The 212,769-nt window shown below is 41.6% G+C and carries 152 protein-coding genes, 3 tRNA genes and 2 pseudogenes; 58 read left to right on the top strand and 99 right to left on the bottom strand.

The features are described from left to right. Positions 1-930: 930 nt before the first annotated feature. The gene (locus AAHJ11_RS18625; RefSeq protein ID WP_117971898.1) at positions 931-2,139 is read left to right on the top strand and encodes a hexokinase; all 1,209 of its coding nucleotides are present in this window, start codon (positions 931-933) and stop codon (positions 2,137-2,139) included. Positions 2,140-2,294: 155 nt separating this feature from the next. Here AAHJ11_RS18625 and AAHJ11_RS18620 read toward each other — a convergent pair whose 3' ends face one another. From AAHJ11_RS18620 to AAHJ11_RS18575, 10 genes are all read right to left on the bottom strand, one after another. Continuing rightward, positions 2,295-4,289, bottom strand: coding sequence for a glycoside hydrolase family 97 protein (locus AAHJ11_RS18620; protein WP_148367980.1), 1,995 nt, complete (start codon positions 4,287-4,289; stop codon positions 2,295-2,297). A gap of 115 nt (positions 4,290-4,404) precedes the next feature. Next, the gene (locus tag AAHJ11_RS18615; protein WP_148367979.1) at positions 4,405-5,502 is read right to left on the bottom strand and encodes a cellulase family glycosylhydrolase; all 1,098 of its coding nucleotides are present in this window, start codon (positions 5,500-5,502) and stop codon (positions 4,405-4,407) included. Between the two features lie 68 nt (positions 5,503-5,570). Then, entirely contained in the window at positions 5,571-7,850 is a 2,280-nt protein-coding gene (bglX, locus tag AAHJ11_RS18610) for a beta-glucosidase BglX (protein ID WP_320975202.1), read from the bottom strand. A gap of 16 nt (positions 7,851-7,866) precedes the next feature. Further along, positions 7,867-9,978 carry a beta-galactosidase gene (locus tag AAHJ11_RS18605; RefSeq protein WP_148367158.1) on the bottom strand — a complete coding sequence of 704 codons (2,112 nt, stop codon included), beginning with the start codon at positions 9,976-9,978 and terminating at the stop codon, positions 7,867-7,869. Between the two features lie 135 nt (positions 9,979-10,113). Further along, complete coding sequence (locus AAHJ11_RS18600) at positions 10,114-12,162, bottom strand: DUF5125 domain-containing protein (RefSeq protein WP_148367157.1); 2,049 nt, start codon at positions 12,160-12,162, stop codon at positions 10,114-10,116. A 26-nt stretch (positions 12,163-12,188) separates the two neighbouring features. Beyond that, the gene (locus tag AAHJ11_RS18595) at positions 12,189-13,187 is read right to left on the bottom strand and encodes a family 43 glycosylhydrolase (RefSeq protein ID WP_148367156.1); all 999 of its coding nucleotides are present in this window, start codon (positions 13,185-13,187) and stop codon (positions 12,189-12,191) included. A gap of 31 nt (positions 13,188-13,218) precedes the next feature. Then, a complete protein-coding gene (locus AAHJ11_RS18590) occupies positions 13,219-14,874 on the bottom strand; it encodes a RagB/SusD family nutrient uptake outer membrane protein (protein ID WP_148367155.1) in 1,656 nt (551 codons plus the stop codon). A 10-nt stretch (positions 14,875-14,884) separates the two neighbouring features. Further along, positions 14,885-18,250, bottom strand: coding sequence for a SusC/RagA family TonB-linked outer membrane protein (locus AAHJ11_RS18585; RefSeq protein ID WP_148367154.1), 3,366 nt, complete (start codon positions 18,248-18,250; stop codon positions 14,885-14,887). A gap of 267 nt (positions 18,251-18,517) precedes the next feature. Continuing rightward, the gene (locus tag AAHJ11_RS18580; protein WP_148367153.1) at positions 18,518-19,531 is read right to left on the bottom strand and encodes a FecR family protein; all 1,014 of its coding nucleotides are present in this window, start codon (positions 19,529-19,531) and stop codon (positions 18,518-18,520) included. Between the two features lie 71 nt (positions 19,532-19,602). Next, complete coding sequence (locus AAHJ11_RS18575) at positions 19,603-20,193, bottom strand: RNA polymerase sigma-70 factor (RefSeq protein WP_004307060.1); 591 nt, start codon at positions 20,191-20,193, stop codon at positions 19,603-19,605. Positions 20,194-20,382: 189 nt separating this feature from the next. On the opposite strand from AAHJ11_RS18575, the gene AAHJ11_RS18570 reads away from it, so the two are divergent. Continuing rightward, positions 20,383-21,897, top strand: a complete 1,515-nt coding sequence (locus tag AAHJ11_RS18570; RefSeq protein ID WP_195650393.1) for an SLC13 family permease — start codon at positions 20,383-20,385, stop codon at positions 21,895-21,897. Positions 21,898-21,959: 62 nt separating this feature from the next. Here AAHJ11_RS18570 and AAHJ11_RS18565 read toward each other — a convergent pair whose 3' ends face one another. The 7 genes from AAHJ11_RS18565 to AAHJ11_RS18535 all read right to left on the bottom strand — a co-directional run bounded on the left by AAHJ11_RS18565 (position 21,960) and on the right by AAHJ11_RS18535 (position 38,071). Then, positions 21,960-25,988, bottom strand: coding sequence for a two-component regulator propeller domain-containing protein (locus tag AAHJ11_RS18565; RefSeq protein ID WP_320975203.1), 4,029 nt, complete (start codon positions 25,986-25,988; stop codon positions 21,960-21,962). Between the two features lie 248 nt (positions 25,989-26,236). Continuing rightward, positions 26,237-28,762: a family 20 glycosylhydrolase gene (locus tag AAHJ11_RS18560; protein WP_297284896.1), complete on the bottom strand. Its 2,526-nt coding sequence runs from the start codon at positions 28,760-28,762 to the stop codon at positions 26,237-26,239. Between the two features lie 7 nt (positions 28,763-28,769). After that, positions 28,770-29,843 carry a cellulase family glycosylhydrolase gene (locus AAHJ11_RS18555; protein ID WP_195650396.1) on the bottom strand — a complete coding sequence of 358 codons (1,074 nt, stop codon included), beginning with the start codon at positions 29,841-29,843 and terminating at the stop codon, positions 28,770-28,772. 38 nt (positions 29,844-29,881) lie between these two features. Beyond that, positions 29,882-31,405 carry an IPT/TIG domain-containing protein gene (locus AAHJ11_RS18550; RefSeq protein WP_297284897.1) on the bottom strand — a complete coding sequence of 508 codons (1,524 nt, stop codon included), beginning with the start codon at positions 31,403-31,405 and terminating at the stop codon, positions 29,882-29,884. A 12-nt stretch (positions 31,406-31,417) separates the two neighbouring features. Next, the gene (locus AAHJ11_RS18545; protein WP_297284898.1) at positions 31,418-32,704 is read right to left on the bottom strand and encodes a family 43 glycosylhydrolase; all 1,287 of its coding nucleotides are present in this window, start codon (positions 32,702-32,704) and stop codon (positions 31,418-31,420) included. Positions 32,705-32,717: 13 nt separating this feature from the next. Then, entirely contained in the window at positions 32,718-34,496 is a 1,779-nt protein-coding gene (locus AAHJ11_RS18540) for a RagB/SusD family nutrient uptake outer membrane protein (RefSeq protein ID WP_234133837.1), read from the bottom strand. Between the two features lie 11 nt (positions 34,497-34,507). Further along, complete coding sequence (locus AAHJ11_RS18535; RefSeq protein WP_413579986.1) at positions 34,508-38,071, bottom strand: TonB-dependent receptor; 3,564 nt, start codon at positions 38,069-38,071, stop codon at positions 34,508-34,510. Positions 38,072-38,399: 328 nt separating this feature from the next. Here AAHJ11_RS18535 and AAHJ11_RS18530 point away from each other — a divergent pair, with 328 nt between their 5' ends. Together AAHJ11_RS18530 and AAHJ11_RS18525 are read left to right on the top strand one after the other, a co-directional pair. Further along, a complete protein-coding gene (locus tag AAHJ11_RS18530) occupies positions 38,400-38,987 on the top strand; it encodes an RNA polymerase sigma-70 factor (protein ID WP_148367145.1) in 588 nt (195 codons plus the stop codon). Between the two features lie 53 nt (positions 38,988-39,040). Then, positions 39,041-40,084, top strand: coding sequence for a FecR family protein (locus AAHJ11_RS18525; protein ID WP_413579985.1), 1,044 nt, complete (start codon positions 39,041-39,043; stop codon positions 40,082-40,084). 157 nt (positions 40,085-40,241) lie between these two features. On the opposite strand, the gene AAHJ11_RS18520 is transcribed toward AAHJ11_RS18525, so the two are convergent. Next, the gene (locus AAHJ11_RS18520) at positions 40,242-42,440 is read right to left on the bottom strand and encodes a GH92 family glycosyl hydrolase (RefSeq protein WP_195650400.1); all 2,199 of its coding nucleotides are present in this window, start codon (positions 42,438-42,440) and stop codon (positions 40,242-40,244) included. Between the two features lie 32 nt (positions 42,441-42,472). Continuing rightward, positions 42,473-43,746, bottom strand: a pseudogene (locus tag AAHJ11_RS18515) (histidine-type phosphatase). 230 nt (positions 43,747-43,976) lie between these two features. Between AAHJ11_RS18515 and sppA the strand changes: the two are divergent. The 8 genes from sppA to AAHJ11_RS18475 all read left to right on the top strand — a co-directional run bounded on the left by sppA (position 43,977) and on the right by AAHJ11_RS18475 (position 53,274). Next, entirely contained in the window at positions 43,977-45,755 is a 1,779-nt protein-coding gene (gene sppA / locus AAHJ11_RS18510; protein ID WP_074558579.1) for a signal peptide peptidase SppA, read from the top strand. Between the two features lie 10 nt (positions 45,756-45,765). Further along, on the top strand, positions 45,766-46,896 hold the full coding sequence (lpxK, locus tag AAHJ11_RS18505) for a tetraacyldisaccharide 4'-kinase (RefSeq protein WP_297284902.1): 1,131 nt from the start codon (positions 45,766-45,768) through the stop codon (positions 46,894-46,896). Further along, positions 46,853-47,662, top strand: a complete 810-nt coding sequence (locus AAHJ11_RS18500; protein ID WP_004327187.1) for a purine-nucleoside phosphorylase — start codon at positions 46,853-46,855, stop codon at positions 47,660-47,662. The genes lpxK and AAHJ11_RS18500 overlap by 44 nt, the downstream gene beginning before the upstream one ends. Positions 47,663-47,678: 16 nt before the next feature. Next, positions 47,679-48,716: a thiamine-phosphate kinase gene (gene thiL, locus AAHJ11_RS18495; RefSeq protein WP_195650402.1), complete on the top strand. Its 1,038-nt coding sequence runs from the start codon at positions 47,679-47,681 to the stop codon at positions 48,714-48,716. Between the two features lie 161 nt (positions 48,717-48,877). Next, positions 48,878-48,950 (top strand) — tRNA-Phe (locus AAHJ11_RS18490). A 364-nt stretch (positions 48,951-49,314) separates the two neighbouring features. Continuing rightward, positions 49,315-50,628 carry a TolC family protein gene (locus AAHJ11_RS18485; RefSeq protein ID WP_148367137.1) on the top strand — a complete coding sequence of 438 codons (1,314 nt, stop codon included), beginning with the start codon at positions 49,315-49,317 and terminating at the stop codon, positions 50,626-50,628. Further along, positions 50,625-51,659, top strand: coding sequence for an HlyD family secretion protein (locus AAHJ11_RS18480; RefSeq protein ID WP_148367136.1), 1,035 nt, complete (start codon positions 50,625-50,627; stop codon positions 51,657-51,659). Before AAHJ11_RS18485 ends, AAHJ11_RS18480 begins: the two co-directional genes overlap by 4 nt. Position 51,660: 1 nt before the next feature. Next, positions 51,661-53,274, top strand: coding sequence for a hypothetical protein (locus AAHJ11_RS18475; protein WP_148367135.1), 1,614 nt, complete (start codon positions 51,661-51,663; stop codon positions 53,272-53,274). A gap of 154 nt (positions 53,275-53,428) precedes the next feature. Here the strand turns inward: AAHJ11_RS18475 and AAHJ11_RS18470 are convergent, their stop codons facing one another. From AAHJ11_RS18470 to AAHJ11_RS18380, 19 genes are all read right to left on the bottom strand, one after another. Further along, a complete protein-coding gene (locus tag AAHJ11_RS18470; RefSeq protein WP_148367134.1) occupies positions 53,429-53,524 on the bottom strand; it encodes a 4Fe-4S binding protein in 96 nt (31 codons plus the stop codon). Between the two features lie 93 nt (positions 53,525-53,617). Then, entirely contained in the window at positions 53,618-54,346 is a 729-nt protein-coding gene (locus tag AAHJ11_RS18465) for a nitroreductase family protein (protein WP_148367133.1), read from the bottom strand. A 42-nt stretch (positions 54,347-54,388) separates the two neighbouring features. Beyond that, entirely contained in the window at positions 54,389-55,099 is a 711-nt protein-coding gene (locus tag AAHJ11_RS18460; protein WP_148367132.1) for a type 1 glutamine amidotransferase domain-containing protein, read from the bottom strand. Positions 55,100-55,401: 302 nt separating this feature from the next. Then, positions 55,402-55,608, bottom strand: coding sequence for a hypothetical protein (locus tag AAHJ11_RS18455; RefSeq protein ID WP_148367131.1), 207 nt, complete (start codon positions 55,606-55,608; stop codon positions 55,402-55,404). Between the two features lie 60 nt (positions 55,609-55,668). Next, positions 55,669-56,154, bottom strand: a complete 486-nt coding sequence (locus tag AAHJ11_RS18450) for a cold-shock protein (protein WP_148367130.1) — start codon at positions 56,152-56,154, stop codon at positions 55,669-55,671. Positions 56,155-56,210: 56 nt separating this feature from the next. Next, positions 56,211-57,335: a DEAD/DEAH box helicase gene (locus tag AAHJ11_RS18445; RefSeq protein ID WP_148367129.1), complete on the bottom strand. Its 1,125-nt coding sequence runs from the start codon at positions 57,333-57,335 to the stop codon at positions 56,211-56,213. A gap of 93 nt (positions 57,336-57,428) precedes the next feature. Further along, positions 57,429-58,502 (bottom strand): NAD(P)H-dependent flavin oxidoreductase, encoded by a 1,074-nt coding sequence (locus tag AAHJ11_RS18440; RefSeq protein ID WP_148367128.1) that lies wholly within the window; start codon positions 58,500-58,502, stop codon positions 57,429-57,431. A 354-nt stretch (positions 58,503-58,856) separates the two neighbouring features. Beyond that, complete coding sequence (locus tag AAHJ11_RS18435; protein ID WP_004315028.1) at positions 58,857-59,156, bottom strand: RNA recognition motif domain-containing protein; 300 nt, start codon at positions 59,154-59,156, stop codon at positions 58,857-58,859. A gap of 592 nt (positions 59,157-59,748) precedes the next feature. Continuing rightward, complete coding sequence (locus tag AAHJ11_RS18430; protein ID WP_148367127.1) at positions 59,749-60,147, bottom strand: hypothetical protein; 399 nt, start codon at positions 60,145-60,147, stop codon at positions 59,749-59,751. 2 nt (positions 60,148-60,149) lie between these two features. Beyond that, positions 60,150-60,437 carry an HU family DNA-binding protein gene (locus AAHJ11_RS18425; RefSeq protein WP_258978541.1) on the bottom strand — a complete coding sequence of 96 codons (288 nt, stop codon included), beginning with the start codon at positions 60,435-60,437 and terminating at the stop codon, positions 60,150-60,152. Between the two features lie 35 nt (positions 60,438-60,472). Beyond that, the gene (locus tag AAHJ11_RS18420; protein ID WP_148367125.1) at positions 60,473-63,544 is read right to left on the bottom strand and encodes a hypothetical protein; all 3,072 of its coding nucleotides are present in this window, start codon (positions 63,542-63,544) and stop codon (positions 60,473-60,475) included. A 30-nt stretch (positions 63,545-63,574) separates the two neighbouring features. Next, positions 63,575-64,138, bottom strand: a complete 564-nt coding sequence (locus AAHJ11_RS18415) for a DUF3575 domain-containing protein (RefSeq protein WP_148367124.1) — start codon at positions 64,136-64,138, stop codon at positions 63,575-63,577. A 26-nt stretch (positions 64,139-64,164) separates the two neighbouring features. After that, a complete protein-coding gene (locus AAHJ11_RS18410; protein ID WP_320948994.1) occupies positions 64,165-64,509 on the bottom strand; it encodes a hypothetical protein in 345 nt (114 codons plus the stop codon). A 4-nt stretch (positions 64,510-64,513) separates the two neighbouring features. Continuing rightward, positions 64,514-65,170: a DUF1566 domain-containing protein gene (locus tag AAHJ11_RS18405; RefSeq protein ID WP_148367123.1), complete on the bottom strand. Its 657-nt coding sequence runs from the start codon at positions 65,168-65,170 to the stop codon at positions 64,514-64,516. Positions 65,171-65,208: 38 nt separating this feature from the next. Beyond that, a complete protein-coding gene (locus AAHJ11_RS18400; RefSeq protein WP_413579977.1) occupies positions 65,209-66,969 on the bottom strand; it encodes a DUF4906 domain-containing protein in 1,761 nt (586 codons plus the stop codon). A 40-nt stretch (positions 66,970-67,009) separates the two neighbouring features. Further along, entirely contained in the window at positions 67,010-68,755 is a 1,746-nt protein-coding gene (locus AAHJ11_RS18395; protein ID WP_297284904.1) for a fimbrillin family protein, read from the bottom strand. An 18-nt stretch (positions 68,756-68,773) separates the two neighbouring features. Then, positions 68,774-70,570 carry a DUF1566 domain-containing protein gene (locus tag AAHJ11_RS18390; protein WP_148367121.1) on the bottom strand — a complete coding sequence of 599 codons (1,797 nt, stop codon included), beginning with the start codon at positions 70,568-70,570 and terminating at the stop codon, positions 68,774-68,776. A 46-nt stretch (positions 70,571-70,616) separates the two neighbouring features. After that, complete coding sequence (locus AAHJ11_RS18385; protein ID WP_148367164.1) at positions 70,617-71,519, bottom strand: FimB/Mfa2 family fimbrial subunit; 903 nt, start codon at positions 71,517-71,519, stop codon at positions 70,617-70,619. A gap of 134 nt (positions 71,520-71,653) precedes the next feature. Then, entirely contained in the window at positions 71,654-72,880 is a 1,227-nt protein-coding gene (locus AAHJ11_RS18380) for a fimbrial protein (RefSeq protein WP_148367120.1), read from the bottom strand. Positions 72,881-73,190: 310 nt separating this feature from the next. Here AAHJ11_RS18380 and AAHJ11_RS18375 point away from each other — a divergent pair, with 310 nt between their 5' ends. After that, positions 73,191-74,075 (top strand): helix-turn-helix domain-containing protein, encoded by an 885-nt coding sequence (locus AAHJ11_RS18375; protein WP_148367119.1) that lies wholly within the window; start codon positions 73,191-73,193, stop codon positions 74,073-74,075. A 222-nt stretch (positions 74,076-74,297) separates the two neighbouring features. Here the strand turns inward: AAHJ11_RS18375 and AAHJ11_RS18370 are convergent, their stop codons facing one another. Next, positions 74,298-75,515: a site-specific integrase gene (locus AAHJ11_RS18370; RefSeq protein WP_148367118.1), complete on the bottom strand. Its 1,218-nt coding sequence runs from the start codon at positions 75,513-75,515 to the stop codon at positions 74,298-74,300. Between the two features lie 548 nt (positions 75,516-76,063). On the opposite strand from AAHJ11_RS18370, the gene AAHJ11_RS18365 reads away from it, so the two are divergent. Continuing rightward, positions 76,064-76,549, top strand: coding sequence for a hypothetical protein (locus AAHJ11_RS18365; protein ID WP_148367117.1), 486 nt, complete (start codon positions 76,064-76,066; stop codon positions 76,547-76,549). An 81-nt stretch (positions 76,550-76,630) separates the two neighbouring features. Beyond that, a complete protein-coding gene (locus AAHJ11_RS18360; protein WP_148367116.1) occupies positions 76,631-77,743 on the top strand; it encodes a hypothetical protein in 1,113 nt (370 codons plus the stop codon). A gap of 87 nt (positions 77,744-77,830) precedes the next feature. On the opposite strand, the gene AAHJ11_RS18355 is transcribed toward AAHJ11_RS18360, so the two are convergent. From AAHJ11_RS18355 to AAHJ11_RS18345, 3 genes are all read right to left on the bottom strand, one after another. Further along, positions 77,831-79,024 (bottom strand): type II restriction endonuclease, encoded by a 1,194-nt coding sequence (locus AAHJ11_RS18355; RefSeq protein ID WP_148367115.1) that lies wholly within the window; start codon positions 79,022-79,024, stop codon positions 77,831-77,833. Continuing rightward, on the bottom strand, positions 78,978-80,315 hold the full coding sequence (dcm, locus tag AAHJ11_RS18350; protein WP_148367114.1) for a DNA (cytosine-5-)-methyltransferase: 1,338 nt from the start codon (positions 80,313-80,315) through the stop codon (positions 78,978-78,980). The genes AAHJ11_RS18355 and dcm overlap by 47 nt, the downstream gene beginning before the upstream one ends. Positions 80,316-80,483: 168 nt before the next feature. Next, a complete protein-coding gene (locus tag AAHJ11_RS18345) occupies positions 80,484-80,936 on the bottom strand; it encodes a very short patch repair endonuclease (RefSeq protein ID WP_148367113.1) in 453 nt (150 codons plus the stop codon). A gap of 192 nt (positions 80,937-81,128) precedes the next feature. On the opposite strand from AAHJ11_RS18345, the gene AAHJ11_RS18340 reads away from it, so the two are divergent. The 3 genes from AAHJ11_RS18340 to AAHJ11_RS18330 all read left to right on the top strand — a co-directional run bounded on the left by AAHJ11_RS18340 (position 81,129) and on the right by AAHJ11_RS18330 (position 84,649). After that, on the top strand, positions 81,129-82,784 hold the full coding sequence (locus AAHJ11_RS18340; protein ID WP_148367112.1) for a tetratricopeptide repeat protein: 1,656 nt from the start codon (positions 81,129-81,131) through the stop codon (positions 82,782-82,784). A 162-nt stretch (positions 82,785-82,946) separates the two neighbouring features. Then, positions 82,947-83,351, top strand: coding sequence for a hypothetical protein (locus AAHJ11_RS18335; RefSeq protein ID WP_148367111.1), 405 nt, complete (start codon positions 82,947-82,949; stop codon positions 83,349-83,351). Between the two features lie 11 nt (positions 83,352-83,362). Then, on the top strand, positions 83,363-84,649 hold the full coding sequence (locus tag AAHJ11_RS18330) for a leucine-rich repeat protein (protein ID WP_413579974.1): 1,287 nt from the start codon (positions 83,363-83,365) through the stop codon (positions 84,647-84,649). Positions 84,650-84,742: 93 nt separating this feature from the next. Here the strand turns inward: AAHJ11_RS18330 and AAHJ11_RS18325 are convergent, their stop codons facing one another. Then, positions 84,743-85,450 carry a TIGR02757 family protein gene (locus AAHJ11_RS18325; RefSeq protein WP_148367110.1) on the bottom strand — a complete coding sequence of 236 codons (708 nt, stop codon included), beginning with the start codon at positions 85,448-85,450 and terminating at the stop codon, positions 84,743-84,745. A gap of 42 nt (positions 85,451-85,492) precedes the next feature. Next, positions 85,493-85,948: pseudogene (locus AAHJ11_RS18320) on the bottom strand (MATE family efflux transporter); the annotation flags it as partial. Positions 85,949-86,163: 215 nt separating this feature from the next. Between AAHJ11_RS18320 and AAHJ11_RS18315 the strand changes: the two are divergent. Continuing rightward, complete coding sequence (locus AAHJ11_RS18315; RefSeq protein ID WP_148367109.1) at positions 86,164-87,477, top strand: aspartokinase; 1,314 nt, start codon at positions 86,164-86,166, stop codon at positions 87,475-87,477. A gap of 36 nt (positions 87,478-87,513) precedes the next feature. Here the strand turns inward: AAHJ11_RS18315 and AAHJ11_RS18310 are convergent, their stop codons facing one another. Beyond that, complete coding sequence (locus AAHJ11_RS18310) at positions 87,514-88,854, bottom strand: sigma-54-dependent transcriptional regulator (RefSeq protein ID WP_148367108.1); 1,341 nt, start codon at positions 88,852-88,854, stop codon at positions 87,514-87,516. 129 nt (positions 88,855-88,983) lie between these two features. On the opposite strand from AAHJ11_RS18310, the gene AAHJ11_RS18305 reads away from it, so the two are divergent. The 4 genes from AAHJ11_RS18305 (at position 88,984) to AAHJ11_RS18290 (ending at position 93,377) form a co-directional block, all read left to right on the top strand. Continuing rightward, positions 88,984-91,491 (top strand): FAD-dependent oxidoreductase, encoded by a 2,508-nt coding sequence (locus AAHJ11_RS18305; protein ID WP_148367107.1) that lies wholly within the window; start codon positions 88,984-88,986, stop codon positions 91,489-91,491. 31 nt (positions 91,492-91,522) lie between these two features. Beyond that, entirely contained in the window at positions 91,523-91,876 is a 354-nt protein-coding gene (locus tag AAHJ11_RS18300; RefSeq protein ID WP_148367106.1) for a MarR family winged helix-turn-helix transcriptional regulator, read from the top strand. A gap of 223 nt (positions 91,877-92,099) precedes the next feature. Further along, positions 92,100-92,735 carry a DUF4136 domain-containing protein gene (locus AAHJ11_RS18295; RefSeq protein ID WP_074558601.1) on the top strand — a complete coding sequence of 212 codons (636 nt, stop codon included), beginning with the start codon at positions 92,100-92,102 and terminating at the stop codon, positions 92,733-92,735. A 15-nt stretch (positions 92,736-92,750) separates the two neighbouring features. Next, a complete protein-coding gene (locus AAHJ11_RS18290) occupies positions 92,751-93,377 on the top strand; it encodes a porin family protein (RefSeq protein WP_413579972.1) in 627 nt (208 codons plus the stop codon). 87 nt (positions 93,378-93,464) lie between these two features. On the opposite strand, the gene AAHJ11_RS18285 is transcribed toward AAHJ11_RS18290, so the two are convergent. The 3 genes from AAHJ11_RS18285 to AAHJ11_RS18275 are packed head-to-tail and all read right to left on the bottom strand — an operon-like array spanning position 93,465 to position 98,125. Further along, positions 93,465-96,476, bottom strand: a complete 3,012-nt coding sequence (locus tag AAHJ11_RS18285; protein WP_320979243.1) for a glycoside hydrolase family 3 N-terminal domain-containing protein — start codon at positions 96,474-96,476, stop codon at positions 93,465-93,467. Further along, positions 96,473-97,312 (bottom strand): bifunctional metallophosphatase/5'-nucleotidase, encoded by an 840-nt coding sequence (locus tag AAHJ11_RS18280; protein ID WP_148367104.1) that lies wholly within the window; start codon positions 97,310-97,312, stop codon positions 96,473-96,475. Before AAHJ11_RS18280 ends, AAHJ11_RS18285 begins: the two co-directional genes overlap by 4 nt. Positions 97,313-97,339: 27 nt before the next feature. Then, a complete protein-coding gene (locus tag AAHJ11_RS18275; RefSeq protein WP_148367103.1) occupies positions 97,340-98,125 on the bottom strand; it encodes a 5'-nucleotidase C-terminal domain-containing protein in 786 nt (261 codons plus the stop codon). A gap of 155 nt (positions 98,126-98,280) precedes the next feature. Between AAHJ11_RS18275 and rplS the strand changes: the two genes are divergently transcribed. Continuing rightward, the gene (rplS, locus tag AAHJ11_RS18270; protein ID WP_022011470.1) at positions 98,281-98,634 is read left to right on the top strand and encodes a 50S ribosomal protein L19; all 354 of its coding nucleotides are present in this window, start codon (positions 98,281-98,283) and stop codon (positions 98,632-98,634) included. A 270-nt stretch (positions 98,635-98,904) separates the two neighbouring features. On the opposite strand, the gene AAHJ11_RS18265 is transcribed toward rplS, so the two are convergent. Continuing rightward, on the bottom strand, positions 98,905-99,885 hold the full coding sequence (locus AAHJ11_RS18265; protein ID WP_117512773.1) for an ROK family protein: 981 nt from the start codon (positions 99,883-99,885) through the stop codon (positions 98,905-98,907). A gap of 179 nt (positions 99,886-100,064) precedes the next feature. On the opposite strand from AAHJ11_RS18265, the gene AAHJ11_RS18260 reads away from it, so the two are divergent. The 6 genes from AAHJ11_RS18260 (at position 100,065) to msrB (ending at position 107,057) form a co-directional block, all read left to right on the top strand. Next, a complete protein-coding gene (locus AAHJ11_RS18260) occupies positions 100,065-100,781 on the top strand; it encodes an ABC transporter ATP-binding protein (RefSeq protein WP_117512775.1) in 717 nt (238 codons plus the stop codon). 79 nt (positions 100,782-100,860) lie between these two features. Beyond that, positions 100,861-102,120, top strand: coding sequence for an ABC transporter permease (locus AAHJ11_RS18255; RefSeq protein WP_117512777.1), 1,260 nt, complete (start codon positions 100,861-100,863; stop codon positions 102,118-102,120). 4 nt (positions 102,121-102,124) lie between these two features. Next, entirely contained in the window at positions 102,125-103,366 is a 1,242-nt protein-coding gene (locus tag AAHJ11_RS18250; protein WP_148367101.1) for an ABC transporter permease, read from the top strand. 129 nt (positions 103,367-103,495) lie between these two features. Then, positions 103,496-104,596 (top strand): efflux RND transporter periplasmic adaptor subunit, encoded by a 1,101-nt coding sequence (locus AAHJ11_RS18245; RefSeq protein WP_122136268.1) that lies wholly within the window; start codon positions 103,496-103,498, stop codon positions 104,594-104,596. 9 nt (positions 104,597-104,605) lie between these two features. After that, on the top strand, positions 104,606-105,943 hold the full coding sequence (locus tag AAHJ11_RS18240) for a TolC family protein (RefSeq protein ID WP_148367100.1): 1,338 nt from the start codon (positions 104,606-104,608) through the stop codon (positions 105,941-105,943). Positions 105,944-106,028: 85 nt separating this feature from the next. Then, the gene (msrB, locus tag AAHJ11_RS18235) at positions 106,029-107,057 is read left to right on the top strand and encodes a peptide-methionine (R)-S-oxide reductase MsrB (protein ID WP_234133690.1); all 1,029 of its coding nucleotides are present in this window, start codon (positions 106,029-106,031) and stop codon (positions 107,055-107,057) included. Positions 107,058-107,195: 138 nt separating this feature from the next. On the opposite strand, the gene AAHJ11_RS18230 is transcribed toward msrB, so the two are convergent. Continuing rightward, the gene (locus AAHJ11_RS18230; RefSeq protein ID WP_195649919.1) at positions 107,196-107,711 is read right to left on the bottom strand and encodes a DUF3836 domain-containing protein; all 516 of its coding nucleotides are present in this window, start codon (positions 107,709-107,711) and stop codon (positions 107,196-107,198) included. 359 nt (positions 107,712-108,070) lie between these two features. Here AAHJ11_RS18230 and AAHJ11_RS18225 point away from each other — a divergent pair, with 359 nt between their 5' ends. Next, positions 108,071-110,020 (top strand): biosynthetic peptidoglycan transglycosylase, encoded by a 1,950-nt coding sequence (locus AAHJ11_RS18225; RefSeq protein WP_320982668.1) that lies wholly within the window; start codon positions 108,071-108,073, stop codon positions 110,018-110,020. 30 nt (positions 110,021-110,050) lie between these two features. On the opposite strand, the gene AAHJ11_RS18220 is transcribed toward AAHJ11_RS18225, so the two are convergent. From AAHJ11_RS18220 to AAHJ11_RS18205, 4 genes are all read right to left on the bottom strand, one after another. Further along, entirely contained in the window at positions 110,051-111,448 is a 1,398-nt protein-coding gene (locus AAHJ11_RS18220) for a hypothetical protein (RefSeq protein ID WP_413579968.1), read from the bottom strand. Positions 111,449-111,462: 14 nt separating this feature from the next. Next, the gene (locus AAHJ11_RS18215; protein WP_195649922.1) at positions 111,463-112,146 is read right to left on the bottom strand and encodes a DUF4476 domain-containing protein; all 684 of its coding nucleotides are present in this window, start codon (positions 112,144-112,146) and stop codon (positions 111,463-111,465) included. Between the two features lie 26 nt (positions 112,147-112,172). Next, complete coding sequence (locus AAHJ11_RS18210) at positions 112,173-112,844, bottom strand: DUF4476 domain-containing protein (protein WP_195649923.1); 672 nt, start codon at positions 112,842-112,844, stop codon at positions 112,173-112,175. Between the two features lie 115 nt (positions 112,845-112,959). Next, entirely contained in the window at positions 112,960-113,799 is an 840-nt protein-coding gene (locus AAHJ11_RS18205) for a S1 RNA-binding domain-containing protein (RefSeq protein WP_195649924.1), read from the bottom strand. 185 nt (positions 113,800-113,984) lie between these two features. Here AAHJ11_RS18205 and AAHJ11_RS18200 point away from each other — a divergent pair, with 185 nt between their 5' ends. Beyond that, positions 113,985-114,986: a malate dehydrogenase gene (locus tag AAHJ11_RS18200; protein ID WP_148367082.1), complete on the top strand. Its 1,002-nt coding sequence runs from the start codon at positions 113,985-113,987 to the stop codon at positions 114,984-114,986. A gap of 104 nt (positions 114,987-115,090) precedes the next feature. Here the strand turns inward: AAHJ11_RS18200 and AAHJ11_RS18195 are convergent, their stop codons facing one another. The 6 genes from AAHJ11_RS18195 to AAHJ11_RS18170 form a co-directional block, all read right to left on the bottom strand. After that, on the bottom strand, positions 115,091-115,969 hold the full coding sequence (locus AAHJ11_RS18195) for a DUF4249 family protein (RefSeq protein ID WP_148367081.1): 879 nt from the start codon (positions 115,967-115,969) through the stop codon (positions 115,091-115,093). Positions 115,970-115,971: 2 nt separating this feature from the next. Further along, a complete protein-coding gene (locus AAHJ11_RS18190) occupies positions 115,972-118,038 on the bottom strand; it encodes a TonB-dependent receptor plug domain-containing protein (protein ID WP_217722371.1) in 2,067 nt (688 codons plus the stop codon). 99 nt (positions 118,039-118,137) lie between these two features. After that, positions 118,138-119,382, bottom strand: a complete 1,245-nt coding sequence (locus AAHJ11_RS18185; RefSeq protein WP_217722369.1) for a hypothetical protein — start codon at positions 119,380-119,382, stop codon at positions 118,138-118,140. A 251-nt stretch (positions 119,383-119,633) separates the two neighbouring features. Then, positions 119,634-120,056: a Fur family transcriptional regulator gene (locus tag AAHJ11_RS18180; RefSeq protein WP_195646102.1), complete on the bottom strand. Its 423-nt coding sequence runs from the start codon at positions 120,054-120,056 to the stop codon at positions 119,634-119,636. Between the two features lie 7 nt (positions 120,057-120,063). Further along, positions 120,064-122,010: a heavy metal translocating P-type ATPase gene (locus AAHJ11_RS18175; protein ID WP_217722367.1), complete on the bottom strand. Its 1,947-nt coding sequence runs from the start codon at positions 122,008-122,010 to the stop codon at positions 120,064-120,066. A 66-nt stretch (positions 122,011-122,076) separates the two neighbouring features. After that, positions 122,077-122,712, bottom strand: coding sequence for a porin family protein (locus AAHJ11_RS18170; protein WP_148367076.1), 636 nt, complete (start codon positions 122,710-122,712; stop codon positions 122,077-122,079). Positions 122,713-124,349: 1,637 nt separating this feature from the next. On the opposite strand from AAHJ11_RS18170, the gene AAHJ11_RS18165 reads away from it, so the two are divergent. After that, positions 124,350-125,672: an ATP-binding protein gene (locus AAHJ11_RS18165; protein WP_217722365.1), complete on the top strand. Its 1,323-nt coding sequence runs from the start codon at positions 124,350-124,352 to the stop codon at positions 125,670-125,672. Between the two features lie 76 nt (positions 125,673-125,748). Here the strand turns inward: AAHJ11_RS18165 and AAHJ11_RS18160 are convergent, their stop codons facing one another. The 5 genes from AAHJ11_RS18160 to rpoN all read right to left on the bottom strand — a co-directional run bounded on the left by AAHJ11_RS18160 (position 125,749) and on the right by rpoN (position 130,890). Beyond that, a complete protein-coding gene (locus tag AAHJ11_RS18160) occupies positions 125,749-127,593 on the bottom strand; it encodes a 4-hydroxy-3-methylbut-2-en-1-yl diphosphate synthase (RefSeq protein ID WP_217722363.1) in 1,845 nt (614 codons plus the stop codon). A 122-nt stretch (positions 127,594-127,715) separates the two neighbouring features. Beyond that, on the bottom strand, positions 127,716-128,225 hold the full coding sequence (gene purE, locus AAHJ11_RS18155; RefSeq protein WP_004296231.1) for a 5-(carboxyamino)imidazole ribonucleotide mutase: 510 nt from the start codon (positions 128,223-128,225) through the stop codon (positions 127,716-127,718). A 51-nt stretch (positions 128,226-128,276) separates the two neighbouring features. Continuing rightward, entirely contained in the window at positions 128,277-128,657 is a 381-nt protein-coding gene (gcvH, locus tag AAHJ11_RS18150; protein ID WP_074636444.1) for a glycine cleavage system protein GcvH, read from the bottom strand. 29 nt (positions 128,658-128,686) lie between these two features. Further along, on the bottom strand, positions 128,687-129,358 hold the full coding sequence (locus AAHJ11_RS18145) for a phosphatase PAP2 family protein (RefSeq protein WP_074636447.1): 672 nt from the start codon (positions 129,356-129,358) through the stop codon (positions 128,687-128,689). Positions 129,359-129,402: 44 nt separating this feature from the next. Beyond that, positions 129,403-130,890 carry an RNA polymerase factor sigma-54 gene (gene rpoN / locus AAHJ11_RS18140; protein WP_074636450.1) on the bottom strand — a complete coding sequence of 496 codons (1,488 nt, stop codon included), beginning with the start codon at positions 130,888-130,890 and terminating at the stop codon, positions 129,403-129,405. Between the two features lie 138 nt (positions 130,891-131,028). Here rpoN and AAHJ11_RS18135 point away from each other — a divergent pair, with 138 nt between their 5' ends. Beyond that, positions 131,029-132,402, top strand: coding sequence for an aminopeptidase P family protein (locus AAHJ11_RS18135; RefSeq protein ID WP_320975225.1), 1,374 nt, complete (start codon positions 131,029-131,031; stop codon positions 132,400-132,402). Between the two features lie 213 nt (positions 132,403-132,615). Continuing rightward, positions 132,616-133,926, top strand: coding sequence for an acetylxylan esterase (locus AAHJ11_RS18130; protein ID WP_320975226.1), 1,311 nt, complete (start codon positions 132,616-132,618; stop codon positions 133,924-133,926). A 4-nt stretch (positions 133,927-133,930) separates the two neighbouring features. On the opposite strand, the gene AAHJ11_RS18125 is transcribed toward AAHJ11_RS18130, so the two are convergent. Together AAHJ11_RS18125 and AAHJ11_RS18120 are read right to left on the bottom strand one after the other, a co-directional pair. After that, complete coding sequence (locus AAHJ11_RS18125) at positions 133,931-134,332, bottom strand: hypothetical protein (RefSeq protein WP_099146918.1); 402 nt, start codon at positions 134,330-134,332, stop codon at positions 133,931-133,933. Between the two features lie 217 nt (positions 134,333-134,549). Further along, on the bottom strand, positions 134,550-136,223 hold the full coding sequence (locus AAHJ11_RS18120; RefSeq protein WP_074636456.1) for a nucleoside kinase: 1,674 nt from the start codon (positions 136,221-136,223) through the stop codon (positions 134,550-134,552). A gap of 82 nt (positions 136,224-136,305) precedes the next feature. Here AAHJ11_RS18120 and AAHJ11_RS18115 point away from each other — a divergent pair, with 82 nt between their 5' ends. Next, positions 136,306-138,003, top strand: coding sequence for a Na/Pi cotransporter family protein (locus AAHJ11_RS18115; protein WP_074636458.1), 1,698 nt, complete (start codon positions 136,306-136,308; stop codon positions 138,001-138,003). A gap of 274 nt (positions 138,004-138,277) precedes the next feature. Continuing rightward, positions 138,278-142,303 carry a two-component regulator propeller domain-containing protein gene (locus AAHJ11_RS18110; protein WP_148367073.1) on the top strand — a complete coding sequence of 1,342 codons (4,026 nt, stop codon included), beginning with the start codon at positions 138,278-138,280 and terminating at the stop codon, positions 142,301-142,303. Positions 142,304-142,572: 269 nt separating this feature from the next. On the opposite strand, the gene AAHJ11_RS18105 is transcribed toward AAHJ11_RS18110, so the two are convergent. Genes AAHJ11_RS18105 through AAHJ11_RS18075 form a run of 7 tightly spaced genes read right to left on the bottom strand, consistent with a single transcriptional unit; the run spans position 142,573 to position 158,098 of the window. After that, entirely contained in the window at positions 142,573-144,282 is a 1,710-nt protein-coding gene (locus tag AAHJ11_RS18105; RefSeq protein WP_413579964.1) for a DUF6562 domain-containing protein, read from the bottom strand. Between the two features lie 29 nt (positions 144,283-144,311). After that, on the bottom strand, positions 144,312-145,943 hold the full coding sequence (locus tag AAHJ11_RS18100) for a DUF6562 domain-containing protein (RefSeq protein ID WP_297284870.1): 1,632 nt from the start codon (positions 145,941-145,943) through the stop codon (positions 144,312-144,314). 36 nt (positions 145,944-145,979) lie between these two features. Continuing rightward, positions 145,980-148,553, bottom strand: a complete 2,574-nt coding sequence (locus AAHJ11_RS18095) for a DUF4962 domain-containing protein (RefSeq protein WP_148367070.1) — start codon at positions 148,551-148,553, stop codon at positions 145,980-145,982. A gap of 23 nt (positions 148,554-148,576) precedes the next feature. Then, the gene (locus AAHJ11_RS18090) at positions 148,577-150,235 is read right to left on the bottom strand and encodes a RagB/SusD family nutrient uptake outer membrane protein (protein WP_148367069.1); all 1,659 of its coding nucleotides are present in this window, start codon (positions 150,233-150,235) and stop codon (positions 148,577-148,579) included. 12 nt (positions 150,236-150,247) lie between these two features. Beyond that, positions 150,248-153,055 carry a SusC/RagA family TonB-linked outer membrane protein gene (locus AAHJ11_RS18085; RefSeq protein ID WP_148367068.1) on the bottom strand — a complete coding sequence of 936 codons (2,808 nt, stop codon included), beginning with the start codon at positions 153,053-153,055 and terminating at the stop codon, positions 150,248-150,250. A 36-nt stretch (positions 153,056-153,091) separates the two neighbouring features. Next, positions 153,092-154,855 carry a RagB/SusD family nutrient uptake outer membrane protein gene (locus AAHJ11_RS18080; RefSeq protein WP_320975228.1) on the bottom strand — a complete coding sequence of 588 codons (1,764 nt, stop codon included), beginning with the start codon at positions 154,853-154,855 and terminating at the stop codon, positions 153,092-153,094. A gap of 24 nt (positions 154,856-154,879) precedes the next feature. Then, positions 154,880-158,098 carry a SusC/RagA family TonB-linked outer membrane protein gene (locus AAHJ11_RS18075; RefSeq protein ID WP_148367067.1) on the bottom strand — a complete coding sequence of 1,073 codons (3,219 nt, stop codon included), beginning with the start codon at positions 158,096-158,098 and terminating at the stop codon, positions 154,880-154,882. Between the two features lie 578 nt (positions 158,099-158,676). Here AAHJ11_RS18075 and AAHJ11_RS18070 point away from each other — a divergent pair. The 3 genes from AAHJ11_RS18070 to AAHJ11_RS18060 all read left to right on the top strand — a co-directional run bounded on the left by AAHJ11_RS18070 (position 158,677) and on the right by AAHJ11_RS18060 (position 164,534). Beyond that, complete coding sequence (locus AAHJ11_RS18070) at positions 158,677-159,951, top strand: DUF4995 domain-containing protein (protein ID WP_148367066.1); 1,275 nt, start codon at positions 158,677-158,679, stop codon at positions 159,949-159,951. Positions 159,952-159,962: 11 nt separating this feature from the next. Then, positions 159,963-161,966: a heparin-sulfate lyase HepC gene (gene hepC / locus AAHJ11_RS18065; RefSeq protein WP_320975229.1), complete on the top strand. Its 2,004-nt coding sequence runs from the start codon at positions 159,963-159,965 to the stop codon at positions 161,964-161,966. Positions 161,967-162,053: 87 nt separating this feature from the next. Next, entirely contained in the window at positions 162,054-164,534 is a 2,481-nt protein-coding gene (locus AAHJ11_RS18060; RefSeq protein WP_320975230.1) for a DUF4962 domain-containing protein, read from the top strand. Positions 164,535-164,545: 11 nt separating this feature from the next. Here AAHJ11_RS18060 and AAHJ11_RS18055 read toward each other — a convergent pair whose 3' ends face one another. Further along, on the bottom strand, positions 164,546-165,163 hold the full coding sequence (locus tag AAHJ11_RS18055) for a hypothetical protein (protein ID WP_413579960.1): 618 nt from the start codon (positions 165,161-165,163) through the stop codon (positions 164,546-164,548). Between the two features lie 212 nt (positions 165,164-165,375). Further along, positions 165,376-165,540: a rubredoxin gene (rd, locus tag AAHJ11_RS18050; protein WP_004306971.1), complete on the bottom strand. Its 165-nt coding sequence runs from the start codon at positions 165,538-165,540 to the stop codon at positions 165,376-165,378. Between the two features lie 222 nt (positions 165,541-165,762). On the opposite strand from rd, the gene AAHJ11_RS18045 reads away from it, so the two are divergent. The 5 genes from AAHJ11_RS18045 to AAHJ11_RS18025 all read left to right on the top strand — a co-directional run bounded on the left by AAHJ11_RS18045 (position 165,763) and on the right by AAHJ11_RS18025 (position 172,202). Next, positions 165,763-166,938 carry a sensor histidine kinase gene (locus AAHJ11_RS18045; RefSeq protein ID WP_099146908.1) on the top strand — a complete coding sequence of 392 codons (1,176 nt, stop codon included), beginning with the start codon at positions 165,763-165,765 and terminating at the stop codon, positions 166,936-166,938. 90 nt (positions 166,939-167,028) lie between these two features. After that, a complete protein-coding gene (locus tag AAHJ11_RS18040; RefSeq protein WP_148367062.1) occupies positions 167,029-169,734 on the top strand; it encodes a calcium-translocating P-type ATPase, PMCA-type in 2,706 nt (901 codons plus the stop codon). Next, positions 169,724-170,347, top strand: coding sequence for an HAD family hydrolase (locus AAHJ11_RS18035; protein WP_074636464.1), 624 nt, complete (start codon positions 169,724-169,726; stop codon positions 170,345-170,347). The genes AAHJ11_RS18040 and AAHJ11_RS18035 overlap by 11 nt, the downstream gene beginning before the upstream one ends. Before the next feature lie 10 nt (positions 170,348-170,357). After that, complete coding sequence (locus AAHJ11_RS18030; RefSeq protein WP_148367061.1) at positions 170,358-171,305, top strand: bifunctional riboflavin kinase/FAD synthetase; 948 nt, start codon at positions 170,358-170,360, stop codon at positions 171,303-171,305. A 102-nt stretch (positions 171,306-171,407) separates the two neighbouring features. Then, positions 171,408-172,202, top strand: coding sequence for a CPBP family intramembrane glutamic endopeptidase (locus tag AAHJ11_RS18025; protein ID WP_074636469.1), 795 nt, complete (start codon positions 171,408-171,410; stop codon positions 172,200-172,202). Between the two features lie 75 nt (positions 172,203-172,277). Here AAHJ11_RS18025 and AAHJ11_RS18020 read toward each other — a convergent pair whose 3' ends face one another. From AAHJ11_RS18020 to AAHJ11_RS18005, 4 genes are all read right to left on the bottom strand, one after another. After that, on the bottom strand, positions 172,278-172,700 hold the full coding sequence (locus AAHJ11_RS18020; RefSeq protein WP_074636471.1) for a SufE family protein: 423 nt from the start codon (positions 172,698-172,700) through the stop codon (positions 172,278-172,280). A gap of 109 nt (positions 172,701-172,809) precedes the next feature. Then, the gene (locus tag AAHJ11_RS18015) at positions 172,810-173,805 is read right to left on the bottom strand and encodes a M20 family metallopeptidase (protein ID WP_074636473.1); all 996 of its coding nucleotides are present in this window, start codon (positions 173,803-173,805) and stop codon (positions 172,810-172,812) included. Between the two features lie 70 nt (positions 173,806-173,875). After that, the gene (locus tag AAHJ11_RS18010) at positions 173,876-174,784 is read right to left on the bottom strand and encodes a S66 peptidase family protein (RefSeq protein WP_148367060.1); all 909 of its coding nucleotides are present in this window, start codon (positions 174,782-174,784) and stop codon (positions 173,876-173,878) included. Positions 174,785-174,792: 8 nt separating this feature from the next. Further along, positions 174,793-175,596, bottom strand: a complete 804-nt coding sequence (locus AAHJ11_RS18005) for a glycoside hydrolase family 16 protein (RefSeq protein WP_148367059.1) — start codon at positions 175,594-175,596, stop codon at positions 174,793-174,795. A 179-nt stretch (positions 175,597-175,775) separates the two neighbouring features. Between AAHJ11_RS18005 and AAHJ11_RS18000 the strand changes: the two genes are divergently transcribed. The 3 genes from AAHJ11_RS18000 to AAHJ11_RS17990 all read left to right on the top strand — a co-directional run bounded on the left by AAHJ11_RS18000 (position 175,776) and on the right by AAHJ11_RS17990 (position 180,522). Beyond that, on the top strand, positions 175,776-176,735 hold the full coding sequence (locus AAHJ11_RS18000; protein ID WP_148367058.1) for a phosphate acyltransferase: 960 nt from the start codon (positions 175,776-175,778) through the stop codon (positions 176,733-176,735). A 25-nt stretch (positions 176,736-176,760) separates the two neighbouring features. Then, positions 176,761-177,822: a butyrate kinase gene (gene buk, locus AAHJ11_RS17995; RefSeq protein WP_074560082.1), complete on the top strand. Its 1,062-nt coding sequence runs from the start codon at positions 176,761-176,763 to the stop codon at positions 177,820-177,822. A 417-nt stretch (positions 177,823-178,239) separates the two neighbouring features. Next, the gene (locus tag AAHJ11_RS17990; RefSeq protein ID WP_148367057.1) at positions 178,240-180,522 is read left to right on the top strand and encodes a GH92 family glycosyl hydrolase; all 2,283 of its coding nucleotides are present in this window, start codon (positions 178,240-178,242) and stop codon (positions 180,520-180,522) included. Positions 180,523-180,736: 214 nt separating this feature from the next. Here AAHJ11_RS17990 and AAHJ11_RS17985 read toward each other — a convergent pair whose 3' ends face one another. Both AAHJ11_RS17985 and AAHJ11_RS17980 read right to left on the bottom strand, forming a co-directional pair. Next, positions 180,737-182,494, bottom strand: coding sequence for an ATP-binding protein (locus AAHJ11_RS17985; protein ID WP_148367056.1), 1,758 nt, complete (start codon positions 182,492-182,494; stop codon positions 180,737-180,739). 29 nt (positions 182,495-182,523) lie between these two features. Beyond that, a complete protein-coding gene (locus AAHJ11_RS17980) occupies positions 182,524-182,973 on the bottom strand; it encodes a helix-turn-helix domain-containing protein (RefSeq protein WP_148367055.1) in 450 nt (149 codons plus the stop codon). A gap of 219 nt (positions 182,974-183,192) precedes the next feature. Between AAHJ11_RS17980 and AAHJ11_RS17975 the strand changes: the two genes are divergently transcribed. Further along, positions 183,193-183,456, top strand: coding sequence for a hypothetical protein (locus AAHJ11_RS17975; RefSeq protein ID WP_148367054.1), 264 nt, complete (start codon positions 183,193-183,195; stop codon positions 183,454-183,456). A 454-nt stretch (positions 183,457-183,910) separates the two neighbouring features. Here AAHJ11_RS17975 and AAHJ11_RS17970 read toward each other — a convergent pair whose 3' ends face one another. Together AAHJ11_RS17970 and pnp are read right to left on the bottom strand one after the other, a co-directional pair. Continuing rightward, complete coding sequence (locus tag AAHJ11_RS17970) at positions 183,911-186,895, bottom strand: hypothetical protein (protein WP_320975232.1); 2,985 nt, start codon at positions 186,893-186,895, stop codon at positions 183,911-183,913. A gap of 411 nt (positions 186,896-187,306) precedes the next feature. Beyond that, the gene (gene pnp / locus AAHJ11_RS17965; RefSeq protein WP_004323285.1) at positions 187,307-189,433 is read right to left on the bottom strand and encodes a polyribonucleotide nucleotidyltransferase; all 2,127 of its coding nucleotides are present in this window, start codon (positions 189,431-189,433) and stop codon (positions 187,307-187,309) included. 196 nt (positions 189,434-189,629) lie between these two features. Between pnp and AAHJ11_RS17960 the strand changes: the two genes are divergently transcribed. The 3 genes from AAHJ11_RS17960 (at position 189,630) to AAHJ11_RS17950 (ending at position 191,871) form a co-directional block, all read left to right on the top strand. Continuing rightward, positions 189,630-190,781, top strand: a complete 1,152-nt coding sequence (locus AAHJ11_RS17960) for a DUF4369 domain-containing protein (RefSeq protein WP_234133711.1) — start codon at positions 189,630-189,632, stop codon at positions 190,779-190,781. A gap of 181 nt (positions 190,782-190,962) precedes the next feature. Then, on the top strand, positions 190,963-191,427 hold the full coding sequence (gene greA / locus AAHJ11_RS17955) for a transcription elongation factor GreA (protein WP_032844195.1): 465 nt from the start codon (positions 190,963-190,965) through the stop codon (positions 191,425-191,427). Positions 191,428-191,478: 51 nt separating this feature from the next. Then, positions 191,479-191,871: an HIT family protein gene (locus AAHJ11_RS17950; RefSeq protein WP_148367051.1), complete on the top strand. Its 393-nt coding sequence runs from the start codon at positions 191,479-191,481 to the stop codon at positions 191,869-191,871. Between the two features lie 55 nt (positions 191,872-191,926). Here the strand turns inward: AAHJ11_RS17950 and AAHJ11_RS17945 are convergent, their stop codons facing one another. Then, the gene (locus AAHJ11_RS17945) at positions 191,927-192,823 is read right to left on the bottom strand and encodes a DMT family transporter (RefSeq protein ID WP_148367050.1); all 897 of its coding nucleotides are present in this window, start codon (positions 192,821-192,823) and stop codon (positions 191,927-191,929) included. A 3-nt stretch (positions 192,824-192,826) separates the two neighbouring features. Continuing rightward, positions 192,827-194,083, bottom strand: coding sequence for an MFS transporter (locus tag AAHJ11_RS17940; RefSeq protein WP_148367049.1), 1,257 nt, complete (start codon positions 194,081-194,083; stop codon positions 192,827-192,829). Positions 194,084-194,332: 249 nt separating this feature from the next. On the opposite strand from AAHJ11_RS17940, the gene AAHJ11_RS17935 reads away from it, so the two are divergent. Next, positions 194,333-195,775: a glutamate decarboxylase gene (locus AAHJ11_RS17935; protein ID WP_148367048.1), complete on the top strand. Its 1,443-nt coding sequence runs from the start codon at positions 194,333-194,335 to the stop codon at positions 195,773-195,775. Between the two features lie 8 nt (positions 195,776-195,783). Next, complete coding sequence (glsA, locus tag AAHJ11_RS17930) at positions 195,784-196,749, top strand: glutaminase A (RefSeq protein WP_148367047.1); 966 nt, start codon at positions 195,784-195,786, stop codon at positions 196,747-196,749. 164 nt (positions 196,750-196,913) lie between these two features. On the opposite strand, the gene AAHJ11_RS17925 is transcribed toward glsA, so the two are convergent. Beyond that, positions 196,914-197,693, bottom strand: coding sequence for a potassium channel family protein (locus AAHJ11_RS17925; protein WP_148367046.1), 780 nt, complete (start codon positions 197,691-197,693; stop codon positions 196,914-196,916). A 216-nt stretch (positions 197,694-197,909) separates the two neighbouring features. On the opposite strand from AAHJ11_RS17925, the gene gadC reads away from it, so the two are divergent. After that, positions 197,910-199,637: a putative glutamine/gamma-aminobutyrate antiporter GadC gene (gadC, locus tag AAHJ11_RS17920; protein WP_320975233.1), complete on the top strand. Its 1,728-nt coding sequence runs from the start codon at positions 197,910-197,912 to the stop codon at positions 199,635-199,637. A 235-nt stretch (positions 199,638-199,872) separates the two neighbouring features. On the opposite strand, the gene AAHJ11_RS17915 is transcribed toward gadC, so the two are convergent. Next, positions 199,873-201,141: a sensor histidine kinase gene (locus AAHJ11_RS17915; RefSeq protein ID WP_148367044.1), complete on the bottom strand. Its 1,269-nt coding sequence runs from the start codon at positions 201,139-201,141 to the stop codon at positions 199,873-199,875. 199 nt (positions 201,142-201,340) lie between these two features. Here AAHJ11_RS17915 and AAHJ11_RS17910 point away from each other — a divergent pair. From AAHJ11_RS17910 to AAHJ11_RS17900, 3 genes are all read left to right on the top strand, one after another. Further along, a tRNA-Phe gene (locus tag AAHJ11_RS17910) sits at positions 201,341-201,413 on the top strand. A 13-nt stretch (positions 201,414-201,426) separates the two neighbouring features. Continuing rightward, positions 201,427-201,499: transfer RNA gene (locus AAHJ11_RS17905), tRNA-Pro, on the top strand. Between the two features lie 108 nt (positions 201,500-201,607). Beyond that, the gene (locus tag AAHJ11_RS17900) at positions 201,608-203,245 is read left to right on the top strand and encodes an alpha-galactosidase D (protein WP_148367043.1); all 1,638 of its coding nucleotides are present in this window, start codon (positions 201,608-201,610) and stop codon (positions 203,243-203,245) included. 171 nt (positions 203,246-203,416) lie between these two features. Here AAHJ11_RS17900 and AAHJ11_RS17895 read toward each other — a convergent pair whose 3' ends face one another. From AAHJ11_RS17895 to AAHJ11_RS17845, 11 genes are all read right to left on the bottom strand, one after another. Next, positions 203,417-204,223 carry a hypothetical protein gene (locus AAHJ11_RS17895; protein ID WP_195649943.1) on the bottom strand — a complete coding sequence of 269 codons (807 nt, stop codon included), beginning with the start codon at positions 204,221-204,223 and terminating at the stop codon, positions 203,417-203,419. A 17-nt stretch (positions 204,224-204,240) separates the two neighbouring features. Beyond that, positions 204,241-204,609, bottom strand: a complete 369-nt coding sequence (locus tag AAHJ11_RS17890; protein WP_004296279.1) for a GntR family transcriptional regulator — start codon at positions 204,607-204,609, stop codon at positions 204,241-204,243. An 11-nt stretch (positions 204,610-204,620) separates the two neighbouring features. Next, the gene (locus AAHJ11_RS17885; RefSeq protein WP_148367042.1) at positions 204,621-205,445 is read right to left on the bottom strand and encodes a hypothetical protein; all 825 of its coding nucleotides are present in this window, start codon (positions 205,443-205,445) and stop codon (positions 204,621-204,623) included. A 6-nt stretch (positions 205,446-205,451) separates the two neighbouring features. Beyond that, positions 205,452-206,297 (bottom strand): ATP-binding cassette domain-containing protein, encoded by an 846-nt coding sequence (locus tag AAHJ11_RS17880; protein WP_413579959.1) that lies wholly within the window; start codon positions 206,295-206,297, stop codon positions 205,452-205,454. Positions 206,298-206,469: 172 nt separating this feature from the next. Further along, positions 206,470-207,936, bottom strand: coding sequence for a tetratricopeptide repeat protein (locus tag AAHJ11_RS17875; RefSeq protein WP_320974225.1), 1,467 nt, complete (start codon positions 207,934-207,936; stop codon positions 206,470-206,472). A 21-nt stretch (positions 207,937-207,957) separates the two neighbouring features. Continuing rightward, complete coding sequence (locus AAHJ11_RS17870; RefSeq protein WP_148367040.1) at positions 207,958-208,902, bottom strand: PstS family phosphate ABC transporter substrate-binding protein; 945 nt, start codon at positions 208,900-208,902, stop codon at positions 207,958-207,960. 3 nt (positions 208,903-208,905) lie between these two features. Beyond that, the gene (locus tag AAHJ11_RS17865; protein WP_148367039.1) at positions 208,906-209,721 is read right to left on the bottom strand and encodes an energy transducer TonB; all 816 of its coding nucleotides are present in this window, start codon (positions 209,719-209,721) and stop codon (positions 208,906-208,908) included. 26 nt (positions 209,722-209,747) lie between these two features. After that, positions 209,748-210,401, bottom strand: coding sequence for an ExbD/TolR family protein (locus tag AAHJ11_RS17860; protein WP_122138839.1), 654 nt, complete (start codon positions 210,399-210,401; stop codon positions 209,748-209,750). A gap of 15 nt (positions 210,402-210,416) precedes the next feature. Beyond that, positions 210,417-211,022 (bottom strand): ExbD/TolR family protein, encoded by a 606-nt coding sequence (locus AAHJ11_RS17855; RefSeq protein WP_004296287.1) that lies wholly within the window; start codon positions 211,020-211,022, stop codon positions 210,417-210,419. Between the two features lie 33 nt (positions 211,023-211,055). Then, positions 211,056-211,853, bottom strand: a complete 798-nt coding sequence (locus tag AAHJ11_RS17850; RefSeq protein WP_148367038.1) for a MotA/TolQ/ExbB proton channel family protein — start codon at positions 211,851-211,853, stop codon at positions 211,056-211,058. A gap of 158 nt (positions 211,854-212,011) precedes the next feature. Continuing rightward, complete coding sequence (locus AAHJ11_RS17845) at positions 212,012-212,449, bottom strand: hypothetical protein (RefSeq protein ID WP_148367037.1); 438 nt, start codon at positions 212,447-212,449, stop codon at positions 212,012-212,014. Positions 212,450-212,769 lie beyond the last annotated feature (320 nt).

Genomic DNA, 212,769 nt, shown 5'->3' with positions numbered 1-212,769 from the left:
GCACATAATAATATCTTGTAAATCAAAGACATAACACTATGAGAAATAAAATAGAAAATAGCATTTCTCATAGTATTTCCATCATTTATCCTTAAAACAACGCATTTCTCATACCTTTTCAAGGTATTTCTCATAGTATTTTAACCATTTATCCTATAAATTATCAAGCCAGATTCTAAGCTAAAGACCAAGTAGAATACCAGACTATACACTGCTTTACAATATATTACCAGTGCTTATTGAAAGTATATAGAGCGGACATTTGTATATTTTCCTACCTGTATCTGTATCGTTCCACTCCAGTGAACAGATCGTTCCACTCGAGTGGACGGTTCTTTTCACTCTAGTGCACAAGCCTGTTCACTGGAGTGGAACGATACAGATAGTAGTAGGAAGGAATGAAAATGATTAAGGAAAAACATAAAGATATAAGGTGAATGATACACAGGAAAGCAGTAAACAATAGGAAGTTGATTAATAAACGACATAAGGAAAGGAATAATCGCAAGTCCGGCGATAGTCCGGAAAAAGCTACAGCCATCATGCATGAGAAATGAGCAAAATAGATAAAAGGAGTATGAGAATAAGAGGAGAAATGAGTTGAAACCGATGAGAAATGCAGCTTTTTTAAGGATAAATGATGGAAATACTATGAGAAATACCATTTTACAGTTTATTTCTCATAGCATTATATTATTGATTTACAAACAAATACCATACCACTTATGAGAACATGAGAAATGAAAATGAAAAATCATTTGCAGGAGAACTTGAATTCAACGAAAGGTTATTTTTTAGGAAAGAGCAAAAAAGAAAGAGATAAATCAGGAATCCGGCCGAATCCATATACCGTATACCGACCGACCGAGCAAAATTCCTTTTCAGTTGTTATTCATATATATCATAGTATACACAATAAAAGTCAATATCATGGAGAAGAATATTTTTCAGTTAGATAATGAGCAACTCAAAGAAATTGCCCGTTCATTCAAAGCAAAAGTAGAAGAGGGATTGAACACTGAAAATGCAGAGATACAATGCATTCCAACTTTTATCACTCCGAAAGCAAGTAGTATTAATGGTAAATCGTTAGTGCTTGATTTGGGAGGAACCAATTATCGGGTGGCAATCGTTGACTTCAGTAAAGTTCCTCCAACCATTCACCCCAACAATGGTTGGAAGAAAGACATGTCGGTTATGAAATCTCCCGGCTATACCCGCGAAGAGTTATTCAAAGAATTGGCAGACATGATTACCGGAATAAAACGGGAGAAAGAAATGCCAATCGGATATTGCTTTTCTTATCCGACAGAGTCTGTGCCAAGCGGAGATGCCAAACTCTTACGCTGGACAAAAGGAGTTGACATAAAAGAGATGATTGGAGAAGTGGTAGGGAAGCCTTTGCTGGACTATCTAAACGAAAGAAATAAAATCAAGTTTACGAATATAAAAGTGCTTAATGACACCGTAGCCAGTTTATTTGCAGGACTTACCGACAACAGTTACGATGCATATATAGGTCTGATTGTGGGAACAGGCACCAATATGGCTACTTTTATTCCGGCTGACAAAATTAAGAAGTTAAGTCCGTCACATAAGGTCGATGGCTTGATTCCCGTTAATCTGGAGTCAGGGAACTTCCATCCGCCATTCCTCACTGCAGTAGATAATACGGTAGATGTAATCTCCGACAATCCGGGAAGACAACGTTTCGAGAAAGCTGTATCCGGCATGTACTTGGGAGACATTCTAAAAGCGACTTTCCCTCTGGAAGAATTTGAAGAAAAATTCGATGCACAAAAGCTTACCTCTATCATGAACTATCCCGATATTTATAAAGAAGTGTATGTGCAGGTAGCACAGTGGATATATGGCAGATCAGCGCAATTGGTTGCAGCTTCACTTACAGGGCTTATCATGTTGCTAAAGTCATACAATAAGGAGATAAGGAGAATTTGCCTGGTTGCCGAAGGAAGTCTTTTCTGGAGCAAGAACAGAAAAGATAAAAACTATAATATGATTGTCATGGAGAAATTACGGGAACTCTTCAGTTTATTTGGTTTGGAAGACGTAGAGATCGACATAAAAAGTATGAATAATGCCAATCTGATAGGAACAGGTATTGCGGCATTATCCTGACACGTTCCAATTTGTCATTGCACGGCAGGTCTTCAATCGACCTGTTCATAAAAATTCGATGCTGTATCAAATTTACTGATACAGCATCGAACCTATTTTCAAACTTATCAAATCCGGTTCAATATTTAGATAGAATATAGAACCTAAAGTAGCTATTATTTGATCTTCAGTGCAAAACCGCCTCCGGGTGCCAAATGAATCTTCAACTTACTGTCATTCTTTATCCGGAAAGATTCACATTTATAATCACGTCCAACCCGGTGAGCATTCACTCCATCCTTAAATAATGTAGCATCGTATGTTTTGTCGCCCAAGAAGGAACAATCTACTTCAATGTCACGTGCCGTCCAATCGGTAATTCCACCTACATACCAGACATTTCCTGCCCGGCGCGCCGTTACAATGTACTCTCCCATTTTGCCATCAAGCACGATACTTTCATCCCATACGGTTGGAATATTGGCAATAAATTCGGTTGATTCCGGTTCGCGCATATAGTTGCTTGGCGCATCGCACAGCATATTGAAAGGAGACTCGAATACCACATACAGAGCAAGTTGGCGACAGCGAGTTCCCTGGCTCATAGGTTCCGAGTTACAAGGATAATAGTTGCCTTTCGAAGCATTACGCATCGCGCCTTGGGTGTAATCCATCGGACCGGAAACCTGACGGGTGAAAGGCAACAGTACGTCATACTTCACCTGATCGACCGAAGCCGGACTCCATTTCATCTGTTCCAAGCCATTAACCCCTTCAAAGTTCAACACATTCGGATAGGTACGATTCAAGCCAGCCGGTTTATGCGTTCCATGCAAATCGAGAATCAATTTATATTTAGCACACATTTCGGCAGCCCGATAATTGAATGCTGTCATATACTGATCGTCACGATCCATAAAATCGACCTTAAAGCCTTTGACTCCCATGTCGGCAAAATAACGGCAAACGTTCTCCATATCACGATCGAAGGCATAATAACCAGCCCAAAGAATGATACCTACATTTTTGGAAGCTGCATAATCTACCAGTTCTTTCAGATTAATATCTTTTACTACTTGCATCAAATCCGCCTGCAGGTTGACTGCCCAACCTTCATCAAGGATTACATATTCTATTCCGTTTGCAGAAGCGAAATCAATATATGCTTTATAAGTCGGATTATTTACTCCGGTGATAAAATCAACGCCATCCAAGTTCCAGTTATTCCACCAATCCCATGCCACTTTACCGGGTTTGATCCATGAAATATCCGTCAGACGGGAAGGAGCAGCCAACAAATAGCTCAAGTTGCTTGCCGCCAAATCTTTATCGGAAGTGGTAACAATGCTCATTCGCCATGGAAAACTTCGGGGTTTATCTACTTTGGCAATGTAAGCTTCACGCTCTTTCACCAACATCTGAAGTTGATTGTGTCCGCCCTGCACCGTCTTCTTGGGATAGGGAGCGAATTGACCCGTCAATCGGTTTTCCCCTTCAGCAGCAGATAAATAGAGACCGGGATAATTCTCCAAACCGGATTCTGTGATACAAATCTTGACACCTTCACCAGCATCCACTACTAATGGCAAAAACATTAAACGTTTTTTATTCAGTTTCGATAATCGATCAGTAGTATAAGTGTTCTCGAAAGAATTGAAATATTGGGATTCGTAATCACCGTCTTTCCCCGCTTTTACATACGGAACAGAGGCTACCATATCGGACGGGAAACGGTAATCTACAGTTTCATCCACTACATTGAAAGGTTTCTTCGACCGGCTGACAAAGCGATATGCAATACCATCATTGTAAGCACGAAACTCTACGTTCCAATCTTTCTTAAACCGGAGAGTCAGTTCATTATAGTAATCTCTTAGTTCGTTGGCGCGATAGAAAGGGGAAGGAACCATCTGATCTACTTTTTTCCCGGAAGTGCCGGCCAACTTTGCTTTCTCTCCCCAAACTTCTCCATTCTCCAATGTCATCGAAATCGGAGAAGGAGCCAGTATCTGACGTCCGTCACAATGGATGTCATAAGTCAACTTATCACCGACGGTAATAGTTGTTTGGAGTTTCCCATCCGGAGAGTTCAAGGTAAATTGTTTTTGTGCTTGTACCGTAAGCGTACATGCGACAACACATAGAAATAATAAAATCTTCAGTTTTTTCATGGTTTTAATTATAGTAGTTATCAAATCATAAGAAGAATGATGCAAAAATAAAATAATATATTATAGTAACCTATATGAAAACTAAAAAACAGAAATGAAAAATGAATACGGGATTCTATCTTTTTCCTGTCAGAGATTTTATGCAATCGACTTCTTCCTGCTGAAAAGGTACTCCGTTAGAACGATAAATATCATGGAACCATAACTCCGGCTCTTCTCCCGACGGAATCACTTCATCCCAAGCAAAAATAGTATTTGTCTTTCCTGCAACAAATCCCCAATTAATAGCTCCGGCCTTTTCTTTTTTCATCAGAGGAAGGACATTGCAAAAACGGCTGTCATTGCGGCGGGCCATATATTCGGTACAGATCAACGGACGGTTAAGCATCTTTAGAAACTTGATGCACTCGGCATGCTGTGCCTCATTATCGTAATTATGATAAGAGATAATATCCGAATGATTCAGCATAAATGCATTCAGAACATTCTTGCGGGGAGAATTATAGTCCCAGACACCGGCAGTAATCGGTTGTGACGGTTTACAGTCGCGTACCCAGCGAAAAACATTGGTCAATAAAGACAAAGAGGTTTCCTCGTGTTTACTATTTCCGGGTTCATTATACAAATCCCACATCAATATCCGGTCATCATGAGCGTAAGTGCGTATAATATCTTTGACATACTCTTGTAGAAAAGGATACAAAGTCAGTGTATCCTTGCGCAAGCTACACGAAGGGTCCTGTACCCATCCGGAATTATGAACTCCCGGCTTCGGTTCTGGTTGTTTGCCATAAGTAGATTCAGCATTCCAACAGTCATCAAAGAATACAAACATAGGACGAATTGAGTACTTCTTACAAATATTCAGAAATTCATCCATACGTTTTTTCATGCCTTTCGCATCGTTTTTCCATACGACACTGCTTAAGAAAACCCGTAAGGTATTAAAACCCAGATCATGTGCCCATGACAGTTCTTTATCTATTTGTTTAGGATTGAAAGTATCCGCACTCCACATTTCTATCTGATTGATTGCTGTTGCCGGAATATAATTGCAACCTATCAGCCAATCCTGGTCGTCATACCATTTCTGGATTTTCTCTTCTGACCAACGATTATTGTTTGAGGAGTTGCACTCCTGCGTACAAGCATTTATACATATCCCCACTAAAAAGAATAAAAATGCAACACTAACACACCATTTATTTTTCATGTTATTTCAATTGATTAATATACAAGTCTATTTATTTTAATTTTCACCTTTGAGTTATACTGTATCCATCATTCAGCTCTAAACCGCTTGGTTTGTACATCACGGGAGTTCGATCCTACCATGACATCAAATTCTCCTGGTTCATAGATATATTCCAAACCGGAATTATAGAATTTCAGATCATTTTCCGTGATAACGAAGTTAATGTCACGACTTTCACCACTCTTCAGGAAAATACGTTCAAAGCCTTTCAACTCCTTCACCGGACGGGCAATCTCTGCATATATATCACGAAGATATAGCTGCACTGTCTCGTAACCGTCGTAGTTTCCTTTATTGGTAACAGTCACAGAAACCGTTAACTCACCGTTTTTAGGTAAAGTTTCCGAGCTAATCTGAAGATCACTATAAACAAAGTCTGTATAACTCAAACCATATCCGAACGGATACAGAGGCTCATTACTCTCATCCAGATAATTGCTGGCATAACGATTAAATATACGATTGTCAGGATCAGGACGACCGGTATTCAGATGATTGTAGAATAATGGCAACTGTCCCACCGAACGCGGGAAAGTCGTTGTCAATTTACCGCTTGGAGCTACCTTGCCGAACAGTACGTCAGCAACCGCATCCCCCGTTTCACTACCTCCAAACCAGACATTCAAGATGGAATGTACATTTGTAGCCTCCCAGTTCAAAACCAAAGGACGACCCGTGAACAAAAGAAGTACGACAGGTTTGCCCGTCTTCACCAGAGCTTTTAATAAGTCTTGTTGAGCATCGGGTATCTCCAGATTGGTACGTGAAACCGATTCACCACTCATTTCCGCACACTCACCCAAAGCAGCTACAATCACATCAGCACGGGCAGCTATACGCAAAGTCTCATCCAATAACTGCCGGTTGTCTCCACGTTCAAGCGGCCGAATACCCGTAGCAGCCTTTTCCGTTTCTGCATCATAATATATGTTACTGCCTTTCGCGTATAGTATTTCAGCCTTATCACCCGCTGCCGAACGGATTCCTTCCAGTAACGTTCCGTGCCGGGAAGGAGTACATGTCATACTCCACATTCCACACATGTTATTACGTGCATCTGCCATCGGACCGATCAGGGCAATCTTTCCTTTTATGTCCAAAGGAAGCAGATGACGATCGTTCTTCAACAAAACAAAAGTTTCAGTTGCAATCGTACGGGCGGAAGAACGATGTTCGGCCGTATAAAGTTTTTCCCGGGTACGCAGAGTATCACAATATTTATACGGATCGGAGAATAACCCCAATTTATATTTAGCTTCCAGGACACGACGGCAGGCCGCATTTATCTGTTCTTCCGTCACTTTTCCTTCTTTCAGGGATTCTTCCAGTGTGTTCAAAAAACCACAGGAAACCATATCCATATCTGTCCCTGCCTGCAAAGCACGTATGGAAGCTTCTTTCAGAGGGGCGACACCGTGGGAGGACATTTCGGCTATCGAATTATAATCTGTCACCAATAGTCCCCCGAAACCCCATTCATCCCGAAGCAGATCGGTCAGTAACCATTTATTGGCCGTGGCAGGAATACCGTCGACGATATTAAAAGAACTCATGACACTACCTACACCGGCATCAACGGCAGCTTTATAAGGAGCCAGATATTCGTTATACATACGCAGGCGGCTCATATCCACCACATTATAATCACGTCCTGATTCAGACGCTCCATAAAGTGCAAAATGTTTCACACAGGCAAGTATTTCATCGTTGCCCTGCATATTGTTTCCCTGATAACCACGCACATACGCTTTAGCCATTAAAGAACCCAGGTAAGGATCTTCCCCACTCCCTTCTGCGATACGTCCCCAGCGGGCGTCACGACAAATATCGACCATCGGGCTGAATGTCCAGTTAATACCGTCTGCGCTGGCTTCAATGGCAGAGATGCGTGCCATACGTTCGACGGCCAGAGTGTCCCAACTGCAAGAAAGCGCCAATGGGATCGGGAAAATAGTTTCGTAACCGTGGATAACGTCTGCACCTACAAGTAGAGGTATTTTCAACCGGCTTTCTTCTACCGCAAGGTGTTGCAGGGCATTAATTTTCTGGATCCCCTTGACATTGAAGAAGCCGCCTATTTCCTGTTTGCGAATCATATCGCTAAGTTCACCGTTCATCACCGAACCTGTCACGAGATCACCGCCCGAAGGCAGGTTCAGTTGTCCGAGTTTCTCACGGAAAGTCATCCGCTCCATTAAGTCGGTAATGAAACAGTCCATTTCCGCATCTTTCCCTCCCCCGGACGGTGAGCAGGCAAAGAGAGTAAGCCCGCAAAGGGCACAAGATATAAGATTTTTTATCTTCATTTTTCTTGTTATTGGGTTATTTATGCTTGTTGTCCGATTTTTCTTTCCACACCACTACTCCCGCAGGTTCAAGGCGTGCACTGCCAATCAGTACCTCCGCCTCATCGGGAATGACTATTTCCTGAATGTCCGACGTATAATTCAAGGCGATGTAAAAACCGTCACGCCATTCTTTCACTACTCCGTACGGCAAATCTTCGGTCGATACGCCTGCTTCTGTATATACACAACGTACCACCTCTTTTTCCAGTTTGCCGTCATCGGTATCCGTTCCAATATAAGTGACCGTTCCTTTACCCAGTTTGCGGTGTATCACGGAAGCGGCTCCTTTATAAAACTGGTCTGTATAGACAGCCCACACATCTGTTCCGGCAGCCGGTGTCAGTACGTCTCCCCAATTATTCCAGGCAAATTCCTTACCCTCGAAATCGATCTTTCCGTACAGATTGTGGGGCAGATGGTCATAATACAGGCTATTTATTCCGGCCAGTTGATGGATCGGAGCAGCCAAAGGAGCCTCCCACAGTTTGGCGTCACGGTCTTTCTGACCGGTACGGCAAGTCAGGATCAGATGTCCTCCCTTCTTCACATATTCAGTCCAACGTTCCACCAGCTTGTTGTCAAGCAACTGATAGGCAGGAGCTATCAGGAAAGGATAACCGGAAAAATCCTCTTTCTCCGAAATCACGTCTACGGGAGCTGCAAAAGATTTTAGCAGATTGTAATATTTATGCACGTGAGCCATCGTCCGCCATTGATCCGTCTGCCGCTGAAACTCCATTTCCCAATAATTACTCATATCGAAAAGTAAACCAATACGCCGGGAGGCCAGTTGACCGGGCATACGATTTTTCTTATCGTAGGCGGCACGCAGTTTTTTCATCTCTTGCGTAATGCGTACATATTCTTCACCGCCCGGAGAAAGAGTTACTCCATCAGTCATTATCATACCGTAATGATATTGCTCACTGCCTTTCAGAGGTTGACGGAAACGGTAATTGCATACGAATTTCCCACCACCTGCAAAGACGTGATACACCCACATACGGATGGCACCGGGTAAAGGTTGGGGGTTATACATTCCCCAGTTCACCTGCCCGGGTTGGAGTTCCATAACTCCAAAGGTTTTACCTACGCGATTACGGAACTGGTCGTTTGAGAAACCGAGATCTTCCGGAATACCCATCCGGAACCCCTGGCTGCCTATTCCCTGATTATGTCCGGTCACCAGATAGCGGGTGTAGGTCAGGAAATCCGGATGATCGATCCGTACCGGATCGACCGGATTAAAAATAGGTATCAGGTTGGTAGTGATCCATTGGTCTTTGCGGATATGCCGCCGGAGGATGTCTGCCTGCATATTGACAAAGCCTGCCAGTTCGTCCGCCATAAAGCGGTTCAAATCGAGCATGGCGTGAGGATTGGCCTTATCAGGTACTTCCTGCTGGTTGGGAAGGCGAACCTGCTCGAAATTCTGATAGGTTTCACTCCAGAAAGAGGCACCCCAGGTATCATTCAGTTTGTCAATAGTGCCGTATTTCTTCTGTAACCAGACATGGAATTTGGCTTGTGCATTTTCACTGTAATCTACCACCCCGTAGTGTCCCGGTTCATTGTCAATCTGCCAGCCGATAACAGTGGGATTATTGCCATAATGTATTGCCAGGCGGGAAACTATATTTTCTACATAATGACGGTAGCGATCGCTACTCCAGGAAGCGTGCTGACGTCGTCCGTGTTGAATGGTCACTCCATTATCCCGTTGAATCAGTATGTCGGGATATTTTTTCGACAGCCAGACGGGAGGCGTGGGGGTAGGTGTACACATGATTACTTTCAGACCATACTTCTCCGCCAGAGAAACTGCACGATCCAGCCATTCAAAATGATATTCTCCCTCTTCGGGTTCCATCATAGACCAGGCGAACTCTGCAAAATGGGTGAACTTGATGCCCATTTCCGACATTTTCTTCAAATCACGCTCCCATTGGGAGGAATCCCATTGCTCGGGATAATAGTAAGAGCCCAAAGCAAACAGCTCTTCCGGAGGAAAAGACTTATCGACCGGAGACTGGGAAAAGGATGATAATGAAAACAATAAAGTTAAGACAAATAGGAAATTCTTCATGGATATTATTTTTAGAATCTATATAATAAGACATTTCTGAAAGAAAAAGCCACATTGCTATTTGTATAAAGAGGTCGTGTTTCGGTGAAACCCGGCCTCTTTATCTTATGTAACACTAATACCTATGTCAGACTATTATCTCTTTGTAAACGTACAGGTATTTGTATTCATATCCAGTTTGACATGATATATACCGGCTCTGAAATTATTTCCCGGTCCGAAGTTCTCTGTTTCCTTCCATTGATCTCCATCCCAATAACCGCCCCGGGCTATTAAATCACCTTCAGATACGATGGTCACATCAAACGAAGTAATTTCATTATTCCAACCTTTTCTTTTATAAAATCTGAACATGAAATCGTTGTTCAGAAGGAGGTTAGTTTCATATACACGATCTCCGGTCTTCACACAACAAATAAAGTCTTTTGGATTATCCCATCCCCAGTTTCCAATGTCATCGGGAAGGAGTCCGCTGATTCTAGGATGGCCGAAGGCAGCTCCAGTTATCCATACTGTTTCCGGGAATTCCGTATCGGTCGTTTTCTCTACATATATAAGTTCTCTATCCTTATTATATGAAATCCGATACTTACCGTCCGGAGCGTTAAACTTATATTGTCCATTTTCATTCGTAAAGTATTCCGGTTGAAGCATATAGTCCAGATAACTAAATCCTTCGAAATCGACCACTTGTCCTTTCGTGAGGTTTAACTCTACAGCGATATAGCTTGGATTAGTAGATTGAGTCAGTTCCGTACCATTTATTTTATAAGATTCCGGTCCAAGTTGTCCTTCATCCACCTTATCAATAAACATACATATATTCTTATTCAAATCTATCCGGACACGATATACTCCCGGTGTGAAATCCGGTCCGGCTACAAAATCACCGGTAAAATGTCCGCCACCAGTGCCACCTGTTGCCGGATCACTGTAATACCATCCCTTACCCAATAAATTAACAGGTTGCGTATTGACAATAGTACTAGCCAGTTCACCTCCCCAAGGACGTTGTTTGTAGAATTTAAACTGGAAATCTTTAACCAGAAAAAGAGTAGTTTCAAAGATATTGTCTGATACCTTCACACACTGGAATGCATCACTCGGCAAGTTGAAAGTCCATGTGCCGACAGTCACCCGTCCGGCTTGAGGATGTCCGAAACTGGATCCGCAAACCCATAACCCATCCGGATAATTCACCGAGCGATTTTCCAGATATGTCAGTTTGTTTATCGGATCATAATACAATTTATAGTTTCCGTCTACTCCTATAAATGTGGCTTTATCTTTTGTTATATTTTCAAAGAAATCCGGTTGAAGCATCTTTCTCACATCACCAAAATTGCTGAAAGTCACTTCATCACCTTTATGAAGTTCCAAAGCAATGCCCAGAAAAGATGAAGCCTCTTCTAATATACCCATTTCCTGACCGTTAACCAGGAAGGATTGTTCTTGAATATTCTCATCTTTCGCTTCAAAAGCACAAGTGTTATTGTTCAAATCGAGCGTGATAAGATAAACTCCGGGTTGGAACAGAGGTCCCGGAATAAAATCTCCTCCCGTCTTTCCGGCAACCAGGAAAGGGGTAGTTAGAGTGATATTATCTTCGGGAAGAGTAGTGATCTCATTGTCTCCTTCTCCCCAGCCTCTATGCTTGAAAAACTTAAATGAGAAGTTATTAGCCAGATAGAGAGTCAGTTGAAAAACATTGTCGGCACTTTTATAGCAATAAAGCACATTGTTGGGTCCGTCCATACTCCAGCCGCTTGTGGTAACCAGCCTCGCTTGAGGATGTCCCCAGTTGGCTCCGCAGAGCCATAATCCGTCCGGATAGGTCGCCCCGGCTTTTTCTATGTACAAAAGCTCATTAGCAGGATCATAAAGCACACTATAATCAGCCGTCTCTCCTTTGAAACGGGCCTTATTTTCAGACACATATTCAAAGTAATCCGGTGAAAGAATGGATTCTATTTCGTCAACCCCCGAAAACTCGACTTCCTGTCCTTTTTCCAGATGAAGCTTTTTTCCCTGAAAATTAGAGTAAATCTCTTCATCCAACACTTGACCTCCTACAGAAAGAGGAGAGGCAAGTTTCCATTCCGGCCATTGATCCCATTTCTGTACGTCATCACTGCAAGATGCCGTTAACAGCAACAGAAGAACCGTATATATATAATATTTCATAATGCAGTCATATTAAGATTATACATTTATTTTTTATATGCTTTCAGCAGAGCCTGATAAACTGTTTCGTTCACCTTTACAATGCAGCCGTGTCGTGCGCCGGGCCTGTCCGTACCATCCTTTACATTAGGTCCGGAGAAAGTACGCTCTTTCCATGGGCCGTCCATAGAGGTCGACTGAAACAAATGATACCCATAAGGTTTGGCTGCATAAGATTCCGCATAAATAAACCAACCGCTATGATTCGGCCGTTCGATAAAAATAGGTGCTTCACGCATCATATCATTCGGAGTGACAGGTGCTCCCGGATTGGTATAAGGACCAGTCAGATTGGAAGAGGTGGCAATACGGACTGTTTTCCCTGTTTCCGGGGCAACAGCCGGATCGCGTTCGTCTTTCATAATCGCATAATAAACACCGTTTACTTTACAGATAATAGCATCGATAATAGCCATATTCTCATCCGTACCGGTAAAATTGAATAATTTCTGTGGTTCCGTATAGGTCTCGAAATCCTTTGTCAACACATAGAGAGTGCGCATACTGTCCCAATCGTCCTTATCCGGGTCGTTGCAGGCATGCCAGCTTATAATATACTGTTCGCTATCCTTGTCATAAAACATTTTGGGTGCTCCCCAATAATAGGTAGTATAGAATCCCTGTGCATTGCTACGATTAAAAATCATTTCATTCAACTGGGTAGATGTCCATGTCACCAGATTTTCCGAACGCCACAAAGCCAGCGGATTGACTGCAATCATATAGAAAGCTCCGTCATGTCCCTGACAAATATCAGGATGTCCAATGTAAGCGCTATTGATGATCCGGCCTTTATTCAGTGTTTCCCAGTTGATGCCATCCCGGGAAACAGCATAATACAACTTTCCATAATTCGCATTAGTCATGTGAGCGAACAAATATCCGCCATCAGTTTCCACCGGAATTTCTTCTCTGCCTGTTTCTGCATCATCCGAACACGACCAACTCATTAAAGACAATAATAGACCAATTATATAGTAACTCATACGTTTCATATCTTTTATTCAGTTAATAGGTTTAATTTATACTTTGCTGCGCTTTGCTCTTATCCTCCGCCCAACCCGGACGTTCCCAAGTCTGCTTCAGCTCTTTTCCATAAGAAATGGCCTGTTCGACTGCATAGTTAGGAATCGGCATGTATTGATGCGTCGGCATTATGCCTTTCGCCTTATACATTTCTTGCGCGTATTTATTAAAGCGGATCAAGTCAATCTTTCGATAACCTTCATAGAAAAACTCATGTCCCCGCTCTATCAGAATAGCGTTCAAAAAAGCGTCTTTTGTATTGGTTGTCACACTCGGCAAGTCCGACAGCCCGGCTCTTTTTCTCACCTGATTCACCGCATTTATAGCAGCTACGGAAGGTACAGTTCCTGTTTTGCGCACTTCTGCCTCTGCATACATCAATAATACATCGGCCCATCTTGCCAAAGGAATATCGGTACCCTGGAAAGTAGTCATCGTCTCCTGCGGAAATTTATTTATAATATATCCGTTCCATCTCACTCCCAGATTATCTTTGTTGATAACGACACCATTCTTATCCTTATAACTGGTTACAATGGTCTTCAGACGACCGTCGTTGCTTTCGAAAGCATCGTAGTATTTTTTATCCATACTGAAAGCCTGGAGCCATCCGCCTCCCATTGGAAAAGGATCCCCTTTTGCCACATCAGAAGGTAAAGCCCACATCAGGAAAGGATTCGCATTTCCATGTTTCGGGTTACCATCGGCAGCCGGGCTACAGCTGACAGCCATAATCATTTCTTTATTGAATTTATTGGCATTCTTAAACAGGTCAACGTACGGAGTACTTCCGGTTTTAAACAAATCATATTTGCCCGTATTGAGTTCATTATACATATCAATCGCTCTCTGATAATAACCTTCCATGTGTTCACCCTCGTTCAGACAGTGTTTCATCAGGCAGAAACGGGCATAGTCACGCGTATAGCGTCCCAAATCCGGGGCTACTTCGGGAGCATTCTTTGCGGCAAATTCCAGATCATCCGTAATCCATTGAGTCATTTCATCCAAAGAAGGACGCACGGTATTCGACAACGCTTCCGGATCAATTACTTTTTCGGGATCCAGGATTACCGGTACGGGACCGTAAACATGCAACAGGAAGTACATCATTAATCCACGACACAAGCGTGCTTCTCCAAGTAAATTATTCTTCTTTTCTTCCGTAAGAGCAGTCAGGGGAGCTTTTTCCAACGTTCCAATCACTTCAGTCATACGGGTTACCTGGGCTGTTTTCGGGAAATGATTCAAGTTGCCACCGTCGTCTACATTTCCGCGCCAGTAATAAAAGCAATTACTATAATCTCCTTTACTAAGGCGTTCCCAGTCTGCACCTACTGTGGTAGCAGGCGCACATATATCAGAAGCAGAATCAAACATACGCACCGCTCCTCCAGACTGTATATGAATACCATGTTGCAAACCACCCGAACCCATATCATACGTCCAAACCGTAGTATAAGGCAGGTAGCAAACCATCATATAGGAAACATACTCCTGCTCTGTGGAAGGATATTCTCCCTGCAACAAAGCTCCGTAAATATAAGGATCAAAATTATTCTCACAACTACCGAATAAGAGTTGCAAGGAAACAAGCATCGGTAAAAAGAACTTCTTTTTCATACGACATAATTTGTTAGATTTCATAGCTTGAAGTTTAGAAGGTTAATTTTGCACCTATTGAATAAACTCTCATTTGAGGATATTGTCCTCCGGTCAGATTCGAAGAGGAAGTGTTGATTTCAGGGTCATATCCTTTGTATTTGGTAAAGGTCAAAGGATTCTGAAAGTCGACAAACACACGTATTCCTCTAATATACCCTTTAAATACGGATAATTCTTTGGGACCCAGGTTATATCCCAGTGTAATGTTTCTCACACGTATATAAGAGGCATTTTCTCTTGTATAATCAAAGCCCAGATTTTCGGGTAAAGCCACTGATTTACTGATTGCAATACCCGGGAAATGTCCGTTCGTGTTTGTCTGGGTATTCCAGATGTTATAAGAATAGATACCCACATTGTGCGCATCCACTCCCCTGGAGAGATTTCCGGCATCTGCACTATAACTATATGCGTCATTCCATTTCTTTACACCTAGTTGTCCGTACATAAATATATCCAGATCAAAGTTTTTCCATGTAAACGTATTGCCAAAACCAAAATACAATTTTGGAAGCATGTTATCCATGTAAGAGTCATTCACGTCAATGATTCCATCACCGTTTTTATCTTCGACAATAGGATAACCCGGCATACAGGCGGCAGGTCCCAATGAACGTTGCGATTCGGGCATATTACTCTTATCCACATCGATAATACCGGTCGTTTTATAATAATAGAATGCATTCATCGGTTCATTTTTCCTTTTCTGATATTTCTGATAATCATAGTTAGGCATACGTTCGATCCATACTGCATTGTAATGGGACATCGTAATTTGAGAGGTCCATTTAAATTCATGTGTCTGGAGATTCAATGAGTTCAGGCTTACATCTACTCCGGTACGTTTATAATGCCCTCCATTGATAGGACGTGTTCCGTGCATTCCCAATAATTCTGTCGGTGCTGTTCCCAACAAATGGGTTACGTCGTTACGGAATACGTCTACACTACCCCAGATTCGATCTCTAAAAATAGAAAAATCCAATCCGATATTTTTCATGACTGTCTTTTGCCAGGTGACATCTTCATAGTTAGCGCCGGACAATATGTAGGGAATGTAAGTTACCGAATTATTATTGAATTGAACATCCTCGCGGGTTGTCGTTACAATACCGTATAGTGTTGTACCCAGGTTATCGCTACCTGTTTCACCGTAACTGGCTCTTAATTTCAACATATTAATCCAGGAGATATTCTTTATAAATGATTCTTCGTTCATCTTCCATGCAAGAGAAACAGATGGAAAGAGGGCGTATTTCTTACTGGGAAAGAATTTATCCGTACCGTCACGACGCAATGAAGCGGATACTACATAGCGTCCGAATAAGTCGAAACTTCCTCTGACAAACTGTGATCTCTTTTCATTCTTATATTTATAGGAAGTCGGATAGAAAGGACCGTCTGCCATACCTACGCTACTTCCCTGTATATGGTCATTGGCATTTTCATAAGATATATCCGAACCATCGCCACTATCAAGATAACGTCCCATACCGGCCATCAAATTCATATCCAATAACTCTCCAAATTTATGTTGGAATGTTAATGTACCTTCGAGAGTGCTTTGCTGCCTTTTTCCATATCCTAAGTTTCCTCTGGATTTACGTTGCAATGCGTAGTAAATATCAGAAGGAATGTAAGAATCACGAGAAGTATTTTCCTTGTTCAAGCCATACAATACTTTGGCTGAAAGCATATTCTTGATAATATCGACATCCAGTGAGAAGTTCATGTAGTAACCATTTTGCTCGGATTTGTCATTAATATCTTGCATGGAAACGGGATTAGGCGTCCGGCTGAATACATTATATTGTCCTTCGGCATCGTACACGGGAAGATAAGAGGGATAGAAGATTGCTCCGAAAAGTGCTCCGGCTCCCTGATCTCTTAAGTTTCCGACATCTCCGCCGACAGTAGAGTTCGTGTAATTATTCTGATTCAAGTTGACAATTGTTGTCAGTTTCAGGAAATTAGTCAGCTGGGATGTGATGTTTGTACGCAGGGAGTATCGCTCCATATCCGAATTATAAACGGTAGCGTCTTCTTTATAGTAGTTAACGCCCAGATAGTATTTAAACTTTTCCGAACCACCGCTAATCGTCAGATTATGATTGGTCACTGCACCTGTTTTCAGTACCTTGTCCAGCCAATCCGTAGTCGGGGCATTGGCTATTTGTGTCGGTGTAAAGATAGGTGTCCATTTATCGTCATAAGCGGCGTTTCCATAAGGATACTGACCTTTGTCATATAAATAATTCTCTTTACTGAACACATTCACCATATTCATCAGTTCGGGTCCGCTCAATACATCCAGGTAAGGATAATGTTTTTGCACGGAATAGCTTCCTTCATACACGATGGTCGGTTTTCCCTCTTTTCCTTTTTTGGTTGTCACCAGAATAACACCATCCGCTGCTCCGATACCATAAATTGCTGCAGAAGCATCCTTCAGGATTTCAATGGATTCAATATCATTGGGGTTTAATCCGGCCAGTCCGGCACGATTGACGGAAGAAGGAAGTGACGTACTTCCCGTGCCGACTTCAAAAGAGCCGCTAGGCATAACTACTCCATCCACCACATAAATCGGTGTACCACCTCCACGAATGGAGATATTAATACCTCCTCCCGGCTGGGGACTGGCAACGGTTGCCTGCAAACCGGCAGCACGTCCCAGCAACATTCCGGAGATATTGCTAGTAGCCGCTTTGGATATTTTTTCTGTTTTTACGGTAGCGATAGAAGTAGTCAGGTTTTTACGGGAGGTTGTACCATACCCCACCACTACCACCTCGTCCAATATTTGCTGATTTTCAGCCAAGGTGACAGATAAAGATACCCGGTCGCCCACCTTTACTTCCTGTGTCTGATAACCGATATAGGAGACTTCCAATACAGCTCCCGGTGACACTTCCAGAGAGAAGTTAGCATCCAAATCAGATGCGGTTCCGTTGGTTGTTCCTTTTTCCTTGATGGTAGCACCGATGATCGGTTCACCGTTGGCATCGCTCACTGTACCTGTGACTTTACGCCTTTTAGTGTCTTTAGAGGTATTCTGCCGCGCTTGCCCTTTTTGGACAATAATATTCTTGCCCTTTACCTCATAAACAACTTCTTGCCCGTACAATATCTGATCGATAGCTTCATTCAATTGTTTTGCCTTTACACTTACAATCTTCCTGGTATCCAGGTCCCCCACTTTATATACGAAAGAATATCCGCTTTTATTCTTCAATTGCGTCATTGCTTCTTTCACTGAAACATTATTCATTTTCAATGAAACGGCCTGGGCTAGCATTGCTATGTTAAGGCAAAAGAGAGCCACGACCATTAATATGGCCTTCTTCCTGTAATTCATAAAATAAACAAATTATTTAATTAAAACTTGAATAACTCGTTTTAAAAGAGATGTATTTTGCTAACTTTGCATAATCTCTTTTGAAAACATGCTCACGTTTGAAAGTTGTTGAAGAAGAGATTCAGGAGCCGGAAGATGTTCGAGATCTTCCGGTTTTTATTTTTCTCTCCTTATCATTCACTAAAGACTATTCAGTATTATTTCCTTTACTCATATTCTTCAATTATAAGGTTAAACAATCATAGTATTATAATCTCTGGTAACTGGTTAATAGATAGTTATATTGCGCTCTTCAATTTTATATTGCATTTTCTCTGTAGATGCCAACGCATCCAACACTTCCTGAATACTTTGTTCCCGACGGACGAAGTTTCCGTAGAACCGGAATTTATTTAATGAATCATTAGCTATGTGGATATTCACATTGTAGCTACGTTCCAATTCTTTCACGATGTCGGGCAAAAGTTCTTCATCAAAAAACAGATAGCCATCCGTCCATTGGGAGGCATTGGAAGCTGTGACAGTTTCTACGGTCATCAATCCGTTCGCTTTGTTTAATATCGCTCTCTCGTCGGGTGCAAGGAAAGCTTCTTTCTCTTTTTTCAGTAAATTACTTAATTCTACTTTCCCTTCCAACAAGGATACTACTACTTCATGATCTTCCGGATAATCGCGGAAATTAAATTTTGTTCCCAATACCTGCAATTGTAAATCTTTAGTCTTTACAAAGAAAGGGAGTTTCTCATTCCGTTGGACTTCAAAATATCCCTCGCCTTCTAATTCTACTTTACGGTTATCTACTCCGAAGCCTTGTGAGTAGGTCATTCGTGAACCGGCATTCAACCAAACCAATGTACCATCAGGCAAATAGAGTTTCGTTCTTGATCCTAAAGGAGCCTCTACGGATATATCTGCAAAAGTGTCTTTTACATTCACTCCTCCCTGCCAATATGAGAAGCATCCTACTGCAAGTATGACTGCGATAATCGCGGCATAACGCCACAACGCCGACAAACGGAATTCCTGGCGAGGAGCTTTCTCCACTTGCTTCCGGCTCCCGATACGATTCTTAAAGGTATCGAATGCCTTGTCTTTATTGTATTTCGACGCGGCTTCACGGCTCACGGCAGAGAACCAGACTTCCCGTTGCTGAATAAAATAATCCTCATTTTCAGGTGATGCAGCTATCCATGCTTTTAGTTCGGCTAAAGCATTTTTGTCCAAACCTTCGGTCAGATAGGTTGCAATCAATTCATCAATATGTTTCTTTTCTTCTTCCATTTTTCTGCGTTCTATAAAGGAGACAGTAGATTTTTAATTGAGGGTAGTCTAAAAATGACTTTTTTTCGTTTTTACCCGAAAAAAAATAAAAGTAGAGTAATCAGATATTTACTTAGATTCGTTTGTAAAGATGCTAATGCATTCTTTATATGATACTTAACCGTATTGACAGAGATGCCTAACTCTTGAGAAATTTCTTCGTATGATTTTCCTTCAAAACGGCTTTTATCGAACACGCGACGACATTCGTTCGGCAATTTATCAATGGCTTTATATATTTCCTCTTCCAGTTCACGCTCCAGCAATGTCCCCAACGGATGCGAATCGGATATCGTCATTTTATCGTCTGTTATCTCATCGGGCATTAGAGATGAAAACGCAATCTCTCGCTTTTCCCATTCTGAATTAAGATAGTTGATACAACGATTACGGACGGCTCTCAACAAATAGCTACGGATGGAAACGGAAATCTCCAGCGTTTCACGAATCTCCCATAAATGAAAAATAGTATCTCCGACGATGGTTTCCGCGAGGAATTGATCTTTTACATAGCCATTCGCGACATGACACAGCAGAGCATAGTGACGGTCATAGATGTATTGATAAGCATCTTCATTGCCTGTCTTCAACTGCTCCACTATTAAAGTTTCAGTATGCTCCATGGATGTATTAGTCAAGTTAATGGCACAAATTTAGAGAATTTGTCCTAATTAACCTAATATCTATATTAATATCTCCAAAGACACTTTAGCTAGAAAAAATAAAGAAAAAAAATCATCTCCTAATAACTAAATATGGAATAAAAAGTTATTTTTGCACCGTTTTTTTAAATTTTATCTTAACCTAGTATTATGTACAAAATTTTTCACGGCTTCCATCTAGTAGAGGCTTATCAGGATTTGAAAAAAGCCAAACGGTTGGCAAAAAATCAGACAGTAACCCGATGCATTAAGTTAACCGTAGCTATTACCCTCTCCCTTATTTTATGGCTCCTCCCTATTGACACATTTGGAATAGAAGGATTAACCGTCATAGAACAAAGACTTATTTCCATCTTTATTTTTGCCACACTGATGTGGGTATTCGAAGCTGTCCCTGCATGGACAACTTCCGTATTGATTGTTGTATTACTATTACTCACCGTTTCCGACAGTAGCTTATGGTTCCTCACACAAAATATTTCAGCTGATAAGTTAGGGCAGACAGTCAAGTATAAATCCATTATGCACTGCTTTGCCGATCCTATCATTATGCTATTTATAGGTGGGTTCATACTTGCCATCGCAGCAACCAAAAGCGGACTGGACGTATTGTTGGCACGCGTCATGTTGCGACCTTTCGGAACACAGTCACGCTATGTACTATTAGGATTCATTCTCGTTACAGCAGCCTTTTCAATGTTCCTTAGCAATACGGCTACAGCTGCCATGATGCTCACTTTCCTTACTCCTGTGTTAAAAGCACTGCCAGCAGACGGTAAAGGAAAAATAGGTCTGGCCATGGCTATTCCTGTAGCTGCCAATGTAGGCGGTATGGGAACTCCTATCGGCACTCCACCCAACGCCATTGCTTTAAAATACCTGAATGACCCGGAAGGGCTAAACTTAAACATCGGTTTCGGAGAGTGGATGAGTTTTATGTTGCCTTATACCATTATTGTATTATTTATTGCGTGGTTTATTCTCTTAAGATTATTCCCTTTTAAACAAAAAAATATCGAATTACAAATTGAAGGTGAAGCAAAAAAAGACTGGCGTTCCATTGTGGTTTATATCACTTTTGCTATCACTGTCGTCCTATGGATGTTTGACAAAGTGACAGGAGTGAATTCCAATGTAGTAGCCATGATTCCGGTAGCCGTATTCTGTATAACAGGGGTTATCACCAAACGTGACCTGGAAGAAATCAGTTGGAGTGTGCTCTGGATGGTAGCCGGTGGATTCGCACTGGGTGTTGCCTTACAGGAAACAGGACTGGCCAAACATATGATTGAAGCTATCCCCTTCAACACATGGCCTCCTGTACTAATGATTGTCGGCTCCGGACTGATTTGTTATGCCATGGCAAACTTCATCTCACATACGGCTACTGCGGCATTGCTCGTCCCTATTCTTGCTATTGCAGGAAGCAGCATGCGCGAAAACCTGTCTTCATTAGGTGGGGTAGAAACTTTATTGATCGGGGTAGCAATCGGATCATCATTAGCAATGATATTACCCATCAGTACCCCTCCCAACGCACTGGCACATGCCACGGGTATGATTCAGCAAAAAGATATGGAAAAAGTCGGCATAATTATGGGAATCATCGGACTAATACTGGGATATACCATGCTGATTATACTTGGCTCCAACAAATTACTATAAATAATTCCTTTCCCATAAAGACAAGCCCTGTGAGAAGAAAACATTCTTACAGGGCTTTTTGGTTAATCTGTCTCGTTTCGAAAATTGGTCGTCGAAGAAGCTCCCTCCTTTCCCGACTCTGCATACTTGCTTGGGCTTACATCGTAATACTTCTTAAATACCTCCCGGAAGTATTTCACATCCGAGAATCCAACAATATCAGAAACCTCCGTTACTGTATGTTCACCCTGTTTTAACAACTGTGCAGCATGTTGCAAACGTATCATCCGGATATAATCAGCCGGAGCATAACCGGTCAACGCTTTTAATTTATTAAAGAAACTTGTACGACTCATATGATGATGACTGCTAAGCATCTCCACATTAAAGCCCGGATCTCCCATGTTCTTCTCTATACATTCCTTAACTGAAGCTATAAATTTCCAATCCAAGGTATTAGCGCAATTAGCTGGTAAATCCTTCTCTTCATCTTCAATACTATTATAAACTTGACGGAGCAATGCACGATTCGCAAGTATGTTTTTAATAGTAACCTTAAGTATTCCCACACTAAAAGGTTTGGTGATATAAGCATCTGCTCCGATTTCCAGTCCTCCGAGTATATCTTTTTCATCCCCTAGTGCGGTCAGCAAAATGACTGGAATATGGGACATCTCAATATCACTCTTTATAGTTGAACATAGCTCATCCCCACTCATTTCGGGCATCATTATATCAGATATGACGAGATCCGGATTAAATTCCCGTATAATGACAAGTGCATCCTTTCCATTGGAACAAGACTGAACGTAATAACTTACGGCAAGCATATCAACAAGATAATTGCGCAAATCATCATTATCTTCCACTACCAAAACACGTTGCGAAGAATTGTTCATCTGTGGAGATTTCATGACCGGCAAATCCGGAGCCTCACCCGACATGGTAACTTCCGGACATTCATCCACCTCTTTAGGGGAAATGAATTTAGCCTTATGGAAATGTTTATTTCCTTTCAGAAAAGTTATCCGGACACAAGTACCCTGTTGTTCGGCACTTTGAATCTGAATCTTTCCCTTATGCAACCGGACCAGTTTATATACTAACATAAGTCCGATTCCACTACCCGTTACTTTCAGATTGACAACATTGCTACCTCTAAAATAGTTCCTGAATAATTTCTTCTGCTCACATGAAGGAATACCAATTCCTGTATCTTTCACTTCGATACTCCAAGTGGTTCCTTCCTCGTAAGCACAAATACACACACTGCCATTTTCCGGCGTGTATTTCAATGCATTGGACAAAATATTTTTTAGAATAGATCCCATCTTGTCACTATCAAACCACACATTTAAATAGTCAAAGTTACTTTCATAAACAAATTTGATATGTTTCATTTCGGCATATTTGCGGAAAGTAGCGCAAACATCATTCATATAAGAGTTCAGCTCATACTCTGATACATAAAGGGTAGAAGAGTAAATATCTATCCGCTCAAAGTTTATCAGGTTGGTCGTCAGTTGAAGCAATGTATTCACATTCCTAAGAGCCATATTTATATGAGGTAATGCCTTATCAGTCACCATATGATTTTCTACAACTTCCTCCAACGGTGCTTTTATCAATGTAAGCGGTGTACGTATGTCATGGGCCGTATTAATAAAGAACCGTGTTTTCTCATCCGATATCTTCTTTTGTTTGTGCAACATGATAATACGGAATATGATAATCATAACCAACACCAATAGAATTGCATACCCCACCATGGCCCACATACTGGCCCATACCGGAGGTGTAATAATGATCTGAATGCTCCTCGTCTCATAAGTCTTATATTTCTCCTCATTGGATATGGCACGAATTTGTAAAGTATAACTGCCGGGAGGCAAATTTCTGACAAGAATCCGGTTATCGTGGCTCGGACGGCTCCATTCTTTATGATAACCGTCAATTTTCCATGAATAAAGAATATTGGACGGATAATCATAATTAATAGAAGCTACATCAAGAGAGAAAGTATTCTGTCCGTAGGCTAATTCAAGCTGCTCGGTTTCGTCAATATCCTGCTTTAAGGGAGATCCGTCATCACCCGGATAAACAGGGTGATAGGCTATCATAAAATCACGCAGCAACAGACGTGAATAATGCGGCTCCGGTATCTGTATGTCTGTCGGGAACCTGATAGCACCGTCATTACCGCCAAAAACAAGCGTACTACTACTGTAAGCGGTGGCAGAGCCTGCATTAAAATTGACACTCATCAACCCCTGCTCCCGCGTCCAGTTGCGGAAGGAGTGTTCATTGGGTGAATAGATTGTAATACCGTTCTCCGTTCCCATCAGGAGGCTGCCGTCCTGACGTGGAAGAATCGTATAAATATTGTCGGAAATCAGCGCACAGTTGTCAGCCCGATACTGATGAATAAATTTCCCTTCATTGCTATCATAAACTAGAAGTCCGGCTCCACGGGTACCAATATACAGGATGCCGTTTTCCCTCTGGTATAATGCACATATGTAAAGAGACTCAATAGGCAAGTCAATATATTGGTAAACTCCAGATTTCTTATCAAGCTGATAAAGCCCCATTCTCGTACCAATCCACATCTGCCGGGCATCTTTCTCCAGAATGGTGGTGATGGAACTTACCCCCGGATACAAACGCACACTTTTAGTCTCAAGATTGATACGTTTTAAATTATAATATCCACCGGACCAAATATCACCGTTCGAATCCTTTTTAATATCAAAAATATATTGGTCGGGGCGTATTCCTGCAATAGAAGCAGGAGAAAAACAACTTATTTTAAACCCTTTTTTTTCTATCTTATAAATATTGGAGGTAAAACCACCAGCCCATATCACACCGGGAGAGACTTCACACAGTGCTAAGAAGATGTGATTCTCATCATCCGGTACCGGATCAAAAGAACTAAAAAAGGAGTGCCACTCTTTTGTACCGGTCTGATAGAGACTGATACCGTTACTGGTAGCAAACCAAAGATCGCCGTCACTATCCTCCATCACGTCATGAACCTGATCGTTCACCAGTGACCGGTTGTTTCCGAGAGAATGTTTTATCAGGTCGTAACTCTGATAACGGTTATTACGGATTGTAATACCAGTGGGATAATTAGCAAGCCAGATACGCTCTTCTTCATCCACATAAATGTCATTGATATTGTTTCCATTCATCCCATTATAGCTACTATAATCAGCCGTTATATATGGTTCACTCAGGCAGGTATTCACATCTAATTTATATACACCTTTTCCACCTGTAGCCACTAGCAATTCATGAGCATTCAATGAAACAATCCGGTTAATCTCTACATTGTTTGGTGAATGACAGGAAGTGATTTTTCCCGATTCCCCCATATCATACACAAGTATTCCGTCTTTATAGCCTCCTATAAACAATTGTTTTGAAATAGCGTGATAATAGAGTTCATGTACCGGTGTAACTATACTTTCCACGACTTCATCGGAAACCAACTTCAGTTTCCCCTCTTCTACTCCAACATGAAACAGACCGCTTCCCGTACCGATAAAGAAATGGTTGCCCTCCGTCTGTTCGATGGCAGTTATTTCCCCGTGGACCGACATTACCATATCCTGCGTTGTGCCAGTACGGATATTATACCAAGTAATGGTGTCTTTATAACACAACCAGACATGGTCATTTTTATCCAGATAACCGTAATTAAGAAATGCCTGAGACTTATTTCTAATCAGCTTCGGATGTATGTAGGCCAGCTCGAATTTATCATGTTGTGAATCATACCTGAAAATACGCCCTTTTTGACCAATCACCCATAACCTATCCTTTCTGTCCATATAAAGCCAGCTCAAGGCAATCCGCGAGTCCAACTTCATGCTGTTGTCGGAAAAGGTGTAATGCTTGATATGTTTGCCGTCATAACGGTCTACCCCTTCCTGAGTCAAGAACCACATATACCCTCTTCGGTCTTTCTGGATATGGTATATTTTCTGATTGTTCAAACCATCTTCCAGCCCTATGTACTTATAAATCTGCCCCTTGCTTACAGTACCATTAATGAGAAGGATTATAAACAACAAATACCTTCTCATTTTTATAAAACTATCCATGCCTTTCACAAATATTCCAAAAACTCCCTGCAAAAATATGAAAAAATTAATAAAAACACAATATGATAAATGTATTTATATTTCAACTGATAATTAAATTAATCCTCATGTATACAGGTGGAGTTTATTGAACAGTGTAAAGAAGAACCTGAAATTTATATCGTTTTCAATATTCCTAAAGTTTCCAAAACACACAAAATAAATAGAAAGCTATCCTAATATTATTAAAATAGCCTTCTATTCAGATATCATTTATTTATCAATACAATTGTTACGCTTTCTTTCCCTAAACAAAAAGCTTTAGCCTTTATCAATGGAGCATCGCATTTTATCGGTTCTTTCCATACTACAGAATTTTCATTAGGCTCATTACCGTCAGTGGTATACCGGATTACCACATTTGGATTGGTTGTATTAGCCAGTAATAATCCATCTCTTACAATAATACCGGGAGGAGATATCCGGAAATTAATTCCCCGCTTTGCCAGACGAGGCAATTCATAATTTACAATACCGGCATTATATTTCCGTTTGGCATCCATATATATCTTGTTGTCCGAAGATAATGCCCACGATGGTTGAGCATTCCAAGCGCGCTCTGCCAGCCCGAAGACTTTCGGGAAAAGAAAATATTCTATCTGTTCAAAACTACGGATTGTCTCCGACCAGATTTGTCCGGACAAACCTTTAATATTCTGACAGCCTTCTTTTGTCAAGGGTTGTTTACCGTTTGAGGCAGTTTTTACATCCACAGGTTCACCCTTCAAATTCCGCCGTAAAGACTTATAAATATCAAAAGGCAACATATCAAACGTTACATACTCATCTACGTAACCGCCCCAACGCAATCCCGGCTCTTCCACATGATAACAATAGGCCATATCCAAATAGAAATTACCCACATTACAGAGTATAATAGGATAGCCCGCATTTGCTAACTTATACGGAACTTCATCCCCACCCTGTTCCGGAATTGTATTCCAGCAATAATTCAAGACCTTACTATTTCTGAAGTGTTCGTTCACGGTGTTATCCGGATTCATAACAATATCCTGCCATCCAACCGCCTGTATATTACGTTTATCCAACATTTCCAGAATTTGCTCCAGAAAATAATCTTTCAAATCCCGTATCTTAGTCAGTCCATGTTCTTTCATAAAAGTACGGCAGATAGCGGAACCTTCCCAAATACCTTCCGGCACTTCATCACCACCTACATGGAAAGCAGGCAATTCTACTCCCGCATCCTGATACATCCGCCCGATTTCATCAATCACTTTTTCAAGAAAACGGTATGTAGAAGGCATTGCGACATTAATGACATTATCTGTGAAATTTTGTGCCGATAGATATTGGGAAGTATCTGCAAAGTCAATCAAAAGATATTCTTCCGCTTTCGACTGATCCTTACCCATATATTTCCGGTGACGGGCATTCATGGCTTTTATTGCTGCCCGTGAATGGCCGGGAATATCTATTTCAGGAATAATCCTGATATGCCTTTCTTTTGCATATTTCAAAATATCCATAAAGTCACTGCGGGAATAATACCCATTAGCCAATGAGGTGGTATCTGCCTCATTCCATCCCCAGGCATATGCAGGATAAAGACATGTCTGTTCATCTGTGGTATGTCCTCTGAGAGAAGCTGTTGCTGTCAATTCCTCCAATCCGGGTATTTCCACACGCCAAGCCTCATCATCACTCAAATGCAGGTGCAGTACATTCATTTTATAGAATGACAATATATCTATCAGTTTCAGTAAATCCGTCTTCTTTGTAAAATTGCGGGCTACATCCAGCATGATTCCCCGATGTCCCATGTCCGGATAATCGGTAATATGAAGATTAGGAAGCGGAGAGGAAGCTAGTTTCATGTTATCCAATAAAGCAACCAATGTCTGGCCAGCATTAAATATGCCATGCGCATCATTAGCTTTCAAAGTCAGCAGATTATTCTTTATCACAATTTCGTAATACTCATCGGGATACTGGCAGGTGGCAGGAAGCTCTGTTTTCTTCAATTCAATGATTGTTTCTTCACCTTTGTCAGAAACGATACATCCAAACAGTGAAGTCAATTGCTTTTTCAACAAAAGAGCTTCTTCTTTAAATACACCGTCAAACTTCAGACCGACCTTTGGAGAGAAAGTAGAAACACCACCCGTCTTCTCTACTTTTTTAGGAGTAGGAAAGAGAGAAAGCATATCACAATCTACAGGCTTGCTGAAATCATCATTCTGCTTATACAAATAATTTCCATCTGCATAGGGAAAACTGTTCTTCGAACTAATCCATTGAGCATCGGGTCTAAAAAGCCCGATCTCAATCGGAATATTTTGCGGCTGCAACATTTTCCCTTTTTCATCGGTAGCTACAATATAAGCCCCTTCAGGAACCGAAGACACATTAATCACATTTCCTTCACTCATTATAGTAAAAGAGAGTGTTTCACCCGGTGCCAACGCCTGATAGTGTTCAGTAGGATACATTTTATAGTAAGTCGAACCGATACATTCAATTTCCAACGGTGCATTAACAGGTTGTTGATAATAAATTGGCGTCTGATTAAAATAGATCACCCAATTATCAGCCAGAGCTTTATTCCCGTTATTCGTCAAACAGAATGTATTCTTAAAATATCTGGCTTCCACACTATCTTTTTCCAGTTTCCATGTTAAAGAGAGCTGTGAGGAAGGGGGCTGTTTACCAGCCCCACAACCAAACAAGCATATCCCCAACATCATTATCCATATATTCCTCATAGTTATCATAAGGGAATTATTTTGTTAATGAACGAATACATTCCACTTCTTCTATTGAATAAGGTGTCCCATCGCCACGGAAAATATCATGGAACCACAAGGACGGTTCAGCTACGTCAGGCAACGGAGTATCCCATGCAAAGATTGTATTTGTCTTTCCGGCTACAAGTCCCCAGTTGATTGCACCAATATTTTCTTTCTTCAGCATTGGCATGATATCCTGAAAAGTACTGTTTTGAGTACGTGCCATATATTCCGTGCAAATCATCGGACGCCCATATTGCTTCAACGTGTCAATGAGCTGTCGATGCGAATCCAAACCTTCATATGTGTGATAGGTTATCACGTCCGAATTTTCCAACTGAAACTTATTCAAATTAGTCAAACTCATATCCCAGACTCCGGCCGACAAAGGTTGCGACGGGTTAACCGTTCGTCCCCACGTAAATATCTTCTGCAATAACGGCAGACTTCTTTCACCGTATCTATATCCACCCGAACCACCGGGCTCATTATATAGATCCCACAACACAATTCTCTTATCATCTTTAAAGGTGGTAAGAATGTCTTTCACATAATTCTCCAAGACCGGAAGTATCACTGCCGTATCACCTTTATAATACAGATCCCCCGGATCACGCGCCCATCCCGAATTATGTACTCCCGGTTGTGGTTCCGGTTGTTTTCCTGCCTGGTAAGTAGGATTCCAGCAATCATCCAAAAAGACAAAGATGGTAGAGATATGATGCTTATCGGCAATAGTAAGGTATTCATTAAGACGTTTCTTAAAACCTTCCTGATCCGTTTCCCAAACCAGATGGTGCAAATATACACGCATACAATTCATTCCGATGTCTTCTGCCCAGCCTAGTTCACGGTCAATAGTCACCGGATCAAAAGTATCAGCCTGCCACATCTCCAATTGGTTGATTGCCGTGCTCGGAATAAAATCACACCCACGGAGCCATCCCCATTGTTGATACCATTCATTAGCCTGCTCTTTTGTCCAGATTTCACGAACAGAGACTGTTTTCTGACTGCAGGCAATTAACATAATGCCAATAAAAAACGAGAGTAATATCTTTTTCATAATCGAATCAATATTTCAATATTTTATAATCAGAGAGACTACTCAAAGACGGCTTTTCTAATACTAGCATTCCATGTGTCTCCAATATACATAACCCCATTAGCATCCATACATAATCCTGAAGGAGCACATAATTTTGCATCTTTGCCAACACCATTAACAGCGCCAGAACCATTCCCCCCAATGACTGTCGAAACTCCTGTACTATTCACCATACGAATCGCATGATTATCCTGATCGACAATATAGATATTGCCTGCATCGTCCGAGCACATCTGTTCACCTCTCAAGAAACGAGCTTCAGCAAATATACCATCCCAATAACCTGTTTCAACAGAAGTATTCAACCAAGTAACCTCGCCTGTCACAACATCAATATACGCTAACTCAGATGTTGATCTAATTTGCACATACAAATTATTCGTACCGGTCGCAACAGCAAGGGCAGTTGAAAATTCCTGATTACCATGTCGTTCCACTATTCCTATTGTCTTTGCAGTCCATGTTGCAGGATCTATTTCTATAACTGTATTAGTCCACCCTTGACGAGTATATAATTTACCATCTTTGCTAGCTGTCAATCCAACACCCCAATAGCCATCAATACCCGCTTCGACAGCCTTCACCTCAGTCGACCAGTTATTAGTTGGGTCAACTACAATTAGTTGAATAGCTGTACCTCCACATTCAGCTATTGCGTAAAACTTCTTAGAAACATTATCATAAACAACACTCGTAAAGCCATACCCTCCCGCAACACGATCATAGCCAGCGAGAAAAGACACTTCACCTGTTTCCGACAAACGATAAAGTCCCAATTCTGCCGGAATCCGATCATCTGGAAAACGACGTAGAAAGAGAATGTTCTTTCCCGTATTATCAACAGCAATTGCTGAAGGTAATACATCCACTTTCAAATTTTCTATCCACCAGCGCTTCTCATAAACAAAATTATCAGTATAAGCTTCCTCCATTTTATCCAATTTCACACTTATTCTACAAGATTGATTATTCGTAATTTTAGGAACCTTAACCTGTAGTTCCGTATCACTTGCCGAAAGAATCTCTGCAACAGTATTTCCAAAAGAAACATGTAAATTAGCTGCTATATCTCCAAAATTTTCACCTTTGAGTGTCACTATATCACCCTTCCCTCCATTATGTGGTTCAAACTCAGTTAATTTGATGGGTAAAATGATGCCAGATTGGGTAATATTGACTTTTACATTCCGATAATCAGGGGCAGTGAGAGTTATGATCGCTTTCCTCCCTTTCTTTACCGTATTTTCATCTACACTAATAATCAGAACCGATTCAGCTTCTGTCACACTTTTTAAACTAAACCGGCACCAAGCTGTTGCCTCCGCAGGAGATATATCAGCAATAACTCCCAAATTAGAAAACAGAGTTATCTCTTTTGTACTTGCCGCAGCCGTAAACGACTGACTTTGTTCATCTTTATCCAATGCCAAATAAGAAGAAACCTGTTCTTTATCTTCACATCCTGTGAATAATAACATCTGCGCTATTATACACATTCCATATAGAATTATGTACTTCATATTATATCAAGTTTAGTTACTTAATGCCGAGGTAAAATCAATAGATAATTGTCCGTCATTATCAACAATTCTATGTATTGTAAGCCTCTCACTTCCCCCCGGAGTATTAGGAGAGTGATACGAGATACGCAGAACCCCATCAAAATCCCTAAAAATCATAGCATGCCCTCCATTGTCATTCGGATTCAATGGCTGTGGATCTTGTAGCCAAGGTCCTAAAATAGTACCCGATTGAGAACGTGCCACCCCAATGGCATATTGTCCATTCCCATCTTTTCCCAACAAAAAACTAGACCAAAGCATCAAAAGTCCACCATTATTTGCCCTATATAAAAATGGAGCATCTGATACATAATATGAATTTCTTATAACCCAAGGTGCTTCACTCGCCGCAAATAAGGTTACCGGTTCTTCAGCCGCTTCTTTCAAATCTTTTGTTAATTTCTGTGCAACAATTGTTCCGTCTGAAATTTGTGTCCATTCATGGCTAAATACAATCCACGGATCTTTATTCTCATCAACGAAAAGTGCGGCATCCAATGCTTGCCATCCATTAGGGGTAATCGGCCGGTTAACCAATGGAATAAATGGACCTTCCGGTTTATCAGATACCAATACAGATGCTCCCCGTATTCCATCTGTTCCACTAAAAGTAGCAAACATATAATATTTACCTTCATAATAATAAAGATCAGGAGCCCAGAAATCTGCCTTTCCCCAGAAACTTGCTGGTGCTTCGTAGCTGATTCCACCTTTCTGCCAATCACGCAAATTACGACTAATGGCCACAGCTATCTGATTAGCTGCTGTTGGATAAAGCGCATCATCCGCATGAACATGCAAATAATATTTTTTAGATACAGGGTCGGCAAAAATAAACGGATCACGTATACGGAATGAATTATACACTATCGGATAATCTTCCTCTACCGGCGGCACAGGTTCTGAAGATGTGCCTTCCTGCATAATAGTAATATTAACAGGATAATCCTTACCTGCCAGTTGTACAGCAAGTGACACAGAACGCTCTTCCTCACTCTCATTCTCCTTGACTGTTATCAGAAAACTTCCTGTCCCTTCACTTCTACGAGGAGATACTTTAGCCCATGTGCCTATACCTTTATGTACAATTTGCCACGGAGCATTAGATTCAACTATATATTCTTGTTGTCCTCCTTCTGCCCCTACATGCCATTCTAATAATCCATTTTCTATTTTAAAGAAAAAAGACTCTTCTGCATCTTGCTTACATGATGTAAAAAACATCAATGTAGTTAATAAATTTATTATAATAAACATATGTGTTTTCATATTAATTATTCCATCCTTCATTTTGTACTAAATTTGAGTTTTTTTCCATCTCCGAAGCAGGTACCGCCCATTTCCAAAGATAATCGCCACCCCACATATAAGAATAGGTAGTATTTCCCCAGACTTCCATTAGCCCGTTACCCTCATAAAACTTTTTCTCTTTCCAGGTTCCCCATCGAAGTTCATCAAAAAACATATATTCTTCAAAGGCTAATTCCCAATATCGTTCTTTGCGGATACGTTGGCGCATATCATCCAAACCTTTTACTGTTGTATAATCATTAGAATTCAAAGCCTGCGCTCCTACTCTGTTACGAACATCATTCACATACGGGATAGCTTCTTCCCATTTCCCTTGTTCGGTCAAAGCCTCAGCCAAATTTAGAAGTACATCTGCATAACGAATTAATGGAATATCAATCGGAGAACGCTCCATTATTGTATGTTCCGTACCTTCATACACAAACTTACGGATCAAATAATAAAATTTATCATTAGTATCTGTCCGAATATCATAAGGTTCCGCATCATCAGCTCCTCGATATGGCCAACGTAATGTATATGAAATAGCAGAGCCAGTTACACCTCCCAAATATGTAGCATAAGGAGTTATTACATTCATAGCCAGACGTGGATCCCTATTAGCATAAGCAGCTTTAATACGTGCTTCATTACCATCGGGAAGATACTGCTTCATATCAGCACCATAACTCCCCATTATTTTAATTTCTCCATCGGTTAGATTGTCCCTTAAAAAAAATACAGAACGTTCCCTCGGAGTCATTGTAGAATAACCGGGCAAATAATCATCCCAACTGAACGGTTTACCATCCACACATTCATAACTATCCACAAAAGCTGGATTCGGCAGATAATTATTCCATCCGGAGCCACTCGTTGTCCGATTGCCAAAAGCCCAATTAAATACAGACCCGTAACCTGATGGATTCTCTATACAAGGAATAGTAAATATCATTTCATCACAACGTTCATTAGCTTCTTTAAAAAGAGCCTTATAATCTCCGAATAATGAATACCCCATTTTAGTAATTGCCCTGAAATCGTCCTCTGCCTTATCATATTGTTTCAGCCACAAATAAGTTTTCCCCCGCAATGAATAAGCAGCAGCTTTAGTTATCCGTCCATACTCAGAGCTACTGGCAGCATATTTTTCTGGTAAATTAGATTCCTCGACACAAGCTGTTAAATCTGTCAACACTGCATCCCAGATTTCCTGTTCCGTAGAACGCCCTTTAATGCATTCCTCTGCAGTCACAGGCTCCAGATAAAGCGGAACTCCTCCCCATAAAATATTCATCCGATAATAGTTGTAAGCCCGAAGAAACTTACATTCTGCAATATATTGTGCCTTTTTCCCATCACTCATACCCGGTGTCTTTTTTATATTGGCTATTACATCATTAGCTCTGTGAATTAATTCATAGTAACGCTTCCAAGCTGAAAGAAACTCTGTTGATGAAGGAGTAGCTACGCCAAAAAGTGTCGGTGTATGCCAAATCCAATTACGATCCATATCCATTATACTGGAACGATAATCATAAAAATGCAAATCACCGTCGTACCCGCTATTTGTCGCATAGTCGGTTCTTAGAGCATTATACACTCCATTCACAACTTGAACTGCCAAATCTGCGTTATCCCAAACTCCGGCTGTAGATATAACATTAGCCGGTTTCGTATCTAAGAAGTCTGCAGAACAAGCATAGACAAACAACATTAATATACCTCCAAATGTAATAATCGAGATAGTCTTTTTCATTGTTGTACAGATTAAAAATTAATATTAATACCTAATGCTAACTGACGCATTGTAACATACCCCATACCAGTCTGCATTTCCGGATCCATGCCAGAAAATTTAGTGATAGTCAGCAGATTCTCACCCGAAAAATATATACGTACTTTATTGGCATAAAACTTCTGTGTCCATGCCTGTGGAAGTGTATAACCAATAGTCAGATTACGTAGCTTCAAGAAGTTTCCTTTTTCAAGATGCAGCGTACTAGCTTCTGTAGCCTGATTAGTTTGGTTAAGTGTCAAACGAGAGTTTTTCGAATATAAATTGGTACGAGGATCATTGGGATTCTCCGGATCATAAAAATAATGATCTTTTTGAAGTTCTTTCGACAGTCCATAACCCAAAATTGTGGATGTAGAATTCTGTCCTACCGAATACCAATAAATAGAAAATCCTGCTGCCCCTTGCCAATTCATAGAAACATCAAATCCCTTCCACGTTACTGCTCCTTGTAATCCATAATAATATTTCGGAACGGATGATACCTTCTGAAATTTCTTATCATAATCATTCCCATAAAGTCCATCTCCATTTATATCTGCATAAATATAGTCACCATACCATAAATTGGCCTTCCCAATCTTCTGGTTAGGATAAAACACATAACCCTGATCTTGCATCGCTTTCAACCACTGCATATCTTGCTCTGTACGAATCATCCCATCTTTAGGACCTCCGGCAGGATTAACCAATCCATTGTTAAAAAAGTAAGTAGCATCTCCTTTATAAGGTTCCTTTAAATAATATTCATTTATGATATGTCCCTCAATTATCCTGTTATCTCCTCCATCAGAAACATCCCCTAAATTTGATTTATAGATATAATTACCATTTTCATCATACTCCCAACCTTTTTTTAAGGCTCCTTTAAATTTACTAACAAGATTCTTGTTATAAGAGAAATTTCCAGAGAAAGAGTAGGACCATTCATCGACACGGTCATTCCAATTTAATGTGAACTCAACACCCTTATTAGTAACCTCTGCATAATTTTGCCGAGCCGGTGTCTTGTTTCCCATAGTTGCATAAACGCCCGGACGATAAAGAATACCATCAGTTACTTTATTATAAATATCAAACTCTCCTACCAATCTATTATTCAAAATAGCAAAATCCAGTCCGATATTAGTCTGCGTAACACTCTCCCAACGTAATTTCTGGTTAGCAATCACAGTCTGTGCCAATCCTGAAGTTAACTTATCTCCAAAAATGTAATTACTCCCTGAATAAGTAGCTTGCCACTCATAGTCTCCAATACTATTATTACCTAATTTCCCCCATGACAACCGTATTTTTAGATTATCAAAAGGTGAACCCTGCATAAACGATTCTTCAGAAACACGCCACCCCCCAGAAAAAGACGGAAAGAATCCCCAACGGCTTTCCGGTGCGAAACGAGAGGAACCATCATAACGGGCATTGACCTCAAACAAATACCTACTTTTATAAGCATAAGTCAAACGACCGAAAAAAGACCGGGAAGTATTTTCCCAAGTAGTCCCTGTTATGTTACTCAATTCCGTATACGTAGACAAGTCAGTCAGACTAGCATCGGCAGCTCCTTGCTTGGCCATATCCGTATTAAATCCCCAATTACGTATAGCCTCATAACCAACAAGTGCTCCCAAATCATGTTTACCAAAACTTCTAGTCCAATCCAACGTCTGTACAAAACGCCATCTTTTCGACTCTTCCGAATAAACAGCCTTCGACATGTTTTCCAAGGTTGTAGGTTGTTCTACTAACTTACCTCTTCTAAAACTATATCTCCCAATTTGTTTGGAAAGCCAGTCTGCATCATGTCGATAACGCATATAGTCAAACTCTACATGATATACAAAATCTTTGAGAATTGTTGCATCAGCAAACATAGAAGTATTTAATTGTTCATATTTAAAAGAACCACCCGAAGAAGCTAATAAATGAAGAGGATTAGAAGACGTCGGATCTTCTTCCACAGCTTCGGGAAGTCCTAATTTTCCATCATATTCAGGATAAATATCCGGCGGAAGTTTCTGCCCATGTATTCCACCTGTAAAAGCATCTACCTCATTACGGTCCTGGTCTGTATGATAGCCATGTGAACGGTTGCCTATCTGTAACCAATCTTTCACTTTTACAGTAATATTTGAGCGTATATAATATTTCCGTAGTCCTGTATTTTGCACCAATCCTGGATTATCCAGAAAAGAACCAGAGAAATTATAATTCACATTATCAGAAGCACCAACAACAGAAATTGTGTGTTCACTCATAATTTTATTTTGAAACAGTTCCTTATACCAATCTGTATTTGGATAAGCGACATAGTTAGGATAACCTGATTCCGTAAGTTCATTTGGATTCTTTTCTGCCTCTCTCCATTCGTTTATTGTATTTTGACTGAAAATATCACTTTGCCCGATATTTCGTGCAGATTCATTCATTAATTCGAAATAATCGGCGCTATTACTCACAAGCTGAATTAGATTCGACGGTTTATTCAAAGAAAATTTCCCCGAATAATTCACTGATGTTTTTCCTTTTTTTCCTTCTTTAGTGGTAATCATTATAACGCCATTTGCCCCGCGATTACCATAAATAGCACATGAAGCTGCATCCTTTAAAATGGAAATGGAGGCAACGTCATTAGGATTAATATCATTAAATGATAATTCCATTCCGTCAACCAACACCAAAGGATTAGAATTATTCAAAGTACCAACACCACGAATGCGTATAGTCGCCATATCACTATTGGGTTTACCAGATAACTGCAAAGTCTGCACTCCAGCACTCATTCCGGACAATGCCATTGAAAGATTAGTCAAAGGACGAGAATCCAATTCTTTTTCAACATCAATCGTTGAAACGGCTCCTGTTAAGTTTATTTTCTTTTGCGTTCCATAACCTACCACAACAACCTCATCCAATTGTTTTGAATCCTCTTTCATCGTCACGTTCAACGTCATCGGCCTGGTTATTTTCTGCGTATATGTAGTGTAACCTATTGAAGTAAATTTCAGTGTCGAACCTTCCGGAACCTGCAACTGATAATTGCCGTCTATACCGGTGATGGTTCCTTGAGTCACCCCCTCTATCATCACAGTCACTCCCGGAAGAGTCTCTCCAGATTCGTCCACGACCTTTCCTGTCACCTTGACTGTCGGCTTGTTATCCTGCTGTTGAGATGAAACCTTGTTTAATACAATCTGGCGTTTTTCAATCGTATAAGATACTCCTTCGCCTTTAAAAAGTTTATCCAGTACCAGAGTCATCAGTTCATTCTTCACAGAAATGCTTACTATACGGCTAACATCAACAATATCTTTGTTATACAGGAAGCGATATTCTGTCTGATTTTCGATACTAGTCAAGACCTCCTCTACAGTCACGTTCTTCAGTCGTAATGTAATTTTGGCGGATTGTGCAAGGATAGGTATACTGACGGCTTGCAGAGCTATACAAAACAACCATATAGCACAAATTCTCCCCATTTTTACATTCGCAGGTACATTAATTCTCTTTTTCATTTTTCTAATTGAAATAAGTTTCATACCTTTACATGTTTGGTTATTGGTTCTACAAATAAGTTGATTAACGAATAACTGAATCTTTGGAAAGGAAGGTGAGTCAGACCTTCCTTTTTTATCAGTTTTTTCGGAAGTAAGATTCACTGATTATGTCTTTCCCATGGCTTGTATTATTTAAAGGTTAATAAATGTGTTTTTCTCTCGTAGCTATCAATAAGACGTTTCTAAAAATAAAAGCCACATTCCATATCACATTATTTTTTCATCCTGACTATTTTTTCATCAAACTATCGTTTATCCCAAATAATCTTTCTATTTTTACCCCCAACAATAGAATCTCTACTACAATACTATGTCAAATATCCAACAACAGACTTCCGACGACCGTTTTCTGGTAATAGCACTGAAAAAGGATGATAAACAGGCTTTTACCCGATTATTCCATGCCTATTATAAAGATCTGGTGTTGTTTGGCGGTACTTACATTCCAGAGAAATCTACCTGCGAGGATATTGTACAGAATATCTTTCTCAAATTATGGAATGACCGGAAAACACTGGAAATTGAGAATTCACTAAAATCATATTTACTGAAAGCAGTCCGGAACTACTGTCTGGATGAATTGCGCCATCGCAGGATTATAGATGAACACGTTGCTTATGAACTTAAATCGGGCTCTATAGATATAGATACAACGGAAAACTACATACTGTACTCCGATTTATGCCGGCAACTCAAAAATGCATTGGAGCAATTACCTCCCCAGGAAAGAGAAGTATTTGAAATGAGCCGGTTAGAAAATATTAAATATCAGGAAATAGCCAATCGCCTCAATATCTCTGTCAGAACAGTGGAAGTACGCATCAGCAAGGCTTTGAAGCAGCTTCGCTTTTTATTAAAAGATTTTTATTTGCTACTTCTCTTCTTTCTTTTCCACTAATGGATGTGGGATTTTCTTTCTGAAACGTCTATTATATATAAGGTAAAATGCATATGATAAATAAAGATTCAGACATAGAAATTATAATTTCCAAATATCTCTCGAAAGAGGCTACACCAGAAGAAATAAAGGTACTGGAAGATTGGATATCGGCTACTCCCGAAAACTACAGGAGCTTTCTGTCACAAAAGAATGTGTGGGAAGTCAGTCACCCGGCTTTTAATCCGGAAGAGATAGATGTGGACAGCGCGCACAGAAAAGTTATGGAGCAGATTCTTCATCAAAATCAACCGGCAGCGGTCCGTCCTAAGTTATCTTTCCTGCACTACTGGCAGCAAATTGCAGCTATCTTACTTCTTCCTCTACTGATATTATCCGCTTATCTTTATTTTAGGCCAGCTCAACAAATTGCGGAAACTTATCAGGAGTTATTCACTCCTTACGGCACTTGGTCGGTAGTGAATCTGCCCGACGGCTCTAAGGTTTGGTTAAATGCCGGAAGTTCTCTAAAATATCCTACTCAATTCAATGATAAGCAAAGAGTGGTTTCAATGCAAGGTGAAGCCTATTTTGAAGTAGAATCCGATAAGGAACATCCTTTCATCGTACAAACGAAAGAACTGACTGTAGAAGCTACCGGCACAGCATTCAATGTGAACGCATATACTTCGGACAATGTAACAGCTGTGACATTAGTAAAAGGAAAGGTAGCAGTAACTTTTGACAAGAAAAAAACAATTTCCCTTTCACCGGGAGAGAAGATTGACTATAATCTGGTAACTTCTTTGTATAACGTCAACAAAACCAATACTTACAAATGGTGCTCATGGAAAGATGGAGTACTCATTTTTAGAGACGATCCACTGGAATATGTATTCAAGCGTTTGGGGCAAACTTATAATGTGGAGTTTATTTTGAAAGATGCCGAATTAGGAAAATATTCCTATAAGGCGACTTTTGAGGGTGAATCTTTGAATGAGATCTTACGCTTGCTCGAAATGAGTGCACCCATCCAGTGCAAAGAAGTCAGTAACCGTAGTAACAATAGCGAGAAGTTTGAAAAGCAACGTATAGAGGTGAGCAAGACTGTGCAATAATAAGCAAAGAGGGTTCCGACTGATTCAAAAAGGCGTTTCCGTATGCTTTAAAAAGGATATTATTCTCACCATATTGAGAATAAATTCTCATAGTAATGAGAAAAGTTTCTCACTGTGATGAGAATTTTTTCTCATCACAGTGAGAATACTTGAGAATTTACTTCATCTTATACACCAGTGTACCACCTTTTACAATCTCTTCGTGTGAGATTGTTTTCTTCGTATATGGTTCACCATTCAATGTAATACTATCTACATATTTATGTTCTTTCGATAGATTCTCTGCAATAATTGTGAAAGTCTTACCATCAGCCAAATGCAAAGTCATCTTCGGTAATTGCGGAGCACCGAATACATATTCCGCACTCACCGGATCTACCGGATAGAATCCCATCGCACTAAGCATATACCAGGCAGACATCTGTCCGCAATCATCGTTCCCACAAAGTCCGTCAGGTTTGTTCTTGTATTGAGTATCAAATATTTCACGAACCAGTTCTTGTGTACGTTCCGGACGACCTGCCAGTGCATATAAATAAGTAACATGATGACTTGGCTCATTGCCATGAGCATACTGCCCAATCAATCCGGTAACATCTGCCAAACTCTCTCCTTCCAGTTGAACTGTAAACAAAGAATCCAGTTTATTCAAGAAAGGCTCTTCACCGCCAAACAACTGGATCAATCCCGGTACATCATGTTGTACATGCCAGGTATATTGCCATGCATTTCCTTCTGTATAATCTCCACCGATACTTTCAGAATGTCCTAGTGCACTTGGGTTAAATGGAGCTTTCCAAGTTCCGTCAGCCTTGCGCGGACGCATGAACTTCGTTTGCGGATCGAACATATTCTTATAATAATCAGCACGTTTTGCAAAATATGCCGCATCTTCCTCTTTACCCATACGACGTGCCATATCGGCAGCAGCATAATCATCATATACCGATTCTAAAGTAGAAGATACAGATTCAGCTTTTATCAGGTCTGTCGGGAAATAACCATATTTTGTATAAACTTCCCAATCGGACTTCAACGGATGAGACACCGTCTGCGTCTTCTTTATTATATTGAAAGCACGTTCAGCATCAAAACCGCGGAATCCTTTACGATAGGCTTCGGCAATAACTGATACGCCGTGATTACCAATCATACAGAAATTCTCCTTCCCCCACAATCCCCAAATGGGTAAGAAGCCTTGCACTTCACCTTGTTCAATGAGAGAATTAACAAAGCCATCCACACGTTCGGGAATCATTAATGTATAAAATGGATGAGCGGCACGATAAGTATCCCACAAAGAGAACGTGGAATAGAAAGTACCCGTTCCGGCTTTTACTATAGAATCGGCGGCATTGCGATACATACCGTCAACATCTGAAATCTGATTGGGTTGAATCAATGCATGATAGAAACAAGTGTAGAAATTAGTTTTTTCATCATCCGTACCGTCTATTTCAATACGACTCAAATAGTTATTCCATTCATTATGGGCAGCAGTCTTCACTCCTTCAAAATCCCAGGCAGGAATTTCTGCTTCCAGATTCTTTTTAGCCCCATCTACACTGGTGGTAGAAAGAGCCACTTTCATCATCAGCTCGTCTCCCGGTTGCATATCGAAAGAGGCAATAATACGTTTGCCTTTTTCTGTCTCTCCCATCGGAAGATAAATCGAATCGACTACCGGACGGTTGAATTTCATCACAAAGAAATAATCCTGATTCACCCATACCGTATTATTGACATGTCCTGTCAGTGTCTGCGCATCTTCCCAATTTACTTCGCAACTGTTGACCTGTGAATGATATTGCTCTTCTCTCCATGCAGGACCATGCTGCAGGTCGATCAATATAGAGGCAGAATCCGCTTTATGATAAGTATAGCGGTGGAGGGCAGCATGGATAGATGCTGTCAGTTCCGCTTTCACCTGTGGATCGGAAAGTTCCGCAGTGTAATATCCCGGAGTAGCCGCTTCTTTGTCTTTAGGGAAATGACTACGATAAGCATCCCACGCACGGACACGTGTACCCGTGACCGGCATCACTAGAATATCGCCTAAATCCATACAGCCTGTTCCATTCAGATGTGTCTGTGTAAATCCCCAAACCAGAGAATCCTCATAAACATATTCAGAACAGTAACGCCAACCGACTGCACCAGTCACAGGGCTGGTTTGTATCATACCGAAAGGATAACATGCGCCGGGAAATGTATGCCCGTTGTCTGCGCCACCGATAAAGGTATTAACGTATTGAGTATAATCTTTTGTATCCGTCTTTTCAGCCGGAGTACAAGAAGAATAAAAAAACAAGCCTGCTGCCAGAGTTGCAGCCATAAAAGGGGTTTTTCTTCTCATGGTAAATATAATAATGTTAAGTTAATGTCGCATTATATATGCTGATATTTATCTAATTTTTCACGATAGTAGCTTTCTACATCTTTCCAGTGGTAATAAGGAGCTACGTCTGTTTTCACCGGTAGTTTAGTTTCCTTTTCATTAAGTAATACTTTTACCAATACATCGTTACTTCCTTTTTTATGGAAAAAGACGAATTGCACGTTACTAGCCATCGGGAAAATATCATACGCTCTCCATTGTTCGGATAACTTTTCTACATCAGGGTAAGATTCTCCATAATGATTCAGTTCCAATAAAGCGACTAACGGTAACAGACAAGACTCATGACCAAATCTCAAAGTGGCCTGGTTCTTACCTTCTTTCAAAGCAGCATCTGCCCTATCTAAAATATTACGCAACAAGTCGGCTTCCCGATAGGGCATCAAACCATCCGTTACAGGAGAACAAGCGTGTGTCAGATACCAATATAAGTTGTTACAACTCCATAGATCATAACACTCTTCATCTGTGAAAAGAGAATATAGCTGCATATCTGTATCATGACTCTGCATATTACAAGCCAAATCAAAAAGACGTCTCATCAGGCGCGCTTCATCAACATTTGCTTTTACATACGCTTCGTCTGTAAACAATGTTTTCATCAAGCGTTGCGGACGTACATGGGTAGCTTCAAAATCTTTCTGAACCTTTTTCACTTTATCGGAACCAGCTATTTTACTCAAATCCTTGGCAGGAGGATTCATGTAATACATATCATGGTAACTTGCATCATTCTTGATACATAAATTAGGATTCATCGCCTGCAATTGGAGACATTCGGATGTCATGGATAAAATACACCGGATACAACTGTGGAACGGGCATCCACTTCTGTTCCATCAGCAAATATCTGTGGGAAATTAGTATACATACGCTTTGCAATTCCTCGGTGTTGGCGTGCTCCCACCGAAGTCAGTTCACCAAGACGACCTTCTGCCATATCAGCCATGCGCAAAACAATATCCAGTGTGTTTTTACCTGTTGCGGTTAGTTTGTTTAAAGAGTCGGCTTTTAATAAAGTTTGCTTTGGAAAACGATAATCATTCGGATCAATCAGATACCGTGAGCCATGACGCATATATGTGCTGATATAAAAAGGTTCGTACCCCTTAGGAGCAGCTGTCTGCTTAGCAGTAGGCGTAGGATATGCATAATAATTATTAGCGGATAAATACCGGTTTGCACGGATCTCTTCACGAGCAGTTTGCGCTTGTACCGTCCATACAAACAAGAGTAGTAAAAGAATAGACGTGAGTTTTTTCATGATAGTATTATTCAATGTATTAATAGTTGTGCCACAAAATTAGAGATTTCTTCTCATTTAAAGGGATTTGATACAGACAAATATACTTAAATCTTAAATGGAGGAAGTTCCTTTTTATGTGGATTCGCTGTGATAAAACAAAAATTCGTACGACTTATTGAACAAATATCAACTCAATTATTTATCTTTGTTAGCTTAATAACAAGCTGGCGCAAAAAACAATAAGTATAATGAAAGATTTCTTGAAATTTACACTTGCCACGGTGACAGGTATCATTTTGTCAAGTATTGTATTATTTATAATCAGCATGGTAACGTTGTTTGGCATCATGTCTGCTTCGGACACAGAAACAATCGTAAAAAAGAATTCTGTAATGATGCTCGACTTAAACGGAACGTTGGTTGAACGTACGCAAGAAGATCCGCTAGGTATTTTATCACAGTTGTTGGGTGACGGATCTAACACATACGGACTGGACGATATTCTTTCTTCCATCCAGAAGGCTAAAGAAAACGAAAATATTAAAGGGATTTATCTGCAGGCAAATTCATTAGGCACCTCCTATGCTTCTTTACAGGAAATCCGTAACGCACTGCTCGACTTCAAAGAAAGTGGAAAATTCGTTATTGCTTATGCCGACTCCTATACGCAGGGACTTTATTATCTTTCCAGCGCAGCCGATAAGGTGTTGCTCAATCCCAAAGGAATGATTGAATGGCGGGGTATCGCCTCTGCTCCCCTGTTCTACAAAGATCTGCTGCAAAAAATAGGAGTTGAGATGCAAGTGTTCAAGGTGGGAACTTACAAATCTGCCGTAGAGCCGTTTATTGCTACGGAAATGAGTCCTGCCAACCGCGAACAGGTTACCACATTTATCACTTCTATCTGGGGACAGGTTACGGAAGGGGTATCTACTTCACGTAATATTTCTGTAGACTCACTGAATGTTTATGCAGATCGCATGCTCATGTTCTATCCGGCAGAAGAGAGTGTAAAATGCGGATTGGCTGATACTCTGATTTATCGCAATGATGTGCGCAATTATCTTAAGAAATTGGTAGAGATCAATGAAGATGATAATCTTCCTATATTAGGATTGGGCGACATGATGAACGTAAGGAAAAATGTGCCGAAAGATAAAAGCGGTAATATCGTAGCTGTTTATTATGCATCCGGTGAGATTACAGACTATCCGAGCTCTGCAACTTCCGAAGATGGGATTGTCGGTTCGAAAGTCATTCGTGACTTGCGCAAATTGAAGGATAATGATGATGTGAAAGCTGTTGTACTCCGTGTCAATTCTCCAGGTGGAAGTGCTTTCGCCTCGGAACAAATCTGGCATGCTGTGAAAGAGCTGAAAACAAAGAAACCGGTCATTGTCTCTATGGGTGATTATGCTGCGTCAGGAGGTTACTATATCTCTTGCGTTGCCGATACGATTGTTGCAGAGCCTACTACCCTGACCGGTTCTATCGGAATCTTCGGTATGATTCCTAATGTGAAAGGATTGACTGATAAAATCGGTTTAAGTTATGATGTCGTAAAAACGAATAAATACGCTGATTTCGGAAATATCATGCGTCCGTTTAACGAGGATGAGAAATCATTGCTTCAAATGATGATAACTGAAGGATATGATACCTTTGTAACTCGTTGTGCCGAAGGACGTCACATGACGAAGGAAGCTATCGAGAAGATTGCTGAAGGTCGCGTATGGACTGGAGAAACTGCTAAAGAACTGGGATTAGTAGACGAGTTAGGTGGTATTGACAAGGCACTGGATATTGCTGTTGCAAAAGCTGGTATCGAAGGTTATACCGTTGTGTCTTATCCGGAGAAACAAGATTTCCTGTCTTCCCTGCTTGATACGAAACCGACGAATTATGTAGAATCACAATTACTGAAAAGTAAATTAGGAGAGTACTACCAGCAATTCGGTTTACTGAAAAATCTGCAAGAACAATCCATGATTCAGGCACGTATTCCGTTCGAACTGAATATTAAATAAACCGTAATACATGGACGAACACTTTATCAAGATACATAAGTGGCTCTACCCTGCCTCCTGGCTCTACGGAGCAGTGGTAATGATGAGAAATAAACTCTTTGACTGGGAAGTTCTCCAATCAAAGAGCTTTGATATACCTATCATCAGCGTAGGTAATCTCGCTGTAGGAGGGACAGGAAAAACTCCGCACACTGAATATCTGATAAAGTTTCTTTGTAACCAATATAAGGTAGCTGTATTAAGCCGGGGATACAAACGGCACACGAAAGGCTATGTACTGGCAACTCCGGAAAGTACGGCAAGAAGCATTGGCGACGAACCTTACCAGATGCATCAAAAATTCCCGTCTGTCACAGTAGCTGTCGACGAAAAGCGTTGTCATGGCATAGAGAAGTTGCTTGCACTGCAAAAGCCTTCAGTAGATGTTATCCTATTGGACGATGCTTTTCAGCACCGATACGTCAAACCGGGATTGAGTATTCTGTTAACGGATTATCACCGGTTATTCTGTGATGACACTTTGCTCCCCGCAGGACGGCTTCGTGAACCAATTAGCGGCAAGAACCGGGCGCAAATCGTTATTGTCACCAAATGCCCGCAAGACATCAAGCCTATTGATTACAACATTATCACGAAACGACTGAATCTTTATCCATATCAACAGTTATTCTTCTCATCGTTCCGGTATGGTAACCTGCAACCAGTGTTCCCTACCATGTCTCCGGACACAAATGCCATTCCGGCAAACCATGAGATTACTTTGTCCTCACTGGCAAACACTGATATATTATTGATGACGGGAATTGCCTCACCTGCTCCCATTCTCGAAAGACTGGAAGGTTGTACCAAACAGATAGATTTACTATCGTTTGACGATCACCACAATTTCACTCATCGGGATATACAGCTTATCAAAGAACGGTTTCATAAACTGAAAGGAGAACACCGGTTGATTATTACCACCGAGAAAGATGCAACACGCCTGATTAACCATCCGGCTTTGGACAAGGAGTTGAAACCATTTATCTACGCCTTGCCTATTGAAATTGAAATATTACAAAATCAACAAGATAAATTTAACCAACATATTATTGACTATGTTAGAGAAAATACAAGAAACCGCAGCTTATCTGAAAGGTAAGATGCATACCAGTCCGGAAACTGCCATTATATTAGGCACCGGGCTTGGCAGTTTGGCAAACGAAATCACCGAGAAGTATGAAATAAAGTATTCGGATATCCCCAACTTCCCGGTATCTACCGTCGAAGGTCATAGCGGTAAGCTGATTTTCGGCAAACTAGGCAATAAGGATATCATGGCTATGCAGGGACGCTTCCACTATTACGAAGGTTATTCCATGAAAGAAGTAACTTTCCCTGTACGTGTCATGCGAGAGTTAGGTATCAAAACCTTGTTTGTATCCAATGCCAGTGGCGGTACAAATGCAGATTTCGAAATCGGTGACCTGATGATCATCACTGACCATATCAACTATTTCCCCGAACACCCGCTTCGCGGAAAAAATATCCCTTACGGACCTCGCTTCCCGGACATGAGCGAAGCATACAGCAAGGAATTGATTAGTAAGGCTGACGAGATTGCCAAAGAAAAAGGAATTAAAGTACAACACGGAGTGTATATTGGTACGCAAGGTCCTACTTTCGAAACTCCTGCTGAATATAAGCTATTCCATATCCTTGGTGCTGATGCGGTTGGTATGTCTACCGTTCCGGAAGTTATCGTAGCCAACCATTGTGGTATCAAAGTATTTGGTATTTCCGTCATCACCGACTTGGGAGTAGAAGGAAAGATCGTAGAAGTAACACACGAAGAAGTTCAGAAAGCCGCTGACGCTGCTCAACCGAAAATGACCACGATCATGCGCGAACTTATCAACCGTGCCTAAACAACCATCCCGATTTATGAGAACTGAAATAGCATCTCTCGGTGAGTTTGGTCTGATTGACCGCCTCACCGAGGGAATCAAACTGGAAAACGAATCCAGCAAATATGGAGTGGGCGACGATGCCGCCGTTCTCTCCTACCCTTCAGAAAAGCAAGTATTGGTAACAACCGACCTGCTTATGGAAGGTGTGCATTTTGACCTGACTTATGTTCCCTTGAAACATTTGGGATATAAATCAGCAGTAGTTAATTTCTCCGATATTTATGCCATGAACGGTACTCCCCGGCAGATTACGGTATCTCTTGGTCTTTCCAAGCGTTTCAGCGTGGAAGATATGGATGAACTTTATTCCGGTATCCGTCTGGCTTGCCAGCAATACAATGTCGACATTGTGGGAGGTGATACAACTTCTTCCCTGACAGGTCTTGCTATCAGCATCACCTGTATCGGCGATGCCGACAAGGATAAAGTAGTTTACCGTAATGGAGCTAAAGACACTGACCTGATCTGTGTCAGCGGCGACTTGGGAGCAGCCTATATGGGGTTACAACTCTTGGAACGTGAAAAAGTGGTATTAAAAGGCGATAAAGACATTCAACCGGATTTCACCGGCAAAGAATATCTATTGGAACGCCAGTTAAAACCGGAAGCCCGCAAGGATATCATCGAGAAATTGGCAGCCGCCAATATTGTCCCTACTTCTATGATGGACATTTCCGACGGTCTGTCATCAGAGCTGATGCATATCTGTAAACAAAGCAATGCTGGTTGCCGCATCTACGAAGAGCATATTCCAATCGATTATCAGACGGCTGTTATGGCTGAAGAGTTTAACATGAATCTTACAACCTGTGCCTTAAACGGCGGAGAAGATTATGAACTACTCTTTACTGTTTCCATCGCCGATCATGAGAAAGTATCACAAATGGAAGGAGTCCGTCTCATTGGACATATTACCAAGCCCGAACTTGGCTGTGCATTGATTACTCGTGATGGACAAGAATTCGAATTAAAAGCGCAGGGATGGAATCCATTAAAGGAGAATAAGCAATAGATTTCATCACATACTTGAAATATTTTCATCTTATACAACACTGATAATTAGCTGACTAACTTTTTATCAGTGTTTTTTATTTCCAGAAGACTTGCAGAATCCAAAAGTTTCACTACCTTTGCAACCGCAAAAGAGATTTAACTGAATCAAGTTAATATTATGGTGCCATAGCTCAGTTGGTAGAGCAAAGGACTGAAAATCCTTGTGTCCCCGGTTCGATTCCTGGTGGCACCACAAACGAAAGCCAAAAAGCCTTGTAAGACAACGACTTACAAGGCTTTTTCTTTTCGGGAGTCCAAATGAGTGCCCAGTCTTACATTTTGCATTACCACCATTTGTACATAAAATAATAGTCCAATATAATCATAAAATCAACATATTTTTGTAATTTTGCAACGCAATTCACAAAAAGTTGCACTTGTATGATTATAAAGAATAAATGTATCACAACTATTGATATCCCTGTAAGAAACTGGGGATATTTGGAAAACTGGAAAAGCACAGCTTCAGTTTATGGCTCGTAAATCTGCGAGTTAGGTTCGGTCATACACCATGACTGACAAAATAATCAATTTATATCATAAAAAACAAATTCTTCATGAACAATCTTCGATTGCTCACAGGGTTGCTTTCCGTGACCTTGTTGAGCGGTGGGGTGTGCTCTTATGCCCAGTCGGTAATAACTTTGGAAAAAATTTTCGAGACCGCTGAAGCCAACAGTGCACAACTCCGCCCTTCATTTTCTGCACAGACCGAAGCCGGGCATGCAATAAGCGTTGCGCGTGCAGGTCGCCTACCAGATGTCAAAGCATCGCTTTCGATCAGTTATATAGGCGATGGTTTTACAACCAAACGCAATTTCAGCGACTATCAGAAAGCTCCCATACCACATCTGGGAAATGGACTGTCATTGAATGTCACCCAGCCGGTTTATACAGGCGGAGCCGTGGCAAATGCCATAGAACTTGCCGGGCTGAAATCAACAGCCACACGGTATGCTACCGACTTTCAGCGAGACAATATCCGCTTCCAACTTACAGGATTCTATCTTGACATCTATAAATATACTAATCTGCGCCGGGTTATGGAAAGCAATATATCCGCAGCCGAAAAGGTATTGAAAGAAATGCAGGCACGCTATGAGCAGGGGACAGCTCTTCAAAATGACATCACACGCTATGAACTCTTGGTATCGAATCTTGAGTTACAGCTTGTCAAGATAAACAATACTCTCGACATCCTTAATGTCAATCTTGTAACAACGGCAGGATTGCCCGAGGGAACTGTCGTTGTACCGGATTCCACCATTCTGACTCGTTCTTTACCGATGAATGGAGAACAATGGTGGCAGCAGGAGGCTATGTTGAACTCTCCGTCATTAAGCCTCGCACGTTCCGGTGTTGACATAAGTCGCAAAGCGGAAAATATCATCCGTTCCGAGCGTCTGCCCAAGATAGGGCTTCAGGCAGGTTGGAGCATTGACGGTCCCATTCTTGTGGAAGTACCGCCAATCAATCGCAACTTAAGCTATTGGTATATCGGGGTCGGGGTCAGCTACAACATTTCCTCACTATATAAAAGCAACAAGTCTTTGGCAAAGAGCCGTGCTGCCACACAAAGGACAATAGAAGAACTTGCCGCCACACGTGAAAGTGTCTCGCTTGCTGTAAGAGCCGACCATATACACTATTTAGAGGCCTATGAAGAGCTACAGAACCAACGGAAAAGCGCAGAGCTTGCCGAACGAAATTACCGCACGATTTCTACGCGATACTCGGCAGATATGGCATTGATTACCGATATGCTCGACGCGGCCAATGCAAAACTCGATGCGGAGAAGCAGCTGGTTAACGCTCGTATAAACATCATCTACTATTATTATAAACTTTTATTCACCACCGGAAAAATATGAAACACCGTAGCAAAAAGATACTTTCTTATATCATCACCATCGCAGTAATCGCTGTCGCAGCATTGTGGGTCGGCAGCAAGTTCATTCACCTTGGCAATGTAGAATTTACCGACAATGCGCAGGTGCGTCGGCAGATAGTGCCCCTCAATAGCCGCGTACAAGGTTACATCAAAGAAATCCGTTTCAAAGAATATGAGAAGGTTAAGAAAGGGGACACACTTGTGATAATTGACGATGCCGATATGCGCCTTAATGTAGCCCGTGCAAACGCAGATTACCAGAATGCCCTCGCCGGACGCGGTGTCGCTGACCGGACAGTTGTATCAGCTTCGGCAAATGTAGCCGTCAATGAAGCATCTATCACTGAAGCCAAAGTGCTGATGGATAATGCAGCTACAGATTTGGCCCGATACGAAAAACTATTGGCACAGGATGCCGTCACCCGCCAGCAGTATGATGGTGCCAAGACGGACTATGGGGTAAAAAAAGCCCGATACGAAATGCTTGTGAGGCAACGTTCGGCAACCTCATCAGTCGTCGATGTCAACCGTCAACGCATATCGCAGTCAGAAGCAGGAATTGAACTTGCCAAAGCTCTCCTTGAAACTGCAGAACTTAATCTCAGCTACACTATAATTACCGCCCCGTGCAACGGCTACACTTCACGTAAGGAGATACAGGTCGGTCAACTCGTACAACCGGGCCAAACACTGCTTGATATTATTGAATCAGGCGACGTGTGGGTTGCCGCCAACTATAAGGAAACTCAACTCCACCACATAGTTCCCGGAAGTAAGGTGGAAATAAGGGTGGATGCTATCCCGGGAGTTCTTTTCAACGGAAATATCCGATCAATCTCTACAGCTACCGGTGCTTCACTTTCACTGATCCCGCAGGACAATTCAGCCGGAAATTTCGTAAAGGTGCGTCAGCGAATACCCGTAAGGATTGAATTTACGGAAGACAACAAGCCGGAAGATATGGAACGGCTCCGTACTGGTATGAATGTTGAATGTTACGTAAAGTATTGATATGGCAGACTGGCACGTTCCACAGGGACCATTCGACATTCCGGATGTTCCCAATTTCATTCCACGACAGCTAAAGCCGTATCTGTTTATTCTTTTTGTACTGATAATCCAGTTCTCAAGCGGAGTTTATCTTGCCGCCGCATCTGACATGGTAGGTACTACGGCACTTATGCAAGAGGATATTCTCATGGCAGGCTATGCCTCACTGATGGGGTTGGCCATCAATTTTGCCGTCATGTTCCGCATCAAGTTCCGTTTCTCTACCCGAACCCAGTTGGTTACTTCAGGTATAGTCCTGATAGTTGCCAATATTATATGTGCCCACACAACAAGTGTACCGTTGCTTGTCGGCACTTGTTTCGTGGCGGGATGGTTCAGGATGCAGGCCACACTTGCCTGTAACTCCACAATACAGTTATGGCTGACTCCTGTACGTGACATGGCGATATTCTTTTGCTACGTCTATATAATAGTTGACAGCGTAATACAATTGAACGGTATCACCACCGTCTATATTATATTCTTCTCGCAATGGGAATATATGCACTGGATTATGACCGGACTGCTCGCCCTAATGGTACTGCTGGTTATGATATTAGTGAAGCCTGTACGCGGGCCAATGTTCATTCCTTTGCTCGGCATCGACTGGATAGGCGCAATCTTATGGGCGGGATTCATGCTTTGTTTTACTTTCATCTGCGTCTATGGCAATTTCTATGACTGGTGGGATGCCACGGAGATAAGAGGTGCAACAGTTATCGGGCTTGCCTGTCTCGGCATAAACCTGTGGAGAGCCACATTCCTTCACCATCCCTACATATCATTCAGGGCGATGAGAAACCACAACGTGATACGAGCAACGGGCATCTACCTCGTTTTCTTCACCCTGATTGCCACTGAACATGTGTTTGAACACAGTTATGCAGCAAATATACTCGGATTTGATGAAACCAATCTGATCGACTTGAACTGGTATGTTTTCGCTGGAATCATCGCCGGGTGTGCGTTCACATATTTCACCTTCGCACTACGTAAATGGAGGTACAAGACCATGGCGGCAATAGCATTTGTCCTTGCTGCCTGTTACCTTGCCTGTTTCTATTTCTTCATAGATTATGGCATTGAGAAAGAGATGCTTTTCATTCCGCTGTTTTTTCGTGGTGCCGCATCCGTGATAATCTCCATTGTTTTCCTTACCTCAATTGTACAGAGCGGACTTCCATTTCAGGTATTTCCACAGGCCCTTACCATCAACGGATTCACAGGAGCGGTTATGGGAGCGACACTCGGGCCGGCACTTATTGGGGAATTCCTAAGACATACAATGGCTAAAAACGCTTCACTACTCAGTTCAAATATCGTAGATTTCAATCCTGCCATAGACCATGTGCCTATCGGTCAACTTTATGGAATGGTGCAGACGCAGGCTCTCGTTGTCTCTATGAAAGAAATCTACGGTTGGCTGCTTATCACGGCATTAGTATCGCTCTTGATTATACTCGCCAGCTATGGACCTGTACGACCATTTGCGATATTCCCGAAGTGGAGTACTGTTCGGAGGAGTATCAAACATATAGTCCGAACTAAGGGTAATACAGGAATCCAGTCAGTGTAGTCGTTCTTATATAATATAAGCATTGACCATTATAATCTGTCAGAATATGAGACAAGACACTAGTGTCCCATTAAAATTGGGACACTAGTGAAATCATTTCAATTATGATAATTGCTTATTTGCAGGTAAGTACAGTTCGTCAGCACTTCGAAAATCAAGAAGAAGGAATCAAGATGCAGGCGGGACATACTTTAGCACATTTCCCACATTTTATGCAATTCTCGTCACGGACGAATATCAATTTATTCATATAAATAAAGGTATTTAAATAGCTGCGGCAAAGATAACGAAAGTAAAGAAACAGGAAAGCAAACAGTTGCTGATAAAGAGTGCTGATTGGATATTAAATCTTTCGATAAACTTCATCAAACGGCACTCTGCACCGTTCACCCCAAATACCTTTATTCCCATCCCGTATTCCGCAGGGGATAACCATATTTATTTCGGCACCATGCGGTAGCTTCAGCACTCTTTTTAACCGGCGGCTGTCCAGCCCCTCCAATGGACAAGTATCATACCCTTCGTTCGCCATCGCAATCATAAATGTCTGGGCAGCAAGCGCACAGGACTTATGGGCAACCACACGCATATCATTCTCGGACACTTCGAGCATCATCGGACGGAAAATGCTGATAATATTAGCCAACAGCTTCCTGAACAGCCCCAGAAGCCCCAAGAAGCGGGCATACACAAATGGCATTAATATTCCGTAATACAATTCACGGTCTTTGATTCGTTTTGCCTGACGTTCTTTCGGGCTGTTGCGATGAATGTTATCCCGTTCAAAGTCGAGTACAAACCGCGCACGCTTCCTGTAGACATCCCGGCGGACCACGAAAACCACCACTTCCGGTGCAGTGGCAGTCGATTTCTGGTCGAGGCAGGCTCTCGAAACTTTCGCCAACAGTTCAGGCTGTGTGATGTGATAGAATTCCCACAACTGCATATTCGAACTGTTGGGAGCTAGTGTTGCCAGTTCCAGACAATGTTTCACCTTCTCCGTATCTATCGGTTTCATTTTATCATACACACGCACAGAGCGGCGATACTGGAGTACTTCATCTAAATTCATAGGCTTAATCATTAGTTTATATTTTATAGATATCTCATTCTTTCACTGGTCTGTCATCTCCCTCTCATGCAACTGTTGCAGCACAACCTCCGCCATTTCTTTAGAGCTAAACGGATTTTGTCCCGTCACCAGATTATTGTCAACAATTACTTTTGAGGTCATAGGTATCAATGCCTTTTGATAGTTGGCCCCTCTCGCTTTGAGTGATGCTTCAAGATTGAAAGGAACTTCTTTCTTCCGATTGGCAAGGCTTTCTTCCAGCCAACTGAACCCTGTTATTTCTTTGCCTTTAATCAGATATTCACCATTGGATGATTTGACATTCAACAGTCCGCATACTCCATGACAGATTGCAGCCACTAGCTTGTTGTTTTCATCATGTTCCGTAATGATTGCCTGCAAAACGGCATTATCCGGAAAGTCGTACATGGTTCCGTGTCCGCCAGCCAAATAAATACAATCGAATAGCTGCTCCCGAACATCATCCAGTTTTTTGGCATGACGCAGCATTTCTCTGAACTCAGGATTCTCCCAATACTCCCTGGATATCTTATCCAGAACGACTGTTTTTAAACTCTCAGGATCAACAGGCGTATTTCCTCCTTCGGGACTGGCTATCGTCATTTCATATCCTCTTTCTTCGGCACAATGATAGATGTGAGTAAACTCACTAAGCCATAATCCGGTTGCCAGGCTACTATTCGCATAAGTCCCAGTTCCCGTCACTACTAATAGAATCTTCTGAATATACATACAACTGTCTTTTGATGAATACGGGGTTAAAACACTTCTGCAAGCAAATGTATCTCAAATTGCAGAAGTTTTAACATATTCAATCCATAAGAAAAGGAAGAAAACAAGTAAGTTATAGAAATGGAATATCTAAGTCAATACCAATGGAACAATATTGTGAGAATCATTGAACAGCATAGGGGACATGGCTCCCCGTCAATTCAAGACACGCCAATAGACCAATAACAAAAATCCCTTGAACTTTAAAAATTCAAGGGATTTTTGTCTTGTCCATTTTGCACCGACTTCCGTAGTACAAGCAGCTACACTTTTGAACTATGTAGTTTTTTATAAACCTCTACTCGAGCGTCTATTTCTGCCTGGGTTAAATGCGCAGGAAGTTCAATGGTAGTTCGTGGAGTAATGGCAACCAATACTACCTTACCTACACTTTTTTTATACTCTTTGATTGCATTCTCCATCACTTGGCTGGAAGAAACAAACTCACGCATTACATTACCTTTTTTCATATATCAATTAAATATCTTTGTTTATACACGATTACACAAGCAGAATATAAATCCATGTTTTTATACAGGATCGGCTTTAACCGTATCTTCCGGTTTCAGTTTATTTTCCAGACAAATATTAATTGCATTCATCCCTTTTTGTCCACGTTCCAGATCAAACGTCACAATGTCATTCTCCGAAATTGCGGTAACCACATTGTTCACATGAAAAAAATACTTCTCAACACCAGAAAGATCTTTAATAAAGCCATATCCTTTTGATGTATTAAAGAATTCGACTCTTCCTCTTAAAATAACCGGTTCCTCTTTTCCCTTTTTAGGAGTGGCAATAATGATTTCCTCGGCATTAATTTCTTCTCTCTTTGTATTATTTGCCGGAGGAGTTGAAGTAATCATCCCGTTCTCGTCTACATAAGCAATCATATCATCAAGGCTACTGCCCCTGTTAGATGACTTCCTGTCTTCTTTTCTTTTTTGTTTCTCTTCCCGCTTAGCGAGTCTCTTCTTTTCATTTTCACGTTTACCAACTGTCATGGATTTTGCCATAGAACTTATTTTTTATTTATACTAGATATGAATGAATAATGCAATAAAACCGATCTCTAGATTACATAATCAGCTTTATTCAGTTTTTTTCCTGTCAATTTCTGAATATCATTAATCAGCTTACGCTCTTCCTGCGAACAGAATGTAAGTGCCGTCCCAGTGTTTCCAGCTCTTCCGGTACGTCCGATACGATGGACATACGTTTCCGGTACATCGGGAAGATCATAGTTAATCACCAAAGGTAGCTCATTGATATCAATACCTCTGGCAGCAATATCAGTAGCGATCATCACACGTGTTTTCCCGGACTTAAAATTGCCCAATGCCGACTGTCGTGCCGCCTGACTTTTATTTCCATGAATAGCCTGACTGCCAATCCCTGCCTTGCCCAATATTTTGACGATCTTATCCGCATTATGCTTCGTACGTGAGAATACCAGTACCGATTGATCTTCCGACTTCTGTAAAATCGAAATCAACAACTGGCTCTTCTCCTTTTTCTCTACAAAATAGACCATCTGCTCAATAGAATCCACAGTCGATGATTTCGGAGTTATACTGATTCGCACAGGATTCTTCAACAGAGAGTTAGTTAGAGAAATAATCGTATCAGGCATTGTAGCCGAGAAAAACAAAGTCTGCTTTTCTTTCGGAAGTTTTGGTAATATCCGTTTGATATCGTGAATAAATCCCATATCAAGCATACGGTCTGCTTCATCAAGTACGAAATGCCGGATACTATCTAAATGTACATGCCCCTGATTCATCAAGTCGAGTAAACGTCCGGGGGTAGCAACGAGAATATCAATTCCTTTGTGTAACATATCCACTTGCGGGCGCTGATTCACTCCTCCGAAGATAACTCCGTGACGTACCCGGGTATATTTGGCATAGTCGTTAATACATTCACTGATCTGCAATGCAAGTTCACGGGTAGGTGTCAAGATCAAAGCTTTAATTCCCTGACGTTTCGTCAGCTCTTTATTCATCTGCAAATGCTGGATAATAGGGATTGCAAATGAAGCAGTCTTCCCGGTTCCCGTCTGCGCACAGCCCAGTATATCCCTTTTTGCTAATGCAGGCGGAATTGCTTTCTCTTGTATAGGAGTGGGTACGGCATATCCTTTTTCTTCAATAGCTTTTAAAATCGGTTCGGTTATATTTAATTCTTTAAATGTCATAATTGTTATTTATACTGTATTGAAACAGCGATTTTGTTTTTATAGATTGAAAGACGCAAACAAATCCGGAATGGAAATGCAAAGTCCTCCTAATTAAGCCAGTTTATGGGTTGCCAAGAAAAACTCGCGTTCCAATGTAGCCATTACTTCTTTTACGCTACTAATCTTTTCTGCGAGAAAGGCATTGCTACCGGCAAATGCATATCCTTTTTTCATATTTCCTCTAGCTGCATTATATAAAGCCTTGATAATGCAGTAGGGACTTTTTGTGTAGTCACAGGTCTTGATACAATGGAACGAACAGTTCTTAGGTCTCTCCAAACCATTATTCACATTGTGAATAAATTCTCCATCAATAGCCCGTCCCGGCATCCCGACAGGACTTTCAATAATAAGAACATCTTCAGATTTGGAATGAATATATACTTCTTTAAATGTTTCTGAAGCATCACATTCAAGAGTAGTTACAAAAATGCTTCCCATCTGCACACCTGAAGCTCCCAGTTCCATAAAATGCGCTATATCCTCACCTGTTGAAATCCCTCCGGCTGCAATCACCGGAATTTGTTTCTGTTCTTTATAGCTGGATGCAATCATTACCACTTCCGGAATCAATGCTTCCAAAGCATAATGCTGATCCTGTATTTGTTCCTTTTTAAATCCTAAATGCCCACCGGCTTTAGGTCCTTCTACCACGATTGCATCGGGCAGATAGTTATAGTTCTTTTGCCACTTGTCACAAATAATTTTCGCTGCTCTTGAAGAAGATACGATAGGAACCAATTTTGTAACACTTCCCGAGGGCAGGTATGATGGCAAATCGAGCGGAAGTCCCGCACCTGAAAATACCACGTCAATCTCTTCCTCAATCGCAGTACGCACCATATCGGCATAATTAGATAAGGCAACCATGACGTTTACTCCGATTATACCTTTTGTTTTTGTACGTGCCTTGCGAATTTCCTCTCTCAGTCCGCTTATACATTTCTCCGGATAGGTGCCCTTTCCTTTGGGGTATAACAATCCTAAACCCGCACATGATATAACCCCTACTCCGCCTTCATTTGCTACTGCAGATGCCAAACCGGACAGTGAGATTCCTACTCCCATTCCACCTTGTATAACAGGTGTTTTAATTTCAATATTTCCTATAAAGAACGATTTCATATGTTTTATTTTGTATGGGCAAAACAGATAGACAGAAGTGAGTATACTTTATCCAAGTACTCAATACTAGCCTGCCACTAACGATTTACCTTATTGGATAATTTATTAAACTATTTGCTCCTGACTATTTCAGGAGTATTGTATTACAAAAAAGCCTAATAAATCTATTTTCAGAATGGAAAGTACAGGATTAGAAATTCCTAATTTTGCATAGAAGAGCCAGAATTAGCAGAACTTAAATGTAAAATGATTTTTCGTCCTCCCTATTCAGTAGAGATTCCTCCGTTAAATCATGAAACGGAAACAGTTTTTAAATAAAAGCAGAAGACAGAATCTTCTGCTTTTATCTGGATATTAATATCTTCTAGAGTTATTATAACCACCACGGCCTCCACCGTTTGACGGTCTTTCAGTACGAGGGCGTGCAACGCTTACTGAAATAACCTTCTGGTCGTATTCAACTCCATTCAGTTCATCAATTGCCTTTTGTCCTTCTCCATCGTTCGTCATTTCTACGAAAGCGAATCCTCTGGATCTGCCAGTCTCTCTATCAAAAATAACTTTGGCTGAAGAAACTTCTCCAAACTCTGCAAATAAATTTGTTAAGTCGGCATCAGTTGTGCCATAGCTTAAACCTGAAATGTAAATGTTCATCTAAAAATTTTATTAAAATAAATACTAATTTGGAGTGAGGAGGATAATTACAGAAGAGGACTACTTACTAATAATATATTAAAAAGAAGAACTGTACAATAATGATTCGTAACTCAAACTCTGGGAACAAAGGTAACACAATAAATTAGATAACGATGTTTTTATTCTATATTTTTCAATAGAAGTTCAATTATTATCATTTGTTAGCACGCCTATCGCACCAAACAGAAAGAACTTGTTCAAAAGCTCCAGCCATATACAGATTGTATTTCACTGCTATCCGACCAAAGTTCAACCTATATAAAAGGTATCATCATCACTTCTGCCCACATGGCAAACAATGCACAAACTTACCTTAACCTATTCTGGTCCTTTGCGCATTTGTCGATTCCTGTGAACATACATTTAACAAAAAAAGTGCGCCTTTTCCCCACCGGGAAAGAGGCGCACCACACAAACAAAACAAACAATAGTCTACCTTCACAGGCAGTGAATCCATAAATCCATTCCTTTATATCAAAGAATGGCAGGGGATATGGATTCTGGGGAAATAAGCTGCTTCACAGCAACTAACATATAACAAGAGAATTATTTAGTCATCCCATTCGGAAGGCGGCAGCGTTTTTTTGCCATACCACTTCATCCAGGCACAAAATTTCCGTTTCCTCAAATAAAGCGAATCGCCACAATGCTCCAACGCTTCCCAATCAAATGAAGAATGGTGCCCGAACCATCTCTCTATCCAATAAAGCAGATGATAATTGACAAATGCCAATAACATGAACCACCATGAAAGCCACAGGGAAAGAACCAATGCAGGCAACAACGCCAACAAGAAACATTCGAGATATTGCCTCTCATGAATACGAAGTTCCATATCCTCCCATGCTTCCAGATATTTGTAACGGGTAAAACAGCATCCGAAAAGCATGAAATAATACTTCTTCTTATTTAAAAAGGCCTTCGCCCATATACTATTATATAAAATCATGTTTAAATTTCCAGCGCCTTACCCGGTCTGAATTTAACAATCTTCTTTGCGGGAATCTGCATTTTCTGACCGGCTGACGGATTATACCCCGCGCGTGACGCACGTTCCTGTACCCGGAAACTTCCAAATCCCACAAGTGTTACGGACTCTTCATTATGCAAACTGTCTCTGACGGTGTCGGTGATATGGTTTAAGACCCTTTCCACATCTGCCTGTGACATGCCGCTACGAATAGCGACCTTTTGAATCAATTCTTTCTTATTCATCCTTTTAGTTTTTAATATTATCAATGACAAACCAGATTCATCTGTTTCACTCTTTCTAATTACCAATCATCCTCTTCCTTGAAGAGATCGTATTTCTTCACCAGTGCAGACAGTTCGGGGTCAAGGTTCGCGCGGAATTTCATTTTTTCGTCCATATCCACTGCACTGAGCAATAGCCGTACCGCCTGTTCTTCATTCCCCAAACGTGCCTGAAGAATGGCCTGCATGTACTTGACGTCGGCTGTCTGAGGCAAATTACCGAATATCCGCAAAGCGGCTTTGTCATACCCCTGTGACATATAGGCAATGGCCGTATTCACATCTTCGTACGGGCGCAGAATTTCCAGTGCCTGCGCATATTTGCGTTTCTCCAGACACTCCACTCCCCGTGCATACGCCGTATCCGGTTCGGTGGTATACACCGTATCCTGCTGCATACCCCGGCGGGAAAGGGTAAAGCGGAAGTCTACCGCACGTACGGACGGGTAGAGCTTGTCGAGCATGTAGGCATACTCTGCCTTATACTGGCTCTTAATCAGCCATTCACGCCGGTCGGGATCCGTCTCCTTATCTATTATCCGCAAGACGGCACCCCTGTTACCGACAAAATGCTCATCTTCCATGATCAGGCGTCGCAATTTGTCCCATCCTTCAGGAATGGTACGCACTTTTATCAGTTGCGGCAGGTTCGGGATCTCGTCTTTCACCTCCCGTTTCCGGATATTTCCCGCATCGTCTATCTCCATGGCGGCACCGACAGACAGGGAATCATACAGTTGCGTGAAGTCACGCACCAGAATGTTACGGATAGATTCAACACGTTTCCGGGCTATCTCTCCGTTGATGCGCCAGTTACCTTCTGGAGAAGAGGTGGCAAAGAGTGTCAGGCTATCTATGATGTACACCGGATCGGTCATCAGCGCCAGGGTAAGATCGCGCACCTGTTTCACTCCCTTCCGGTTCACATCGATGGATTCATCCAGACTAAAACGGTTTTTGGGAAAATAAAAATTCACACTGGTATTCGCTTCCGCGTCGCGAGTGACGATTTTACGCACAAAGCGGGGAGTCTTGTCAACGAACTTCGTCATCGAACTCACCAGAAAAGTCAGCGTATCCGATTTGGGAAGCGGGTATTCGCTACCGTTGCTGTTCAGCACATTGCCCACCACATAAACCTTCATGCGCGCCGAGTTTTCATCCGCGGGCACTTTCTGCGAATAGAGAAAGCGTACCTGGTCGGCAGCATAAATCACAGTGTCGAGTTTAGCTTCCGGGTTGAACGGGAAACGGACAATATCACGGTATTTCTCGTCTTTCATCGCTTTGCGAGCCTCATTGCGGGCAATCTTCTGCGTTTTATAGAACATTTTTACCAGAGCGGTAGAATCGAGCGAATTGATGCGCGCTATCCGTTCTCCATAGCCTGCCTGCTTGGCGGCATGACGAAGGGCGGGCGGATTGATATTATACAATTCACGTTTCAGACGGTACTGCGGATAAGCTGACCGCAGGGTTTCGTAACGACGCATGTAGCGGTCAACCGTAGCTGCCGAGTCCACCCGGCTGCGCTCTAAATTCCTGAATGCCTTAGGTCCGGGAGTACGTCGCTGCATCGAGTCGGGCAGAATGCGGTGATAAGTCAATAAAGGCGACAATCCACGGAAAAATCCGGCGGGTCCCCTGTCGGGCATTCCCTGTCCGTGCGATTCATAATATGCGTATATTTCTTCTTTCGAGAACTGCGACAGCAGGATCTTACGTGTCCGTACCGTATCCGGCCGGACCGGCCTCTCCTGATATTGCGTTTCCGTTACCCACGAAGGAGGCAGGGTGTCCAAGTCCGGACGGCGAAAATGGAACATCGGGAGGAAATTCCTTACTTTCTCATAACGACGGATATATTTTTCCGTGAGTTGCTCACGGTTCAGGTGTGTCGTGTCATTCCCTGCCAGAAAAGCGCGCAGGAATTTCAGGTTTTCCTTCTTTTCGGCACGCGCGCCCCTGATGCGGTAATACCGGTAAAGGCCGGCGTCCAGCCGTTCCATCTTTTCATTGAAATAATCAAAGCGGGGAGAGTAGATCCGCGCACCGGGTTCCGCTCCCAGTTCCGCTCCTATTTCATGTATCCGGTTGAATCTGCGTTCCGCCTGCCAGGCGGCGGCACTCAACGCCCGGTCATAGAAGTAGCTTTTACGGGCAATCAATGCTTCCGCACGCGCTTTGGCATTTTCCGCGCAGGTGAGGGAATCATCTTCCAGGCTTCGGGCATAATTCGCCCATTTGTCGTTGAAGAAGCGGAAGCGTTCCAGCAGGTATTTGTTTTGATATTGCAACGTGTCGTTCACCCGTGCCAAGGCACGGTCATACTGCCACCACTGGCGTGTGATCATCCGGTACGAGTTCTCCAGCATGCGGTCTTTCAGCAGGCTGTCGCGTTCGGCAGCCTGACGGTTGAACATCTCAAAACGCAGCAGCAACGGGTCAGGACGCCGTTTCTTGGCACCCTGTATCGCCCAGCGTTTCTCCAATCCACGCTTATACCACTTCAGACGTTCCAGATAACGCTCGAAAGAGCGATAGTCGACATAGGTACGGTAGAAATTGACCGAGTCCGGGATAATCTTTTCCAGAAAACGGTCATAACGCCGGTAGTCACGCTCCTGCAACTCGCGAAACCGTTGTCCGGTGAAGCGCAGTTCTTTCAGGGAATCGAGCATATCTCCCCGCATCAGAACCGGACGGACATTCACCATCCAGTTATCCTGCTGCAAGGCACGGGGCACCGTTACTACAAATTCAACATCAATCAGCCCGTTGCGTTCCGCCGTGTTGCGGGTGGTATTGGCAGAGATCACAATTTCATCCAATGCCATGGTAGTCAGGTTCTCTTTATGGATACTATCCCATTCCATGGACACACCCGGCCTGGAAGTGACAAAGACGAAGTTCGAAGACGGGGTAGAGATAACCGAGTCATGTTTTACCACCGGACGCTTCGGCGGGCTCTTCCGCGCAGCGGGCAATGCCAACATCACCCTCGGCTGCTCTTTGTAGAGCCTGCCGAATGGAGAGCATGCGGTGACAAGCATGATCAGGAACAGAATATAGAAACTTTTAGTACTCTTCATACACCCATGGGTTGACGACAAGGATCAACCTTAGAATAAATAAACAAGATTAAATGCCAGCTTAGGTGTCGGAAGAAAATAAGTGCCCGACTTCACCTTGTCACCGCAGTGTTCGCAACGATATTTCGTGTAGGGGGTTACCAACAGTCCCAAACCTGCTTCGACTTCCATATTCCAGCGTTTGCCCAGCAACCACGAACGCCCGTAGGTCATTCCCGCACCATAGCCCCAGCCCTGATAACGATATTTACCATCCAGCAGTCCGTCCCACGCCACGTTGTAGCGCGCTCCCATGGCATACATGCTGATAAAACTGCCGGCATAAGTTTGCCAGAACCAATAGCGTGCGCCCGATTCCAACAGGAAGTGCTTGATCTTCCGCGTGTCGCTGAAATTCCACGGATTATAGGAAAAGCCCAGGTTCAGCGTCCAGTGGGTACTCAGCATCATGCTGCCCTCGGCGTTGAAGGTGGTAGTAGCCAATTTTAGCGTATTGGTCTGTACTGAATAGAACTGCGCCCGCAGATGGGTCGTCAGACTGCCTGCAAGCAGCAGGAAAAAGGACAATAAGCAATATCGTACAATTCGTCTCATTGATATTTCAATATAAGGAGTTTATATTAACAGACAGTTAGTTGTGTACACCAATTGTCATATTCTTTCCGGTAACTATAAACGGCAGGCGGAGGACTCACCTGTAGACATGTGTCCGAAACCAGCGTATCATAGCGGTCGGTAAGATTTACCAGGTAGCACTCTGGTACATATACACAAGGTATGGATTCGGCAACATTCTCACCATTTGCCTCAATACCCTCCAGCTGCGGATAGATCATACTCAGGTAATGGGCGGAATGGCCGAAGCACCACCACTTCTCTTCGATGAAAAACAGGTAGATATGATACAGGTTTTTACCTTCCTTGTCGAACACTAATTCCGGAATTCTCATGTTACATTTTGTCATTGGGTTAATAATCACTTACACATCTCACCATACCGTTCGCCGTACTTTTAGCCTGGATATCACAGTAAGGTTTCCCCGGCGTAAAATCAAAAAGCCAAGCATCTGTTGCCCCCTTTTCAGTGGAAGACCAGTATCTTTTCGTCCTGCCGGTTTCTTCCATCGGTTTGTCCTTATATATCGCCCCAATGGCTTCACGAAACATCCACATCAGTTGCAGCTCGCGTTGAGTGGGAACACGCCATTTGCGCCCTTCACCCGGTGCGCCGGCAGTACCATACCAACGGCACCCTGTATTTGCAGTGGTGGTAAAATCCGGTTCCTCATTCTGCCCGCCATCATTTACTCCTTGCACTGCCATCCAATTCTCATCATTGTTCCCCACATCCTCGGATGCCACAATAAAGCGAAACGGTATTCTGTCATTGACGCTCAAATTTGCTCCGTTTCCTTTGGAAACCTGATGCCGGATGGTAGTGCCGTCCCGCATCATCTTCACTCCGCTTCCCCATTGGGCGGCTCCAGCCAGTCCTTCCGCATAAATAACGGCATACGTTTTTCCGCCGACAGTCTCTTTCTGGATATACTGCCCGAAAACTCCCGAAGGAAGACCGAAGCAGAATAAAACGATCCATAGAATGGAACAGGTCTTGAAACTCATCATCTTTATTTCTTATTAGGTTGCATTTCGTTTACTTATCGCTAATTGCTCGCATGACTGGCTTTGACCGGGTCCTGGAAACCTCTGACGGCATGCGTATTGCCGACAGCGTCGGAGTACACCTTCCCTTCATTCGTGATTACAAAGGCTTTATCGGCATCCGGACAGGCGGTAGACGACCAGTAACCGGCACTCAGCTGGCTTACCGTACTTGAAGAGGAAATCCAGGTTCCTATCAACTCGCCGATAGAAGGAAGATACCACAGGATATCACCGGCCTCGTTTCCCTGGTTGTATCCATTCAGTCCGCGGTAGCAGGTATAAGCAGCCGCATAGTCTTCCCAAGGAACGCCGGCGGCTTGCAACCGTGCGGTATTCTCATGCCCATCCGTCAACGAAGTAGCTCCCAATTTGTCGAGTGGCGCCGATCCTACATACCATTTCAGGTTCGTTTCTCCCGGTGTTGTGGTGCCGGACGAACTTCCCGCCGGATAGTATCCGTCCGAAAAGTAAACCTCTATCTTGTTCGGGTATTGCCATTTAACGGCATTCGCGTCAGTGACCGACGACAAGCGATTACCACTTGCATCGTATGCCGTAAGTTTTCCCGAGAAATAGCCCGGTATCAACCGGACTACATTGGTATCTTCCGGGTTATTTCCTTTCAGGATAATGTTATAAGTCAGGTCATAATTGGGGTATACGCTGAAATCAGTCGTGAAGTTCTTTCCCAAAAACAACTGGTAGATAGAGAAATCTTTTACAATATGCAAATTCGGGGTACCAGCGATCTCCTGATTCTCCAGCCCTATAATCTGAAGGTAAGTACCGCCCTTCGGTGAGTTATCGCGACGGGTACTCTGCGTAGAGGTCGGTACGCTCTGCTGGAGATTGACCGGGATGTATATAGGCTCCGTATTAATCACAGGATTTGCGGTGGTTGTCATAGCGAGTGATTCAGACCAAAAAAAGCCGGATCTGTTCAAATCCACTGAAGGGAAAACGGCTTTTCTTCCAATCACACTATAATAACTCTGCGTGGGAATGTTTACCAAGGTTACATTCCACGTATGCGGAACTTCTATAAAATGGTTAAAAGTGGTTGTTATATTGAATTTCACTCTTGCCACGGTGCGCTTCAAAGAGACGTATAGCTGTTTGCCCACAGAGATTTCAGCGGCAGTCTGACCGCACATGACGATCCCCGTTCTTTCTCCTTGGCCATTCGGCAGATGCACCACGTTTCTGGGGAAAATAGTATTATTATCCGCCCGTGTCATAAAGAGTTTCTGTAAATCCGCATAGGTGGAACTGCCTACTGTCATACCACTAAAGTCACTCTCATTGACGTTGGCCAAAACCACAATCATTTTTTTTTGCCCCGCCGGTGTAGGTACAATCTCCACGTCATCTGTCTTGATGGAGCCATCAGGAGATGCAAAATATTTCTTTTCTACCAGTGTTCCGTCCGGTTGTGTTCCGCTAAACTGGAAGCCCATGTACGAATAAACGGCATAATCTTCAGGAATATTCCCGGCCGGAGACGAAGCTGCCCTTGTGACGGCAGGCGTCACCACAAGTTCCACATCCATATCCGGCGAAGACATCCTAAGCACAGGAGGCATTTCTTCCGCACGTGTTTTCCCGTCGGACGAAGTATTATAACCGTCTATGCCCAAGGTGAGCTTCACGGTCACCGGGGCCGGGGATGAAGATGTTCCCGGGCCGGGCAACAGGCTGTCCTCCGTGCATCCCCCTAAGGCCAGGCAGGCGATACATACCGGAATTATTTTTTTTATCATGATAATATCGTTCATTTGTATATTGTTATAATATCATTACTTATGAAGCATCACGGACACAGCGCACAGAACCCGTCGTTTTCTTATCGTACGGAGATAGCACCAACTTAGTATCCACAATACCATTTCCATAATCAAAAAACATGCCCCATGCGTCGTTTTCACTTACTTCCGTACCGGTCCAGTATGGTTTATTTCGATTCGCGTCCTTGTCAAAGTTCAAATCTTTATATACATTCCCATTACCCGCTACCAGTACCCATACCGCCCGCAACTCTGTGGCTCTCGGAAGTCTCCAGTCATGAAAACCACCCCCGTTATATTTTCTGCAAAGTTCTTTCGCAACCAACTCTCCGTTTTCATTTTCCCAAGGAACAGGCATAACGGAGACATCATTTTTGGTTATCTGAATTACCGGATAAGCTTTTTCGCTTGTATAGACGTTTACATCATCCGTAATCTTTAGAGCGCCGTCCGTGGGCAGTTTTCCGGGGTCTGGTGCATTAACAGGCACATAAGCTCCGTTACCGCCATAGGCCACAGTAGTAAGGTAGTTTTTGTACATATGCGTACCGGCGGCTAAAAAGGTAGGTTTTGGAGGATATGTAGTTGCATATTGACTGCCCGGTAGAACGGCCTTCGGCCAATAATATCCGCTAGGAGCTGGAACGTCATTTATCTTTTTAAGTCCTATCTGCATATAGCTTCCGGAGCCGGGAGGCGTTACATCATCTCCAAAACCACCATTAATCACCTCTGATTTCCAGCTCTGAATACTTAGCCCCAGAGCGGAGTTATTATAGACCAGATTATACGTGTTTTTATATCCCTGTCTGAAACCGAACGACTTACCATCGTCACTTTGGTTAAGATAAAGCTTACTCAGAGTAAACAGCTCATTAATTCCACTGACATTCAATACGATGAGTATGTCGCCGTCACCGACTTTGGAATCCATGAACGAGGGAACCAGAAACTCGTAGGTGAGAACCTTCGTAGTGGACAATACCGCAGGAGGGTCTACGGTTACTCCTATCGGACCGACGGTGGCTCCATCCTTTACCAACCCTGTTTCCGGGTCAATAGCTCCTTTGTTTTTAATCCAGCCTCCCCCCAGGTTATCCAGGGAGACACTGCTCAGCGTGAACTCCGGTCCTTTTTCCACATATTTCGTGATGTTAAGAACAATCCACGTATAGGCATGCCGGAAGCGTAAAGGAATAGTTACCCTCGAGTCATTGGAGGGAGCGAACGGATAGATGGTCTCGGTATTGTAGAGCAGATCCGTCTGTTGGAGACGGGTCCTGGCGGAGAAATCAAACGGGATGCCATTCGTATAGACATCCTTGGTAGCGGATGAGACAGGCGGATAGTAAGCAACCACTTTTAATGCTTTACCTTCCGACCCCACGGGAGTGACACTTGCATTATTTGAATTGTCAATAAAAGACCAATTCCACGGTGCGGAGGAGTTGGGGCGTTCCATAGTCGCTGTCATGTCTGATGATCCCTTGAAAATCTCATTCCCGTTATCACTTTTAGTGATGGACATACCAAAAGAATATGCATTTCCGGTAAAAGCATCTATGGGAGTAAAACTCCTTGATCGGGTGATCTCTGCCTTTTCTATGGAAGCATTGAAGTTCAGAGTAACCTCCTTTGCCGGAGTATCCGACTCCGGCCCGTCATAAGCATAGTTATCGCAAGCCCCTGCCAACAGTAAGGGGAAGGCTGTCAGGAGGATTGCCCGGGGCAAGGTATATTTCTTGTTTGTATCCATATTCATCTTTGTATATCGTTTCAATCACTTTTTACTAAAATTCTGATTATCATGTTGCTGACGTACGCAACGGATTTTCAATTTTTCTGTTTTCTGATGCCACGACGCATATCCGGTAGTAGCAGTAAAATCAACAGTCCATGCCCAAGCTGACTTTTTCCGTTGGTCGTCTGTAGCATTGGGTACCAGATACTCGCTCCCACACCAATAAGTCCCGGACAACGGTGTGAAGCCTCGCAATGCTTCCAATTTTGTCTGATTCACATAGATAAACGCCAGTTCCGAGAGTCGCGGAACTCTCCAGTCGTCATATCCGTTTTCTTCCAAATCCCGGCATAAGTCAAAGGCTGTCAGCGTAGTTCCGGTCTTCCACTGGACGCTCTCATGACCCGATTCATCCACCATATCATTGGCGGAAACCATCAGATTGGGAAAGGTACCTTCATAGGAAAAGGCATCCGCCACCGTAGCATACAAGCTCCCGTTTTGTCCTCCCGAAATATCCGGAGCATAAAAACTATTTCCTTCCTTATAAAAATTATTGTAGTCGAATGGAAGATATTGATTGGTACCCCAATAAGACTTCTTCTTGGGAATTCGTTGTGAAGAACCCGCAGCGTAAGTCCAGTCCACATTCTCTCCATTAAATCCCTGATAAGTCAGGTAGTATCCCTGGATGGAAGGTACGGAAGTTTCTTCGTTTGATACCCAGCCCTCGATCATGCCGGCGCTGAAATCCAAGCCTTTCGGCTTGCTGGTGTACGCAAGTTCGGCAGTGGCATAACCCGCGTCCTTCACGTTCTTGATGGTAAACTGGTATACGTGGTTGCGCAGTATGTTCATCTTGTCCTTACTCCCCTCATCGTAGGTGAAGTCTACGCGGTAGAACGTTTCCACCGCCGAGCCGTTATACTTTCCCCCTACGATAATCGCGAGGCGATTGGAGTGATTGGTATCATATACATCTCCCCATAGCAAATCGGCTTCAGGCACATAGATCTTTTCTGAGCAATAAGTGGTACCGGTAATGTACGTGCTGCCGTAGATCTTTGTTTCCGTACCTCCGACAGGGGAAGGACTGTTGATTGTCAATGCCCCTGCCGAAGAAGAGAAGTTGTTTTCTACAGGCATATATGCGTATTGTTTTCCGTCTTTCCATATCTGGACCTGGGTCATGTCAAACGGCACGCCGCCTTTGTTCCAGGTATTGTTATCGGCGTTTTTTGTCCCTATGCCGATATCTACCCGCGCTACCGCACGTACCAATGACACCGTGCCGAGATTCATCGTCTCAGTAATAATCTGGGGAGCTCCGTCTTTAGCTATCCCGAACATCGGAAACGGTTGAGCGGTAGTAAATTCAAGCACATTGCTTTCTCCAATAAGTTCCGCGCTCAGGCAGGCCTGCTGCACTTCCGCATAGCTCTTCCCCCCCATACGATAAAAGATTCCGTAATCGTCACCGGGAAAGTTGGCAAGGATGACTAGTTTGTATTTGTCATCGTTGTCTACACTTTGCAGCAGTGTAGCGCTGTATTTTCCACTGTTCGGAGCCGTCTCCTTACCCATACCCACATGGCGCAAGGTACCGAAGGCATTTCCATCCGCATTGAACTGAAGAATACAAAGGGACTTAATGGCCGAGGCGGTATCATCATTATCCATTGTCGTTCCGCTATTGGCAGCAGATACGGACAGGTTGATGATGGCAGAATCCGCAGCCGGGGAGAATGAATCGTCCTGCTGACATGATATTTGCAATATCATTGCAGCGACAAGCATTGCCCACTTACTTAAATTCGATATATGGTTATTCTTCATATTCTATGACTTTATCTTCAGTATGTACAATTCACCGTCCGGTGATTCAATTATATTCTTTCCAGACAGTCTCTACTCCCCATTCGGTGAGTTCGACCTCTACACTGACGCTCAATTTGAAATTCAACAGCACGTTTAGGGTTTGTCCCACTACAGGGATGATGGGTTGGTGGCTGCTGTCCGTGTTCAGACTTCTAAGCAGATCACCGTTACGATAGATATCTATGGTCAGCCCTTTGTTTTCTTCCAGAGTAGGAAACAGATTGAAAGGAGGAATTTTATAATCTTTCCCCGCTTCAAAACGGGGCGAAAATTGATAGGAAGCGGGAGCACCGCCATAATGACCTTCAAAATCCACCCGGCTGGCAGTTTCATGCACAACGAGCGAATAATCGCCGCCACCACTTCCACTAAGAAGTTCCAGACCGCGTACGGTTATATTCATTGACGCTACCATCCGTGAAACAGCCAAAGCCTGTTCCTCTATACGGGCGGACGTCGAAGTATTTTCTATTGTAAGCTCTCCGTAGAATAAATCGGCCGGAGGGGTGAATGTGCTCTTCCCTGCCCTTGTAGGCACAGAGGGTTTCAGAGATATGAAACCGTCGGAGCATGAATCGCCCTTTTTCAGGGGGCTGACGAGCATCGTACCGTCCTGCGTATTGCACAAAGCTACACAATGAAGGGTAGGAATACCCGGATAATTCAGATTAACAGGTTCCGTACTGTTCACAGGGAGTATGTCAAGCAACAAGTCTTTATCATCAAATACATAGAGGCTCATATCCTTGATGGTTTCCTGTGAAATACCGGCAGGAAGTTTCACTTTCAGAGGGACACCCTTGAAACAATCGTCGTTATTTTCAGCTATGCATCCTGATAACAGCAATAGTGTGAACATAGAGTATAATATCCCCGGCATGAACCGGAATTTGTAGTCACCTGTCATAATGGATATTCTTTCTTGTTTTTTATCTTTGCTAAAATCGGTATGTACCCGAATGCGGATTACAATCGGGCACATACCGATTTCTGAGAATATTTCTTTTGTTTAATTATAGAGAATAGAGGGGGATGCGAGAATTATTGGAAATCTTTTGTGATTTCGTCGGTTGTTGTCCAGTGTGCAACAGTTACAGTTACCGTAACTGAAGCGTCTACACTCGGCTTAGTCGGATCGTCACCACCGCCACCTGCATTGCCGCCGGGTTTAAAACTACCTTTCAAAGACAGAGCCATGTCATAAGTCTTTCCGGCTGCAAGAAGCGGTTGGGTAGTACCATTAGCTCCAGCTTCACCAAAATACATTGTAAAGTACTTGGTCAAAAGCTCATCCGGATTTGTTGACTGGTCTTTTGATCTCCATAAAACTTCAATAACAAGACCGGTCGGATGGGCAGAAGCAGGGGAATTTTCAAACAGATACCAGGATTTACTTGAAAGGGCGTTATCTATTTGATTGGCATTAGCAGTGCTCTCCACAAGATCCGCAGCGGCTGCAAGATAATCACCTGTTTGCTTCGGCTCACCGATGTTGTTGTCTGCCCATGTCCACGGTGCAACACCCCATGCCACACCACCTGCAAAAGCGTAAGTCTGCGGAACAAATCCTTCCCACGCTCCAGTATTGGCCGGAACAAGAGGTGATTTTGTCTGGGCCGTCATCATATAAACCTTTTTAATGGTAAACCATTTTGTATTATCAGTAGTCAATTCTGTTTCAGTAGCAGCATAATTCTGGCCAGCTGTCCATGCAATCTTTACCGTCTTGATCCTAGCTGCCACAAAATGTAACTGGACGCTAGCTGTACCCGTATTATCATTAAATGTGATCGCACCCATTCCACTTGAATACAAATTGTCCTTGCTCTGGTTTACAGTAACTTTACCAGCACCGTCGGTAGCAATAGAAGAGAAATCAAGCTTTTGGAGCTGGGAAAGACTGGCTATGCCATCAAATGTACCATCCCCGGTCTTGTCACCGAGATTGGCTATTACAACTACTTCAGCGGCATCCGTAGTAGTAGTTATCGGATTACCGATATTAGCAGCCTCTATAAACTGTGGCGCACCCACAATGAAGCCTGTCTGGTTAAAGAAAAACACAGTAACATTCTTAATAGTAGCACCGTCTTCGGTAGCAGCTTCCGACGTACCCGCCGCCCTTGTGTTTACTCCATCTCCTTCTAATTTAAGGGTCACTGTTGCCTTTGGGGCATCACTCCCCGAAGGAGCCACATCGTCACTCTGCGAACAACTTGCCAATGCCGCTATCGCACACATCGACAAAAATAAACTTTTTACTTTCATTCAGTAGTTTTTAATTAAAAAATTGATAAGTTATTTACTTTAAATTTAAATATTTCTTTCACCTTTATCCATCTCTATTCCATAATAGAGAGTAGCACAAATAAACTGCATATACATCACCGTATATTACTATATATCAATACATTACAATTATTTACGAATGTAACAGCTGTTTCAGAATCAATAAATGAAGAATAAAACAAAACAATGTTCAAACAAAAAGCTGATATTTAATTTATTAATAAAATAGATTCTGAAACAATTGTGAAACAAAGAAAATCGCACAGGTCAAACAATTTTAATAATATTCATAAAAACAAAACATATGGAAAGCGAGTTGCTATACATCGAAGAGCATTTGTCATGTCAAAACTATATGACTACTATCGAAACCGGATTCAAATTTATTGAATTTACGGAAGATACGGAATTTGGAGAAGACAACACAAATAAAAACTACCTTTTATTCTTTCTCAAAGGTGACATAACTATAAGCTACAACCAGTTTCACAACAAGCCGTTCCAAACAGGCGACATGATATTGATTCCACGTTCTTCATTATTTAAAGGAGTGGCCCCCAAAGAATCAAAGTTGCTTTTAATGTTTTTCGATATACCAGAAAACAGCTGCGACAAACTACTATTACAATCATTATCAAATATTTGCGAGAATATGGAATACCTGTTCGAACCGATTAAAATACGTTATCCGCTGACTCCCTTTTTAGAGGTACTGATCCACTGCATCAGAAATGGCATGAACTGTTTACACCTGCACACACTGATGCAACAGGAATTATTCTTCCTACTTCGCGGGTTTTATGAGAAAAAAGATATTGCAACATTGTTTTATCCTATTATTGGAAAAAGCATTGACTTTAAAGATTTTATCATGAACAACTATACCAAAGTGAATAATATTGAGAAACTAATTTCTCTGTCCAATCTGGGGAGAAGTTGTTTTTTTGCAAGATTCAACGAAGTATTCGGAATGACAGCCAAACAATGGATGCTGAAACAAAGAAACCAACTGATTTTGAAAAAACTGACTGAACCGGGGATATGTATAAAAGATGTCATCGAAGAACTGGGATTTGACTCACAAGGTTATTTTGGCCGTTACTGCAAGCAGCATTTCGGATGCACTCCCAAACAATTAATTAAGCGCTATCAGGCTAATAATGAAACAAATTAGCAAGTATTTTCCATGTTTGTACAAAATGAACAAATTTTCGGACTTTATTGCAATTAATATAAAAGAAATATAAGCTTACTTTGCAACGTGAAAACAAATAAATCAATAGAACCCTTTTTGTGCTACTCTCTATTATGGAATAGATTACAATAGTGCAAATATATATAAAATATTAATACCTGCAATTTTTTATCAGGAATTATAGTATGAAAAATCTTACTTTTAGAACAATTTAGTCACTATACTATTCACCTTATCAAGTTGGGAAACGTCGAATTCCTTCAAATAAATACGGGTCATTTCTTCTGATGTATGTCCCAATCCTGCACTAATCACGGAAACCGGCGCACCACAGTCACGGGCGAGGGTAGCCCAAGTATGGCGGGCTGTATAAGTAGTCAAAGGTATTTTGACATCAATCATGGCAGCTATTCTTTTCAAATGCCGGTTTATACGCCCCAAGGCCAGACGGTACTGCGTATATTCTGAAGAAGAATTGTCACGGATAATCGGAAATACATATTTTCCTTCTGTTTCATACTTATCCATCAACTCCTGCATTTGAGGCGTTACGGCAATGCGAATAAATTGCTTAGACTTATGCCGGGAATAGGTCAACACACCATTATAAATATCAGATTTCTTCAAAAGGACAATATCCACAAAGGCCATTCCCTGCGCATAGAAGCTAAACAAATACAGGTCACGGGCAAACTTCAGTTCAGGAGCATCCTCTAGTTTGAGATTCGCCAGAGCTTGAAGATCCTCACGGCTCAAGGCACGCTTCACTGTTTTAGCCGGACGCGTCTGCGCTTTCACAAAGGGATATTCTCCATGAGGATGATAGCCATCCACCACAGCCTGATTATAAAGAGTCCGCAAATTCCGCAAATAATAGCTCACCGTATTTTCGGCAACTCCATTATTATACAAAAAATCCTCATAGCGCCGGATAAAACGTAAATCAATCTCTAGCATCCGGATGTCCGAACCGTCCAGAAACTTAGCCAATGATGAACGCGTGCTTTTATATGCCGCAGCCGTCCCCTCTTTCTTCAACTTTTTTTTCCGTTCAATTTGTGTATCAATATAGCGCAGTATGTAAAATTGCTGTCTTACGTTCGCACGGGTGAATTGTGCCAATACATCTTCTACTGTAAAAGGCTCCGTTGTCCGTTCAAGCTGCCGGATCCGTGTATGAATCATATTTTTCATTTTCCGCAGTTCACGATTCATCTTTGTGATGTCCGTAGCGGTTAGTGTGGCATCCGTACCATCAACAATCTTTTCCTCTGCCTCATTGAATACTTCCTCTTTTAACCGGAATCCGGTATATAACAGTTTCTTTCTCCTACTATGTATCACTTGAAACACCAAAGGATAAGTACCATTATTCAATCTCCTGCCCTTATTCAGCATAAGCCTAACTGATGTTGTCATATTCTTCCCTTCCTTTTTTGCTATTATTTGCACATTATTTAAATTTCCAACCTGCCCCTCACAAGCCAAAACAAGGAGTGCCATAAAAGGTTTTGCAAGTTCAAGAATACTTGGAGTATAAATATAGTTAAATTATACGCTCATATATTTATTCTGTTTTAATTACATAGCTTCTATATATATGCGCATAAATTAAACAAGTACGGAAATAGTCATATTTTATTACACAAATAACAGATTCAAGCTATTATTCATTTTGAAAAATCAGAATATTACGTATAGCTTTGCAATATGGATTTTAAGGAGCCGTCCGTTCCTTTAAAAGGAAGAGGTCGTTCCTCGGTGTGCAACGGGTCGTTCCTTTTAAAGGAACGACCCGTTGGTTTTAAAGGAAAACCAGCATTTGTAACCGTTTGAATTTCAACTTCTTACTGAATTAAAATTCCGTCCCGTACCCATGGAATTTTCTCTAACAAACACGACGGAATCTGCCGACTCAAGCGGCAATTAGCATACAAGAAATTTCAACAATTCAAAATTCAAATCCCATGGTTACAGTTACGTTTGCCATTAAGCCATATCTGGCGAAGTATATGTATGTCCGGTACGGACTAAGTTCAGAACCTCTATCGCACAACAATCCGCCTTCAAGGCTCCCTATTCCAATCCACCTCTCCCACCTCACTCCCATTTATCACTTCTTACATCAGTTATCCGTTCCTCATCCGCAAGGTGTATCCTGGAAAGAAATAGGAAATATCACTTTCGTTCTTCCCAACCCAAGACAAGGGAAGAGTCCGGAAGTTTATAATTACTTCGGTCAGGACAGTATCTTTATTATTGAAAATGAAATTGAGGTAGAAATGAAAGCGGAGCTTTATTCATTCCTGCTAGAAAATAAGTTCAAAAATGGGGTGATGTATATAAAGTCAATGCATGAGTTCGTGGTGAAGTACGATATGGTGGAGTCAATGGAAGAGGAAAGTTTGATGAGAGGGTTTCAGAGGTGGAGGAAGAAAATGAAGGAAGAATAATTTTCATCTAAAAAAAATCCTACAAATATCATATCATCCAAAATACTTTTTATAAATTTGTCAAAAATAAGACATAAAGCCATGAAATACTACATAAATCTTTTTTCTCCTAACACTGCATTGGCATTTTCTGAATCTAACCAAGAAATCAGCGGATTCCGCATATCTCGTAAGGCATATGTAGAAAATCAACACATAAACATTGGCGATAAGTTCATATGTTATTGCACCAAAATTCAACGTTTTATCGGAATATTAGAAATTACAAGTAATTTCTTTATAGACTCAAAACCTATATTTACCCAAGAGGATGATCCTTTCACTTTGAGATTCAAAGTAAAACCAATTGCATGGCTACCATTAGAAAAGGGAATTCCGATACACGAAAATATCATTTGGAACCATCTATCATTTACCCAAAAGTTACCAAGTGATAGCGCCAGATGGACTTATATGGTATTTTCCAGTCCCAGACTTTGGCCAAAAGAAGATTGTAAATACCTTGAACAAGTTATTTTACAACAACAATCTGAAATGAAAGACTATCCTTTTTCAGGAGCTGAAAAGAAAAAAGTACGTTCATTGACAAAGGTCAGAGTTTCCAGTGAGAAAGAAACGGTCATAGAAATACCTGACGAAACATCACAAAATAAAGCCAATACAAGTAAAGAAGAAAGAGAATCTATTCAGATACAAGCTACTTTAGCCGAAATAGGTGAAAAATTGGGCTATAAAATTTGGTTGCCCAAATCAGACAGAAGTAGAGTCTTAAACAAGTGGAAGCCATTACAAAATAATACCTTATTAGAAAATCTACCATTAGTGTTTGATGGCCCAACTCTTAAAGTTATAGAGAATATAGATGTATTATGGATAAAACGACATTCCATAGTCAGAGCGTTTGAGGTAGAAGGAACAACCGCCATTTATTCCGGTATTTTAAGAATGGCTGACTTATTAGCCCTTCAACCAATGCTTGACATAAAAATCCACATCGTTGCTTCCATCGAACGCAGGGAAGCTGTATTCGAACAAATCAACCGACCGGTCTTTGCTTTTATGGAAAAAGGGCCTCTTGCGGAAATATGTACTTTCATTTCTTATGAATCAGTGAAAGAATTGAGAAAAGAACCTCATTTAGAACATATGAATGATAGTATAGTTGATGAGTATGTTGAGTATTCTAACGATTGATTACGCTCAAACAGTTGATTAAAATTTATTCATATTGAAAATAAAAAATTCGGAGCTCTCCATACTGTTATGAAGAACTCCTGGTTTTTATATAAAATAATGTTTTGGTAAATGTTCCTGCTTCTCCTTTACCATTAAGACAAATCCTAGAAGATCTTTTATTTCATCTTGATAGTCTCGTGGAAAACTTGAAATATACTTTTGAGGAACAACAAGTGTAAGTCGGGAATCGTGCATCTCTTTTAACTGATTCTTTGATATTCCCTGCTGAAGAGTAAATAAAAATTTATCATCCACACGATCCGCCTCCGTCAATACTTGCCGCCAACGATCTTTGCAAGTAGTCTTAGCCCCCAAAACGATAAGGTCCTCAGCCGGAAATTGTATATTGCGATAACATTTACTATTTGGAAAAAGAAAATCCGGTTTTTTATTATCTTCAGTTACAGCTTGCTCCTCAAAAACAAGTGCATTATGTACAAATATATCAGATAAATGATGCTCTAATGATTTACCGGCACGAGACTTACGACGATTAAGTACTTCGTTAGCTGTTTGTATAAATGTATCAATACTATCAAAAGAATGTGTTATTATATCCACATAAAATTTTTCTTCCATACATTTAAACAGTCGGAATTCAGTATCTACCCAATTCAACAAGACATCATCAGGATTAGTTTTAAAAACATTTTCACTAATTTTATAAGCCTTATTATAACATTCTCGTGCTCCTAATGCCATTTGTCGAGTGTCTGGAAATTTATCAAAACGACTAACAAAATCATGGAAGAGTTGCACTATTTTTTCGTCTGGTTTAATAACACCCGCTACATCTATTAATTGATTTGTTTCGTCTGGAGCAAGATTGAAATAAGCAAAAAATCCATCTATATCTTCATCAGCACTAAGAACATAGCCCAAATAATCTTCTTCAGTATATTTAGCAATAATGAGTAAATCTCCAACATTATCATCTTGAAAAAAAGGAAAGCCACGACCAAAACGGGTTATACGATACTCATTACGTGTACCTTGTCCATAATATTTCATACAACTTTCCGTTGTAAAGTCATCCTGCCATTTTATTTGTACAGTTTTCTCCTTGTTTTCCCCTTTCTTTCCCGGTTCATCAAAAAGTAAACTCGATGCACACTTAGGTATATAAAAACCTGCTTGATGACTTCCTGTTGCACCTGTATCATTTCCAGTTATAAACCGGCACCAAGCAGCCTTAGATTGCTGCACACTCTGTATCGCAGAGTCCAGAATGTTGCTCATAATTATTGATTGTTTTAATAATTTGTTCAGAAACTGCAGTTATGAGTGGAACTACTACAGAATTTCCACACTGCCGATACGCTTGTACATCAGAGACTTGATCTAAACGATATTTATCAGGATAGCCCATCAATCGAGCACATTCACGAGGTGACAATCTTCTAGGATTTTTCCCATTTCCTTGTGGAACAAGTATTTCTGAACCATCTTTATAGTAACGGGCACTCAATGTACGAGAGATACCGTTAAGATCAACCATCCCAAACCCAAAACCATTTCCTTTTACGCGATGTTTCTCTGCATAGTTCTGTAAATAACTCCAAAGTTTATCACTCAATGTATATTTATCATCAACATCCGGCTCTAAAATCTCCCGTATGCCCCGTGTAGATTGTTTTTGTTCAGGAAAACAGAATTGTTCTTTCCCATGAAAAATTTCACGATTAAATCCAACAATCATAATACGCTCCCGATGCTGAGGTACATAAGCCTGCCCATCCATAACCAGAAAATGAATCGAATAATTCAATTCTTCCAGTGTACCTTTTATAATCTTAAAGGTATTGCCCTTATCATGTGACAACAAATTCTTCACATTTTCCAAATAAAATGCTTTAGGGCGATGACGACTAATAATATCCGCTACATCAAAGAAAAGTGTACCTTGAGTTTTGTCCTTAAAGCCCGTTTCCCGTCCTAAACTTTTCTTTTTAGAAACACCGGCAATAGAAAAAGGTTGGCAAGGAAAACCTGCGCATAAAATATCAAAGTATTGAGGTATATAACTTTTAGTAACTTCTTTCGTTATATCTCCAAATGGCATTTCACCAAAGTTCGCCAAATAAGTTTTTTGAGCATATTTATTCCATTCCGAAGAAAAAACACATTTTCCACCTTGTGCCTGCATCGCCAAACGAAAACCTCCCATGCCTGCAAATAAATCAATAAAAGTAAATTGGGGAGATTGAGGACTAGGGAAAGGAACCCTAAAAAAGTCAGAAAAGAGACTATACTCAACAGGGTTTTCAGCAACCTTCATTACATACTCTTCAGTTATCGTCTCTTCCTTATTACTTTTTTTTCGCTCCAAAAATTCCCGGATAGTATATAATATTTCTTTCTTACTTTGTTCATTACCAACACAATCATTATTATGCAGGTAATGGCTTAACACTGCCAATTGGTTCTCCCAACTAGTTTCGCCATATATCTTGATGCCATTTTGTACATCAACCTCTTCCGGAAAGTCAACGAGTTTTATATCTTGTATGATTAGTTGCTTAGCTGTCATTCAATTATTGATTTGGATACAAAAATATAGTTTTTTATCGAGAATAACGAATCCCATCTTCACTAATAGTATTAATAACCTAAATAAGAGAGAACAAAGCTGGTGTACATCATTGCCCTGAAAAACATTCCATTCTAACTTTTTTAACGATTAGCCAAACTAATACAGTCAGTCTATATGTTTTGCATTATAGTTTTCTAATACTATCTTATTCAAAGTATATAACAACCCTTTCAAATTTTGGTCCCGAACTTTACTTTTCAACTGACATTCCCATAATAAAATAACATGCCATCCCATAGTCCGGAGTTGCATTCGTTCTTTTAGATCCCGTTCTTTATTCTTCTCTATTTTTTCCTTCCAGAATTCTGTATTGGTCTTCGGCAAAACATAATATTTACACCCTTCATGTCCATGCCAGAAACAGCCATTTACAAAGATCACTGTTCTATACTTTCTTAACACAATATCAGGAGTTCCTGGCAACTTTTTCACATTAACACGAAAACGAATACCTTGGGAAAATAGATATTTCCGCACAAGAATCTCCGGCCTCGTATTTTTACTACGAATATTCGACATGCACTTCCGCCGTTGCTCTTTTGTTAAAACGTCTACCATACCTCAACAAAATTTAAATACAAAAGATAAATGATTCCTAATGCAAAGATAAAAATTATCATCCATGAATTACAATATTAAACACAAAGAATGCACTCATTATCTCTTCAATTTCCACACTCTCAAAACAAGCGCCGAAATATTTATAGACGCCTTTAACTAAACTCGAAATATTTTTATTACATTCACAGCATGAAATGCAGAATTATACTCATACTATTAGCTATTCTCTTTTTTACAGGATGCTATAACAGAGAACAGATTTCCCGGCTCGACGAGGCGGAAGCACTGTTACAAAACAAGCCGGATAGTGCCTTAACAATATTACAACAACTCAAATCAGAAGGCAGTCAGGCTGAACAGGCCAGATATGCGTTGCTTTATTCCGAAGCTTTAGACAAAAATCATATCAAAGCAACAAATGATTCGCTGATTCGTCGGGCTTGGGAGTATTACAAACATCATCCCAAAGATTTACGCAGTCAATGCAAAACTCTCTATTATTGGGGAAAAGTCAAACTGCGCGCAGGAGACAAGCCGGGAGCGTTACGCCTTTTCCTGAAAGTTGAAGAGAAATTGAAAGATACCAATGAACCTTATTATGCAGGGCTTTTATACAGGCAGATCGGTGAAGTGTATTATGAACAGATGAACTATAGCCGGGCTTATCATTATTTTCGCGAAGCTCGCAATAACTTCCGACAATCTGATAACACTCGCGAAGAAACAGAATCAACTCTTGATATGGCAGCCGCAACTTTTCATTCGAAAGATATAGAGAAAGCTATGCGGCTCTATTCTGCCGCCCTTGATTTAGCTGATGAGCACAAGTACGATAAGTTAGCCAAAGCCAGTCTCACCAATCTTGCCTCTCTTTATGTGGTGTCAAGCAAAAAACAGATTCCTCATGACCTGCTGCAACGTATTGAACTCTCTGCCCGACAAGATACGTTATACGGATATCATACATTAGTAGATGTGAATCTTCTAAAGAACCGTATAGACAGCGCACGCTACTATCTGGCACTCGCAGAAGCACACACAACCGATATTCGTGATATGGCAGACCTGCAATACACCGCTTATCGGATTGAAGCACAGGCCAGGAACTTCGAGAAAGCGACGGAGAAGATACATCATTATATCTATCTGACTGACTCACTGACACGTTCGAATATGCAATTCTCTGCCGGTATGGTGGAACGTGATTATTTCAAGGAACGATCCAAATTTGCCGAATATCGGATGAAGAACCGTACTATTTGGGAGATTGCCGTAGCAACCGTAATTCTTCTGATAATAGGGGTAGCATACTACATCATCCGCCAACGTCTGCGCTTGCAACGCGAACGTACCGACCGCTATCTGCTATTGGCAGAAGAAGCCAACTCTCAATACAAAACCTTGACAGAATACATGGAAGGACAGCAGAATGCGGAAAATCATTTAAAAGGTTTGGTAGCTTCACGCTTTGACATCATTGACAAACTGGGAAAAACTTACTACGAGCGAGAGAATACTGCATCGCAACAGGCAGCCATGTTCCACGAAGTGAAACAGATTATCACTGATTTTGCAGAGAACAATGAAATGCTGCAAGAGCTGGAACTTATCGTGAACACCTGCCATGACAATGCTATGGAAAAACTACGGAATGATTTTCCGGCAATGAAAGAAGCTGACATCCGGTTGCTCTGCTATATTTTCGTAGGTTTTTCTCCACAAGTAATCAGTTTGTTTATGAAAGATACCGTTGCTAATGTATATGCCCGTAAATCACGACTCAAATCACGTATCAAATCGGCAGAATCCACTAATAAAGACCTGTTTTTAGCACTTTTCGGATAGGTGTTAGACCAGTGTTAGAAATCCCCAAAACACAGTTTAACTAATACACTGAATACCAACATATTCAAAAACAAAGTGTTAGATTTATCAGATTACTTCATAACTCAAAATTGATGCGATCTTACTATTTTTGCATTCGAAAAAATGAAAAAAGAAAAGATTATGAGAAAGATTGTTATTCTACTATGCACCATGCTTTTCATGGTAGCATGCGAAAAAGGAAATGAAGAAGTGAGAGAAGCTAAGGTAATAGTAGCCGTTTATGATGAGAATGGAAAAATTATAACGGATGTTCCCGTGAAAATGTATAATGAAAAAGATTATAGGACTTTTGAAAAAGATAATTTAACCCGACCTACTGCAGTCATCCAAACAAATGAAAGTGGTATAGCAACCTTTGTACTACCACGCGAAGAATGGTTCGCAACACAATCGCAACGGTTACTGACATTCGTGGTACAAAAAGGAGGCGGTCCCGACAACTACCAGATATGGTCTGCCGGCAAAACTGTAGAAGCCGGAAAAGTCATAAAAATTGAAATACGTTTAACCCAATTCCCTAACTAAACTTTTATCACATGAAACAAACTAGACTCTATATAGTTGTGGCATCTTGTTTGCAAATAATTTTAGGAGCTGTATTATTAAGTTGCAGCACCGAAAATGATGAATACAAGAAAGATTCACCTTCGGCTGAAAATCCTTCTGAATCCACCGGAGCCTTACTTGAGGATTTCTCCATAGAACAATTGCCCGCAAAAACAATTTATGCATTAGGAGAGAATATAGACTTAACCGGCCTTAACGTGACAGGAAAATATGATGACGGGAAACAACGACCTGTGAAAGTTTCTCCGGAACAGCTTAGTGGTTTCTCTTCATCTGCGCCTGTCGAAAAACAGGAAGTAACCATCACAATAGAAGGAAAACAGAAAAGCTTTTCCGTTCAGATTTCACCCGTCCGTGTAGAAAATGGAGTATTGACGGAAGTTTTGAAAGGACATAATGAAATCACACTTCCCAATAGTGTGAAGTCCATTCCTAAGGCTGCTTTCAGAGGTAGTCAAATAAACAAGGTGGTACTCAACGAAGGATTGCAATCTATTGGAGATATGGCTTTCTTCAATTCAACCGTTCAGGAAATTGTATTTCCGACGACTCTGGAACAACTTGAAGAAAACATATTCTATTATTGCCGGAATCTGAAAAAAGCAGATTTGAGCCGGACTAAGCTCACCAAACTTCCCGCCAGCACTTTTGTATATGCAGGCGTTGAAGAAGTGCTGTTACCTGTGACACTGAAGGAAATCGATGCGCAGGCATTTCTTAATACTTCCCAACTGAAAACGATTGAGATTCCGGAAAATGTAAGAACAATAGGTTTGGAAGCATTTCGGGAAAGTGGTATTACGACCGTGAAGCTGCCGAATGGTATTACAACTATAGCTCAAAGAGCCTTTTATTACTGTCCGGAATTAACGGAAGTGACAACCTACGGAACCGTTTTCAATGATGATCCCGAGGCTATGATTCACGCCTACTGCCTTGAAGGATGTCCGAAATTAGCTCACTTCGAAATCCCTAAAAGTATTCGGATATTGGGGCAGGGATTACTGGGTGGTAATAGAAAAATGACTCAACTAACCAGTCCGTCAAACGTCGCACAGATTAATTTTTCAGCTTTCAATAATACAGGTATTAAAGAAGTAAAGGTAGAAGGGATAACACCTCCGCAGGTATTTGAAAAAATATGGTACGGATTCCCGGACGATATTACTGTCATTCGTGTTCCTGCCGGATCTGTGGAAAAATACAAGAATGCAAATGGTTGGAGGGATTTCACAAACAAAATAACAACGTTTTAACAGTTCTCTATTTTTTCGATTATAATCCCAAAAGTTGGTTTAACATCCACTTTTCCGATTATAATCGAAAAATTCATTTTATTAGGACATATATTAAATCTCCCCATTCACTCCCAATCCAAACAGGGCAAAATCGCCCAAACAAGGATCCTCCGGAAAGACCTCACCCAATGCCATCGTTATCTGACGGGCATTTTTCAAAGAAAAAGTTTCCGTATCTGTCAACTTGAAATAATGCGCTACCCGGCAGACATGTGTATCTAAAGGAACAATCAAATCTCTGCGATCAAAACTTTCCCAAATCCCCAAATCGACCTCCGAATCCCGACGAATCATCCAACGCAAAAACATATTCAGTTTCTTTTGAGGACTTTTAGCAGAGACTTCAAGAAATGCACATAACTTTTCCATTGGTATTCCGGGATATAACATCAAAGCTTCCTCCAGACTTTCAAACTGTGTATAAGCTGTATATAATCGCCGAAAGTATCCATAAAAATCAGCATACGACAACATCCGATAAAAGCTATTGGTCGCTCCCGAAGGAAAATCCTTCTCCCACTGGCGGGACAATACATATCGATAAGGTGAATCTCCCATTAATCTATGCAGTTCGTCCGCCTTTTTCAAAATCTGTTTACGATTGCCAAAACTCATAATCGCCGTCAGCAAACCGCTGACTTCGATATCCTGTTTCAGCGTATAACGATGGGGAAACTGCACCGGATCACTTATAATAAAGTCTGCACGATGATAAATCTCCGCACACATCAAAAGTTTATTCTTTATATCTTCAGTCATTTTGAGAAAGTATCAAGTATTGAAAGCACAAAAGTACATATTCTAGTTGGATTTCCTCTTTAAGTAAATGACAGATTGTATCCCTAATAAAATAACAAACAGATATTCTGCCATCATATACACAGTCAGAGAAGCATGAAAACATTCACTTAACAGATACAGATAAATCAAATATACAAGAATGGTGATTAACTGGAAGATAAAAGCGAGCTTCGTCTTTCCTGTACCGGTAACAGCATTGATATAAACATATCCGGGCAGTGCAAAAGTATAATTCAACAGCATAACTATAAAAGGATAGAAAGCTAATCTCACCAGATTATCGTTATTCGTATAAAATCCGACAATCCATTGATTGCTCCAAAGAGCTATCCCTATCAACGGAAGTCCCACCACATAGCCCAGCTTAAGAACTTTACGACAAACAGGAAAAAGTTCTTTCCCCGCTCCTGCTCCAATCAAATTACTGACTAACGCTCCCGTAGTGGATACCAAAGATAATAAATCTTACTTTATATCACAATGTGGTACGGTATTAGCAGATTACTTATAGTAAAGAGATGTATTAAAAACATTGATTACAATATTAACAGATTGATTTATAGAGATATACCATATTCTAAAGCTAAAGAATGATTCTTAAATATCTTTCTCTTTTGAAAAAGGGCATATCATTTTGAAAAGAGTAGTAACCAATAAATAACCAGATAACAATGAAAGTTTGTAAATTCGAGAAAATTAAAGATGAGGATGAAATGAAGCAAGTAATCAATTGTATTCAGAAAGAACATCCTTATGTAGCTGTAGTCCCTATATTGGCACAATTACAGGAGTGGTTACAGGCTATTTCCATCAGTTGGTTTCACGAAGAAGATGAAGCTTCTCATGCCACAGTCAATGCCATCGAAACATATTGCTGTGCCCTTGCCAATCATCTCATTACAGATTCGCACCTAAATCAGGAAATTAAAAACCGGATTCTGGAATGCATAAAGAAAATACATATACTTGTAGAAGACAAAGCAGATTTACTGATTGATAAAATGATAAAAGCAGAAGTATACGGATTATCCAGCGATTTATTCACTTATTGCTTACGTCAACAGGGTCTTCGTACCCAAACATTAGATACCGGCAAACTTATACAGATCAACCTGGAAAGAAAGCCGGATATCCCATATATTCAGGAATCTATCCAACAATACATTGACGAGAACCGGAATGTAGATATTTTTATCGCCCCACTTTCCATTTGCAGGAATGTGTATGGTGAAATAGACTTCATGAGCGAACAACGCAACGATTACTATGCAACAGTGCTTGCCACCCTATTCAAAGCGGACGAAATACTGTTATCCACCCCTATCAACCATATCTACGCAAACCGGAATTGCCTGCGAGAACAACATTCACTAACCTACATAGAAGCCGAACAACTGATTAACAGCGGAGTACACCTGCTCTACGCAGATTGTATCACCCTTGCGGCACGCTCTAATATAGTTATCCGCCTAACCGATACACACGATCTGTCAACAGAACGCCTCTATATATCTTCCCATGACACAGGCAACAGTGTCAAGGCCATCCTCTCACAGGATTCGGCTACCTTTGTACGTTTTACCTCATTAAATGTATTGCCCGGATATTTGTTTATGGGTAAGATATTGGAAGTTATCAACAAATATCAAATCAATGTCATCTCAATGGCCTCATCCAATGTATCCATCTCGATGATGCTGACAACCAGCCGGGACACCCTGCGAATCATTCAAAGGGAACTACATAAATATGCCGAAATGGTTATGGACGAAAATATGTCTGTGATACATATCATCGGCTCCCTTCATTGGGAACGCACACAAGTAGAAAGTCATATTATGGATACTATCAAAGATATCCCCGTATCTCTCATTTCTTATGGAGGAAGCGATCATTGTTTCACACTATCTGTACATACCACAGATAAAAACAGACTGATTAGTTCACTGTCCAGACAATTTTTCGAGAGTCAGTGCGCAGCCTGACTCAAAGCCGGATAAAAAGAAACCGGAAATGTATGCTTAGATTTTATATTCCTCTATCTTCCGGTACAGGGTGGTAAGTCCGATTTTCAACAAACGGGCAGCTTCCGTTTTATTCCCTTTCGTATATTCCAACACACGTGCAATATGTCTGCGTTCCATTGCGGCCAACTCAAAACAGCCTACACTATCGTCCGAACATTCATAATGAGTGTTCTGGATTTCCAAAGGAAGGTCGCAGATATCCAGCCGTCCCCCTTCACATACAATCAGGCTACGCTCAATCACATTTCTCAATTCACGGATGTTCCCTTTCCACGGCTGTTGTTCCAGAGCTTCCAGAAAAGCAGGAGTCATCTCATTGATGGCATACGAAAGTTTTTCGGAGAAACTCTTGGCGAAAGCAGTTGCAAGAATCCGGATATCACCGGTACGTTCACGGAGCGAAGGAAGATGCACCTGAAAAACCGAAAGACGATAAAACAAATCTTCACGGAAATGTCCTGCTTTGATCTCCTCCTGCAGGTTGCGGTTGGTAGCAGCAATGATACGCACATTGACTCTTGTCGGCTTGGTATCACCGATCTTTATATATTCTCCTGTTTCAAGGATACGCAGTAACTTTGCCTGCAGTTCGAAAGCCATCTCTCCGATTTCATCCAGAAAGATCGTTCCGTTATTAGCTTCTTCAAAAAGTCCTTTCTTATCTTTCAGTGCACCGGTAAACGAGCCGGCCTTATGTCCGAACATCTCGCTTTCGAGCAATTCTTTGCTGAAAGACGAACAGTTGACCGCCACAAAATTCTGTTTGCTCCGTTTACTACTATAATGTATAGCTTGCGCAAAGACTTCCTTTCCTGTTCCTGTTTCCCCCGTCAGTAATACGGGAACATCTGTCACAGACACTTTCTGCGCCAGAGATACAGCCTCTTTCAACACCTTTGACTCACCCAGAATAGAATCGAACGAGTACATCTGCCCGACTTTCTTTTCCAGTTTTTCCAAACGGACATTCATCTTTGCTTTCTCCACGGCACGGCTGATTAAAGGGATAATCTTGTTATTATCATCTCCTTTTGTTATATAATCAAATGCACCGTTTTTAATAGCCTGCACCCCGTCGGGAATATTGCCGTGAGCAGTAAGAAGAATCACCTCTACATTGGGAGCTATTTTCTTGATGTTCAACACCAGATCCACTCCATTTCCATCAGGAAGAAAAACATCGCATAAAGCTATGTCGGGCGATTGAATTTCCAGTTGTTTGATGGCAGCTTTGCAATCACCTGCCTGACACACTTCATAGCCCTCAAGTTCCAGCATACGAGCTAAAAGACTGCGAATCTGGACTTCATCGTCAATAATAAGAATTTTATTCATACAATTTATCTACATTAAATAGAAGAATGAAAAACAGGGTGCGCAAATATAGTTTTTTTATCTGAATCCATGAACATTTCTTCGATACAGTTTGTTATTTCCGCAGGAAACTATTTACGCTATAAACAGATGAAAATAATTATTATTGGGGGAGTTGCAGGAGGAGCCACCACTGCTGCCCGAATCAGACGAGTAGATGAAACAGCTGAAATTGTCCTTTTAGAAAAAGGAAAGTACATATCATATGCCAATTGTGGCCTACCCTATTATATAGGAGGAGTGATAGAGGAACGGGATAAATTGTTCGTGCAAACACCCGAAGCCTTTTCTACACGCTTCCGCGTAGATGTACGCACAGAAAATGAAGTGATTTTCATTGACCGGAAAAGAAAAACAGTGACTGTCCGCCAAAGCAGTGAAGATACTTATGAAGAGAGCTATGATAAGTTAGTCATATCTACCGGAGCCTCTCCGGTACGCCCCCCTCTTCCCGGAATCGACCTAAGTGGAATCTTCACACTAAGGAATGTCACCGACACAGATCGGATCAAAGAATATATCAAGAACCACGCCCCACGAAAAGCTGTTGTCGTAGGAGCCGGATTTATCGGCCTTGAAATGGCGGAAAACTTACAGGCACAGGGAGCGAAAGTATCGATTGTGGAAATGGGCAATCAAGTGATGGCCCCTATCGACTTTTCGATGGCATCACTTGTTCACCAACATCTGATGGATAAAGGAGTAAACCTCTACTTGGAACAAGCTGTCGCCTCTTTTAGCCGGGATGGAAGAGGATTGAAAGTTACTTTCAAGAATGGCCAGTCAATTTCTGCCGACATCGTTATTCTATCTATCGGCGTCCGCCCGGAAACTAATCTGGCACGGGCTGCCGAACTGACTATCGGCCCTGCAGGAGGTATCGCCGTAAACGATTACCTGCAAACCTCTGACGAGTCTATTTATGCTATCGGTGACGCGATCGAGTTCCGCCACCCGATCACGGGCAAACCCTGGCTCAACTATCTCGCCGGACCTGCCAACCGTCAGGGACGTATCGTTGCGGACAATGTCCTCGGAGCAAAGATTCCTTACGAAGGCTCTATCGGTACTTCAATCGCAAAGGTTTTCGACATGACCGTTGCTTCAACCGGCTTACCCGGCAAGCGTCTGCGTCAGGAAGAGATAGACTATATGTCGTCTACCATTCATCCCGCTTCCCATGCCGGCTACTATCCGGATGCCATGCCGATGAGCATTAAAATCACTTTCGATAAAAAGACAGGAAGATTGTATGGCGGACAAATCGTCGGTTACGATGGGGTGGACAAACGGATTGACGAACTCGCACTTGTCATCAAGCACGAGGGAACAATCTACGATCTGATGAAAGTTGAACAAGCGTATGCTCCTCCGTTCTCTTCGGCCAAAGATCCGGTAGCACTGGCAGGATATGTAGCTGAAGACATAATCACAGGTAGAACCAATCCTGTATACTGGAGAGAACTGCGGGACATTGAAATGGAAAATAAATTCCTGTTGGATGTCCGCACCCCGGATGAATTTTCATTGGGTAGCTTACCGGGTGCCGTGAATATTCCGTTGGATGAACTTCGCGACCGGTTGGCAGAATTGCCGAAAGATAAAATGATTTATACATTCTGTGCGGTGGGGCTACGGGGCTATCTTGCTTACCGTATACTGACACAACACGGATTTGACAAGGTACGTAATCTCTCGGGAGGGTTAAAGACTTATCGGGCTGCCACTGCTCCCATCATCATACGGGAAGAAAATGGAAACGAAACAGACGAATCACCCATACAGCAGGAAACTGCTTCCCAAGCCAGTCAGCCCAACGTTTCTACAGCTCCCGTCACTACTGCTGCAACTGATGTTTCCGCTACCCCCGCCAAAACAGTCCGGGTGGATGCCTGCGGGTTACAATGTCCCGGTCCGATTCTGAAAATGAAGAAAACAATGGATACACTGGTTTCAGGCGAACGGGTGGAAATCACCTCTACCGATCCCGGTTTTCCGCGCGACGCCGCCGCATGGTGCAGTTCGACGGGTAATCAACTGATTTCGAAAGATACCTCCGGAGGAAAATCTATTGTTGTCATAGAAAAAGGAGAACCAAAATCGTGCAATATTGTTACTTCATGTGAGGGCAAAGGAAAAACCTTCATCATGTTCAGTGATGATTTGGATAAAGCCTTGGCTACTTTTGTACTGGCAAACGGCGCAGCGGCTACAGGACAAAAAGTCACCATCTTCTTTACTTTCTGGGGACTGAACGTTATCAAGAAGTTGCACAAACCGGAAACCGAAAAGGATATTTTCGGAAAAATGTTTGGTATGATGCTGCCTTCCAGCTCCAAGAAACTGAAACTTTCTAAGATGAGCATGGGCGGAATGGGCGGAAAAATGATGCGGTATATCATGAACAAGAAAGGGATTGATTCACTGGAATCTTTGCGCCGGCAAGCTTTGGAAAACGGTGTGGAATTTATCGCTTGCCAGATGTCAATGGATGTGATGGGAGTAAAACAAGAAGAACTTCTGGATGAGGTGACCATTGGCGGCGTAGCAACGTATATGGAACGGGCGGATAACGCAAACGTTAATCTATTTATTTAAAAAATGAACTAATAAAATATTCAAATAAGGTATGAAAACAATATGTGCAATGCGTGATGTATTCAAAGCAATGGGAAACTTTGAAACAGCATTTGAAAAAATGTACCAGATAACGCTAAATGAAGCAATGATATTGTGTGCCCTCAAAGAGGCATCGGAGAAAGTGACGGCTACCAATCTGTCCAAGCAAACCGAGCTAAGCCCCTCACACACATCCAAAATGCTGCGAATACTGGAGGAAAAAGGGCTGATCATCCGGTCGCTCGGAAGTGAAGACCGGAGACAGATGTACTTCCACCTGACCCATACGGGCAAGCAACGAGTAAATGAACTGGAACTTGATAAGGTAGAGATACCCGATCTACTTAAACCCCTGTTTAAATAAACGGATTTTCAAACAATTATCTGTAAATAATGAACGGTGAGCAAACTCCCTGATAATGGGGCAGAGTGCTCACCGTTTTTCTTTAAACAGGGCAAAAGATATATGTTAATTTTCCGGCAAAAGAAATTTCCATCTGAACCTTTTTCCACCTTTCTTGTTGTTTCTATCAAAAGCCCAAGGTACCTGGGCGCGATTTTTATATAACCTAAACATTATAAAAGATATGAAGAAATTAATTCCTATTTTATTGGCGGTCTTTGCACTCGCTTCATGTGAAAAAGACCCGGACATGGGTAAGCTGGATGACAATTATCTGGTATACACTAACTACGACAAGAAAGCCGATTTCAAAGTTCCTACATTCTATCTGGCACCCCAGATTCTGGTGATTAGTGACAGTAAAGAACCGGAATATCTCGAAGGCGAAGGCGCAGAACAAATTCTGGCTGCTTATACAGACAATATGGAAGCTAGAGGTTACGAAGCGGCAGCCGACCAGGAAAGTGCAGATCTTGGTATCCAAGTGAGCTACATCGCAAGTACTTATTATTTCACCAGCTACGCACAACCTGAATGGTGGTGGGGTTATCCCGGATACTGGGGACCTGGCTACTGGGGTGGCAACTGGGGTGGCGGATGGTACTACCCGTACGCTGTAACTTACAGTTATAGTACTAACTCCTTCCTGACAGAAATGGTGAACTTGAAAGCTGAACAAGGGGACAGTAAAAAACTGCCTGTTGTATGGACAAGTTATCTGACCGGATTTGAGACTGGTTCCAAAGCTATCAACCGCACTCTCGCAGTAGAAGCTGTCAACCAATCATTCACTCAGTCACCTTATCTTACTAACAAATAAACAACTACAACTGTTATGAAAACAAGAAAAAATATATACTTCAAGGTAGTAGCCTTGGCGGCTATTGCCATCGCCTTCGCTATGCCGGCTAAGGCACAGTTATCAGACAACGGATATGCGAATATAGACTGGCAGTTCAACGCTCCATTAAGTATTCACTTTGCAGATAAAGCAAGCGGTTGGGGTATGAACTTCGAAGGTGGTTATTTCGTTACTCCTAACATTGGCTTGGGTCTTTTCCTGAACTATCACAGCAACCACGAATATGTAGGCCGCGAAACCTTCCAAATGGGTGCCGGTGAAGTTACTACCGACCAACAGCATACTATTTTCCAATTGCCTTTCGGTGCTGCTGCACGTTACCAGTGGAATCGTGGCGGGTCTTTCCAACCTTATGTCAGTGCTAAATTAGGTGCTGAATATGCAAAAGTCCGCTCTAACTTCAATATGCTGGAAGCAAGAGAAAACAGCTGGGGATTCTACGCTTCTCCTGAAGTAGGTATCAATGTATTCCCATGGGTTTACGGACCGGGCTTGCACTTTGCTTTGTACTACAGCTATGGTACCAACAAGGCTGACGTACTGCATTACAGTGTAGACGGATTGAGTAACTTCGGTTTCCGCTTGGGTGTATCGTTCTAAAAAGAACTGCAACTATCAGAATATTACGTTAATAATAAAAAAGGTAAAAGGTAGCTTTTAATATAGGCACCTTTTACCTTTCTTTTTTTATTTTTTCTTCATCGCATCATAAATAGCTCCCTGTATTCGCTCACGAATGTGCAGCTGGTTCAATTTGCGGTTCGTTACGTCCGGATAAATCCGGTTGCTAAGGAATACATAAACCAGTTCATTCACCGGGTCCACCCATGCACATGTACCGGTAAATCCGGTATGACCATACACTTCGGCAGGTGCGGCAGGAGCACAATTCCCTTTCTTCGGATCATCTGCATCGGGCTTGTCAAAGCCTAAACCACGCCGGCTGATCTTCGATGTTTCAGTAGTAAACAACTGACAGGTTTCCTTACTCAGATAGCGTTGACCGTCTATTTCCCCTCCATTCAGCAACATCTGATAAACGCGGGCTACATCACGGGCAGTAGAGAAAAGTCCGGCATTTCCGGCCAATCCGCCAAAGAAAGCGGAAGCCTCATCATGCACAAATCCCTGCAAAATTTCTTTACGCAAGAAACGGTCTTTATTAGAAGGAACAATTTCCGACTTGGCAAAACGGCGTAAAGGCAAATAACCAGTATGCTCCAACCCCATCGGTTCATAAAACTCACGTTGCAAATAGGCTTCCATAGACATACCGGCCAGTTGTTCCACCAACATTCCCAACAATATAAATCCTACATCACTATATACATAGCGTTTCTGCTTTAACGGAGCTTCTGCTATTTTCTCTTCTATCACCTTCCGGAAAGAACGGTTTAACCACAAGCTGTCACAGATCTGAACAATATAATCACCGGTTTTAACGGAAGAGACATATTCACTCTTGAACTTGAATTTCGGATTCGCCCATGAGGTGGTCCCCAACCGTAACGGATGGTGTGCATCTTTTCGTGCACTGAATAACCTTCCATCATAGCTATCCTTGTCAATAGCTTCCTGGTAGAAAGGAATCCAGGAGGGTAAACCGGATTGATGATACAGAATTTCCTGAATCGTTATATCTTTCTTATCAGTACGTTGCAAGAACGGCAAATGATCCGAAATCTTATCTGTCAGATTAAAACGTCCCTTATCATAGAGTTTCATAATGGCAAGCAAAGTACCCGTCGTTTTTGAAAGGGAAGCCAGATCGTAAATATTCGTAGATTCGACACGAGAACTTCCTTTGCCCGTATAAGTACCGAAAGCCTTGTCGAACATAATATGACCGTTTTTCAGCACCACCACCTGGCAACCGGGATAGGCTCCCTGACGAATACCATCCAATGCAATGGAATCAATCCGTTTAAGATGAACAGAGGAAAGCCCGTATTCTTCCGGAACGAAATGCAACGGTGTTTTGGGAGTAATGGTCACTCCTGCTCCCGCCGGGAACAGCTCTCCCAAACTTGCCGACAGCTGCCCGTCTGCAGATGCCTTGGCAAATAACACATCTGCTACCTGCCGCTGTACATCACTATTATAACTATGTCCCAGCACAACTGCCGAAGCATGAGCCACCGCCCGCTGAATCTGCAACATCATCTTCCCGGGAGTAAAAAACAGATAAATGGCCGGGCTTTCGGGAACAAACTTCGCAAAGAAAGGCTGATAAGGAGCCAGCCGCTGTTCGCTGACGGCTACAATGATCCGTTTATAGGTAGACAGAGAATCACGCAACCGCTGATTTACCCCTTCCGGTTGATTGGCACGAAGGGAAAAACGAGCCAAAGACGTATAGCGGGAAAGTTGTTTCGCCAACGCATCAGTTTCTCCGGGATCTCCTACCTCGAGCAATGCAATCGTCTGCTCTTTGTCTGTATGCAGAGGGAGAATATGATTCTTGTTGTTCAGAACTGTTATTGCCGCTAAATTCAACCGACGAACCAAATCACGCGTTTGCGGACTGTTGATCCGTTGTTCCAGACCGGATAATTGTACATACGACTTTTTCTTGAGTCCCAACACATATTTATAAGTCAAGACCTTGCGGCATTTGCTTTCAATATCTTCGCGGGTCAACTCCCCTTTTTCAATGGCTTCCAATACGGCCGGTATCTCTTCCTTCAAGTTTCGGGGAGACAATACCATGTCATTACCTGCTTTCAAAGCCTGCAAACTGACATTTCCATTTCCCGCCACTCCTTTCATGGCAAGCGCATCGGTAAATATCAGTCCTTTGAACGCCAGTTCATCTGTCAGCAAATCGTATACGACATTGCGGGACAAGGAAGACGGAAGTCCACCAATCGGTTCTATCACCGGAACTTGCAAATGTCCTACCATCATACCGCCCAATCCGGCACGGATGGCTTCTTTAAATGGATAAAGTTCCACACTGTCCAGACGTTCACGAGTGAAAGGAAGTACCGGAAGCGCCTTATGCGAATCGACATCGGTATCTCCATGTCCGGGAAAGTGTTTGCACACAGATAAAACCCCTCCGCTTTCCAAACCGGAAGCATAAGCGATTACCTTGTCAGCCACCTGTATCGGATCTTCTCCAAAAGAACGGGTATTGATAACGGGATTTTTAGGATTTATATTCACGTCCGCCACCGGAGCAAAGTTGACCTGTACTCCAATCTGCCGGCATTGACGGGCAACTTCACGCCCGTATTCATAGAGCAGCTTGTTGTCACGGATACATCCCAATACCATATTCCGTGGAAAAACAGGCATGCCACGCAGACGCATGGCCAGTCCCCATTCTCCATCAAAGGTAATCATCAAAGGGACTTTAGCCTGCCGTTGCGCCCGGTTTGTCAGTTCAACCTGATTTTGCATCTTCCCACCGGAAAAGAGAAGTCCGCCCACTTTATAGGTGTCGATGACTTCACGCAACAGTTCCAGATTTCGTTTGGTATCTACCGGGGCAATGGTATAGATGAATAACTGCCCTACCTTTTCTTTAAAGGAAAGCTTATCCATAACCGAATCAACCCAGTGCCGGCAGTCCTTGTCCTGAAGGGCTTTATACACCAGCAGAGGTTCAACGGTTGTAGCATTTTGCGCCGGACTTGAAACCGTACCGGCTGCGATAAAGAATAAAAAAGTTACTATTGAGGGGATTATCTTCATTTATGTTTCAAAGTCAAATCGAGACGGCCTACACGAACACCATTTTTTCCCGTGTGCATAACAGGCACCTCTTTTCCGTCCATATTCAAGTATGTTTTGGGGCCTTTCATAAATGTATGAGAGTGCCCGCCCAGAATCACGTCGATATTGCGTGTCCCGGCAACCAGATGTTCATCCATTTGAATGCCCAGATGAGACAGGCATACTACCAAATCACAACCTTCTTCGTCTTTCAACAAAGCAGCAATTTCGTTGGATACGCGGATAGGATCTTCATAAACGACTCCTTCGCATTTATTAGCCTGGATCATCCCTTCCGGTTGGGTTCCAAGGCCAAACACACCAATTCTCAAACCATATTTCTCAAGAACGACGTAGGGTTTAACTATATCTTTCAATACCGTAGCATCCAGATTATAGTTGGCACAAACAACCGGGAAATTAGCCATCTTGAAAATGCGTTCCATATTATCCACATCGAAATCAAACTCATGGTTACCGATAGTCATAGCATCATAACCCATTTCATTCATTAGTTTAACTTCCACTTCTCCGCGGAACATATTATAATAAGGTGTTCCCTGCGAAATATCTCCGCAGTCGAAAAGCAGCACATTCTTATGCTCCTTGCGGAATTGTTCGAGAAAAGCAGCCCTACGAAGAAAACCGCCTTTGTTATAGTATTCGTCCCCCTTCTGGTTGACAGGTTCGATACGGCTATGCACATCGCTTGTTTGTAAAATAATCACTTCTTTGGTATCCTTATCTTGCGCAAAGATTGAGAAAGTAAAGCCCAATGCAAGACATAACAGGAATAATATCTGAAATCTTTTCATATTCAATATATTTTTAGATTCTCCTTTTTATTTTATGGTAATACGTCCATCCAGTTTGGAGGTAACCGCTTTGCCTTCGGCAGTCTGTTTGCGTACATAATCAAGAAATAGTCCGCGTAAGGTTGCATTTTCAGGGCATACTCTCTTTTCTGCCTGCAGAAAAGCATCCATCCGTCCGTTTCCATCTGCCAGATAGTCGATAGTAGCCACCGTGTAAAGCAGGTCATCCTTTAGTGGCTTTTCACCGACAAAGGCGTTCAGCAACTTTCCATCTTTGGTAATTTCAAGGCGGATACCGCTCACTCCTTCCCCATGTAAAGATGCAATCGCTTCAAAAAGACGTCTCAAGTCCGTCCCTTTCATAGTCAGCACGCAAAGGGAGTTCTCAAAAGGAAGAATTTCAAAAACATCTCCCACTGTGATATCTCCTGCAGGCAAAATATTTCGCAAGCCGCCCATGTTTACCAATCCCATATCGGCAGGTTTCCCCAACACCTGAACCGCCGCTTGTTGTAAAACACCTGCAACAAGGTTGGAAAGCAAGCTTTCAGGAGCTCCTTTTTCCATTTTCATCGCACTGGTACCGATGACTTCATACATCATCGCGTCCACCTTTTCCTTATAAGGCTTTAATATTTCGGCAGCTTTCGCGTTGGGATGGGTGTCCCAAACGGAATCAATCGTTATCATGCTACCCTCTACTTTAGTTACTTCGTACTGAGCCGTAGTCTCGCGTGCGGTCCGGCAGGAAGTAAACAGGAAGCCTCCTGCCAACGCTGCCACCATCAGATACTTTGCATAAGTCTGTTTCATGTTCGCTATTTTTAGATATGCTACAAATATACAAAAACATTTGGCTATCTGGCAAATAATTCGTTACTTTGCACCGCTTTCGCGCAATCGCTGTCAAGAGAAGAGATACTTGGTATGTTGCGTTGTAACGATGAAACAATTTAATAATAACAACAATGGATTTAATTAAAATTGCAGAAGAAGCATTCGCTACCGGAAAACAGCACCCGAGCTTCAAAGCAGGAGACACTGTAACAGTAGCATATCGTATTATTGAAGGTAACAAAGAACGTGTACAGTTGTACCGTGGTGTTGTTATCAAAATCGCCGGTCACGGAGACAAAAAACGTTTTACTGTACGTAAAATGTCAGGAACTGTAGGCGTAGAAAGAATTTTCCCAATCGAATCACCGGCTATCGATAGCATCGAAGTGAACAAGGTAGGTAAAGTTCGTCGCGCTAAATTGTACTACCTGCGTGCTCTTACTGGTAAGAAAGCTAGAATCAAAGAAAAAAGAGTTAACGGATAAGCCGAACTTTTCGATTCGAAATAAAAAAGGGAACTTCATTATGAGGTTCCCTTTTTTATTGTGCATTTTCTCAAACATTCTCATGCCTATGAGAAAAAATACTCATTGCAATGAGAATAATTTCTCATAGGTATGAGAATATTTTCTCACTACGGTGAGAATAACCCTTTGTCTGAATAAGCCGTACACGTCAGAAAGGACTAAATAAAACAAAGCCCCGAAAGTCATAAACTCCCGAGGCTTCATTACCTTTATTATAATAATGAAATGTTATTCTTTCAAATCTTTCAGTTCCCAAGCCAATGCACTGGCGCCCAATACAGCAGCATCAGAATCCTTCAATTCGGAAACGAGCAATTTAGTCTTGCCTTTATAGATATTCAGAATATTATCATCAATTGATTTCTGAATCGGCTTCATGATATAGTCACCGGACTTAGCCAAACCACCGAACAATACAATTGCTTCAGGACTGGAGAATGCAATAGCATCTGCCAGTGCTTCACCCAAGATGTTACCTGTAAAGCTAAAGATTTCCTGTGCCAGTTTATCACCTTGTACAGCTGCATCATACACATCTTTTGAAGTGATGTTTTCTGCAGGAATGTTACGAAGCAAGCTAGCATCCGTACGGGCAGCGAGGAATTCGCGGGCTGTACGAGCTACACCGGTAGCCGAGCAGTAGGTTTCCAGACATCCCTTACGACCGCAACCGCAAAGACGACCATCGCGACGGGCGATAACGTGTCCCAATTCACCAGCAAAACCGTCATGACCATACACCATCTGACCGTTGATAACGATACCGCTACCCACACCAGTACCCAGTGTAATCATGATAAAGTCTTTCATACCACGGGCAGCACCGTAAGTCATTTCACCGATAGCAGCAGCGTTTGCGTCGTTTGTCAAAGCAGTGGGAATACCCAGTCTTTCCTCAAACATGGCTGCCAACGGAAGAATTCCCTTCCAAGGCAGGTTCGGAGCAAATTCAATCGTTCCCGTATAGTAGTTACCATTCGGAGCACCGATACCGATACCTCTGATTTTATCAACACCACCATTAGCAATAATCAATGGAAGCAGACTTTTACACACTTCATCAGCGTATTCTTCCACTGTAGGGTAACCGGATGTTTTGATTGAACTGCTGGCAATAATAGTTCCGCGTGCGTCTACAATTCCAAAGACGGTATTCGTTCCGCCTATGTCAATACCTACTACGTAGGGTTTTTCCATGTTTGAATTCATGATACTTCTATTTAAAAGGGTTAGTTAATCATTAAGTTTACTGCACACAAATTACGTAAAGAAGATTGAGTCTACAAAATGTTTTTTGAAAAAAGTTCAACCTGTTTGCAACTTTTCGTATCTTTCACACGTCTAATAGTAGAAAATTATCAGAAAACAGAAACTAAATAAAGAAAATTGTGATACAACTAACGAATATCAACAAGACCTACAACAACGGAGCGCCTCTCCATGTACTTAAAGGTATCAATCTCAATATCGAACAGGGAGAATTTGTTTCTATCATGGGAGCATCCGGGTCTGGAAAATCAACTTTACTCAACATATTGGGAATCCTCGACAACTACGATACCGGAGATTATTATCTGAACAACGTACTCATCAAGAACTTGAGCGAGACCAAAGCTGCCGAATATCGCAACCGTATGATCGGATTTATCTTCCAGTCATTCAATCTGATTTCCTTTAAAAATGCCGTAGAGAATGTAGCACTTCCTTTATTCTATCAAGGAATAAGTCGCAAAAAACGGAATGCACTTGCATTGGAATATCTCGACCGCCTGGGTTTAAAAGACTGGGCGCATCACATGCCGAACGAAATGAGTGGCGGTCAGAAACAACGTGTGGCCATCGCACGGGCTTTAATCACTCAACCACAAATCATTCTGGCAGATGAGCCAACAGGAGCTTTGGATAGTAAAACTTCTGTAGAAGTAATGCAGATTCTGAAAGATCTTCATAAACAGGGAATGACGATTGTCGTTGTCACCCACGAAAGCGGAGTCGCCAACCAGACAGACAAGATTATACATATCAAAGATGGAATCATCGAACGTATTGAAGATAATATCGACCATGACGCTTCTCCTTTCGGAAAAGACGGGATTATGAAATAAGTATTAAGTATTAATTCCATGCGGCCACAGCGCAGCCTAATACTTAATACTTAATACTCATTACTTAATACTTAAAAAAATGATTGACATCTGGCAAGAAATATATAGTACCATCAAACGTAACAAGCTTAGGACTTTTCTCACAGGATTTGCCGTGGCATGGGGAATCTTTATGCTTATCGTCCTGCTAGGTGCAGGCAACGGACTGATCCACGCATTCGAGCAATCGGCTTCCGAACGTGCCATGAACTCCATCAAGATTTTTCCGGGATGGACCAGCAAATCATACGACGGACTGAAAGAAGGAAGACGGGTGCAACTGGACAATAAAGACATGGATGCTACCAGTCATTATTTCCCGAATCATGTCATCAAGGCCGGAGCAACCGTATGGCAGGGAGATGTAAATCTTAGCTTCGGGCAAGAATACGTCAGTTTGAGCCTTTCCGGCGTATATCCCAACCATACAGAGGTAGAAGTGGTGAAACTCTTCAAAGGACGTTTTATCAATGAGATTGATATTAAAGAGCGCCGGAAAGTAATTGTGCTCCATAAAAAGACAGCAGAAATTCTTTTTGATAAAACCCATACCGAACCAATCGGACAGTTTGTCAATGCCGGTAATGTGGTTTATCAGGTAGTAGGTCTCTACAATGATAAAGGAGATAGCGGTGACAGCGATGCATACATTCCTTTTACCACTCTTCAAACGATTTATAACAAAGGAGACAAGCTGAATAACCTGGTCATGACTACCAAAAATCTGGAAACAATTGAGGCCAATGAGGCTTTTGAAGCCCATTACCGCAAAGTATTGGGAGCCAATCATCGTTTTGACCCGACAGACCACAGCGCTATCTGGATCTGGAATCGGTTTACCAACTATTTGCAACAGCAGCAAGGCTCGAATATGCTACGTATTGCTATTTGGGTAATCGGTATCTTCACATTGCTAAGCGGAATCGTAGGAGTTTCCAACATTATGCTGATTACCGTAAAAGAACGTACCCGCGAATTTGGTATTCGTAAGGCTTTGGGAGCCAAGCCGCTTTCCATTCTCTGGTTGATTATCGTAGAGAGTGTCACCATCACCACCATATTCGGATACATCGGCATGGTAGCCGGTATCGGAGTGACCGAATGGATGAACAGTGCCTTCGGCAATCAGACAATGGATACCGGAATGTGGACGGAAACTGTTTTCCTGAACCCGACAGTAGATATAAGAATCGCCATACAGGCTACACTCACATTAATAATAGCTGGTACGTTAGCCGGATTATTCCCTGCCCGAAAAGCAGTCAGCATCCGGCCAATCGAAGCACTTAGAGCAGATTAAGACTATGAGAATAGACATGGATACGTGTGAGGAAATCCTCATCACCATTACAAGAAATAAGACGAGAAGTCTGCTGACTGCATTCGGTGTTTTCTGGGGAATCTTCATGCTCGTCGCCCTCATCGGCGGCGGACAAGGATTGGAAGACATGATGAAAAAGAACTTTGAAGGATTTGCCACCAATTCCGGTTTCCTTGCCTCGCAAAGAACGGGTGAGGCTTACAAAGGCTTCCGCAAAGGGAGATGGTGGAATCTGGAATCTACCGACATCGACCGTCTTCGCTCCCAAGTGAAAGAGGTGGAGATCATTACTCCGTCCGTAGCCCGTTGGGGTTCCAAAGCCGTATATGAAGATAAGAAATATGATTGTAGCGTGAAAGGACTGTATCCGGATTATCTCCACATTGAATCGCAGGAAATGGCATACGGCAGGTTCATCAATGAGGTGGATATAAAGGAAGCACGCAAAGTATGTGTCATCGGAAAACGAATTTATGAAAGTCTTTTCAAACCGGGAGAAGACCCGTGTGGCAAATATGTAAGAGTAGATGGCATTTATTATCAAGTGATTGGCATGTCTTCTTCCGAAGGTGATATGAATATACAGGGGCGGGCGTCAGAAGCCGTCACTCTTCCTTTCACTACGATGCAGCAGACTTACAACATGGGAGGACAAATCGATGTGATCTGTTTCACCGCGAAGCATGGAGTCAAAGTGTCTGAAGTACAACCCCAAATGGAACAGGTCATTAAAGCCGCACATTATATCTCTCCGGATGACAAACAAGCTGTCATGTGCCTGAATGCCGAAGCCATGTTCTCTATGGTCGATAACTTGTTTATCGGTATCAACATACTGGTTTGGATGGTAGGATTGGGAACTTTGCTGGCAGGTGCCATCGGCGTATCCAATATTATGATGGTGACCGTCAAAGAACGTACCACCGAAATCGGTATCCGCCGGGCGATCGGCGCACGACCGAAAGATATCCTGCAGCAAATTCTATCGGAAAGTATGGTACTTACTACCATTGCGGGAATGTGTGGAATTTCCTTTGCCGTCATGGTATTGCAACTGGTTGAGATGGGAGCAAATGCTGACGGAGGGGATGTCCGTTTTCAAGTTACTTTCGGACTGGCAATCGGCACTTGTGCGCTTCTGATTGCACTGGGCATGTTGGCAGGTCTGGCACCTGCTTACCGGGCCATGGCTATCAAACCGATTGAAGCAATCCGGGATGAATAAGGAGATTGGACGATTGGACAATTTACGATTTACGATTGAGAAATCATTGTAGAGCGGGTGTTGTTCAATTGTTTAGAGACGTAGAGATTTCAATCATCAATCGTAAATAATAAAATCATAAATAAAATCATGAAAAAGTATCTGAAAATCACATTATTGGTAGTCGTTGCTATCATTCTTGTCGGAACATTCGTATTCCTTTATCAGAAATCCAAGCCTAAGGTAATCACTTACGAAACAGTAAGACCGGAAATGACTGACCTCCAAAAAACGACAGTAGCTACCGGAAAGGTGGAACCGAGAGACGAAATTTTAATCAAACCGCAAATTTCGGGCATTATCGACGAAGTATATAAAGAAGCCGGACAAGCCGTAAGAAAAGGGGAAGTTATTGCCAAAGTAAAAGTAATCCCTGAACTCGGACAACTGAATTCTGCAGAAAGTCGTGTGCGCCTGGCAGAAATTAATGCAACACAGGCAGAAACGGATTTCGCCCGTGTGAAGAAGTTGTATGACGGTCAGTTAATCAGCCGGGAGGAATACGAGAAAAGTGAAGTGGCTTTGAAGCAGGCTCGCGAAGAGAGACAGACGGCCAAAGACAATCTGGAAATCGTAAAAGAAGGAATTACCAAAAACAGTGCCTCCTTCAGTAGCACGATGATTCGCTCTACCATTGACGGGTTAATTCTGGACGTACCTGTAAAAGCGGGTAATTCCGTGATTATGAGTAACACGTTCAATGATGGAACCACGATTGCTACGGTAGCCAACATGAACGACATGATTTTCCGTGGTAATATTGATGAAACAGAAGTGGGACGTATCCACGAACAAATGCCGATCAAGCTGACCATCGGAGCTTTACAGAATCTGACATTCAACGCCATTCTGGAATATATCTCTCCAAAAGGGGTGGAAACCAATGGAGCCAACCAGTTTGAAATCAAGGCTGCGATTACCATTCCGGATTCTGTTCAGATTCGTTCCGGATATTCGGCTAATGCGGAAATCGTGTTACAAAGAGCCAATCAGGTTTTGGCAGTGCCCGAAAGCACTGTTGAATTTAGTGGTGACTCTACATTTGTGTACATCATGACAGATTCAGTGCCCGAACAAAAGTTCCAGCGTACACAGGTGACTGCCGGTATGAGTGATGGAATCAAGATAGAAATCAAGAAAGGGGTAACCGTTCAGGACAAAATACGTGGTGCAGAGAAAAAAGATAAATAATTGAATCCTATGAAAATAATTCGTAAAACCATATCAGCCCTTCTGCTTGCCGGAGTCGGAATCACCTCCATCGAGGCACAGAACAACCTTTCGCAAGCGTGGACGCTGCGGCAATGTATCGACTATGCCATTGAGCATAATATAGAAATCCGTCAATCGGCCAACAATGTCGAAGCAGGCAAAGTGAGTGTAAACACCACTAAATGGGCACGTCTTCCGAATTTGAGCGGTAGTGCCAGCCAAAACTGGAGTTGGGGCCGTACCGCTTCTCCGATAGACAACTCGTATAGTGACATTAACAGTGCCAATACCAGTTTCAGCTTGGGAACAAACGTACCTATATTTACCGGTTTGCAATTGTCCAACCAATATTCACTTGCCAAACTGGATTTAAAAGCTGCCATAGAAGATTTGAATAAAGCCAGAGAAGATATTGCAATCAATGTCACTTCGGCTTATTTACAGGTTTTATTCAATCAAGAATTAAGTAAAATTGCTCATAATCAGGTCGATTTAAGCAAAGACCAGTTAAAACGTATTCAAGGTCTTCAGGGAGTGGGTAAGGCATCATCTTCTGAAGTGGCCGAAGCACAAGCCCGTGTCGCACAGGATGAAATGACTGCTGTACAATCAGACAATACGTACAAACTATCCTTACTGGATCTCACCCAACTCTTGGAATTACCCACGCCTGAAGGATTTGTACTCGAAAGTCCTAAGGAAGAATTAGAGTTCGAATCTCTCACTCCGCCGGATGACATATATACACAGGCACTTACTTACAAACCAAGCATTAAGGCTGCGGAATATCGTTTGCAAGGTAGTCTTAATAATATTCGTATTGCCCAAAGTGCATTTTATCCACAACTCTCTTTCAGTGCCGGTCTGGGAAGTAATTATTATACGGTAAGCGGAAGATCAGAGAGCAGCTTCGGCAGTCAGATGAAAAACAACCTGAATAAATATATAGGATTTAATTTGAGTGTTCCAATCTTCAACCGTTTTGCCACAAGAAACCGGATACGCACCGCTCGTTTGCAACAAATAGACTTATCCTTGAAGTTGGATAACAGTAAAAAAGTACTCTACAAAGAAATTCAGCAAGCCTGGTACAACGCTCTGGCAGCAGAAAGTAAATACAACTCCAGTGAAGTGGCAGTAAAAGCCAACGAAGAGTCTTTCCGCCTGATGAGTGAGAAATTCAATAACGGCAAAGCTACCTTTGTGGAATACAATGAAGCCAAACTTAATCTGACGAAAGCTCTTTCGGATAAGTTGCAGGCAAAATACGACTATCTGTTCCGGACTAAAATTCTGGACTTCTACAAAGGACAGGTCATTGAATAAAAAAGAAATAAAGTTGAGTTTAGTATAGTAGTTCCTTAAAACATATCCGTTGGTTCATTCGTTATTATAGAAAGAACTAACGGATATGAAGTATTTTATCGTCATAGTGATTATAATGATTAGTAATATATTTTTAGGAGTTGCTAAACCAATGAAGAATCAAGCAGAAATCTATTTTGCGGGAGGATGTTTCTGGGGAACAGAACATTTCCTGAAACAAATTCGAGGAGTAGAAAGTACTCAGGTAGGATATGCCAACAGTAATGTTGCCAATCCGAGTTATGAACAGGTCTGTTCCGGAAAAACCAATGCTGCCGAAACAGTAAAGGTGGTTTATGATCCGAAAACGGTAGATTTGAATTTACTGCTCGATCTATATTTCAAGACAATAGATCCTACCAGCCTCAACCGGCAAGGTAATGACCGGGGAACACAGTATAGAACCGGAATTTATTATGTAGATAAAGAAGATCTCCCTGTCATCAAGCAGGCAATTCAATTATTATCCGCACAATATAAAACTCCTATTGTCCTAGAAGTAAAGCCATTGACTAATTTCTATCCGGCAGAGACTTACCACCAGGACTATCTGGATAAAAATCCGGGTGGATACTGCCATATCAATCCTGCTTTATTCGAAATGGCACGCAAAGCGAATGCGCCGAAAGCTAAAGCGTATCAAAAAGCGGATGATGCAACCCTTCGTAAGGAATTGTCGGCGGAACAATATGCCGTAACCCAAAAGAATGCCACCGAACCAGCTTTCCACAATGAATACTGGAATGAGCATCGTCCCGGCATTTATGTAGATATTACTACCGGAGAACCTCTGTTTGTTTCTACTGACAAGTTCGATTCAGGTTGCGGGTGGCCAAGCTTTTCCCAACCAATTCAAAAAGATCTGATCGCAGAAAAGAAAGATACTTCGCACGGCATGATACGTACGGAAGTACGCAGTAAAACCGGAGATGCTCATTTGGGACACGTATTCACAGATGGGCCGAAAGAGAAAGGTGGATTACGTTATTGCATCAATAGCGCTTCACTTCGTTTTATCCCGAAAGATAAAATGAAAGAGGAAGGTTATGGAGAATATCTACCACTCGTTAAATAAATATTGAAGAGTTACAAAAGCTAATCATAACTGTTCATCAGATAAACAGAACGGTGGATTATCCCATAAGGAAATCCACCGTTTTTAATGTAGTTAAATTAAAAGAGAGAGAAGGAGTTTCACAACTCCGATTTATTTTTATCTGCTGGCAGTCAGCAGAGTTGCTTCATTAGTTGCCGGAGCAGACACATTCATAGCCCAGCTGGAACCGGATTCTTCAATCCATTTATCATTCCATTTGTAGTTCATATAAGCAACCGGCATATTAGCGTCGTTCAGTTCATAAACACTCTTTTCAACAGATGCGTCGTAAGCTCTGTGAGAGTCATTCCAACGTGCGTATACCAAAGTGATTTCATTAGATGAATAAGTATAATCAATCTTGAAGTACGGTATCCATTTTTCAATAGAAGCATCCCATTTGAAAGCTTCTTTGGAGGATATTCTCTTCTGATCGTCATAAGTAAAATCATATTTCATGTGGCGATAGAGAGAACCATCGAGTCTGTAAATCACTTTCGATACTACGAGATCATCTACTTTTTCTTCATTAGTAATGAAGTTATTACCCTGTGCCTTCACTGTTGCATTAGCGATTCCTGCAAATACCATAGCAACTAAAACGATCATTCTGAATAATACTGTAGTCTTCATAATTGTATATTTTTTATTTGTTCAACATTCTGTTTTTATTCTTCTGTTTATTAGACGGATCAAGCGTCTCAAACGGTTGCAACCTTCTGAAGTTTTTCTCATTTTTCTTCGTTGTCCGCTTGCGACTATAGAGATGCAACGAGCGTGCCAAAAAGATAACCAACTAATAATCAACGGAATCACAAAACAGAGCGGTGTACGAAAACGGACAGTTGTACGCTCAAAAGCGAACAACCAACCATTTTTCGTATTTTCTTTTTTCTACTGATGGATATAACTCTAAAAAAGAGGAAAATACTCCGCCTGTTGCCCGAATTATTATCTACCTTTGCAGCGATTATCACATCAAGAAAAAGAAGATGGAAACGTCCAGCAAAAAAAGAATTATCATTCTATCGGCTATCGGTATCTTGCTTACCAGCCTCATTTGTCTCTTTGCATTCCGCAATGTCATTTTATGCCATATCGTTGACAAACGAACTACACGTGCCGAACAAACATACGGTTTGCAAATTCATTATCAGGAGTTACGAATGAAAGGCTGCAATGAAGTGGCTTTACAAGGACTTTCTATTGTTCCCAACCAACGGGATACCCTCCTGACATTACAATCCGTCAATGTAAAACTAAGTTTTTGGGAATTGCTAAAAGGAGAAATCGAAGTACGGAATGTACTTATGAACGGGCTGGCAATCAACTTCATCAAGCATGACAGCATAGCTAACTACGATTTCCTGTTCTTTAAACGGCAACAAGAAGCAGCCCCCAAACCTGTCATAGAAAGTGACTATGCCAACCGTATTGACCGGATATTAAACCTCATTTACGGTTTCCTGCCTGAAAACGGGCAACTCAGTCAAATCAATATAACCGAACGTAAAGATAGTAATTTCGTTGCAGTCAACATTCCTTCTTTTATTATTGAGAACAATCATTTCCAATCAACCATTCAGATAAAAGAAGATACACTGCCTCAACAACTATGGGAAACGGCAGGCGAACTGAACAGAAGAGACTATACATTAAAAGCATCTCTCTTTGCCCCGGAAAAAAGAAAAATCTCACTACCTTATATTACCCGCCGTTTTGGAGCAGAAGTCACTTTCGACACCCTATCTTATAATATGACTAAAGATAAGCGTGCATCCAATCAACTGCTCCTCAAAGGAAAAGCGAGAGTGAACGGACTTGACGTATTTCATAAAGCCCTCTCTCCTGAAGTAATTCATCTCGATCGTGGACAACTCTGTTACGAGATGAACATCAGCGGGCACTCACTCGAGCTGGATAGTACGACCATTGTTGATTTCAACAAACTCCAGTTTCGTCCTTATTTGCGAGCCGAGAAAGAGAAAGGAAACTGGCATTTCACTGTTGCGGTCAACAAATCCTGGTTTCCGGCAGATGATCTGTTCAGCTCTCTCCCCAAAGGATTATTCAGCAATCTGGAAGGCATCAAGACAAGTGGCGAGCTAGCCTATCATTTTCTATTAGATATTGATTTTGCACAACTGGATAGTCTCAAACTGGAATCCGAACTGAAAGAGAAAGACTTCCGCATCACAAGCTATGGGGCCACTTCACTCTCCAAAATGTCCGACGAGTTCATTTATACAGCTTATGAGAACGGAATACCGGTGCGAACTTTTCCTATTGGCCCTTCGTGCGAACACTTTACACCATTGGATAGCATTTCCCCCATCCTAAGAATGTCCGTTATGCAAAGTGAGGACGGAGCATTCTTTTACCATCGCGGTTTCCTGCCCGACGCCCTACGGGAAGCATTGATTTACGACCTGCAAGTGAAACGCTTTGCTCGTGGAGGAAGCACGATCACCATGCAACTCGTAAAGAATGTATTCCTGAACCGTAATAAGAACTTTGCACGTAAATTGGAAGAGGCATTGATTGTATGGCTAATAGAGAATGAAAGATTAACTTCTAAAGAACGCATGTACGAAGTATATCTGAACATTGTTGAATGGGGGCCGCTCGTTTATGGTATTCAGGAAGCTTCTATTTATTATTTCAATAAACGCCCTTCACAACTGAACACGGAAGAAAGTATTTTCCTGGCTTCCATTATCCCGAAGCCCAAGCATTTCCGCAGCTCTTTTGCAGAAGGCGGACAGTTAAAGGAAAATATGGAAGGCTATTATAAGTTGATTGCCAAGCGGCTTGCACAGAAAGGAATAATAAGTGAAATCGAGGCGGATAGTATCCGCCCCGATATCCAAGTTACGGGCGCTGCCCGGAATAGTCTAGCCGGTGAAAACCCGGAGTCTAGTTCTCCTTCCGCTGAGGAGTAATGAGATTGATATAAATAATAAAGGAATAGGTTATCTTCTTGAACTGCTGCTGTTTCTTTCAGAGGAACGGGAAGAGCTTTTAGTGCTATTGCTTCTCGTACTTCCGGAAGAAGAGCGTCTTTCTGTTTGTCCGCTAGAGACATTGCTCCGGGTAGAGCTACCGCTACTCCGAGTAGAACTCGAGCTACCGCTACTCCGAGTAGAACTCGAGCTACCGCTACTCCGAGTAGAACTCGAGCTACCGCTACTCCGGTTAGAAGTGGCACTGCTGCTACGACTGGTAGTACTACCGCTACTGCGACCAGAATCACTGCGACTGGAGCTACTACGACTGGAACTACCGCGGCTGGAACTGGAAGAGCTGTTATTTCTATTATAGGAACTACTATCGTTTCGTCTACTTGAACTTTCTCTCGAACTGCTACTTGTTTTTCCACTTTCACGATTGGAGGAACTGGAACTAGTTGAACTTCCGCTTGTTGGTCTGCGATTAGAGCTTGAAGAACCGGAACCCGTTTCCGGACGACGACCAGAATTACGATCACTTTCTACTCTATTCGTATTCCCATTTTTATCAGGAGCAACATTGTTACCAGGTCTTCCACTTCCGGACGGTGTAGATGGTCTGACAGAAGTCGAAGGCCGATCTGCTCCAGATTCCGGACGGGGACGTGTCGACGTACCAGGTCTTGTTGTCGTTCCGGGGCGAGTAGAAGCATCAGGGCGAGTAGAGGTACTTGGGCGAGATGTACCAGGACGTGTTGTCGATGAACCCGGACGGGAAGAATTACCCGGACGTGTCGGTGCATTATGCGGACGAGTGGAAGTATTCGGACGGAACCGGACAGAACCGAAATCCGAACGACGATACGAGTGGAATACTCGCTGATCTCTCACCCGATGCGGTGCAGAATAATGGTTGAAATTAGTATATCTGCCCCGATAATAACTCACATGGTGAAAGTGCGGACGATAATGTGCTCCACAATAAGTACGGTAATGGTAAGGCACACCAAAATAAAACAAACTACGATTCGGGTAATTGACATAAACCCTGAAACTCCATTTCCCTCCGGTTACGTAGATCGGCCGATAGAAATACTCGGCATCGAGGAACCGGCGATACTGTGCATCACTCAATACCCAACGAAGATCGTCGTTACGGATATCCAGCGCTTCATAATAATCATCCAATGCCCATTCGTAACCACGTGCTACGTAATCCATGATATTACGGACAGAATAAATAAAGTCGTAATTAATCTCATACGCATCATTATATTGCTGTGTACTCAAGCTCAATTCATATGCCATCTTATCGGTAAGAAAACGCGTCTCCTTACGTACCTTGCTAGTGCTCATTCCAGCCATTACGGTCATATTGGCAGTCAGACCGACAGCAAAGAGTAAAAACAGTATTCGTTTCATAATTCAATCTCCTATCATTTATTATTCTGATGATATTCTCTGATAAACTTGTGCACCTCGTCTTTATATATGTTAGTGAATAAGATATCAATCACCTTGTTAAAATTCTGCTTATCCCTAACATACGGATACAACTTCTTCATCACCTCCACTTGATCGGGAGTATAAGAAAATTCTTTTACTATCGCCACACATTGAGTTGAATTGACATCATGGTTTTCCAGCATACTATTAATCAACGCCTTTTGGTCATCCCTCGGAATCGTAAATTTCAGCTTATCTATGAAGCTTTTAAACTCACTATCAGTCATTAAACGTATTTCCTTGACCGGCTCATTATTGTCGGGAAAGACCTGAACAGTATTACTGACTGGTGGAGGAATAACGACCGGATGCGGTGAAGGTCTGCCATAACCTTTGAACGTATCCATACTAACCACCTCTCTATTTACAAACTGAACGATTATCGTCACAGGTTCCGAAGTAAGTACAGGCGTACCGTTATCACGATGGAATTCCCATTCTTCCATATCACCGTCAAAACGCCGGAAATCAGGTTTTCCTAAAACGGACTCTACCTGCGATTGAGTCATTCCCTGATTTATACCCATCATCTGTTTGGTAGATACATAGCTGGTAAAACAGCCACTGACCAATATTCCCAACGCCAAACACAGCATAATATGTATCTTTTTCATAACCGTATCGTTTTTAGTTAATAGTATCAACGTTTACCGTACCCTATCATAAAATCCTTCATCTTTTCCTTGCTGGAGCTAAATGTCAGGGTATTAATCACCGTAAAGAAAGCTTCCTTATCTACAATCCGGGGATACATGATCTTCATAATCTCCATCCGGTCATCGTCGAATGTATACAGTTTGGTCAGTTGGAGACATTGGGCAGATGTGAAATCAGAACCAGCCAATGCAGCATTGAGCAACTTCATACGGTCATCTTTAAAAGGCTCATTCTTCATCTCTTTATAAAACGTTTGGAAGAGCTGATCGTTCATCACCCTGTTGTGACCATATCCCGGACGATGTTCTCCCTGGTCTGGACGGCCGGGTCTTTCCGGGCGTATGTTATCACGTCCGTCCACCCATATTTCTTTCACTCCTCTCCCATCAAAATAAACGAAATCTTTATATAATTTTTCTCCTTTCCATACTCGCTCTCCCGCACGGGTAAAGCGGGTGGCAAACACTTCAACAGTATAATGTCCGGGATTTAAATTGGCTATAAAGCAGGTAGTAGTGGGTAAACATATCTGGTTCCCTCCCAAGTAAACAAGAATCGGAGTATTCCCGCCATCGATACGGATTCCGTTAACAGACTGCGCTTGTAAAGAGAGGGCAGCGAACAGGATGCAGAAACTTATTATAATCTTACGCATAGCTTATCTAGTTTTTATTATTTATATCTTTAATCTGATAGCACAAAAATAGGGTGAGGAAACTCCCCACCCCAATGATTCTCTCTATTCGTATGTAGGGAAATCCCTATTCTGTTTAGGAATCCGCCAAAGCAATGCCATCCTCATGCAAGGTAATCAGACGTTTCTTATACAAGTCGCCCACTCCTTTCTTAAAGGTTTTCTTGCTGACACCAAACGTATCATAAATATCTTCCGCAGGGCTTTTATCATTCAAGTAGATTCGTCCTCCATGCGCTTTGATATAGTCGAGCAGCGTTTTCGAAAAATCGTCAATCTTTTCAAAACCGGGTTTCTGAAGAATCAGGTCTACCTTACCATCTTCACGCACCTGTTTCACAAAAGCTTTCATCTCCATCCCTGTTTCCAACGGGCAGAATATTTCATTTTCATACAGCAAACCGCTATACTTATTATCTATAATCGCTTTAAAGCCCAAATCCGTCTTCTGCCAGATAAGGATATTCACTTCTGCTTCCGGAGCATATTCCGGCTTTTCTTTCGACAGATAACGTTCCACCTTTGCTGAAGCCACAATACGATAACTCTCTTCATCCAAATGCGCATGAACCACATATTTCCGCCCAACCTGCATTTTCATCTTCTGCTCACTGAATGGAACGAACAGATCTTTCATCAATCCCCAGTTCAGAAAAGCTCCATATTGATTTACCCAGGAGACTTCCAGACAAGCAAACTGACCTACCTGCACCAACGGAGTCAGTGTCGTAGCAATCAATCTCTCATCCATATCCAGATAGAGAAACACATTCAAAAAATCTCCTATCTTACAGTCCTCAGGCACATAACGGGTAGGCAACAAAATCTCACCTTCTTCCTCACCATCGAGATATACGCCGAAATCTACTTCTTTCACGACTTCAAGCTGATTGAACTTTCCTAATTCGATGCTCATATTCTTATCTATTTATTGTAATAAAACACAAAGATAATCTATTTTGAATAGATCCCTCAAACAGTCAGCCATAACTTTTCGTTATCGGGCAAAACTATTTGCAATGAACAATCTGCTTTCTAATATGTTAACTTTGTAGCGACAAAAAGAAAGAGTAAAATATTCACCTTTAAACATATAAACTTATGGAATTTCTAACCAACGAGAAACTTACGATTGTAGGAGCTGCCGGAATGATCGGCTCCAATATGGCACAAACAGCCATGATGATGAAACTCACTCCGAATATTTGCCTGTATGATCCATTTGCCCCGGCTCTGGAAGGAGTAGCTGAAGAATTGTATCACTGCGGTTTTGAAGGTGTCAACCTTACATTTACTTCCGATATCAAAGAAGCACTGACAGGAGCTTCTTACATTGTCTCTTCCGGTGGAGCTGCCCGTAAAGCAGGTATGACCCGTGAAGATTTGCTGAAGGGAAATGCAGAAATTGCCGCTCAATTCGGTAAAGATGTTCATCAATATTGCCCGAACGTAAAACATATCGTTGTGATCTTTAATCCGGCGGACATCACCGGACTGATAACTTTGTTGTATTCAGGTTTGAAACCCTCTCAAGTTTCTACACTGGCTGCCCTGGACAGCACCCGCCTGCAAAACGAACTGGTGAAATTCTTCCATATCCCGGCTTCCGACATTCAGAATTGCCGTACGTATGGTGGTCATGGCGAACAAATGGCTGTATTCGCCTCTACAACCAAAATAAAAGGAGAACCTTTGACCGATTTCATCGGCACTACCCGCCTTCCACTGGCAGATTGGGAAGCACTGAAAGTACGTGTCATCCAGGGTGGTAAGCATATTATCGACCTGCGCGGTCGTTCTTCTTTCCAAAGCCCGGCTTATCTTTCTATCGAAATGATTGCCGCTGCTATGGGTGGACAACCTTTCCGCTGGCCTGCCGGAACGTATGTTTCCAATGGCAAATTCGACCATATCATGATGGCGATGGAAACTTCAATTACTAAAGACGGCGTCACTTATAAAGAAGTAGCCGGAACTCCTGCCGAACAGGAAGAATTGGAAAAGAGCTACGAGCATTTATGCAAACTTCGTGATGAAGTGATTGAAATGGGGATTATCCCAGCCATTAAAGACTGGCATGCATTGAATCCAAATATTAACTAATCAAACAATATTAGCGAAAGCAGAAGGCCGAAACCTGGAACAATGAAAAGATCGTCAGGTTTCAGCCTTTTTTTATTCCATTCCAGGGAAAATAAAACAATTCATCAATGCTTGTAATGATAACAGGTATTCTTCACTTCAACATGATAAACGGCAGTTCCATACCCCATCCAAATGCCCAATCCTCCATCTATATTACCAGGTAGATTAGTCGTATTGGGAAACACAGGATTACCACTGTTGATTACTTCATTTTCATATTGACTCCAAAAGCGGAACCCTTCTTCCGTTATTTGTGAGAAACAAATATTCACCTTTTCACCAGGAGTAAAAAAAGGAGTATACTTGTTGAGTTCCGTATGCCGGAATCCCCGGTAAATCTCTGCTGTTGCGACAGGAGACACTAATATTTCATCAGAAAACGTACCCATAAACGCATTATAATAGTCCTCATCTTTTTCTTCTACCTGAGTGAATATTTTATAATAGTTAGCTTCCCCCTTCGGGTCATTAAAATACGCAGTAGCCTGATAAAGCGTATCACACCCTTCGGTTGGCTGTAAGCGTATGCTATCCAGTAGGATCGGTTCAGGAATGGTAGTACGTGCTGTTATTTCTTTCCCGCGATACATGACAGTCAACATATACACCTTGCCCACTTCTCCCCTGATTTGTGAACCGGTATAGACAAAATAAGGCAATCTGCCTTTATCTATTCTGCCCACCAGAATTTCGGTCTGACTCCCATCACTCACAGTTACCTTAGCACTCATAACAGGCAGTTTGGAAAGTGCTATACTATCCCATGTACTATTCAGGATTTTACTTTGTGAAAGGTAAACCTTTGCAAATCCGTCTGCCGTAATACCACCTTCCACCACAACTTCCGATTCATAGTCACTGTCAAAATCCCAATCCGGCTCACAGGAGGTAAAAGCTGCAACCAGCATCACTATCCAACTATATAAAAAAGCTTTCAACATCTTCAAAATTTAAATATATAACTGACTGAAGGCAACAAACTATAAAGAGACATATTTTTCTTCTTAATCAGCAAACCGGATTTATCTTCTGAAGGCTTGACGCCTACTTGCACAAAAACCGGATTATGTCTCATATAAGCATTATAAAGCGACAAATTGATGCAATTCTTTTTTGTATGCCCCAGCCAGTAGTTCACCGACAAGTCCATTCTGTGATAAGCCGGCATGCGGCTGCTGTTATACTCATCGTATACACAAACCGCATTCTCGCCTATCATATACATGGCCCTCGGATATGTTACCGCATTACCCGAAGCATACACAAATGCCATCGCAAAATCCCAATGATTATCCAACGTATAATGAATCATCGCGTTCAAATTATGTCTACGGTCATATTTGGCAGGAAATATATTTCCTTTTCTCAATTCCGGAAATTGCCGATCAGCCCAGGCAAGCGTATAGCCAATCCAGCCATTCCATCGTCCTCTGCTTTTCCGCAACATCAGTTCTACACCGTAATTCCGCCCTTCTCCTGTCAGTACATGGTCTTCTATCCGGTATGTCTGATTAAACATATCTAACAATCCACCGTTGAATATCGTTTGATGAGACAGTTTCCGATAGTACCCTTCCACCAACAATTCATAATCTCCATTCCGAAGCGGCTGTGAGAAAGAGACATCTAATGAATGGACTTTCTGCCCTGATATATCTTTCGTCGAAGGCATCCAAAAATCAATAGGCAATCCGGCACTCGATACCGTAATCTGATTCATATATTGCCTGTTCAATTGGTAGGAAAAGCTCAATGTCCTGTTCCCCGGTAATTCGTATTCCAAACGAATACGTGGTTCGGCTCCTCCATTATAATAATCACCCTGTATGCTGCCACTATAACGCAATCCCATATTCATCGTCCATTTCCCCCATTTTTTCTCCGCTTCGGTATACACAGCAAACTCTTCCATTTCATATCTACCGGGATTTCCGGCATTGATACCTTCGAAAATGTTCACAGATTCAGGGTATTGCGGATGAAGTATATGATGAATGAAATTTCCGCCTGTCTTCATCTTCCATGTCCCCAACCGCCAGTCTACATTTCCCATATATCCGAAATCGGTCAATCGGGAAGGCATTTTCATACGTAGTGTATTCTGGTTTGCTTGCAGATTGGTACGGTAATGCGTCATATAGATTCTTTGTGTCAACAACGTCTTTTCATTGCAGCTGCGTTCCCACTTCAAAGAAGCAATTCCGTTGAGCCACTGCATATTGAAATCTACCTGATACTGATGTTCTTTCAGTTTCAACAAATCATTGCCGACATAGCTGTTCAGTACTATTTTGTTTTTAGGGTTCGGCTTCCACACATAAGTAAGGTTATAATCCTGAAAACCGTAACGAAGCCTTGTGTTATCCTCAAATCCCCCTTCTATCAAGGAGATTATCGGATTTACATAAGTGACTCTCGCGGATAGATAAATAGCACTATTTTGAGTAACCGGTATTGCACCGGTAATTCTCGAAGCCAATATACCAACATTACCGGACACGCTTACCCGCTGCACCACCGAATCACGAGGAGTCATTTCTACTACCGCTGCCAATCTTCCGCCGCGGTCTGCCGGTTGGTAAGACTTATTGAGTGAAAAAGAAGAAAAATGATCATTATTGAATATAGAAAAAAAGCCCAGCAGATGTGAAGAGTTGTACACAGGCACCCCATCTATACATATCAGGTTATGTCCCGGTTCGCTGCCATGTACATAAAGTCCCCCATTCAATTCGCCGGCAGTAGTCACTCCCGGCAGCAACTGAAAAGTCTTGATCGGATCGCTGTCTCCCAGCATACGCGGCATGAAGTTTACCACATTCGGATCAAGCTTCCAATCACCTTTTGCACTACGCTGCAACGCAGGAGATTTCTTGGACGCCACCACTTCCACCTCCTGAATCCTCCAAATAGAATCGGTTCGAATCGTATCATCGTCACGCGTTTCCGTTTGGGCATATACACTTATATTTCCCAATACCGCAAACAGCACCAATATGTATCTTATCACATTCAATTCACTTTACCTATAAAAAAAGAAAGCCGAAGAAGAGAATTATTCCCTTCCTCGGTCCTCGTCAATTTACTCACATTTATCTATACCCCATGCTTATTCTATGAATCCTTCAAAACTTCTAACCAATGCATCGAAGCTGTCAGCTAATGATTTGAATGGTCCGGAAGCAGTATCAAAATAGTCTTCAAAGCTAATCAGAGATTCATCTTCAAACTGTAACAGAGGCTCTGTATACCAGTATTCATGCTTCACTCCCTGAGAATCTATGTATGAATAGTCAATATAAGGTTGGAATGTCAAAGTAGCAGACGCTTCATTGCTTCCTCCGAATGTCAGGCTTCCACTAAGATACTTCTTAAATACATTTGCAGTAGCTTGTGCAGCTTCATGAGATTCACCCCACATTCCAGTAGCATTATCATACTGGTCATCCACTTGTTCCAGTTCACGAGCTAAATCCTTGTAACTGCTACATTGCATAAGCACAGCAGCTTCACCCATAATATTTGCCTCTATACGCGCATCTTTAAAACGGTCTCCAACATTCTCGTTTGCGCCTTCGTCTGCTGTCATGTTGCTACCATTCAGATAAGCTTCACCTTTTACGGCTTCTGTTCCTTTTATGTTGATTGAATAGTTAGCTTTCACAACTTGCGGTGTTGCGCTTACTGAAGTAGATACTTTGTAACCGTTGGCATCTATATTTACTGTAATATCTGCTTTTCTTGGAGAGCTGCTTACGTTTGCTGTAGCAATCTCAAGAGAAGTCAAAATAGTTGTTCCTAGTTTAATAGTAGAAGTAAGTTTAGCCGGAACTTTCACTATAACGCCATCATAAGTAAAATCTGTTGTATTGCCGGTAGCTGCAATCTTGATTTCAGCTGTTTGACCCTCACAACCAAACTTCAATGCGAGTTCAGAATCAGAATCGGTACGTTCCCACTTGTCTTTGCTGTCATTATAGGTATAAACACCATAATAGTCACTGGCCTGATACATTTCATTGTTGACAGCCGCCATAGCGTACACTTTAGCCATATCACCCTGTGAAGCAGCTACTAAAGAATGTACCATTTGCTGTACATTTGCTTTTTCCTGAATTTCCAAAGAGCCTACGATTTCCGAGAAGTAATTCCCTACTTGTGCCAACTGTTTCTGATCGTCAGCATTTACCAGATTGATTAAGTTCTGTCCAATTTCACTCAACTTCTCTTTACTCTTCTCGGCTGATAATACATCACCGCCTGTCGGTCCATCATTATTATCGTCACCACACCCCGTGAATGTTATCATTGCCATCATCAGGCAAGGAATTAAATAATACAATTTTCTAGTCATATTTTAATGGATTTAAAATGTTATGTTTGCATTTTTTATTGCCGTTTTATTATTCATATTTTTCATATAGAACATCGGCTTCCCCAATTACTTCGCAAAGGTGAGAATATTTTATAGAATAAAAAAATGATTAAAACAAAGAAAGTGCCTATATAGACATTTTAGGCGCTTAAGTCATATAAAACAGTGATTATTATGTCCAAATTAATAAATAGCTCCAGGCTTTCTGCTACATCATCATAGAAGTTTTCTTATTTTGGAGAAGAACATTCCTGACAAATCCCTTTAAGGACATAATTAATGCTGTGCAAAGTAAATCCTTCAGGCAAATCAATCACCGGGATATGGGTGCCTTCCAGGCAGAATGTACGATGACATTTCTCACAATAAAAATGCGAATGTAAATCCTGTACCACACAATTGCAAGAGTTGTCGCAAACGGCATACTTCAACGAGCCGCTTCCATCGTCTATGCTATGTATGAGGTGATGAGACAAGAAGAGAGCAATAGTACGGGATATGGTCGATTTATCGACTGTGTCGAGCAATGTTTCGAGGTCAAGCAATGACACTGCACGCTCTGCCTGCATCATCTCTTTTATCACCAAAAGCCTTATTGCAGTTGGCTTGATGTCTCTTCTGACCAGTTTATCCAAATAAATATCTTCTTCCATCTTTCTCCTATTTTATCATTTTCTGTATTCTGACGGCGTTCATTATGGCAAGTAACGCAACGCCTACATCTGCGAAGACAGCTTCCCAAAGAGTAGCGATTCCACCGGCTCCCAAAATCAATACAAGCAATTTCACTCCAAATGCCAGTGATACATTCTGCCAAATGATTCTTCGTGTCAGCCTTCCAACTTTGATAGCTTCGGCTACTTTCGACGGTTGGTCTGTCTGTATCACGACATCGGCTGTTTCAATAGCCGCATCACTACCCAGTCCTCCCATAGCAATGCCGACATGACTTAGAGCGAGCACCGGTGCGTCGTTCATTCCATCACCGACAAACGCGATCCGGTTTGCCTCATCCCGCCGCAATTCTTCCAGATGATTCACTTTTCCTTCCGGCAACAAGTCGCCATAAGCTTCCGATATACCGAGCTTCTCTGCAAAGTTAGTAACAATACTCTGTTTATCACCGGATAGTATCTGGATGTTTTCAATATTTAAAGCTTTTAAATTGTCAATAGCTGCCTTTGCATCCTCTTTCAGGGCATCAGCCAACAGCAGATAACCTGCATAACGGTTTCCAACGGCACAGACTACGATGGTATCCGTTATTTCCAACAGTTCTTCCGGGTAGGATATATCAAACTTAGAAAGTAACCGGCAGTTACCGACCAGAACCGTAGTCCCGTTTATCGTCGCCTCCAGACCATAGCCGGCAAATTCTTTCGTACCGGTAACAGCTACACATTCAATATTTTGTTCTTTCGCATAATTCACAACAGCCTTGGCAATCGGATGTGTGCTATCACTTTCTACCGAAGCAACCAGTTTCACTAATTCTTCTTCAGAAATCTCACCTGCACTTTTACAAGCCTGTACTTCAAAGGTTCCTTTTGTCAGGGTTCCTGTTTTATCGAATACCACCGTATTGATCTTGGTGATAGCATCCAGATAATTACCACCCTTGAATAAAATACCCAATCGGGATGCTGCTCCAATCCCCCCAAAGTAGCCTAACGGAATACTAACCACCAACGCACAGGGACACGAAATCACGAGAAAGACCAAAGCCCTGTATAGCCAGTCATTAAATGCAAATACAAATGGAGGATTAATAAGTGAATAGACAAATGGACACAACACAATTAATACTGCAAGCACTATAACAATAGGTGTGTAAATGCGTGCAAACTTACGAATAAACAATTCAGCCGGAGCCTTACGTTCGGAGGCATTCTGAACAAGTTCCAATATTCGGGCAAGTGCACTCTTATCAAAAGGTCTCGTTACCTTGATCCGGATAACCTTGTCAGTTACAATCATTCCGGCAAGCACTTCTTCACCTTTCCGAATATTACGAGGAACGCTTTCGCCCGTTAATGCGGCTGTATTAAAGGCAGCCACTTCATTCTGCATGGCTCCGTCCAATGGTACCCGTCCGCCTGCCTTTATTTCTATGATTTCACCGACTTTTATCTTTTTAGGGCTTTCAATAACAAGATTGCCTTCCCGGAACACTAATGTTTTTTCAGGTCTTACGTCCAATAAGGCTCCGATATTACGCCTGGCCTTATCTACCGCTTTATCCTGAAACAGTTCTCCTACTGTATAGAATAACATCACGGCTACTCCTTCCGGATATTCACCAATATAAAAAGCTCCCAAAGTAGCTATAATCATTAGAGTGAACTCACTGAAATAGTCTTTTTCCCTGATACTTTCCCAGGCTTCTTTCATCACCGGTATTCCTACCGGAAGATAGGCCACGATATACCATATCAAAGCAACAGATCCTTCACGGAAGAATGCTAAATCGAGAGCATTCATAATTATTCCACCTGCCAGAAGCAGGAGAGAGAATATCACTTTCCCATATTCATGAAATACCGAAACCTTTGCATCAACCTTTTTTTCTGCTGCGCATGAATGAGCGCCACAACTACAATGTCCCATAACATTCATCATTTAGTTGATGCAAAGGTAGCAAATGATTCATGCAACAAAGTTGCAAAATCGGTTTTAGAACATATATCCCAATGAGATCATCAGGTTTCTGTTCTTCATTCCTAAATCTTTTGCCACTTCAACAAGTCCGAAATCATAGCTTATGGCAATTTGATATTTCTTACTGAACTCAACTCCGGCTTTCAGTCCAAGACCGAAATCGAATCGTTTCAGACCATCATCTCCAAATATATCTTCAGACATGGAGTTATCTCCTAATTCCGCAATATCTGCAATATCACCGTCCACTTTCAATTTTGCTTTTCCAAACAGACCGACAGCCATATAAGGACCGACACTACCAAATAACGAAAAATCATCATTGACAGCATATTTATACCCGACACGTACCGGTACTTCTAAATAGTATGGATTAAATTTTATGCTCGCAAGTGATCCTCCATCAATTTTAGCACCTTTCAATGTAAGCAATGCAGCGAAGTCCATATAGGCACCACTACCATTCGCATCCTGAGACAATCCCAACTCTGCTTTAACACCTGCGTGAAAACCTATCCTGCTGTCAAAACCTGTAATGGTGTATTTACTAACATTCATACCTGCCATCACACCCCATTTCAGATTATCTTGAGCATTGATACTCACCGCACTTATCGCTACTAAAGCGAATAATAATAAGGCCTTTTTCATACGAATAAATAATTTAATTATTGTTTAGAAATTATGTGAGGCAAAAATAACAATAATTCGCATAACTCCGAGAGATTTGGTGAAAATATAAAAAATAAACGATATGAATCTTATGAGGTATAGTCATAGCAAGGGAACCGGACTATTTCAAACGATTTTACGAGATATAGAACAAAAACACTCCGTACAGAGAAAAAACAAAGAATGAAAGACTGTATAACTTAATTAATTGTTATCTTTGCACAATCAGTCGTAGCGCGACTGTATTGTTTGTTTTAAGAAAAAAAGCGTTTAGCTGATTTCTGTGCTAGTGAAAAGTCCAAAAATTCCAAACACACAGAGAAGCAGATAAATGCTCCTTGCAATATGCGGGGAGTGTTTCCTGTTTGTGTGTTTAGGGCTTGGACTCCCTCACTGGCGGATAGGCAAATGCTCTCCGCTTTTTTTGTGCCTATAAATTTGCTGCAATAGATACAAACAACAAATTAGTAATAATTACAAAGGCAAGTCAATTCGAGTGGAGCGGCACTTGAACGACTGCAAAGTCGAAAACGTAACATCTATATGTTGCTACTTGCCTTTAAAAATATAAGAGACAGAGGCTAGCTACACCTGCAAGGGGAACAAATGGATTCATCCAGGAGTTCCCCTCTATTTTTGTAAAGATGTGTACTATTGGAAAGACAGATATCAGATTTACATATAAAATTAATGATTCTTATTGTCAACCAAAGTTTTTTCCCGATAGTATAATGATTATCATCGGTTTACATGCTGACAATAAGCCATGACAATAGGCTGACAATAAAAAATTAGAACTTTTATTGTCAGCCTGTTCTTTGACCCCTTTGGGGCAAGATTATGGGATTCGTTCCAATGTGTCGATATACTCTGACTTAATTCCCAGCTTGATCCATGTTATAAACTACTGAAGACTATCATTGTCTACAGTAACAATATCATCGACATAAGAAACACATACGCTTTATAAAATGAGTATGCCCCTATTAAATGAATGCTATATAGCCGGTATCTTTCACTTACCAAGCAGGTATTGTTTCATTAAAGTGTCGGTATTGTTAACTCCCCACGGCCGTGACGAGATCTTCCCACGGCTGTGGTAGGAATTTGTCACGGCCGTGAGAAGAAGTTACCACGGCTGTGACGAACTAAAGATACCGGTGCTTTAGTGGAACAATACTAACACTTTAGAGGAACTATACTGGCGTGTTAGCGGAACTATACAGGTATATTAATGAAAGGATATCACTTTGGAAAGCTGTTATAAAAATGCGGTATTATTTCGAAAGGTGCCCATAAAGCTATTGTTTATCAAGTTATTAAAGGTAGCATAAGAGATAAAAACAGGCTGACAGTAAAAGTAGATATATTTTATTGTCAGCCTATTATCAGCATCTATTGTCAAGTAATATAATACTGATATTCATATACTTAAATATCATCCTGACAGTTTGACAATAAAACAGATACAAATCAATAGAGATAATCATAAAGTTTTTAATAGGGAAGGGCAAAGAATTTATAAAAAGAAAGAAAAAGTTTGCCGTTCTCTTAAGAATAAATATCTTTGTAACCGTGGTTACTGTAACCACGGTTACTAATACAATTCACAGACTATGAGGTTTTATAATAGAGAAGAAGAACTAAAAGAGTTAAAACGAATTCAGAAATTGGCATTTGAGGAAAGTTCAAAAATGACAGTCGTTACCGGCCGCCGTAGAATTGGGAAGACAAGCCTCATCATGAAAGCTGTTGAACAGACCCCCACTGTCTATCTATTTATAGGACGTAAAAATGAGGCAACCTTGTGCGAAGAATTCATCCCACTTATCGCACAAGCCCTGCAAATCTTTGTTCCGACAGAAATCAGAAGTTTCCGAAACTTATTCCAATACCTAATGCAGCTTTCGACTCAACGGACTTTCAATCTGGTTATTGATGAATTTCAGGAATTCTATACTATTAATGAATCCATATTCAGCGATATGCAAAATATTTGGGACCAATATCGGAAGTCCTCACACATGAATTTGATCGTCAGTGGTTCCATCTATTCTCTGATGCAGAGAATTTTCCAAGACAATAAAGAGCCGCTCTTCGGAAGAGCTGATAACATAATCAAGCTATCAGCATTCAAGCTCTCTGTTCTGAAAGAAATCATGTGTGAATATGCCCCGGCACATTCGAATGATGATCTTTTAGCACTTTATACTTTTACTGGCGGGGTACCTAAATACGTGGAACTTTTTTGTGACAACCATACGCTCCACGTGGAAAGCATGATCCATTTTATGGCTCGCGACAATTCTCCCTTTACCGAAGAAGGAAAAAATCTGTTGATAGAAGAATTTGGGAAAAATTACGGGACCTACTTTTCTATTTTAAGTGCAATTGCCGGAGGTAGAAATACACAAGCAGAAATTGAGGCAACACTAGGAGAAAAAAGCGTAGGAGGCTATCTGAAACGCTTGATAGACGATTATAATATTATCATACGCCAACGTCCCATTTTAGCTAAAGAAAGCTCAACAACTGTCCGATATGAAATATGCGATAATTTTATTAGGTTTTGGTTCAATTACTTCGACCGTAACCGTTCATTGATAGAAATTAAAAACTTTGTAGGGCTGCGTAATATCATAGAAGCTGATTATCCAACCTACAGCGGAAAGATATTAGAACTTTACTTCAAACAGAAATTCGCTGAAAGTTATCAATTCCGTGCTATCGGGTCATGGTGGGAAGCCAAAGGGAATCAAAACGAGATAGACATTGTTGCACTCTGTCTTGAAAAAAACAAAGCAGTAGTTGCTGAAGTAAAACGCCAACGTAAAAACTTTAAGCCGGAGTTGCTGGAACAGAAAGTTGAACATTTGAAGAAAAAGCTACTGCCTCGTTATACCATTGAAACAATGTGTTTGTCGTTGGAAGATATGTAGTACTTAGTCAGGCACGGATTACAGGTTTTCTATGAGATCAGTACCTCATCACCTGCATTCCGTGCCCAATATAATATCATTGTTGGTTTTCTTCCCGATCTGTCCGGATAAACTCCAGAAGTCGTTCCACCGCCTCTTCTTCAGGAATATTTTTCTCTACGCACACCTTACCTTTATAGAGACTGATTTTCCCCCGTCCTGCTCCTACATAGCCGTAGTCTGCATCTGCCATCTCACCGGGACCATTCACGATGCATCCCATGATGCCGATCTTCAGCCCTTTCAAATGTGAAGTGGCTGCCTTGATACGGGCAATGGTCTTTTCCAAGTCGTAAAGTGTACGGCCGCAACCGGGACAAGATATATATTCAGTTTTGGAGGTACGGGTACGTCCGGCCTGCAAGATTCCGAAAGCAGTGGCATCGACCACGGCATGGCTCAAGTTGCCCTGATTGAACAGGAAGATGCCATCACAAAGACCGTCAAAAATCAAGGCTCCCATATCGGCTGCGGACTTTATCTGCAAATTCTCCGCATCATCTTCCGAATAATGCTGGAAGAAGACAACCGGATTTTGCAAACCTTCCGTCATTAGTTGATGAACCAGTGCACGGTGCTCACCCAAACGGTTCGGATGATTGCTTTGGGAAACCACCACCACTTCCGGATGATGTTTCAGGCAGGCTATCACTTCGTCCGTTTGTGCCATGTAGGGCATAAACAGGAATTTAAGCTCCGCATTGCATTCTCCCATTAACGGCAACTGTGCATGATTGAATGCAGGCCAAGTTCCGTCTTCTCCCTGCCATACATCCGCATCAAGAATATATTCCACTCCGTCTTCCCGTTGATCGGGCAAAGCTCTTCCGGCATAAATATAGTCCGGTGTGAATTGCGGGTTTACCTCTGTCTTCCCGTCCATGCGGTCGGCAATAACCACAGGCACATGTTCACCTCCGATATTACGGACAGCTTTTGTCTTGCGGCGTTCGGGAGACAAATAATTGAATTCCGGCGCTTCCAATCCCGGGATATAAGGATGGTCCTGCCTCAACAGAACATAATCCACCAATTTGCGGGCTACCGGGATTTCAGCTTCAGGAGCTTCACTCAAAGATACCCGAATGGTATCTCCCAATCCGTCACTCAACAATGCACCGATGCCAAGGGCAGACTTGATACGCCCATCCTCTCCGTCTCCGGCTTCTGTCACTCCGAGGTGTAACGGGAAAGCCATCCCTTCTTTCTCCATGACGTCTACCAACAGACGGACGGTTTTTACCATGACCACCGTATTGGAGGCCTTGATGGAAATCACCACATCTGTGAAGTTTTCCTCTACACAGATACGGAGAAACTCCATGCAGGACTCCACCATTCCTGCGGGGGTATCGCCATAACGGGACATGATACGGTCGGACAGAGAGCCATGATTTACTCCGATCCGGATAGCCGTGTGATTCTCTTTACAGATATTCAGGAACGGGACAAACCGGTTATGGATTTTCTGTATTTCCTGCGCATACTCCTCGTCTGTATATTCCAGTTTCTTAAAAGTACGCGCAGCATCTACATAATTTCCCGGATTGATTCGCACCTTTTCCGCATATTGAGCAGCCACGTCCGCCACTTTCGGATTGAAATGCACATCGGCAACCAACGGAACCATATATCCCTGGCTACGCAGTCCGATATTAATGTTCATCAGGTTCTCGGCTTCTTTGATGCCCTGGGTTGTGAGGCGGACATACTCTCCACCTGCATCAACAATACGTTTTGCCTGTTCCACACAAGCCTGTGTATCCTGCGTAGACGTGTTTGTCATCGACTGGACACGAATAGAATTGGGGCCGCCCAACGGCACAGCCCCAATATTTACTTCTGTGGTTTCTCTTCGAAAATAATTGAATAGATCAACCATTTTAATTTACGATTTAACGATTTACGATTAAAAGCACTTTGAGTATAACAAATGTGCAGACAATAAACGATTCACGAAGATATTTCAATCGTAAATCGTAAATTGTCAAATCGTAAATCACATTAGTTTGTTTTATATTCAAACTTCACTTCTTTCAGTTCTTCGTTTGCTTTTACGATTTTCTTTTTCAGTCCTTCCTTGTAAGCAGCAAAAGCTTCTGCCAGTTTCTCATCGCTCAATGCCAGCATCTGGATGGCAAGGATAGCGGCATTCATCGCTCCGTTAATGGCAACCGTTGCTACAGGAATGCCCGGAGGCATCTGAATGATAGAATAAAGTGCGTCCACACCATCGAGCACGGAACCTTTTACAGGTACTCCGATCACCGGCAATGTAGTATTAGCCGCAATCACACCGGGAAGGGCGGCAGCCATTCCGGCAGCAGCGATAATTACTTTAATGCCACGGTTGCGGGCATTCTTCGCAAACTCTTCCACAGCCTCTGGCGTGCGGTGAGCAGAAAGAGCGTTCATTTCGAACGGTACATGCATATCATTCAGCAGCTGTGCAGCCTTCTCCATAACAGGAAGGTCGGACGTGCTGCCCATGATAATACTTACAATTGGAGTCATTTCAATTTACTATTTTACAATTTACTATTTACAATTTAAGTACGGTAAGAATTATCCGTTTACCACAGCTTTATAGGCTTCGGCATCCAGCAAATCTTCTACCGCTTTTACATCGGCCGGTTTCACTTTAATCAGCCAACCTTCGCCATAGGGATCTTTATTTACCAGTTCCGGGTTTTCTTCCAATGCTTCATTTTGTTCGAGCACCTCACCTGCTACAGGCAGGAAAAGATCGGAAATAGTTTTCACTACTTCAATCGTTCCGAAAGTTTCACCGGCTTCCAACGTTTCACCAACAGTCGGGATATCTACGAACACAATATCGCCCAATTGTTCCTGTGCATAATCGGTGATACCAACGTATGCAATGTCTCCTTCAACGCGAATCCATTCGTGTTCGTTCGTGTACTTCAAATTCTGTGGAAAATTCATAATGATTAGTTTTTAGGATTTATACTGTTTTAAAATAAAAATACTCGAAATAAGATGTTACTCACCGGATGAAGTACCAAAAGGGCACATATCAGACCGACAGCAAAACCGGAAAGCACCTCACCCAGCGTGTGATGCCCCAACACAATGCGCGCAGAACCTAATATACCGGCAATCAAAATAAACAGGCATAGCCATGCGACCGGATTGTAACCGAACAAGGCGCTGAAAGAAATCAATCCCCCGATCACTCCGCCCATTCCTGCCATGTGTTCGCTCAACTTCCATTTCAGGTTTACCGCAATGCAAATGATGGACACTACCAGAGAAGCAAGAATGATACCGGTCATATACCACGGGAGATTCAGCTTGCGCATCATCAGCAGACAGAACACATACGAGATGATGGTCAGCAGGATAGGCACATAACGTTTCTTACGTTCACTCAACTCCTGACGGGCGAATCCATTGATTTTACGAAACAGGAAAATGGTAATAGTAGGTGTCAGTATGGTGAAGCAGTAAACGATTCCCAACACTATCAACTTATATTGTATCGGCATGATACGAAGATAAGAAAACAGGAATAACACCAGAAACGATAAAAACGGAATAGAAAATGGAGTAAAGACCATCGAAGTGACTCTCGCCACCTGCAACATCGTCTTATCCGCTATGATATGTTCTCTCTCTCTGTCCATCAGCACTAATACTTAATACTTTATACTTAATACTTAAAAAACTCTCATTTCCGCAGTCGTGCTACGGGGATATTCAGCTGTTGACGGTATTTGGCTACTGTCCTGCGGGCAATGGGATACCCTTTCTCCTTCAATATATCCGCCAATTCATCATCGGTCAGGGGTTTCTTCTTGTCCTCGCCTTCAATACACTCTTTCAGAATCTTACGAATCTCACGGACAGACATCTCTTCGCCATCCTCTGTAGTATATCCGTCGCTGAAAAAGTATTTGAGCGGATAGATACCGTAATTCGTCTGTACATATTTACTGTTACTCACACGGGAGATGGTCGAAATATCCAATCCCGTACGTTCCGCCACGTCTTTCAGAATCATCGGCTTCAACAGCGATTCATCTCCTTCCAAAAAGAAAGGACGTTGCAGGTCGATAATCGCCTGCATGGTAGTCATCAAGGTATTCTGACGCTGACGGACAGCATCGATAAATCCTTGTGCCGCATCCATTTTCTGTTTCAGAAACATCATCGCTTCTTTAGATTCCTTAGACTGGTTGGCCCTGTTTTTTGTATGCTCCTCCACCATTTCCGTGAAATCACGACTCATACGGAGTTCGGGAACATTGCGGTTATTGAGGCTTACATTGATGGTTCCGTCATCATACGTTTCCACCATAAAGTCGGGAACTATTTGTTGGAGATTCCTGCCGATTGCTTCTCCCAAAGAAGCACCCGGACGTGGATTCAGTTTGGTTATTTCAGTAATGGCTTCCCGGAAAGTCTCTTCATCAATATCCAGTTTCTTTATAATCTTCTCCCAATGTTTACGGGTGAATTCTTCGTAACATTCTCTGATAATCCTTTCTTCCAGATTCAAGATAGGACTGGGAGTTTTCTCTTCTTCTTTTTTCCGGCAAATCTGTATCAACAGACATTCCTGAAGACTACGCGCACCGATACCTGCCGGATCGAAGTCCTGTAAGATGCTCAATGCTTCTTCCAGTTCCTCCTCGGTCGATTCGATACCGGCATAAATCGCCAGTTCGTCGCAGATACTTTCCAAAGATTTGCGAAGCAATCCGTCATCATCCAATGAACCGATCAGATATTCCACCAAGTCACACTGGTGCTCTGTCAGGTTACGTTCACGCAACTGTTCTTTCAGGATTTCATAAAAAGAGGTGGAGTCGGAAAATGGAATATCCTCCGCCTGTTCATCTTTCGAACGGTTGTTCTCTTGCAATTTATAATCGGGAATATCGTCTTCTGTCAGATAGTCACTCAAAGAATCATAGTCGTTGGCATCGCTATCCATGCCATCCTCTGCATTGTCGGTATCAGAATATTCATCATCCGTAGCATTCTCTTCTTTACCTTCTTCAAGTGCCGGATTTTCAAGCAGTTCAGCATGGATACGGTCTTCCAGCTCTACTGCGGGAAGCTCCAACAGTTTCACGACCAGAATCTGCTGGGGCGAGAGCGTCTGTACCTGCTGTTGCGCCTGAGATTGTATTTGACGGGAACCTTGTGCCATATTCGTTTTTGCTTTCTACTGTTTCTCGCTACAAAAGTAACTTTTTAACGAGAGATTACACAGATTAGGGAGATAATTTTTAATCCTATAACACAAAATTCGTTATCTTTGTTGCACGAACTTAAAAACTAGGACCATATGTTTGCCAAAGAAACGTATATGCAGCGGAGAGCCCTGCTGAAAAAGAACTTAGGCTCCGGAGTGTTGTTATTTCTCGGAAATGACGAGTGCGGACTGAATTACGAAGATAACACGTTCCGTTATCGTCAGGATTCCACTTTCCTTTATTATTTCGGACTTTCATGTGCCGGACTTTCGGCTATTATCGATATGGATGAAGACAAAGAAATCATCTTTGGTGATGAGTTGTCTATCGACGCAATCGTATGGATGGGGTCACAACCGACATTGCACGAAAAATGCGAACGTGTAGGCGTAAAAAATCTGATGCCGTCTGCTGACATTGTAAGCTATCTCCATCAGTGTGTGCAGAAAGGGAAAGCAGTTCACTATCTGCCTCCTTACCGCCCCGAACATAAGCTGAAGCTGATGGACTGGCTGGGTATTCCTCCCGCACATCAGGAAGGTTCTGTTCCATTCATCCGTGCCGTGATCGCTCAACGCAACTATAAATCTGCAGAAGAAATCGCAGAGATAGAAAAGGCTTGCGATGTTACTGCCGATATGCATATTACAGCCATGAAGGTACTTCGTCCGGGTATGTATGAATATGAAGTGGTAGCTGAAATGAACCGGGTGGCCGAATCTAACAACTGCCAACTTTCATTCGCCACCATCGCCACTATCAACGGGCAGACTCTGCACAACCATTATCACGGAAATAAAGTGAGGCCGGGTGATTTGTTCTTAATCGACGCCGGTGCAGAAGTTGAATCCGGTTATGCGGGTGATATGTCGTCTACCATTCCTGCCGATAAGAAGTTCACCACCCGTCAGCGTGAAGTATACGAAATTCAGAATGCGATGCACCTGGAATCTGTAAAAGCTCTCCGCCCGGGTATTCCTTATATGGACGTATACGAACTGTCGGCCCGCGTCATGGTGGATGGCATGAAGACGCTCGGATTGATGAAAGGAAATACCGAGGATGCTGTACGCGAAGGTGCCCATGCGTTGTTCTATCCGCACGGATTAGGTCACATGATGGGATTGGATGTACATGATATGGAGAATCTGGGAGAGATATGGGTAGGTTACAACGGCCAGCCGAAGAGCACACAGTTCGGTCGCAAATCGCAACGCCTCGCCATCCCATTGGAGCCGGGATTTGTACATACCGTAGAACCGGGTATTTACTTTATTCCTGAATTGATCGATATGTGGAAAGCAGAAAAGAAGTTCACTGATTTCATTAACTATGATGTAGTGGAAACTTATAAAAACTTCGGTGGTATCCGCAATGAAGAAGATTATCTGATTACAGAAACCGGTGCCCGCCGATTAGGCAAAAAGATTCCATTGACACCGGAAGAGGTGGAAGCCTTAAGATAAAAGGTTCCATCCTGATAAAAGAAGAACCTTTCTTCTGTTCAATAGCGGAAGCTTTTCATCCGGGTGAAAAACTTCCGCTATTTTTGTCAGAGTACCAAATAGTCCATCTAAAATCACATTTTTTCTACCCTCCTTTTCCCGAATCTTGCGTAATATTGCAACAGAATTAAAACAACTTACTATTTCAAATCCATAAAAACAATGAATAACACCATGAAGAGACTACTTTTATCCGTATGGCTATTGTCACTAACTTTGTTATCCGCCGTAGCCGAAAACTACCCTTATAGAAGTGACGTTCTTTGGGTCACAGTTCCCAACCATGCCGACTGGCTCTATCAAACAGGAGAAAAAGCAACTGTAGAAGTACAATTCTATAAATATGGTATACCCAGGGATAACGTAACCGTCACCTATGAAATAGGGGGAGACATGATGCCTAACGCTGACACCAAAGGGAGTGTGACTTTGAAAAACGGCAAAGCCGTAATTCCTCTCGGCACAATGAAAGAACCCGGATTCCGTGATTGCCGGCTGAAAGCGACCGTAGATGGAAAGACTTACTCACATCATGTAAAAGTCGGTTTTTCGCCGGAAAAGCTTCTTCCATATACTACCATGCCTTCGGATTTCAATGAATTCTGGGAAAAAGCAAAAGCGGAACAAAAAGAATTTCCTCTAACGTACACCAAAGAGCATGTAGAAAAATACTCAACCGATAAAATAGATTGTTATCTCGTAAAATTGCAATTGAACAAACGCGGGCAATGCGTCTACGGATATTTGTTCTATCCCAAGAAAGAGGGCAAATTTCCGGTTGTATTATGCCCTCCGGGAGCAGGAATCAAAACAATCAAAGAACCACTGCGACACAAATATTATGCAGAGCAAGGCTGCATCCGTTTTGAGATGGAGATACACGGCCTTCATCCGGAAATGAGTGACGAAGCATTCAAAGAAATCAGCAATGCTTTTAATGGCAGAGAGAACGGCTACTTAACCAATGGACTCGACAGCCGCGACAATTATTATATGAAACGGGTATATCTGGCCTGTGTACGCGCTATTGATTTCCTGACTTCCCTACCTGAATGGGATGGTAAAAACGTAATAGCACAAGGAGGTAGCCAGGGAGGAGCCTTGGCATTAATCACTGCCGGACTGGATCAACGGGTGACAGCCTGTGTCGCCAATCATCCTGCATTAAGTGACATGGCAGGCTATAAAGCCGGACGTGCCGGCGGATATCCTCATTTCTTCAGGAATTCGGTAGATATGGATACTCCTGAAAAAATAAAGACAATGGCCTATTATGATGTTGTGAACTTTGCGAAATTAATCAAAGCAGATACCTATATGACATGGGGATTCAACGATGATGTATGTCCTCCGACAACCAGCTACATCGTATACAATGTACTAGACTGTCCGAAAGAAGCACTGATTACTCCCATGAATGAGCATTGGACTTCCAACGATACCGAGTATGGACATCTGCTTTGGATAAAGAAGCATTTAAAGTGAAGTTTTAATCATTCCATCTGGATGCGGGCAATTCTTTCTTCCCGTACCATTTCTTCCAGGCATACGCTTTTCTCTTCCTGAGATAAAGCGTATCGCCACTATGCTTTATCGCCTCCCAATTAAAGATAGAATGAGGACGGAGGATCTTTTCAAACCAATAAAGTATGTGATAAGTCACGAATGGCAACACCATCCACCACCATGAAAACAGGATTGATAAAATAAGTGCTGGTATCAGGGTTAAAGAAAAACATTCCCAATACTGTCTGGCATGAATCCGTAGTTCCATTTCTTCCCAGACTTCCAGATATTTATAGCGGGTAAAGAAAAACCAGCCTAACATAAAATAGTGTTTCTTCCCTTTTCCTAAGAACCACTTCGCTAAAAGACTATTATAAAAAATCATATTCACATTTTTTTTGTTGCATGTAGTCCCTTCTTAACAGCAAAAGCAATCAAAGGTTCAATATTTTAAAGTTTTGTATAACAACCATAACATTCTTTCCCTAAATATCACTCAAATATTGTTTATTTTTGTGTTCCTTTGCTTCACTACAACAAAAGGTTTATTTGTATTTTCTGCAAAGGAAATACAAATCACGAATATATCCTAATTTTTCTACTTAATATTTAAAGCTGCTTCCTCCTAAAAATTCACGCAACAAAGAAGTAGGCGGAATTTCCTTATCCTGCACCGGAATAAAATATTTGATAAACTTCAGTAACCGGTAGGCCTCACAATATTCAGGACAGTTTCGCGGGACACCCATCAGAATAGGTTCGGCATGCAAACGAAGTACGGCAAATTCAAAGAGTAGTGCTGAATTAAACATTACATCAGCATTCTCCTGATAAGGAAATATCCATTTATCTTCACCGGCACGCACACTAGGCCAACGTGATATGGTTTCACGTGCAGAGTATCCCCGATAGTTAAAGTCGCGGATAATGCGGCGCAACAAACGGTTGTCAGTAGTCGGAATCCAGTTATGATCATCCAACGAAATAGTGGTCAATGCTGAAACGTAAATCTTGAATTTCCGTTCAGCCGGTATATGCGGTGTCAGTTCCGGATTTAGGGCATGAATACCTTCCAGAATCAGAATTGTATTATCTTCTATTTTCAGTTTATCCCCTTTATATTCCTTTTTGCCTAGAGAGAAATTAAAACGGGGCAGTTCCACCTCTTCGCCACGGAGAAGCGCCTGCAACTGTTGATTAAACAATTCCAGATCGAGCGCATAAAGTGATTCATAATCATAGTTTCCGTTTTCATCCAAAGGGGTTTCTTCACGGTCTACAAAATAATTATCCAAAGAGATCGGGAATGGCTTCAATCCATTTGTCATCAGCTGAATAGAAAGCCGTTTGCTGAAAGTTGTCTTTCCCGAAGAAGACGGTCCGGCAATCAAGACCAGTTTTACCCGGTTACCATTTTCGCCACGATGGAAAATAGTATCGGCTATCTGCGCTATCTTTTTCTCTTGCAATGCTTCCGCAACATTAATCAAGTCAGTGGCATGTCCTTCCTCACAGGCAAGATTAAAATCTCCGGCATTATTAAGTCCCATGATATAACTCCAGTTCAGATATTCCTTAAAGACATCCAGCATTTTCTCCTGTTTCACGACCTCTTCGAGCATATCCGGATTTTCCCGGCTCGGAATCCGGAGCAGCAGCCCGTCATAATACTTCACAATATCGAATAATTTAAGATATCCGGTGCTGGGCAGCAGATTACCATAATAATAATCAACAGTATCACCCAACGTATAATAATAGGTATAAAGGGAACCGGAAGTTTCCAATAACCTCACTTTATCATTCATCCCCCGCTCACTGAAAACCCGTACTGCCTCTGCCGTATGACATTCAATGCGGTGATAAGGAATATTTTCCGCAATGATCTCCTGCATCCGTTGCTTGATACGCTTCACATCCTCAAGTTCAATAGGGCGCCCAATCCGCAAATTACAGAAATAGCCTTTTGACACAGGATGTTCCACAAACAATTTTCCCTCGGGAAACAATTCCGTGACAGCTTTAAACAAGACAAAACAAAGCGAACGGACATAAGTACGCATACCGGACTGATCTCTCACATCCAGAAACTCTACATCCTTATTGTTATATACTCTGAAATTAAGTCCCTCGGAGCGATTATTGACCTTGGCACTCACTACTTGATAAGGAAAATTAAGATTAAAACCGTAATAAATATCCAAAAGTGAGCTTCCGATAGGGAATTCTTTAGAAATATTGTTATTTTTGCAACATATTTGTAACATCTGTTTCATCGAGTTCGTTAAAAGGTGAATAATTTGGTACTAATATACTTATAATCAGATAGAGAACAAATAACCATTAAAAATATTATAGATGGAATATTCTTTTTATGATTTTTTAAAGCTCATAGGCTCATTAGGACTCTTCCTCTACGGAATGAAAATCATGAGCGAGGGCTTACAAAAGGTCGCGGGTGATAGATTGCGAAGTATTCTAACGGCAATGACCACCAACCGGGTAACGGGAGTTCTAACAGGAGTGTTAATCACGGCCCTTATCCAGTCTTCTTCAGCAACGACGGTAATGGTCGTCAGTTTCGTTAACGCCGGACTACTCACACTCGCCGAATCCATCAGCGTCATTATGGGTGCCAATATCGGTACTACCGTAACCGCCTGGATCATTTCAATTTTCGGATTTAAGGTTGATATGGCTGCCTTTGCCCTTCCTCTCCTGGCCATCGCCCTTCCATTTATCTTCTCCGGTAAAAGTAACCGCAAATCCATCGGTGAATTCATTTTTGGTTTTTCTTTCCTTTTCATGGGGCTTTCTTATCTGAAATCAAATGCACCCGACCTGAATGCCAACCCGGAAATGCTTGCCTTCGTACAGAACTACACGGATATGGGATTTTTCTCCATCATTCTGTTCTTGCTTATCGGTACGATACTGACGATGATTGTGCAAGCCTCCGCAGCCACCATGGCAATCACATTAATTATGTGTGCCAACGGATGGATCAGCCTGGAACTGGGAGCAGCACTCGTATTGGGAGAAAACATCGGAACTACTATCACGGCCAATCTTGCCGCACTTACAGCCAACACACAGGCTAAGCGGGCAGCATTGGCCCATTTTGTTTTTAATGTATTCGGCGTTATCTGGGTATTGATTGTCTTCCATCCTTTCATGGAACTGGTAAACTGGGTAGTAGATACTTTTTTCCAAAGCAATAATCCGGAAGTTGCCATCTCCTACAAATTGTCGGCTTTCCACTCAATCTTCAACATCTGTAACGTTTGTATACTGATATGGGCTGTGAAACTGATTGAGCGTACCGTATGTGCTTTAATTCATCCGAAAGAAGAAGACGAAGAACCCCGCCTGCGATTTATCACCGGTGGTATGCTTTCCACTGCCGAACTTTCTATCCTTCAGGCACGCAAGGAAATCCATCTTTTCGCAGAACGTACACACCGGATGTTCGGCATGGTGCAGGATCTGTTGCATACGGAAAAGGATGACGATTTTAATAAATTGTTCAGCCGGATAGAGAAATATGAAAATATCAGTGACAATATGGAACTTGAAATAGCCAACTACCTGAATCAGGTGTCCGAAGGCCGTTTGAGTTCTGAAAGTAAGCTACAAATACGTGCTATGTTGCGTGAAGTGACAGAAATCGAAAGCATCGGCGATAGCTGCTATAACCTGGCACGTACCATCAACCGGAAACGCCAGACTAATCTGGACTTTACCGAAAAACAATACGAACATATCCACTTCATGATGAAACTGACTAACGATGCGCTTGCTCAAATGATTGTGGTGGTAGAGAAACCGGAACATCAAAGCATCGACATTAACAAATCCTTCAATCTTGAAAACGAAATCAATAACTACCGCAACCAATTGAAGAATCAAAATATTCTGGATGTGAACAACAAAGAATATGATTATCAAATGGGAGTTTACTACATGGATATCATCGCCGAATGTGAAAAACTTGGTGACTATGTGGTGAATGTAGTGGAAGCCAGCAGTGATGTGAAAGAGAAAAAAGCTTCTTAATAGATAAAATAAAGAAAATAAAAGGAGGGTATCCGAAACTTTAATTTCGGATACCCTCCTTTTATTTTAAAGCTCCTTTTATTCCTCCGATGCCTGCTTTCGACTACCCAGATAACGATATTAGACATAAACAACATAAAAATAGAGAAAATCAAAATAGATACAGGCAACAACAAGAAAACAAATTGATAAATTCTTATTAAATTTGCTCATGATAGAAATCGCTAAAAAAGACTTGCAAATCTATCATTTTTTAAACCTCAAATAGATATAAATGAAAACTCTGTTTACCAGCCATAAAGTAATTTACTTATTGCTTATATTGTCTGTCAGTCTCCACATCAAGGCGACGAGTACTGATAACGTCAACTTCAGAAAATTATCCGTGAATGAAGGCTTGTCTCAAAACACAGTATGGGGAATGATGCAGGATGCCAACAATAAAATATGGATAGGCACGACAGACGGGCTTAACCGCTATGACGGCTATACATTCACCACCTATTACCACACTTCCAGTGATAGTCTGTCCATAGCAAACAATCAGATTATTTCTCTTTGCACCGATTCGAAAGGTACGTCCTGGTTCGGAACCTTAGTCGGTTTATCACGTTATAATCCGGTAACGGACAACTTTACCAATTATCTCCTGCCCGAAACTCCCTTTCAGGTACTGGCAATAGTAGATGTTGCGGAGAATGGTACCCTATTTCTCGCTACGAATATCGGCCTCGTCTCTTTTCAGATAGCAAACGGGAAGTTCACTATCGACCCCAAGCTCAAACATTTAACGATTAACACCATTTGCAGAATAAATGATGAATTATTATTAGGAACTTCCCAAGGACTATATTTATACTCAATCCATACAAAGAAAAGTGAAAAAATACTTCCTCAAATACTGGAAACACCAATTGCCAGTATTATTTACAATGTCCAAACGAAAGACTACTGGGTGGGAACTCAAAAAAAAGGAATCTATCGACTTAGTAATGAATGGCAAATCCTGAAAAAATATCAAATAGATAAAAGTGATACATTTTCTCCCGCCAACACAGTACGAGTACTGAAACAATATACAGACGGGCAAATATGGATTGGTACCACCGAAGGATTGTTCAGTTTCGACCCGAAACATGAAGTTTTTGAAAAACGCTTGTCTCATAGCTCTATCCGTTCCCTTTTTATAGACAACCAAGGTGGAATTTGGGTAGGAACCTATTATGACGGTATTAATTATTACCATCCGTTTGCCCCGACTTTCAAAACATTGAAGTATTCTCCTTATTTCAACTCCCTGAATGACAAGGTAGTCAGTTGCATCGTGGAAGAACCGTCCACTAAGAATTTATGGATTGGCACAAACGACGGCGGTGTAAACTACTACGACTGCCAGAAGCAGACTTTCTCATATTACCAAGCAACCAAACAAGGCAACGGATTACGTTCCAACAACATTAAAGCTATCTCATTGGATAAATCCGGCAATATCTATGTGGGCACACATTCCGGCGGATTAAGTTACATCCATACAAAAACCGGAAAAATAGAAAATTTCTCAATTCCCCAAATGGAAGCGGAAGACAACAGTTGCTATTCTTTGTTGGATGACGGTGACAACTTTTATGTAGGGTCAATGGTCGGCCTGCTACTTTTCAATAAAGCGACCAAAGAATTCAAGAAACATCCATTGGCAGAAAGTAACCCCGAACTATCCGGAGTATTGATAAGAACCTTATATCGTGATTCTTCCGGTAGAATCTGGATTGCCACCGAGAAAGGATTGTTTTTATATAACGGAACTCCTAAAGTGCAACATCTCACCGATAACCTGTCTTCCGATTTCTCTGCTCATATCATAGCCTATTGCATCCATGAAGATACCCATAAAAATATATGGGTCACTTCCGCCAACGGGCTATACCAGTATAAGCCGAATATAAAACTGAACAAACATTACACCGTCAGAAACGGGCTCATCAACAACTGCATATACGGTCTTTTGGAAGATAGTTCAAGACGTTTGTGGTTGAGTACCAACAAGGGGTTATCCTGTTTCGACATCGACAACGAACAATTTCACAACTATCGGCAAGAGGACGGGCTAAGCCACAACGAATTCAACGTATATGGCTACTGTAAAGGTTTCGACGGCACTTTCTATTTCGGAAGTCTGAACGGAATCACTTATTTCAGTCCGTTCAAGTTTATGGAAAATCCGTTCATGCCTCAACCCGATATTGTAGGAATATCCCTTATGAACCAGCCGGTCACTCATCTTCAAAATGGCATAATTCAGGTACACCGGGGTGAATATGGGCGATTACAAGGTATAAACTTCCCGTTCAACCAACGACAATTCAATATCCGGTTTACCGTTTCAAACTATCTCAGCAATCAGCGCAATATATTCGCTTACCAACTCAAAGGCTTTGACAAAGAGTGGAATTCTACCGAAGAACGTAACGTCAGCTATTCCAATCTTCCACCCGGACATTATACTTTCTTGCTGAAAGCGTGCAACAACGATGGCAAATGGTGCGAAATGCCAACCGAATTCTTTATACACATCACCCCGATGTGGTATCAGACATGGATAGCCAAGTTTATCTTTGTCCTATGTGGTTTAGGTATCATCGGCTGGATTATGTATTTCTTCATCGCAAGAGCCAAAATGAAGATGCAGCTCCAAGTTGAAACCTTGGAGCACAACAAGCTACAAGAGCTAAACACTGAAAAAGTTCGTTTTTACATGAATATGTCACATGAGTTACGTACACCGCTAAGTCTGATTATAGCCCCACTGGAAGATATGATGAAACTAAGTAGAATGATGGATAAAAAGCTGCAACGCAACTTGCAATATATTTATCAAAACAGCCGCAGATTATTGCATATCATTGACCAGCTCTTAAACTTCAGAAAAGCGGAATCCGGTGCTTTACCCATTCAGGTAGAAGCCTGTAATATTGAAGAATGGTTCCGGCAGATATTCATGTTGTTTTATAATCAGGCGGAATCCCGAAACATGGATTATCTATTCAATTCGGGAATAACCACTTCGCAACTACCGGTTGACAAGAAGTATATTGAAACGATCTTAATCAATCTGCTGTCCAATGCTTTCAAGTTTACCCCAGATAAAGGAAAAATAGAGTTGGAACTTTGGGAAAAGGAAGAAACCTTTGGATTTTATGTCAAAGACAATGGAAAAGGAATTCCCCAAGAAAAACTGAACAATGTTTTCGAACGCTTTTATCAGGTGAACGAAAACGATAAAGGAACCGGTATTGGTCTTTCTTTAGTGAAATGTCTAGTAGACAAACATCATGGCAGCATTTCCGTAAATAGCAAAGAGCAACAATACACGCAGTTCAGTATTACGCTTCCCAAAGACATAAATACATATACTCCGGAAGAATTAGCAAAACAGCCGGTTAAAGGTTCCAACTCTACGTTCTATATTGACGAACCCATATCCTATATTCCGGCAGAGGATAGTTTGGAGAATGATACGGAAGAGGGTATGAACAAACCTATTATATTATTAGTAGATGATAATACCGAAATGCTGGATTATCTAAAAGGATCCTTGCAATCCTATCAGGTTGTGACAGCTACAAACGGTAAAATAGCACTTGACATAATGAAAACACAGCCGATTGATATTGTACTCTCAGACGTGATGATGCCCGAAATGGATGGTCTGCAATTGTGTAAGTTAGTCAAGCGCAACATACAGACATCTCACATTCCAGTGATTCTTCTATCTGCCAAAAGCTCTCTCGAAGACCAGACCTCCGGCATAGATGTCGGTGCGGATGATTATATCGGAAAACCTTTCTCCCTCTCTTTGCTCAAAGGTAAAATAAATAATATACTGAAAGCCAAAGAACGCTTCCGGCAATATTATTCAAACACAACCAATATAGATACTGCTAAAATGACTTCCAATACTTTGGATAGAGAGTTTTTAAGTAAAGTGATACAAATCATTGAAGAGAATATCAGTGACGAAAAATTCTCAACAGAAGATTTGGCAAGCAAATTATTTATGAGCCGCTCTAACTTATATATTAAAATGAATGCCATATCCGGAGAAGCTCCAGCAAACTTCATCCGCCGCATCCGTTTTAACAAAGGATGTCAAATGTTGCTCGAAGGGCGCTATACTATTGCCGAAATCAGTAATAAAATCGGTTTTAGTTCCCCGTCTTACTTCACCAACAGTTTCAAGAGAAATATGGGAATGCTTCCCAGCGAATACATCAAACAACATCAGGAAGAGAACAAATTATGAACGGTTAAGACAAGATAAATGCCGCTTACCCAATGCTGGAGCATAAAATTTATGCCAGCAGAATGGCAAACAATAGAAATGGACAACTGATAATAACAACAAGTTCTACATAAAAAGAAAATCCAACAATTATCTGTGTCAAATACAGATAATTGTTGGATTCCTCTTTATCTCTCCCCAAAATCGAATCTCAGAAAAAGATTCACACAAACACCATCCCACCCACCTCAAAAATCATCCTTAAACAATCCTTTACTATATGCAATTAACTAAAATGTCAAGATAGCACGAGCATTGCCACTGTTTGTCACTGCCCACCAATCATCTTCAATACCACCATACTCATTATTGCCTACACCTAAACAGACAAATCCTGCCCATATCCCCTTATCCTTCTTGTCAGTAGCAGTAATATACCAATGACGTCTTTCATTACCATTTACTGGAAACAGTTCACCTGTTCCGGCTTCTGCCAGAACTTGCAAAGAGTTCCGGACCATCAAGGATTTTATCAACTGACCTCCACTTGCTTCTGCATACGATTTTACAAGTGTATCATATTGTTTGACGGCTCCCCAATACCAACCACTAGTATTGGCAGGCGCTTTTGTCGATTCTTTATTCTGATAATTTACAATAATTTCCGCAATAGGATAATCAGACAACGTTTGCTGTTTTAACAGTTCTGTTTTCAAGAATCCTTGAATATCATCCATATCCCCTTTCAAGCCGTCAGGAATCACCACATCGGCTGATTTTCTAGGTTTCAGATTAACATCATTAATTCCATCTCTTAAATCGTAAGCAGATACGACCCAACCGTTTACAGTCTTTAAGCCTGTACCAGGATAATTTTCAGGACTGTCCCCAGCAGCGGCACCATCATCATACGCTACCGCGAAAACTACACCTATACATGGGTTTTCAGCATCGTCTACATAATTGGATGAGGTAGTACCGTCCTTATAAAAGAAATCACCTACCTTTGCTTTACCATTCACTGCAATCACATTCTTATCCGCAATTTTCCAATCTGCCACATTGATATCATAAGTGATATTAAAATCAAGATCCGGTTCAGGTGATTCCACCATCATAGCAGCACTCACTTTTACATGGTGATTACGTACTATGGGAATAAGATTTTCCGGAATGGTCACATTCAATACAGGAACCGGCTCTATACCGGTAGTGAAAGTCAGGCTCACACTACCCATTTTTTGTGTTTCACTATTGGCAAATGTATAAAATGACAGTAATGTACGTTCTGTCCTTGTCTCCGGTTTGAAATCTGTTACACGATGTTCTAACTGTATCGGTTCACCTACCACCATTCCTGTAGCGACATTAAAAGTAGTAGCTACAGGGAAAACCGCATCCAACTTTTTCAGCAAATCAAATTCACGCTGGTTTTCCTCACTGATACTGATTTTTGAGAACGGACGTGTCAAGGAAATCTCCAGTGAGAGTCCTTTACTGTTACTTTTCTGTATTTCACCACTATAAAAGAAAGCATCACAAGCATCGCTGTTAACAAGTTCCATAGGATTTTTTACAGTAACAGCAGTCAAATCGGAGGTGTCAAAATATTTATCTACATAACGGTCATTTACTACATCATTGCTTTCATTCTGACGAACCACATTCGCATCAATGTAATCTGCCCACATCAAACAATTATAGATACCGGCTTCCATCTCAAAAGCAAAAGAAAGCCCTCCTTCCAATCTGCCCGGATCTACAACTGTCTCTTCACGATAAACTAACCGATTCGCTTCTTTTGTATAAACTTCAAGAATGCAGCGTAACTTATGATTCTCTATAACCGAACGTGTTGCAGACAATTCTTCGGGAAAAAGAACGGATAAATGAATTTGACTGGCATCAATGTCTGTGGAAATATTATTGTCATCTTTGCTGCAAGATGACAACAGCCCTATGCAGCAAAAAAGAAGTAATTTAAAAATAACATTTTTCATATATTCATCAATTTAAATTAAGTACTATGTTAGAATGTCAGAATTGCACGGACATTACGACCACTGGTTATTTCACACCAATCTTCCACTGCCATAAAATCACTATTCGTAGGTTCCGAACACACGATATAGAACAGTTTTTTTGCTTCAGAAAACGTACTTGCCCAGTAACGTCTCATATCACCACCTTTTCCTAGTATTTTACCAACATTATTCTCTGCTAATACCGCCAAAGCTCGTCCTACAGCAAGTGAAGGTTCTTCATCACCTTTATTGGCATAAGTTGTCATCAGAATCCGGTATTGTTCATCTCCTCCCCAATACCAGCCACTGGAGTTAAGTGGTGCAGGCACTTGTTCACTATAATTCAATATGGCGTTCAATGCCGGATAATCCTCATTTTTTCCTATCGCTTTGAATAATTCTGTATTCATATAGCCATAAATATCTCCCTTATCCTTTTTGACTCCGTCAGGAATTACAATATTCTCTGAAACCCCTGCTTTCAGATAACCATTTCCTCCGACAGCTTTATCCGTTACATCGTAAGCGGCAACTACCCAACCATGAACTTTCTCCAATTTCGCTTTTCCGTTAACTTCGTAATTCTTTGAATTATCAACAATACTACCATCATGAGTCACGGCAAATACTACACCGATACAAGGATTGGATACACTTGCTGTATAAATGGAAGAATAAGTGCCGTTTTGATAATAAAAGTCACCAACCTGAGGAAGTTCGGCTGGTTCTTCAGGAACAAAAGTCCCTTCACCTATCAACGCTCCCTTCACATTGAGTTGCTGATTTCGTGCCAAAGTGAAAGAACCGGCCGGTATTTCACGACTCAGAATCGTGCTCCCCAGTGAAAACTGGAACGCAATGGTTCCCATTTCTAATTCCCCGATAGAAGGAGCAAATACATAATTTGTAAACAACACTTGTCCTTCTGCATTCTTTTCATCCATATTTGTCTTCGTAAAATTCAAATTCTGCATGGATTTCAACGGTTCACCCGTCAATACATTAAAACCTGCCGGTACTTGATAGGAAACTGTCAATTTCGTCAATGAAGAGAATTGTTTTTCATCATTTTCCTTAACTACCAACTTAGCCAACGGACGAATCAGTTTCACAGTCTTTGAAATGCCTTCCGCTTTTTTCTCCAAATCTATCTTTGCAAAAAAAGCATCGCAAGCATCCGTATCAAACAGATTGACAGCATTAGACTCTTTAATCGTCACTGCTTGCAAGTCCCTCGTATCATAGAAAGTGTCGGCAAAATGATTATAAACTACCCCGTCTGCCGTGGTTATTTCCTCCATAACAGCATCGCGGGCTATAAAGTCCGTCCAAAGCAGACATGTGTAATCACCGGCTTGCATCATAAAGTCGATAGAGGGTGCTCCCCCCTCTATCGATCGTTCCTCACGATACTTCAATACCGGTTTATCATCATTTGTCCATACCTCCAGAATACAACGCATTTTATAATACGCAGGAATTTGAATTTCCGAGCGTGTGGAGGCTACCGATGCCGGTAACTCCAAGGAAAAGTTCACCTGACTATTACCGTCCAAAGGCTCCAAGCTTTCCTCCTGCGAACATGCATTGAAAAGTGACATAAGCAAAACTGCTATTATATAAGTTATTTTATTCATCTCTTTCAGGAATTTCTATTAAACAAAAGGTTTATACTATTGCAACGAACGGGTAACTTGTAGTTTTTTATCCCCAATCTCCTGTACCTGTTTTTCTCCATGAACAGCATCATAAAGTATAGACGAGTTTTCTTGCCGCCGTTGATAAGGAGTTCCATTGATAATCAGCGTCTGGTTACTATTATTAAATACAGTTCCTGTTAATCGGTTGACAATAGAGATAGCCGCAGGCTTATCGGCACTCAATTCAGCTTCCACTTCCCAGTCACCTATCTTAAAATTATCATCCACACGCCAGATATCATCTACCCGTCCATCATCACTGATTTGTATAACAGTCAGTATTTTACTTTGGGCACAAGAAGCGAACTCAGCTGTCAAATGCCATTCTTTAGGATATTTCACCGGATCCTGATCGGCCGGTTCACCACCTTGAAACCATTTGTTAGTGGTAGTAATCGTTGGCGTTTGATCACTAAAAATCTGCGCTACCGAAGTAAATCCACCTTTCACAATATAAGTAGTAGTCACCTTGTTTCCTGCTACATGAAACTCTACCGGGCTATGCAACAACCATTGCCAAGTGGCAGGTTGATCAGCCCCCAACTCATCATAGATAACCACCTTATCAGGGCGCAACATAAAAATCTGACGTTTATAACAATTCAACGGATTATTTCCAAACCCATATTGAGCTGTCTGCGAAAGTCCCGCTTCGGCAAAACACTTAATCCAATAAGTATTCTCCGTCTGTCCACAGTAGGCTTGCGACGCATCTCCTGCAAAATAAGCCAGATTATCCCCATTCAAAGCACGAGTAATATTACCATAAGCACGCGTCGTGAAAGGCTGCCCGATATTATTTATCATTACAGTATTATGTCCACGTGTATTGCGATATTGCAAAATAGCATGTGCGTCACTATAATTTTGATAATAACCCGCATTCATATATACATTTTCACCCTTGTATAAAAGTTTAAAGCTATTCTGGTCCGAATGTGTATGATTGCCTGATCCATAAGGACTGGAGCGGAAAGCCAATGAGAGATTTTTACTACGGTCGACCATATTAGAAAATGCAACTCCTTCACCACAATCTTTATACCAAATAAAGTTATCCATCTCAATATCCGTAGTTTCCGTAATGTTATACGGAGCATCTCCTTGCGAGATACGATACAGACGAAGATCAAGATTACTGTACAAAGAGTGCTCATCAGCCGTTCCACTGGGGAATGTCCGTTGACATTCCTGCACATACCAGACTGCATTGGTATCACCTAGTTCACGTGCCAGAAAATCAGCAAAGCCTACCCGCGAACGATAAGGAATGTCTCCTCTATTGAAATCCCCGAATGACGTCGCCCGACTTTCAGGTAACCATGAATACACCAATGCCTTTCCTGCATTTTGATACCACGGGTGCGCCAAAAAATTAACATTTGTCAGATATGAAAGTAACATTGGCATATAATACAATGTATACTGATTAGTTTCAAAATATCCGGCTCCGTTAAACCAAGCTCCATCACGGTTGAAACCATTACTCGGAGCTCTTGAAGTCCATAATTCATAAAAATACTCCAATGAGGTCATAGCTTCAGGATATTCTTGACAAATTACGAAAGCACCTTCTAACATTGCGCGCAGAGTAATCTGCCAAGTATGTTCATCAAAGAACCAGTTCTCCATGTGGCCCCTATAAGAATCATAATAATACGTCACCACTTTCAAGATAATCTTCTCAATGGCTGTCTTTTCTTCTTCTGTCAAGGTTTTCTGACAAACATCATAAACAATACTCAAAATATTAACAATATAGGCGGACCGGAAATTATCATTGAGCAGTGTTGCATCACTTGCATTTTGAGCTAACATCCTACGCCCATAATCTAAAATCTTATCGTAATACTTTGATTCTCCAGTTAACAAATATGCCGTATTCAGATAGTAATCCACATAAGTATTCAAATCAGTTGTATTTGCATATAAATCAGTCGGGACCAATCCTCGCTCGTCAAGAGCGATTTTGGCACGCTCCGTCAGACTGGCATACTCCCGATGTTGAGTAATCGTGGTTTTAGCCTTGTCAATATCTGACTCTATATAACAATGGATACGTGGATATTTTGTCGGGATATTCTGCTGAAGAAGCGTGAAGTTGGGTGTCACAAACACCGGTTCTTTACCGCTCACCGTGAAGGAGTACACTTTACTCCAACCCGCTGTCCTGCCGTCTTTATCTACTGTACGAAATCGCCAATACCACTGTCCTACGGACATTTCTTCGTGAATATTATACACATTCCAACTCAATTTTCCCGACCGATAGGTACCCTGTTCCGGGAAACCGACATTCTGTGATAGCTCAAACTCCAGAAATTCTTCTGCTTTCCTCGCAGCTCTCGGCACGATCAAAGGCGACGGATTGACATAAAGTTCATGTTCTTCACGTGGATAAGGTTTATCCCGCTGATCGGGATGTACCACTTCCGGAGCCTCATCATTGGCATAATCTTCAAAGAAGATTTCCTGATCGTCGCTACACCCTGTTGCAAAGAAGAACAACAAGGCAAACATTACTTTTGAAAAGATTTTTGTATTCATATTTTCTTAATTACAACTTGTTGTTACCAACCCGGATTCTGTTCTAAATTTATATTCATATATAACTCATTTTGGGGAATAGGGAACAGATACATTTTATCATCCCATTGGTTCTGACTTACCAACACTCTTTTATAAGTAGAGTTAGAACCTGTTCCTGTTATCTGAACACCATAAATATTCTTCACAACTTCGCCCATTTTCCAACGGCGGATATCCCAGAAACGGTGATCTTCGAAAGCTAGTTCGATACGCCGTTCGTTACGTACTTTCTCAAGAAAGGCTTCACCTGTTTCTGTTATATGTTTCATATCAGCGCAGTCACGAACCAAGTTCAAAGCTTCACGAGCAGTGTAGGGATATTCAGCCGGTTTCACATCCGCTCCCATCCAATGATACATAGCTTCCGCATAGTTTAACAGGACTTCGGCATACCGGAACAAAGGATAATGATGTTCTTTTCCTAATGGTTTCACAGGATCCAGACTGACCAATTCATTCATATGTTTGCGCAAATAGTATCCCGTCTTTGTTGCACCATCCATTCCTGTATGTAAACCTCCTACATTCGTTTCCACTTTTTGTTTCAGCCATGTAGCACCATTATATAATACATTCAGATACAGACGAGGATCACGTGTCGGATTACCTGTGACATCTACATACATATTCTGCACATGCTCCGCATTGTTCCAGTCAAACGAAGTACCATCTTTCATTTCAAAAGCATCTACCAAATTTTGTGTCGGTGTATTCCCACCCAGCGAACCTTCATACCCCATTGGTTCATTACGTGCTTCGAAAGTACTAGTCTGTAATCCGTCACGGCGTTCAAAAATCAACTGTGGAGAACTAAACATATCGTTACCACCCTTATATAACGGGTCGTTACCAACCTTAGGTAAAGTGTATTTTCCCATAGCAATTACTGCCGCCGCCGCACTCGCAGCCTTTTCCCATTTTCCTTTATCCCCGCTTGCATTGTGAAGTGGACTGGCAGCATAAAGCAAAGCTCTGGATTTCAAAGCCAACACAGCACCTTTCGTTGCACGTCCGGTTTCACCACGATAGTCCCTATGGTCTGCCGGCAACTGATTAGCGATCTGGTCACATTCTTGAACAATAAAATCAATCACTTCCTCAAAAGAAGAGGGTTTCACCAGATTTATCTCTTCTGGATCGTAAGTCCGGATCAACATCGGAATATTCCCGTATCGCTTGGCGAGTTCAAAGAAATAGAAAGCACGCAGAAAACGTATCTCATAAGGAAATATTTTAGCCTTGTCCATTATCACATCATAGTCGTCATTAAACTCAAACTCTTTCAAAACTTCTATATCGAAATTCTCCAGAAAAGAGTTGGCACTCCGAATTGCATTAAAATAATCCCAACCGGTATCAATCGTCATAATAGGACTCCAAACATTATTACAAATATTATAAATTGTATTCTGATTCCAACTATACATTGCATTATCCGTAGCCGATTCCATCATCGCACCACTATTACGATCCAAATCCGTTGGCAAAAAACTATAAACGTAAGTTACAAGCTTAGCCAAATTGTCGTAGTAAGAATAAGCTATCTCTTTCGTATCGCCATTGGTTTCATCAAAGTCCAGACTACATCCGACCACCAAAAAAGAAGCACACACTATCGCGATATATTTTTTTATTTTCATCGTACTTTCTTTTTAAAAATTTATATTCAGTCCCAAAGAAACACCCATCGTATCAAAATAACCTAATGAAAGGGATTCGCAATTCAGGTATTTGATATGATCCAGAGAGAATAAATCTTGTGCACGCACATAAATCTGAAGTTTATCCATTTGCAGTCTTTCCGTCCATTTCTGCGGGAAAGTATAATAGATATTCAGATTTCGCAGTTTTAAGAATGAACCGTTTTCCAACCATTGAGTGCTATTGCGATAGTTATTCGCATTATCCAATGTAGACAGACGGGGAACGTTGGCAATATCCTTTGTACTCTCCGTCCAACGGATTCTGTCTGACAAGTACCAAGTAGAAATGTTGTTATTATTACGAAGCGGACGATAAACATGAGGTGTTGTCAACATAGTGCTGATACCACTTATCCCCTGGAATGTAGCATCCACTCCAAATCCCTTATATTCAAATCCCAGATTCAACCCGTATACCATTTCAGGAACAATGGTTGATTTACCAATTGCCACTTCATCATAAGCATCGATCCGATTATCATTATTCTGGTCCTTGTATTTCACATCCCCCGGACGCACTGTGGAAAATGTCTGTGTCGGACTGTTACGGATATCTTCATCGTCGTTGAAGTAACCGATAGCTTCGAGACCAAAAGCCTGCCCGACCTTATGCCCCTTTGCATATAAATAATCATAGGGCTGATAAGCTTCACCGTTTTCTATCACCTTACTATCCAGAAAAGCAACATTGGCATTAGCGTAATAACGGAAACTGCGGATTTCATCCTTCCAGCCAAGACTTAGTTCCAATCCTCTGCTTTCCACTTTACCCACATTTTGTTGAGGGACCTCAATCCCAATCATACTAGATACTTTCTTGTTCGAAACCAGAATATTCGTACGTCTGTCATAGTACATATCAGCCGTAAAACTTAGATTTTTAAATAACAGCAAATCCAATCCGACATTATATTTATCTGCAGTTTCCAATTCCAACGTTCGCATCGGTAATTTTCGTTCCATATAACCGTCCATTTCTGTATTACTGTCGCCAAAGAAGTATTGCCCTTTTCCGCTCCAAAAATGTTTACCCAAACCATAAGCCAGATTATCCACGGCCGAACGTCCGTAAGAAAAGCGTAACTTCATAAAATCGACTATAGACTGTTCTTTAAAAAAAGTTTCATTGGATAAAACCCAAGCTGCCGACACAGCGGGATAGAAACGATATTTATCTCCTTTCAGTAAAACACTGGTTCCATATTTATTAGCAACAACATCTACCAAGTATTTATTCCGGAAATTATAACTTGCAACTCCCATGATAGAATGACGATACCAAGACACATTAACACCCAACGATTCTTCCATTTCCTGACGATAGAGAGCTGCTACGCTCAATTGATGTCCGTTCCACATACGGTCATAACCTAGCTTCAGTTCCCAATTACTACGAATGGTCTGCTCCAATACACTATTGGAACGTCCTCCACTACTAATCTCCAGTGCCGAATTATCTCCATACATCATACTAGTCCTACCGGTTTCATCCGAATAGGAAGTCACCTCATAACGATAAGTTTTAGAACCATTCTCCCAAAAAGTAGCGGTATTATCATAAGCAATAGCCGCTTCCGCTTTCAAGCCTTTAAGCAGCATCGATAAATCCTGTGTAATACGCATGTTGGCCTCCAGTTTTCTCCAATTAGTCTGATAATATCCCTGATCAGCAATAACTGCCAACGGATTCATCTTATATAACAGGTTACTTCCCCAAACATTGTTCGAAGTCTTGACAGGAAAAGCTGCTGACGGTACTTTATACAGATTTTCAAAAATCGTACTGACACTGGCATCCGGTCGTTTTGTTTCATTCAGTACACCGACAATACCAAACTGCATCTGTGTACTTGAAGTCAAGTCGACATCAATATTCATTCGCAAACGCATATCATAACTGCGAATTTGAGATTTATAACGGTCAGAATACTCGGTATATTGCTCATTCAGCAAACCAAAATCATTTTTATAATCGAACAGCCCCATATAGCGCAATTTATTTCCTCCTCCCCGCACCAACAAGCTTAACTGATTGCTTTCGCCGACATTTCGTGTTCCTTCATCTACCCAGTTCACATTAGGATAAAGTTCAGGATTAGTCTGATTCTTAAAAGCCAATAAATCACTCTCGGAATATTGAGGTGCCAATCCGTCATAATGCAAAGCTTCATTCACAGCACGAGCGTAAGTATATGCATCCGCCATCTTTGGTTTATTAACAGGTAGTGTAAAGCCATGTTTATAATTAATATCTACATCAAAAGAGTTATAGGTTCCCCGTTTGGTGTTCACCAGAATCACCCCATTAGCTCCACGTGCTCCGTACAAAGCAGTTGCAGCGCCATCTTTCAATACAGACACGGATTCCACTTCTTCCAAAGTAATAGTGTTCAATGAACGAGGAAAACCATCGACTATAATCAAGGGAGTACCTTCACCTAGACCACCCTGTCCACGTATGTTCAATGTCGCCTCCGAATGCCATCCTACATTTTGTTTAGCATACAGCCCCGGTAGCAATCCATATAAAGAATTTTGTAAGGATGTGGCGGTTTTATTTGCCAATACCTCGGAAGAAACGGTAGAAACCGCTTGTGTTAGATTTCCTCGATCTTTCTTGACAAATCCCAAATCAATCACTTTTGTATCTGCATCATTATACCCGATAGCTACCAAGCTATCAGTCGCATTCTGCTGCCCGTTCGCCGTGGTGGACAATAAAAATGCCATACCAACAATATATAATAACTTATTCATTTTTCTTATGTTGTTTAAGGATTAACCAATCTTCCATTACCATCCCGGATTTTGAATCAATCCGTACTTCTTGTTTATTTCAGCTTGTGAAAATGCAATCAGATACCAATAATCTTTCCAAGAATATTTCTCGTTTGTCACAGACCGCTGGTAACTAAATATCGGTTTACCGGCTGTATCTCTTCCTTCCATCTTAATAACCAGCATTTCCAAAGGAGTAGAAAGTAAATCACTACGTTTCCAACGAATCAAATCAAAGTATCTCATTTCTTCCGCCCCAAACTCTACAACACGCTCATGTAACAGTATATCAACCAACTCCTGCCCTTCTACTTTACGGACTTCCGGCATTCCTGCACGATGACGAACGATATTTATATAATCATAAGCATCGCGTCCGAATTCATCCTTTACTCCGGCCACTCCCAGTTGATTCATTGCTTCGGCAATACTCAAATAAACTTCCGGCATTCGAATCAAAGGACATTGGTATGGCTTGTTCTTCACTTCTTCCGCTTTGTCTCTCACAAACTTACGGACACTATAACCGTACTTAGAAGATTTATTATAACTGCTGTTTTCCATACTCTGCCTTCCTCCCTGATAACATTCCGCACCATTAGTCTGATTCTTGAACTTATCCTGATTTATAATCAGAGTCTCATAAAGACGAATGTCACGAGTAGGCTTCATGTTCTCGTCAAAGAAGGGATGAGCTGCATGAGTCTCATTCTTCCAGTCAAAAGCAGAACCGTCTTTCCACTCAAACATATCCGCATAACTGGCTCTGGTAGCTATATCACAGTCATTATGTCCGCGATCTAAAGGTTTCGTACTCATATCATAAACAGCAAAACGATGAGAAGACATAATAATCTCTCTGCTACCTCTTGTCCAATAGCCATTTATATAGTCTTCGCGAGGATTCCCTGTATTCACCACTTCATGATAACTACCATTTTCCTTGTTCAGTCTCAGGAATTCCAAACCGGCATTTAAAGCCGCTTCCCAACGTTCTTTCTTATAATCTCCATACCAAGATAATTTCTGAACAGCCGCTTCACCGTCCGCATAAGGAGTATCATTGTTCAATAATGGACTGGCGACAAACAGAAGTACACGCAACTTCAGCGCTTTAGCGGCAGCTGCCGTTATATGGCCGTCTTCTTCCGCCACTGCATACCAGGGCAGGTCTACCGCTGCTTCGTCCAACAAACCGACAATCTTATTAACCGTTTCTTCCACAGTCATACGAGGAAAATGAAAAACATCGTCAGACGTATAAGCATGGTCAATCCAAGGTACCCCACCATAATGCCTCAACATCTGTGAGTAGTGATAAGCAATAAGGACTTTCATTTCCGCTTTACGACGCGTTTTCTCCGCTTCTGTCATATCCGGCACACGGTCTACATTCTCAAGATAGATATAAGCCTTACGAATACCATACAACGGATTTCCAATATTCTGCGTACTACTATTAGGATAATAGGGAAAAGCTATTTCATAAGATGCTTTGAGACTACCGGATATATAAGCGCTTCCCGCACTATAACAAATATCTGTCACCCCATCCGTATTAATCCAGTTACCACGATAACCGCGAGCTTCCAACGGAAGATAATCCGGCAACGATCTGTATGCCTGATTCAAAGCCTGATCTGCATACTTCTTATTCGAGAATACAGTATCAATATTAACATCATCGCCCATTGGCTTTTCCAGAAAAGCATTACCGAACTTAAAATCTTCACAGCCGGCAATTATCCCTGTTAACAGAACCAATAAGGTTGTTCTCATTTTCTTATTCATCATAAATTTCAATTAAAAGGTTACGTTTACTCCTAAGTTATAAATCTTCATAATCGGATAGGATTGTGCTCGGTTAGGCTCCCCCTCCGGATCCATAAATTCCAGTTTATCAAACGTCAGCAAATTGTATCCGGTTATTTTGATTGAGATCAAAGAAGCCCCGATTGCCTTCAGGAGTCTTTTATTTGTAATATTATAGCCGATAGTCGCATTTTTCAGTTTAATGTATGAAGCATCCTGCACCCAAGTAGTGGAACTTTCTGTATTAGAAGGATTGGAAGACAAACGTGGATATTTGGCAGTTCCCGCCGTTTCTTTCGTCCAACTTCCATCTGCTATAAACTGGTAGAGTACGTGGTTCTTCTCAAACGGAGCTTGGAATGAATATTGCAATGAGACATTAGCATCTTTCGCTGCAGTCCAGTTCATAGAAGCAAAAAAGCCTTTATATTCAAAACCATAGTTGAGACCAAAAGTATAAAGCGGACGCTTGGAATTACCAATTTTGCAAACATCATCCGAATTAATGATATTATCTCCATTCAAGTCTTTGTACTTCAAGTCTCCAGGGTGTACTATCCCGGCCGGTTTAGGCAGTCCTGCCACCAACTCTCCTTTTTCGTCAAAGTCCTCCTCAGTATAAAATCTATCCGTCACATAGCCGAAAATGGAGCCGACTGATTGCCCGGTACGCCACATATAAGGCTCATTCGGTTCTACTTCATCCTGATAGATGATTTTATTTTTGGCATAAGACATATTGGCATCCAGCCAATAACTGAAGTTCTTCACCCGGTCGTTCCATTTCAAGCTGATTTCATATCCTTTATTGTCTACCTTACCCATGTTGACTACCGGCAAAATAGAGGATGAAAGCGATGTATAAATAGGAATAGTGGAGCGATTGATAAGAATGTCCTTGCGTTTCTCAACAAAATAATCGAATGTGAGACGTAACTTATCATTAAAGAAATTGACATCTATACCATAGTTCTGCTTCAAGGCGGTTTCCCATGTTACATTACTATTTCCAAGCCGGCTTTCGTCAGCCCCCTTTTCAATTACCGTATTACCCAAACCAAAATTATAACCATCCAAATAATCTTTGTAACCATTATCTTTATCAAGTTTGTTTACAAGATACGAATCCGGTAAATACAAGAAACGGTTGTTCGACATATTATCATTACCCACCAAACCGACAGAAGCACGTAACTTCACATAAGTAAGATAGCTATTCCTCTTCCAGAACGGTTCTTCGGATAAAACATAACCGATAGAACCTGCTGGAAAAGTACCGAAACGTTTATCTGGTGCAAAATTTTCGGAACCATTATAACCGATATTAAATTCAGCCAGATAGCGAGAATTGTAATCATAGGTCAGACGCCCGACCAATCCAACATAAGCGGTAGGAATTGCCGTAAATTGTGAAGGATAATACTTCTTACTCTGATTATACAAAGCCAAGGCTCCTACATTATGCGCGCCAAACTTGCGCTGATAACGCAAACTCCCCTCAAAATACCAATCTCTGGAACGATCCTTATCTCCTTCTGTGTAATGAAGTTCACCGTCCTTACCAATGGTTTTATATACAATTTCTTTATTAAACTCAGGATCTTCGATTCCAAGCTCCGGATTGCGCACTGTCGAATAATAAAAAGGAAGATAAGTTATGGATTGAGTCGAAATGTCTTTCATATAAGAATAAGTAGTATTATAAGCCCCCTTAGCTTCCACAGACAATCCTTTCGTTACAAAATCCAAATTTTGCGTCAACACCATATCAAAGTTCATAGTATTGGTTACTTGCCTTGAATAACCGGTTCCAAAAAAACGTGGAAACATATCGTACTGTGTAACCAACCCGCCAAAACGGTCAGGAGCCGTCACTACTTTTTTCCCGTCCACTACTCCCGGAGAGGAGAAAGGAGCTGAAGTCGCCATCAAGTAAGACCAGAATTCTTCATGATAGTTCGGTGCATTTTTAACACCGACAATACCACCAATATTCAGTTTTAACACAGTGGATTTGGTCAAGTTCACATCCAGATTAGCACGATAGTTATAACGTGTATATTCGTAGTTATTGTTATAATTCAATTCTTTAAATTTCTTGAAGAAACCATCCTGATACAAAAATCCTAAAGAAACAAAATACTTCACGTTTTTAGTACCGCCGGAAATATTCAGGTTATGCTGCGTCTGTATAGAAAGTTTCTTCGTCAGATAGTCATACCAGTTCACATTGGGATACATTATCGGTTCGTCACCCAAACGAAACCGTTCCAGATCATAGGGAGTAAAAACTAAGTTTTCCTCAGAAACTCCGTCATTCCGGTCTTTCATGTTCTTCATTAGAGCATGTGTATAACTATCCGCAATATCTACAATACGCGTAGGGGTTTGAACACCCACCGAAGAAGTTATGGAAATCTTCGCCTTTCCTTCCATACCGCGTTTGGTGGTGACTAGAATTACTCCATTAGCACCTCGTACACCAAATACCGCCGTGGCCGAAGCATCTTTTAATACGGAAACCGATTCTATTTCATTCGGGTCCATCTGGAAAAAGCTACGTTCCACACCATCTACTAATATAAGAGGTGTAGCACCGGATTCTGTGAGGGAACCAACACCACGAACATAAATCTTTGCATCATCCGCACCCGGTTCTCCACTTGACTGCACAGAAGAAATACCCGGAATAGAGCCAGCCAGTGAATTGGAAATACTGGCATTCGGTGATTTCAATAAAGCATCTCCTTTAATTCCGGAGATTGCCCCCGTCAATGTCTCTTTCTTCTGACTACCATAACCCACAACTACTACTTCGGACAGGGTTTGAACGTTTTCTTGCATCTCTACATTAACAGATTTACGCCCTGCCACCTTGACTTCTGTCGTATTAAATCCCAAATAAGAAATAACGAGTACTGCATTCTTATCAGGGAGTTCAATTTCAAAACGACCATCTATATCGGTCAAAACCCCGCCTGCAGTGCCTTTCACAGTAACCGTCGCACCAATAATCGGTTCACCTTTTGAGTCTTTTACCACGCCCGAAACCTTGAATCTCGCTTGAAACACAATGTTAGACCGTTCTACTGCATTGGAGTTCCCATTCAGACCCACATCTTCCGCTGCATTTAAATATACATTGGACAAACAGAGACCTGCGAATAGTAATGTCCTGCAAATACCATAATTCATTGTTCTGATTTTCATAATCAAACTTGACTTAGTTAACAATTTACTAATTCTATTCATTACTTTTATTCCATTTCCGAAATCATATTTCTACTCCAACAAAGTTAAGGAGCCTTAATAAATAAATGTCTCCATATCGTCTAATTCCATTGATATTAGTTTTAGAACAATGTTGTTTTTATACAATTTGGTTGAGATTTTATATAACAATAAGCAACGGCAGCCTTTTAAGCCCCATATAGAGCATTATAAAACGTTACTTCTGACCATAAGATTCACAGTTTCAATAGCCGGATAGAAAATATCATATTTCATAGGATCCTTTATTTAGTCCTTTATAATAAAGATATGGAATACAACGCAACATTTATTTCTTGCTGCACTCTGATATACCCCAAAACGAGACTTCCAATGACTACAAAATTACGATTTTCGTCCCTATTTCGGAATCACTGGATAAAATCCACATAATAAAAGACAAAATTAATGTTCACTATTTACAATCTAAACTCTATTGAACACCCTTGTCACAAACGAACGACCAACAATCACTATTTTTACAAACAGAAAAAACAAGTAAACGATAAACTTATAAAATGAAAAAGTACAATCATTTTTGGATTCTCACAACCATTCTACTGGTATCATGCCAAACTCCTCAAAAGGAAAACTATAGGTGGTTAAAAAAAAGTTTGGATGCAGCTTCCATTCAATTAAAGATTGCCGGAGAAAAACTGGAAGGCACAGGAATGTTTCCCCGAAGTATTCATCAGGTTTGCGATACGATGTTCATAAGCCGACAACTGGAACGTGATCCTTCCATATTCAAAGATTCGATAGAATCAGAGTCCACTCCAGAGTTGGCAGGACAAACCCTGCTCTGCCCTGCTTCAGACTGGACCAGTGGTTTCTTCCCCGGTTCATTGTGGTATGCATATGAGATGACCCGAAAGGATTCTCTAAAAAAATTCGCTATCTATTATACCAACCTGCTGAATCCGGTACGCTATATAAAAAATACACATGACATCGGTTTCATGGTAAATTGCAGCTATGGAAATGCCCTTCGGTTAACTCCCAATGATACAATTAAAGAGATTATCAAAGAGACAGCCGATAATCTGTGCGGACGTTTCAATGACACTATAGGATGTATTCGCTCATGGGACTTCGGAGACTGGAATTACCCTGTAATCATTGACAATATAATGAACCTGGATTTATTGTTCAAGGCCTATAATCTGACCGCAAACAACCGTTATAACGAAGTTGCAATTAAACATGCCAAAACAACGATGAAAAACCATTTCCGCCCTGATTACACCTGCTACCATGTAGTGAGCTATAATAACGACGGGACGGTGGAATACAAACGTACCCACCAAGGCAAGCATGATGAATCGTCATGGGCACGCGGACAAGCATGGGCAGTATATGGCTATACATCCTGTTTCCGGGAAACCAAAGATTCCATTTTTCTAAATCATGCGGAACATATAGCCAATATGATTATCCGGCGTGTAAAAACTGAAGATTTAATTCCATTATGGGATTATAATGCCATACAAAGCCCCGAAACACCTCGAGATGCATCGGCAGCAGCCGTTACGGCATCAGCACTTATTGAGCTAAGTACACTTACACAGAATAATAAGTACTTCACCTATGCGGAAACAATTCTGAAAAACCTATCGAGTGATGCCTATTTTGCAAAAATCGGTGACAATCAGAATTTTATATTGATGCATTCAACAGGTTCTGTCCCCAATGGTTTCGAAATAGATGCTCCGTTAAACTATGCCGATTATTATTATCTTGAAGCACTAAAAAGATATATGGATGTAAAACAAATTAAATATTCTGATCTATAAAAACTTTTGAAATGAAAAAAATAATCTTCTTATTATTATGTACATGGCTGTTAACCGGTCACATAACAAAAATCAATGCCCGGACGGGTGTCAACGAGAAAATATTCTCATTACTCAACTTGGATTATCCCGGATTGGAACAAGTAAAAGCTCTTTATCAAGCACAAAAAAAGGAAGAAGCAGCCCAAGCATTGCTCAACTATTATCGGGAACGAAAGCATATTCATCATCCTGATATTAATTTAGAGAATATCCAGTTAAGTCCACTGGATAAAATACGTGCCGACAACGCAATGCAGCACATCTTTTATGGACAAGACGGCTATGAGCCTACTTTCTACGGCAAAGATATCAACTGGAAATACTGGCCGATAAAAGACAACGAAATACGTTGGATGCTTCACAGACATAAGTGGTTTATTCCAATGGGGTATGCTTACAGAGTCAATAAGGATGAAAAGTATGCAAAAGAGTGGATATTTCAATACATGGACTGGATTAAGAAAAACCCACTCCTGGAGATTCCTAAAGAAGAATATGAGATTTTAGATAACAGTTCTCTTCAAGACGAAACTGAAAATAACCGTTTTGCATGGCGTCCTTTAGAGGTTAGTGAAAGATTACAAGGACAATTAATACAATTCCTATTATTCCTGCCTGCACAATCATTTACGCCAGATTTTCTGACAGAGTTTTTGTGGAACTACCACAGACATGCAACATTTCTTTCTAAAAATTATTCCGAGCAAGGCAATCATTTGCTTTTCGAAGCACAACGAATGTTCTATGCCGGTACTTTTTTCCCAGAATTCAAAGAAGCCAGTGAATGGAGAAAAAGCGGAATAGATATATTAAACCATGGAATCTTGCAACAAGTATATCCAGACGGCGGACAATATGAACTAGACCCTCACTACCATTTGGCCACTATCAATATCTTTTATTCCGCATTGAATATGGGAACAGTCAACGGATTCCAAAAAGAATTTCCGCAAAACTATATAGACACCATTGAACGAATGATCATGTTCTACGCCAACATCTGTTTCCCAGATTATAGTAATCCTTGTTTCAGCGATGCCCTTTTAACAGGAAAGCAATACACTATAAATTGCTATAAGAAATGGTCCGCCTTATTTCCCGACAATCAAGTAATCCGTTACTTTGCAACAGAAGGAAAAGAAGGAACACTTCCTGATTACTTGTCAAAAGGATTCACTACATCAGGTTTCTTTATTTTCCGCAATTCATGGGGCAAGAATGCCACCCAAATGGTAGTAAAAGCCGGTCCAAAAGGAGAATGGCATTGCCAACCGGACAATGGAACATTTGAGCTTTGGTTTAATGGAAAAAATCTGTTTCCAGACTCCGGTTCTTATGTTTTTGCCGGTGACGAAGAAGTGATGAAGTTACGGAACTGGTTCAGATCAACTTCTGTTCACAATACATTAACGCTTAATAATCAAACAATAGAAGCCACAGAATCAGTAACAAAGCTATGGAAACCGGAAGGAAAGACACAAATTCTGGTAACAGAAAATCCGAGTTATAAAGATCTGAGACACCGGCGTTCTGTGTTCTTTGTAGATAATTCATTCTTTGTTATTGTAGATGAAGCTATCGGGAAAACTAAAGGAACCGTCAATTTACATTATCAACTCTGCGAAGGAAGAATAAAATTAGACACCCAAAATATGTCTCTGACAACTGTCTTAAAAGATAAAAGTAACGTAAAACTCCAATGTTTTGGTCCCAAGGGCATGAAAGTTGTAGAAGAAGAAGGATGGTATTCAATAGCCTACCGCCAACGTGCCAAGCGCCCTGCAATATCCTTCAATGTAGAAAAAAAAGATGATAAGCCAGTGCGTTACATCACTATAATCTACCCTTTCAAAGACAAAAACGGGGAGAATAAATTTGATATCCGTTTCAAGAATAAAAGTTTCAATGAAAAAGGATTGGAAGTTGAGGTGAAAGTGAATGGAAAATCTCATATTTTGGGGTATAAATTATAAGTCTTAGATAAATTATCTAAAATCAGACAAGCTCTTTTATATGGATTCATGCTATCTTTGATAAACTAAAATTTTAAATAGCTTTTAATGAAAATACTAACAATTATAACCTTCACGTTGTGCATTAGCTTTGTGTCCCTATACGCAAATAACCCGCAACGGCAAACTCCTTACCCGCAACAGGAGAATATCATCTATTTGAATCCGGCTCCATTGTTAGTCCCAATATCAATGAAACAGTCGGACTACCTGCAATTTCATCTTTCACAAGACAAAAACTTTAAAGGTGAAAACGATATACTATCAAAACCTGTTCCTTGGTGTATGTTCAACCCACATCAGATATTAAATACCGGAATTTGGTACTGGCGTTTCCGGTCAGTCAGTAAATCCGGTGAGAAACAGCCCTGGAGCAAGACTTACAGTTTTACAATAGAAAGTACAACTCCCAAGTTTGCAACACCACCATTCCATATCTTCTTAAAAAATATTCCTCTAAAATATCCCCGTATCTACTGTTTCTTGAATGAACATCTGGAAGAAGCCCGAAAGAATGTACGTTCAAATCCTGAATTCGAGGAGATGATTAATGATTCACGCAAAGCATTGGCAATGGACTTCAGTACAGACAACCAACCTTATAAGCATATATTTACAATGTCAGAGAATTGCGACAACCTGAACACTGCATACCAAATGCTACAACGCAATATCTATGCAGAAAAAATGGTAGCAAACGTACGTTGCCTTCTATCCCAAAAGCCTGAATTGGAATTCATCGAAAATGATTTTAATGCTGGAGAATTGGTTTACTTATTAGCTTGTACTTATGAAAACTGCTATGAGCGTTTCACAGCAGAAGAACGCAAACTGATAGAACAAAATATCATGAAAGTTCTCGCTCATTATTATGATACACGCATTCTGGGGCATGAGGAGAATATGTTCTTCGACGAACATATCTGGCAATTCACCATACGCCGTTTTCTACAAGCATCATTGGTATTATACGACAAATATCCTTCAGCCAAAGAATATCTGGAGTACTACTACGAACTATGGAATACACGCGGACCGGCTACCGGCTTCAATCGTGACGGATCTTGGCATAATGGTGCAAATTACTTCAGTGCCAATGCTGTAAGTCTTTGTTATATCCCTACCCTGTTCAGCTACCTGACGGAAACAGATTTTCTGCAACATCCCTGGTATAAAAATGCAGGTATCGGCACCGCATACACCTGGTTACCCGGTTCGCTAAGCGCAGGTTTCGGCGACGGACATGAAAAAAGAAACGGCAAACCTTTACGTATCCGTAGTGCTTTTGCTGATTTTCTGGCCCGTAACACCGATGACCCATACGCAGCCTGGTACTCTTCTGTAAACGACCGATATAAGACAGAATCGGAAACACGTTTATACCGTCTGGTATGCGGTAAACAACGTCCGGCAAACTGCGAATTACCAATAGACGCACCTAAAGCCGTATGGTTCAAAGATTGCGGAGAAATGATAGCCAACAGCAATTTAAAAGATTTAAATAAGAATATCAGCTTAAGCTTCCATTCCAGTCCTTTTGGTTCCGGCAATCATACACATTCCAACCAAAACGCTTTCAATCTACATTATGGTGGAGAAGCTATCTATCATGCTGTCGGTCATTATATGGATTTCAATGATCCGCATAATCTGCTTTCTTACCGCAACACCCGGGCCCATAACACCATGTTAATAAACGGCATCGGACAACCATTCACTACCGACGCTTACGGATACATCGTACGTATGTTTAATGGCGAGCATATTTCATATGCATTAGGAGATGCTTCAAATGCATACTGCGGAATCAGCAATGTACGTTTATGGAAACAGAGCTTCGAGAAATATAAATTGGAGCAATCCCCAAAGAATGGCTTCGGAGAAACACCATTAAAGAAGTTTCGCAGACATATTTTCCTGTTGCACCCCAATAAGGTATTGATTTATGATGAACTGGAAGCGGGAGAAGAAGTACGCTGGGACTGGTTACTGCATAGTCCAGTTAAGTTTGACATTGACGAATCAACATCAACACTAGTCACTGTCAACAAAGAAAAACACTTCGCTTCCGTAGCTCAGTTGTTCTGTGAACAAAAAAGCAATATTACACAAACAGATAAATATGCTACTCCCCCCAATGAATGGGATGCACAACGTGGAGAAGATTTTACCAATCCTTGGTCACTTACTGCCAGTTTCGGTCCCTGTAAAAAGAACCGAATATTAACTATCATCCAAATAGAGACTATTGATGAGAAGGCCGCAAACATAGTCCGAAATGGTAACAAATTCCAATGTGGTGAATGGACGATTGAAGCTGAACTGAATTCAAAACAGAATGCCAGTTTATACATCCACAACACTGTAAATAAAGCAACTTTCAGCTATGGTAAGAAGAAAGTAGATAATAACGGCAAGACCTATCAATGTAAAAAAGATGATGCTTCTACCCTATTCGACCAAATAAATGGCAAATGGACAACTCTGGAAATGAGTGACCAACAAATACAAACAATGGGTAAATGGTAAATAAACAGTTATTAATAAATATACGATTCTGCAAGACGCCAAAATAAAGTTGATTCTGGTACAGCAGTTGTTCGAAGAACTTTTGCTGTGCCAGAATCTGATGAAGGATTGATATTGGCAAATATATTCCACCCTCTAACAAAAGAACAATTATTATAATAATACGATTTGTCACTGCCTGTCAACGTAAAAGGACGATCGGCATACTGATACCCCACCAGTATAGCTTTTCCGGCAGAAGACTCTTTACCGGACCAGTTGGAAATAGCAATCCGTCCCACTCTCTTATCGCCATTAAAAACAAAGAAATCCCCTAGGGTCGCCACAAGAGCATCCGCATCATCCGAGGTCCCGGTCCAGTAACCGCCCATGCCATTACGCCGGTCTACCGCCTGAAGCTTTTCCGAAGGAAAACTCGTGGGAAGTATCATCACAATCTGTCCGTCCTTATAAGGAAATTCAAGAGTCTCAATCACTTGCCAATCCGCCCCCGTCACTTTCACCTCAACCCGGTCGAATGTAAAATCCGCAGGTATATTCTGTATATCTTTCACTATGATCGTGCTATAATCCGGAACATCCGGAGCAGGAGGCTGTTCTTCATTTTCATCATCACTACAACCAGCCATCAGAAGGCCGCATATTAATAACAGAGAGAGAGATAAAAAACATCTCAGATCGGTCATAACAGTTGCTTTATTATACATAACTTCCGATTTTTGCGTCAAAGATATTACATTTATAATCAGCAGAATAATTTCCAGCCATAAAAATAAAAAAATGACTGGGCATATATTCATACACCCAGTCATTCTCCTCTTAATAATTCTCTCTCTTGGTTTTATCCTTCGTACGGTTCAAAGTCTTCTTTTCCGACTCCACATAATGGACAAGTCCAATCATCAGGAATATCTTCAAATGCTGTTCCTGGCTCAATTCCGCTTTCCGGATCTCCTTGTTCGGGGTCGTAAATATATTCACAGACCGTGCAAATGTACTTTTTCATAACGTTCGTATTTTTAATTGGTTTTCTAAATAATATAACACAAACAGCAAGATATTTGTTCAACACTATTTCCAAACTAAAGAAAAAAACTATCTTTGTATCCATATTATCAAGCTAAAACAACAATATCATACTATGCTTATAGCACTATTGTCTACCTTAATAGTTTTATGCGCAGTCCTACTAATCAGTTTTTTATGGGAGCGTAGAAAATGCCTGCGGATGCAACAACGATTGTTCCGTGAATCCAGAAAGTTGGAACGCACCAGCCATATCGCCGGTGCCATCTTAAAGAATGTACACGCCTTTATCCTATTAATAGATAATGACTTTAAAGTTTTGAAAACCAACTATTACCAAAAAACCGGAACCAAAAAAGGAACAGAAGAAAAAAGAGTGGGCGACCTGTTGCAATGTCGCAATGCATTAGCAGCCGAGGGAGGTTGCGGCACACATAGCTTCTGCGGTTCTTGTCCGATACGTACCGCCATACGCCAAGCTTTCGAACAGAGACGAAACTTCACGGATCTGGAAGCCACTTTATCCGTAGTTACGTCTGATAATACTACCGTAGAATGTGATGCTGTCATATCCGGTTCTTACTTCCTCCTTAACGAAGAAGAGAATATGGTAATCACCGTACACGATGTTACCCGGCGGAAACAAGCTGAAAAGGAACTGCTACTAGCCAAGGAAAAAGCAGAAAAAGCTGATATTTCAAAATCTGCCTTCTTAGCCAACATGAGCCATGAAATCCGTACCCCTCTCAATGCTATTACCGGATTTGCAGAGGTATTAGGCAGTGCAACTACAGAAGAGGAGAAAGCTCAATATCAGGAAATCATAAAAATGAATGCCGACCTCCTGATGCAACTGGTCAACGACATACTCGATATGTCAAAAATCGAAGCCGGAACATTGGAATTTGTGCAGGCAACAGTCGACGTCAATCTGTTACTCTCAGATTTACAACAACTTTTTCAAATGAGAGTTGATGACGTCGGAGGAAAGATACAAATTATAGCAGAGCCGTCTCGCTCTTCCTGCATGATTCAAACAGACCGGAACCGGGTGGCACAAGTGCTTTCCAACTTTGCCGGCAACGCCATTAAGTTCACCCATGAAGGTAGTATCCGCCTCGGCTATGAAGCCAGAGACACCGAACTTTACTTTTATGTCAAGGATACCGGAGCCGGAATTCCGGCAGAGAAATTACCGGATGTATTCGAGCGCTTCGTGAAACTGAACAAAGATAAGAAGGGAGCGGGACTGGGACTTTCCATTTCTCAAACCATTGTCGCCAAACTTGGCGGGCAAATCGGGGCGGATTCCGTAGAGGGCAAAGGCTCCACATTCTGGTTTACAATCCCTTATCGGTCATGCGGTAAACCACGCTAACATATTCGACTTCATAAAAAGTTTTAATTAAACATTCTATCACAATTATATGTTGTATTTTTGCAGTTCAAATTAAACGCATGTATCTGCATGAGTACAAATAAAAATGACTATTATCATTTAGGACTTACGGATAACGAAGTCCTACAAAGCAGGGAGAAAAATGGTATTAACCTGTTAACGCCCCCCAAGCGTCCTTCTCTCTGGAAGCTCTATCTGGAAAAATTTGAAGACCCGGTTGTGCGTGTGTTATTAGTGGCAGCCGCTTTCTCGTTAATCATCTCCATCATCGAAAACGAATATGCTGAAACGATCGGAATCATAGCCGCTATCTTACTGGCTACCGGAATCGGTTTCTTTTTCGAATATGATGCCAGCAAGAAATTTGACTTGCTGAATGCAGTCAATGAAGAAACATTGGTAAAAGTGATCCGGAACGGACGTGTACAGGAAATCCCTCGTAAAGACATAGTGGTAGGTGATATTGTGATTCTGGAAACAGGTGAAGAAATTCCCGCTGATGGAGAGTTACTGGAAGCTATCTCTCTGCAAGTGAATGAATCCAATCTGACCGGAGAACCTGTTATCAATAAAACCACTGTAGAAACGGATTTTGATGAAGAAGCGACTTATGCTTCTAATCTGGTGATGCGTGGTACTACAGTAGTGGATGGTCATGGAACCATGCGTGTGCTGCATGTGGGTGATGCTACTGAAATCGGGAAAGTAGCCCGGCAGAGCACAGAGGACAACCTCGAGCCCACCCCGCTGAACATACAGTTGACCAAACTTGCAAATCTGATCGGAAAGATCGGCTTTACCGTTGCCGGTCTTGCTTTTCTCATATTCTTTGTCAAGGATGTATTGTTATTTTTTGATTTCGGTTCGCTGAACGGGTGGCATGAGTGGCTTCCGGTTTTCGAACGGACACTGAAATATTTTATGATGGCAGTTACACTGATTGTAGTAGCTGTGCCTGAAGGATTGCCAATGAGTGTCACGCTTAGTCTGGCATTGAATATGCGCCGTATGCTTTCCACCAACAACTTGGTGCGGAAAATGCACGCTTGCGAAACAATGGGAGCCATCACCGTGATTTGTACGGATAAAACCGGCACACTGACGCAAAATCTGATGCAAGTGCACGAACCCAATTTCTATGGTATCAAAAATGGCAGCGACTTGTCTGATGATGATATCAGCGCACTTATCGCAGAGGGAATCAGTGCTAATTCAACAGCTTTCCTTGAAGAATCAACCCATGGAGAGAAACCGAAAGGTGTAGGAAATCCAACCGAAGTGGCTTTATTGCTCTGGCTTAACAAACAGGGAAGAGATTACCTGCAACTCCGCGAGCAAGCACATGTCCTCGATCAACTCACCTTCTCTACCGAACGGAAATTCATGGCAACTCTTGTTGAATCTCCCCTGAACGGCAAAAAAATACTTTATATAAAAGGAGCTCCTGAAATTGTTCTGGGCAAGTGTAAAGAAGTTGTTCTGGATGGACGGCGAGTGGATGCGGTAGAGTATCGTTCTACAGTGGAAGCACAACTGTTGAGCTATCAAAATATGGCTATGCGTACACTTGGATTTGCATTCAAGATTGTCGGAGAAAATGAGCCGAACGATTGCACGGAACTAGTTTCAGCCAACGACCTCAATTTCTTGGGAGTGGTTGCCATCTCCGACCCGATTCGTCCGGATGTGCCTGCTGCGGTTGCGAAATGCCAGTCTGCAGGTATCGGCATCAAGATCGTGACCGGTGACACTCCGGGAACTGCCACGGAAATCGCACGCCAGATCGGTCTCTGGAACCCCGAAACTGATACGGAACGAAATCGAATCACCGGTGTTGCATTTGCCGAATTGAGCGACGAAGAAGCACTGGACAGAGTGATGGACTTAAAAATCATGTCCCGCGCCCGCCCGACAGACAAACAGCGTCTGGTACAACTGCTTCAACAAAAAGGAGCTGTCGTAGCTGTGACCGGAGACGGAACGAATGATGCCCCGGCTTTAAATCATGCCCAAGTAGGCTTGTCAATGGGTACAGGTACTTCTGTAGCCAAAGAGGCCAGTGATATCACATTGCTCGATGACTCCTTCAACAGTATCGGAACCGCTGTTATGTGGGGACGTTCATTGTATAAGAATATCCAGCGTTTCATAGTTTTCCAGCTGACGATCAACTTTGTGGCATTGCTTATCGTTCTGCTAGGCTCCGTAATCGGTACGGAACTTCCGCTGACTGTAACACAGATGTTATGGGTGAACCTGATTATGGATACTTTTGCCGCTTTGGCTCTTGCCTCCATTCCACCCAGCGAAACTGTCATGCTTGAGAAACCCCGTCGCAGTACCGATTTTATTATCAGTAAGGCAATGAGATCTAATATAATAGGTGTGGGCTCTATCTTCCTCATCGTATTGCTCGGAATGATTTATTATTTCGACCACAGTACACAAGGAATGAATGTGCACAACCTGACCATTTTCTTCACCTTCTTTGTCATGCTGCAATTCTGGAATCTGTTCAATGCCCGTGTATTCGGCACTACCGATTCGGCATTCAAGGGACTTTCCAAATCGTATGGAATGGAACTTATTGTATTGGCTATTCTTGGCGGACAATTCCTCATCGTACAGTTCGGTGGAGCTGTATTCCGTACGGAACCGCTTGACTGGCAAACCTGGCTTCTTATTATAGGCGTTTCGTCCACGGTGTTATGGGTTGGAGAACTTATTCGCCTTGTTCAACGTATTATTCACAAAAAAAACAGAAATGAAAAGTAAAGGAATAAAAAACCTTCTTATTGATTTGGGTGGTGTACTTATCAATCTCGACCGCCAACGTTGCATTGAGCACTTTCAGAAGTTAGGGCTCCAAAACGTGGATGACTTGCTGGATATCCAGAATCAGGACGGAATCCTGATGCAACAAGAAAAAGGATTGATTACACCTGCCGAATTCCGTGACGGAGTTCGTAAAATGATAGGCAAAGCAGTTAGCGACAAACAAATAGATGCAGCCTGGAATAGTTTTCTAGTAGATATACCCACACAAAAACTTGATTTATTATTAAAATTACGTGAGAAATATGTCGTCTACTTATTGAGCAATACTAACCAAATTCATTGGGAATGGACATGCGCTCATTTGTTTCCTTACCGCACCTTTAAGGTGGAAGATTATTTTGAAAAAACATACCTCTCTTTTGAAATGAAAATGGCCAAGCCCGAACCGGAGATCTTCAAGGCAATCATAGAGGATGCCGGAATCGAACCGCAAGAGACGCTCTTTATTGATGACTCTGAAATGAACTGTAAGACAGCCCAAAATTTAGGAATTTCCACCTATACAGCGAAAGCAGGCGAAGACTGGAGCCATCTTTTCAACCTTAAATAAATTTAGAGATATGCAGATTATACGTGACACATCGGCAATTACCCCGGAACCCTGCGTAGCTACTATCGGTTTCTTTGATGGGGTGCATGCAGGACATCGCTATCTGATTCAGCAAGTGAAGGAGATAGCCGCCGCGAAAGGTCTACGCTCTGCATTGGTTACTTTTCCCGTTCATCCCCGAAAAGTGATGAATGCGAAGTATCGTCCGGAACTGCTGACTACTCCCGAAGAAAAAATAAGCCTGCTTGCAGACATCGGGGTAGATTACTGCCTGATGCTTGACTTCACTCCTGAAATTTCCCGGCTCACTGCCCGGGAGTTTATGACACAGTTGCTAAAAGAGCGTTATCTGGTAAAATATCTGGTAATCGGCTATGACCATCGTTTCGGGCATAACCGCAGCGAAGGTTTCGAGGATTATGTACGTTATGGAAAAGAAATTGGCATAGAAGTGATTCGCGCCAAAGCGTATACCAGCAATATAGAAATAGGGAATGAACCCAACATTCCGGTGAGTTCTTCCCTGATCCGCAAACTTCTTCATGAAGGAGAAGTTAGCCTGGCCGCCCATTGTCTGAAATATGAATATTTCCTCGACGGGATAGTAGTAGGCGGCTATCAGGTAGGCAGAAAAATAGGTTTCCCAACAGCCAATTTACGAGTGGATGATCCCGATAAACTGATTCCTGCCGATGGCGTATATGCCGTATGGGTGACATTTGACGGGAAAACGTATATGGGAATGCTGAATATAGGCGTCCGCCCGACGATTGACAATGGTCCGAACCGGACGATTGAGGTGAATATCCTCCACTTCCATTCCGACATATATGATAAATTCATCCGGCTTACTTTTGTAAAACGGACACGTCCCGAACTGAAATTCTCCAGTATCGACGAGTTAATAACACAGCTCCATAAGGATGCTGAAGAGACAGAAACAATTCTTAAAAAATAGATTCTTATGCAAAAGTCATTTATGAGTATCTCTTTGGTGGTAATAGCTATATCCATGTTAGCTATGTTTATCTATAGTTTCTTTACCACTAAATAAAAAACCATGAAAACGGCTATCAAATTAGTATTAATAGACCTTCTCATTGCGCAGATTGTTGCTCCAATCCTGATTATGATTCCTTGTACGATCTATTTGTTCGTCACCACGGGAAATCTGGATAAAGTCACTCTGACGCAAATGATTATGATTCCGGCACAGCTAGCCGGTCAGATTATGATGGGTATTTATCTATGGAAAGCCGGTTATATCAGTAAAAAGAGGGCAACATGGTTACCAGTATCGGCCTCTTATCTGGTTTGCAGTGCCATCGCAATCCTCACTTGCGGGTTTGCAGTCTCCTCATTAATGAGCCTGCTGGATTGGATTCCTAATATCATGGAACAATCTTTCAACATTCTCCAATCCGGCTGGGGCGGTATTCTTGCAATAGCTATCGTAGGCCCCGTACTTGAAGAGTTATTGTTTCGCGGAGCCATCACCCACGCTTTACTTCAGCAATACAATCCGACTAAAGCAATTCTGATTTCCGCACTTCTGTTCGGTGTCTTTCATATAAATCCCGCCCAGATCCTTCCGGCATTTCTGATCGGTATCCTGTTGGCATGGACTTATTACAAAACAGGCAGTCTGATACCTTGTATACTCATGCATGTACTAAACAACTCATTGTCAGTCTATCTTAGTATCAAATATCCCGAAGCAGAAAATATGGACGACCTGATTAACGGTACCCCGTATCTCATCGTCCTATTCGGGTCAATCCTCCTGTTTATCGGTATCATACTGACCATGAATTTTCACCACAGAGGACTCAGAGGACACAAAGGTTTATACTGACAAGGGATATGTAGTAATCGCAAAATGTGTAATTCAAAAAAGACTCTGTGTACTCAGCGTCCTCTGTGGTGAATTTTATTTCTCTTTCGCTTTGAATGCTAATGCATACATTCGTATTTGTTTTACCATCGACAGCAAACCATTGCTACGCGTTGGCGATAGATGCTCTTTCAGTCCGATCTTGTCTATAAAATAAAGATCTGCATTCAAGATTTCATCAGGAGTATGTCCGGAAAGGACTTTAATCAACAAGGCAATAATTCCCTTTACAATCAAAGCATCGCTTTCTGCTTTAAAAACGATTTTACCATCCACATCATCCGCTTGAAGCCATACCCTGCTCTGGCATCCTTCAATCAGATTTTGTTCCGTCTTATATTTTTCTTCAAGTGGTTCCTGCTCATTCCCCAGATCAATAAGTAATTGATAACGGTCCATCCAATCGTCGAAGTCACTGAATTCCGCAATCACTTCATCTTGTAGTTCATTAATTGACATTATAGTAATTATTTAATTAGACAATATACCAATGTGCGAATAACAGATGCCGTATTTAAAAACGGCACACCAGTATATCGACACCTTATTATATTATTTCTCGATTCTATTATTTCTCATTGTAAATCACTTCCAATACGGTCTGACCGACTGCTTTCAACGTATTCTTATCAATATGTTCCATATTGTCATTGACAGTATGCCATGTCGGGGTAAAGTCACCCTCCTGATTATATGGAATAATATCAATCGTTTTAATACGTGCCAGACGATTAATGAACAGATGGTCGTCTGTTACAAATCCTCCGTTTCCATCCATGAAAGTCTTTCCGTAACCCGCTTTTTTTGCCGCTTTCCAAACCTTCTTATTTATGTCCGGAGCAAATTCCTCCGAATATCCTTCTTTCATAAACACACTGCCTTCACCTCCTACCATATCAAGCAGGATACCAAAACGTGCATTATATCCTTGTACATGAGGATTACGTGCCCAATACTGCGATCCCAGACACCAGAACTCCTCCTTGTGCTGCCCCGTGTAAAACTGTGGCGCACCATAGTCTTCTGCATCCAATAGAATGATGTCAATTCCCAATTCCGGTTGTTGCTGATTGACCAGACGGGCTATTTCGAGCAAAGCTCCTACCCCACTGGCACCATCATTTGCACCCAGAATCGGAGTTTTATGGTTCTTCTCGTCAGAATCGTTATCCGCCCATGGACGTGTATCCCAATGTGCAAACAAAGCGATTCTCTTTTTACTTTCCGGCTTATAAGAACCGATAATGTTTCTCGCTTTCAACAACGTCCCGTCATAAGCAATCAAATCGGCATATTGGTTAGTCACTTGAGCACCGAAAGCCTCCAACTGACCGGCAAGGTAATTGCCACAGGCAACATGTTCTTTTGTATTAGGAACACGAGGTCCGAAATCTACCTGATTCTTTACATACAAATAAGCACTATCCGCATCAAATTGAGGTACATTCACGACAGTTTCTTCATTTTGTTCACTCGTACTATTTGCCTTGTTACCTCCACCGCAAGAGAATGCTGACAATAACAAAAAGGCACTCATTAATACTATCATAGTTTTCTTTTTCATCGTCCTTTTATCTATTAAAGCCTCAAAATTAGTCATTTTCACCACAGCATCGTTCAGATGGAATGGATTATTAACATATAAACTTCAGTTCCACATTTTTCTTTCCCACCACAAGCTCTACTTTTGCACCGTTGATAAGCGGGAGATTATGAGTCACATGCCCCACCGGGAAATTGAAACAGACGGGATAATCATACTCTTTTACTAAATCTGCCAAAGCGGCATACAATTCCTTACCCAGTGAACAGTCTTCTTCATATTCCGTAAATTGACCGATAATCAATCCGGACAGTTTTTCAAGTACGCCTCCTAGTTTCAAATTATACATCATACGCTCGATAGCATGCGGACGTTCGCTAACATCTTCAATAAACAGTATAGTCCCTTCCGCCGGAATATCATAAGGAGTCCCACGCAAACCGTAGGCTACCGCCATATTACCGCCATGCAAAACACCTTGTGCAGTTCCCTGCTTGTTCAATTTATGCTTCTCGCACGTGTAAGAAGGAATATTTCCCAATAAAATATCCTTCAGATAGTTTGCACAAAGATCATCTTCGGGTTCCACCGTAAGATGACGGGCCATCAATGAATGAAGGGACGCATATCCATTTTTCTGAAACAGATTGTGCAAGGCGGTTATATCGCTAAACCCCAGTAACCATTTCGGATGCTCACGAAAGGCCGTAAAATCAATTTTATCGATCAAATGTACCGCCCCATACCCTCCACGGCTACAAAGAATAGCTTTCACTTTAGGGTCGTCCATCGCATCCTGCAAATCTTTCAGCCGCTGCTTGATTGTCCCGGCATATCTTCCGGATGAACCTCCGGCATGTTTTCCTATAGCCACTTTCAAGCCCCATGATTCCATCCGTTTCTTGGCTCCTTTCAGGAATTGTTGGTCTATCTTACTCGAAGGTGATACAATAACCACTTTATCACCATTCTGCAAAAAGGGAGGAAATTGAATATCCATATATGTTCTTATTTTATTGACTTTCGTTGATAAAAACGTACCCAGTCCACTTCCATTTCTACCGGAAGATCCTTGGGAGAGACTGCTCCCACCCACGAGCCTCCCAACTGCATATCAATCAGCAGATAAAATGGCTGATTAAAAGGGAATTGTCCCTCTTCTTGCGTTTGTATGCGGGGGTAAGTAAACGTATGCACATCATTGACATAAAATGAAAGACTGTCAGGATACATTTCGACTGCAAAAATATTGTAGCGGTCGGGGTGAATCACTCCCGTAGAATGTGATACCGGGTGATCCTTGATTCCCAGCGTATAAGTGTAATGGGAATGAACGGTCTGATAAGCAATAGAATCATTATTCAAACGTTCCATGATATCAATCTCACCACCGGATGGCCATGCCGCTCCTTCAGGCAGCATCCAGATGGCAGGCCATGCTCCTCCCGCCGCATTCAGCTTGGCACAAATCTCAATACGCCCGTTCGCAAAAGCCTTTTTACCTTTCGTATAAACACCACCTGTCAAATAAGGGGCAGTGTCATTGGGTTGGGTATGATTGACAATACCTCTCAACACCAGTTTGCCTTTACGCATGGCATAACAGGAATCAAAGTCCGTCATATAGTTATTCCAGTCTGACTTTCCTCGTGGAATCTTGCTCCAGACCTGTGAATCAAAGTTCTTTTTCTGATTAAAGTTCTCTTCCCAGATCAAAGACCAACCGGAAGATATCTTGCTGCTTTTACAGGAAACAAGCGTCCAACAAAGGAAAATTAAGCTAAGAAATAATAGATTTTTAAACTGTTTCATGGTACTTTTATTTTATTGGGGGATTTATTTGCAAAAATACAGGAAAAAACGGTTCCATGCACATCCAACGGCCAAAACAAATAAAATATAGCAAAATGTTACATAATGGATGTAATTTTTCGGGTTATAATCGTTATTTTTTCAATCATTTTTCTGATATTTGCTAAAAATCTAACGTTATGGAACCTATTCTAAATTTTGCCCAGTTAACGGCTCATCTTAAAAAACTAAACCATAGAAAACGAATTGCCGTGGTCTGTGCGAACGATCCTAATACTGAATATGCCATCTCCCGTGCTTTGGAAGAAGGGATTGCAGAATTTCTGATGATTGGAGATTCTACCATTCTGAAGAAATATCCCACGCTCAAGCAATATCCCGAATACGTAAAAACCATCCACATAGAAAATCCGGATGAAGCGGCGCGCGAAGCTGTCCGCATTGTCCGTGAAGGAGGAGCGGATATTTTGATGAAAGGGATTATCAATACGGACAACTTACTGCGTGCCATACTCGACAAAGAAAAAGGTTTGTTACCGAAAGGGAAAATTCTCACGCATCTGGCAGTGATGGAAATTCCTACTTACCATAAACTGCTTTTCTTCTCGGATGCTGCTGTCATTCCGCGTCCCACGCTACAGCAACGTATAGAAATGGTCTGGTATGCTATCTGTACCTGCCGTCACTTTGGTATCGAACAACCGCGTGTCGCACTGATTCACTGCACAGAAAAAGTGAGTGCCAAGTTCCCTCATTCACTAGACTATGTGAATATCGTAGAACTTGCCGAAGCGGGAGAATTCGGAAATGTGATTATTGACGGTCCGCTGGATGTACGTACTGCCTGCGAACAAGCAAGTGGTGATATTAAAGGGATTGTATCTCCTATCAACGGACAAGCGGATGTGTTGATATTCCCGAACATTGAATCGGGTAACGCATTCTACAAATCCGTTTCCCTGTTTGCACAGGCAGAAATGGCAGGATTGCTGCAAGGCCCCATTTGCCCTGTAGTGCTTCCATCGCGTAGTGATTCCGGCTTGTCCAAATATTACAGCATTGCGATGGCATGCTTACAAGTGTCAGGAGATTGCAAATGCAGAAAACAAGTCAGCCAAGTCACCGGCTCATCATTCTAAATTCACCACTAAAAGCCTACTATTCATGAAAATTCTGGTCATCAACCCCGGTTCTACTTCTACCAAAATAGCGGTTTACGAAAATGACACTCCTCTGTTCGTCAGCAATATAAAACATTCAGTAGAAGAACTATCCGCTTTTCCCGAGGTGATAGACCAGTTTAAATTCCGGAAAAACCTGGTGTTACAAGAATTGGAAAACAATAAGATACCTTTTTCTTTTGATGCCATCATCGGACGCGGCGGTTTAGTAAAACCGATACCAGGCGGAGTGTATGAGGTAAATGAAGCCATGAAACGTGATACCGTACATGCCATGCGTACCCATGCCTGTAACTTAGGAGGATTGATTGCCAGCGAACTGGCGGCTACATTGCCCGGCTGTCCGGCTTTCATTGCTGATCCGGGAGTGGTGGATGAACTGGAAGACATAGCACGCATCACAGGTTCTCCTTTAATGCCGAAGATTACTATCTGGCATGCATTAAACCAGAAAGCAATCGCCCGCCGCTTTGCCAAAGAGCAGGGAACCCAATACGAAAAGCTGGATTTAATTATCTGCCATCTGGGAGGTGGCATCTCTGTCGCAGTCCATCACCACGGACGAGCCATTGACGCCAACAATGCATTGGACGGTGAAGGTCCTTTCTCACCGGAACGTGCCGGTACACTTCCCGCCGGTCAACTGATCGACCTATGTTTTAGCGGTCAACTCACCAAAGACGAATTGAAAAAACGTATCTCCGGACGCGCCGGACTGACCGCCCATCTAGGTACAACCGATGTTCCCGCCATTATACAATCTATCGAAGAAGGAGATAAAAAAGCGGAACTGATACTGGATGCCATGATTTACAATGTTGCAAAAGCAATAGGAGCTAGTGCCACCGTACTTTGTGGAAAAATAGATGCCATCCTTCTGACAGGAGGCATCGCTTATTCGGACTATGTGATTTCAAGACTGAAAAAAAGAATTTCTTTCCTGGCTCCCATCTACGTTTATCCCGGAGAAAATGAAATGGAGTCGTTAGCATTTAATGCCGTAGGAGCACTAAAGGGGGAATTGCCGATACAAATCTATAAATAGGCAGTCGCACAAAAAGGCTATTTAGTAACCAATCACCAAGCAGTTGATTGTTTCTGTTTCTAATTGGAAACGGCTAACTGTACAGCACCATTCACAATGCTTGCTAATATAAAGCCTTGAGCACATAAATGGTTTGACAAAAAAAGAACACTAATACAAATAATAACAGTAAGGTAATATTTGTCTATTTCACATAGATAGTTGAATAACATAATAAAAAAAGAATTTTGCGATAGTTTCTTTAGCGGGGTTAATAAAAAAAGCGCCTATTAGCCATCGCATTAACCACGATTTTAACCACGACCTTAACCACGAAGCTATACTTTTGTCATGTCTCAACCCGTTGGAACATTCAACGTTGGCAACACATGAAAACGCTGTGATTACTTCGCAAGCTATAAACTCAAAAAGAAAATTATGAAGAAATGTTGGTTATTATTTTCAGTGCTTAGCTGCACGCTTCTTGCCCAGTCCAAAGACTGGACACAATACGTTAATCCGTTAATGGGAACACAATCATCTTTTGAATTATCAACAGGTAACACCTACCCTGCCATTGCCCGCCCTTGGGGAATGAATTTCTGGACGCCACAGACCGGAAAAATGGGAGACGGATGGCAATATGTCTATACAGCCAATAAAATCCGTGGATTCAAACAAACCCATCAGCCCAGCCCATGGATAAACGATTACGGACAGTTCTCCATTATGCCGATGGTAGGTAAACCTGAATTCGACGAAGAAAAGCGGGCTAGCTGGTTCGGACACAAAGGAGAAGAAGCAACTCCTTATTACTACAAGGTGTATCTGGCCGAATACGATATTGTCACAGAGATGTCTCCTACTGAACGTGCTGTACTCTTCCGGTTCACTTTCCCGGAAAACGAACATTCGTATATTGCAGTCGATGCATTTGACAAAGGGTCTTTTATTCAGATTATCCCAGAAGAAAACAAAATTATCGGTTATAGTACACGCAATAGCGGAGGAGTTCCCGAAAACTTCAAGAACTATTTCATTATTCAATTCGATAAGCCTTTCACCTATAAAGCCACTGTGAATAATGGAAGTATTCAAGAAAATGCAACCGAACAGACTACTGACCATGCAGGAGCCATTATAGGTTTTAAAACTCAACGTGGAGAACAAGTACATGCACGCATCGCTTCTTCCTTTATCAGCTTCGAACAGGCTGCAAGGAATATGAAAGAATTAGGAAATGACAATCTGGAGCAGATAAAACAAAAAGGACAGAAAGCATGGAACCAGGTACTGGGAAAAATCGAAGTGGAAGGAGGAAATCTCGATCAATACCGCACTTTCTACTCCTGCTTATACCGTTCGTTACTTTTCCCCCGAAAATTCTACGAACTGGACGAAGCCGGAAAACCTGTTCATTACAGCCCCTATAACGGGCAAGTTCTACCGGGATATATGTTTACCGACACCGGTTTTTGGGATACCTTCCGGTGTCTTTTCCCATTACTGAATCTGATGTATCCGTCGATGAATAAAGAAATGCAGGAAGGGCTCATCAATACCTACAAAGAAAGCGGATTCTTCCCCGAATGGGCCAGCCCCGGACACAGAGACTGCATGATAGGAAATAATTCGGCTTCCATACTGACAGATGCTTATTTAAAAGGTATTAAAGTAGAAGATGTGAAAACCTTGTACGAAGGGTTAATACATGGAACAAAAAGCGTACATCCCACCGTATCTTCCACAGGAAGACGCGGATACGAATATTATAATAAGCTAGGCTACGTCCCTTATGACGTAAAAATCAATGAAAACACTGCCAGAACTTTGGAGTATGCCTACAACGACTGGTGTATCTATCAATTAGCCAAAGAATTAAAGCGACCGGAAAAAGAAATACAGCTCTTTGCCAAACGGGCGATGAACTATAAGAATGTATTCGATAAAGACTCCAAGCTCATGCGAGGAAAAAATGAAGATGGAACATTCCAATCTCCATTCTCACCATTGAAATGGGGGGATGCATTTACCGAAGGAAACAGCTGGCACTACTCATGGTCTGTATTCCACGATCCACAAGGATTAATTGACTTAATGGGAGGAAAAGATATGTTTATCACTATGCTGGATTCTGTATTCTCCGTACCTCCTGTCTTTGATGAAAGTTATTACGGGCAGGTTATTCATGAGATTCGTGAAATGACAATCATGAATATGGGGAATTACGCACATGGCAACCAACCAATCCAACACATGATCTACCTATACAACTATGCCGGTCAACCCTGGAAAGCGCAGTATTGGCTACGCCAGGTCATGGATAAAATGTACACACCGGGTCCTGACGGATATTGTGGAGATGAAGATAATGGGCAGACTTCGGCATGGTATGTTTTCTCCGCATTAGGTTTTTACCCCGTATGTCCGGGAACCGACGAATACGTCGTTGGAGCTCCTCTTTTAAAAAAAGCAACCTTACATCTTGAAAACGGCAACAGCCTCATCATACATGCAACCGATAACAACAAGAAGAATATGTATATTCAAACAATAAATCTGAACGGCACAGAATATAAAAAGAACTATCTACGCCATGAAGACTTATTAAAAGGAGGAAACATCAACTTCCAAATGGGAAGCCAGCCCAATTTAAGCAGAGGAACAGAAGAGGAAAGCTTTCCTTACTCCTTCTCTAAAGTCCTAAAAAAGATTCATTAAATTCATAAAAAACAAGAGACTGTTTAATTAAGTCTCATGTTGATAAGTTTGCCTCTATTATGGGAATCCATAGCAGAGGCAAATTTTATTCTTCAAGACTTATTAGAGATATTCATTAAAAGGAAAAAGTTATCTCCTTATTCATCAACGTTTCAAAATCAGGAAAAAATAGATGAACCGCAAACCATCTAGCAACATTTATGGAATTTGTCTTTTAAGAAAGAGTAACTTCTTCCAATAAGGCAAGCTCCCAACTACGCCAAACAATCGTAATTAACTTCAACCCACCTTTCGCTCTGGCTTCTGCCACCAGTTCGTCTTCGCTATAACGCAGCAACTGACCACGTGCCTCATCGGCAAGGGTACGTATTTCTTTTTCCGAAGCGCCGGCTTTTGCATATTTCACCTCAAGCAGATAGGTGAAAGGAGGCAGTACGGGAACCGACGGACTAGGTTTGAAGAAGAAGTCTGCGAAGCCTTTATTCAATTCGTATTCCGGGTAGAGCTGATAATACCGATACATTCCTAAATAAGCAAGCAAGAAGCCTTCAATATGCGCTTCACCTTCAATATATTCACGAATACGGCTTTGCTCACGAACAGCGTCGGCAATAAAATCGAACAACGGTTTCCAGTCCCCTCTGAAAGCCATATTCTCAAATAAAGCACTCATCTTGTTCATATCCATTTTAAAGATACCATGCTTGACGTAGCCTTGTATCAGGAAATTAAACAGCTGCTCTCTTACAACTAAATTCGGCACATGCAAAATGGGTCTTCCCACCATATCTACACCTTTAATGGAGAGAAGCCCGAAATAGAATAGCAAAGACTTGAAGTTACTAGGATCCGTCATCTCCAATGCAGAAAAATGAGTAACGATGTCAGTAGTAATCTCTCCCTGCTCGGCTATCTCTTTTATAACGGAAAAGTTCTCTCCCAATCCGTGATCAAGTTTTATCAAGTATGTCAGTTTGTTGAAATCAGTACGGATGTTGGGGTCTACAATTTCTTTAGGCTTTTTATGATGAAGTACAAAAGATTTCAGAAAATAAAGAGTCATATCGGAATTAAACATACACTGCTCTAATGTGTCTTCACTAAAGCAATAATTGTCATAATTAGGTTTCATCATGGCAACTATTTCATCTATAGATTCTTCAAGCACTCCCTGCTCTTTATAATATATCAACATCTCACGCAACTCTTTCTCACTGAATCCGACCAAATCATTAAACCATGAATCATTTGTGATATTAGTCCCGATGTTAAAACCGCTAGTAACATCATCCATCGTCACCGGACTCACTCCTGTAATAAACAACCGTTCAAGGGCAGAGCCCGTTCCTGTTGTAGCGGATTTTATCACGTTAAAGAAGCCACGAATGAAACCTTCACCATGCGTTGCTTTTCTATAGAATTCCGTACCATAGGTTGAAAGAATGGTATTGGTGAAATTGTCATATTCATCAATAAGCAAATAAATACGAAGATTTTTCTTACGAGTAGCATAAGAACCTATTGCAGATAAAAATGCTCCGGGATCCTCTTGTATATCCTCGTTGAGAACACTCCATATTTCTTTGCCCAGCAAATATTCGTATTTGTAAACGAATTCTTGTAGTTTGTTACAGCAATGAAGTTTAAACGAACGCTCTACCTCGTTGACATTAGAACTCACTTCCGAGAAATTAAATCGCATAATGAGAAACTGATTGTGAAGCTTCGTCGGATGCTGACCTATGTATAGTTGACCAAACAACTCGTCGAACTGTTCAGCATAACTAACATCATAATAAGCTTCTAACATTGCCAAAGTCAAACTCTTACCAAATCGGCGAGGGCGAATCAGAAATAGATAAGGTGGTTGCATCTCTATTTTTTCAATGAACATTGTCTTATCCACATAATAATAATTTTCTTTCTGGATTCTACCAAAATCAGTTATTCCGTAAGGTATTTGTTTCATCATATTGCGATTCCTTTCAATTTATCTATTCTTTATTTCTGCAAACTTTCTTCAATATGCTGCAAACGACGTTCTAAAGCGGCATACTTTTCATCCTTTTCTTTTAAAAGACGCTCATAAAGTTCAGTGATTTTGTCGATAGGATTGAAATTGTTAACTCGATTGTCCTCACCAACTTCATCAACAAATCCAATATTAGCATTTGTGGCTGCATTACCATTATTTGTAATATTCTCAAACACCACCGTCTGTGCATCCTCCTCCAAAGTCTTGAGATAATCGAAAGGCACATTCAACGCCCGTGCAAAGCGTTGCAACATTTCATCATCAATCACTCTCATCTTCTCATATTTAGAAACAGCAGGCTGTGAGAGATGTACTAATTCACTCAAACCCTCCTGGTTCATATTCTTTTCAACACGGGTACGACGTATATTGCGTCCGTGATGGACTCTCCCAATAATCAATTCTTCTGTTTCCATTTTTATTTTCTTTCTTTTTAAAATCCAACAAATATACAAATGAAAAGTTTCGCTCGAAGCAAATATACGAAAAAAACGAATAGATGTGATAATATGAATAAAAGGAATATTACAACCTGACAAATAGAATAAAATGAATACTTCAAATAGCGTGTAATGTGTTAAATAATTACGAACTTTACCACACGAAAGAATAGCAAAACAAAAGAGCTGACCGACATGAAAAGAATATTAACAAACAAAGAATATAGATTCATAAAAGAGCTCAAAGGATTGATGGCTAGATACAATGTAGTAATCTCTACAGATGCACAAGGAAAAATTGAGATTGTAGTGAATGAAGACAATGAATCGTTTGACTTTGAAGCAGAAAGCACGATCTATTTAGGAGCTTGCTTTTCTAATCACGAGCTAAATGAATTACTGGAAAGAAACCTCGCACATATAAAACGAATAGAAGAGGAGTATAAAACAAACTTATAAACTAACTGATATAATCGAAAAATCATTAATCCTAATCTCTATATAAACACCCTATCAGTTCCTTTTAAACCAACGGCCTCTTCCTTTAAAAGGAAGGGGTCGCTCCTTTAAAAGGAACGAAGCGTTGGTTTTAAAGCAAGAAAAGCGGCTTTATTAGCGGGTATATTTGCCTGTATCATAAACTTTTTGAGCAAAAAAGCTCTTTCAAAGAAATTTTTCTCATATCTTTGCGACGTGTTAAGTTAATAAATTGATTAAGGTCGATTTTTGACTGTTTCGAATCGGGAAGTATGGGGGTACTTTCCGATTCTTTTTATATAAAACAGGTCAACTCTGAATGTTACTAATAAAAAATCCCGTTTTTAAAAAAAACGGGATTAAATGCAAAGAAAAACAGACTCGGCTTAACCAAAGCAATAAATTAAGTCAGAGTCAGATTAGAATATACTGTGGGTTATCTCGTACCCGATGTTTCATTTTTAACACAGCGGATAGACTGCCCAAATGTCGGCAACTGATACATAAGTCCCGGATTCGGCCATTTACCCAAAAACATACTCCATACAGCATGAGGATCTTCGGCAGACGATGCAGCTATGGAAGAGGTATGGTAATAACCTGTCTGCCCAGCATACTCCAGACTACTATTCTGATTACGACGTCTTCCCGCCGAAGGAAAGAAAACAGAAGCACCATTCGACTCATTATAGACCAGAATTCCCATATACGCAGCCTGCGCATTCTCCGATGAAACACAATAAGGATAATTCCCGTCACCCGATCCCATTTTGACAGGTCGGCGGTCAAAGAAACCATCAGCATAAAAACCTATAGAGAATTTCATATGTTCTTGTGCTTCACTTGTACTATTTCTATCCTTCCAAAAGTTCTGATATCGGTCTACCTTAATTCCACCCACTCCCGCCGAACCATCATATCCTCCAATATTCGAATTCAAACCGGCATCTCCACTTAATGGATTTATAAATAAAGATTGCCGCAACTCGGAAAAAGCTATATCATCGCTATAATCCACCAAATTTGCCTTTATGACATTTTTATCGGTATCAACAATGACATGATCGCCATTCTGATCCAAATTATTGGGATACGGTCCGTTATAAGAGACTCTATCAATATACCCATCCGACGGGCGGTGATATCCTTCAGGACAAGATTCAAAAACCTCTGTGTATCCATAATCATATATAATTTCCGGTGATGAAGGAGCCGCTCCCCATACCGGTAAAAACAGCTTATACGTTTCATTGAGGAACTGTATATCTTTAATCCAATGGTCTACAGTGAGGGCAGTAGGATGATAAGCTAACCGGAAATAATCCTGATTCGCCTTCTTGGGAAGTCCCCATTGAAAGAAAGCCCCAGCCTGACTTGGATACTTTACAAACTTTGCCTGCTTATGATCCACCGGAGTATACAGGGCATTACTACCGTTATAATAAGCCGGAGAGGTCAGATTATAAGGTGATATTTTACGAGCATAATCACGGGATTTACCTTGCAATGGCCCTTTAGATATAGGGTCTGCAGTTCCCGGCCTCATAATATAATCGGGCTCTTCCCCCTGCCGGACATACAGATATTCTGCACTGTACCACACTTGATTGTCCCCTGTCCCCCATCTACCTCCATAACGTTCAATTTTAACTCTGGCATACCTTGGAGTTGCTCCCGTATTTTTCCCTTTTACACCAATACGGAAATAGACACGTCCCCTACCTTCCACATAGGTTCCTCCCTCTCCTTTATATGCATTAGGGAGCACCTGATAGTGTTCTGGATTCCCCGGATCATCCATTCCGACACGAGGGTCGAAGCTTGGAGTAGAACTCAAGACTACAAAATCACCGGATTCCACAGTCGCCTTCCAAGGAGAAATTGCTCCCAAATCTTCCGGACGCTCGCTTGCTCCCGCTATCCTAGCCTGCTGTCCGGAAATAATCCTTTCACCAATCTCATCATCTCTAAAAAAAGCACCTATGTACCCAGTTCCGTATGCATTAAATGCAAAACGTTTTCCGTCTTGAACTGTATTGACTTTTATTTCTCTTTGCAGTTTGCCACCGTCTTCGTCTTCAACAGACAAAACAATCCGATAAGTTTCCCGTGCACCCTTCACATTCTGTTCATCAAGCAACACATCCATATATCCTGTACCGGTTTGAGATGCTTTATCATAGGTGTACAGAAAACGGGAAGTGGCGTATGTGATCGTCGCCCCATTGTCTTTGATATCATTAGACTTTAATACAAGGTCATTAAATATCTTTTCTGTTTCGACCTTAGTAGTTCCCGTAGCACCCACATACAATTCGGGTAACACTTTCACTATCGGCATATTGGAACTGAAAGAGATCCGCGCCCCATTAAAATCGGTAATACCGGTTTCCAAAGTCGATACATTCAAGACTTTGACACCTACTATGTCCCAATCTTCATCCACATCTTCCCACTTCGATGCTATTATATTCACCTGCAATGGGTCTTGTATATATCCTGTCAAGTCGAGCTTCGTATTTTTAGGCAAACTATAATTCACCGGACTCGAATTTATCTTCAATTCGCAAGACGGACTATAATTATCTACCATATCAACGGTGAAAATCACAGCCTCATCCTCGTCATTGACAGATGCCGGTTCGCTTGCCGGCAAGATAATACGGTTGACTTTCTTGCCCCATCCCCATTCGGCGGTAGCAGTGCCGTCAGCAAAATACCCCCCATCGTCGGTTAGGGTAAACTTACGTACTACATTCCGTTCAATAGCCGGACCATCATAACCTGCCGTCAAGGGAACGAGATTGGGAATATTACTGAATATTACTCCTTTAAAAACACTATTCAAGTCATCCACTGCTTTCAGTTCAACATCTACCCTCACTCCAAGTCGCTCCAAAGCCAATAGTAGCATGGACACTGTCGTACCATTTTCCAGTGTGGCCCCCTGACCATTGGAAAGTACGGTTACATTCTTTATCTCCTGCATCATCGGGATGAGTTGCTCCGATGAGAAAAAACTTGCCGGATAAGCAATATGATTCAAATCACTGTAATTACCAATAGCTTCCAACTTGGTTTTAACCGGTATATGAGGAGGTTCATTGGCCAAAAACACAAAATCATACGTTCCCGGATCAATAGGATGCCGAATGATATCTCCTGTTGATGCAGCATAAGATACATTACTAATCTTATTTCCAGTCGTCCGGTCAAATGCCAGAATACGCAGGGTGCGCACTACTCGGTCTTCCGGAGTACCCTCGTGTGTGGTTGCTCCCAGAGGTGTTATCCCTCTCACTGTCAGAAATGTCCCTTCCACAGTATTCTCGGTGAAAGTTTCATCTATACAAGAAGAAAAGACAATCAGCAATAACGCATAAAGCCAATTTCTATATATTCTATTTCCACTCTTCATCATTCATTGTTTCCTTTTACACAACATCAAATTCTCTCTCTATTCTCAATATGCAAATATCGTGAATTCGCGTAACTCTATGAATTATATCCATTTCTGATATAAGCAATAAACGTATTGAATAACAACTGATTATGCAAATCAAAGGCACATACATTGTAAAATGCAAAAAGCGTATTGACAGCGCATCAGCATTTGCGGATTTCACAAAATCCGTAAAACCCAAGTTTCGATATTCGAAATTCGCAACGAATAGATCCCTATACATCCATATACAAAAAAGCCCTTGAACAATCACGCTTCAAGGGGAGGGTATCACCTCATTGATACTATACTTTCTGAGAAGTGGAATTAAAAAAAATAGTCTGAAAACTAAGTTTTCAGACTATTCATTATATAGAAGATATGACTCTTTTATTTCTTTTCCGGTCTTGGCATCAACACTTTTCTTGAAAGTTTGAATTTACCAGTTTTCTGGTCAACATCAATCAGTTTTACTTCAATCTCATCACCTTCCTTAATTCCAGCTTCTTCTACTGTTTCCAGACGCTTCCAATCAATTTCAGAGATGTGCAGCAAACCATCCTTGCCCGGCAAGAATTCGATGAATGCACCATAAGGCATAATAGAACGAACTTTACCTTTATAAACTTCGCCCACTTCAGGAACAGCAACGATTGCTTTAATCATGCGCATTGCATTATCAATACATTTTTTGTTTGTTCCGGAAACTTCGATGCGTCCCATACCATCAATTTCTTCGATAGTAATCACAGCACCTGTTTCTTCCTGCATACCTTGGATGATCTTTCCACCAGGACCGATCACAGCACCGATAAATTCTTTAGGAATTGTCATCGTTTCAATGCGTGGAGCATGTTCTTTCAGGTCGGCACGTGGTTCAGCGATTGTTTCAGTAATCTTACCCAGGATGTGCATACGTCCTTCTTTTGCCTGATTCAAAGCACGTTCCAGAATTTCGTAAGACAGACCGTCTACCTTGATATCCATCTGAGTAGCCGTAATACCATCTTTTGTTCCTGTTACTTTGAAGTCCATATCACCCAAGTGGTCTTCGTCACCCAGAATATCAGACAATACAGCATATTTCTCTTCGCCCGGATTCTTAATCAATCCCATAGCGATACCTGATACCGGTTTCTTGATCTTCACACCAGCATCCATCAATGCCAATGTTCCGGCACATACAGTAGCCATAGAAGAAGAACCGTTAGATTCGAGAATATCTGAAACCACACGTACTACATACGGATAGTCAGCAGGAATCTGTCCTTTCAAAGCACGCCAAGCCAAGTGACCGTGACCGATTTCGCGACGGCCTACACCACGTTGTGCTTTTGCTTCGCCTGTAGAGAAAGGAGGGAAATTATAATGTAACAAGAAACGTTCTTTTCCGTGTTCCAAAACATCGTCAATGATCTTCTCATCCAGTTTGGTACCCAGAGTTACAGAAGTCAGTGATTGTGTTTCACCACGAGTAAAGATAGCAGATCCGTGAGGACCAGGCAGAGGACCAACCTCACACCAGATCGGACGGATTTCAGTAGTCTTACGACCATCCAAACGCTTACCTTCGTCAAGGATAGAACGGCGCATTGCTTCTTTTTCTACATCGTGGTAGTAACGGTCGATCAACGCACCCTTTTCGTCCAACTCTTCTTCAGAGAATTGAGCTTTAAATTCTTCACGGATAGCTTCGAAAGCAGCAAAACGTTCGTGTTTGTTATTGTTTCCGGAAGCGGCAACAGCATAAGCTTTTTCGTAACATGCTTCACGAACAGCCTTGCGCAAATCTTCGTCGTTCACTTCATGGTTGTATTCACGTTTCACAGTTTTTCCAACCTCTTCAGTCAACTCCATCTGAGCTTTACAATGAACCTTGATAGCTTCATGAGCTACTTTCATTGCTTCCAGCAATTCAGCTTCGGATACTTCGTGCATTTCACCTTCTACCATCATGATATTCTCATAAGTAGCGGCTACCATCAGATCCATATCAGCTTTTTCCAGTTGTTCAAAAGTAGGATTGATAACGAACTGACCGTCGATACGTGCTACACGTACTTCAGAAATCGGTCCGTTGAAAGGAATATCTGAAACGGCAAGTGCTGCAGAAGCGGCAAGTCCTGCCAATGCATCCGGCATATCCACACCATCAGCAGAAAAGAGGATGATGTTTACATATACCTCTGCGTGATAATTATCGGGGAATAAAGGACGGAGAGCACGGTCGACAAGACGGCAAGTCAAAATCTCATAATCAGAAGCTCTACCTTCTCGCTTGGTGAAACCACCGGGGAAACGGCCGAATGCCGCAAATTTTTCTTTGTACTCTACCTGTAAAGGCATAAAATCTGTTCCGGGAACTGCATCTTTAGCGGCACAAACAGTAGCTAACAACATGGTATTTCCCATGCGGAGCATTACAGAACCGTCTGCCTGTTTTGCCAACTTTCCCGTCTCGAGTGTGATGGTTCTTCCATCAGGTAACTCGATTGTCTTAACAATTGGGTTAATCATAAAAATTGTTTTATCTATACTTTTTCTTTCAAAATTCCTGCAAAGATATACATTTATCGTGGTAATCAGGTGGAAATGAGGTAAAAAGTTAGTGGTGAACTGATTTTTTTTCAAAATTAGGATGAAGAACACAGCAAAATGCTTTGACTAATCTCGAAAAGAAGTATATTTGCATCTCGTTAATAACACACACTATATGAAAAAGGTTACTTTTGCAGCGCTCGCCGCACTTACTATTACTGCTTGTAGTTCCGGCCCTAAATTCCAGGTGAACGGGGATGTATCAGGAGCCGACGGTAAAATGCTTTATCTCGAAGCTTCCGGTCTGGAAGGTATTGTTCCGCTCGATTCAGTAAAGCTGAAAGGGGAAGGCACATTCAGTTTCAAGCAGCCTCGTCCTGAGTCACCCGAATTTTACCGTTTGCGGATTGACGACAAAATCATCAATTTTTCTGTAGATTCTATCGAAACGATCCAGATCAAAGCTCCGTATGTGGACTTCTCTACTGCTTATGCGGTGGAAGGTTCGGAAAACAGCAATAAAATCAAAGAACTGACGTTGAAGCAGATCCGCCTTCAAAAAGAGGTGGACGATTTGCTGACATCCTTGCGCAGCAACAGGATAGGGCACGATGTGTTCGAAGATAGCTTGGCAACATTGCTCAACAACTATAAGGAAGATGTCAAGGTGAACTATATTTTCGCTGCTCCCAACACGGCTGCGGCTTACTTTGCCCTGTTCCAGAAGCTCAATAATTATCTGATATTCGATCCGTTGAACAATAAAGACGATGTGAAATGTTTCGCTGCTGTTGCTACGAGCCTCAACAACTCGTTCCCTCATGCGGTACGTTCCAAAAACCTTTATAATATTGTAATCAAAGGAATGAAGAACACGCGCCAACCGCAAACGAAAGCACTGGAAATTCCACAGGATAAGATCGTAGAAACCGGCATCATCGACATTGCCTTGCGTGATGTGAAAGGAAATGTGCGCAAGCTGACCGACCTGAAAGGCAAAGTCGTTTTGCTTGATTTCTCTGTGTTCCAGTCACCTGCCGGAGCTCCTCACAACCTGATGCTTCGCGAACTATATAATACATACGCTAAAGAAGGACTGGAAATATACCAGGTATCTCTCGACGCGGACGAACACTACTGGAAAACAGCGGCAGACAACCTTCCATGGGTCTGTGTGCGCGATGGAAACGGAGTTTACTCTACCAACGTAGCTGTATATAATGTTCGTCAGGTTCCATCTATCTTTTTGATTAATCGTAACAACGAATTGAAGCTTCGTGGCGAAGATATTAAGGATTTGGAAGCAGCTGTCAAGTCATTACTCTAAGTTGTTATAATTTAGCATATTTCTTTTAAATATGTTACATAGCATCTTTTTTCACTTGACACGTATCACATAAAAAGCTATCTTTGCAAAGAAATAATGAAAAGAGGGTTCCAACATGGCTCATGTTGGAATTCTTTTTTGTTTATATGACCATTTAAAACAATTAAAGGAGGAAAACATCATGGCTTATATGTCAGAAGAAGGTTACAAAAAACTGATGGCGGAACTGAAGGAACTGGAAACAGTGGAACGCCCGAAGATCTCTGCGGCAATAGCCGAAGCCAGAGATAAAGGAGACTTGTCTGAAAACGCTGAATACGATGCAGCAAAAGAAGCGCAAGGTATGCTCGAAATGCGTATCAACAAATTGAAAGCTACCATTGCAGATGCAAAAATCATCGATGAATCTAAATTGAAAACAGATTCCGTACAGATTTTAAATAAGGTGGAACTGAAGAATGTAAAGAATGGCATGAAGATGATTTATACCATCGTTTCAGAAAGTGAAGCTAACCTGAAGGAAGGAAAGATTTCCGTTAATACCCCGATTGCACAAGGTCTGCTTGGCAAGAAAGTGGGTGATGTAGCAGAAATCACTGTTCCACAAGGTAAAATTGCACTGGAAGTAGTAAACATATCAATTTAACGTAAAGGCAGGTCTCCGTGTGGGGCTTGCCTTAATTTATCAATAAAAATTATGGCAACAATATTCAGTAGAATCATCGCAGGCGAGATACCCTGCTACAAGGTAGCGGAAAACGAAAAGTTTTTTGCTTTTCTCGATATCAATCCGTTGGTAAAGGGACATACATTGGTAGTGCCCAAACAGGAAGTAGACTATATTTTCGATTTGAGCGATGAAGACCTGGCTGCTATGCATGTGTTTGCAAAGCAAGTAGCCCGTGCCATTGAGAAAGCATTCCCTTGCCGAAAGGTAGGTGAAGCTGTTATCGGACTGGAAGTGCCTCATGCACATATTCATTTAATTCCTATTCAAAAGGAATCGGATATGCTGTTTTCGAATCCGAAACTGAAATTGTCGGACGAGGAATTCAAGTCCATAGCACAAGCAATCAACTCCTCTCTATAAAACATGATGATGAAATAATGAAAGGCATTCCGTGATGGAATGCCTTTTTTCTTTACTATTCTTTACTTTCGGCTACTTCAACCAGATAAACTCCAATACAAATAAAGATGATTGCAAACGTCTGCGTCCAACTAAAGCGATCTTGTCCTAGAGCAAGGGAGGCAATGGTCGCCACAATCAGAATCAGATAACCGTAAATAGCAACGACCGTTGTCTTCAGATATTTCAAACCGACAGGCAGCAGCATATAACTGATAGTGGTAGGGAAAATCAATACGAACATCAGAATAAGGAAAGGTGTCCAATGGAACGGCATGGAGAATACCGGGGCATCAAATCCTGTAATAAATGTGACTATAATGGCAGACACGGCAGCACCGGAAAAGGTATATCGCAACATCGTTATTGCTCCAATGGCCGTGAGGATGCGCTGACTAAGAATCAGATAGACAGCATACACCACAGAACTAAGAAGACAAAGCATATTCCCCATAAAAGCATCAGAGGCCAAATCATCGCTTTGCTGGGTTAGGATGCAAACCAATGCTCCTATCAGACCGATAGAAATTCCTATTATTTTTTTAGCGCCCGCCTTCTCCTTATAAAAGAATATCATCATTAGAAAAACCCAAATAGGCTGGAGACTGGTAAAAATGGAACTGGAAACAGGAGTTGTTTTACTCAATCCGGACAGATAGAGAAACATAAAACCGTAAAGTCCCAAAGCCCCCAACAGAAAGAGGAGCCATTTATCTCTGGCTGACGATTTCTCCGGAGGCATAAACCACCCGATCACCCAAAAAGCCGCCGCCGCAAATGTGCAACGAAGCGCGGCTCCCGTCAATGGACTCATCCACAAAGGCAGAAGATACTTTAAGGCATTCATATTTAAACCGCTAAATACTTTCGAGACAGCCATGCTAAGATTGGCCTCCAGTTTCTTATTCTTCATTTTTTATTTCAATTGGTCGTTAAACAAAAAGGTATTACGGCGCCGATATGCCCAGAAAAGAGTGACAATAGTTATCAGAAGATTAAAGATAAAAGGAAACTCCTGTGATTGGGTATGGAATATCCACTGGAAAAAATCGACAATAAAGGGATAAAGCAAGATAGCCAGATAATTCATCATCATCACAAATGCCAAAGCCAAGGTAGTCTTTTGCGGTAAGGCAGTCTGCGTGGTCTTATCATAAAGCATAGGCTGAATAATGCCATATCCCAAACCAACCAGGATACATCCGGGAATAATCAGCCATTCGATTGGAGCTATCCAGATTAATAGCAGTCCCAACGCTATTGACAGCAGGCTGTATGCTTTCGTACGTCCTTTCAGCAGGGCTACGATCTTATCCAGACAGAAACCCGGAGCGGTGATAGCCAGAAAGAAGAGCGAAATCATCAATCCTGAATTACCACTGGAAAAGTGATGCTTCTCCATTAAGAAAGGCAGATTGAAAATCACTACTACCACAATATAGGTTATCACCCCATAAAAGAGCATCAACTCTATCAGATGTTTGATGTGAATACCGTATTTGCTGCCTCCTATATCTATGGAAGTAGATTGTTCGGAGGCTTCGTTGTCTTTTGTAGTATCTGCAGAAGAGGAAGGAGAGGGTGTATAAGCGACTTCTCCCGTCCGGTCTTCTTTCAAATGTCCTACCAGCAGAATGGAAATCAATGGGAGAAGATAGACAAGGAAAGGCAGATGCCAGCTGACTTCTGCAAGATAGCCCGTTACGGCAGTTGCTATCACTAACGTGAAATTAGTAATAGCGGAGCTTAATCCGAACTGTTTCACCCGATAGGTTCCTACAAAGTATCTGGAAACCAATCCGGTAGATAAAGGGATAATCAAACCGGAACCGATACCGAGCAAAGCACTTACCACAATTAATTGCCACATTCGATTGGAAATCAGATACAAAATGCCGCTCGCGGCAAAAAGCCAGAGTCCGACCTTTAATACACGGACATAATCGACTTTCTCTGTCAGTTTCCCCCCCAGCAATATAAAAGGAATAATGAGCAGTGATGGTAGCGAAGTCAACATCTGTATGTCCAAATCCGTAGCTTTCGGAAATATCTTCGTAAGATCACCCAATATAGGTGAAACAGCTAGTCCCGGCAATGAAGTCAATGCCGAAATAGACCAGATAGCAATTAAAGTAATAAGGGGAATTGTTCCCCGTCCCGTCTGTATCTTCATAATGCTTATTCGTTAAAAGTTTAGGTTTGAAGAAAACAATAGTCTTCTTATAAAGTTCAAAAAACGTATATCCGGGCTTCATCGCTTCAAAAGCATCCCGGGAAGTTCTTCCGTGCAGGCAAACCCACCCCCTTAATAAACGCCAAATAATGTAAAAGCCGGAAACTTTCAAACCTATCTGCTGTTGTTGTGGGAAATTCGACGGGGAAAATCCCCATCGCCCTAAACCTTTAAAAAAAACAAATTAGTATGGAAGATTTAAATTTCAGAAAAGGTGATGCAAAAACCGATGTATTTGGTTCAGACAGAATGTTACAACCCTCTCCGGTAGAGAAAATACCTGATGGACCTACTACTCCTGAAGTCGCCTATCAAATGGTGAAAGATGAAACATTTGCTCAAACTCAGCCCCGTTTGAATCTGGCTACTTTCGTTACCACTTATATGGACGAATATGCTACCAAGCTGATGAATGAAGCCATCAACATCAACTACATTGATGAAACAGAATATCCGCGTATCGCTGTGATGAACGGCAAATGTATCAACATCGTTGCCAACTTGTGGAACTCTCCTGAAAAAGAGACTTGGAAAACAGGTGCTTTGGCTATCGGTTCTTCAGAAGCATGTATGTTGGGTGGTGTAGCTGCCTGGTTGCGTTGGCGTAAGAAAAGACAAGCACAGGGCAAACCGTTTGATAAACCAAACTTTGTTATTTCTACAGGTTTCCAGGTTGTTTGGGAAAAGTTTGCACAGTTATGGCAGATCGAAATGCGTGAAGTGCCTTTGACACTTGAAAAAACCACTCTTGACCCCGAAGAAGCTCTGAAAATGTGTGATGAAAACACCATCTGTATCGTACCGATTCAAGGTGTTACATGGACTGGACTGAATGATGATGTCGAAGCATTGGACAAAGCTCTGGATGCTTACAATGCCAAGACCGGTTATGACATTCCTATCCACGTAGATGCCGCCAGTGGTGGTTTCATCCTTCCGTTCCTGTATCCGGAAAAGAAATGGGACTTCCGTTTGAAATGGGTACTTTCTATCAGTGTATCGGGCCACAAGTTTGGTTTGGTATATCCGGGACTCGGATGGGTTTGTTGGAAAGGCAAAGAATATCTGCCCGAAGAAATGTCATTCAGCGTCAATTATCTGGGAGCCAACATTACACAGGTAGGTTTGAATTTCTCTCGTCCGGCCGCACAAATTCTGGGACAATATTATCAATTCATCCGTTTAGGATTCCAGGGTTACAAAGAAGTGCAGTACAACTCTCTGCAAATAGCCAAATATATCCATAGCGAAATAGCTAAGATGGTTCCATTCGTCAACTACTCCGAAGATGTCGTGAACCCACTATTCATCTGGTATATGAAACCGGAATATGCAAAGAACGCCAAATGGACTTTGTATGATTTGCAAGACAAATTGTCTCAACACGGTTGGATGGTTCCTGCTTACACATTGCCTTCTAAACTGGAAGATTATGTAGTGATGCGTGTCGTTGTTCGTCAGGGATTCAGCCGCGACATGGCAGATATGCTTCTGGGCGACATCAACAATGCCATCGCCGAACTGGAAAAACTGGAATATCCGACTCCTACCCGCATGGCTCAAGAAAAGAATCTTCCGGTAGAAGCCAAGATGTTCAACCATGGTGGTCGCCGTAAAACCGTAAAAAAATAAAAGGATCTATGGATAAAAAAGTAACACTCGCTCAATTGAAAGAAGTGGTACAGGAGGCATACGATCAGGTAAAGACCAATACCGGCGGCAAGAATGCCGACTATATTCCTTATCTGGCAAATGTCAACAAGGATCTCTTTGGAATCAGTGTCTGCCTGCTCAACGGGCAGACCATCCATGTGGGAGACACTGACTATCGCTTCGGTATAGAATCCGTATCCAAAGTGCATACGGCTATCCTGGCACTGCGCCAATACGGTGCTAAAGAAATCCTGGACAAGATTGGAGCGGACGCAACAGGCTTGCCCTTCAATTCAATCATCGCTATCTTGCTGGAGAACGACCATCCGTCTACTCCGCTGGTAAACGCCGGAGCCATTTCTGCCTGCAGCATGGTGAAACCTATCGGAGACTCTGCCGGGAAATGGGAGGCCATCGTAGGAAATGTGACAGACCTATGCGGAAGTGCACCGCAACTGATTGATGAATTGTACAAATCTGAATCGGACACCAACTTCAACAACCGTTCTATCGCATGGCTGCTGAAGAATTACAACCGGATTTATGATGACCCGGATATGTCATTAGACCTTTACACCCGCCAATGCTCATTGGGAGTTACCGCATTGCAGCTTTCCATTGCAGCTGGTACAATCGCCAACGGTGGTGTGAACCCTGTGACTAAAAAAGAGGTTTTTGATGCCGCACTAGCTCCCAAGATCACTGCCATGATTGCCGCAGTAGGTTTCTACGAACATACCGGCGACTGGATGTATACTTCCGGTATTCCTGCTAAAACAGGTGTAGGTGGCGGTGTGATGGGTGTTCTGCCCGGACAGTTCGGTATTGCCGCATTTGCTCCTCCTTTGGATGGTTCGGGCAACTCCGTGAAAGCGCAGTTAGCTATTCAATACATCATGAACAAGCTGGAATTGAATGTATTTAGCAACAACCACATCACCGTTGTTGACTAAAAACTCTCTCTATCTCTTTTATAAGAAAGGTAAAGGTTACTATCTCCCGATAGTAACCTTTTTCTATTCCCCATACCTTTTTTTTTTTGGGGGGGGGGACAAGGTGGAGTTCATTCATTTAGTAACGAATACTATTGTTCTTGCCCTTATCCGCAAGCACATTATTATGTACTTGCTTTTTGCACGGCTGCTTTTTCCGCCAATTCTTTTTGTGCGGAAGCCTTTTTCTGTTGTTCCTCCTCCTCGTAATATTGTTTTCTACGTTTGTTGGATTGCTGAATCAGATTGGTTATATAAACCGTAAAGATAGGAAACATCATCATGCCTAAAGCAGCCAACAAAACGGAAAGTACACGTCCGGTCACCGTCTGCGCTATGATATTCGAGCCGACGGTAGTGACATCCATGAAAGCCCACCACAAAGCATCTCCATAACCATTCACCAAAGGATTCACCCGATGCTCCAACACAAAAAATGCCAGACTGGAAAAATAGACTGTTGCCAGCAACATCGTCAGGTAAGAAACAAACAAGCTCGAAGCCCGGTTGTAAGTCAACCAGCCGACCACAATGGCAAGTGCATATCCTCCTCTCAATAAAGGAATGAAACGGAGCAGATAGGTGATCTCATCCGAAAATGTCCACCCATAATAAGCGATAATATTCTGATAAGGAATCGCCACCAATAAAAAGATAAAATGCGTCCGCAAATAACGTCCCTTATGTTTTGCCAGAAAGAACTCCAATACAAAATCAAAAAGAAACCAAAGACAGATAAATAGCTGTACTTTCATGTACGAAGACTGTGTATAAAACGGTATTCCCTTAAAAGTATCCACCGAGATACTGATAACCAGGAATAGGGACATTATTAATATAATAATGTGAAGAATACCATAGATTCCCTTTTTCCCGGAAATAAAATCTGAAAGCGCTGATTTCATAACTACTTAGTTTATAATAAAATGATTCATATATTATTTAGATGGTTTAGAAACAATCGAAGAAAGCGATTGTTTCGGAAGAAGTAAATCCGGGATTACAATCTCCCGTTTCGGGGATGTTAATTAACGAACTTTGAAAGAGATTGCGGAAACATCTCACGCAAAATGTTGTTATAACACTGACTTTAAAATATTTTTCACTTAAAACCTTAACTTATGGCGAATATTAAAAATGCAGTGAAGCTAGGCGTGTTTACCCTGGCTATCATGAATGTTACGGCAGTAGTATCCTTGCGTGGACTACCAGCCGAGGCCGTATATGGAATGAGTTCGGCCTTCTATTATCTTTTTGCAGCTATTGTCTTTCTAATCCCTACATCGCTCGTTGCAGCCGAGTTGGCGGCGATGTTTCAGGATAAACAGGGTGGTGTGTTCCGGTGGGTAGGCGAAGCCTACGGCAAAAAGCTGGGATTCCTCGCCATTTGGGTACAATGGATCGAAAGTACGATCTGGTATCCGACAGTGTTAACGTTTGGTGCCGTATCTATCGCTTTCATCGGAATGAATGACGTACATGACATGTCACTGGCAAACAATAAGTATTATACGCTCGTCGTAGTACTTATCATCTACTGGCTGGCTACTTTCATTTCCCTGAAAGGTATGAGCTGGGTAGGTAAAGTTGCCAAAGTCGGTGGTATGGTCGGTACAATTATCCCGGCTGCCCTGCTGATTATCTTGGGAATCATTTATCTGGCAAGCGGCGGACATTCCAATATGGATTTCAATAGCAGCTTCTTCCCCGACTTTACCAACTTTGACAATGTCGTTCTTGCTGCCAGTATCTTCTTGTTTTATGCCGGTATGGAAATGGGGGGTATCCACGTAAAAGATGTAGAGAATCCTTCTAAAAATTATCCGAAAGCCGTATTCATCGGTGCACTTATCACAGTGTTGATCTTCGTTTTGGGTACTTTTGCATTAGGTGTGATTATCCCTGCAAAAGATATCAACCTGACTCAAAGTCTGCTTGTCGGCTTCGACAACTATTTCAGATATATCCATGCTTCCTGGTTGTCACCAATCATTGCCGTCGCCCTTGCATTTGGTGTACTGGCTGGTGTATTAACATGGGTTGCCGGTCCGTCAAAAGGTATATTTGCCGTAGGCAAAGCCGGATATATGCCTCCGTTCTTCCAGAAAACAAACAAACTGGGTGTACAGAAGAATATCCTGTTCGTACAAGGTATCGCCGTAACTGTATTAAGCCTGTTGTTCGTCGTTATGCCGTCCGTACAGAGCTTCTATCAGATTCTGTCACAGCTGACAGTTATTCTTTATCTGATTATGTACTTGTTGATGTTCTCCGGAGCTATCGCATTGCGTTATAAGATGAAGAAACTCAACCGTCCGTTCCGTATCGGTAAATCCGGCAACGGTCTGATGTGGTTTGTCGGTGGCCTTGGTTTCTGCGGATCATTACTTGCCTTTATCCTCAGCTTCATCCCGCCCAGCCAGATCTCTACAGGTAGCAACACCGTTTGGTTCTCCGTACTGATTATCGGTGCTATTATCGTTGTTGTTGCTCCGTTTATTATCTACGCTTCCAAGAAACCGTCTTGGGTAGATCCTAACTCCAATTTCGAACCGTTCCACTGGGAAGTTCAAGCTCAACCAGCCACTGTCAATGTCAGTGCAAATAACACTAATGCTGCCCGTCCTACCGCAACTTCTGTACATACAGGAGGCGCAACCGGGACAAGTACAGCTAAGCCCGGTGCAACCGCTCCTAATGCAGCAGTTTCTGATGCGGCATCCTCTGGTGCCACCGCCTCCGGTGCTACTCCATCAAACAGCAGTTCTGCTACATCCAGTGGAAATTCTACTTCCGGCAAAGCATCTCCGGGAACCGGAGACAAAGATAAGGATGCACCTAAGTCGTAAAGACTAAGTGTCCATCCTGTTCACAAAAAAGTAAGAGGTTATTCAAACAGCCTTGAACTTATAAAATTACCCTCACTACAGTGAAGTGCTCCCCTAAAGTCAGTTATAAAACCTTTGGGATGCACTCCACGGTTGTAGTGAGGGTGATTTATTTTAGGGGATTTTCTCCAGCCTTCTTATTTAGAAGTATGTTCCCCATCATTTAATCGATACAATACCTGTCGATTGAAGAATCTTATTTTATTGCCTGTGGCTTTATCCGTTCCGGCTTTATCACCCGTGGCAACACAAAGCTGAAAGTAGATCCTCGGTTAATTTCCGAATCAAGTTCGAGACTTCCACCCAGATTTTGGAGGATCGTTTGTGAAAGAGTCAGCCCAAGTCCTGTCCCCTGCATTTCACGATCGAGTTTTATGAAACGTGAGAATATTTTTTTCTGTTCCTCTTCCGGTATGCCAATGCCTGTATCGGACACAACAAAACAAACTTCTTCCGTTCCTTTCTGGCTACAACTAAAACGAATTTCACCCGATTCGGTGAATTTCATTGCATTATGTAATAGGTTGGACAATACCTGAATGATACGTTCCCGCTCCGAATACATCATTATAGGTTGTATGTGTGCCTCACAAACCAATTCCACCGACGAGTTATTCAATTTCGTTTTAAAAATTCCCTCCAACTCTCTTAGTAAATCATTGGCATCAAAATCTGTATAAACAAAATCTACTGTTCCCGATTCTATTTGAGAAAGATCAAAAATATCATTCACCAGGCGCAACAAGCGTTCATTATTCTCTGCAATAACATCAGCATACATTTTTCGTTCCTCTTCACTGGAAGCCGATACCATCAAGCCCGAAAATCCGACAATCGCATTTAGCGGTGTACGTACCTCGTGGCTCATATTAGCAATAAAGGCAGATTTCAATTTATCGGCAGAAACAGAATGTTCTCTTTCAATAGACAGTAGCCTTTGCGCATTTTTCAGCTCCGTCACATCATAAACAGTCAACACCATATAATCTTCGCCATGAATATTCAAATAAGTACCCGATACCGATACATCGCAAGGAGTCACTTTCGTTTCATCCTCACTCAATAACTTCATGGAAGCTTCCAGATTTTTAAAACTTGCTTTCTTGCAAAAAGCCTTACCGATAGACGCACGGATACAACATAGTTTGCATTGTTCATGCTGACCACATTCACCGGCTGCAATCGCATTTCTACAATGCAGCAAATCCCCCACTCTTTTTGTAACTCCACCTACCTGAACTGGAAGATGGTTCAAAGAATAATAATTGGTATCACAAACTACAAAATCTTTGTCAATCAATAAAAAGTAAGCATTGATGTTCTGCAAAACCAGAGCCAACTTTTTAAGTTCATTCTCTTTGTTTTCTTTCAAATGCACCTCTTTCTGGAGTGACTGACACTTTGCCCACATATAAATGAAGGCAGCTAACAAAACTATTATAACAATAATCGCCAGTAATGACATAGTAATAGAGTGTTTATATTGTTTTGATCGTTTCAGTCCGTAAATTTATAAAATATGTCGCACAAACAGCTGTTTATCTACATATTTATTCTAGCAAAAATGCATTTATATTTCTACGAGTCAGAAATTGGTAAAAATTTCCCCTTAAGTTATTGCGGTATTAAAAAATATACTTATCTTTGCACCCGCAAACGAGAAAGGTGCCATAGCTCAGTTGGTAGAGCAAAGGACTGAAAATCCTTGTGTCCCCGGTTCGATTCCTGGTGGCACCACTTCTTAAGCAATCGGAATGTAGCGCAGTTGGTAGCGCACTACGTTCGGGACGTAGGGGTCGGGCGTTCGAGTCGCCTCATTCCGACAAAAATAAAGGGTAACTTTCTGGAGTACAGTAAGTTGCCCTTTATTTCTATTCAGTCACCTGAACAAATTCAGGACGGATATGTAATAAAACACAACCTATTATATCATGAAAAACAGGATTTATCTCTTTACAGTAGCAGTAGCTTCTTTTATGTGCATCAGTTGCACAAAGACTCAAACTATCCTTTCCGAGAATGAGAAGACAGTCAATCCTCCCATCATGGGATGGAGTTCATGGAATGCATTTCGTGTAGATATCAGCGAAGACATCATCAAGCATCAAGCCGACCTGATGGTGAAAAAAGGTCTGAAAGATGCCGGATATCATTATGTCAATGTTGATGACGGCTATTTCGGAAAGCGCGATGACAACGGGATTATGCATACCCACGAACAACGTTTCCCGAATGGGATGAAACCGATTGCGGATTACGTTCACAGCTTGGGAATGAAAGCCGGTCTCTATACCGATGCGGGCAACAGCACATGTGGCTCCATGTGGGACAATGATACAGCAGGTATAGGAGCTGGTATCTATGGACACGAACCGCAAGACGCCCAATTGTACTTTGGCGACTGGGATTTCGACTTTATCAAAATTGATTATTGCGGAGGAGATGCGCTGGGACTTAATGAAAAGGAACGATACACTTCCATCCGGAACAGTATAGACAAAGTAAACAAAGATGTTTCCATCAACATCTGCCGATGGGCTTTTCCGGGCACATGGGCTAAAGATGCAGCAACTTCCTGGCGTATCAGTGGAGATATTAATGCACATTGGGGATCATTAAGATATGTAGTAGGAAAGAATCTCTACCTGTCAGCCTATGCCGGAAACGGACATTATAATGACATGGATATGATGGTCATCGGATTCCGTAACGACAGTAAAGTAGGCGGACAAGGTCTTACTCAGACAGAAGAAGAAGCTCATTTCGGTTTATGGTGTATCATGAGCTCTCCTTTGCTTATCGGATGCAATCTGGAAAACATACCGGATTCTTCGCTCGAACTGCTGACTAATAAAGAACTGATTGCCCTCAACCAAGATCCGCTGGGCTTGCAGGCCTATGTAGTGCAGCATGAAAATGAAGGCTATGTACTCGTTAAAGATATTGAACAGAAACGTGGGAATGTACGTGCAGTAGCTCTTTACAATCCTTCCGATACCATCTGCAGTTTCTCCGTGCCGTTCTCTTCACTGGAATTTGGAGGAAACGTAAAAGTACGTGATCTGGTAAAACATAGTGATTTAGGAAACTTCTCCGGTACCTTCGAACAAACGCTTCCTGCACACAGTGCCATGTTTCTCCGCATAGAAGGTGAAACACGCTTGGAACCGACCTTGTACGAAGCGGAATGGGCTTATTTACCTCTTTTCAATGACCTTGGCAAAAATCCTAAAGGTATTCTTTATGCCCATGATAAGGAAGCCTCCGGCAAAATGAAAGTAGGTTTCCTTGGCGGACAACCGGAAAATTATGCCGAATGGCGGGAAGTATATAGCGAAGATGGCGGACGCTATGATATGACCATCCATTATTTATATGGCAAAGGACGACAAATAGAACTGGACGTAAACGGCATCATTACCAAAATCGACTCTCTGGGAGAGGATAATGGTCATAACCAAATCACAGTTCCCGTCGAATTAAAAGCCGGATACAACACTATTCGCATGGGTAATAGTTATAACTGGGCACCGGATATCGACTGCTTCACTCTGAAGAAAGCGCTGTAATTTGACTATATAACCTCATCTATTAAAAGGAGCAATAACGGAATAAATGTGCCCCTAAAAGTTTTTCATCTTACTTTTAGGAGGCACTTTAAAATCCATTATTGCTCCTTTTTAGTTTAGATACTGTCTAGTAATCCGTATCATATTTGATCTCTTCATACTTATTCCTGTTTATTCCGGTGTTATCATAATCACCGCTTCCTCTCTTACATTCACCTGCAAACGTGCATCTTCTGTCAGAGGTGTCCAGACCACCCGCTTACATTCTCCTTTCTGCAGATCATTAGAGTGACGATCGCTGCCACTCAGATATTCCGTCCCCACTTCCGTATTCTCAAATGTCCATCTCCATACACCATCCAAATTCAAATAGAAGTTTTCAATTTTACTATCTTTTGCATGAAAGTCCAGTCCATTTCCCTGAATATCAAACGAACCAAGTCGGCAAGAATCCAATGATATGTTATAACGATTACCACGAACAAACAATGAATCTGTTTCAACATTTATCAGATTCAATTTCAAGCCTTCTGCATCAGCAATGATACTGGCCAGCGAATCCACAGCCAAACTCACATCAAAACCACTCACAAAGATATAATCTCTGTCCCGATACTTTTCCGGACTATTGTTCACATTAAGATCTAACTTCATAAACAAAGTATCATCCTTTTGGGTAACATTCAAATAGTCCCCTTTGGGATATGAAACCTGTTCTTTCCCTGACGAAGCGGCAGTAGATCCTATTTTCATTTCGCCGCTAATAAACACACGTCTCGTTTCAGGTACTCCATCCTGGCTGGTAAACACCTTTATAACATGTATGCCATTCAAATCCATCTTCACCTGTTCATTACCCAAAAAGGCTCCATCTTCCTGATACGGCTTCCCCGACATAAATATGAAAATAATAGTTGCCACAATTACAATCAATCCGGAAACGAGAAGGCCTATAAATATATAAGTAGTACGTTTCATAATATTTCGTCTTTATTCTATTTCTGCTTTTTTATAAACTCATGATACATTGTCTCTATTTCTTTTATCGGTATATCAAGCGTATACAACTGACGAAAGAAATAGTCCAATTCTTCCTTCAAAAAGGTATCTTTACGGAGAGAATGAATCAATTCCTTTGCTCCCGAAGCTACAAAATACCCTATGCCACGTTTATTATAAATAATATTTTGTACCTGAAGATAGTCAAAGGAACGCATCACCGTATTAGCATTCACCTCCACAATGGCAGCATACTCTCTGACAGAAGGAATCCGCTCCTCTTCCGGATATTGCCCCAGCAATATCTCATCACAGATTCTATCTGCAATCTGTAAATAAATAGCTTTACTTTCTTTAAAATTCATAGGTTAAGGTATTACATTCTATTAATAATTTCAGACTCCTTAAAGCGGAAATAAGCCAGTGTCCAATTCACCAACGCAAAAAAGATGCCGACGCCAATTACGATCCACATGACAACTTCCTGTGACTCCAATACGCCTCCTGAATAGTGCTTGTTACTGCCTTCCAACAACCCCCTACTCACCAAAGCAGCCACTAAAAAATATACTATGCCTATAATCGTTCCCGATGCAAATGTTTTCAAAAAAGAATTCTTAGGCCAAATAGAGCTACCTAACACAAATAAGGATTGAACAAAGAAATACCCTGATATCAGCGCTCCAAATTCCAACCCTCGCCTGCATAAAGTATAATATTTTTCATCACCAACCAAATGTGACAAGTCGACAGGAGTAATAAAATCCTTCTCCGGATAGGCTAAAGAATAGACAGCAAAGCGCGTATAGTCCGCCAACTTATAACATATCAGGAAAACAACCAGATACACAACCGTAAATACAAACCATCTGGAGAAAAACTTCTCGAAAGGAGTTGCCGGAATCATTAACATGGAAGTACGGCTCGTTTTCGTTTTCATCTTTTCCATTGTAAACGAAGCACTCAAACAGCCGAATCCCCACAAAGCCCAGATAAAAGTGACAAGAAGAAATACCCACGCCGGATCCTCCTGATAATTATAAGTACCTCTATACTCAAAATATCCATTCCAAACCATTACCACTGCCATCACTCCATACATCAACACCATACGAAGCACATTCGATCTCCAATTCTCCACCATCTCCTTACGGCAGAGATTTATAAAACGAGGCAAACTGAAAAAAGTATCTTTTATCATCGTCTTTTATTTTTGAGTGTGAAACAATCGGGCAATCTCTTCAGGAGTAGCCAGTGTAGCATTAAAAAGAAGTTCCAGGTTTAGTTCCGACTCGTCCTGCTTTTCATTAGGAAGGATCAGGTAGTTACCCTGAATAGTAGGAATTGCAAAAAGTGCACTTTTGGCCAATTCCCGATCATCACTTTCCACAAAGAAAAGTTTGTCGCAAATATTACTTGTCGATTCATCCAGCAACACACGGCTGTCATCCATAATCAACACATGATCGAGCACTTTGTCTATGTCACGAACCTGATGCGTGGAAATCACAATCGTTTTATCGTCCGACATACCCGATGCTATAAACTTACGAAACTGACTTTTGCCGGGAATATCCAGCCCGTTGGTCGGTTCATCCATCAACAAAAGAGAGGTATTCGTAGCAAGCGCAAAACTCATGAACACTTTCTTTTTCTGCCCCATAGAAAGCGCTCCGAGATCAATATCTATATCCATCTCAAAATAATGAAGATATTTGATCATCTCTTCCTTACTGAAACGAGGATAAAAAGGACTGTTCAACTCAATATAGCTGACCAAAGAAACCGAAGGCAACTCAAATTCTTCGGGAACTAAAAACATATCCTGCAAAGTAACCGGCAACCGACGGCGCACATCTGTATCGTGGAACATCACTTTACCGTTTTTAGGAGTCAACAAACCGGACATCAGATAGAGAAGAGTAGATTTTCCCGCACCATTCTTTTCCAACAGTCCATATACCCTGCCGGATTCGAACGAAAGCGAAAAATCACGTAGTACCGCACGCTTCGATTTACGATAAGTAAATGAAAGATTTTCTACTGTAATCATAGTATTTCTGTTTAATGAATAATGATCTTTAGGTGTATTAGTGTAATAGTACACCACAAAAGTAGACAATCTTTTGAATATTCCAATAGAAAAGAAGAAAAAAGTACAAAAAAAGGAGGAGCTAAGATCACTCTCCACTCCTCCTGTCACGACAAACAACTAAAATTATTCACTATTTGATGCCGTCCAATGCCCTTTTAGCAGTAGCATTAGCGGGGTCTATAGCCAGAATTTTACTCCAGTATTCGATGGATTTATCTTTATTAGCCTTTGCTTCGGCTTTCAATGCCGGATTTTCGATAGCTAACAAATAGTAATATCCAAGATAACTGTAGCATTCAACCAAAGCTGAATTGTAATGAGGATCGTTTTTGCTTTCCAATAAAGCGGCCACTTCCTCATAGAAAGGTTTCGCAAGTCCTTGAGTTGTCTCAGGGTCAAGTGCTGAATTGGCACGAGCTCTCCAGAAGTTACCCAAATAGCTGTCCGGCGCTGCTTCTGCAATTGCATGGAAAGTAGAATCGGCGGACATTAACGCTTGCTTGCGTTCTTCAACAGTGATTGCTAATGATTCAGGTTGCGTACCAGCACCGTAATAAAGTCGACCAAACTGGAACTGTAAGTCCGGAGTCTGTTTTTCTTTATCAAGAGATGAATAATATTTCTGGTAAGCACTGATTGCTTTCTTATAATCATTCTTCTGTTCGTATGCAGAAGAGATATTCTTATATAAATCCGTCTTTGTCGGATCCATCTTTACCGCTTTCTCATATTGTACCACTGCATCATCATATTTTTTCAGACTCTCCAGCAGATGTCCATAATACATATAATCCAAATATGAATAATCGGCTTTATCACATTCCTTGAAGAAGACATCTGCAGCCTTCAACGCTTCATCAAAACGCTTCAGGTCAGTATAATTATACATTGCCAAACGATTGAACGCAGCATGGTGGGCATTCTTTTGCAATCCCATATTAGCTACTTCGAGTGATTTATCAAAATCATGGTTCAAAAATAGAGCAAAAGCATACTTCACCAAATCTTCTTCCGTAGCAGTAGGTCCCATTGCAAAATTCGCATAAGCCTCTACCGCTTTATTAAAATCATTTTTTAAATAGTAAATCTCGGCTAATTTTTTATCTACAGCTGTGTTGGACGGTTCCAGTTCCTTCAATTGGTTCAGCTTCTCAATGGCAAGACTTGCATTGGCTGATTTATAAATATCTGCATATTTCAGATAAGCTTCCGTACATTTCGGATCGAAATAAATTGCCTCCTCATACTTTTGAGAAGCCAGACCCGCATTTTTCTGTTTTACGGCAATATTTCCTTCCAATACAGAAGCAAGAGCCGATTTACCATTCGCTTTTCTGGCAAGAGCTGCATACTCCTGCGCTTCTGGAATCTTGTCAGCATTCAGATATGCATCTCCAATAGCTACCAGCAATTCCACATTTTTCTTATTTTTTCCTTTAATCAGATGCTCAGCTTCTTCAGCAGCCTGTGCCGGATTCGTCTGAATAGTTTCTTTCAATTTCGCAACCCCGGCCTGCCATTCGGCATCAGATGATTGCGCATAGAGCGACCCTACTGCTATAAACGCTCCAGCCAAAAACATTTGTACTCTTTTCATTATAGTCTCTAATTTTAGTTATTATTCGTCTTTCACGTGGACAATACGTACCGGCTGAGTAGCCGGAACAAGTCCGGATTTTAATATAATCCTCTGCCCTTTGTCGGATGTCATAAAAGAAGCAAATCCCCAAGGCAGCCCACTGCGAGGATCATTCAGCAATGCATAAATAGATCGTGCCAACGGATAGTTACCATAAAACAAGTAAGCCTGATAAGGTTTATAACTGTTAGCAGGAGTTGCTACATCCTCTGCACTCACTGACATCACTCTGATCTCTTCGCGAAAAGAAAGATTGGTTGTATCACTGCGGTTCCCCAACCAGTTTACTCCAATAACTCCCATAGCATCGGGATTATTCGCTACATAATCTATCACCTGCTGGTTGGTTTTCAAGGCACTGACGTTACCTTCAGCCAACTCTTTTCCACCACAGATTGAATCCATTGCAAAACGTACGGTACTGGAGTTCTTATTATCGAACACCACCTGAATCCCTTTCAAACGGGAATTCGGATTTACCTCTTTCCAGTTTTTCACTTCACCGGTAAGGATGCGGCGGAAATCACGTACACTCAACAAAGAATCCGGATTAGCACGATTCACAATCAATGCCAGACCATCCGTAGCCAATTTTATCTCGCGAGGGAAAAACTTACGGCTGTGGAATGAATTCATTTCTTCCTTAGTCAGTGTCCGGGTTGCAATAGCCAACCGGACACTGTCTTTCAGAAGTAAATTTATCGCTTCCACTTCAGTTGTGTAGCGAGGGACAATCCCGGCCAAAGGGTAAAGGCTTTCAAACACCTCTATCTCTTCTTGTATGATAGGTTCAAAACTCTCATCCGCTGCGATAGATACCACACCGGAAGAATAAGTATCCGTCGGTCCTTTTGACTTTGAGTTACAAGCACTCAACGTCGCTAACACAACAATTCCTATCAGCCTTAATTGTCTCTTCATCATTCTTTACTGTAGTTTAAACATTACCGGAACGGTGAACTTCACACGTACCGCTTTTCCATTCTGCTTACCAGGGAGCCATTTCGGCATGCTTTTTACCACACGAACAGCTTCCTTATCCAAATAAGGGTCTACACCACGAGCCACATGTACGTCAGAAATAGAACCATCACGTTCCACAACAAACTGTATAATAACGCGACCTTGTGTTCCATTCTCCTGTGCAATAGTCGGATATTTGATATTCTTACCCAGGTAAGCCATCAATTCAGACTGTCCACCGGGGAAAGTCGGCATCTGTTCTACCATATCGAAAACTTTTTCCGGTTCCGGTGCAGCCTGTGTTACCACCTGCTTAAGGTCTGCGATATCTTTACCGTTAGCCTCGTCATTACCTTTTACGTCGGCAATGGAGATAGATACTTTGGTAGCATTCAAATCTTCCTGGCTCTTGATTTCATTGTCTTCATGCACTTCTTCATCTTTCTTGATGACAGGAGCTGTAAACTTGATAGAACTCTTCAATGCAGGGGGAGGAGGTGCCACCGGTTCAACGCGTTTCATCTCTTCCTGTTTGATTTCAGGTTCTTCCAATTTTGACAGAGTAGTTACTTCTGTCATCACTTCTTTCTGCTCCGGAGTTGCCAACTTAAGCAGTGTAGGGATACTAAATCCAACCGCTGCTATGACCACTACAATCAACATAGCGACATTATGTCGTTTTGTTGAATTGGCACGCAGTCTATATGCGCCGTATGCTTGGTTTTTGCCTTCAAAAATCAGTTGACACCATTCCGAAGAAGCTAAATCTAATTTTGCCATTTTACTTTTCTTTTTTAGGTGTTACATCAATTATCGGCTAAGTTCTGTGACAATCCACCTTTCGCATCGTAATTCTTAATCAAGAATTCATCAGCTTCAGCGATATCTGTTATCACATATTTACCAATATTACATATCTGCATTTCGTCCAGCGCGTCAATCAGATTCATATAAGAAGCATCATCGGTAGCTTTGATAATTACGGTCGGTGTATCCTTTCCGCTCTTTATCTCAGAAACCTGCTTCTTAAATTCATCATCCGTGATCTTTAGATCAAGTTTTTGCTGCTTCAATTCCCTTACTTTATTGACAGCAACAGCATTCTTCTGAAGAAGTACGGCACGCAGTCCATCTGCGCCGTAGCTAGTTTCTTTCAACGAGGTATAATCCTTATAATTAGGTTCTCCCTCGTAATAATAGAGTTTGTTATCAGCTCCCAGCAATAACGTAATTGCTTGTGAAGCCTTCACCATACTCTTTTGTTGTTCAGTTATATCTTTGTCATTACTCGGCATGCTTATCTCCATCGTCTGAGGTTTGCTCAGTGTGGTACAAAGCATAAAGAAAGTAATCAGCAACATGTTCATGTCCACCATCGGTGTAAAGTCCACCCGGACAGATATTTTCTTTTGCTTGCTTTTTCCTCTTTTTCCGCCGCTCTCTTGTACTTCAGCACTCATTGTATTTCCTCCTTTTTAATTTTCAGATTCTGCTTTGAGAGAAGTAATCAGATTGTACCGATTTTCCCGCAAATCCTGAAGTGAGTTCATAACGTTCTTTATCACTGAGTATGGAGTCGTAGCGTCTGCCTTGATAGCAATACGTAGATCAGCGTTAGCAGTACGTGCATTACGTACCCACGATTTAAACTGATTGTCAACACTATCGCATGGAATACCTTCATTCTTTAAGATCTTATCCCGTTGATCTTCCGGGAGATCAAGATATTTCTGCATACTTCTGATAGGTACTCCAAAAGTAGAAGACAAGATAAATCTCTTCTCCTGTTCCGGAGTAAACTTAATGCCATACTCTTCACCCATGCTCTCCAATACAGCCTGCATATCCTGCTGCTTGTCGAGGCTCATAAATATTTTTCCTTCCGGATCAACCAGAATCTGGAGTACATTCGTCTCCGGAATCTTGATTTCCGATACGGAAGCCGGAGTGGTAACTTGTACTGGTTCTTTCTTCACAAATGTTGAAGTCAACATAAAGAAAGTCAGAAGCAATACAGTAACGTCACTCATAGCTGTCATATCTATGAACGTACTTTTCTTTTTAATTTGCGCTCTACCCATGATTAATAATAGATTTTATAAGGGTTCGCAGAATTAGTGAGTAGCAGCAAAAGTTTGCACGATAGAGAATCCGACTTCGTCGAGTCCGTAAGTCAATTTATCGATTTTGTTAGTGTAATAGTTGTAAGAGATAACAGCCAATGCACCAGTCAAGATACCGAAAGCAGTGTTAATCAAAGCTTCAGAGATACCTTGTGACAAAGCCATAGAGTCGGCACCACCACCAGCAGACAAAGCAGCAAATGAACGGATCATACCGATTACAGTACCAAGCAATCCCATCAATGTACCCAAAGTAGTGATAGTAGCGATGATCGGAAGGTTTTGTTGCATCATAGGCATTTCCAAAGCAGTAGCTTCTTCAAGTTCTTTCTGGATAGCCAACAGCTTCTGTTCTTTAGGAAGAGCAGTGTTCTTTTCCATTTCTTCATACTTACGCAAAGTAGAAGTTACTACGTTAGCAACAGAACCACGTTGTTTGTCACAGATTTCCTGTGCTTTCTTCATGTCACCTGCAGCTAAAGCGTCTTTGATATTAGCTACAAACTTAGCCAATGAACCTTTACCGAAAGCAGAACGAAGAGCAAAATAACGCTCGATGCTCAAAGCAAGTACAGTTAACAACAATGTCTGGATAATAGGTACGATGATACCACCTTTGTAAATAGTACCCAACATGTTCAACGGGTGATTGTTAGGGTCATTGTTCATAAAGTTGGACGGGTTACCTAATAGGAATTGAAAGATACATACAGCTATTACTAAACAGCAGATGATTACGATACCGGCATTCTTTATACCTACAACTTGAGTTTTTTTAGTAGTTTCCATAATAAGTTTTTTTGTTAAGAAATTAATTTTAGTTATTTAGGAAGTAAATATTTCGATTAGACACACTGCGCTACAGACCCTGCAACTTTTAAAAGGTAAAGTCACACGGTTTCATACAGAGTACGAAAAAAACGAATAAAAATAGGGGGGGGAAAAGACTAAATAAGGATGCGTCTTAAAGCGAACACATAGTAGTCGCTACACGTAATGGAGTAATGTGGATCCTTATCCGAATAAAAAGATTTACTTTGATCTAATACTAAAGAGTTTTCTCTTAACACGAGAAACTTATGCATAACGTCTTTCAAGGAGTCATTGATTTCAATGATTCTACGCAGACGATAATTATTCGAGTTTGATTCTGATACGAGTTTAAGTCCTAATTCTACATCAGAAACAGATAAAGAACGGACGCTATCATAGCTAACAGACTGCCCATCTACAGAAGAGCGTTGACGGCTGTCAGAAGATAATTCTGATAATTGGCAAGAGGAGTCACTAAAAATACGGGGAGAGAAATTCATAGTATTCCCGCTTACGCTAAATGATAGCATCAGCAGAAGAAAAGCTAATATGAATTTCGGAGAAAGTTTCATTGTATTTTTAGTTGTTTAATCGATTACAATAGATTCAGCCACAAATGTAGCAATTAATTGTATATGTTTATCGTCATTCACATCATTTAAACATTAAAGTTTAACTCTTCTATAGAAACAAGCTACAATATGTTTTGTTCAATGAATTGGCGACTTAATGTGTTAAAAAAAACATATCCTCCGAATATCCAGAGTTTTAAGGAATTAAAAATCCCCTTCAATATTTCTACTGAAGGGGACTCTTTAAAAACGGCGGCTACCTACTCTCCCACTGTTACGCAGTACCATCGGCGTGACGAGGCTTAACTTCTCTGTTCGGA

Origin of the sequence: Bacteroides sp. 90-K9/2 (assembly GCF_047310725.1) — a bacterium.
Lineage (GTDB): Bacteria > Bacteroidota > Bacteroidia > Bacteroidales > Bacteroidaceae > Bacteroides > Bacteroides vicugnae.
The sequence above is the reverse complement of the archived record's forward strand: the minus strand, read 5'-3'. Positions and strand labels throughout refer to the sequence as shown.

What these genes read in the sequence shown, in the direction of transcription:
- AAHJ11_RS18070 (WP_148367066.1), top strand. Translation starts at nt 158,677, where the DNA reads ATGAAAAAGTACAATCATTTTTGGATTCTCACAACCATTCTACTGGTA.
- AAHJ11_RS18010 (WP_148367060.1), bottom strand. Translation starts at nt 174,784, where the DNA reads ATGGATATTCAATTTCCTCCCTTTTTGCAGAATGGTGATAAAGTGGTT.
- AAHJ11_RS18040 (WP_148367062.1), top strand. Translation starts at nt 167,029, where the DNA reads ATGAGTACAAATAAAAATGACTATTATCATTTAGGACTTACGGATAAC.
- AAHJ11_RS18240 (WP_148367100.1), top strand. Translation starts at nt 104,606, where the DNA reads ATGAAAATAATTCGTAAAACCATATCAGCCCTTCTGCTTGCCGGAGTC.
- gcvH (WP_074636444.1), bottom strand. Translation starts at nt 128,657, where the DNA reads ATGAATTTTCCACAGAATTTGAAGTACACGAACGAACACGAATGGATT.
- AAHJ11_RS18250 (WP_148367101.1), top strand. Translation starts at nt 102,125, where the DNA reads ATGAGAATAGACATGGATACGTGTGAGGAAATCCTCATCACCATTACA.
- AAHJ11_RS17940 (WP_148367049.1), bottom strand. Translation starts at nt 194,083, where the DNA reads ATGAAGATACAGACGGGACGGGGAACAATTCCCCTTATTACTTTAATT.
- AAHJ11_RS18395 (WP_297284904.1), bottom strand. Translation starts at nt 68,755, where the DNA reads ATGAATATGGATACAAACAAGAAATATACCTTGCCCCGGGCAATCCTC.
- AAHJ11_RS17925 (WP_148367046.1), bottom strand. Translation starts at nt 197,693, where the DNA reads ATGAAATCAGCGCTTTCAGATTTTATTTCCGGGAAAAAGGGAATCTAT.
- AAHJ11_RS18200 (WP_148367082.1), top strand. Translation starts at nt 113,985, where the DNA reads ATGGAATTTCTAACCAACGAGAAACTTACGATTGTAGGAGCTGCCGGA.
- AAHJ11_RS18205 (WP_195649924.1), bottom strand. Translation starts at nt 113,799, where the DNA reads ATGAGCATCGAATTAGGAAAGTTCAATCAGCTTGAAGTCGTGAAAGAA.
- AAHJ11_RS18620 (WP_148367980.1), bottom strand. Translation starts at nt 4,289, where the DNA reads ATGAAAAAACTGAAGATTTTATTATTTCTATGTGTTGTCGCATGTACG.
- AAHJ11_RS18625 (WP_117971898.1), top strand. Translation starts at nt 931, where the DNA reads ATGGAGAAGAATATTTTTCAGTTAGATAATGAGCAACTCAAAGAAATT.
- AAHJ11_RS18225 (WP_320982668.1), top strand. Translation starts at nt 108,071, where the DNA reads ATGGAAACGTCCAGCAAAAAAAGAATTATCATTCTATCGGCTATCGGT.
- AAHJ11_RS17860 (WP_122138839.1), bottom strand. Translation starts at nt 210,401, where the DNA reads ATGAGTGCTGAAGTACAAGAGAGCGGCGGAAAAAGAGGAAAAAGCAAG.
- AAHJ11_RS18580 (WP_148367153.1), bottom strand. Translation starts at nt 19,531, where the DNA reads ATGGAAGAAGAAAAGAAACATATTGATGAATTGATTGCAACCTATCTG.
- AAHJ11_RS18415 (WP_148367124.1), bottom strand. Translation starts at nt 64,138, where the DNA reads ATGAGACGAATTGTACGATATTGCTTATTGTCCTTTTTCCTGCTGCTT.
- rplS (WP_022011470.1), top strand. Translation starts at nt 98,281, where the DNA reads ATGGATTTAATTAAAATTGCAGAAGAAGCATTCGCTACCGGAAAACAG.
- AAHJ11_RS17915 (WP_148367044.1), bottom strand. Translation starts at nt 201,141, where the DNA reads ATGTCATTACTGGCGATTATTGTTATAATAGTTTTGTTAGCTGCCTTC.
- AAHJ11_RS18550 (WP_297284897.1), bottom strand. Translation starts at nt 31,405, where the DNA reads ATGAAGTACATAATTCTATATGGAATGTGTATAATAGCGCAGATGTTA.
- AAHJ11_RS17850 (WP_148367038.1), bottom strand. Translation starts at nt 211,853, where the DNA reads ATGGAAACTACTAAAAAAACTCAAGTTGTAGGTATAAAGAATGCCGGT.
- AAHJ11_RS18180 (WP_195646102.1), bottom strand. Translation starts at nt 120,056, where the DNA reads ATGGAAGAAGATATTTATTTGGATAAACTGGTCAGAAGAGACATCAAG.
- AAHJ11_RS18370 (WP_148367118.1), bottom strand. Translation starts at nt 75,515, where the DNA reads ATGACAACATCAGTTAGGCTTATGCTGAATAAGGGCAGGAGATTGAAT.
- AAHJ11_RS18560 (WP_297284896.1), bottom strand. Translation starts at nt 28,762, where the DNA reads ATGATAACTATGAGGAATATATGGATAATGATGTTGGGGATATGCTTG.
- AAHJ11_RS18535 (WP_413579986.1), bottom strand. Translation starts at nt 38,071, where the DNA reads ATGAAACTTATTTCAATTAGAAAAATGAAAAAGAGAATTAATGTACCT.
- purE (WP_004296231.1), bottom strand. Translation starts at nt 128,225, where the DNA reads ATGACTCCAATTGTAAGTATTATCATGGGCAGCACGTCCGACCTTCCT.
- AAHJ11_RS18095 (WP_148367070.1), bottom strand. Translation starts at nt 148,553, where the DNA reads ATGAATACAAAAATCTTTTCAAAAGTAATGTTTGCCTTGTTGTTCTTC.
- AAHJ11_RS17945 (WP_148367050.1), bottom strand. Translation starts at nt 192,823, where the DNA reads ATGAAGAATAAGAAACTGGAGGCCAATCTTAGCATGGCTGTCTCGAAA.
- AAHJ11_RS18430 (WP_148367127.1), bottom strand. Translation starts at nt 60,147, where the DNA reads ATGATTTTATATAATAGTATATGGGCGAAGGCCTTTTTAAATAAGAAG.
- AAHJ11_RS18160 (WP_217722363.1), bottom strand. Translation starts at nt 127,593, where the DNA reads ATGGTTGATCTATTCAATTATTTTCGAAGAGAAACCACAGAAGTAAAT.
- AAHJ11_RS18055 (WP_413579960.1), bottom strand. Translation starts at nt 165,163, where the DNA reads ATGGCTGGTTGTAGTGATGATGAAAATGAAGAACAGCCTCCTGCTCCG.
- AAHJ11_RS18545 (WP_297284898.1), bottom strand. Translation starts at nt 32,704, where the DNA reads ATGTTTATTATAATAAATTTATTAACTACATTGATGTTTTTTACATCA.
- AAHJ11_RS18480 (WP_148367136.1), top strand. Translation starts at nt 50,625, where the DNA reads ATGAAACACCGTAGCAAAAAGATACTTTCTTATATCATCACCATCGCA.
- AAHJ11_RS18500 (WP_004327187.1), top strand. Translation starts at nt 46,853, where the DNA reads ATGTTAGAGAAAATACAAGAAACCGCAGCTTATCTGAAAGGTAAGATG.
- AAHJ11_RS18105 (WP_413579964.1), bottom strand. Translation starts at nt 144,282, where the DNA reads ATGAAAAATGTTATTTTTAAATTACTTCTTTTTTGCTGCATAGGGCTG.
- AAHJ11_RS18170 (WP_148367076.1), bottom strand. Translation starts at nt 122,712, where the DNA reads ATGAAAAAGGCCTTATTATTATTCGCTTTAGTAGCGATAAGTGCGGTG.
- AAHJ11_RS18130 (WP_320975226.1), top strand. Translation starts at nt 132,616, where the DNA reads ATGAAGAGACTACTTTTATCCGTATGGCTATTGTCACTAACTTTGTTA.
- bglX (WP_320975202.1), bottom strand. Translation starts at nt 7,850, where the DNA reads ATGAAGATAAAAAATCTTATATCTTGTGCCCTTTGCGGGCTTACTCTC.
- sppA (WP_074558579.1), top strand. Translation starts at nt 43,977, where the DNA reads ATGAAAGATTTCTTGAAATTTACACTTGCCACGGTGACAGGTATCATT.
- AAHJ11_RS18175 (WP_217722367.1), bottom strand. Translation starts at nt 122,010, where the DNA reads ATGGGACATTGTAGTTGTGGCGCTCATTCATGCGCAGCAGAAAAAAAG.
- AAHJ11_RS18540 (WP_234133837.1), bottom strand. Translation starts at nt 34,496, where the DNA reads ATGAAAAAGACTATCTCGATTATTACATTTGGAGGTATATTAATGTTG.
- AAHJ11_RS18310 (WP_148367108.1), bottom strand. Translation starts at nt 88,854, where the DNA reads ATGAATAAAATTCTTATTATTGACGATGAAGTCCAGATTCGCAGTCTT.
- AAHJ11_RS18085 (WP_148367068.1), bottom strand. Translation starts at nt 153,055, where the DNA reads ATGAATAAGTTATTATATATTGTTGGTATGGCATTTTTATTGTCCACC.
- gadC (WP_320975233.1), top strand. Translation starts at nt 197,910, where the DNA reads ATGGCGAATATTAAAAATGCAGTGAAGCTAGGCGTGTTTACCCTGGCT.
- AAHJ11_RS18570 (WP_195650393.1), top strand. Translation starts at nt 20,383, where the DNA reads ATGTACAAAATTTTTCACGGCTTCCATCTAGTAGAGGCTTATCAGGAT.
- AAHJ11_RS17970 (WP_320975232.1), bottom strand. Translation starts at nt 186,895, where the DNA reads ATGATGAAGAGTGGAAATAGAATATATAGAAATTGGCTTTATGCGTTA.
- AAHJ11_RS18315 (WP_148367109.1), top strand. Translation starts at nt 86,164, where the DNA reads ATGAAAGTTTGTAAATTCGAGAAAATTAAAGATGAGGATGAAATGAAG.
- AAHJ11_RS18045 (WP_099146908.1), top strand. Translation starts at nt 165,763, where the DNA reads ATGCAACAACGATTGTTCCGTGAATCCAGAAAGTTGGAACGCACCAGC.
- AAHJ11_RS18080 (WP_320975228.1), bottom strand. Translation starts at nt 154,855, where the DNA reads ATGAGAACAACCTTATTGGTTCTGTTAACAGGGATAATTGCCGGCTGT.
- AAHJ11_RS17885 (WP_148367042.1), bottom strand. Translation starts at nt 205,445, where the DNA reads ATGATAAAAGATACTTTTTTCAGTTTGCCTCGTTTTATAAATCTCTGC.
- AAHJ11_RS18330 (WP_413579974.1), top strand. Translation starts at nt 83,363, where the DNA reads ATGAAACAAACTAGACTCTATATAGTTGTGGCATCTTGTTTGCAAATA.
- AAHJ11_RS18195 (WP_148367081.1), bottom strand. Translation starts at nt 115,969, where the DNA reads ATGTTGAAAGCTTTTTTATATAGTTGGATAGTGATGCTGGTTGCAGCT.
- AAHJ11_RS17980 (WP_148367055.1), bottom strand. Translation starts at nt 182,973, where the DNA reads ATGGAAACAGAAGAATTGATTATTGGGAGAGTCCATCACGGACGCAAT.
- AAHJ11_RS18355 (WP_148367115.1), bottom strand. Translation starts at nt 79,024, where the DNA reads ATGAGCAACATTCTGGACTCTGCGATACAGAGTGTGCAGCAATCTAAG.
- AAHJ11_RS18345 (WP_148367113.1), bottom strand. Translation starts at nt 80,936, where the DNA reads ATGGTAGACGTTTTAACAAAAGAGCAACGGCGGAAGTGCATGTCGAAT.
- AAHJ11_RS17900 (WP_148367043.1), top strand. Translation starts at nt 201,608, where the DNA reads ATGAAAAACAGGATTTATCTCTTTACAGTAGCAGTAGCTTCTTTTATG.
- AAHJ11_RS18400 (WP_413579977.1), bottom strand. Translation starts at nt 66,969, where the DNA reads ATGATAAAAAAAATAATTCCGGTATGTATCGCCTGCCTGGCCTTAGGG.
- AAHJ11_RS18075 (WP_148367067.1), bottom strand. Translation starts at nt 158,098, where the DNA reads ATGAAAATCAGAACAATGAATTATGGTATTTGCAGGACATTACTATTC.
- AAHJ11_RS18125 (WP_099146918.1), bottom strand. Translation starts at nt 134,332, where the DNA reads ATGATTTTTTATAATAGTCTTTTAGCGAAGTGGTTCTTAGGAAAAGGG.
- AAHJ11_RS18470 (WP_148367134.1), bottom strand. Translation starts at nt 53,524, where the DNA reads ATGAATAAATTGATATTCGTCCGTGACGAGAATTGCATAAAATGTGGG.
- msrB (WP_234133690.1), top strand. Translation starts at nt 106,029, where the DNA reads ATGAAGTATTTTATCGTCATAGTGATTATAATGATTAGTAATATATTT.
- AAHJ11_RS18420 (WP_148367125.1), bottom strand. Translation starts at nt 63,544, where the DNA reads ATGAAGAGTACTAAAAGTTTCTATATTCTGTTCCTGATCATGCTTGTC.
- AAHJ11_RS18530 (WP_148367145.1), top strand. Translation starts at nt 38,400, where the DNA reads ATGTCAAATATCCAACAACAGACTTCCGACGACCGTTTTCTGGTAATA.
- AAHJ11_RS18275 (WP_148367103.1), bottom strand. Translation starts at nt 98,125, where the DNA reads ATGAAACAGACTTATGCAAAGTATCTGATGGTGGCAGCGTTGGCAGGA.
- AAHJ11_RS18280 (WP_148367104.1), bottom strand. Translation starts at nt 97,312, where the DNA reads ATGAAAAGATTTCAGATATTATTCCTGTTATGTCTTGCATTGGGCTTT.
- AAHJ11_RS17950 (WP_148367051.1), top strand. Translation starts at nt 191,479, where the DNA reads ATGGCAACAATATTCAGTAGAATCATCGCAGGCGAGATACCCTGCTAC.
- AAHJ11_RS17870 (WP_148367040.1), bottom strand. Translation starts at nt 208,902, where the DNA reads ATGATGAAGAGACAATTAAGGCTGATAGGAATTGTTGTGTTAGCGACG.
- AAHJ11_RS18025 (WP_074636469.1), top strand. Translation starts at nt 171,408, where the DNA reads ATGAAAACGGCTATCAAATTAGTATTAATAGACCTTCTCATTGCGCAG.
- AAHJ11_RS18060 (WP_320975230.1), top strand. Translation starts at nt 162,054, where the DNA reads ATGAAAATACTAACAATTATAACCTTCACGTTGTGCATTAGCTTTGTG.
- AAHJ11_RS18305 (WP_148367107.1), top strand. Translation starts at nt 88,984, where the DNA reads ATGAAAATAATTATTATTGGGGGAGTTGCAGGAGGAGCCACCACTGCT.
- AAHJ11_RS17865 (WP_148367039.1), bottom strand. Translation starts at nt 209,721, where the DNA reads ATGGCAAAATTAGATTTAGCTTCTTCGGAATGGTGTCAACTGATTTTT.
- AAHJ11_RS18380 (WP_148367120.1), bottom strand. Translation starts at nt 72,880, where the DNA reads ATGAAAGTAAAAAGTTTATTTTTGTCGATGTGTGCGATAGCGGCATTG.
- AAHJ11_RS18290 (WP_413579972.1), top strand. Translation starts at nt 92,751, where the DNA reads ATGAAAACAAGAAAAAATATATACTTCAAGGTAGTAGCCTTGGCGGCT.
- AAHJ11_RS18605 (WP_148367158.1), bottom strand. Translation starts at nt 9,978, where the DNA reads ATGAAGAATTTCCTATTTGTCTTAACTTTATTGTTTTCATTATCATCC.
- greA (WP_032844195.1), top strand. Translation starts at nt 190,963, where the DNA reads ATGGCTTATATGTCAGAAGAAGGTTACAAAAAACTGATGGCGGAACTG.
- AAHJ11_RS18090 (WP_148367069.1), bottom strand. Translation starts at nt 150,235, where the DNA reads ATGAAAATAAAAAAATATATCGCGATAGTGTGTGCTTCTTTTTTGGTG.
- AAHJ11_RS18165 (WP_217722365.1), top strand. Translation starts at nt 124,350, where the DNA reads ATGAGGTTTTATAATAGAGAAGAAGAACTAAAAGAGTTAAAACGAATT.
- rd (WP_004306971.1), bottom strand. Translation starts at nt 165,540, where the DNA reads ATGAAAAAGTACATTTGCACGGTCTGTGAATATATTTACGACCCCGAA.
- lpxK (WP_297284902.1), top strand. Translation starts at nt 45,766, where the DNA reads ATGGACGAACACTTTATCAAGATACATAAGTGGCTCTACCCTGCCTCC.
- AAHJ11_RS18405 (WP_148367123.1), bottom strand. Translation starts at nt 65,170, where the DNA reads ATGATGAGTTTCAAGACCTGTTCCATTCTATGGATCGTTTTATTCTGC.
- hepC (WP_320975229.1), top strand. Translation starts at nt 159,963, where the DNA reads ATGAAAAAAATAATCTTCTTATTATTATGTACATGGCTGTTAACCGGT.
- AAHJ11_RS18295 (WP_074558601.1), top strand. Translation starts at nt 92,100, where the DNA reads ATGAAGAAATTAATTCCTATTTTATTGGCGGTCTTTGCACTCGCTTCA.
- AAHJ11_RS18450 (WP_148367130.1), bottom strand. Translation starts at nt 56,154, where the DNA reads ATGGCAAAATCCATGACAGTTGGTAAACGTGAAAATGAAAAGAAGAGA.
- AAHJ11_RS18525 (WP_413579985.1), top strand. Translation starts at nt 39,041, where the DNA reads ATGATAAATAAAGATTCAGACATAGAAATTATAATTTCCAAATATCTC.
- AAHJ11_RS17855 (WP_004296287.1), bottom strand. Translation starts at nt 211,022, where the DNA reads ATGGGTAGAGCGCAAATTAAAAAGAAAAGTACGTTCATAGATATGACA.
- AAHJ11_RS17845 (WP_148367037.1), bottom strand. Translation starts at nt 212,449, where the DNA reads ATGAAACTTTCTCCGAAATTCATATTAGCTTTTCTTCTGCTGATGCTA.
- AAHJ11_RS18555 (WP_195650396.1), bottom strand. Translation starts at nt 29,843, where the DNA reads ATGAAAAAGATATTACTCTCGTTTTTTATTGGCATTATGTTAATTGCC.
- AAHJ11_RS18115 (WP_074636458.1), top strand. Translation starts at nt 136,306, where the DNA reads ATGGAATATTCTTTTTATGATTTTTTAAAGCTCATAGGCTCATTAGGA.
- AAHJ11_RS18100 (WP_297284870.1), bottom strand. Translation starts at nt 145,943, where the DNA reads ATGAATAAAATAACTTATATAATAGCAGTTTTGCTTATGTCACTTTTC.
- AAHJ11_RS18110 (WP_148367073.1), top strand. Translation starts at nt 138,278, where the DNA reads ATGAAAACTCTGTTTACCAGCCATAAAGTAATTTACTTATTGCTTATA.
- AAHJ11_RS18460 (WP_148367132.1), bottom strand. Translation starts at nt 55,099, where the DNA reads ATGTATATTCAGAAGATTCTATTAGTAGTGACGGGAACTGGGACTTAT.
- AAHJ11_RS18520 (WP_195650400.1), bottom strand. Translation starts at nt 42,440, where the DNA reads ATGAGAAGAAAAACCCCTTTTATGGCTGCAACTCTGGCAGCAGGCTTG.
- AAHJ11_RS17935 (WP_148367048.1), top strand. Translation starts at nt 194,333, where the DNA reads ATGGAAGATTTAAATTTCAGAAAAGGTGATGCAAAAACCGATGTATTT.
- AAHJ11_RS18015 (WP_074636473.1), bottom strand. Translation starts at nt 173,805, where the DNA reads ATGAAAAAGAAAACTATGATAGTATTAATGAGTGCCTTTTTGTTATTG.
- AAHJ11_RS18000 (WP_148367058.1), top strand. Translation starts at nt 175,776, where the DNA reads ATGGAACCTATTCTAAATTTTGCCCAGTTAACGGCTCATCTTAAAAAA.
- pnp (WP_004323285.1), bottom strand. Translation starts at nt 189,433, where the DNA reads ATGATTAACCCAATTGTTAAGACAATCGAGTTACCTGATGGAAGAACC.
- AAHJ11_RS18440 (WP_148367128.1), bottom strand. Translation starts at nt 58,502, where the DNA reads ATGAAATCGTTCTTTATAGGAAATATTGAAATTAAAACACCTGTTATA.
- AAHJ11_RS18185 (WP_217722369.1), bottom strand. Translation starts at nt 119,382, where the DNA reads ATGACTAGAAAATTGTATTATTTAATTCCTTGCCTGATGATGGCAATG.
- AAHJ11_RS18590 (WP_148367155.1), bottom strand. Translation starts at nt 14,874, where the DNA reads ATGAAATCTAACAAATTATGTCGTATGAAAAAGAAGTTCTTTTTACCG.
- AAHJ11_RS18565 (WP_320975203.1), bottom strand. Translation starts at nt 25,988, where the DNA reads ATGGATAGTTTTATAAAAATGAGAAGGTATTTGTTGTTTATAATCCTT.
- AAHJ11_RS17880 (WP_413579959.1), bottom strand. Translation starts at nt 206,297, where the DNA reads ATGATTACAGTAGAAAATCTTTCATTTACTTATCGTAAATCGAAGCGT.
- AAHJ11_RS17960 (WP_234133711.1), top strand. Translation starts at nt 189,630, where the DNA reads ATGAAAAAGGTTACTTTTGCAGCGCTCGCCGCACTTACTATTACTGCT.
- AAHJ11_RS18255 (WP_117512777.1), top strand. Translation starts at nt 100,861, where the DNA reads ATGATTGACATCTGGCAAGAAATATATAGTACCATCAAACGTAACAAG.
- AAHJ11_RS18135 (WP_320975225.1), top strand. Translation starts at nt 131,029, where the DNA reads ATGTTTGCCAAAGAAACGTATATGCAGCGGAGAGCCCTGCTGAAAAAG.
- dcm (WP_148367114.1), bottom strand. Translation starts at nt 80,315, where the DNA reads ATGACAGCTAAGCAACTAATCATACAAGATATAAAACTCGTTGACTTT.
- AAHJ11_RS17890 (WP_004296279.1), bottom strand. Translation starts at nt 204,609, where the DNA reads ATGAATTTTAAAGAAAGTAAAGCTATTTATTTACAGATTGCAGATAGA.
- AAHJ11_RS18615 (WP_148367979.1), bottom strand. Translation starts at nt 5,502, where the DNA reads ATGAAAAATAAATGGTGTGTTAGTGTTGCATTTTTATTCTTTTTAGTG.
- AAHJ11_RS18455 (WP_148367131.1), bottom strand. Translation starts at nt 55,608, where the DNA reads ATGAAAAAAGGTAATGTAATGCGTGAGTTTGTTTCTTCCAGCCAAGTG.
- AAHJ11_RS18215 (WP_195649922.1), bottom strand. Translation starts at nt 112,146, where the DNA reads ATGAAAAAGATACATATTATGCTGTGTTTGGCGTTGGGAATATTGGTC.
- AAHJ11_RS18390 (WP_148367121.1), bottom strand. Translation starts at nt 70,570, where the DNA reads ATGAAGAATAACCATATATCGAATTTAAGTAAGTGGGCAATGCTTGTC.
- AAHJ11_RS18465 (WP_148367133.1), bottom strand. Translation starts at nt 54,346, where the DNA reads ATGAATTTAGATGAAGTACTCCAGTATCGCCGCTCTGTGCGTGTGTAT.
- buk (WP_074560082.1), top strand. Translation starts at nt 176,761, where the DNA reads ATGAAAATTCTGGTCATCAACCCCGGTTCTACTTCTACCAAAATAGCG.
- AAHJ11_RS17895 (WP_195649943.1), bottom strand. Translation starts at nt 204,223, where the DNA reads ATGAAACGTACTACTTATATATTTATAGGCCTTCTCGTTTCCGGATTG.
- AAHJ11_RS18435 (WP_004315028.1), bottom strand. Translation starts at nt 59,156, where the DNA reads ATGAACATTTACATTTCAGGTTTAAGCTATGGCACAACTGATGCCGAC.
- AAHJ11_RS18585 (WP_148367154.1), bottom strand. Translation starts at nt 18,250, where the DNA reads ATGAATTACAGGAAGAAGGCCATATTAATGGTCGTGGCTCTCTTTTGC.
- AAHJ11_RS17985 (WP_148367056.1), bottom strand. Translation starts at nt 182,494, where the DNA reads ATGATGAAACAAATACCTTACGGAATAACTGATTTTGGTAGAATCCAG.
- AAHJ11_RS17990 (WP_148367057.1), top strand. Translation starts at nt 178,240, where the DNA reads ATGAAGAAATGTTGGTTATTATTTTCAGTGCTTAGCTGCACGCTTCTT.
- AAHJ11_RS18340 (WP_148367112.1), top strand. Translation starts at nt 81,129, where the DNA reads ATGAAATGCAGAATTATACTCATACTATTAGCTATTCTCTTTTTTACA.
- AAHJ11_RS18005 (WP_148367059.1), bottom strand. Translation starts at nt 175,596, where the DNA reads ATGAAACAGTTTAAAAATCTATTATTTCTTAGCTTAATTTTCCTTTGT.
- glsA (WP_148367047.1), top strand. Translation starts at nt 195,784, where the DNA reads ATGGATAAAAAAGTAACACTCGCTCAATTGAAAGAAGTGGTACAGGAG.
- AAHJ11_RS18575 (WP_004307060.1), bottom strand. Translation starts at nt 20,193, where the DNA reads ATGGAGCATACTGAAACTTTAATAGTGGAGCAGTTGAAGACAGGCAAT.
- AAHJ11_RS17975 (WP_148367054.1), top strand. Translation starts at nt 183,193, where the DNA reads ATGAAAAGAATATTAACAAACAAAGAATATAGATTCATAAAAGAGCTC.
- AAHJ11_RS18445 (WP_148367129.1), bottom strand. Translation starts at nt 57,335, where the DNA reads ATGACATTTAAAGAATTAAATATAACCGAACCGATTTTAAAAGCTATT.
- AAHJ11_RS18365 (WP_148367117.1), top strand. Translation starts at nt 76,064, where the DNA reads ATGGTTACAGTTACGTTTGCCATTAAGCCATATCTGGCGAAGTATATG.
- AAHJ11_RS18120 (WP_074636456.1), bottom strand. Translation starts at nt 136,223, where the DNA reads ATGAAACAGATGTTACAAATATGTTGCAAAAATAACAATATTTCTAAA.
- thiL (WP_195650402.1), top strand. Translation starts at nt 47,679, where the DNA reads ATGAGAACTGAAATAGCATCTCTCGGTGAGTTTGGTCTGATTGACCGC.
- AAHJ11_RS18220 (WP_413579968.1), bottom strand. Translation starts at nt 111,448, where the DNA reads ATGAAACGAATACTGTTTTTACTCTTTGCTGTCGGTCTGACTGCCAAT.
- AAHJ11_RS18210 (WP_195649923.1), bottom strand. Translation starts at nt 112,844, where the DNA reads ATGCGTAAGATTATAATAAGTTTCTGCATCCTGTTCGCTGCCCTCTCT.
- AAHJ11_RS18325 (WP_148367110.1), bottom strand. Translation starts at nt 85,450, where the DNA reads ATGACTGAAGATATAAAGAATAAACTTTTGATGTGTGCGGAGATTTAT.
- AAHJ11_RS18485 (WP_148367137.1), top strand. Translation starts at nt 49,315, where the DNA reads ATGAACAATCTTCGATTGCTCACAGGGTTGCTTTCCGTGACCTTGTTG.
- AAHJ11_RS18035 (WP_074636464.1), top strand. Translation starts at nt 169,724, where the DNA reads ATGAAAAGTAAAGGAATAAAAAACCTTCTTATTGATTTGGGTGGTGTA.
- AAHJ11_RS18245 (WP_122136268.1), top strand. Translation starts at nt 103,496, where the DNA reads ATGAAAAAGTATCTGAAAATCACATTATTGGTAGTCGTTGCTATCATT.
- AAHJ11_RS18475 (WP_148367135.1), top strand. Translation starts at nt 51,661, where the DNA reads ATGGCAGACTGGCACGTTCCACAGGGACCATTCGACATTCCGGATGTT.
- AAHJ11_RS18410 (WP_320948994.1), bottom strand. Translation starts at nt 64,509, where the DNA reads ATGACAAAATGTAACATGAGAATTCCGGAATTAGTGTTCGACAAGGAA.
- AAHJ11_RS18600 (WP_148367157.1), bottom strand. Translation starts at nt 12,162, where the DNA reads ATGAAATATTATATATATACGGTTCTTCTGTTGCTGTTAACGGCATCT.
- AAHJ11_RS18265 (WP_117512773.1), bottom strand. Translation starts at nt 99,885, where the DNA reads ATGAATTCAAACATGGAAAAACCCTACGTAGTAGGTATTGACATAGGC.
- AAHJ11_RS18020 (WP_074636471.1), bottom strand. Translation starts at nt 172,700, where the DNA reads ATGTCAATTAATGAACTACAAGATGAAGTGATTGCGGAATTCAGTGAC.
- AAHJ11_RS18595 (WP_148367156.1), bottom strand. Translation starts at nt 13,187, where the DNA reads ATGAGTTACTATATAATTGGTCTATTATTGTCTTTAATGAGTTGGTCG.
- AAHJ11_RS18385 (WP_148367164.1), bottom strand. Translation starts at nt 71,519, where the DNA reads ATGACAGGTGACTACAAATTCCGGTTCATGCCGGGGATATTATACTCT.
- AAHJ11_RS18335 (WP_148367111.1), top strand. Translation starts at nt 82,947, where the DNA reads ATGAGAAAGATTGTTATTCTACTATGCACCATGCTTTTCATGGTAGCA.
- AAHJ11_RS18285 (WP_320979243.1), bottom strand. Translation starts at nt 96,476, where the DNA reads ATGAAGATAATCCCCTCAATAGTAACTTTTTTATTCTTTATCGCAGCC.
- AAHJ11_RS18030 (WP_148367061.1), top strand. Translation starts at nt 170,358, where the DNA reads ATGCAGATTATACGTGACACATCGGCAATTACCCCGGAACCCTGCGTA.
- AAHJ11_RS18360 (WP_148367116.1), top strand. Translation starts at nt 76,631, where the DNA reads ATGAAATACTACATAAATCTTTTTTCTCCTAACACTGCATTGGCATTT.
- rpoN (WP_074636450.1), bottom strand. Translation starts at nt 130,890, where the DNA reads ATGGCACAAGGTTCCCGTCAAATACAATCTCAGGCGCAACAGCAGGTA.
- AAHJ11_RS17875 (WP_320974225.1), bottom strand. Translation starts at nt 207,936, where the DNA reads ATGAAAAGAGTACAAATGTTTTTGGCTGGAGCGTTTATAGCAGTAGGG.
- AAHJ11_RS18300 (WP_148367106.1), top strand. Translation starts at nt 91,523, where the DNA reads ATGAAAACAATATGTGCAATGCGTGATGTATTCAAAGCAATGGGAAAC.
- AAHJ11_RS18230 (WP_195649919.1), bottom strand. Translation starts at nt 107,711, where the DNA reads ATGAAGACTACAGTATTATTCAGAATGATCGTTTTAGTTGCTATGGTA.
- AAHJ11_RS18145 (WP_074636447.1), bottom strand. Translation starts at nt 129,358, where the DNA reads ATGGACAGAGAGAGAGAACATATCATAGCGGATAAGACGATGTTGCAG.